210 protein-coding genes, 2 pseudogenes and 1 riboswitch (2 of these 213 running past the window's edge) are annotated in these 227926 nt (G+C 61.9%); of the genes and pseudogenes, 120 read left to right on the top strand and 92 right to left on the bottom strand.

Annotated features, from left to right (window positions below; translation table 11 throughout):
- The 4 genes from urtD to AB8A27_RS03470 form a co-directional block, all read right to left on the bottom strand.
- Positions 1-233: the 5' end (the start) of an urea ABC transporter ATP-binding protein UrtD gene (urtD, locus tag AB8A27_RS03485; RefSeq protein ID WP_441240697.1), read on the bottom strand. 616 nt of this gene lie to the left of the window's left edge; 233 of the gene's 849 nt are visible here — the first part of the coding sequence; its start codon is at positions 231-233; its stop codon lies off the left edge, out of view.
- The gene (gene urtC / locus AB8A27_RS03480) at positions 233-1405 is read right to left on the bottom strand and encodes an urea ABC transporter permease subunit UrtC (protein WP_441240696.1); all 1173 of its coding nucleotides are present in this window, start codon (positions 1403-1405) and stop codon (positions 233-235) included. The genes urtD and urtC overlap by 1 nt, the downstream gene beginning before the upstream one ends.
- Complete coding sequence (locus AB8A27_RS03475) at positions 1402-2796, bottom strand: NfeD family protein (RefSeq protein ID WP_441240695.1); 1395 nt, start codon at positions 2794-2796, stop codon at positions 1402-1404. Before AB8A27_RS03475 ends, urtC begins: the two co-directional genes overlap by 4 nt.
- Before the next feature lie 327 nt (positions 2797-3123).
- Positions 3124-3543 (bottom strand): CBS domain-containing protein, encoded by a 420-nt coding sequence (locus AB8A27_RS03470; protein ID WP_441240694.1) that lies wholly within the window; start codon positions 3541-3543, stop codon positions 3124-3126.
- A 297-nt stretch (positions 3544-3840) separates the two neighbouring features.
- Here AB8A27_RS03470 and AB8A27_RS03465 point away from each other — a divergent pair, with 297 nt between their 5' ends.
- Positions 3841-4641 carry an AMP nucleosidase gene (locus tag AB8A27_RS03465; protein ID WP_441240693.1) on the top strand — a complete coding sequence of 267 codons (801 nt, stop codon included), beginning with the start codon at positions 3841-3843 and terminating at the stop codon, positions 4639-4641.
- A gap of 92 nt (positions 4642-4733) precedes the next feature.
- Here AB8A27_RS03465 and AB8A27_RS03460 read toward each other — a convergent pair whose 3' ends face one another.
- Positions 4734-5204, bottom strand: coding sequence for an aminoacyl-tRNA deacylase (locus tag AB8A27_RS03460; protein WP_441240692.1), 471 nt, complete (start codon positions 5202-5204; stop codon positions 4734-4736).
- 278 nt (positions 5205-5482) lie between these two features.
- Between AB8A27_RS03460 and AB8A27_RS03455 the strand changes: the two genes are divergently transcribed.
- Positions 5483-6661 carry a M20 aminoacylase family protein gene (locus AB8A27_RS03455; protein WP_441240691.1) on the top strand — a complete coding sequence of 393 codons (1179 nt, stop codon included), beginning with the start codon at positions 5483-5485 and terminating at the stop codon, positions 6659-6661.
- 30 nt (positions 6662-6691) lie between these two features.
- Here the strand turns inward: AB8A27_RS03455 and AB8A27_RS03450 are convergent, their stop codons facing one another.
- Positions 6692-7369: a GntR family transcriptional regulator gene (locus tag AB8A27_RS03450; protein WP_441240690.1), complete on the bottom strand. Its 678-nt coding sequence runs from the start codon at positions 7367-7369 to the stop codon at positions 6692-6694.
- Positions 7370-7548: 179 nt separating this feature from the next.
- On the opposite strand from AB8A27_RS03450, the gene AB8A27_RS03445 reads away from it, so the two are divergent.
- From AB8A27_RS03445 to AB8A27_RS03425, 5 genes are all read left to right on the top strand, one after another.
- Positions 7549-8172 carry a TRAP transporter small permease gene (locus tag AB8A27_RS03445; RefSeq protein ID WP_441240689.1) on the top strand — a complete coding sequence of 208 codons (624 nt, stop codon included), beginning with the start codon at positions 7549-7551 and terminating at the stop codon, positions 8170-8172.
- Position 8173: 1 nt separating this feature from the next.
- A complete protein-coding gene (locus tag AB8A27_RS03440) occupies positions 8174-9439 on the top strand; it encodes a TRAP transporter large permease (protein ID WP_441240688.1) in 1266 nt (421 codons plus the stop codon).
- A 29-nt stretch (positions 9440-9468) separates the two neighbouring features.
- Positions 9469-10452, top strand: a complete 984-nt coding sequence (locus tag AB8A27_RS03435) for a TRAP transporter substrate-binding protein (protein ID WP_441240687.1) — start codon at positions 9469-9471, stop codon at positions 10450-10452.
- A gap of 71 nt (positions 10453-10523) precedes the next feature.
- Positions 10524-11450, top strand: a complete 927-nt coding sequence (locus AB8A27_RS03430) for a dihydrodipicolinate synthase family protein (protein ID WP_441240686.1) — start codon at positions 10524-10526, stop codon at positions 11448-11450.
- Positions 11451-11621: 171 nt separating this feature from the next.
- Entirely contained in the window at positions 11622-12062 is a 441-nt protein-coding gene (locus AB8A27_RS03425) for a hypothetical protein (protein ID WP_441240685.1), read from the top strand.
- Between the two features lie 40 nt (positions 12063-12102).
- Here the strand turns inward: AB8A27_RS03425 and AB8A27_RS03420 are convergent, their stop codons facing one another.
- Together AB8A27_RS03420 and AB8A27_RS03415 are read right to left on the bottom strand one after the other, a co-directional pair.
- On the bottom strand, positions 12103-12348 hold the full coding sequence (locus tag AB8A27_RS03420) for a hypothetical protein (RefSeq protein ID WP_441240684.1): 246 nt from the start codon (positions 12346-12348) through the stop codon (positions 12103-12105).
- On the bottom strand, positions 12348-12584 hold the full coding sequence (locus AB8A27_RS03415; protein WP_441240683.1) for a transcriptional regulator: 237 nt from the start codon (positions 12582-12584) through the stop codon (positions 12348-12350). The genes AB8A27_RS03420 and AB8A27_RS03415 overlap by 1 nt, the downstream gene beginning before the upstream one ends.
- Before the next feature lie 218 nt (positions 12585-12802).
- Between AB8A27_RS03415 and AB8A27_RS03410 the strand changes: the two genes are divergently transcribed.
- Positions 12803-13858: a HoxN/HupN/NixA family nickel/cobalt transporter gene (locus AB8A27_RS03410; protein ID WP_441240682.1), complete on the top strand. Its 1056-nt coding sequence runs from the start codon at positions 12803-12805 to the stop codon at positions 13856-13858.
- 10 nt (positions 13859-13868) lie between these two features.
- Here AB8A27_RS03410 and AB8A27_RS03405 read toward each other — a convergent pair whose 3' ends face one another.
- Together AB8A27_RS03405 and AB8A27_RS03400 are read right to left on the bottom strand one after the other, a co-directional pair.
- Positions 13869-14699 carry a class II aldolase/adducin family protein gene (locus AB8A27_RS03405; protein WP_441240681.1) on the bottom strand — a complete coding sequence of 277 codons (831 nt, stop codon included), beginning with the start codon at positions 14697-14699 and terminating at the stop codon, positions 13869-13871.
- Between the two features lie 50 nt (positions 14700-14749).
- A complete protein-coding gene (locus AB8A27_RS03400; RefSeq protein ID WP_441240680.1) occupies positions 14750-15790 on the bottom strand; it encodes an MBL fold metallo-hydrolase in 1041 nt (346 codons plus the stop codon).
- Positions 15791-15935: 145 nt separating this feature from the next.
- On the opposite strand from AB8A27_RS03400, the gene AB8A27_RS03395 reads away from it, so the two are divergent.
- The 3 genes from AB8A27_RS03395 to AB8A27_RS03385 all read left to right on the top strand — a co-directional run bounded on the left by AB8A27_RS03395 (position 15936) and on the right by AB8A27_RS03385 (position 20095).
- Entirely contained in the window at positions 15936-16616 is a 681-nt protein-coding gene (locus AB8A27_RS03395; protein WP_441240679.1) for a DUF938 domain-containing protein, read from the top strand.
- Between the two features lie 114 nt (positions 16617-16730).
- Positions 16731-17969 carry an MFS transporter gene (locus tag AB8A27_RS03390; protein ID WP_441240678.1) on the top strand — a complete coding sequence of 413 codons (1239 nt, stop codon included), beginning with the start codon at positions 16731-16733 and terminating at the stop codon, positions 17967-17969.
- Between the two features lie 146 nt (positions 17970-18115).
- Positions 18116-20095, top strand: a complete 1980-nt coding sequence (locus tag AB8A27_RS03385) for an oleate hydratase (protein WP_441240677.1) — start codon at positions 18116-18118, stop codon at positions 20093-20095.
- Between the two features lie 140 nt (positions 20096-20235).
- On the opposite strand, the gene AB8A27_RS03380 is transcribed toward AB8A27_RS03385, so the two are convergent.
- Positions 20236-21459 (bottom strand): LON peptidase substrate-binding domain-containing protein, encoded by a 1224-nt coding sequence (locus tag AB8A27_RS03380; RefSeq protein WP_441240676.1) that lies wholly within the window; start codon positions 21457-21459, stop codon positions 20236-20238.
- 221 nt (positions 21460-21680) lie between these two features.
- Positions 21681-22997, bottom strand: coding sequence for an ActS/PrrB/RegB family redox-sensitive histidine kinase (locus AB8A27_RS03375; protein ID WP_089262725.1), 1317 nt, complete (start codon positions 22995-22997; stop codon positions 21681-21683).
- A 109-nt stretch (positions 22998-23106) separates the two neighbouring features.
- On the opposite strand from AB8A27_RS03375, the gene AB8A27_RS03370 reads away from it, so the two are divergent.
- The 4 genes from AB8A27_RS03370 to AB8A27_RS03355 all read left to right on the top strand — a co-directional run bounded on the left by AB8A27_RS03370 (position 23107) and on the right by AB8A27_RS03355 (position 27306).
- The gene (locus AB8A27_RS03370; protein ID WP_441240675.1) at positions 23107-23901 is read left to right on the top strand and encodes an ABC transporter ATP-binding protein; all 795 of its coding nucleotides are present in this window, start codon (positions 23107-23109) and stop codon (positions 23899-23901) included.
- The gene (locus AB8A27_RS03365) at positions 23898-24716 is read left to right on the top strand and encodes an ABC transporter permease (protein WP_441240674.1); all 819 of its coding nucleotides are present in this window, start codon (positions 23898-23900) and stop codon (positions 24714-24716) included. Before AB8A27_RS03370 ends, AB8A27_RS03365 begins: the two co-directional genes overlap by 4 nt.
- 136 nt (positions 24717-24852) lie before the next feature.
- A complete protein-coding gene (locus AB8A27_RS03360) occupies positions 24853-26178 on the top strand; it encodes a polyhydroxyalkanoate depolymerase (protein ID WP_441240673.1) in 1326 nt (441 codons plus the stop codon).
- 291 nt (positions 26179-26469) lie between these two features.
- Positions 26470-27306: a M48 family metallopeptidase gene (locus tag AB8A27_RS03355; RefSeq protein ID WP_441240672.1), complete on the top strand. Its 837-nt coding sequence runs from the start codon at positions 26470-26472 to the stop codon at positions 27304-27306.
- 54 nt (positions 27307-27360) lie between these two features.
- On the opposite strand, the gene AB8A27_RS03350 is transcribed toward AB8A27_RS03355, so the two are convergent.
- On the bottom strand, positions 27361-29637 hold the full coding sequence (locus tag AB8A27_RS03350; protein WP_441240671.1) for a transglycosylase domain-containing protein: 2277 nt from the start codon (positions 29635-29637) through the stop codon (positions 27361-27363).
- A gap of 898 nt (positions 29638-30535) precedes the next feature.
- Between AB8A27_RS03350 and AB8A27_RS03345 the strand changes: the two genes are divergently transcribed.
- The gene (locus AB8A27_RS03345) at positions 30536-31672 is read left to right on the top strand and encodes a DUF4062 domain-containing protein (RefSeq protein WP_441240670.1); all 1137 of its coding nucleotides are present in this window, start codon (positions 30536-30538) and stop codon (positions 31670-31672) included.
- Between the two features lie 259 nt (positions 31673-31931).
- On the top strand, positions 31932-32294 hold the full coding sequence (locus tag AB8A27_RS03340; RefSeq protein WP_441240669.1) for a hypothetical protein: 363 nt from the start codon (positions 31932-31934) through the stop codon (positions 32292-32294).
- A 167-nt stretch (positions 32295-32461) separates the two neighbouring features.
- Here the strand turns inward: AB8A27_RS03340 and AB8A27_RS03335 are convergent, their stop codons facing one another.
- From AB8A27_RS03335 to AB8A27_RS03325, 3 genes are all read right to left on the bottom strand, one after another.
- The gene (locus AB8A27_RS03335) at positions 32462-33685 is read right to left on the bottom strand and encodes an ABC transporter substrate-binding protein (RefSeq protein WP_441240668.1); all 1224 of its coding nucleotides are present in this window, start codon (positions 33683-33685) and stop codon (positions 32462-32464) included.
- Between the two features lie 358 nt (positions 33686-34043).
- Positions 34044-34409 carry a DUF1304 domain-containing protein gene (locus tag AB8A27_RS03330; RefSeq protein WP_439094971.1) on the bottom strand — a complete coding sequence of 122 codons (366 nt, stop codon included), beginning with the start codon at positions 34407-34409 and terminating at the stop codon, positions 34044-34046.
- A gap of 181 nt (positions 34410-34590) precedes the next feature.
- The gene (locus AB8A27_RS03325; RefSeq protein ID WP_441240667.1) at positions 34591-36321 is read right to left on the bottom strand and encodes an EAL domain-containing protein; all 1731 of its coding nucleotides are present in this window, start codon (positions 36319-36321) and stop codon (positions 34591-34593) included.
- Positions 36322-36552: 231 nt separating this feature from the next.
- Between AB8A27_RS03325 and AB8A27_RS03320 the strand changes: the two genes are divergently transcribed.
- A complete protein-coding gene (locus tag AB8A27_RS03320) occupies positions 36553-36879 on the top strand; it encodes a hypothetical protein (RefSeq protein ID WP_441240666.1) in 327 nt (108 codons plus the stop codon).
- Between the two features lie 61 nt (positions 36880-36940).
- Here AB8A27_RS03320 and AB8A27_RS03315 read toward each other — a convergent pair whose 3' ends face one another.
- The 3 genes from AB8A27_RS03315 to mtgA form a co-directional block, all read right to left on the bottom strand.
- On the bottom strand, positions 36941-37624 hold the full coding sequence (locus tag AB8A27_RS03315) for a hypothetical protein (protein ID WP_441240665.1): 684 nt from the start codon (positions 37622-37624) through the stop codon (positions 36941-36943).
- Positions 37625-37900: 276 nt separating this feature from the next.
- Complete coding sequence (rpmF, locus tag AB8A27_RS03310) at positions 37901-38086, bottom strand: 50S ribosomal protein L32 (protein WP_068732923.1); 186 nt, start codon at positions 38084-38086, stop codon at positions 37901-37903.
- Positions 38087-38298: 212 nt separating this feature from the next.
- Positions 38299-38958, bottom strand: a complete 660-nt coding sequence (gene mtgA / locus AB8A27_RS03305) for a monofunctional biosynthetic peptidoglycan transglycosylase (protein WP_441240664.1) — start codon at positions 38956-38958, stop codon at positions 38299-38301.
- Between the two features lie 168 nt (positions 38959-39126).
- On the opposite strand from mtgA, the gene AB8A27_RS03300 reads away from it, so the two are divergent.
- The 3 genes from AB8A27_RS03300 to AB8A27_RS03290 all read left to right on the top strand — a co-directional run bounded on the left by AB8A27_RS03300 (position 39127) and on the right by AB8A27_RS03290 (position 42433).
- Positions 39127-40053, top strand: coding sequence for a polyprenyl synthetase family protein (locus tag AB8A27_RS03300; protein ID WP_092139854.1), 927 nt, complete (start codon positions 39127-39129; stop codon positions 40051-40053).
- Between the two features lie 13 nt (positions 40054-40066).
- Complete coding sequence (locus AB8A27_RS03295) at positions 40067-40756, top strand: DUF1345 domain-containing protein (protein ID WP_441240663.1); 690 nt, start codon at positions 40067-40069, stop codon at positions 40754-40756.
- Positions 40757-40828: 72 nt separating this feature from the next.
- A complete protein-coding gene (locus AB8A27_RS03290; protein WP_441240662.1) occupies positions 40829-42433 on the top strand; it encodes a Na+/H+ antiporter in 1605 nt (534 codons plus the stop codon).
- Positions 42434-42508: 75 nt separating this feature from the next.
- Here the strand turns inward: AB8A27_RS03290 and ispG are convergent, their stop codons facing one another.
- A complete protein-coding gene (gene ispG / locus AB8A27_RS03285; protein WP_092139848.1) occupies positions 42509-43792 on the bottom strand; it encodes a flavodoxin-dependent (E)-4-hydroxy-3-methylbut-2-enyl-diphosphate synthase in 1284 nt (427 codons plus the stop codon).
- A gap of 587 nt (positions 43793-44379) precedes the next feature.
- On the opposite strand from ispG, the gene AB8A27_RS03280 reads away from it, so the two are divergent.
- Positions 44380-44691: a PilZ domain-containing protein gene (locus tag AB8A27_RS03280; protein ID WP_441240661.1), complete on the top strand. Its 312-nt coding sequence runs from the start codon at positions 44380-44382 to the stop codon at positions 44689-44691.
- Positions 44692-44734: 43 nt separating this feature from the next.
- Positions 44735-45781: an HD-GYP domain-containing protein gene (locus AB8A27_RS03275; protein ID WP_441240660.1), complete on the top strand. Its 1047-nt coding sequence runs from the start codon at positions 44735-44737 to the stop codon at positions 45779-45781.
- 11 nt (positions 45782-45792) lie between these two features.
- Here the strand turns inward: AB8A27_RS03275 and AB8A27_RS03270 are convergent, their stop codons facing one another.
- The 3 genes from AB8A27_RS03270 to AB8A27_RS03260 form a co-directional block, all read right to left on the bottom strand.
- A complete protein-coding gene (locus AB8A27_RS03270; protein ID WP_441240659.1) occupies positions 45793-46707 on the bottom strand; it encodes a DMT family transporter in 915 nt (304 codons plus the stop codon).
- A 42-nt stretch (positions 46708-46749) separates the two neighbouring features.
- Positions 46750-47235, bottom strand: coding sequence for a Fur family transcriptional regulator (locus AB8A27_RS03265; RefSeq protein WP_441240658.1), 486 nt, complete (start codon positions 47233-47235; stop codon positions 46750-46752).
- Positions 47236-47393: 158 nt separating this feature from the next.
- The gene (locus AB8A27_RS03260) at positions 47394-48389 is read right to left on the bottom strand and encodes an AraC family transcriptional regulator (protein ID WP_441240657.1); all 996 of its coding nucleotides are present in this window, start codon (positions 48387-48389) and stop codon (positions 47394-47396) included.
- 257 nt (positions 48390-48646) lie between these two features.
- Between AB8A27_RS03260 and AB8A27_RS03255 the strand changes: the two genes are divergently transcribed.
- From AB8A27_RS03255 to AB8A27_RS03240, 4 genes are all read left to right on the top strand, one after another.
- Positions 48647-49492 carry an outer membrane protein gene (locus AB8A27_RS03255; RefSeq protein WP_441240656.1) on the top strand — a complete coding sequence of 282 codons (846 nt, stop codon included), beginning with the start codon at positions 48647-48649 and terminating at the stop codon, positions 49490-49492.
- A gap of 162 nt (positions 49493-49654) precedes the next feature.
- A complete protein-coding gene (locus AB8A27_RS03250; RefSeq protein WP_441240655.1) occupies positions 49655-50134 on the top strand; it encodes a MarR family winged helix-turn-helix transcriptional regulator in 480 nt (159 codons plus the stop codon).
- A complete protein-coding gene (locus AB8A27_RS03245) occupies positions 50127-51296 on the top strand; it encodes an HlyD family secretion protein (RefSeq protein WP_441240654.1) in 1170 nt (389 codons plus the stop codon). Before AB8A27_RS03250 ends, AB8A27_RS03245 begins: the two co-directional genes overlap by 8 nt.
- Before the next feature lie 4 nt (positions 51297-51300).
- A complete protein-coding gene (locus AB8A27_RS03240) occupies positions 51301-52872 on the top strand; it encodes a DHA2 family efflux MFS transporter permease subunit (protein WP_441240653.1) in 1572 nt (523 codons plus the stop codon).
- Between the two features lie 256 nt (positions 52873-53128).
- Here the strand turns inward: AB8A27_RS03240 and pcaG are convergent, their stop codons facing one another.
- The 3 genes from pcaG to pcaF are packed head-to-tail and all read right to left on the bottom strand — an operon-like array spanning position 53129 to position 55680.
- Positions 53129-53710, bottom strand: a complete 582-nt coding sequence (gene pcaG / locus AB8A27_RS03235) for a protocatechuate 3,4-dioxygenase subunit alpha (RefSeq protein WP_441240652.1) — start codon at positions 53708-53710, stop codon at positions 53129-53131.
- Positions 53710-54411, bottom strand: a complete 702-nt coding sequence (pcaH, locus tag AB8A27_RS03230; RefSeq protein ID WP_441240651.1) for a protocatechuate 3,4-dioxygenase subunit beta — start codon at positions 54409-54411, stop codon at positions 53710-53712. Before pcaH ends, pcaG begins: the two co-directional genes overlap by 1 nt.
- Positions 54412-54471: 60 nt before the next feature.
- Entirely contained in the window at positions 54472-55680 is a 1209-nt protein-coding gene (pcaF, locus tag AB8A27_RS03225; protein WP_441240650.1) for a 3-oxoadipyl-CoA thiolase, read from the bottom strand.
- 254 nt (positions 55681-55934) lie between these two features.
- Here pcaF and mutS point away from each other — a divergent pair, with 254 nt between their 5' ends.
- Positions 55935-58661, top strand: coding sequence for a DNA mismatch repair protein MutS (gene mutS / locus AB8A27_RS03220; RefSeq protein ID WP_441240649.1), 2727 nt, complete (start codon positions 55935-55937; stop codon positions 58659-58661).
- On the opposite strand, the gene AB8A27_RS03215 is transcribed toward mutS, so the two are convergent.
- The 5 genes from AB8A27_RS03215 to AB8A27_RS03195 all read right to left on the bottom strand — a co-directional run bounded on the left by AB8A27_RS03215 (position 58658) and on the right by AB8A27_RS03195 (position 62780).
- Positions 58658-59455, bottom strand: coding sequence for a hypothetical protein (locus tag AB8A27_RS03215; RefSeq protein WP_441240648.1), 798 nt, complete (start codon positions 59453-59455; stop codon positions 58658-58660). The two genes, mutS and AB8A27_RS03215, sit on opposite strands and share 4 nt — an antisense overlap.
- Positions 59456-59514: 59 nt before the next feature.
- On the bottom strand, positions 59515-60024 hold the full coding sequence (locus tag AB8A27_RS03210; RefSeq protein WP_089262662.1) for an OsmC family protein: 510 nt from the start codon (positions 60022-60024) through the stop codon (positions 59515-59517).
- Between the two features lie 57 nt (positions 60025-60081).
- Complete coding sequence (locus tag AB8A27_RS03205) at positions 60082-60861, bottom strand: ABC transporter ATP-binding protein (protein ID WP_441240647.1); 780 nt, start codon at positions 60859-60861, stop codon at positions 60082-60084.
- Positions 60861-61709 (bottom strand): ABC transporter permease, encoded by an 849-nt coding sequence (locus tag AB8A27_RS03200; protein WP_441240646.1) that lies wholly within the window; start codon positions 61707-61709, stop codon positions 60861-60863. Before AB8A27_RS03200 ends, AB8A27_RS03205 begins: the two co-directional genes overlap by 1 nt.
- Before the next feature lie 96 nt (positions 61710-61805).
- Entirely contained in the window at positions 61806-62780 is a 975-nt protein-coding gene (locus AB8A27_RS03195) for an aliphatic sulfonate ABC transporter substrate-binding protein (protein ID WP_441240645.1), read from the bottom strand.
- A 271-nt stretch (positions 62781-63051) separates the two neighbouring features.
- Here AB8A27_RS03195 and AB8A27_RS03190 point away from each other — a divergent pair, with 271 nt between their 5' ends.
- Positions 63052-65847, top strand: a complete 2796-nt coding sequence (locus AB8A27_RS03190; protein WP_441240644.1) for a [protein-PII] uridylyltransferase — start codon at positions 63052-63054, stop codon at positions 65845-65847.
- Here AB8A27_RS03190 and AB8A27_RS03185 read toward each other — a convergent pair.
- Together AB8A27_RS03185 and phaR are read right to left on the bottom strand one after the other, a co-directional pair.
- Positions 65844-66368 (bottom strand): methylated-DNA--[protein]-cysteine S-methyltransferase, encoded by a 525-nt coding sequence (locus AB8A27_RS03185; protein WP_441240643.1) that lies wholly within the window; start codon positions 66366-66368, stop codon positions 65844-65846. The genes AB8A27_RS03190 and AB8A27_RS03185 overlap by 4 nt on opposite strands.
- Before the next feature lie 87 nt (positions 66369-66455).
- Positions 66456-67055 (bottom strand): polyhydroxyalkanoate synthesis repressor PhaR, encoded by a 600-nt coding sequence (gene phaR / locus AB8A27_RS03180; protein ID WP_092139811.1) that lies wholly within the window; start codon positions 67053-67055, stop codon positions 66456-66458.
- A gap of 327 nt (positions 67056-67382) precedes the next feature.
- Here phaR and AB8A27_RS03175 point away from each other — a divergent pair, with 327 nt between their 5' ends.
- The 3 genes from AB8A27_RS03175 to yddG all read left to right on the top strand — a co-directional run bounded on the left by AB8A27_RS03175 (position 67383) and on the right by yddG (position 70377).
- Positions 67383-68561: an acetyl-CoA C-acetyltransferase gene (locus AB8A27_RS03175; protein WP_092139809.1), complete on the top strand. Its 1179-nt coding sequence runs from the start codon at positions 67383-67385 to the stop codon at positions 68559-68561.
- Between the two features lie 182 nt (positions 68562-68743).
- Positions 68744-69469, top strand: a complete 726-nt coding sequence (phbB, locus tag AB8A27_RS03170) for an acetoacetyl-CoA reductase (RefSeq protein WP_441240642.1) — start codon at positions 68744-68746, stop codon at positions 69467-69469.
- 35 nt (positions 69470-69504) lie between these two features.
- Positions 69505-70377 carry an aromatic amino acid exporter YddG gene (yddG, locus tag AB8A27_RS03165; RefSeq protein WP_441240641.1) on the top strand — a complete coding sequence of 291 codons (873 nt, stop codon included), beginning with the start codon at positions 69505-69507 and terminating at the stop codon, positions 70375-70377.
- On the opposite strand, the gene AB8A27_RS03160 is transcribed toward yddG, so the two are convergent.
- The 3 genes from AB8A27_RS03160 to AB8A27_RS03150 form a co-directional block, all read right to left on the bottom strand.
- Positions 70374-70808: a cupin domain-containing protein gene (locus tag AB8A27_RS03160; protein ID WP_441240640.1), complete on the bottom strand. Its 435-nt coding sequence runs from the start codon at positions 70806-70808 to the stop codon at positions 70374-70376. The genes yddG and AB8A27_RS03160 overlap by 4 nt on opposite strands.
- On the bottom strand, positions 70808-71575 hold the full coding sequence (gene gloB, locus AB8A27_RS03155; RefSeq protein WP_092139803.1) for a hydroxyacylglutathione hydrolase: 768 nt from the start codon (positions 71573-71575) through the stop codon (positions 70808-70810). Before gloB ends, AB8A27_RS03160 begins: the two co-directional genes overlap by 1 nt.
- Positions 71576-71662: 87 nt before the next feature.
- A complete protein-coding gene (locus AB8A27_RS03150) occupies positions 71663-71971 on the bottom strand; it encodes an MliC family protein (RefSeq protein ID WP_441240639.1) in 309 nt (102 codons plus the stop codon).
- A 221-nt stretch (positions 71972-72192) separates the two neighbouring features.
- Between AB8A27_RS03150 and AB8A27_RS03145 the strand changes: the two genes are divergently transcribed.
- A complete protein-coding gene (locus tag AB8A27_RS03145) occupies positions 72193-72975 on the top strand; it encodes a class I SAM-dependent methyltransferase (protein WP_441240638.1) in 783 nt (260 codons plus the stop codon).
- A 3-nt stretch (positions 72976-72978) separates the two neighbouring features.
- Here the strand turns inward: AB8A27_RS03145 and xerD are convergent, their stop codons facing one another.
- Together xerD and AB8A27_RS03135 are read right to left on the bottom strand one after the other, a co-directional pair.
- The gene (gene xerD / locus AB8A27_RS03140) at positions 72979-73938 is read right to left on the bottom strand and encodes a site-specific tyrosine recombinase XerD (RefSeq protein WP_441240637.1); all 960 of its coding nucleotides are present in this window, start codon (positions 73936-73938) and stop codon (positions 72979-72981) included.
- Between the two features lie 17 nt (positions 73939-73955).
- Entirely contained in the window at positions 73956-74102 is a 147-nt protein-coding gene (locus tag AB8A27_RS03135) for a histidine kinase (protein WP_441240636.1), read from the bottom strand.
- 173 nt (positions 74103-74275) lie between these two features.
- On the opposite strand from AB8A27_RS03135, the gene AB8A27_RS03130 reads away from it, so the two are divergent.
- The 5 genes from AB8A27_RS03130 to AB8A27_RS03110 all read left to right on the top strand — a co-directional run bounded on the left by AB8A27_RS03130 (position 74276) and on the right by AB8A27_RS03110 (position 79600).
- Positions 74276-74917: a shikimate kinase gene (locus AB8A27_RS03130; RefSeq protein WP_441240635.1), complete on the top strand. Its 642-nt coding sequence runs from the start codon at positions 74276-74278 to the stop codon at positions 74915-74917.
- Positions 74914-76056 carry a 3-dehydroquinate synthase gene (gene aroB, locus AB8A27_RS03125; protein ID WP_441240634.1) on the top strand — a complete coding sequence of 381 codons (1143 nt, stop codon included), beginning with the start codon at positions 74914-74916 and terminating at the stop codon, positions 76054-76056. Before AB8A27_RS03130 ends, aroB begins: the two co-directional genes overlap by 4 nt.
- Positions 76057-76111: 55 nt before the next feature.
- Entirely contained in the window at positions 76112-77461 is a 1350-nt protein-coding gene (locus AB8A27_RS03120; protein ID WP_441240633.1) for a hemolysin family protein, read from the top strand.
- 80 nt (positions 77462-77541) lie between these two features.
- On the top strand, positions 77542-78504 hold the full coding sequence (locus AB8A27_RS03115) for a Bug family tripartite tricarboxylate transporter substrate binding protein (protein ID WP_441240632.1): 963 nt from the start codon (positions 77542-77544) through the stop codon (positions 78502-78504).
- A gap of 139 nt (positions 78505-78643) precedes the next feature.
- Entirely contained in the window at positions 78644-79600 is a 957-nt protein-coding gene (locus AB8A27_RS03110; RefSeq protein WP_441240631.1) for a Bug family tripartite tricarboxylate transporter substrate binding protein, read from the top strand.
- Positions 79601-79642: 42 nt separating this feature from the next.
- Here the strand turns inward: AB8A27_RS03110 and AB8A27_RS03105 are convergent, their stop codons facing one another.
- The 6 genes from AB8A27_RS03105 to AB8A27_RS03080 all read right to left on the bottom strand — a co-directional run bounded on the left by AB8A27_RS03105 (position 79643) and on the right by AB8A27_RS03080 (position 84631).
- Positions 79643-80353, bottom strand: coding sequence for an ABC transporter ATP-binding protein (locus AB8A27_RS03105; RefSeq protein ID WP_441240630.1), 711 nt, complete (start codon positions 80351-80353; stop codon positions 79643-79645).
- Entirely contained in the window at positions 80346-81125 is a 780-nt protein-coding gene (locus tag AB8A27_RS03100) for an ABC transporter ATP-binding protein (protein ID WP_441240629.1), read from the bottom strand. Before AB8A27_RS03100 ends, AB8A27_RS03105 begins: the two co-directional genes overlap by 8 nt.
- Positions 81122-82054, bottom strand: coding sequence for a branched-chain amino acid ABC transporter permease (locus AB8A27_RS03095; RefSeq protein ID WP_441240628.1), 933 nt, complete (start codon positions 82052-82054; stop codon positions 81122-81124). The genes AB8A27_RS03100 and AB8A27_RS03095 overlap by 4 nt, the downstream gene beginning before the upstream one ends.
- Positions 82055-82056: 2 nt before the next feature.
- Positions 82057-82923 (bottom strand): branched-chain amino acid ABC transporter permease, encoded by an 867-nt coding sequence (locus AB8A27_RS03090; protein WP_441240627.1) that lies wholly within the window; start codon positions 82921-82923, stop codon positions 82057-82059.
- 6 nt (positions 82924-82929) lie between these two features.
- Positions 82930-84090, bottom strand: coding sequence for an ABC transporter substrate-binding protein (locus AB8A27_RS03085; protein ID WP_441240626.1), 1161 nt, complete (start codon positions 84088-84090; stop codon positions 82930-82932).
- A gap of 109 nt (positions 84091-84199) precedes the next feature.
- Positions 84200-84631 (bottom strand): nuclear transport factor 2 family protein, encoded by a 432-nt coding sequence (locus AB8A27_RS03080; RefSeq protein WP_441240625.1) that lies wholly within the window; start codon positions 84629-84631, stop codon positions 84200-84202.
- A 262-nt stretch (positions 84632-84893) separates the two neighbouring features.
- On the opposite strand from AB8A27_RS03080, the gene AB8A27_RS03075 reads away from it, so the two are divergent.
- Together AB8A27_RS03075 and AB8A27_RS03070 are read left to right on the top strand one after the other, a co-directional pair.
- Entirely contained in the window at positions 84894-86129 is a 1236-nt protein-coding gene (locus tag AB8A27_RS03075) for an amidohydrolase family protein (RefSeq protein ID WP_441240624.1), read from the top strand.
- A 33-nt stretch (positions 86130-86162) separates the two neighbouring features.
- Entirely contained in the window at positions 86163-87341 is a 1179-nt protein-coding gene (locus AB8A27_RS03070) for an amidase (protein ID WP_441240623.1), read from the top strand.
- A 65-nt stretch (positions 87342-87406) separates the two neighbouring features.
- Here the strand turns inward: AB8A27_RS03070 and AB8A27_RS03065 are convergent, their stop codons facing one another.
- The gene (locus tag AB8A27_RS03065) at positions 87407-89749 is read right to left on the bottom strand and encodes a Tex family protein (protein WP_441240622.1); all 2343 of its coding nucleotides are present in this window, start codon (positions 89747-89749) and stop codon (positions 87407-87409) included.
- 239 nt (positions 89750-89988) lie between these two features.
- On the opposite strand from AB8A27_RS03065, the gene AB8A27_RS03060 reads away from it, so the two are divergent.
- The 20 genes from AB8A27_RS03060 to AB8A27_RS02965 all read left to right on the top strand — a co-directional run bounded on the left by AB8A27_RS03060 (position 89989) and on the right by AB8A27_RS02965 (position 114436).
- Positions 89989-91242, top strand: coding sequence for an Hsp70 family protein (locus tag AB8A27_RS03060; protein ID WP_441240621.1), 1254 nt, complete (start codon positions 89989-89991; stop codon positions 91240-91242).
- A gap of 94 nt (positions 91243-91336) precedes the next feature.
- Positions 91337-91918: a TetR/AcrR family transcriptional regulator gene (locus tag AB8A27_RS03055; protein WP_092139756.1), complete on the top strand. Its 582-nt coding sequence runs from the start codon at positions 91337-91339 to the stop codon at positions 91916-91918.
- A 115-nt stretch (positions 91919-92033) separates the two neighbouring features.
- Positions 92034-93380 (top strand): MFS transporter, encoded by a 1347-nt coding sequence (locus AB8A27_RS03050; protein ID WP_441240620.1) that lies wholly within the window; start codon positions 92034-92036, stop codon positions 93378-93380.
- Between the two features lie 113 nt (positions 93381-93493).
- Complete coding sequence (locus AB8A27_RS03045; RefSeq protein ID WP_441240619.1) at positions 93494-94600, top strand: efflux RND transporter periplasmic adaptor subunit; 1107 nt, start codon at positions 93494-93496, stop codon at positions 94598-94600.
- A 27-nt stretch (positions 94601-94627) separates the two neighbouring features.
- Positions 94628-97768 carry an efflux RND transporter permease subunit gene (locus tag AB8A27_RS03040; RefSeq protein ID WP_441240618.1) on the top strand — a complete coding sequence of 1047 codons (3141 nt, stop codon included), beginning with the start codon at positions 94628-94630 and terminating at the stop codon, positions 97766-97768.
- A gap of 19 nt (positions 97769-97787) precedes the next feature.
- Positions 97788-98387: a TetR/AcrR family transcriptional regulator gene (locus AB8A27_RS03035; RefSeq protein ID WP_441240617.1), complete on the top strand. Its 600-nt coding sequence runs from the start codon at positions 97788-97790 to the stop codon at positions 98385-98387.
- A gap of 36 nt (positions 98388-98423) precedes the next feature.
- The gene (locus AB8A27_RS03030) at positions 98424-99047 is read left to right on the top strand and encodes a flavin reductase family protein (protein WP_441240616.1); all 624 of its coding nucleotides are present in this window, start codon (positions 98424-98426) and stop codon (positions 99045-99047) included.
- A gap of 236 nt (positions 99048-99283) precedes the next feature.
- Entirely contained in the window at positions 99284-101560 is a 2277-nt protein-coding gene (locus AB8A27_RS03025; protein WP_441240615.1) for an acyl-CoA dehydrogenase, read from the top strand.
- Positions 101560-102843 carry an acetyl-CoA C-acetyltransferase gene (locus AB8A27_RS03020; protein WP_441240614.1) on the top strand — a complete coding sequence of 428 codons (1284 nt, stop codon included), beginning with the start codon at positions 101560-101562 and terminating at the stop codon, positions 102841-102843. Before AB8A27_RS03025 ends, AB8A27_RS03020 begins: the two co-directional genes overlap by 1 nt.
- 7 nt (positions 102844-102850) lie before the next feature.
- Positions 102851-104950, top strand: a complete 2100-nt coding sequence (locus AB8A27_RS03015) for a 3-hydroxyacyl-CoA dehydrogenase NAD-binding domain-containing protein (protein WP_441240613.1) — start codon at positions 102851-102853, stop codon at positions 104948-104950.
- Between the two features lie 42 nt (positions 104951-104992).
- Positions 104993-105424 carry an acyl-CoA thioesterase gene (locus AB8A27_RS03010; RefSeq protein ID WP_441240612.1) on the top strand — a complete coding sequence of 144 codons (432 nt, stop codon included), beginning with the start codon at positions 104993-104995 and terminating at the stop codon, positions 105422-105424.
- 86 nt (positions 105425-105510) lie between these two features.
- Positions 105511-105711 carry a hypothetical protein gene (locus tag AB8A27_RS03005; protein WP_441240611.1) on the top strand — a complete coding sequence of 67 codons (201 nt, stop codon included), beginning with the start codon at positions 105511-105513 and terminating at the stop codon, positions 105709-105711.
- Positions 105712-105837: 126 nt separating this feature from the next.
- A complete protein-coding gene (locus AB8A27_RS03000; RefSeq protein ID WP_244558198.1) occupies positions 105838-106656 on the top strand; it encodes a DeoR/GlpR family DNA-binding transcription regulator in 819 nt (272 codons plus the stop codon).
- Between the two features lie 161 nt (positions 106657-106817).
- Positions 106818-108362, top strand: coding sequence for a glycerol-3-phosphate dehydrogenase (gene glpD, locus AB8A27_RS02995; protein ID WP_441240610.1), 1545 nt, complete (start codon positions 106818-106820; stop codon positions 108360-108362).
- Positions 108359-109447 carry an ABC transporter ATP-binding protein gene (locus tag AB8A27_RS02990; RefSeq protein WP_441240609.1) on the top strand — a complete coding sequence of 363 codons (1089 nt, stop codon included), beginning with the start codon at positions 108359-108361 and terminating at the stop codon, positions 109445-109447. Before glpD ends, AB8A27_RS02990 begins: the two co-directional genes overlap by 4 nt.
- Before the next feature lies 1 nt (position 109448).
- On the top strand, positions 109449-110534 hold the full coding sequence (locus AB8A27_RS02985) for an ABC transporter ATP-binding protein (protein ID WP_441240608.1): 1086 nt from the start codon (positions 109449-109451) through the stop codon (positions 110532-110534).
- Entirely contained in the window at positions 110534-111436 is a 903-nt protein-coding gene (locus tag AB8A27_RS02980) for a carbohydrate ABC transporter permease (RefSeq protein ID WP_092139728.1), read from the top strand. The genes AB8A27_RS02985 and AB8A27_RS02980 overlap by 1 nt, the downstream gene beginning before the upstream one ends.
- Positions 111436-112242: a carbohydrate ABC transporter permease gene (locus AB8A27_RS02975; RefSeq protein ID WP_092139726.1), complete on the top strand. Its 807-nt coding sequence runs from the start codon at positions 111436-111438 to the stop codon at positions 112240-112242. The genes AB8A27_RS02980 and AB8A27_RS02975 overlap by 1 nt, the downstream gene beginning before the upstream one ends.
- 9 nt (positions 112243-112251) lie before the next feature.
- Entirely contained in the window at positions 112252-112581 is a 330-nt protein-coding gene (locus AB8A27_RS02970) for a DUF2160 domain-containing protein (protein WP_441240607.1), read from the top strand.
- Positions 112582-112690: 109 nt separating this feature from the next.
- The gene (locus AB8A27_RS02965) at positions 112691-114436 is read left to right on the top strand and encodes an ABC transporter substrate-binding protein (protein ID WP_441244815.1); all 1746 of its coding nucleotides are present in this window, start codon (positions 112691-112693) and stop codon (positions 114434-114436) included.
- Between the two features lie 68 nt (positions 114437-114504).
- Here the strand turns inward: AB8A27_RS02965 and AB8A27_RS02960 are convergent, their stop codons facing one another.
- The 5 genes from AB8A27_RS02960 to AB8A27_RS02940 all read right to left on the bottom strand — a co-directional run bounded on the left by AB8A27_RS02960 (position 114505) and on the right by AB8A27_RS02940 (position 120092).
- Complete coding sequence (locus AB8A27_RS02960; RefSeq protein ID WP_441240606.1) at positions 114505-115596, bottom strand: alkene reductase; 1092 nt, start codon at positions 115594-115596, stop codon at positions 114505-114507.
- Positions 115597-115778: 182 nt separating this feature from the next.
- Complete coding sequence (locus tag AB8A27_RS02955; protein WP_441240605.1) at positions 115779-116279, bottom strand: DUF1993 domain-containing protein; 501 nt, start codon at positions 116277-116279, stop codon at positions 115779-115781.
- A 122-nt stretch (positions 116280-116401) separates the two neighbouring features.
- Entirely contained in the window at positions 116402-117631 is a 1230-nt protein-coding gene (locus AB8A27_RS02950) for a lytic murein transglycosylase (protein ID WP_441244814.1), read from the bottom strand.
- Positions 117632-117703: 72 nt separating this feature from the next.
- Entirely contained in the window at positions 117704-118603 is a 900-nt protein-coding gene (locus AB8A27_RS02945) for an HNH endonuclease (RefSeq protein WP_441240604.1), read from the bottom strand.
- A gap of 43 nt (positions 118604-118646) precedes the next feature.
- On the bottom strand, positions 118647-120092 hold the full coding sequence (locus AB8A27_RS02940) for a helix-turn-helix domain-containing protein (protein WP_441240603.1): 1446 nt from the start codon (positions 120090-120092) through the stop codon (positions 118647-118649).
- A gap of 210 nt (positions 120093-120302) precedes the next feature.
- Between AB8A27_RS02940 and AB8A27_RS02935 the strand changes: the two genes are divergently transcribed.
- Positions 120303-120512, top strand: coding sequence for a DUF4170 domain-containing protein (locus AB8A27_RS02935; protein WP_115031262.1), 210 nt, complete (start codon positions 120303-120305; stop codon positions 120510-120512).
- A gap of 292 nt (positions 120513-120804) precedes the next feature.
- A complete protein-coding gene (locus tag AB8A27_RS02930; RefSeq protein ID WP_092141727.1) occupies positions 120805-121311 on the top strand; it encodes a hypothetical protein in 507 nt (168 codons plus the stop codon).
- 65 nt (positions 121312-121376) lie between these two features.
- On the opposite strand, the gene AB8A27_RS02925 is transcribed toward AB8A27_RS02930, so the two are convergent.
- A complete protein-coding gene (locus AB8A27_RS02925; protein WP_441240602.1) occupies positions 121377-122261 on the bottom strand; it encodes a metallophosphoesterase family protein in 885 nt (294 codons plus the stop codon).
- 138 nt (positions 122262-122399) lie between these two features.
- On the opposite strand from AB8A27_RS02925, the gene AB8A27_RS02920 reads away from it, so the two are divergent.
- Entirely contained in the window at positions 122400-122888 is a 489-nt protein-coding gene (locus AB8A27_RS02920) for an NUDIX domain-containing protein (RefSeq protein ID WP_441240601.1), read from the top strand.
- Positions 122889-122944: 56 nt separating this feature from the next.
- Entirely contained in the window at positions 122945-123460 is a 516-nt protein-coding gene (locus AB8A27_RS02915) for a GNAT family N-acetyltransferase (RefSeq protein ID WP_441240600.1), read from the top strand.
- Between the two features lie 150 nt (positions 123461-123610).
- Here AB8A27_RS02915 and AB8A27_RS02910 read toward each other — a convergent pair whose 3' ends face one another.
- The 3 genes from AB8A27_RS02910 to AB8A27_RS02900 form a co-directional block, all read right to left on the bottom strand.
- Complete coding sequence (locus tag AB8A27_RS02910; protein ID WP_441240599.1) at positions 123611-125965, bottom strand: TonB-dependent receptor; 2355 nt, start codon at positions 125963-125965, stop codon at positions 123611-123613.
- 124 nt (positions 125966-126089) lie between these two features.
- Entirely contained in the window at positions 126090-126467 is a 378-nt protein-coding gene (locus AB8A27_RS02905) for a DUF2946 family protein (protein WP_441240598.1), read from the bottom strand.
- A 206-nt stretch (positions 126468-126673) separates the two neighbouring features.
- Positions 126674-127600, bottom strand: coding sequence for a LysR family transcriptional regulator (locus tag AB8A27_RS02900; RefSeq protein WP_441240597.1), 927 nt, complete (start codon positions 127598-127600; stop codon positions 126674-126676).
- Positions 127601-127701: 101 nt separating this feature from the next.
- Between AB8A27_RS02900 and AB8A27_RS02895 the strand changes: the two genes are divergently transcribed.
- Positions 127702-129396, top strand: coding sequence for an FAD-dependent oxidoreductase (locus AB8A27_RS02895; RefSeq protein WP_441240596.1), 1695 nt, complete (start codon positions 127702-127704; stop codon positions 129394-129396).
- Positions 129393-130379, top strand: a complete 987-nt coding sequence (locus AB8A27_RS02890; RefSeq protein WP_441240595.1) for a Bug family tripartite tricarboxylate transporter substrate binding protein — start codon at positions 129393-129395, stop codon at positions 130377-130379. Before AB8A27_RS02895 ends, AB8A27_RS02890 begins: the two co-directional genes overlap by 4 nt.
- Positions 130380-130401: 22 nt before the next feature.
- Here the strand turns inward: AB8A27_RS02890 and AB8A27_RS02885 are convergent, their stop codons facing one another.
- The 4 genes from AB8A27_RS02885 to AB8A27_RS02870 are packed head-to-tail and all read right to left on the bottom strand — an operon-like array spanning position 130402 to position 137236.
- A complete protein-coding gene (locus AB8A27_RS02885) occupies positions 130402-132465 on the bottom strand; it encodes a hypothetical protein (RefSeq protein WP_441240594.1) in 2064 nt (687 codons plus the stop codon).
- A 9-nt stretch (positions 132466-132474) separates the two neighbouring features.
- The gene (locus AB8A27_RS02880) at positions 132475-135288 is read right to left on the bottom strand and encodes a DUF4159 domain-containing protein (RefSeq protein WP_441244813.1); all 2814 of its coding nucleotides are present in this window, start codon (positions 135286-135288) and stop codon (positions 132475-132477) included.
- On the bottom strand, positions 135288-136232 hold the full coding sequence (locus AB8A27_RS02875) for a DUF58 domain-containing protein (RefSeq protein ID WP_441240593.1): 945 nt from the start codon (positions 136230-136232) through the stop codon (positions 135288-135290). The genes AB8A27_RS02880 and AB8A27_RS02875 overlap by 1 nt, the downstream gene beginning before the upstream one ends.
- Positions 136232-137236, bottom strand: a complete 1005-nt coding sequence (locus AB8A27_RS02870; RefSeq protein WP_115031250.1) for an AAA family ATPase — start codon at positions 137234-137236, stop codon at positions 136232-136234. Before AB8A27_RS02870 ends, AB8A27_RS02875 begins: the two co-directional genes overlap by 1 nt.
- Positions 137237-137518: 282 nt before the next feature.
- Between AB8A27_RS02870 and AB8A27_RS02865 the strand changes: the two genes are divergently transcribed.
- Genes AB8A27_RS02865 through AB8A27_RS02845 form a run of 5 tightly spaced genes read left to right on the top strand, consistent with a single transcriptional unit; the run spans position 137519 to position 141243 of the window.
- Positions 137519-138130, top strand: coding sequence for a DUF1285 domain-containing protein (locus tag AB8A27_RS02865; RefSeq protein ID WP_441240592.1), 612 nt, complete (start codon positions 137519-137521; stop codon positions 138128-138130).
- 35 nt (positions 138131-138165) lie between these two features.
- Entirely contained in the window at positions 138166-138849 is a 684-nt protein-coding gene (locus AB8A27_RS02860; RefSeq protein WP_092139689.1) for a CoA pyrophosphatase, read from the top strand.
- Positions 138846-139109, top strand: a complete 264-nt coding sequence (locus tag AB8A27_RS02855) for a DUF6111 family protein (protein ID WP_441240591.1) — start codon at positions 138846-138848, stop codon at positions 139107-139109. The genes AB8A27_RS02860 and AB8A27_RS02855 overlap by 4 nt, the downstream gene beginning before the upstream one ends.
- A complete protein-coding gene (locus tag AB8A27_RS02850) occupies positions 139106-140359 on the top strand; it encodes a CCA tRNA nucleotidyltransferase (RefSeq protein ID WP_441240590.1) in 1254 nt (417 codons plus the stop codon). The genes AB8A27_RS02855 and AB8A27_RS02850 overlap by 4 nt, the downstream gene beginning before the upstream one ends.
- Before the next feature lie 14 nt (positions 140360-140373).
- Positions 140374-141243, top strand: a complete 870-nt coding sequence (locus AB8A27_RS02845) for a serine hydrolase domain-containing protein (RefSeq protein WP_441240589.1) — start codon at positions 140374-140376, stop codon at positions 141241-141243.
- Positions 141244-141290: 47 nt separating this feature from the next.
- Here the strand turns inward: AB8A27_RS02845 and AB8A27_RS02840 are convergent, their stop codons facing one another.
- The 3 genes from AB8A27_RS02840 to AB8A27_RS02830 all read right to left on the bottom strand — a co-directional run bounded on the left by AB8A27_RS02840 (position 141291) and on the right by AB8A27_RS02830 (position 142809).
- A complete protein-coding gene (locus AB8A27_RS02840; protein ID WP_315840549.1) occupies positions 141291-141542 on the bottom strand; it encodes a YodC family protein in 252 nt (83 codons plus the stop codon).
- Positions 141543-141624: 82 nt separating this feature from the next.
- Entirely contained in the window at positions 141625-142350 is a 726-nt protein-coding gene (locus AB8A27_RS02835; RefSeq protein ID WP_441244812.1) for an aspartate/glutamate racemase family protein, read from the bottom strand.
- A gap of 210 nt (positions 142351-142560) precedes the next feature.
- Positions 142561-142809, bottom strand: coding sequence for a nuclear transport factor 2 family protein (locus AB8A27_RS02830; protein ID WP_441240588.1), 249 nt, complete (start codon positions 142807-142809; stop codon positions 142561-142563).
- 50 nt (positions 142810-142859) lie between these two features.
- On the opposite strand from AB8A27_RS02830, the gene AB8A27_RS02825 reads away from it, so the two are divergent.
- The gene (locus tag AB8A27_RS02825; RefSeq protein ID WP_441240587.1) at positions 142860-143339 is read left to right on the top strand and encodes a MarR family winged helix-turn-helix transcriptional regulator; all 480 of its coding nucleotides are present in this window, start codon (positions 142860-142862) and stop codon (positions 143337-143339) included.
- Between the two features lie 101 nt (positions 143340-143440).
- The gene (locus AB8A27_RS02820; RefSeq protein WP_441240586.1) at positions 143441-143890 is read left to right on the top strand and encodes a PaaI family thioesterase; all 450 of its coding nucleotides are present in this window, start codon (positions 143441-143443) and stop codon (positions 143888-143890) included.
- Positions 143891-143967: 77 nt separating this feature from the next.
- Here the strand turns inward: AB8A27_RS02820 and AB8A27_RS02815 are convergent, their stop codons facing one another.
- Positions 143968-144333: a 6-pyruvoyl trahydropterin synthase family protein gene (locus tag AB8A27_RS02815; protein ID WP_441240585.1), complete on the bottom strand. Its 366-nt coding sequence runs from the start codon at positions 144331-144333 to the stop codon at positions 143968-143970.
- A 32-nt stretch (positions 144334-144365) separates the two neighbouring features.
- Entirely contained in the window at positions 144366-144998 is a 633-nt protein-coding gene (gene queE, locus AB8A27_RS02810; protein ID WP_441240584.1) for a 7-carboxy-7-deazaguanine synthase, read from the bottom strand.
- A 192-nt stretch (positions 144999-145190) separates the two neighbouring features.
- Here queE and AB8A27_RS02805 point away from each other — a divergent pair, with 192 nt between their 5' ends.
- A complete protein-coding gene (locus tag AB8A27_RS02805; protein WP_441240583.1) occupies positions 145191-145733 on the top strand; it encodes a YkgJ family cysteine cluster protein in 543 nt (180 codons plus the stop codon).
- Here AB8A27_RS02805 and AB8A27_RS02800 read toward each other — a convergent pair whose 3' ends face one another.
- The 3 genes from AB8A27_RS02800 to AB8A27_RS02790 all read right to left on the bottom strand — a co-directional run bounded on the left by AB8A27_RS02800 (position 145734) and on the right by AB8A27_RS02790 (position 147882).
- Entirely contained in the window at positions 145734-146183 is a 450-nt protein-coding gene (locus AB8A27_RS02800; protein WP_441240582.1) for a tRNA (cytidine(34)-2'-O)-methyltransferase, read from the bottom strand. It lies immediately after the preceding gene.
- A gap of 87 nt (positions 146184-146270) precedes the next feature.
- The gene (gene fsrB, locus AB8A27_RS02795; protein ID WP_441240581.1) at positions 146271-147560 is read right to left on the bottom strand and encodes a siderophore utilization protein FsrB; all 1290 of its coding nucleotides are present in this window, start codon (positions 147558-147560) and stop codon (positions 146271-146273) included.
- A gap of 115 nt (positions 147561-147675) precedes the next feature.
- Entirely contained in the window at positions 147676-147882 is a 207-nt protein-coding gene (locus tag AB8A27_RS02790; protein ID WP_441240580.1) for a hypothetical protein, read from the bottom strand.
- Positions 147883-148546: 664 nt separating this feature from the next.
- Between AB8A27_RS02790 and petA the strand changes: the two genes are divergently transcribed.
- The 10 genes from petA (at position 148547) to AB8A27_RS02740 (ending at position 159263) form a co-directional block, all read left to right on the top strand.
- Positions 148547-149074, top strand: coding sequence for a ubiquinol-cytochrome c reductase iron-sulfur subunit (gene petA / locus AB8A27_RS02785; RefSeq protein ID WP_441240579.1), 528 nt, complete (start codon positions 148547-148549; stop codon positions 149072-149074).
- A gap of 69 nt (positions 149075-149143) precedes the next feature.
- Positions 149144-151210: a cytochrome c1 gene (locus AB8A27_RS02780; protein WP_441240578.1), complete on the top strand. Its 2067-nt coding sequence runs from the start codon at positions 149144-149146 to the stop codon at positions 151208-151210.
- Positions 151211-151409: 199 nt separating this feature from the next.
- On the top strand, positions 151410-152309 hold the full coding sequence (locus tag AB8A27_RS02775; RefSeq protein WP_441240577.1) for a bile acid:sodium symporter family protein: 900 nt from the start codon (positions 151410-151412) through the stop codon (positions 152307-152309).
- Positions 152306-153274 carry an SDR family oxidoreductase gene (locus AB8A27_RS02770; RefSeq protein WP_441240576.1) on the top strand — a complete coding sequence of 323 codons (969 nt, stop codon included), beginning with the start codon at positions 152306-152308 and terminating at the stop codon, positions 153272-153274. The genes AB8A27_RS02775 and AB8A27_RS02770 overlap by 4 nt, the downstream gene beginning before the upstream one ends.
- Positions 153271-154548: a flavin-containing monooxygenase gene (locus tag AB8A27_RS02765; RefSeq protein ID WP_441240575.1), complete on the top strand. Its 1278-nt coding sequence runs from the start codon at positions 153271-153273 to the stop codon at positions 154546-154548. Before AB8A27_RS02770 ends, AB8A27_RS02765 begins: the two co-directional genes overlap by 4 nt.
- Before the next feature lie 49 nt (positions 154549-154597).
- Positions 154598-155272, top strand: a complete 675-nt coding sequence (locus AB8A27_RS02760; protein WP_092139652.1) for a dienelactone hydrolase family protein — start codon at positions 154598-154600, stop codon at positions 155270-155272.
- Between the two features lie 65 nt (positions 155273-155337).
- Positions 155338-155772 carry a GNAT family N-acetyltransferase gene (locus tag AB8A27_RS02755; protein ID WP_441240574.1) on the top strand — a complete coding sequence of 145 codons (435 nt, stop codon included), beginning with the start codon at positions 155338-155340 and terminating at the stop codon, positions 155770-155772.
- A gap of 55 nt (positions 155773-155827) precedes the next feature.
- Positions 155828-156307, top strand: a complete 480-nt coding sequence (locus tag AB8A27_RS02750) for a GNAT family N-acetyltransferase (protein WP_441240573.1) — start codon at positions 155828-155830, stop codon at positions 156305-156307.
- A gap of 219 nt (positions 156308-156526) precedes the next feature.
- Positions 156527-158689 (top strand): anthranilate synthase component I, encoded by a 2163-nt coding sequence (locus tag AB8A27_RS02745; protein ID WP_441240572.1) that lies wholly within the window; start codon positions 156527-156529, stop codon positions 158687-158689.
- 28 nt (positions 158690-158717) lie between these two features.
- Complete coding sequence (locus AB8A27_RS02740; protein WP_093759594.1) at positions 158718-159263, top strand: adenine phosphoribosyltransferase; 546 nt, start codon at positions 158718-158720, stop codon at positions 159261-159263.
- A gap of 170 nt (positions 159264-159433) precedes the next feature.
- On the opposite strand, the gene AB8A27_RS02735 is transcribed toward AB8A27_RS02740, so the two are convergent.
- Together AB8A27_RS02735 and AB8A27_RS02730 are read right to left on the bottom strand one after the other, a co-directional pair.
- Positions 159434-160102, bottom strand: coding sequence for a hypothetical protein (locus AB8A27_RS02735; RefSeq protein WP_441240571.1), 669 nt, complete (start codon positions 160100-160102; stop codon positions 159434-159436).
- A gap of 48 nt (positions 160103-160150) precedes the next feature.
- On the bottom strand, positions 160151-160906 hold the full coding sequence (locus AB8A27_RS02730) for a hypothetical protein (RefSeq protein WP_441240570.1): 756 nt from the start codon (positions 160904-160906) through the stop codon (positions 160151-160153).
- Between the two features lie 308 nt (positions 160907-161214).
- Between AB8A27_RS02730 and AB8A27_RS02725 the strand changes: the two genes are divergently transcribed.
- The 4 genes from AB8A27_RS02725 to AB8A27_RS02710 are packed head-to-tail and all read left to right on the top strand — an operon-like array spanning position 161215 to position 164856.
- Positions 161215-161694 carry a MarR family winged helix-turn-helix transcriptional regulator gene (locus AB8A27_RS02725; protein WP_441240569.1) on the top strand — a complete coding sequence of 160 codons (480 nt, stop codon included), beginning with the start codon at positions 161215-161217 and terminating at the stop codon, positions 161692-161694.
- Complete coding sequence (locus tag AB8A27_RS02720; RefSeq protein ID WP_441240568.1) at positions 161691-163757, top strand: FUSC family protein; 2067 nt, start codon at positions 161691-161693, stop codon at positions 163755-163757. The genes AB8A27_RS02725 and AB8A27_RS02720 overlap by 4 nt, the downstream gene beginning before the upstream one ends.
- Positions 163754-163963, top strand: a complete 210-nt coding sequence (locus tag AB8A27_RS02715) for a DUF1656 domain-containing protein (protein WP_441240567.1) — start codon at positions 163754-163756, stop codon at positions 163961-163963. The genes AB8A27_RS02720 and AB8A27_RS02715 overlap by 4 nt, the downstream gene beginning before the upstream one ends.
- Entirely contained in the window at positions 163960-164856 is an 897-nt protein-coding gene (locus AB8A27_RS02710) for an efflux RND transporter periplasmic adaptor subunit (protein WP_441240566.1), read from the top strand. Before AB8A27_RS02715 ends, AB8A27_RS02710 begins: the two co-directional genes overlap by 4 nt.
- A 3-nt stretch (positions 164857-164859) precedes the next feature.
- Here AB8A27_RS02710 and AB8A27_RS02705 read toward each other — a convergent pair whose 3' ends face one another.
- Positions 164860-165900: a helix-turn-helix transcriptional regulator gene (locus AB8A27_RS02705; RefSeq protein ID WP_441240565.1), complete on the bottom strand. Its 1041-nt coding sequence runs from the start codon at positions 165898-165900 to the stop codon at positions 164860-164862.
- A 237-nt stretch (positions 165901-166137) separates the two neighbouring features.
- On the opposite strand from AB8A27_RS02705, the gene AB8A27_RS02700 reads away from it, so the two are divergent.
- The 3 genes from AB8A27_RS02700 (at position 166138) to AB8A27_RS02690 (ending at position 170061) form a co-directional block, all read left to right on the top strand.
- Positions 166138-168342 (top strand): TonB-dependent receptor, encoded by a 2205-nt coding sequence (locus AB8A27_RS02700; RefSeq protein ID WP_441240564.1) that lies wholly within the window; start codon positions 166138-166140, stop codon positions 168340-168342.
- Positions 168343-168439: 97 nt separating this feature from the next.
- Positions 168440-168808 (top strand): hypothetical protein, encoded by a 369-nt coding sequence (locus tag AB8A27_RS02695; protein WP_441240563.1) that lies wholly within the window; start codon positions 168440-168442, stop codon positions 168806-168808.
- Complete coding sequence (locus AB8A27_RS02690; RefSeq protein ID WP_441240562.1) at positions 168805-170061, top strand: MFS transporter; 1257 nt, start codon at positions 168805-168807, stop codon at positions 170059-170061. The genes AB8A27_RS02695 and AB8A27_RS02690 overlap by 4 nt, the downstream gene beginning before the upstream one ends.
- On the opposite strand, the gene AB8A27_RS02685 is transcribed toward AB8A27_RS02690, so the two are convergent.
- Complete coding sequence (locus AB8A27_RS02685; RefSeq protein WP_441240561.1) at positions 170033-171001, bottom strand: ABC transporter substrate-binding protein; 969 nt, start codon at positions 170999-171001, stop codon at positions 170033-170035. The two genes, AB8A27_RS02690 and AB8A27_RS02685, sit on opposite strands and share 29 nt — an antisense overlap.
- A gap of 388 nt (positions 171002-171389) precedes the next feature.
- On the opposite strand from AB8A27_RS02685, the gene AB8A27_RS02680 reads away from it, so the two are divergent.
- On the top strand, positions 171390-172490 hold the full coding sequence (locus AB8A27_RS02680; protein WP_441240560.1) for a glycosyltransferase family 4 protein: 1101 nt from the start codon (positions 171390-171392) through the stop codon (positions 172488-172490).
- Between the two features lie 2 nt (positions 172491-172492).
- On the opposite strand, the gene AB8A27_RS02675 is transcribed toward AB8A27_RS02680, so the two are convergent.
- Positions 172493-173413, bottom strand: coding sequence for a LysR substrate-binding domain-containing protein (locus AB8A27_RS02675; RefSeq protein WP_441240559.1), 921 nt, complete (start codon positions 173411-173413; stop codon positions 172493-172495).
- A gap of 107 nt (positions 173414-173520) precedes the next feature.
- On the opposite strand from AB8A27_RS02675, the gene AB8A27_RS02670 reads away from it, so the two are divergent.
- From AB8A27_RS02670 to AB8A27_RS02655, 4 genes are all read left to right on the top strand, one after another.
- Positions 173521-174219: a pirin family protein gene (locus AB8A27_RS02670; RefSeq protein WP_441240558.1), complete on the top strand. Its 699-nt coding sequence runs from the start codon at positions 173521-173523 to the stop codon at positions 174217-174219.
- A gap of 66 nt (positions 174220-174285) precedes the next feature.
- Positions 174286-174885: an NAD(P)H:quinone oxidoreductase gene (wrbA, locus tag AB8A27_RS02665; RefSeq protein ID WP_441240557.1), complete on the top strand. Its 600-nt coding sequence runs from the start codon at positions 174286-174288 to the stop codon at positions 174883-174885.
- A 292-nt stretch (positions 174886-175177) separates the two neighbouring features.
- Positions 175178-175552, top strand: a complete 375-nt coding sequence (locus AB8A27_RS02660; protein WP_441240556.1) for a winged helix-turn-helix domain-containing protein — start codon at positions 175178-175180, stop codon at positions 175550-175552.
- Between the two features lie 148 nt (positions 175553-175700).
- On the top strand, positions 175701-176267 hold the full coding sequence (locus AB8A27_RS02655; RefSeq protein ID WP_441240555.1) for a DUF2478 domain-containing protein: 567 nt from the start codon (positions 175701-175703) through the stop codon (positions 176265-176267).
- A gap of 63 nt (positions 176268-176330) precedes the next feature.
- Here the strand turns inward: AB8A27_RS02655 and AB8A27_RS02650 are convergent, their stop codons facing one another.
- From AB8A27_RS02650 to AB8A27_RS02640, 3 genes are all read right to left on the bottom strand, one after another.
- Positions 176331-176993: a sulfite oxidase-like oxidoreductase gene (locus AB8A27_RS02650; protein WP_441240554.1), complete on the bottom strand. Its 663-nt coding sequence runs from the start codon at positions 176991-176993 to the stop codon at positions 176331-176333.
- A 30-nt stretch (positions 176994-177023) separates the two neighbouring features.
- Positions 177024-178259, bottom strand: coding sequence for an MFS transporter (locus AB8A27_RS02645; RefSeq protein WP_092141709.1), 1236 nt, complete (start codon positions 178257-178259; stop codon positions 177024-177026).
- Positions 178260-178672: 413 nt separating this feature from the next.
- Positions 178673-180097 (bottom strand): amidase, encoded by a 1425-nt coding sequence (locus AB8A27_RS02640; RefSeq protein WP_441240553.1) that lies wholly within the window; start codon positions 180095-180097, stop codon positions 178673-178675.
- A 159-nt stretch (positions 180098-180256) separates the two neighbouring features.
- Between AB8A27_RS02640 and AB8A27_RS02635 the strand changes: the two genes are divergently transcribed.
- Complete coding sequence (locus tag AB8A27_RS02635) at positions 180257-181102, top strand: alpha/beta hydrolase (RefSeq protein WP_441240552.1); 846 nt, start codon at positions 180257-180259, stop codon at positions 181100-181102.
- A 69-nt stretch (positions 181103-181171) separates the two neighbouring features.
- Here AB8A27_RS02635 and AB8A27_RS02630 read toward each other — a convergent pair whose 3' ends face one another.
- Complete coding sequence (locus AB8A27_RS02630; RefSeq protein ID WP_441240551.1) at positions 181172-181927, bottom strand: SDR family oxidoreductase; 756 nt, start codon at positions 181925-181927, stop codon at positions 181172-181174.
- A 133-nt stretch (positions 181928-182060) separates the two neighbouring features.
- Between AB8A27_RS02630 and AB8A27_RS02625 the strand changes: the two genes are divergently transcribed.
- Entirely contained in the window at positions 182061-182951 is an 891-nt protein-coding gene (locus AB8A27_RS02625) for an AraC family transcriptional regulator N-terminal domain-containing protein (RefSeq protein WP_441240550.1), read from the top strand.
- A 22-nt stretch (positions 182952-182973) separates the two neighbouring features.
- On the opposite strand, the pseudogene AB8A27_RS02620 reads toward AB8A27_RS02625, so the two are convergent.
- Together AB8A27_RS02620 and AB8A27_RS02615 are read right to left on the bottom strand one after the other, a co-directional pair.
- Positions 182974-183081, bottom strand: a pseudogene (locus AB8A27_RS02620) (polyprenyl synthetase family protein); the annotation flags it as partial.
- A 3-nt stretch (positions 183082-183084) separates the two neighbouring features.
- The gene (locus AB8A27_RS02615) at positions 183085-183516 is read right to left on the bottom strand and encodes a winged helix-turn-helix transcriptional regulator (protein WP_441240549.1); all 432 of its coding nucleotides are present in this window, start codon (positions 183514-183516) and stop codon (positions 183085-183087) included.
- A gap of 87 nt (positions 183517-183603) precedes the next feature.
- On the opposite strand from AB8A27_RS02615, the pseudogene AB8A27_RS02610 reads away from it, so the two are divergent.
- From AB8A27_RS02610 to AB8A27_RS02600, 3 genes and pseudogenes are all read left to right on the top strand, one after another.
- Positions 183604-183693, top strand: a pseudogene (locus tag AB8A27_RS02610) (oxidoreductase); the annotation flags it as partial.
- A 7-nt stretch (positions 183694-183700) separates the two neighbouring features.
- On the top strand, positions 183701-184576 hold the full coding sequence (locus AB8A27_RS02605; RefSeq protein ID WP_441244811.1) for an alpha/beta fold hydrolase: 876 nt from the start codon (positions 183701-183703) through the stop codon (positions 184574-184576).
- Positions 184577-184597: 21 nt separating this feature from the next.
- Positions 184598-185599 (top strand): NADP-dependent oxidoreductase, encoded by a 1002-nt coding sequence (locus tag AB8A27_RS02600; RefSeq protein ID WP_441240548.1) that lies wholly within the window; start codon positions 184598-184600, stop codon positions 185597-185599.
- A gap of 10 nt (positions 185600-185609) precedes the next feature.
- On the opposite strand, the gene AB8A27_RS02595 is transcribed toward AB8A27_RS02600, so the two are convergent.
- Complete coding sequence (locus tag AB8A27_RS02595) at positions 185610-186620, bottom strand: polyprenyl synthetase family protein (protein WP_439094841.1); 1011 nt, start codon at positions 186618-186620, stop codon at positions 185610-185612.
- A gap of 236 nt (positions 186621-186856) precedes the next feature.
- Between AB8A27_RS02595 and AB8A27_RS02590 the strand changes: the two genes are divergently transcribed.
- From AB8A27_RS02590 to AB8A27_RS02560, 7 genes are all read left to right on the top strand, one after another.
- A complete protein-coding gene (locus AB8A27_RS02590) occupies positions 186857-187084 on the top strand; it encodes a putative signal transducing protein (protein ID WP_092139604.1) in 228 nt (75 codons plus the stop codon).
- 4 nt (positions 187085-187088) lie between these two features.
- Positions 187089-187853, top strand: a complete 765-nt coding sequence (locus tag AB8A27_RS02585; RefSeq protein WP_441240547.1) for a tRNA1(Val) (adenine(37)-N6)-methyltransferase — start codon at positions 187089-187091, stop codon at positions 187851-187853.
- Between the two features lie 236 nt (positions 187854-188089).
- The gene (locus tag AB8A27_RS02580) at positions 188090-188974 is read left to right on the top strand and encodes a S49 family peptidase (RefSeq protein WP_441240546.1); all 885 of its coding nucleotides are present in this window, start codon (positions 188090-188092) and stop codon (positions 188972-188974) included.
- A gap of 166 nt (positions 188975-189140) precedes the next feature.
- Entirely contained in the window at positions 189141-189332 is a 192-nt protein-coding gene (locus tag AB8A27_RS02575) for a hypothetical protein (protein ID WP_441244810.1), read from the top strand.
- A 405-nt stretch (positions 189333-189737) separates the two neighbouring features.
- Positions 189738-190679, top strand: coding sequence for a glycine--tRNA ligase subunit alpha (locus AB8A27_RS02570; protein WP_441240545.1), 942 nt, complete (start codon positions 189738-189740; stop codon positions 190677-190679).
- Positions 190679-192928 (top strand): glycine--tRNA ligase subunit beta, encoded by a 2250-nt coding sequence (glyS, locus tag AB8A27_RS02565; protein WP_441240544.1) that lies wholly within the window; start codon positions 190679-190681, stop codon positions 192926-192928. Before AB8A27_RS02570 ends, glyS begins: the two co-directional genes overlap by 1 nt.
- Before the next feature lie 277 nt (positions 192929-193205).
- Complete coding sequence (locus AB8A27_RS02560; RefSeq protein ID WP_441240543.1) at positions 193206-194306, top strand: hypothetical protein; 1101 nt, start codon at positions 193206-193208, stop codon at positions 194304-194306.
- 288 nt (positions 194307-194594) lie between these two features.
- On the opposite strand, the gene AB8A27_RS02555 is transcribed toward AB8A27_RS02560, so the two are convergent.
- On the bottom strand, positions 194595-194960 hold the full coding sequence (locus AB8A27_RS02555; protein WP_441240542.1) for a DUF1236 domain-containing protein: 366 nt from the start codon (positions 194958-194960) through the stop codon (positions 194595-194597).
- Positions 194961-195208: 248 nt separating this feature from the next.
- Between AB8A27_RS02555 and AB8A27_RS02550 the strand changes: the two genes are divergently transcribed.
- From AB8A27_RS02550 to AB8A27_RS02520, 7 genes are all read left to right on the top strand, one after another.
- Positions 195209-195367 carry a DUF3096 domain-containing protein gene (locus tag AB8A27_RS02550; protein ID WP_115031144.1) on the top strand — a complete coding sequence of 53 codons (159 nt, stop codon included), beginning with the start codon at positions 195209-195211 and terminating at the stop codon, positions 195365-195367.
- A gap of 118 nt (positions 195368-195485) precedes the next feature.
- Positions 195486-198458, top strand: a complete 2973-nt coding sequence (gene ppdK, locus AB8A27_RS02545) for a pyruvate, phosphate dikinase (protein ID WP_441240541.1) — start codon at positions 195486-195488, stop codon at positions 198456-198458.
- 501 nt (positions 198459-198959) lie between these two features.
- On the top strand, positions 198960-200366 hold the full coding sequence (locus AB8A27_RS02540; RefSeq protein ID WP_441240540.1) for a cell wall hydrolase: 1407 nt from the start codon (positions 198960-198962) through the stop codon (positions 200364-200366).
- A 250-nt stretch (positions 200367-200616) separates the two neighbouring features.
- Positions 200617-201867: an MFS transporter gene (locus AB8A27_RS02535; protein ID WP_441240539.1), complete on the top strand. Its 1251-nt coding sequence runs from the start codon at positions 200617-200619 to the stop codon at positions 201865-201867.
- A 73-nt stretch (positions 201868-201940) separates the two neighbouring features.
- Positions 201941-202093: riboswitch (FMN riboswitch) on the top strand.
- Between the two features lie 81 nt (positions 202094-202174).
- On the top strand, positions 202175-202684 hold the full coding sequence (locus tag AB8A27_RS02530) for a 6,7-dimethyl-8-ribityllumazine synthase (RefSeq protein WP_441240538.1): 510 nt from the start codon (positions 202175-202177) through the stop codon (positions 202682-202684).
- 138 nt (positions 202685-202822) lie between these two features.
- Entirely contained in the window at positions 202823-203809 is a 987-nt protein-coding gene (gene acuI / locus AB8A27_RS02525; RefSeq protein ID WP_441240537.1) for an acrylyl-CoA reductase (NADPH), read from the top strand.
- A gap of 125 nt (positions 203810-203934) precedes the next feature.
- Positions 203935-204567: a hypothetical protein gene (locus tag AB8A27_RS02520; protein WP_441240536.1), complete on the top strand. Its 633-nt coding sequence runs from the start codon at positions 203935-203937 to the stop codon at positions 204565-204567.
- 8 nt (positions 204568-204575) lie between these two features.
- Here the strand turns inward: AB8A27_RS02520 and AB8A27_RS02515 are convergent, their stop codons facing one another.
- Together AB8A27_RS02515 and AB8A27_RS02510 are read right to left on the bottom strand one after the other, a co-directional pair.
- A complete protein-coding gene (locus AB8A27_RS02515; RefSeq protein WP_441240535.1) occupies positions 204576-205739 on the bottom strand; it encodes a M48 family metallopeptidase in 1164 nt (387 codons plus the stop codon).
- A 26-nt stretch (positions 205740-205765) separates the two neighbouring features.
- Positions 205766-206326: a LemA family protein gene (locus AB8A27_RS02510; RefSeq protein ID WP_441240534.1), complete on the bottom strand. Its 561-nt coding sequence runs from the start codon at positions 206324-206326 to the stop codon at positions 205766-205768.
- A 331-nt stretch (positions 206327-206657) separates the two neighbouring features.
- On the opposite strand from AB8A27_RS02510, the gene AB8A27_RS02505 reads away from it, so the two are divergent.
- Positions 206658-209630 (top strand): autotransporter outer membrane beta-barrel domain-containing protein, encoded by a 2973-nt coding sequence (locus tag AB8A27_RS02505; protein ID WP_441244809.1) that lies wholly within the window; start codon positions 206658-206660, stop codon positions 209628-209630.
- Positions 209631-209907: 277 nt separating this feature from the next.
- On the opposite strand, the gene AB8A27_RS02500 is transcribed toward AB8A27_RS02505, so the two are convergent.
- The 6 genes from AB8A27_RS02500 to AB8A27_RS02475 form a co-directional block, all read right to left on the bottom strand.
- Entirely contained in the window at positions 209908-210288 is a 381-nt protein-coding gene (locus AB8A27_RS02500; protein WP_441240533.1) for a COG4315 family predicted lipoprotein, read from the bottom strand.
- A gap of 183 nt (positions 210289-210471) precedes the next feature.
- A complete protein-coding gene (locus tag AB8A27_RS02495; RefSeq protein WP_441240532.1) occupies positions 210472-211440 on the bottom strand; it encodes a small ribosomal subunit Rsm22 family protein in 969 nt (322 codons plus the stop codon).
- 214 nt (positions 211441-211654) lie between these two features.
- Positions 211655-215119, bottom strand: coding sequence for a chromosome segregation protein SMC (smc, locus tag AB8A27_RS02490; RefSeq protein WP_441240531.1), 3465 nt, complete (start codon positions 215117-215119; stop codon positions 211655-211657).
- Between the two features lie 458 nt (positions 215120-215577).
- Positions 215578-216954: a hypothetical protein gene (locus AB8A27_RS02485; RefSeq protein WP_441240530.1), complete on the bottom strand. Its 1377-nt coding sequence runs from the start codon at positions 216952-216954 to the stop codon at positions 215578-215580.
- A gap of 1674 nt (positions 216955-218628) precedes the next feature.
- The gene (locus AB8A27_RS02480; protein WP_441240529.1) at positions 218629-219285 is read right to left on the bottom strand and encodes a DsbA family protein; all 657 of its coding nucleotides are present in this window, start codon (positions 219283-219285) and stop codon (positions 218629-218631) included.
- 106 nt (positions 219286-219391) lie between these two features.
- A complete protein-coding gene (locus AB8A27_RS02475) occupies positions 219392-219871 on the bottom strand; it encodes a DUF721 domain-containing protein (protein ID WP_441244808.1) in 480 nt (159 codons plus the stop codon).
- Positions 219872-219899: 28 nt separating this feature from the next.
- On the opposite strand from AB8A27_RS02475, the gene mutY reads away from it, so the two are divergent.
- A complete protein-coding gene (gene mutY, locus AB8A27_RS02470) occupies positions 219900-221012 on the top strand; it encodes an A/G-specific adenine glycosylase (protein ID WP_441240528.1) in 1113 nt (370 codons plus the stop codon).
- A 67-nt stretch (positions 221013-221079) separates the two neighbouring features.
- Here mutY and AB8A27_RS02465 read toward each other — a convergent pair whose 3' ends face one another.
- Positions 221080-222342, bottom strand: a complete 1263-nt coding sequence (locus tag AB8A27_RS02465) for a flavin-dependent oxidoreductase (RefSeq protein ID WP_441240527.1) — start codon at positions 222340-222342, stop codon at positions 221080-221082.
- A 204-nt stretch (positions 222343-222546) separates the two neighbouring features.
- On the opposite strand from AB8A27_RS02465, the gene AB8A27_RS02460 reads away from it, so the two are divergent.
- Complete coding sequence (locus tag AB8A27_RS02460; RefSeq protein WP_441244807.1) at positions 222547-223083, top strand: PAS domain-containing protein; 537 nt, start codon at positions 222547-222549, stop codon at positions 223081-223083.
- A gap of 34 nt (positions 223084-223117) precedes the next feature.
- On the top strand, positions 223118-224365 hold the full coding sequence (locus tag AB8A27_RS02455; protein WP_441240526.1) for a methyl-accepting chemotaxis protein: 1248 nt from the start codon (positions 223118-223120) through the stop codon (positions 224363-224365).
- A 78-nt stretch (positions 224366-224443) separates the two neighbouring features.
- On the opposite strand, the gene AB8A27_RS02450 is transcribed toward AB8A27_RS02455, so the two are convergent.
- A complete protein-coding gene (locus AB8A27_RS02450) occupies positions 224444-224779 on the bottom strand; it encodes a hypothetical protein (protein WP_441240525.1) in 336 nt (111 codons plus the stop codon).
- Positions 224780-224934: 155 nt separating this feature from the next.
- A complete protein-coding gene (locus AB8A27_RS02445) occupies positions 224935-225858 on the bottom strand; it encodes a LysR family transcriptional regulator (protein WP_441240524.1) in 924 nt (307 codons plus the stop codon).
- A gap of 91 nt (positions 225859-225949) precedes the next feature.
- On the opposite strand from AB8A27_RS02445, the gene AB8A27_RS02440 reads away from it, so the two are divergent.
- Positions 225950-226378 carry a nuclear transport factor 2 family protein gene (locus AB8A27_RS02440; protein ID WP_441240523.1) on the top strand — a complete coding sequence of 143 codons (429 nt, stop codon included), beginning with the start codon at positions 225950-225952 and terminating at the stop codon, positions 226376-226378.
- Positions 226379-226431: 53 nt separating this feature from the next.
- On the opposite strand, the gene AB8A27_RS02435 is transcribed toward AB8A27_RS02440, so the two are convergent.
- The gene (locus AB8A27_RS02435; RefSeq protein ID WP_441240522.1) at positions 226432-227118 is read right to left on the bottom strand and encodes a glutathione S-transferase family protein; all 687 of its coding nucleotides are present in this window, start codon (positions 227116-227118) and stop codon (positions 226432-226434) included.
- 148 nt (positions 227119-227266) lie between these two features.
- Positions 227267-227926: the 3' portion of a site-specific DNA-methyltransferase gene (locus AB8A27_RS02430; RefSeq protein WP_441240521.1), read on the bottom strand. It continues 474 nt past the right edge of the window; only the last 660 of its 1134 coding nucleotides appear in the window; its start codon lies beyond the right edge, outside the window — the gene reads right to left on this strand; the stop codon is at positions 227267-227269.

Raw genomic sequence — 227926 nt, 5'->3', positions numbered from 1 at the left:
CCGGCGCCGTTCGGGCCGATGATGGCGCGCATCTCGCCGGGCGCCAGCACCATCGACAGATTGTTGATGGCATGGAAGCCGTCGAACGAGACATGGACGCCGTCGAGATAGAGCTGTGCTGAGGTGATGCGCTTCTGGCGCGCTTCGGCTTCTCGCGCCGCGACCACGGGATCGACCACGGCGGGCGCGTGGGCCGCGGGTGTTGCCGGGGCTGGCGTTTCAGTCACGGTCATCACGCCTTCTCCGCCAGATGAGGTTTGGTGACGCCATCTTCCGCTGCCGCGCTATCGGCATTCGCGCTATTGCGGGCTTTGCGGCTTTCCGACCATGCATTGAAGGTTCCGATGATGCCCTTCGGCAGCAACAGCGTCACGAGAATGAACAGCGCGCCCAGCATGAACAGCCAGTACGGAGCAAGGGCGCCCGATGTGAACACCGTCTTGGCGTAGTTGACCACGACCGCGCCGAGTGCCGCACCGACCAGCGTGCCACGGCCGCCGACTGCGACCCAGATCACGGCCTCGATGGAGTTGGCCGGGGCGAATTCACCGGGATTGATGATGCCGACCTGTGGCACATAGAGCGCCCCCGCGACGCCGGCCATGCAGGCCGACAGGGTGAACACGAACAGTTTGTAGGATTCGACGCGGTAGCCCAAAAATCTCGTGCGGGATTCCGCATCGCGTATGGCGATCAACACCTTGCCGAGCTTCGAGGTGACGATGGCGCGGCAGACGAGGAAGCCGACGATCAGCGCCAGACAGCTCAGCGCGAACAGCGCCGCACGGGTGCCGTCGGCCTGCACGTTGAAGCCGAGGATGTCCTTGAAATCGGTCAGGCCGTTATTGCCACCGAAGCCGAAATCGTTGCGGAAGAACGCCAGCAGCAGCGCATAGGTCATGGCCTGGGTGATGATCGACAGATACACGCCCGACACGCGCGAGCGGAAGGTGAGCCAGCCGAACACGAAAGCGAGGATGCCCGGCGCGATCAGCACCATGGCCGCGGCGAACCAGAACATGTCGAAGCCATACCAGTACCAGGGCAGCGCCTTGTAGTTCAGGAACACCATAAAGTCCGGCAGCAGCGGATTGCCATAGACGCCGCGCGAACCGATCTGGCGCATCAGATACATGCCCATGGCGTAACCGCCGAGCGCGAAGAAGGCGCCGTGGCCGAGCGAGAGAATGCCGCAATAGCCCCAGATCAGATCGATGGAGAGCGCGAGAATGGCGTAGCAGACATATTTGCCGAACAGCGCCATCAGATAGGTCGGCACCTGCAACGGCGAATCCGCGGGCAGCAGCAGGTTGGACAGCGGAATGAGGACGCCGACGGCAGCGACGATCAGCAGGAAGACCGTGGCGCTACGATCCAGCGTGCGGGTGAGGAAATGCGGGGTCATGCGAAGACTCCGCGATACGCGAGACCATGGCCGGCACCGGCGCCAATGGTCCCCTCCCCCCTTGCGGGGGAGGGTGGCGCGTAGCGCCGGGAGGGGGGTGAGCCGCAAACGCCGGAGCCTGGGGTGGGGGGGGGCCGCCCCCCCCCCCCCCCCCCCCCCCCCCCGCCGCCCCCCCCCCCCCCCCCCCCCCCCCCCCCGACTCGTGCTGGAGCTTTGCGGGCACGCTGAAGCGAGCCAAGCACAATGAGAACCAATCCGATGAGCATCGCCGTCACGATGCCGACGAGCGTCCATGACAGCCGGTATCCGGGCGCTTCGATCCTGAACAACATCAACGCACCAAGGAGCAAGGCGATGGCTCCGCCAAGGCCAACAACCACGGTCGGATTGAAGGTCTCGATAATCAGAAGCGCGATCCCCAACATCATCAGCCCCAGACCGGCATAGTTGGTCGGCAGCAGGTTGAGGGCATAGAGGCCGAGCAGCAGGCAGATCGTGCCGACCACGCCGGGCGCGACGGCGCCAGGAGACATGAATTCAAAAATCAGGCCGTAGATGCCAACCAGCAGAAGAATGAAGGCGACGTTGGGGTTGGTGATCACAGACAGAAATTGCGCGATCCATCCGGAATCGATCGTCTCGATCGTCGCATCCTTCGTCACTAGATGCCGTTTGTCGCCGCCGGGAAGTTCCACGACGCGGCCATCGATCTGCCTGAGCAGTTCGACCGGGTCGCGCGCAATGAGATCGATGACGCTCGCTTGCAATGCGGCGCTGGCGGAAAGGCTGGCTGCCTCGCGGACGGCTTTCTCGGCCCAATCGGCGTTACGTCCTCGCAGCTCGGCCAGGCTGCGGATAAAGGCGACGGCGTCGTTCGTCGCCTTCGCCATCATTGTATCCTTCGGCTCCGTTTGCTGGGTGCTGTCTTTCTTGTCCTTGCCGTCTTTGTCAGGAGTGATGCCCGGCAGGCCTGGAACGGGACTTCCGATTTGCACTGGCGTTGCCGCGCCGAGATTAGTGCCCGGCGCCATTGCGGCGATATGCGTTGCATAGAGGAGATAAGTGCCGGCGCTGGCGGCATGGGCTCCGGACGGGGCGACATAACCTATGACAGGAACGGGCGAGGCCAGCACGTCGGCGATGGTCTCGCGCATGCTGGTGACGAGACCGCCCGGCGTATTCAGACGCAGAATAACAGCTTCGGCGCGCCGTTCGCTTGCCTTGGCGAGAGCGTCTTTCACATAGCTGGCGGTTGCCGGTCCGATCGCTCCGTCGATTGCGATCGTCAGCACAAGTTTTCCGCTCCCCTCTGCCGAAACAGACGTGGTGGGGGAGACAGCCAGAGCGACAATCGCAATTGTCGCGGCAAGAGTAGCCCGTACGGTCTGCACAGCCTGGACTCCCTTATCAAGATGATGTGGGGAGCCTGGGCAGAACCTCAATACGGCTGGGATTGGCGAGCCACCGCTCGTTGTGGAAACGAATGTGAGGGCTGCGCAAGAGAAGGATCCCGGAGATTATTAAGCAGTTTCAGTGATATAAAAATCGCGATTTCGCTTCACGCCTCGCTCCTTCTGCGGACAATGGCGCAGCTGCGCAGGCACGACCTTCTCCATCGCTGAACTCGACGAGCAAAGTTCTGTCGTCAAGCTGCTTCGCGATCGTGCCGACTGGCCCGCGCCCCTCCGCCGGATCGCAAGAGGAGCGCTGGCCGCGCTTCAGTGATGGGCCGAAACGCTCTTGACGCACTCGGACAACAAATCACCTGATGCAGAATGGCTAACGTCGCCCAGACTGACGATACCGACCATCCGTTTACTCTTGTTGATCACCGGCAGCCTGCGGACACGCAGTTTCTCCATGTGATGCATTGCCTTTGCGAGGTCATCGTCCTCCCTGCAACAATGGATACCTTCGGTCATCACATCGCGGGCCGTCGCGCGACTGGCATCGAAGCTGTTCCTCGCGAGCCCTTTGCAGACGATGTCGCGGTCGGTCACCATCCCGATCAGGCGGTCGTCCTCGCCAACCGGAATGCAGCCAATATCATGCCCTCGCATCAATTTAGCGAGTTCGGTGACAGGGGTGTCGGGGCTGACCCAGTCGACACCTTTGTGCATCACCTCTTTGACTTTCATGGCGAACCTCCGTTCCTAGAGTTCGGGCAATTTGATGCAACGCAGTACGTCTCGCCTCCTCCATGCCTTTAACTATACAATCAATTGCGTGCGAGGTCGCAGAAGAAAACATCATTCCTGCGCGATCAGACCGGACAAACGCCATCGCTGTTGCAACCCACCTCCTGAACAGCGCGCATTCGACGCCAAGCCCAAACTATCCACGGTTGTAAGTGGATTAACGGAACCCAGATAATCTAGGCGTGTCTCATTGGACAGGGAACGGTCCTATCCACTAGTTTGACAGGATCATCGGGAATGAAAGAGAAAAAGGATATCGTAGAAAATTGGTTGCCGCGTTACACCGGCACGCCGCTTGCTGAGTTCGGAGAGTATGTTCTCCTGACCAACTTCGATAATTACGTCGAATGGTTCGCCACAGCGTATGGCAGCCTGGTAAAGGGCGCGGATCGACCGATGCCCAACGTGACTGCCGATGGTATCACTCTGATTAACTTCGGCATGGGAAGCCCGAATGCCGCGACCGTGATGGATCTGTTAAGTGCGATCGCGCCGAAAGCCGTATTGTTTCTCGGCAAATGCGGCGGGTTGAAACGTAAAAATCAGATCGGCGATTTGATCCTGCCGATTGCGGCTATTCGGGGCGAGGGCACCTCTAATGATTACCTGCCCCCGGAGGTTCCCGCGCTGCCCGCGTTCCAGTTGCAGCGCGCGGTGTCAACCATGATCCGCGATCTCGGTCACGACTACTGGACCGGCACGGTTTACACGACCAATCGTCGGGTCTGGGAACATGATGATCGCTTCAGGGATATCTTGCGGCGTACACGGAGCATGGCGATCGATATGGAGACTGCAACAATCTTCGCTGCAGGATTTGCCAATCACATTTCGACGGGCGCGCTGCTTCTCGTGTCCGATCAGCCAATGATCCCCGAAGGTGTGAAGACCGAAGCGTCGGATCAGGAGGTGACCGCGAACTATGTCGAAAGGCATATCAAGATCGGTGTGGAGGCCCTGAAACTTGTGCGGCGTCGCGGTCGCAGCGTCAAGCATTTGCGTTTCGAAGACGATTTCGATGTAGGACATGAGACGTAGAAAGGCCTCGCACCGCTGCAGCAACAGTCAAGCAGCAGCACGATCTTCCCATTTGACACCGCGACGGTCGCCGTGAGCCGTCCGACTAATCCTCAGTCATGCGCGCTAAAGCGCCCGTGCTGCGCGTTGGCCATCAAGCGCGCAAACTGCGCGTGACCCATATGAAGCAGCGTCTCGTGATCGCCAGCTTCCAGATAGATCTCCGGCTGCGCCTGGATGCTGTCGTCGACGATGATATCCAGCCCGTAACATTTTCCGACGGCAGGAACTGCACCGTGTGCACAGTCGCGGAACAGCTGCTGGATCTCGGTTTCATCGGCCATTTGGACACTGTCGCCGAGTGATGTCCTTAGGTCCGACAGGCGGAGGTGATGCGATGCGGGCAAGACGGCCAGTATATATTCGCCGTCGCGCCGCAACACGATGCCTTTGGCGAGGCGATCGCCCGAGATATGACATGCCTCAGCCGTGCCAGAGGACGTCATGCGGAGTTCGTGCGGGATCACCTCGTACTGGATGTTTTCAGCGGCCAGGTATTTCTGGAGGGTGGGAGCAATGGTCATGGCGTGACCTCCGGGGCCAAATGCAAGCCATCCACCGTGCGGTCTCTTCTGCAGACTCTCGCCGTGCGATGGGCGGCTGCGTGGTTATGAACCCAACATAGGTCTCCCAGCCGCCGGCTGCAATTCGTTTCTCGCAGCCGCTCATGCCAGGTGCCGGTGTCAACACGGCCTCAGCGGTGAAGTAAGTGGCGCGAGCAGCATGTACGGCTGGTTGGTTGCGAGGGTATTTTTACGCAGCTAGGCTGACGGGCGTAACAATCACCATCACGAGAGTGCCCATGAGCCCGCGCGAACGTCTCGACCAATTGCACCCTGAAATGACCGCATGGCGCCGGGATTTCCATGCACATCCGGAGATTGGCTTCGAGGAGGAGCGCACCAGCGCGCTGGTGGCAGAGCGGCTGTCGGAGTGGGGCATCGAAGTACATCGCGGTTTCGGCCGCACCGGTGTTGTGGGCGTCATCCGCGGCCGTCATCAGGCGGCGGGCAGCAACCGGGCCATTGGCTTGCGTGCCGATATGGACGCGCTGCCCATGGAGGAGGGCAACGGTTTTGCCCATCGCTCGCAGAATGCCGGCCGCATGCATGCCTGCGGCCATGACGGCCACACCACGATGTTGCTCGGGGCGGCCAAGTATCTTGCCGAGACGCGCAATTTCGCCGGCACGGTGCATCTGATCTTTCAGCCGGCCGAGGAGGGGCTCGCCGGCGCCAAGGCGATGCTCGACGACGGGTTGTTCGAGCGTTTCCCCTGCGATTCCATCTATGCAATTCACAATAGCCCGGACATGCCGCTCGGTACCGTCAAGGCGTTGACCGGCACGGCACTGGCCGCGATCGATTACTTCAAGGTGACGCTGCGTGGCCGTTCGTCTCATGGCGCGCATCCGCATCAGGGCGTCGATACGGTGGCGATGGCTGCGCAGGTCGTGAATGCGCTGAACGCGATTCCGTCCCGTCAGGTCGATGCGCTGGAATCCGCCATCATCAGCATCGGCCAGATCCATGGCGGCACCTCGGACATCGTGCTTCCCGAGACGGTGGAACTGCGCGGCTCGGTGCGTACGCTGAAGCCCGAGGTGCGCGAGCGCGTCGAGGAATTGTTCATGCGCACAGTGACGTTGACCGCACAGGCCTGCGGTGGCACGGCAGAGATCGAGTATCGCCACGCCTATCCGGCCACGATCAACACGGCCGACGAGACGGCGCGCGCGGCAGAGGCCGCGGCGGCGGTACCGGGCGTCACCGAGGTGCTGCGCGAAGGCAATCCAATTCTTGCCGGTGAAGATTTCGCGTTCATGCTCGAACGCAATCGTGGTGCCTATCTGATGTTCGGGCAGCGCACCGCCGACAGGGGCGGCGTGCCCGTGCACAATCCCGGCTACGATTTCAACGATGATCTGCTGCCGATCGGCGCAAGCTATCTCGCCGGGCTGGTGGAGCAGGAGCTCGCATAGACCGCAATCATCGCGATTTGAGCGGCGTGCCTAGGCCACGCCACTCTTCGGAATCGTGCGGCCGATCACGCGCAGAAGGTCTGCGCGCACCGACTCGATGTGACGTTCGAGAAAGCGGCAGGCGTCGTCGATCTGTCGGTTGCGGCAGAGCGCGATGAGTTCGGCGTGTTCTTTCTCGGCGATGCCCATCGCGGTGGTGGTCGAGAGTTGCATGCGCGTGTAGCGGTCGCTGGTTTGCAGCAGCGCCATCACGATCGTCTGGGTGCGCGGCTGCCGCGCACGGACATACATCGCCATGTGGAAATCCGCGTTGAGCTGTCCCCATTCGCTGATATTGCCGGCGGCAATCGCCTTCTCGAAGCGGCGCTGGATGTCGTCGAGTACAGCGAAGTCGTCGTCGACAAAATGCGGCGCGGACTGCGCCAGCATCCGTGGCTCGAGGATGACCCGGAGATCGAATACGTCGTTGATTTCGTCGAGCGACAGTTCCGAAACGATGGCGCCCTTTTGCGGGACGATCTTCACCAGCCCTTCGGCTTCGAGCTGAAATAGCGCTTCCCGCACCGGGATCCGGCTCACACCATAGGCTTCGCCGAGTGCATCCTGGCGCAGCTGGGAGCCGGCCGGATGGGTGCCGTCAAGGATCGCCTGGCGCAGCTGATCGGTGATCATGGCCGAGAGTGTGCGGTGCTTTAGCGGCGCGCTCATTGATTTATCGAGCCTTTTCTCCGGCTTTCAGCCGGATTGATCTCAGATCTCGTCCAGTCTTCGCTGCCGCACAAAAACTCCTCAAGGCGCGAATTTGTGCAAATCAGCGTTTGACACAGAAATTGTATAAATTATACGATCCGAAAATCATATCACAATCGTGACAGCGGGGGCCGTTTATGAGTGACCAGACGATGTCGACGGCCCCGGCCATCGGAGTCCGCCGGGTCATCTTGGCGGCGTCCGCCAGGCTGCTCGCCTTCGAGCGCGTGGCGCTGATGGGTCTGATGTATCTGCTGACGGCGCTGATCCTGGTGAATGTCGTCACCCGCTATTCGCACTTCCCGATCTACTGGATCGACGAATCGGCGGTGTATTCGGTGGTCTGGCTGACCTTCATCGGTGCCTCGACCATGACACGCCTGCGGCTGGACTTTGCGGTCACCATGATGACCGAGCGGCTGTCGGCGAAAAGCCAGCAGATATTCAAGGTGATCGCGACCTCCATGGTCGTCGTGTTCGGCCTCGGCCTGATCGTCACCTGCCTGCTGTGGATGGATCCGATCGGCCTTGCGCAGGCCGGCTTCGACGCCAAGAAGTTCGCCGGCCAGACTTTCAACTTTCTCTACACCGAACGCACCCAGACGCTGAACTGGCCGACCTGGGTCCTGTATCTGACGCTGCCGATCTTCGCGGTGTCGATCACCATTCATGGCATTGCCAATCTGCTCGAGGACCTCGGTCTCGTCGCCAAGGTGCCGCCGAAAGGCTTCCAGCTCTCCGAACTCGACGGGGTGAACTGACATGATCACCTTCGCTGCATTCACGGTGATCATGCTCGTCGGCGTGCCGATCGGCCTTTGCCTCTGCCTCGCCGGCTTCGTCTACATCATGGCGTCCGGCAATCCGGTGCTTTTCCAGTCCTATCCGTTGCAACTGTTCGGCGGTGTCGACAGCTACGGCTTGATCGCGATCCCGTTGTTCATCCTGATCGGCGAGATCATGAACGGCGGCGGGATCACCAAGCGCATCGTCGATATGGCGATGGCCTTCATTGGCTCGTTGAAAGGCGGACTGGCTTACGTCAACGTCCTCGCCAATATGTTCATTTCCTCCATTCTGGGCTCGGCGACCGCGCAGGTTGCGATCATGGCGCAGATCATGGTCCCGGAAATGGAGAAGAAGGGCTACGACAAGACTTTCGCTGCCGGCCTCACTGCTTATGGCGGCATGCTTGGCCCGATCATCCCTCCATCGGTGATGTTCGTGGTGTACAGCGTGCTGGCCCAGGTGTCGGTCAGCGATATGCTGATCGCCGGCATCATTCCCGGCGTCATCCTCACGGCGATGTTCTGTATCATCATTGCCATTATGGGCTACATCTACAATTATCCGCGCGCCGACTATCAGACGCCGAAGCAGCGCGTGATGACTATCCTGCGCACCTGCCCGACGCTACTCATCCCCATCGTCATCGTCGGCTCGATTCTCTCCGGCCTTGCCAACGCAACGGAATCCGCGGCCGTCGGCGCCGTTGCCTCTGCGCTGATCGGAAAATACTGGACCAAGGAATTCGAATGGTCGCAGCTGCCGCAGATGATGCTGCGCTCGGGTATCTATTCGGCGATCGTGCTGTTTCTTGTGGCCGCTGCCGCCGTGTTTTCCTGGGTCCTGATCTTCGGCAAGGTGCCGCAGGAGACCGCCGCTTGGATCCAGACAGTGGCAAAGGATCCGATCAGCTTCATGCTGCTCTGTAACGTCATTCTGCTGGTCATAGGCACGGTCATCGACGGTGTGCCGGGTCTGATCATGACAGTGCCGATCCTGCTGCCGGTCGCCACCGAGATCTATCACATCGATCCCAGGCAGTTCGGCGTGGTCGTCGTCATCAATCTCGTGCTCGGCCTGCTGTCGCCACCCGTCGGTCTCTGTTTCTTCGTCGCCGCCGCTGTCACCGGCGCCAAGCCCGGCAAGATGTTCATGGTGACGCTGCCGTTCTTCTTCATCTCCTGCATCCTCCTGATCCTGCTCTCGCTCTATCCGTATCTGTCGCTCGCCCTCATCAAGTAAGCCCCCATACACATCAAGGAGCCACCGTCATGACCATCTCACGTCGTCGCTTCCTCGCCGCATCGGCAGCTGCATCGGTCTTCGCGCCGTCGCTCGCTCTGGCCCAAGCCAGGGAGCTGCGTCTCGGCCTGATCACGCCGAACGGTCATTCCTGGAACAAGGCTGCGCTCAAGCTCGCGGATCAGCTCAAGGAAGAGACCAAGGGTCGTCTGACCATGACGGCGTTTCACTCCGGCCAGCTCGGCAACGAGGCGGCGATGATGCAGCAGTTGCAGACCGGCGCGCTCGACATGGGCTTCATCCAGGCTGCCGAGCTCGGCTCGCGCGTGCCGCACATCGCGGCGATCAATGCGCCCTATATCGTGCGTTCGACGCCGGCCGTCGCGAAATTCGTGCGTCATCCGGCGGCCGTCAAACTGTTCGACGTGTTGCCTGCGGAAACCGGCACCATCGGCCTTGGCTGGGGTATCACCGGCATGCGCGCGGTCTTCGCGGTCAGGGACCTCAATACGCTCGCCGATATCAAGGGCATGAAGCTGCGTATCAATCCGACGCCGGTCTATCGCGACTTCTACTCGTCGCTCGGCGCCGCACCGACGCCGATTCCAACGCCGCAGGTGTTCGATGCCATGTCGAACGGACAGGTCGATGGTCTGGAAGCCGATCTGGAATTCTCCTGGAACCAGCGCTTCGACAAGGTGTCGAAGTCGATCCTGCAGATGAATGCCGTCTTCATGCCGATGGCCGCCGTCGTGTCCGGCCGCGTCTGGCAGTCGCTGCCTGCCGCCGACAAGGAGCTGATCACCAAGGCGGTGAAGTCGACCCTCGATGCGCAGATCGACGAATTGGCCGCTGGTGAGCCGGCGCTGATCGAGAACTTCAAGGGCACGTCGGTGCCCGTGCGGCAGGTGGCCGTCAAGGACACCGAAGCCGTCATCGCTGAATTCGACAAGCTCTGGCTGCCGAAAGCGCCAGTACTCGCCGAGCTGCGCAAGGTCGGCGCGACTATCTGATCCTCTAATTCTCGCCCATCATCCCCATCAGCCGGCGCGCTATGCGCGCCGGCATCACACGGAGTTTTGCCATGAGCCCCCGCATTTCCTGGGAAGGCGTCTTCCCGGCTGTCACCACCCAATTTCATGACGATCTGTCGCTCGATATCGATGCCACCGCCAAGGTCATGGATGGCCTGATCCGCGACGGAGTGTCCGGCCTGATCATCTGCGGCTCGGTCGGCGAGAACACCTCGCTGGGGCGCAAGGAAAAGATTGCGATCATGGAAGCGGCCAAGTCGGTCGCGAAAGGCCGCGTCCCGGTGCTCTGCGGCATCGCCGAATTCACTACCGCATTCGCAGTGGAGACCGCCAAGGAGGCCGCGCGCGTCGGTATCGACGGCATCATGGTGATGCCGGCTTTGGTCTATTCGTCCAAGCCGTTTGAGACCGCTGCGCACTTTCGTTCGGTGGCGACGGCGACCGATCTGCCGGTCATGCTCTACAACAACCCGCCGATCTACAAGAATGATGTTACCCCCGACATTCTGGCCACGCTGGCCGATGTCGACACAGTCGTCTGCTTCAAGGATTCGTCGGGCGATACGCGCCGCTTCATCGACACGCGCAATATGGTCGGTGACCGCTTCGTGTTGTTCGCGGGCCTCGACGACGTGATCGTCGAGAGCGTGGCGATGGGCGCGGTCGGCTGGGTATCAGGCATGTCCAATGCGTTTCCGCGCGAAGGCGAGACACTGTTCCGTCTGGCTAGGGCCGGCCGCCTCAAAGAGGCGATGGCGATTTATGAGTGGTTCATGCCGCTGCTGCATCTCGATGCGCGCCCGGATCTCGTCCAGTGCATTAAGCTGTGCGAAAACATCATGGGCCGTGGCACCGCGCTGGCCCGGCCGCCGCGCCTCGCGCTGCTGCCGCATGAAAAGGCGGAAGTGGAGGGGATCATGGCCAAGGCGCTGCGTCACCGTCCGTCCCTGCCGGATGTCGGTCTCAAGGCGGCCTGACGAGTCTTCGCTCTTCAGAACCCATCGGCGCGCCAGTGATGGCGGGCCGATGTCTTATGGGACGGTCACTTCGCGTCGCTAAATGTCTTCGTCGTCGCGATCGCGCTTCGGCGTGGCGATATCTCCGTCTTCCTCGTCGTCGTCCGGCCGCGGTGGCGTGGGGACGGGCTTTTGCTTGTCATCCTGGGTCCGTTTGTCGTCGCCGGGCCCGCCCGCTCGTCCGCTCATCATTTTCCCCGTTGGATCGTTCACGTTGACCTCATTCTGACCGTGATTGAAGCAGATATTGTTGCGATCCCGCAATTGCCCTGTGCTTTTCCGCATGACCGTGTAAACGGGGGCGAATCCTGTTCTGGAGTGACGATGAAGAAGCCCAAGTTAGAGATCGACGAACCTCAGGCGCGCAAATTCGCTCGCGCCGACAGGGCGCCGACCGAAGGTTATTCGCTGGTGGTGGATGGCCATTTTAAATCGCATCACGATACGGTCGAAGCCGCGGAAGAAGCCGGCATGAAGCTGAAGAACCAGTTTCAGATGCTTCAGATCCAAGTCTACGATTCTGCGACCAAGACCCGTACCATGATCGAATGGCCGGCGCCGAGCGCGGCCTGAGATAGATCAGACCCTGCGAAGAACGCAGGTCCTGCGACAGTCAGGTCCTGCGGCCGCCGCTGCGCTGATCGGCAAGCCACGCTGCCAGAGCCTGCGCTTTTTCCGTCGATTTGCTGGATGACGACGTCTTGCTCGATTTCGCTGCGGCCTTCTTCTTGGTCGGAGCGGGCGGCGATGCCGCTTCGCGGGCAAGGCGCATGGCCTTCAGCCGCGCCATATTATCGAGAACGGCTTTAGCCGCGGCGTCGCGCTCGGCTTTGGTTGCTTTGGTGTCGTCAGTTGGCATCAGTTCGTTTTCTTTTTTCTGGTCGCTTTTGGTTTGGGTTCGGGTGGATTGGCCAGTTCGGCGGCTTCCTTGGCGAGGCGAAGCGCGCGCAGCTCTTCGGTCCGCTTGCGGATGGCGATATCGGCCGCTGCAATTTCGGCCATGGCCTTCACGCCTTCGGCTTCCTGCGCCGCCTTGCGGGCGAGCCGGATTTCCTTCAGCTCTGCGGGTGTCTTCTGTTCCTGCTCAGTATCCATCAATGCCTCAGGTTGCGCCGCGCGACCGGTGTGCAGCAAATGCTGTGTCATTCTTATCACAGACATATAGGAAGCGGCACCCCTGCCTGCCACTGGAACAGGCGCGCGGTTAACCGCTATGCGTCGCAAATGCGGTGAATTCGATAAGAATGAGGCGAGGTTGCGTCCGCCGAACCTTCCTGAGACAATCCGGCGGTAATCCGGACTGCAAGAATCCCATGATCCCCACGCTCTTCAACGATGGCGCCGACAATCTGCGCGGCCGCATCATCGCGATCTACGCCATTCTGATTCCGGCCAATGTGCTGGCCTGGATGTGGGCCCTGATTGCCTTCCGCGACCAGCCTGTGCTGCTCGGCACGGCGCTGCTCGCCTACACCTTCGGTTTGCGCCATGCCGTGGATGCCGACCATATCGCAGCCATCGACAATGTAACACGCAAGCTCATGCAGTCCGGCAAGCGTCCGCTGTCCGTGGGCCTATTTTTCTCGCTCGGTCATTCCACCGTAGTGGTTGTCGCATCGATATTCGTGGCGTTGGCAGTGTCGGCACTGCAGGAGAAATTCGCGAACTTCAAGGAAATCGGTGGCCTGATCGGCACCAGCGTCTCGGCCTTCTTCCTGCTGATCGTGGCAGTGGCCAACATCTTCATTCTCGCATCGGTGTATCGCCTGTTCAAGGCGGTGAAGCGCGGTGAGCGGTTCATCGACGAGGACCTCAATATTCTGCTCGCGCAACGCGGCATCATCGGTCGCATGCTGCGCTCGGTCTTCGACGTGATCTCGAAGAGCTGGCACATGTATCCGCTCGGCATCCTGTTCGGGCTCGGTTTCGATACGGCGACCGAGATCGCGCTGCTGGGCATCTCGGCCTCGCAAAGCGCTGACGGGATGTCGATGTGGTCGATCCTGGTATTCCCCGCACTGTTCACGGCGGGAATGTCTCTGGTCGATGCGACTGACTCGGTGCTGATGGTGCGCGCCTATGGCTGGGCTTTCGTCAAGCCGATCCGCAAGCTGTATTACAACATGATCATCACGCTGGTATCGGTGATCGTGGCGCTGGTGATCGGCGGCGTGGAGGCACTCGGTCTGATCGGTCGCAAGCTCGACCTGTCAGGCAGCTTCTGGGACGGCATCGAGGCGCTGAACGAGAATTTCGGCGCGCTCGGCTACCTCATCATCGCGATCTTCATCCTGAGCTGGATGATCTCGGTGATCGTCTATCGCGTCAAAGGCTATGACGACATCGAGGTTCGGGTTCACGAGGCCTGATGCGGCGTCGCTATTTGGGGGGCATTTTTTCCAGCGCCGCGCGCTTCCACAGATCCCAGGCCCGACCATGGATCTGGTCGATGACACCGAGCGTTTTCTGGCTTTCCTCGCCCAGCAAATAGCTTACCGATCCGCCGAGGGCGAGCGCCTGCGACTGCAGCTGCGCATTGACGTTGCTGTAATGGGCGCGGAACACCGCCATCGGGATGGTGGCCGCGACCACGACGCTGCCATGGCCCCGCATCAGCGCGACACTGCGGTCGCCGAGCGTATTGGCCAGCGCCTTGCCCAGTTGCGTGTTGCTGACCAGCATGTTGCTCATGCCGGCGCTGTCGCGAATCTCGAACACCGGCACGTCCGGAAACAGGAAGGCGCCAAGGTGAAATACCGGTCGTAGCGGCGTGCTGCTGACGCTGAAGGGGATGATTCCCGGCGAATGCGTGTGGACGACAGCTTTGACGTCCGGCCTGGCCTTGTAGATTTCGCCATGAATGAAACGTTCGAGGAAGCTGGCGCGTCCCTTTGCATCGACGGGGTTGGAATCGAGGTCGTATTCCATGATGTCGTCGGCCGTCACCAGCGCCGGGGCCACGGAGCGCCCCATCAGGTAGCGATTGGGATCGGTCGGGTGGCGCATGCTGACATGGCCGAAACCGTCGATCACATTGAGATCGGTGAGGACGCGGTTCGCCACCACGAGGTCCTGCATCAACGCCGGGTCGACGGGGCCGGCAGATGTTGGCGCGGGGGTCTGTGCTGCGGTTTGTGCGAAGGCCGGTTGCAGGGAGAGTGCGAACACCATTGCCAGCAGCATTGGCACAGCCGATCGTGTCGACGCCATTGTAGTCCTCCCCCTGTCGAGTGGCGAGTTGGTCCGCCTTGCTCGCTATATCATGCGGCCAACACCGGGCCGCCAGCTTTCTTCCACGCATCGATGCCGCCGTCCAGATGTGCGGCATTGTCGATCCCCGCTTCCTTCGCGGCATTGACGGCCATGGCCGAGCGTTCGCCAAAGGCGCAAAAGAATACAATGCGGCGCTTGGTGGCAGTGGCCACCTCGCGCAACATGCCGCCGGGCTTGAGGTTGTCCGATATCGACGGGTAGGGCGCATGCAGCGCGCCGGCAAGCACGCCGTGCTTGGCGCGCTCGCCGCTCTCGCGCAGGTCAACCAGCAGGATGGCGGGATCGCCGAGATGGGCAATGGCCTCCCGCGGAGAAAGCGCCAGGCCTTGTTTCTTCAGCGCGTCCGGCTTCAGCCCGACCTTCATATTGGCCGGAATCACCACGTCCATCAGTTTCGGATTGGGCAGATTGAGCTTGCCCATCAGCTCGATGTAGTCCTCGACGGACTTCACCTGCAGGCGCGGATTGTAGCGTTTCTCTTCGCCGATGGTGCTGACGGTGTCGCCTTTGTAGTCGTGCGCAGGGAACACCATCGTCTCGTCCGGCAGCTTGAGCAGGCGGTTGAACAGTGAATCATACTGCGCCCGTGCGCTGCCGTTCTGGAAATCGGTGCGGCCGGTGCCGCGGATCAGCAGCGTGTCGCCGGTGAAGACGCGGTCGCCCATCAGATAGCTGTAGGAGTCATCGGTGTGGCCGGGCGTATACATCACATCGAGCTCGACGCCTTCGATCGTCACCTTGTCGCCGTCGCTGACACGCATGGCGACGACATCGGCCTTGCTCTGGTCGCCCATGATGGTGACGCAATGGGTACGGTCGCGCAGTTCGGCGAGGCCGGTGACATGATCAGCATGGAGATGCGTATCGACCGCCTTCACGAGCTTCAGGTCGAGTTCGCGCAGCAGCTGACAGTAGCGATCGACCTTTTCGAGGACCGGATCGAGGATCAGTGCCTCGCCGCCGTGGCGGCTGGCCAGCAGGTAGCTATATGTGCCGGACACACTGTCGAACAGCTGACGGAAGATCATGGGCGCACCAATTCTTTGTGGTCGATCCTTCTTCGGATCGGGTATCCGTCAGAATAATACCCCAATTATCGGTAGCTGGACGATCCCTTTCTTCTCTTGTTCGTGAAGGCAAGTTCGGGATATTGCCGGCAGCAGTGAGGGCCTGATGGCAGAATATGTGGTCGAATTCGGTAGGGATGGCCGACGCGTGGAAGATGATGGCCGGCTCGATGCCGCAGCTTTCCATCGCAACCACGAGGCGATCTGGCGGGTTCTTGCGACTTTCCTGGGTCAGTCTTGCGGCGACGTTGTGGAAGTCGGCAGTGGCACCGGCCAGCATGTCATTCACTTCGCTGGACAAACGCCTGACATCACCTGGTGGCCGAGCGACCTCAACGATGCCCATCTCAAAAGCATCGCCGCCTGGCGCACCCATGCGCAATTGACGAATGTCAGGCCGCCGCTGCGAATCGATCTCCTGGATCCCGCATGGTGCCCGGAGTTGGAGAACGGCAACGGCCCGGGCGCTCTGCTCGCAGTGTTCTGCGCCAATGTCGTCCACATTGCGCCATGGCCCGTCGCCGAAGGTTTGCTCGCGGGCGCTGCAAAATATCTGCGGCCGGACGGGCGCCTTTTTATCTACGGCCCGTTCAAGCGCGGCGGCAAACATACCGCCGTGAGTAATGCGGTGTTCGACACCAGCCTGCGCGATGGCAATCCTGAATGGGGTGTGCGCGATGTCGAGGAGCTGGAGCGTGTGGCCGAGAGCTTGGGTCTCAATCTCGCAGACGTCATCGAGATGCCAGCCAACAATCTGATCCTGGTCTTCGCCCGGTCGCCCGACTGAATAACGCATGGTGTGTGCGCGCTGGCATGTGTTGATCTGCCACAGGGTGGTCGCCATAGTCGCACCGAACAAAGGCCCCGGGATGAACCGGGCCACATCCGGGCGGATTTCCCCATGATCGACACAGCTACCCCAGAGTTTCACGACGATGCGCGCGCACACTCCAATGTGATCAGGCTGGCGGCAGCGCAGGCGCTTGGCGGTGCCAATTCCGCAGTCATCTTCGCAACAGGCGCCATCGTCGGCGCAACGCTGTCGCCGAGCGCGTCGCTCGCCACGGTGCCGATCTCGGTCTATGTCGTCGGCCTTGCCTGTGGGACGCTGCCGGTCGGCATGATCTCCCGCGCCTATGGTCGCCGCGTCGCCTTCATCGTCGGCAGCGGCGCAGGAGCACTTTGCGGTGCGCTCGGTGCCATCGCGATTCTGAAAGCGTCGTTCGCCCTGTTCTGCTGCGCGACATTCTTCGGCGGCTTCTATGGTGCTGTCGCGCAGTCCTATCGGTTCGCGGCGGCAGATGGCGCCAGCCCGGCCTATCGCCCGAAAGCTGTCTCCTGGGTGATGGCTGGTGGCGTGTTCGCCGGCGTGCTTGGCCCGCAGCTCGTGCAATGGACGATGGATATCTGGTCGCCCTATCTGTTTGCTGCGAGCTTCGCAGCACAGGCGGTGGTCGCCCTGATTGCGATGGCCTTGCTCTCCACAGTGGATGCGCCGAGGCCCGCGCCTGCGGACATGCATGGTGGCAGACCGTTGCTTGAGATCGTAAGGCAGCCACGCTTCATCGCAGCCGCAATTTGTGGCGTGGTGTCCTATTCCATGATGAATCTGGTGATGACCTCGGCTCCGCTGGCGATGAAGCTTTGCGGGCTCACGCTGAGCGATTCCAATTTCGGCCTGCAGTGGCACATAGTGGCGATGTATGGTCCGAGCTTCTTCACCGGATCGCTGATCGCACGCTTCGGCGCGTCGAAGGTCGTGGCTGCAGGTCTGGCGCTGGAAGCAATCGCCGCGGTGATTGGCATTGCCGGCATCAGCGCGATGCATTTCTGGGTCTGTCTCGTCGTGCTCGGTCTCGGCTGGAACTTCGGCTTCATTGGCGCCTCTGCGCTGGTGCTGGAGACCCATCGGCCGCAGGAGCGCAACAAGGTGCAGGCCTTCAACGACTTCCTGGTGTTTGGTCTGATGGCCGTGGGGTCATTCTCGTCCGGCCAGTTGCTGGCGAATTACGGCTGGTCCACGGTCAATGCTGTGGTTTTCCCGCCGGTCATTCTCGGTCTGGTGGCGCTGGTGACGGCGGGTTTCGTCAAGCGCCGCGCGGTGCAGCAGGCTGCGGCGGTTCCCGATCCTGCGGTCTAGTCAGTTTACTGCGACGCGACTGTCCTGGTCGGCTACACAATGACGTGTGATGGCTCGTTCTTTGACGCATATCAAACGACATCGGCAACACGACACTGTCTAAATGAGATTCCCTGATTACCGATCAATCAGAAGCAAGGAAGATCATGTCCGACAAGAGTTCCACCCCACCGCAACGCCAGTCAGTCAAACCGGAAATCGAGGCTGATGCCGGAAAGGCGTTCTGGCGTAAGGGCCCCAAGGACACACTGCCGCCGCCTGATACGATGGGGCCGTATATGCGTAACCGGCCCCTGCCGGTGAGGTCGGTCAAAGGACGCAAGGCGTGGATCATCGGGAGCGGTATCGCCGGAATGGCCGCAGCCTTCTACATGATCCGCGACGGACAGATGAAGGGCGAGGATATCACGATCCTCGATGCCATGGACATCACCGGCGGTTCGCTCGACGGCGCCGGCAACGGGGAAGAGGGCTACATCATCCGCGGCGGCCGCGAGATGAACTGGAATTATGACAATTTCTGGGATCTCTTCCAAGATGTGCCTGCGCTGGAATTGCCCGCAGGCTACAGCGTGCTCGACGAATATCGGCTGGTGAACGACAACGATCCAAATTGGTCGAAGTCCCGCCTGATGCACAAGCAGGGCGAGATTCGCGATTTCGCTACGCTTGGCCTCAGCAGGGCGCATCAGTGGGAAATCATCAAGCTGCTACTCAAGCGCAAGGAAGATCTCGACGACATCACCATTGCTGATTATTTCAGCGCGAGTTTTCTGGAGACGAACTTCTGGTATCTCTGGCGCTCAATGTTCGCGTTCGAGAACTGGCAGAGCCTGCTGGAAGTGAAGCTCTACATGCACCGCTTCCTCGATGCGATCGACGGCCTGACCGACATGTCGGCGCTCGTTTTCCCGAAGTACAATCAGTATGACAGTTTCGTCGTGCCGCTTACTCAGCTCCTCGAGGAGAAGGGCGTGCAGGTGCGTTTCAACACCCGCGCCTATGATCTCGATATGACCGAGACCGACGGCACGCGCACTGTCACGGCCATTCGCTGCAAGGTGGACGGACAGGACGAGACAATCGCGCTCGGCCCCGACGATGTGGTATTCGCGCTGACCGGTTCGATGACCGAAGGAACAGCCTATGGCGACATGGACACGGCGCCAGATTTGAAGCGCGGTCCCGGATTGCCCGGCCCGGACAGTGACTGGGCGCTGTGGATCAACCTTGCGAAGAAGTCACCGGTGTTCGGCAAGCCCGAGAAATTCTGCGGCAATGCTGCGGGTTCGATGTGGGAATCGGCGACGCTCACCTGCAAACCATCGCCGCTGGTCGACAAGCTCAAGGAGCTGTCGGTCAACGATCCCTATTCGGGCAAGACGGTGACCGGCGGCATCATCACTTTCACCGATTCCAACTGGGTGATGAGCTTTACCTGCAACCGCCAGCCGCATTTTCCGACCCAGCCCGACGATGTCCTCGTGCTGTGGGTCTATGCGCTCCTGATGGACAAGGAGGGCAACTATATCAGGAAGCCGATGCCCGAATGCACCGGCCGCGAGATCCTGGCGGAGCTTTGCCATCACCTCGGGATAATCGACCGGATCGGCGAGATCGCCGCGGCCACCAAGGTCCGCACGGCGCTGATGCCCTTTATTACCGCGCAGTTCATGCCTCGTGCGGCGGGCGACCGCCCGCGCGTGGTGCCCGAGGGATGCAGTAATCTCGCGTTGCTCGGACAATTCGTCGAGACCAGCAACGATATCATCTTCACGATGGAAGCTTCGGTGCGCACGGCTCGGATCGGAGTGTACACGCTGCTCGGTCTGCCCAAGCAGGTGGCCGACATTAGTCCGACGCAATACGACATCCGCAACCTTCTCAAGGGGGCGAGGGCGCTCAACAACAACGAAGCGTTCCCTGGAGAGAGGTTGCTGCATCGTCTGCTCGACAGGACCTATTTCGCCCATGTCCTGCCGCCCCTGCCGGAAAGGGAGGAGACGCTGCGCGAACGCGCGGAAGGCGAATTGTCCGGCCTTCTCGGCAAAGGCAGCGACGCGTTCGGTGCCCTTGCCCGATGGCTCGACCGCTTCCGTGACGGAATTAAAGACAAGGCAAGCTAGTCGCGATGCAGGAGGCTGCGGCGTTTGCCGATCCTGCGGTCTAACCAGAGCGCATCACACACACTCTCTCCCGCCGGCCGGGCGATCACCATCGCCCAAGCCGGCATTTGTGAACGACACTCTGGGAAGTCCAGACATCGTCAGACCGACCCTGTGTTTCCAGTGATCGAGGCAGTCACCAGCTTCTGGGTGACGCCTTGCCCGCTCAGCAGGCGGACAGCCGGACTTCTTGTTTCGGGAAAGATGGCCAGCAGGATGTTTGACCCTTTCACTTCAGACCAGCCAAGCTCCTGCGCGTGAATCGCAGCACGCTGAGACACACGCACGAATGCCGCCGTCGGCTGACCATTCTTGCCGGTTTCGGTCGTCAGATTTTTCAGTTCCTTGTCGAGGTAGCGGATCAGGTCGGCTTTCAAGGTGTTGAAGTCGGCATTGCAATGCCGCAGCACTGCTGCGGCATCGGCATCATCGACCAGTGCAAGTAACAGGTGCTCCAACGTTGCATATTGATGGCCTCTCTGGTCGGCATATTCGATAGCGCGTCGCCGCGTCGCGTGAAGCGCGGATGAAAGCGGCAGCGTCGACAGGTCGATAAGAGCATCGGCGCTCTTGAGCCTCTTTACAGGGTCGAGAGTCGCTAGCAGCTTCTGCTTTTCGCTGATCGGCAGGACGATATGCGAGGCGATGACGTCGGCGACCCGTCCGGGATCGAGGGTTCTCTCCAGCGGCGGCCAAATCGGTGGCATGCGCATGTCGTGAGCCGAAACGTAGCTCTCGAACCGCTTGACTGCCCGCTGGATCAGTTCGGGCTCATCAGGAATAGGACCCTCCCTCACGCCTGCAACATCGGCTTTATAAGAGCCGGTCTCGCCTACGAAGCGCTGGATCATGACGCGTTGACGTCCCTGTGCCAAAACCCTGAGTGTGCCGTCATCAAGCCTTTGAACTTCAAGCAACTGGGCGAGAACGCCAATGTCGTAGATGTCCTCGAAGCCAGGTTCGTCGACAGTTTCGTTCTTTTGAATAGCGAGCACGACCTCCCGCTGTCGCTCGAAGGCATCTTTCAGAGCGAGTATGGTTTTCTCCCGTCCGACAAAAAGCGGGTAGGTCGTTGTCGGGAATGGAACGAGATCTCTCAGCGGAATGGCCGGGTAGCTTGATATTCCGGTTTGAAGCTTGATAGTCGGCGTTTCTGGCGAAGTTCGACCGACCTGCAGCATCGCCGACAAAGTATTCCAGTCAGCGACACCTAATATTCTCGATATCAGCTCCAGGCTTTCGCTGTGACTGATCGTGACGGCTTTGGTGATGAGGTTTTCGCGCAGGGTCTGCGCCATAGCCTTTGCATCGCGAAAATCGCGCATCTGTTGCGTCCTTTGCATGAGCGAACCAGGAGGCATCAGGTGGTTGCGTTGCTGACCCGGTCGCTCGGACAAAGGGTGTCGGCAAAGGAAGTGATACGTTCACCGTCCCATTCAGGGCGCAACCGGCAGGTCGTATCAACCAAGGTAAAATTGGCTCAAAGGCGTCGAGCTGTCAATGAGGTGCAATTGTCGGCTGCGTTCACGCGGTAGTGAGACTTGTATCAGTCGACATCAGCCAACTGGTCCGCAGTCTCGAACGCGTCGCGCGGCCACGAGATCTGCACCACCGCGCCGTGATCCGGAAAGACACGATTGCTGAAAGTGACTCTGGCGCCTGTGCGCTCCAGCAGCGTGCGTGCGATGAACACGCCGAGGCCGAGGCCGCGATGTTCGCCCTCCTCGGCGGGCCGCCGGCGCGACAGATAGGGCTCGCCGATCCGCTTCAGCAGGTCCGGCGGAATGCCCGGACCATCGTCCGAGATCGAGATCACGATACTTTCCGCATTCCACCAGGCGTTCACCTCGACCTGCTCCCGTGCGAAATCGACCGCATTCTCTAGAATATTGCCGACGCCGTAAAGGATCGCCGGATTGCGCATGCCCGCCGGTTCGGGCGCGTTGGCGACAGCGATACGTATCTTGATGGCAATGCCAAAGTCGCGGTGCGGCGCCACGGCCTCCTCGATCAGCTGCGAGAGCGGCATGCGGTCGAATGGTGCCCCGCTCGAATTCAACTGCGTGATCTTGGACAGAATCTCGCGGCAGCGTTGCGCTTGCTCGCGGACAGTCTTGAGGTCGTCGGCGAGCTCCGGGTTGTTGTGAATGTTCTTCTCAAGCTCCCGGGAGATCAGGAAAATGGTCGAGAGCGGCGTCCCCAATTCATGCGCGGCAGCGGCGGCGAGGCCGTCGATCTGGGTCAAATGCTGCTCGCGCGTCAGCACCAGCTCGGTGGCGGCGAGCGCGTCCGAAAGCTTGCGGGCTTCCTCGGTGACCTGAAACGCATAGAGGCTGGTGACGCCGATGGCGGTCAGGATCGAGAACCAGACGCCGAGCAGATAGATCTGCGGGAGCACCAGCGGCTCCGCCGAGTCCCACGGCAGCGGCAGGTGAAAGAAGGCCAGCACGGTGGCAGAGGCCGCGGCGAGAACGCCAAGCGCGATGGTGAATCGCGTCGGCAGTGCGGTCGCCGAGATCAGCACCGGCGCCAGAAACAGGAACGAGAACGGATTCTGCAATCCGCCGGTGCAATAGAGGAGGCCCGCGAGCTCGATGATATTGAGCGCGAGGAGGGCGGCAGCGAAGAGCGGTTCCAGCCGGTGGACCGGGTTGAACAGCGTCTGCAGAACGAGATTGAGGGTCGCCGACAGGCCGATGATCGTGACGCAGGGGATGATGGCGACGTCGTATTCAAGGCCCTGGACCACGACAAAGATCGCCGCCAACTGGCCGAGCGCCGCGAGCCAGCGTAGCCGCAGGATCGTGTCGAGGCGAACATAGCGGCGCGGCTGGCGGAAGTCGGAGGCGGAAATATCGGTCATATCAGGACATTAGACGTACCGGGCGATGACCACAAACCCAGGTGGGCTGCGGCCACTTGAAGCGCCCAAGCTTGCCTTCCCGGCCACAATGCCGCATGGAACGGCCGCAATGACGATTGAAGACATCAAGTCAGGTCATGCGGCGACGGTCGATCGCAACGCGTCGGCGGCGATCGACGTCGCGCATCTCGTCAAACTCTACAAGACCAACCTCGCGGTGGACGACATCTCGTTCAGGATCGCGCGCGGCAGCATTACCGGCCTGCTCGGTGGCAATGGCGCTGGCAAGACCACCACCATCGCCATGATCATGGGGCTGACGCTGCCGACCTCGGGGAAGGTTTCGGTGCTCGGTTGTGCGATGCCGGCGCAATCAGCCGAAGTGCTCGGCCGGATGAATTTTGAAAGCCCCTATGTCGACATGCCGATGCGGCTCACGGTCCGGCAAAACCTCACCGTGTTCGGAAAGCTCTATGCCGTGCGGGATCTCAAGGACCGCATCGCGCAACTGGCTGAAGATCTCGACCTCACCGAATTTCTCGACCGCGCCAGCGGCAAGCTCTCCGCAGGCCAGAAAACCCGTGTTGCGCTGGCCAAGGCGCTGATCAACGAGCCGGAGCTGCTGCTGCTTGATGAGCCAACAGCCTCGCTCGACCCGGATACGGCCGACTGGATCAGGCGACATATCGAGACCTATCGCAAGGGCCACAACGCCACGATTCTCCTGGCCTCGCACAACATGCTGGAAGTCGAGCGGCTATGCGACCGCGTCATCATCATGAAGAAAGGCCGCATCGAGGACGACGACAGCCCGGAGCAGATTCTGCTGCGCTATAATCGCACGACGCTGGAAGAGGTGTTCCTCGATGTCGCGCGTGGCCGCGACCGGGAGCAGGCACCATGAGCCTCGTGGAGCGGTCACACGGCATTGCCATGCATCGCATCAATGCGATGGTGCTGCGCTACTGGTATCTGCTGGTGTCGTCTTGGCCGCGGATGCTGGAACTGATCTATTGGCCGGCGCTGCAGATCATCACCTGGGGCTTCCTGCAGAACTACATCTCGCAGAATGCCGGGTTCTTCGCCCAGGCGGGCGGCACGCTGATCGGCGCGGTGATCCTGTGGGACATCCTGTTTCGCGGCCAGCTTGGCTTCTCCATCTCCTTCCTCGAGGAAATGTGGGCGCGCAATCTCGGTAATCTGATGATGAGCCCGCTGAAGCCGATCGAGTTTCTGATCTCGCTGATGATCATGAGCCTGATCCGCCTCGCCATCGGCATCGTCCCGATGGTGGCCCTCGCCATCATGTTCTTCGAATTCAACCTGTTCGCCTTCGGCCTGCCGCTGATCGCCTTCTTCTGCAATCTGATCTTCACCAGCTGGTCGCTCGGTATCTTCGTGTCCGGTCTGGTGCTGCGCTACGGCCTTGGCGCCGAGAGCATCGTCTGGACTCTGATGTTCGGGCTGATGCCGCTGGCCTGCGTCTATTATCCTGTCTCGGTGCTGCCGGCGTGGCTGCAATATATCGCCTGGGCCTTGCCACCGACCTATGTGTTCGAGGGCATGCGGGCGCTGCTGTTCGATCACACCTTCCGCGCCGACCTGATGCTCACCGCGCTGGCGATCAACGTGGTGCTGTTTATTGTGTCATTCGCGATATTTCTTGGGCTTTTGAACAGCGCCAGGCGCGCCGGATCACTGATTTCCGGCGGCGAATAAGACCATTTATCAAGGGATAACCGCCGTTTTTACCGCCAATGGCCTGAAAGCCGTGCGTGCGGCGCATTGACGCTTTCTTACGCAGACACCAGTATATACTGCAGTGCGAAAGCAGACGCCAATCAAGTGAGGACAGATGCCGATAGGTGAATTTGGCAGGCCGCCAGCCCTGCCGTCGGAGACGAGCCCGGCTCTGACCACCCCGATGTACTGGATGTATGAGATGGCCTACGCGGCGCTCAATCCGGCGCGCGCGATGACAGACGCTACCAGGATGCTGTTTCAGAATCCGCTGAATCCGTTCTCGCGAACCGAATTCGGCAAGTCGGTGACGGCGGGTTGCGAATTGTTCGAGCGCACCACACGCCGCTACGGCAAGCCGGAATGGGGTCTCCACGATACCGAAGTGAACGGCGTTCGCACGCCGGTCGAGATCCGCTCGGTGTGGGAAAAACCGTTCTGCCGCCTGCTGTATTTCGATCGCAAGCATCCGCGTCCGCTGCGCGCACCGCAGCCGCGCGTGTTGATCGTGGCGCCGATGTCCGGTCACTACGCGACATTGCTGCGTGGTACCGTCGAAGCCTTCCTGCCGACCCATGATGTCTACATCACCGACTGGTCGGATGCGCGTCAGGTGCCGCTGGCCGCGGGCCGTTTCGATCTCGAAGACTACATCGACTATGTGATCGAGATGTTCCACGTGCTCGGTGGCAACGTCCATGTGCTCGCTGTCTGTCAGCCCGCAGTGCCGGTGCTCGCCGCCGTCTCCGTGATGGAAGCCGACAACGATCCCTACGTGCCTGTTTCGATGACGCTGATGGGCGGGCCGATCGATACACGCCGCAATCCAACCGCCGTGAACAATCTGGCCGCGGAAAAAGGCATCGACTGGTTCCGCAATAACGTCATCACCAAGGTGCCATTCCCGCATCCGGGCGTGATGCGCGACGTTTATCCGGGATTCCTGCAGCTGAACGGCTTCATCAGCATGAATCTCGACCGCCACATGGATGCGCACAAGAAGCTGTTTGAGAACCTCGTGAAGGGCGATGGCGACCTCGTCGACAAACATCGCGACTTCTACGACGAATATCTGGCGGTGATGGATCTGACCGCAGAGTATTACCTGCAAACGGTCGACACCGTGTTCGTCAAACACGCACTGCCGAAGGGCGAGATGACCCATCGCGGCAAGCCTGTTGATCCCTCAAAGGTCGTCAATGTTGCGCTGATGACCGTCGAAGGCGAGAACGACGACATCTCGGGTCTCGGTCAGACCGAAGCGACGCATATGTTGTGCAGTTCGATCCCTGACGATCGTCGTGTGCATTACGTTCAGAAGGGCGTTGGGCACTACGGCGTGTTCAATGGATCGCGATTCAAATCTGAAATCGTGCCGCGTGTATCTGACTTCATGCTGAGTGCAGCGAACGGACGGCATCGCGCCGCCGCTGCAGAGTGATTCACTACAAGCGCATGCGATGATGATACATCGTCATCGCATGCGCGCGATCAACATCGCTGAATCAAAAACAGTGTCGTTGAAATGCGCGATGATCGCGTATGAGTTGCGATGGCGCGCTTTCTAAGCCCTTGAAAACAGGCATGGAAACCGGATTTTCCGCCTATTTCTAGCAGCGGTGCGCGATTCACTCTTAGATTCCGAAGTTCAACGTTCTTTTGAATCAGGATTCCTGTTCCGGACCCCATCCGGTAGGGGACAAATCGCCTTTTGACCCCGTATATTGGGCAAATGATTTGTTTTTGCGCCGAGCAATTCCCGTGGCGGCGGTTATGGCAGAATCCGGTCGATCTACTGACGACCGGGACTACTGACATGGCCTTCCGCGCACTTCTCTATCGCCGCCCCACCGAACCAGACACGCTTGCCGTCAAACACGGCTCCCAGATCTTCGCCATACGCCTGCGCAGGCACCGCCGTGCGACGCGTTATACGCTGCGCATTCATCCGAGCGAGCGCGAAGCCATCCTGACCATGCCGCCGCGTGGGTCATTGACCGATGCGAAGGACTTCGCACAGCGTCACGGCGCCTGGATCGCCGCGCGTCTCGGTCGTTTGCCGAAGGCTGCACCATTCGAACACGGCACGACAGTTCCGCTGCGGGGAACTCCGCATCGAATCGTGCACCGTGCAGGGCGGGGGACGGTGTGGACCGAGACCCGCGACAACGGCGAGAAGATCATCTGCGTCGCCGGTGATGTCGAGCATATGGACCGACGTATCCACGATTTCCTCAAGCGCGAAGCCAAGGCCGATCTCGTCAAGGCATCGAACCGCTATGCGGCGCAGCTGAACGTCAAGGTGAAGCGGATCTCGATCCGCGATCAGTCGAGCCGCTGGGGGTCCTGCACCACCGAGGGATCGCTGTCGTTCTCATGGCGTCTGATCCTCGCGCCGCCCTTCGTGCTGGACTATCTCGCGGCCCATGAAGTCGGGCATCTCGTCGAGATGAACCACTCGGTGAAGTTCTGGCGCGTGGTCGGGCGCATCTGCCCGGCGACCGAACGCGCCAAGGCCTGGCTCGATACCCATGGCAACGACCTGCATCGCTTCGGCGTGCAGGACTGAGCTCTTGGTCCCGGCCGCGGTGCTGTGCATCGCGTGTCCGGGACGGCCCGCTCACTATCTCCCGAACAACCGCTCCGTCAGCCAACCATCCAGTCCGCTCGCGGCTTCCGGCCGCACGTTTTGCTGTGGCTGCTGGCGCGCGGCGGGGTAGTTGGTTTGCGTCGGTGCCGGCGGCTGCGGGCGATAGCCGTTATAGACGGGCGCGCTCGGCACATAGCCGCGTTCTGGCGGCGCTGATGGCGGCGGCGCGCTCGATCCCGGCAGCAGGCTCGACAGTGCCTGGCCGATCGGATTGTTGCTGAACGAATTCGACGGCGCGAGACCTGGCACGGGCTGCGGCTGCAGGCCCTGATGCGCCGTCTTCATGAAGCGCGACCAGATCTCCACGGGCAGTCCGCCGCCGGTCGCCTTCTTGGTCGGCGAATTGTCGTCATTGCCGAGCCAGACGCCGGTGACGAGCTGCGAGGTGTAGCCGATGAACCAGGCGTCGCGGAAATCCTGGCTGGTGCCGGTCTTGCCCGCGGCGAACCAGCCCGGCAGTTCAGCCTTCTTGGCGCTGCCGGACAAGATCGTCTGCTGCATCATCGTGTTCATGGCAGCCACGGCGCGGGCATCGATCACCTGGCTCGCCGTCTCCGCCGGCCGCGTATACAGCGTCTTCTTTTTGCCTTCCACCGTGCGGATGCGGTTCACCACATGGGGTGACACGCCGAGGCCGCCATTGGCGAAGGGCGCATAGGCGCCGACCAGTTCGGTCATCGACACTTCGGAGGTGCCGAGCGCGATCGAGGCATTGGCTTCCAGTTTCGAGGCGATGCCCAGCCGATGCGCCGTGCGCACGACATTCTGCGGGCCGACCTCGAGGCCGAGCCGCACGGCCACCGTGTTCAGCGACATCGCCAGCGCCTGGGTCAGCGTCACCGAGCCGAAATATTCGTGGGTGTAGTTCTCCGGCTTCCAGCCCTTGATGTCGATCGGCGCGTCCTGGCGGATCGTTTCCGGCGTCAGCCCCGCCTCGATGGCGGTGAGATAGACGAAGGGCTTGAAGCTCGATCCCGGCTGGCGCTTCGCGGTCACCGCGCGGTTGAACTGGCTGTCGGAGTAATTTCTGCCGCCGACCATGGCGCGGACCGAGCCGTCCGGCGTCATCGCCACCAGCGCGCCCTGCGTCACGTTGAACTTCACACTCTTGGCCGCCAGTTCGTCGATGATGGCGGCTTCGGCGACGCTTTGCAGCTTGGGATCGATGGTGGTCTCGACAATGATGCTCTCGTCGACCTGGCCGACGAGATCGTCCAGCACTTCGCCGATCCAGTCGGCGACATAATTCACCGTGCCGGCGCCGACCGGCTTGACGTTGTATTGCGGCGCGCCTGTTGCGCCCTTGGCCTGCGCAGCCGTGATGAATTCGGCATCCTGCATCGCCGCCAGCACGACCTTGGCGCGGGCCTCCGCGCCTTCCGGATTGCGGTTCGGCGCGAGGCGCGACGGCGACTTCACGAGCCCCGCCAGCATCGCCGCTTCCGCCACCGTGACGTTCTTGGCGGGCTTGCCGAAGTACTTTTGGGCCGCTGCTTCCACGCCGTAGGCGCCGGAGCCGAAATAGACGCGGTTGAGATAGAGTTCGAGGATCTCGGCCTTGGAATGCTTGCGCTCCAGCCAGAACGCCAGCTCCACTTCCTGTAGCTTGCGCGCCATGGTGCGGTCCTGCGTCAGGAACAGGTTCTTGGCGAGCTGCTGCGTCAGCGTCGAGCCGCCCTGCGACACGCCGCGATGCATCAGGTTGGTCGCCGCCGCGCGCGCGATGCCGATCGGGTCGACGCCGTAATGCGAATAGAACCGCCGGTCTTCAATCGCGATGAACGCCTTCGGCAGATAGGGCGGCAGATCCTTCAGCGACACATTGGCGCCGGCCTGTTCGCCGCGCGTCGCCAGCACCGTGCCGTCCATGCCGACGATCTGGATCGTCGGCGGGCGCTTGGGAATTTCCAAAGATTGAATCGGCGGCAGATGTGCGCCGACATAGATCACGACGCCGACAATGGCGATCGCCGCCCACAGGCCGAGCACCGCGCCCCAGTAGAACAGCCGCTTGATGCCTTTGCCGAAGCCGCCGGAGCTGCGCGCCTTGCTCGATGTTCTCGATTTGCGCGGCTTTTCGCCGCCGCCGTCTGAGCTTTCGCGTTTCGGCGCCTGTTTCGGCGCTTTCTTCGGCCGGTCATCGCCGCCGCCGGGCACGCGATCATCCGCCGTGAGGCGCAGATCGGACAGCGCCGCGCCGAGCCCGAATGTCGGCTCCTTGCGCCCGCTTTTCTTCTTGCCCCACGCCATACGCAAACACCACGCCACCCGATACCGCGAGCCTAGCGGCCGCGGTTTAAGGGGCGGTTACGCAGAAGTTAACGTAAGGCAAACGCGGTTCCATGGTTGGGGGCATTGATGCCGTGATGCGTACTGTTGCTGTGCGGAATGTTGCACACGATGGCTCCACAAACTCCGCTGTCGTCCCCGCGAAGGCGGGGACCCATAACCTCCGAGTTCGTGTTGTGCGCAGACAGGCATGACGATCTCGCCCTAACTATCTCTGCCCGTGTGTATGGATCCCCGCCTTCGCGGGGATGACAGCAGAGCGCCGGGCATCGGCATTGCGCAACACACGCACCTTGCCTCTCGGCCTCACGCACCGCTTCACCTGTCAAACAGCCACGTCCTGAAAAGGGAAAATCTCGTCACCGCCCACGCGCCGTCCGTATCGCGCCTTTGGCGCAAAGCGGGTGGGCCGGTTTGCCCCCTCGAAAGGTGAGGGGGATGACGCGCCGAAAGGCGCAACTTCAACATTCTCGCGTGCCGCTCGGACTTTGCGAAAGCCCTTGCGATCCGCGCATCGCCTTTCGGCGCGCCATCGCGGCTTTTCTGTTCGAGGGACCGCGCTTCCGGGTACTGGGCAGGACTAATAAGTCCTCTGTTCCGGACAGGCTTTCGCCTGCCTTCACCCGCACCCGTCCAGCCGTTTCCGGCGGAGCCCCGTAGTGGGCCCGGACGGTGACCCCCGACCTCCCGAGTCCGTGCTTGCGAGGCACGTCCGCAGGCGCCGCATCCAAACTCCACTTCGAAAGCGCCCTCGAGAAGCGCCCCTCGTGAGTAGGACGAAGAGGAATATAGTCTAGGCTTCGATTCTTGTCAACGAGTAGTTGTGCTTAGCTTCGCAGGCCAAAGAATCATGTAGTTATTGGCTTCAATTTTGAAAATCAGTTTCGGCGAGGAAGCGGTGAAGAAAAAATTGCAAGTTTTTGTCTCAAGCACTTTTTCGGATCTAATTGACGAGCGGCAAGCAGCAGTTACTGCGATTCTGAAGGCCGGCCACATCCCAGCTGGGATGGAGCTGTTTACTGCTGGCGATAAATCTCAGATGAACACTATCGAGCGTTGGATCGACGAAAGTGACGTTTACATGCTGATTTTGGGAGGTCGGTATGGCTCAATCGAGCCTGCGACTGGATTGAGCTATACTGAGCTCGAATACGACTACGCGCGAACAAACGGCAAGCCGTCGTTCGCAGTAGTGATAAAGGATGAAGCTCTTGATCTGAAGGTAAAAGAATTCGGGAGAGACGTTATTGAGAACCAGAATCCCAAAGAGCTTAAGCAGTTTCGAGACAAGGTTCTTGGAAATATATCTTCGTTTTTCTCAGACGCGAAGGATATCAAGCTTTGTGTCTATGAGAGCCTATCTGATTTCGCAGTTGATCCCGCTCTCAAGGGGTGGATCGCGGCAGACGAAGTTGAGGATAGCAAGGCGCTGAGCGAGGAGTTGAGGAAGGCGCGAGAAGAAAATACTGCCCTTCTTGAGACTATTCGCATCTTGCGACTTGCCGCCGCAAAGAAGCCGGAGCCCGATGGAGAATCGCACGCTGAGCTAACTAAAATTCTTACAGCAATCGAAATAAAAATCCCGGCCAAACTAAACGATGGCAAGAATGAGGTTACTACTGATCTGTTCAATGTTAGCTATGGAAACAGAGACACTCTGATAAATGGCGTGACAAATCAAATTAACTCGTCCGACGTGTCAAACTTCTACTATTTTAATGTGTTTCCAAAGCTTCAGGCATACGGGCTTGCTGACAACGAGAAGGTGCCGGGAGTTCGCTACAGGAGAAGCTTCCTTAATAAGACTGGGCAAAAATTTTTCGCGGAGGCCGAGCGGTTGATTTTGCTTGCCAAAATGAGCAAAAAAGATGTCGCTCCTGTTTCTCCTGAAGCTAATACGAAAGCCTCGGCACCAGTGGAAAAGACTGTGACAGATACAGCCCTACATGGGGATACGGAGAAAAAGCCGATTACCAATGCCAAGAAGAAATCATAGAGTTGATGGTCTGTTTTATTTCAGCGCATAGGCCGGGTTAATCTGGCCGTTACAGGCGAACACGCGTAATCGGTCATCACAGAATGATGGCAATTGGGGACCTGTGAGCTCTACGAAATTCATGTCGCAGGCATGACTCGTAGCCTATTAGCCTCACTCTATCGCCCCATTCCTTTCACCTCGCCGCCACCTCGTCTCCAGACCTTCCGCACACTTCCCCGCTACTGCTTTGCTCCTTCCCAACCGGAAAGGACCAACCATGCGCATCATGACAGCGACGGCCCTTGCGGCCATTCTCTCGCTCGGCACGCCGGGTTTCGTGCTCGCACAGGGAGCTGCGACCCAGGCTGAAAAAGCGCCGGCCAAATCCGGCGAGCGGACCAGCGCCAAGATTTCCAGCATCCAGGTAGTGGATGTGAAGCAATTGCCGGATGCGGTGAAGGCGCAGGTCGAGGAGGTCGTGTCGAAGTCCAGCGAGGAGGACCTGAAGGCGCTGCGCGCCTCGATCGATGCCTCGCCGGCGGCGGCCAATGCGCTCAAGGAAAAGGGCATTAGTTCGGCGCAGGTGGTGGCGATCAATATCGCCGACGGCGTGCTGACGATGTTTGCGAAGATGGCGTAGGATCGCGATGCGGTGCTTGCGTCAGACGCCTCTAGCACACGCACCAAACTCTCGTCATGGCCGGGCTTGTCCCGGCCATCCACGTCTTATGTGCTCTGTGCCCAAGACGTGGATGCCCGGCACAAGGCCGGGCATGACGGCGTTTCTGATACTGATGACGGCGTGTGCTAACCCGCCGAGTCATCCTCGATGATCGGGCCGAACAGTTCCCAGCGCTCGCCGTTGAAGCGCTGCATCTGCAGCTGCTTGTTGACGCGGTAATCGGTGGGCGAGGTGGAGAGCCGCATGCCGGGCAAGTGAAGGTCGGTTTCGAGCCCGGACAGGCTGGTGGCCTGCTTCATCACATTGGCGCGGGTGAGGTCGTCGCCGCAGCGCTTCAGCACCTCCACCATGAGTTGGGCATTGCCGTAGCCATAGGTGTTGAAGTTCGAGTTCTTGTCGCCGTCGGGATAGTATTTGTCCATGAAGGCCATGTAGCGCTTCATGCCGGCGTCGTCCTTCCATTGCGGGTCCAGCGGGTCCTTGCCGTAATTGGTCGAGATGAGGCCCTTGGAATTGTCGAGTCCCGCGGGCACCAGCACCGCGCCCACCGAAGTCGCATTGATGTCGACGATGTGGACCGGTTTCCAGCCGAGATCAGCCACCTTCTTGATGGCCTGGGCGGCGAATTTCGGCGTCGAGGCGTTGAACAAGAGGTCGGCGCCGGAGGACTTCAGCTTGACGATCTGCGAGTCGATGGTCGGGTCGGCGAGCTCATAGGACGCCTCCGAGACGATCATCGACGCGGCCTTGTCGCCGAGCCCGGCCTTCATGCCGGTGAGATAGTCGCGGCCGAGATCGTCGTTCTGCCACAGGATGGCGATCTTGGCTGTCGGATAGTTCTTCAGGATGTATTTGGCGTAGATCCGGCCTTCGGTCTGGTAGTTGGGATTGTAGCCCATGGTCCAGGGGAAGTTCTTCGGATCGGTGAAGCGCGTGGCACCGGTGGCGGCGAACAGTTGCGGCACACCCTTGGTGTTGAGATATTTCTGCACGCCGGCATTGGACGGCGTGCCGATGATCTGGAAGGTCAGCAGCACCTCGTCGCTCTCGACGAGCTTGCGCACCTGCTCCACGGCCTTGGGCGGCGAATAGGCGTCGTCATACTGGATCAGGTTGATCTTGCGGCCATTGATGCCGCCCTGCTCGTTGACCATCTTGAAATAAGCGAGCTGCGTCTTGGCGATCGACGAATAGGCCGATGCGGGGCCGGAGAATGGCACGGTCTGGCCGATCTTGATCTCGGTGTCGGTGGCGCCGGGATCGTATTTCTTCTGCGCCATGGCCGATGTGGCGGATAGCGCGGTCGCCAGCACAGACGTGGCGACCCAATGAAGAAGCGTAGTTCTCATGTCGTTGCCTTCCCTGATGATATGTCACTCGACAGTCGTTCCCCTCCGGGCGCCGTCGTTAGCAGGGAGTGTGAGGCAAGGATTTCGCGTTGGCAAGGCGAGGAGATAGGCACTTCCCTTAACCTCTCCCCACTCTTTGTGGGGAGAGGTCGTCGCGCCTTCGCGGCGGGTAAGGGGCAGCGCGCTGTCGTCGCCGCGAATACTGACGATGAGGGGCGTTTCGCGGTGTGATCCGGGAATGTCGGATGGTGGCAGGCCGAGTGCTGTGCCCCTCATCTCACCCTTCTCCCCGCCTAGCGAAGCTTCGCTTCGCCCGAGAACGGAGAGAAGGAGCGCACCGGCGCGTGTCGCAGCTAAGTCACTTCGCCAGCCACAACACGATCAGCGCCAGCGCTGCCGGCGCGGCCTGCACATAAAGAATGCGCTTGCTCACCGTTGCTGCGCCATAGGCGCCGGCCACGATCACGCAGAGCAGGAAGAATGCCTTGATCTGGAATGCAAAGGCTGGCGCGGAATGCAGCAGGCCCCAGATCAGACCGGCGGCGAGGAAGCCGTTATAGAGGCCCTGATTGGCGGCGAGCACCGCGGTGATCTCGGCTTTCTCTGGCGTGTTCCTGAAGGTCTTCAGGCCCTGCGGCTTCTGCCAGAGAAACATTTCCAGCACGAGAAAATAGATGTGCAGCGCAGCGACCAGCGCGGTCAGAAGATTACCGATGAATGTCATGTGTCCCCCGTGTTCATTCCCTCTCCCCGCTTGCGGGGAGAGGGTGGCGTGACGAGCGTAGCTCGTCGCGACGGGTGAGGGGGAGTCAGAGTTTTGCTCTCAGGCTCCCCCTCACCCGCCTTCCACATGCTGCGCATGTGAAAGTCGACCTCTCCCCGCAAGCGGGGCGAGGTAAGAACGGTCACCCCACCGCCGGCTTCGGCAATGGCGCCGGGTCCAGCCACGGGCGCGCGGATGACGCGAGGCCGGTGAGGCGGCCCTGAATGTAGTCGCAGCCCCAGTCGCGCAGCATCACGGCGGAGGTTTCGTCCTGCACCCATTCGGCGACGGTCTTGATGTTCAGCCGGTGGCAGAGATCGATCAGGGTCTGCACGAAAGCACGGTCGTCGGCGGAATGCGCGATGTTCTGCACGAAGGCGCCGTCGATCTTGACGATGTCCACGCCGAGCTTGCGGAGGTTGCGGAACGAGGTGTAGCCGGCGCCGAAATCGTCGATGGCGATGCGGCTGCCGAAATTCTTCAGCCGCGTGACGAAGCCGCGAACGTCGTCGAGGTCATGGATGGCCACGGTCTCGGTGATCTCGACGATCAGCCGCTGCGCGACGCCGGGATGCGCACGCATCATCGACTCGATGGAGGTCCACCAGTCCGGGTCCATCGTCGTGTCGGGCGAAATGTTCAGCGACAGCTGTACATCCGGTGCGGCGGCGAGTTCGGCGACGACGAGTTCGAGCACCCGGTGATCGACCAGCCGGATCAGGCCGAGCTTCTCGGCCACCGGCACGATGTCCGGCGCCAGCAGCAACTGTCCGTCATCCTGTTTCATGCGCACCAGCGCTTCATAGAAAGCGGGCGTGCGACTGTCGGCATGCATCACGGGCTCGAAGGCGGTGACGATGCGGCGCTCGTTCAGCGCAGTGACGATCTCGTCGGTGACGCGGATATTGACGCGGCGCTGCGTATCGCGCTCCACATTCGGCCGCCACATGGCAAATGAGCCATGGCGCCGGCGCTTGGCGCCATCGAGCGTTTCCTGCGCGCGGTTGACGGCTTCGTTGACGTTCTGCGCATAGCGGGGAACGCTGACGGCGCCGATGGTGGCGGTCGCGGAGACCGGGCCGGACTGTGTCGGGATGATCTCGTCGCGAATGCCGGACAGGAAGCGTTCTGCGGCGACCGTGGCATCGTCAACGGTGCAGTTCTTCAGGATCAGGCCGAACTTGTTGCCGGAGAAACGTCCCATCACGTCGCCGCCGCGCAGCCGCAGGCGAATCCGCTTGGCGATCTCGACGATCACTTCATCGGCGATATCGAAGCCGAAAGCGTCGTTGATCCGCGCCAGATGATCGATGCCGATCAGCATGAAGGCAAAGGACGAGCGAAAGCGTGTCGCTTCCTCGATGGCTTCCGCGAGGGATGCCAGAAGATGCGTGCGATTGAGCTCGCCGGTGACGGGATCGTGCTGCGCGAGTTTCAGCAGTTGTTCGTCGCGGGCATGGCGTTCGTTGTTGATGCGGACGACGCCTTCGACACGTACCGCCTTGCCATCGGTATCGGCGCGGCAGTTGCCGCTTTCCTCGAGCCACAGCACGGCGGCGGCGGTGGAGGCGCGTAGTCCGTATTCGATCCGGTAGGTGCCGCCGCCGGAAGCGAGTGCCTTGGCCAGCGCCTCGGTGCGAATGCTGCGCTGCGGCTCAATGAGAGTCGCCAGTTCGGCGCCGCTGGCGATGGTCGCGGCGGGAATGTCGGTGAAGATCGCGCTCGCCTGATCAGTCCAGGTGATCCGGTCGCTGGCGATGTCCCAGATGAAGGCGGCCTGGCCGAGTGCGGCCAGAATCTCTGCTGCCTGCGGCTCGGAAGCGCGACCTGCCTTTGAGGAAGAATCGGCGCTCTGGGAAACAGCGGATGTCAAAGTCGCCTCGTTTTGGGACGCCGTCGGGTGATTCGCCCCCCGACAATACGGCTCAGATCGCCACAATCGTTAGTCAAAGTTCCTAAAGTCTTAAGAAAGCGTAGCCGGGCAGGCCTTCGCAGGCCTGATCAGGCCCGGATTTACCTTGTGGAGAGCAGCGGCACGACCCTTGCGACGCAGAGGGCGGAGGGGCAACCCTCGTCCCGAATTGAGACGCGAGCGCCGTTAACGATGTCGATTTCCGCGACCCGAGCTTACCCCACGACACCGCATCCGATGCGGCGCGCGGGCGATTTCGTGGTCGAAAAGGAGTCGGCAGGCATCGAGAGCGTTGCGCTGACGCGGCTTGAGCCGGTGCAGCATACTGCGCCGGTGTCGTCGCGCGTGGCACGGCCCGACGCATCCTTCATTGCGCATCTGATCGCGACGGCCGAACAGGCGCCGCAAACGCGGGTGCTGCGCCGCGCGGATGTTGCCGATGTCGAAGCGGCCTATCGGGCGGTGGCGAAGGTGAATGTTGCGGGACCGGCGATCAACCGCACGCAGCGCGTAATCTGACGCGAGACTTTTCGCTGTCGTCCCCGCTTTCGCGCGGACGGCGGACTGAGGGATTTGTCGCTTACGCCTTCGGCTTGTTGTCCGGCGCGACACCACCCGGCTGCAAATCCGGTGATGTGATCTGCGGCGACGTATGCGCCACGACTTCCGGCGGGACCGGGGTCGCTTCAAGCTTCGGCTCGATCCGTTCGACCTTCTCGATCCTGGGCTCGGTACGATCGGTCAGCACCGCTTCGGCGACAGAGGTTGCGGCCGGAACGGGAGCGGGCGGAGGCGTCGGAGCGACCGGCGCCGGTGCGGGCTCATGGCGCGGAGCCGGTTCGGCGCGAACGGGTTCGGGTGCATAGACCGGCGCGGCGACGCGGCGCGGACGGCGGGCGCGCAGCGAGATGCCGGCGAGGAAATCCACCATCGCTGTCAGGGTGATCAGGAAGAAGGTCGCGTTGCCGAATTTCGGCAGCATCACGAATTCGGCGGCGGCTGCGCCGAACACCAGCAGCGACAGGAAATGGTCGGTGAAATATTTCGGCGCCGGACGGGCGGCGCGCATCACTTCGAGCCACAGCAACAGAATGCTGAGCGCAACGAGCAGGTCGTTGAGCGTCACCATCCAGATGTCCTTGGACACCAGCGTGATCGGGAAGAGGGGAATCGGGCCCGACAGCGCGAGGTCGGGCATCAGGAAGACGATGATGTTGCAGATCGCCACCGGAATCAGCAGCAGCGGGAAACCGATCGACGCCATCGAAGGCCTTCTTTGCGAGCGAGAGAACCAGAACGCATGTGGGTGATGCAGGACATCACCAAAGTGATGACATCACCGGGGTGACGCGGGAGGGCATCACCGGGACAACGCATTAGCTCCAGAGTTGGAGCGAATTCGGGCGGAAGACCAGTTCAGAATTATTGTCTGAACAGCTTTCTCGACTTGCCCGCTGGCGCTTCGACCCGCCTGATCCGGACCTTACGTGGATGAGCGAAGGCGGCGCCACCTGATATGGCGCTGCCCTCCATCCAGTGGTCAGGATTCCTTCTTCACCTTCAGAACCTGACGACCCTTGTACATGCCGGTCTTCAGGTCGAGGTGGTGCGGACGGCGCAGTTCGCCGGAGTCCTTGTCCTCGACATAGGTCGGGGTCTTGAGCGCGTCAGCCGAGCGACGCATGCCACGCCGCGACGGCGATGTTTTTCTTCTCGGAACGGCCATAGGAAAAGTCCTTGGGTTTTGGCAGATGGTTTCGATCGGCGCCCGGTATCGGGCGGCCAGCACGGAACGCGCGGGCAAAATCGCTGATAAGGCCGGGCTTATAACGGAATGACGACGCGATGGCTAGGGCGGGGCGGGGGGAATTTTCGAGGAAATTCGGCCCTAAACTCGTCGTTCCGGGGCGCGGGAACCCGGAACGACGAGTTTGGGTCTCACCAGCACCGCTGCAACTCCGCCGCCTGCGCCCGGGCCATATAGGTTGCCGCCAGACGCCGCACCCCTGGCCCCGGTGTCCGGGCGCTACGGGTGACCGGATTGGGCAGGATCGCCGCCAGAAGCGCCGCTTCCCGGGCGGACAGGCTGGAGGCCGGCCGATTGAAGGCATATTCGGCCCCGGCCTGGGCGCCAAATTGCCCGGACGGGCCCATTTCGGCGATATTCAGGTAGATTTCCAGAATCCGCTGTTTCGATAGAACCAGATCGACCCACAGGGCCAGCGGGATCTCGAGGCCCTTGCGGATCACGCTGCGGCCCGGCCACAGGAACAGGTTTTTCGCCACCTGCTGGGTGATGGTGGAACCGCCGCCCGAGACTTCGCCGTCCTGGGCGTCCTCGATGGCGTTTTGCAGGGAAGCCCAGTCGATTCCGCGATGGCTGCAGAATTTGGCGTCTTCGGATGCGACCACGCTGCGCGGCAGGGCCGGCGACATGGCCTTGAGATCAACCCAGGTCCGCTGCACGGGGGAACCGGAGATCCAGCGCCATGCCATCAGCGCCGAAATCGGCCGGCCGACGGCATAAAGCGGCGTCAGCAGATAGGGCAATAAGACGAGCAGGATTCCGATCAGGATGAGGCGGCGGATGAGGCGCAAGAGGGGCGTTTCCGGTCGGAGCTATACCGCTGATCAAGCGGGCTTTCTGAGCCTTTTTCAAGCCGGTTAAGCTTGCCGCGACCAATCGCGGCGGGACGCCGCAGGCGCAATTGACGTGGCCTTTGCCATAGAGGATTGTCCGGCCAAATTGTTCTGGAGCTATTCTTAATGTCGACCGGTGCTTCCACCAAAGATTTTGCCTCGCGCCTGGACCAGACCGCGGACGATACCGAAGCCGTACTGACCAAGGTGCTCGCCGATGGCGTGCTGCCCGATGAAATCGCCCGGCCGAAGCGGCTGATGGATGCGATGCGTTATTCTTCGCTCGGTGGCGGCAAGCGGCTGCGCCCGTTCCTGGTGGTCGAGAGCGCTGCGGTATTCGGCGTGCACCGCGAGCAGGCGCTGCTGGTTGGCGCTGCCCTCGAATGCATCCACTGCTATTCGCTGATTCATGACGACCTGCCGGCGATGGACAATAGCGACCTGCGCCGCGGCCGTCCGACCCTGCACAAGGCCACCGACGATGCTACCGCGATCCTCGCCGGTGACGCGCTTTTGACGCTCGCTTTCGACATCGTCACCCGCGATGAAATTCATTCGGATGCGACGGTGCGCCTGCTGCTGACCCGAGCCCTCGCCCGCTGCGCCGGTCTCGGCGGCATGGTTGGCGGCCAGATGCTCGATCTCGCCGGCGAAGGCCGCTTCGGCGACAAGGAGCCGGTGGACGTCGCGCGTGTTCAGCAGATGAAGACCGGTGCGCTGCTGCGTTACGGCGTCATCGCCGGCGCGCTGCTCGGCCAGGCCACGCCGAAGGAATACAAGGCGCTCGACGATTACGGCCGTGCGCTCGGCGAAGCCTTCCAGATCGCCGACGATCTGCTGGACGTCGAAGCCGATGCCGCGACCCTCGGCAAGCCGGCTGGCGCCGATGCCGTGCTCAACAAAACGACCTTCGTGACGCAGCTCGGTGTCGCCGGCGCGAAGAAGCGCGTCGCCGATCTGATCGCCACCGCTGACGCATCGCTGTCGATCTTCGGCAACAAGGGCGACGTGCTGCGCGCCGCTGCCCGCTTCGTGGCCGAGCGCAAGAACTAAGGAAGAACCGATCATGTCGGAGACGGGCAAGGATCTCGATGAGCTCCTTGTCCGTTTTCGCAAGATGCCGGCGGCCTATCGCGTGGTCTATGCGCGGCCGCGCACTTTCTTTGCGCTTCTGATTGGCATCATTGTCTTCTTGGTACTGCCGTCCTCCCTGCGGCTGGTGACGCGGCTCCTGATCGGCTGGGACGCCTTCATCGCCCTCTATCTGCTGCTGGTCTATGGCATGATGCTGACCGGCGGCAGCAAGCGCATCCGCCGCAATGCCGCGCTTCAGGACGACGGCAGTTTCGTCATCCTGATGGTTGCTGCGCTCGGTGCCTTTGCTAGCATTGCTGCCATCGTGTTCGAACTCGGCGCCGGCAACCGGACCGCGCCCGAACTGACATTGGCGGTCGTCACCATCGCGTCGTCCTGGGCGGCCGTGCACACGACATTCTCGCTGCACTATGCGCATCAATATTATCGCGGGCCGAAGCCGGGTGGGCTGGCCTTTCCCGAGGGTGACAAGAAGGAAGCCCCCGACTACTGGGATTTCGTCTATTTCGCCTTCGTCATCGGCATGACCGCGCAGACCTCGGATGTCGGGATCACCGAAAAATCGATCCGTCGCACGACAACGGCGCATGGCATCGTGTCCTTCATCTTCAACACGGCGCTGGTCGCGCTGATGGTCAATATCGCGGCAAGTGCGATCTGATACTTCAGCACGCGCCTGCATTGACCTTGTCGCCGCGCCGGGCAAATTAGGCCTGTAGAGGATATCGCCCGCGTGGAAACCAAATTTCCGATCTTTCTGGTTCTGATTGCTGCGCTTGCGGGTACGGCGTGGCTGGCCAAGCGCATCAGCATTGCCCCGGCGATCCTGCTGCTGCTGGCCGGTATCGCGCTGGCTTTCGTGCCGGGCATGCCGGCGCTCGAACTGCCGCCCGAAGTGGTGCTGCTCGGCGTGCTGCCGCCGCTGATCTATTCGGCCTCTGTCGCCATGAGCTGGCGCGAATTTCGAGCCAGTCTGCGCATCATCACGCTGCTGGCCGTTGGTTGCGTGATCTTCACCGCATGCCTCGTCGCTACGGCGACGCATTACCTGATCGGGCTGCCGTGGTCGGTCGGTTTTCTGCTCGGCGCCATTGTGGCGCCGCCGGACGTGGTCGCACCGCTGGCGATTGCGCGAAAACTCGGCCTGCCGCGCCGGATGCTGGTCGTGCTGGAAGGCGAGGGCCTTGCCAACGATGCGACGACGCTGATTCTGTATCGCTTCGCGGTGGCGGCGATCACCACCGGGGCATTCTCGCTGACGAAGGCGGCCGGCACCTTCGTCGCCATTCTCGCCTGCGAACTCGTCTTTGGCCTCGCCATCGGCTGGCTCAGCCTGCGCATGCGTCATCGTGCGCGCGATCCGCAGGTCGAAATCACGCTGTCGCTACTGACACCCTATGTCGCTTATCTCATCCCCGAACATTTCGGCGGCTCGGGTGTGATCGCTACCGTCGCCTGCGGTCTTTACATCTCCTGGAATGGTCCGCTGCTGATCTCGGCGGCAACGCGCCTGCAAGGCATCTTCTTCTGGGATTTGGTGATCTATCTGGTCGAGGGCCTGCTGTTCCTGCTGACAGGTTTCCAGATGCGGGCGCTGATCGAGAGGTCGAAGGCCTTTCCAATCGCCGACATCATGCTGGCCACGGCGCTGGTCATCGTAGTGATCATCCTGGCGCGGTTCGTCTGGGTTTATGCCGCGATCTATGTGCCGCGCTGGCTCAGCGCGGATCTGCGCAAGCGCGATCCCGCGCCGAATTGGCAATGGACCTTCGTCGTCGCCTTTACCGGCGTGCGCGGCGCGGTGTCGCTCGCCGCAGCACTGGCGCTGCCGTTCACGCTGATGTCCGGCGATGCCTTTCCGGCGCGCGACCTGATCCTGTTCGTCTCGTTCAATATCATTCTGATCACGCTGGTCGGCTTCGGCCTGTGCCTGCCCATGGTGGTGAAGTGGCTCGGCGTGACCAGGATCGGCCGCGCGGAATATATCGCCGAACATGAGGCTGAACTCGCAACACGCCGCGAAGCACTGGCCACAGCACTGGCGCGGCTCGACGCGATGACCGACGATCGCGAGCTCTCCGACGAGGTCGTGAAGCTGCTGCGGGCGCGCCACGAAAGCCGGTCGAACCAGCTGCCCGGTGAACTCGATCCCGAGGTCGATGTCTCGGCGGTCGGCATCGATCTGGTGCGCGAACTCATCAAGGCCGAGCGCAAATTCATCCATGCGCAATTGCGCGACGGTAAGATCACCGATGAAAGCCGTCGCCGGATTGAGCGCGATCTCGATCTGGAAGAAGCGGGCTTGAGCAATCGCGAGTTTCGGCGGATTCCGCTGTAGGTAGCTAGCAGCCGCACAAACGAAAACGGCCGGGACAATGCCCGGCCGTTTCAGTTTGCATTTGAGTGGTGCGGCTTACTCGGCCGCGGTGACGACTTCCGGCGTCTTGCTGCCCTTGCCGTAGCGCTGGTCGATATAGTCGATCACCAGTGCCTTGAAGTCGGCCGCGATGGTCGGGCCGCGCAGGGTACGGAATTTCTCGCCATCGACGAACACCGGCGCGGCCGGGCTTTCGCCGGTGCCGGGCAGCGAGATGCCGATATTGGCGTGTTTGGATTCGCCGGGACCATTCACGATGCAGCCCATGACCGCAACGTTGAGATTCTCGACGCCCGGATACTGGGTCTTCCAGGTCGGCATTTCGATGCGGATGAAATCCTGGATCGAACGCGCCAGTTCCTGGAACGTGGTCGAGGTGGTGCGGCCGCAACCGGGGCAGGCAGCGACCAGCGGCACGAAGGTACGGAAGCCCATGGTCTGCAGCAATTCCTGCGCAACCTGAACTTCCAGCGTGCGATCGCCGCCGGGCTCGGGGGTGAGCGAAATGCGGATGGTGTCGCCGATGCCCTGCTGCAGCAGAATGCCGAGCGCGGCCGAGGAGGCGACAATGCCCTTCGAGCCCATGCCGGCTTCGGTGAGGCCCAGATGGATTGCATAGTCAGAGCGCGAGGCCAGCGTCTGATAGACCGCGATGAGGTCCTGCACCGCCGAAACCTTGGCGGAGAGGATCATCTTGTTCTTCGGCATGCCGAGTTCTTGCGCGCGGGCTGCCGACAGCAATGCCGACTGCACCATCGCTTCACGGGTCACGGCGCGAACGTCCTTCGGATTCGGGGACAGCGCGTTCTCGTCCATCAGCTTGGTGAGCAGTTCCTGATCGAGCGAACCCCAGTTCGCACCGATGCGGACGGCCTTGTTGTTCTTGTTCGCGATCTCGATGATGTCGGCGAACTGCGAGTCACGCTTGCTTTTGAAGCCGACATTGCCGGGATTGATGCGGTATTTGTCGAGCGCGGCGGCGCAGGCCGGATATTCGGCGAGCAGCTTGTGGCCGATATAGTGGAAGTCGCCGACCAGCGGCGTGGTGATGCCCTGCTTGTCGAGCGCTTCGCGGATATGCGGAACGGCAGCGGCAGCCTCGTCACGGTCGACGGTGATGCGGACCATTTCCGAGCCCGCGCGCGACAGCGCTGCGACCTGGTCGATGGTGCCCTGAATGTCAGCCGTGTCCGTGTTGGTCATCGACTGCACGACGATCGGGGCGCCGCCGCCGACGGCGACGTTGCCAACCATGACCTGTGTGGTGAGGTGCCGGGGCGCCGGTCCGGCGATGTCCGACGGAATTTCAATCTTGTTCATGGGGTCTCGAATATCAGATTTCTGCGACATTCATCAATGGAGCTGTCATCAATGGATCAGTCGCTGACGGGCCCCGGCCGTTCAACGGCAGGGTTGCGGTTGGCAAAATAGCTAAGCTGCAGGCGCTCCGGTTCAACACCTGTGCCCAAGATGACAATACACGATTTCTCAAAGCGTTAGACGAGAATTGTGGTCGATGCTTAACCGGTAATCGGTTCCGCCTGGAGTCGTCTGATCGCCGCCAAGCCGGCCTCGGGCGCCCCGATGTTCCGAAAACGACCATTTGGCTCGATGCTCGTCGGCTGCGGCGCTGCCCGGGCTGATGTCGGACGCTGGTTCCAATCCCGTGCGGGCCGCTACCGCTACTTATGTAGGCAATTTTTTAACGATCCTGCGGTACTTAAGTAAAATACAATCTGAAATTACATTGTAATAATTTTCTACCGTAAGCTTCTTGTTGTCGCGCGTTTCGTGCGGCCGCCGGTGTCATTCTCACAGCCAAACCGGCCCCAAAACGCGCTCTCGCCTGGATTTATTTGCAACCAGCGCAGCGGCTTTTCGTCGAGCGCTGTTTCCGGAGCGGTTTGATGGCGTTCGGTAAACGAAAAAGCGAGCGGGTGGTGTTTGCTCGCGGAATTCCGGTGCGAATGGTCAGCATCGACGGCGCATGGACGCGACATTGCCTGATGATGGATGCGTCGAACACCGGTGCGCGGTTGACCGTCGGCGATTCGCTCGCGGGCCTTGATATCAAGGAATTCTTTCTTCTGCTGTCGGCGACCGGCCTCGCTTATCGCCGCTGCCGGATGGTGCGCCTGGCAGGGGATCAGATTGGGATCGAATTTGTCACGCCGAACAGGACATGGGCGAAGGGTGTCGTCCCGAACGTGACGGTCTGACTCCGGAAGGAGCAGTCAGACCACGCGCCGACAGGATCGTGAAATGCGGACCACAATCCATATCCTTGCCGATGACAGCGACAAGCTATCGCGCTTGCGGGTGCTGCTCGAAAAACGATTCACGGTCACCGGCATGACGCTCAGGCGCGCTGCGGGTGGCGGACCATATGACGCGATCGTGGTCGCTGCGGATCTCCGTGCGGCAGGCAATATCGCGATATTGAAACAGCATCAGAGCTGCATCGCATCATCGCGCAAACGCATCTTCGTGATGGAGCGCAATGAGCGGCTGCTCGTTCTACAGGCCTATGCGCTGGGTGCCACCGGTATTCTGTTTGCCCCTGTTGCGCAGCAGGACTTCGTGCGGATTCTCACCAATGGTGTTGCGGGCAGCGGCGAGCGCAGTTGTACGAGCGCCGTGCAGGCGACGCTCGATGGCGCAGAAGCGATGGCGTCCATGTTCACCGCCGTGCTTGCTGGCAGGCCGATCGATGTCGCTGCCGTTACATCGGCTGCTGGCAGGATTGCGGAAGGCGTCGTCGCGAGCGGATTGTCTGCCTGGCTCGAAGCCGTTCGCCAGCATCACGAAGGGACCTATCAGCATTGCCTGCTGGTGATGGGTGTCGTGGTCGATTTCGGGCGAAAACTCGGGCTAGCGGAAGCGGATATGCGGCGGCTTTATTCGGCTGCGATGTTCCATGACATCGGCAAGGCCGCGATCCCCGCCGCTATTCTCAACAAGCCCGGCAAGCTTGATCTCGACGAGCGCAGAATAATGGAGACGCATCCAGCGGCGGGATGCGACTATCTCGCGGCCGTCGGCGGCGCCTCGCATGAAGTGCTCGATGCGGTCCGGCATCATCATGAATATCTCGATGGAAGCGGATATCCGGACGGCCTCGCGGGCAGCGCCATTTCAGATGTCGTCCGGATCGTGACGATATCCGACATCTTCGCGGCACTCATCGAGCGGCGGTCCTACAAGCCGCCGCTATCCCGGCAGCAAGCTCTCGATATACTGCAAGGCATGAGCGGCAAGGTCGAAATGCCGCTCGTTCGTGCGTTCAGGGATGTTGCGCTGCCTTGCTAAGGACGCCGCCATCAGGCGCGCGGGGGGCGATTGACCAACACCAATCCAGCAACGACGAGCAGAGCCGCAAATCCGAAGGCTGGCGTCAGGTGGTCATCGAGAATGAGATAGCCAGCCGCAACGCCAAACAGGGGTGTGATGAAGGTGAAAGCGGCCAGTTTGCTGGCGGAATAGGTCTTGATCAGCCCGAACCAGAGCAAAAACGTGAAGCCGACCACCCAGAAGGCCTGAAACGAGAGCAGGGACAGCGCCAGCGGACCGGGAACCCGGGTCACGGTCTCGCCGGCCAGCAGCGCCGCCAGGCCCAAAATCGGGACAGACAGTCCGACCTGGTATCCCAGTGCCTTCTCGGGCGGGGCGTAGAGAAGCGGTGTCATTTTGACCACCAGCGTGGTCGCGGCCCACAGCCCCGCACCGGCGACGATCATCAGATCCCCGATCACCACGTCGGTGGTGACACCGGGCTGCGGGACGCCGATGGCCACGGCGACGCCGGCGAAACTCACTGCGAGGCCGGCCCATTGCACGGGGCGCAGGCGTTCGCCCAGGAACTGATAGGCGCCGAAGGCGACGAAGAACGGCATCGTGTAGAGGAAAACCGCGGCGCGCGAGGCCGTCGTGAATTGCAGGCCGTGAAAGATCAGCACGAATTCGAGGCCGAACAGCAGGCCGGCAAACAAGCCAGCTTTCAGCGTACCGTCGCGTTCGAACAGTTTGACGCCGCGCACGCGCGCAATGGCCAGGATGACCAGCAGCGCGCCGGCCGAGCGCAGCATCGCCTGCGTGTAAGGCGGGATATCGTGCAGCACCAGCTTGATGGCGATCTGGTTGAAGCCCCAGGTCAGGCACAGCATCAGCACGAGGGCGATGGCGCCGGCGGTGAGTGCGCGTCCGCCGGCTGGGCTGATAATGGTTTCTGCAGACATGAAGCCTCGGGCCCGGCTTGTCGCCGTGTTGTTATGGGATCGTCACGCCTGACAGTGCGCGCAGGTTCCGGTGATTTCGACAACAGACAGTTTCGGGACGAAGCCAGTCGTCCGTGCGGCATCGTTGAGGCTCTGCGCGACTTTCGTGGCCGGCACTTCGCCGACCGAGCCGCATTTGTCACAGATCAGAAACGCGACCATCGAGGCCGTGCCGTGATCATGGGCGCAGGCCAGGAAGGCGTTGCGGCTCTCGATGCGGTGAACGAGGCCGTTCTCCATCAGGAAATCAAGTGCGCGATACACAGTGATAGGGGCCGGACGCGAAGTGGTCTTGGCGAGCTCATCGATGATCTCGTAGGCCCCGAGCGGCCGATGGCTTGCGAGCAGCGCTTCAAGCACCTGCCGGCGGATCGGGGTCAGCTTCTGCGACCGGGCCGCACAGACATGCTCGGCATGATGCATAGCGTCCGCCGTACAGCGGTCGTGATCGTGGCCAGGAGCCGGGAAAGTTGGTTTCGGAACTGCCATATGGAGGTAGCTTAACCCGTTGGGTGTGATTGTGCCTGTCTTTTCGGCGTCGAGCCCCAGTCTTACACCAAATCCTGCGCCGCCAAACGACGAGCGTTCCCTTCAGATGGGGGACAGCCGGGCGATTGCAAAGGTTGAATGGGCGATACAGGGCCGGATCAGATGGAGCTTTTGCGCTCCCGGCGCAGATCCGATGGCGAGGTGGCATATCGACGCCGGAATGTCCGGTTGAAATACGACAAATCGTTGAAGCCGGCCTCGTCGGCGATCTTCCCGATCCGCTCATCGGCCCGCAAAGGGTCGAGTAGCAGTGCATAAGCGAAGGCCAAGCGCCGTTCGAGCAAATATTCCGACAGGCTGAGGCCATGTTCGCGAAACAGCTTGCGAACGTAATCCGGCGAGATTTTCTGAGCCGCCGCCAGCGTATCGGCCGAGAGGCCGTGATTTCCGAGGTCTGCTTCGATAGCTGCCTTGATCGCGTGCCAGCGCAACAGGCGGGTGCTGGAAGGCCGGGACGTCTCGGAGCGGTTCTCCAAACCGATGATCAGAAGTGCGATCAGGCTACATAGATCGGCTACGACATGGTGCTGAAGATGAGTTGGGGCGGACTCGTCGAGGTCGATCGCTTCCTGACAATGCGCCATCAATAGCCGCAACGTCCGAGCCTCGAGGAGGACAGGTCGCATGAGCCAGGCACTGAGATTCGGCACCTTGATCGCCAGCGCGGCACGGTCGATCTGAACGATCAGATGCTGCGTCTCATGAGATGACGTATGCCAACCGGCGTCCCTGGTTGTCATGAGGACCGCGTGGTCCTGTTCGATGATTTCTTCGCGGCTATGCTGCGATGCGCGAGCACGACCTTTCAGAACAACCGCAAAGACGACAGCGTCGGGCGATGGCGCAATCGCAACATCCGGCAGGCGATTATTCGCCGGAAATCCCGTGCCGATAAAAACAATCGCGCCTGGTAACCCGTGTAATGCAGTATCGGTCGAAACTCGGGAGTCCGTCGGAAGTGGGGATTCGACGTTGAATGTCAGGCGCCCGAATTGGAGCTGCGGTGTCGCCAGATTTTTGGAAGCAACCGCGATGAGTGAATCGGGTGTTTCGGGACCGGGTCCAGAAGTCACGAGGATCAGTCCTGCAAGCATTGAACTACATCTTGGTCGTGCCAGTGCCGGCTCACGTTCATACTGATCGCTGTTAGCGTGCCTTCTGGTATTTCTGTCTTTGATAGTTCGCGATGCGCCATGTGGCTTGAACGCAACAAGCAGAACGAATTGCAGTGCGAGTCTCGTCCAGTCCTGTCGCGTCGCGTCCGGTCCAAGTCGCTGAGGTCTCATTCAACTACACATCATCGAAGCAGGGCTTTCGGCCTGCCTTCGTTGATCTGTTGTTGAGGAGACTGATGGTGAAACGCACCGTATTGGCCGCTGCAGGCCTCGCCATCATGGCGTTTTCGTCGACCGCCGGCGCTGCGGATCTGTCGCCCCGCATGTACACCAAGGCGCCGGTTCTGGTGGACCCCGGCATCAACTGGACCGGATTTTATGCCGGCCTCAACGGTGGCTATAGCTGGGGCAGAGGCGACGCCACTTTCCTGCCGGGCACCGCCTTTGCGTCGCCGGTCAAGCAGGACGTCAATGGCGGCCTCGGCGGTGGCCAGATCGGCTACAACTGGCAGCTTGACCGCACATGGGTCGTCGGTCTCGAAGCCGATATCCAGGGCACCGGTGAACGTGGCAGCGCGAACTCTCCAGTGAGTTCGCTGCGGACCACCTTGCCGGGCGGCGACTTCAATCTGTTGACGCAGACATCGGCCGCCAGCTCGTGGAGCTTCCCGTGGTTTGCGACCTTCCGCGGCCGCGTCGGCCTGCTGGCAACGCCGGATCTGCTCCTCTACGGCACCGGCGGTCTCGCTGTCGGCGAGGTCAAGTATTCGACGCAGACGACCGTGACCGGGCAGCTGTTTGGGCCGGGATCGCAGGGCACGACACCGGCCAGCGCCGCCGTGACGGTTCCCGGCACGTTACTGTCGGAATCGCAGACCCGTGTCGGCTGGACCCTGGGCGCCGGTCTGGAAAAGAAGTTCGGCACCAACTGGTCGGCCAAGCTCGAATATCTTTACCTCGACCTGGGTTCGGCGACCTATTTCGGCGGGACGGCCAACCAGACCTCGGTCGGCTTCCACGACCACGTCTTCCGCGCCGGCATCAATTATACCTTCAGCCCGGCCGTCGTGGCGAAATACTGATCCTTCGATCGCTCCCGAAAACTTCAAGCCCGGCCTTCGAGCCGGGCTTTTTGCTGTTCGGGAGGGCTTAGCCATGCGCTTGTCGCGGGGCTGCGTCGTATTGTCCGCCGATGTGCTATTAATAAGCTTGCTTATAATAAGCTAGCTTTATGGAGCGCCTCTATGTCCTGCGAGCCTGACACCGGCACCGATTTCCTGTCCGCTTTGTTCGAGACCCAGCGCATGTTGCGACAGCTGGCCGACAAGGAAGCGCGCCAGTTCGGCATGACGCGCGCCCAATGGGCGGTGCTCGCCAAGGTCGAGCGCAACGAGGGGCAAAAACAGACCGATCTCGCCGACGCCATGGAAATGGCGCCGATCAGCCTGACGCGGCTGATCGACAAGCTCTGCGACAGCGGCCTGATCGAACGCCGCAATGACGACACCGACCGCCGCATCAAGCGCCTCTATCTCACCGAGGCTGCGCGCCCGCTGACGGCCAAGCTGGCGGTGCTGCGCGGCAACCTGATGCAGGTCGCATTCGACGGCGTGAGCGAGGCGGACATGAACCAGCTCGTCGCGCATCTCGAAACCATCAAAGACAATATCCGCGCTGCGCTGAATCCCGCAGCCACAAAGACCAAGGAACAAGCTTATGGCTGAGCCCGTGCTGAAATTTCCCGACAAGGATGCGCCCGAAGGCGGATCCGATGGCGCCGCGACCACGCAGCGTCAGGGAGCGAAAGGTTTCCTGAAGCGCTATCGCCGATCGCTACTGCTGGTCGTGTTGCCGGCTGTGGTTCTGATCGGCGGCGTTGCGTTCTATCTCTCGGGTGGCCGTTACGTCGGTACTGACGACGCCTATGTCGGCGCGCAGAAGGTGCTGATCACGCCGGATATTTCCGGCAAGGTCGACAAGGTGGTGGTGCGCGAAGGCCAGCACGTCAATCAAGGCGACGTGCTGTTCGAGATCGATCCGGTGCCGTTCCGGCTCGCGCTCGACGATGCCAGGGCCAAGCTGGCGCAGGCGAAAACCACCTATGACAACCTTGTTAGCAACGTGAAGATCTATGGCCAGATGCAGGATCTGGCGCAGCAGGGCGTCGACTTCAAGCAACGCGACGTCGAACGCAAGTCGACGCTGGTCAAGAGCAACTTCGGCTCGCAGCTCGATCTCGACAATGCGGCGACCGCTGCGGTGACCGCGAAGGCGCAGCTCGAACTCCTGAAGCAGCAGCTCGCGACTTCGATGAACCAGTTGCTTGGCAATCCCGACCTGCCGCTGGCCCAATTCCCGCCTTACGCGCAGGCGCAGTCGGCACTCGATCAGGCCCAGCGCAATCTCGACCACACCGTGCTGAAAGCGCCGATTTCCGGCGTCGCGACACAGGTCGATAACATTCAGCTCGGCCGCTACGCGATGGCCGGCACGCCGATCCTCACAGTGATCGACGACAACAGGCCGTGGGTCGATGCCAATCTGAAGGAATCCGACTTCACTTACATCGCCGTCGGCCAGACGGTGGAGATCGACGTCGATGCGTTCCCGAACCACGCCTTCAAGGGCACCGTTGGTTCGCTGAGCCCCGGCACCGGCGCGCAATTCGCGATCCTGCCGCCGCAGAACGCCACCGGCAATTTCGTGAAGGTCGTGCAGCGCGTGCCGGTGCGGATCTATCTCGATTATGCAGATCCCTTCGTGAAGCGACTGAAGGCCGGCATGAGCACCTATACGACCATCGATACCAAGCATCATCGCTCGCTGGCAGGCTTGCTCGGACTTTCGTCAGCCAAGGCTGAATCGGCCAAGGCAAGTCAGGACTGATCCGATGACCACGTCGGCGCCATCTCCAAGTGCGGTCCCCGGCTTTCGCCGGAACATGGTGACGATCTGCGCCATGACCGCCACCATCATGCAGGCGCTCGACACCACCATCGCCAATGTGGCGCTGCCCTATATGCAGGGCACGCTGTCGGCGTCGCAGGATCAGGTCAACTGGGTGCTGACCTCCTATATCGTGGCTGCGGCTATCATGACCGCGCCGGTCGGCTGGATCGCCAACCGGTTCGGCCGCAAGAAGATCTTCATCGTCTGTTCGGCGGGTTTCACTGTCGCTTCGGTGCTGTGTGGCCTCGCGCAGGACATCAACCAGATGGTCGGCTTTCGCTTGTTGCAGGGCGTGTTCGGCGCGGCGCTGGTGCCGCTGTCGCAAGCGGTGATGCTAGACAGCTATGCGCTGCATGAGCGCGCCAAGGCGATGTCGATCTGGGGCATGGGCGTGATGCTGGGCCCGATCATGGGGCCTTCATTGGGCGCCTGGCTGACTGAAACCTATTCCTGGCACTGGGTGTTCTTCGTCAATCTGCCGTTCGGCATCGTCACGGTATTTGGCCTGCTGGCCTTCATGGACGAGACCAGGACCAATGCAGAACTGAAATTCGACTGGTTCGGCTTCGGCGCGCTGGCCATCGGCATCGGGGCAATGCAGCTCGCGCTCGACCGCGGCGAGCAACTCGGCTGGCTCGAATCCAACGAAATCGTTATCGAGGCGATCGTCTCGGTGATCGGCTTCTATTATTTCTTCGCGCATTCCTTCACGACCTCGAAGCCATTCATTCAGTTCGCCATCTTCAAGGACAAGAATTTTGTCGGCGGCTGCGTGTTCATGGCCGTCATGGGGCTGGTGCTGTATTCGACCATGGCGCTGTCGTCCCCCTATCTGCAGAACGTGATCGGCTATCCGATCCTTACGGCAGGTCTGCTACTGGCGACGCGTGGCTCCGGCACCTTCGTGGCGATGATGCTGGTCGGCCGTTTCATGAAATATATCGAGGCGCGCACCCTGATCATGATGGGAATGGCGCTGATGTCGGTGTCGCTGTTCTTTACGTCGATGTGGACCGACCAGACCGGCGTGCCGGAGATCGTGATCGTCTCGATCGCGCAGGGATTTGGCCTCGGTCTCGTCTTCGTGCCGCTGTCCACGGTGGCATTCCTGACGCTGCCAAATCATCTGCGCACCGACGGCACCTCGATGCTCACGCTGCTGCGTAATGTCGCGAGTTCGATCGGTATTTCCATCGTGATCGCGCAGCTCACCTCAAACACCCGTATGGCCCATGCGGTGCTGGTCGAGCACGTCACACCGTTCAATAACGCGCTGCAGATGCCCAACGTGACCGGCGCGATCAATCTCGCCACCGACAGCGGCCGCGCCGTGATGGACGCCATCGTCACGCTGCAGGCAACCATCATCGCCTTCGGGCTTGATTATCAGATGGTGATGCTGGTGACGCTCTGCGCGATTCCGATGGCGCTGATCATCGGCTCGTCCAAGGCGGTGTTGCGCGCGCAGGCGGCGAAGCCGGACGCGGACGAGCATCCGGCGGTGATGGAATAGACGGTGCTTAACCTCTCCCCGTCCTTTACGGGGAGAGGTCGCCGCGTCTTCGCGGCGGGTGAGGGGCATGGCACGCGGCCAGCCATACACACGGGCTCTCGAATCGGACTCTAATTTTGATGGGGAGTGCTATGGCGGGAGAGATCCGATGGTCTTCCCGAGGTGAGAGCGTGTGCCATGCCCCTCACCCGACCGGCTTCGCTACGCTGCGCCGGTCGACCTCTCCCCGCAAAGAGCGGGGAGAGGTTAAGCAAGATCACACGTCGAAGAACACCGTCTCGTTGTCACCCTGCAGGTGAATGTCGAACCGGTACACACCCGGCGCCGTCTTCTTCGCAATCAGCGTGGCACGACGATCGGCGGGGACGAGGTTCATCACCGCGTCGCTCGTTGTCGCGGCTTCATCCTCGAAATAGATTCGCGTCATCGACTGCATGGTCATGCCGCGGCCGAATACGGCCATCACGATATGCGGGGCCTGTGGCTTGCCATCGATGCCGGGCACAGCGCCGGGCTTGACGGTGTCGAACGAATATTCGCCGGCGTCGGTGGTGCCGGAACGACCAAAACCCTTGAAGCCCGAATTCGGCAGCCCGCGGGTGTCCTGCGGATCGGCGAAACGGCCCTGTGCGTCGGCCTGCCAGATTTCCAGCACCGCATCAGGCACCACCTTGCCGTCGCCGTCATAGATCACGCCTTCGATGCGGATCTTGCCGCCGGTGACGTCTGGCGTCAGCAGGTTGTTGGTGAAGGCGTCGTTCCAGGCATATTTGCCGTTCGGCGTCAGGCCGTAGGCGTAGAACGGACCGACGGTCTGCGACGGGGTAATTCCGGGCATCAGTGATTCTCCGTCGGGGTCGCGTTGCGGCCGCGCAGTACGATGTTGAAGCGATAGGCCAGCGCCCAGCCGGGTTCGGTGACGTCGAGGTCGAAGTCCGACACCATGCGCAGGCGCGCCTTCTCGTCGGTGACTGAGTTGAAGATCGGATCGAACGGGAACAGCGGATCGTTCGGGAAATACATCTGCGTCACGAGGCGCGAGACGAAGGAATGGCCGAACACCGAGAAATGGATGTGCGCAGGACGCCACGCATTGTGGTGATTACCCCACGGATAGGCGCCGGGCTTGATGGTGATGAACTTGTAATTGCCCTTGGCGTCGGTGACGGCGCGGCCGGCGCCGGTGAAGTTCGGATCGAGCGGTGCGGGATGCTGGTCCCAGACATGCACGTAGCGGCCGCAGGCATTGGCCTGCCACAGTTCGACCAGCGTGTTCGGCACGCCGCGGCCGTCCTCGTCCATCACCGTGCCGTGGACGATGATGCGTTCGCCGAGCGGCTCGCCGGCATGCATGGTGGTGAGGTCATGATCGCCGGGGCGCACGGTCTCGTGGCCATAGACCGGGCCGGTCAGTTCCGACATCGTGTGCGGCATCAGAATGCGCTGCTTCTGCGGTGCGCGCTTGATGGTGCTCTTGTAGCCGGGTGAGAGGCGCGGCGCGTGCGCCGCATTGCTCTCGATGGGATAGATTAGCGTCATGCTGGTTTTCCCTTTTTGGCCGCCGCGGATCCCGCGGCGGCAGTCTTGAAAACGTCGTTGTTAGTTCAGCTTCTCGATCGCCATGGCGACGCCCTGGCCGACGCCGACGCACATGGTGGCGAGCGCGAGCTTGCCGCCGCGCTTCTCCATGCCGTGCACGGCGGTCATCGCGAGACGGGCGCCGCTCATGCCGAGCGGATGGCCGAGTGCGATCGCGCCGCCATGCGGATTGACGAAATCAGCATCTTCCTTGACGCCGAGCTGGCGCAGCACGGCGATGCCCTGTGAGGCGAAGGCTTCGTTGAGTTCGATCAGGTCGAAGTCGCTGATCTTGAGGCCAAGACGCTCCATCAGCTTCTTGGTAGCCGGCACCGGGCCGATGCCCATGATGCGCGGCGCGACGCCGCCGGAGGCAAGGCCGAGAATGCGGGCGCGGGCCTTAAGGCCGTGCTTCTCAACGGCGGCGCCCGAAGCGAGGATCATGGCGCAGGCGCCGTCATTGACGCCCGAGGCGTTACCGGCGGTGACCGTGCCGTCCTTGCGGACGATCGGGCGCAGCTTGGCGAGACCTTCCAGCGTGGTTTCGGGGCGCGGATGCTCGTCCTTGTCGACCGCAATCGGACCGGCCTTGCCGCCGGGCGCCATCACCGGGATGATTTCTTCGGCGAAGTAACCCGCTGCAATTGCTTTACCCGCGTTCTGCTGCGAGCGGATCGCGAAGGCGTCCTGGTCGGCGCGGGAGATCTGGAAATCCTGCGCGACGTTCTCGCCGGTTTCCGGCATGGCATCGACGCCGTATTTTTCCTTCATCAGCGGGTTGATGAAGCGCCAGCCGATGGTGGTGTCGAAGATTTCCGCCGAACGGGAGAAGGCTTCGGTGGCCTTGCCCTGCACGAACGGCGCGCGGGTCATGGATTCAACGCCGCCGGCAATGGCGAAATCGATTTCACCGGCGCGGATGGCGCGGGCGCCGGCACCGACGGCATCGAGGCCGGACGCGCAAAGGCGGTTCAGGGTCGCGCCGGGAACTGAATCCGGCAGGCCGGCCAGCAGCGAGGCCATGCGGGCGACGTTGCGGTTGTCTTCGCCGGCCTGGTTGGCGCAGCCGAAATAGACTTCCTCGACGGCGGTCCAATCCACGCCGGGATTGCGCTCGATCAGGGCTTTAATGGGAGCTGCGGCGAGGTCGTCGGCGCGAACCTTGGCAAGGGAGCCGCCGAAACGGCCGATGGGGGTGCGGACGGCGTCGCAGATAAAGACATCGCTCATCAATTCTCTCCCTTAGGGACTGCATCCGCGCTCGATTGCCGGATTTTCGCGGTGTTTTTAGGAAGCCCCGCTGACCCGGTCAAATGCCGCTGCTGGATGGCAGCGATGTCCCTGGGAATTTGAAAAATTCCCTTGGGATTGCGGATATGAAATCGCAGTTGACTTGTCAACTGCCTCGCCGTGGTGGGGAAAACTACGGTTTGCGACAGCCGCGGGTGGGATCGGCCGGACAAAATTTGCTAGCGTCCGCCGCCATGACGATCCAGCAGCCCATTACCGCCCCAGAACCCGCTCCCCGCGTGGAAGACACCGCAAAAGTGTCTCCGATGATGGAACAGTACCTTGAGATCAAGGCTGCCAATCCCGGCCTGTTGCTGTTCTACCGGATGGGCGATTTCTACGAGATCTTCTTCGAGGACGCCGAGCTTGCCTCGCGTTCCCTCGGCATCGTGCTGACCAAGCGCGGCAAGCATCAGGGCATGGATATTCCCATGTGCGGCGTGCCGGTGGTTCGCGCCGATGATTATCTGCACCGCCTGATCTCGCTCGGCATCCGTGTCGCCGTCTGCGAACAGATGGAGGATCCGGCCGAGGCGAAGAAGCGTGGCGGCAAGAGCGTGGTCCGCCGCGACGTCGTCCGCGTGGTGACGCCGGGTACGCTGACGGAAGAAAACCTGCTCGATGCCCGTGCCAACAATTATCTGATGGCGATCGCGCGCAGCAAGGGGTCGGCTGGTGCGGATCGCATTGGTCTGGCCTGGATCGACATTTCGACGGCGGAATTCATCGTCACCGAATGCGCGACCGGCGAACTTGGAGCGACTTTGGCGCGCATCAATCCGAATGAAGTGATCGTGACGGATGCGCTCTACAGCGATCCCGATCTCAGCCAGTTGCTGCGTGAATTGCCAGCCGTGACGCCGCTGACCCGCGACGTGTTCGACGGCGCCACGGCCGAGCGGCGCCTGTGCGATTATTTCGCCGTCGCCACCATGGATGGCCTCAGCGCGATGTCGCGGCTGGAAGCGGCAGCCGCAGCGGCTTGCGTCACCTATGTGGAGCGCACCCAGATCGGCAAGCGTATCCCGCTGTCGCCGCCGACGCGTGAAGCGGTCGGCACGACGATGGCGATCGATCCGGCGACCCGCGCCAATCTCGAACTAACGCGGACGCTCGGCGGCGAACGCAAGGGCTCGCTGCTCGATGCCATCGATTGCACGGTGACGGCTGCCGGCTCGCGCCTCCTCGCGCAACGGCTGGCGGCGCCGCTCACGGATGCTGCGGGCATTTCGCGACGCCATGATGCGGTCGCGGCGTTCGTCGTCGACAGCGGTCTGCGTGACGATCTGCGCTCCGCGCTCAAGTCCGCGCCGGATATGTCGCGTGCATTGGCACGTTTGTCTGTGGGGCGCGGCGGCCCGCGTGATCTCGCTTGTATCCGCGATGGCGTGCTCGCTGCCGATCAGGTACTGGCGCGCCTCGGCGTCGCCGAGAATCTGCCGGCTGATATCACCACGGCCATGGTCGGCCTGCGCCGACCGTCGCGTGAGCTGGCTGCGACCTTTACGCGTGCGCTTGATGACGACCTGCCGCTGATGAAGCGTGATGGCGGCTTTGTGCGCGCGGGCTTCGAACCCGTGCTCGACGAGACCCGCAATCTGCGCGACGCCTCGCGGCTCGTGGTCGCCTCGATGCAGGCACGCTATGCCGACGATACCGGCGTCAAGGCGTTGAAGATCCGGCACAACAATGTGCTCGGCTACTTCGTCGAGGTCACCGCGCAGCATGGCGACAAGCTGATGCAGGCGCCGCTGAATGCGACCTTCATTCATCGCCAGACGCTGGCCGGGCAGGTGCGCTTCACGACGTCCGAGCTTGGCGAGATCGAGGCCAAGATCGCTAATGCCGGCGACCGTGCGCTCGGGCTGGAACTCGAAATATTTGAACGGCTGTCGGGGATGGTTGCCGAGGCCTCGGAAGACCTGCGCGCCGCCGCGCACGCCTTTGCGCTGCTCGACGTGGCGACCGCGCTGGCGAAGCTGGCGGTCGACGACAACTACGTTCGCCCCGAAGTCGATAACTCGCTGTTGTTCGCCATTGAGGGCGGTCGTCATCCGGTGGTCGAGCAGGCGCTGCGCCGCGACGGTCAGCCGTTCATCGCCAATGCTAGCGACCTGTCGCCGGGGCCGGGGCAGAAGTCTGGCCAGATCTGGCTGATCACTGGCCCGAACATGGCCGGTAAATCGACCTTCCTGCGGCAGAATGCGCTGATCGCTCTGCTGGCGCAGATCGGCAGCTTCGTGCCGGCCTCGCGCGCCCGCATCGGCATCGTCGACCGGCTGTTCTCACGCGTCGGCGCTGCGGACGATCTGGCGCGCGGGCGTTCGACCTTCATGGTCGAGATGGTCGAGACCGCCGTCATCCTCAATCAGGCGACCGAGCGTGCGCTGGTGATCCTGGATGAAATCGGCCGCGGCACGGCGACCTTCGATGGTCTGTCGATCGCCTGGGCTGCGATCGAGCACCTGCACGAGAGCAATCGCTGCCGCGCGCTGTTCGCGACGCATTATCATGAGCTCACCGCTCTGTCGGCAAAACTGCCGCGGCTGTTCAATGCCACGGTGCGGGTGAAGGAATGGCATGGCGACGTCGTGTTCCTGCACGAGGTGCTGCCGGGCTCGGCGGATCGCTCCTATGGCATTCAGGTCGCGAAACTCGCCGGCCTGCCGCCCGCGGTGATCGTGCGCGCGAAATCGGTGCTGGCCAAGCTCGAAGCGCAGGATCGCGGGCAGGGCGCCAAGGTGCTGGTCGACGACTTGCCGCTGTTCGCGATCACCTCACGCGCACCGGAAGAGGCGGCGCCGCCGAGCGAGGCGGACCTGCTGATGGAAGCCGTGAAATCGCTGCATCCCGACGAGATGTCGCCGCGCGAGGCATTGGATGCGCTCTATGCGCTGAAGGCCAAATTGCCCAAAGGCTAAACGGTGCGAATCTTCCTGCGGCCCAGCGACCACAGGCCGAGATTCCACACCACGCAAGTTGCCAACGCGACGCTTAGCGCGATCGCCGAGCCGAAGCGTGGCGCGGTCAGGGGCAGGGTAGCGACGGCGATGCCGAAGCCCATCAGGCCCCAGCCGCCATTGGCCATTACCGCGGCGGTCGGCACGCCGCCGATGCGCGGATGCAGGATCAGCAACAAACTGGTGAACACCACGGGATAGAGCGCAAGGATGCCGCTACCGGCCGGTCCGATGGTCGCGGATAGCGTGACGACAGTGCCGACCAACGTGGACACCAGTACCGCGCGCAGCAGTATGTCGTACCAGCGACGTGTGATGAGCGGCATCATGGCGTGGCGAAACCGCGCCATGAGCGGCAGGCAGATGCCGAAGGCCACCGCATTGGCGAGGAGACCTCCGAGTAACGACCATTCGAATTGCCGGACCAGTATGGCAAGGCCGAACCACACCATCATCGCCGTGCCGAGACTGACAACGACGTTATGGCTCCGGGCCAGGTAGATGTAAGTCAATCCGAAAAACATTGTCACGGCGTTGATCGGCAGGCTCGTCAGCGCGCCCTGCGCGATGAAGGCAGCATCGTGATCGATAGCGAGAAAAACGTAGGACGGACCCGCGGAGATCGGCAGCGTCGCCACCAAGGCGCCGATCACCGGGCCGGAGCGTTCGGTAATGATGGCGGCGGTGATCACGAAAGCAGCGGTGATCGCCATGCGCAGCGTGAGTGTCAGGAGAAAGGTAAGTTCGGGGGACATGGAAGCCTGATGAGAGGAGGTGCTTGGCCTCCTCTTTCTTGGTGGACAGTCCCGCCTGCTTACACCCTGTTGAGTGACACCGAAACCTTCGGGCCATGTTTGATGGTCTGGTAGACCACGCAATAACGCTCGGTCAGCTTGAGCAACAGATCGAGCTTGTCCTGCGGCGCATCGGTGTCGACGTCGAAACGCAGGCGGATTTCGGCGAAGCCGACCGGGGCTTCCTTGTCGACGCCGAGCGTGCCGCGGAAATCGAGATCGCCTTCGGCCGTCACGTTGCCGGACTTCAGTGGAATTTCGACGGCGGTGGCCACCGACTTCAGCGTCACGCCGGCGCAGGCCACCAGCGCTTCCAGCAGCATGTCACCGGAACACAGTTCAAGCCCGGAGCCGCCCGTTGCTGGATGCAGGCCGGCGGCTGCGATCTGCCGGCCGGTCTCGACCTTGCAGGCGATGCCGTCATTGTCGATCGAGCCTTTGGCTTTCAGCGTGATGAAGGCGGCCTTGGGATCGGTCTTGTAAAGTTCCTTGATGGGGGCCTGGGTGGCGCGAAGCGCGGCGGCGTCCATGATATCTCTCCCTGAGATTTTGTTAGTTGCAGCTTTTATTGGTTAGCGGCGTTGTTGTCACCACCATGCGCCGACCGCCTCGGCAGGTGCGCTATCGGGCACGTCGCGATCGAGTGAGCGATCCAATGCGGTGAGCACGCGGCGCTTCACGGCGTCGAACAGCGGAGAAGCGCGGTCGCGCGGGCGCGCAAGGCTGACATCGATCTCGGCGAACAGCCGGCCCGGACGCGGCCGCATCACCAGCACCCGATCGGCCAGGACGACGGCTTCGTCGACATCATGAGTGACGAGGATCAGCGTCGGCCGTGTATCGGCCCAGAGATCGAGCAGATGATCTTGCAGATCGCGGCGTGTGAAGGCGTCGAGCGCGGAGAACGGCTCGTCGAGCAACAGCACCTCCGGCTGCGGCACCAGTGCACGGGCAATGGCGACGCGCTGCGCCTGTCCGCCAGATAGTTCGCGGGGCCATGCCCTGGCCTTGTCCGACAGACCAACGCGCGCCAGGGCCTGCGCGACCTTTTCGCGACGTGCGGCGACAGGAAGCTCGGACAGGCCAAAGCCGATATTGTCGGCAACGCTCAGCCATGGCAGCAGTCGCGGTTCCTGGAAGATGATGCCGATCTTTTCGTGCGGTGCGTTGATATCGATATTGTCGATGCGGATGCTGCCGGTCGAGGCGCGATCGAGCCCAGCAACGGCGCGCAGCAGCGTTGATTTTCCGCAGCCAGAGCCGCCAATGATGGCAACGATCTCGCCCTGCGGGATTTGCGCGGTGAAGCGCTCCAGCGCGTGGACGCCGTTGGGATAGGTCTTGCCGACCTTGTCGAGGGCGAGCATCAGCTCTCTCCGCCCGGTCGGAACGCGTCCTGCCAACGCAGCAAGGGTGTGGTGACGAGTTCGATCAGCCAATCTGTAGTCTTGCCGAGTAGGGCGAAGATGGTGATCGCGGCGAGAATCTGCGCCGGCTTGCCGAGTTGCTGGCCATCAATCAGGAGATAGCCGAGCCCTTCGGATGCGCCCATGAATTCGGCGGCGACCACGAACATCCAGCCGAGCCCGAGGCCGACGCGGAGTGCAACGACATAGGCCGGCAGCACCGCTGGCAGCAGGATACGGCGGATCATGGCGGGGCCGGAGAGGCGGAAGGTGCGGCCGACCTCGACGATCTTGCGATCGACCGAGAGGATCGCGCCCATAACGCCGAGATAGACCGGGAAGAACACGCCGACGGCGATCAGCGCGACTTTCGAAGTCTCGAAAATGCCGAGCCACAGGATGAACAGCGGCACCCAGGCGATCGACGGAATGGCGCGCAATGCTTGCACGGTGGGATCGAGCAGTCGCCGTGCAATGCCCCAATAGCCGGAGATAGCGCCGAGCAGCGTGCCGGCGACAACGCCGAGGCCGAAGCCGGCGGCAACGCGTGACAGCGTCGTGGTGATATGGCGCCAGAGTTCGCCGCTTCGGGCGAGATCCATGATGGTGGCAAAGACGCGCGATGGCGGCGGCACCAGCCGGCCGTTCGACCAGCCGGACCACACTGCTAGCTCCCATGCCAGCGCGAGTGTCAGCGGGAATACGACGCCCAGCGCAGGCCGCGCGAAACGCTGCCAGCGCCTGTTGGATGCGGTTTTTTCACGGATCTCCGCGACGTCGGGTGCGGTGATGTCGAGCGTCATGGCCATAGCTGAAGCGCGTCTCGATCTGGTTTGCAAGGTGGTCAAAAGCTTCACCCTCCCTTTGCAGGGAGGGTGAAGGATGGCTTCGCAGATACGAGAGCATTAGCTCTTCGGCAACTGCACCTGATCGTCGATCAGGGCATCCACCGTCGCTTTCACATCGACCTTGGCGTCGATCACGCCGGCCTGCTGCAGAGCGAGGCCTGCGGCGAGGATCGACTCGCGCTGCGGTGCGCCGATGCGGCTGTGGGTCAGTTCGGTGCGTTCCTTGAGCTGCTTGTCGACGACCGCGTCGGGCAGCTTGGTGACGCCGATGAAGGCCTTCTTCAGCTCCGGATAGTTCTCCAGCGAGTATTTGCGGGCGTCTTCATAGACGGCGAGGACGCGGCGCGCGGCGTCCGGATAGTCCTTCAGGAACTGCTCGCGCACATTGAGGATGCCCCAGGTGTTGGCGTCGGGCTTACGGAAGAACAGCTTGGCGCCGTCCTCGACTTCGGCCTGTGCCATCATCGGGTCGAGGCCAGCCCATGCATCGACGTCACCGCGGATCAGCGCAGCCTTGCCATCGGCATGCTGCAGCAGAACTGGCGTGATGTCCTTGTCGGTAAGGCCGGCGCCGAGCAGCGCGCGGACCAGGAAGATGTGCGGATCGGTGCCGCGGGTCACCGCGACGCGCTTGCCTTTGAGATCGGCGACGGAGGCGATCTTGGAATCCTTGCCGGTGACCAATGCGGTCCACTCCGGCCGCGAATAGACATAGACCGACTTGATCGGATTGCCGTTGATCTTCGCGACCAGCGCGGCGGAGCCGGCGGTCGAGCCGAAATCGATGGAGCCGGCATTGAGGAATTCCAGCGCCTTGTTGGACCCGGCCGACTGTACCCACGTGATCTTCACACCGTCCTTGGCGAATTCCTTCTCCAGGAGGCCGTTCTGCTTGAGGATGATCGAGACCGGATTGTAGGTCGCCCAGTCGAGACGGATTTCCTTGAGCGGCTCGGCAGCGAAGGTGGCGCCGGGAAGCAGTGCAGCCGCAGCAATCAGACCGGCGACAGCGCGCCGTGACATCGTGAACATTCTGGTCTCTCCCTGATGGACGATCGAAGCATGAGATTTGAAGGCGACTTGCGTCCTGCGGGCGTCATGGCACCACGCCAGGGTCGCTCTGTGAGCAAAAACGTGCTTTAATTTCAATTAGTTATGGCGTTCCGTCAACGAGAAGATATGATGCGCCAGAGATACCGCTGCGAGAACGTTGTTGCCCGGATTGCGCAAAAGGCAGCATGGACTAGTTGTGGGGCTACAATCACCGTGACAGCGCTTGCGCCGTCCGATATCCGGGTTGTTCATGGACAGCGTTACTACACAAGCCAAGCCGACGACCGAAACCGAGTTCGACACGCCGCGGATCACTGCCGAGATCGACGCGCTTGCAGCGCAGCATCGCGGCAAGAACGATTTGTTTCGGGCGGCCGTCGCCAAGCTGCTGAAGGCCGAACTGCTCAAGGCCAGTGAAGCCGCCGAGGCCGTGCTGCTGAAGGATCGCCACGGCCGCCGCTGCGCCGAACGTCTCTGCCACGTGCAGGATGAAATCATCCGAATGCTGTTCGCTGCGGCGACCAGGCATCTGTATCATTCGCCGACTCCATCCACCGGCGAGCGCATGGCCGTGGTCTCCACCGGCGGCTATGGCCGCGGGCTGATGGCGCCGGAATCCGACATCGATCTGTTGTTCATCCTGCCCTACAAGCAGACCGCCTGGGGCGAACAGGTCGCCGAAGTCATCCTCTATTGCCTGTGGGACATGGGCCTGAAGGTCGGCCACGCCACGCGTTCGGTGGATGAATCGATCCGCCAGGCGCGCGGTGACATGACGATCCGCACCGCGATTCTGGAGACGCGCTTCCTCACCGGCGATCAGGCCCTCTACGATGAGCTGGTCACGCGCTTCGATGCCGAAGTCGTGCAGGGCACCGCTGCGGAATTTGTTACTGCCAAGCTTGCCGAACGCGAGGAGCGTCATCGCCGTGGCGGCCAGTCGCGCTATCTGGTCGAGCCCAACGTCAAGGACGGCAAAGGTGGTCTGCGCGATCTGCACACCGTGTTCTGGATCGCGAAATACGTCTATCGGGTGCGTGACAGCAAGGAGCTGGTGGCGCGCGGCGTGTTCGATCCGCAGGAATACCGCACCTTCAAGCGTTGCGAAGACTTCCTGTGGTCGGTCCGCTGCAATATCCACTTCCTGACCAAACGACCGGAAGAGCGGCTGTCCTTCGACCTGCAGCGCGAGATTGCGGTCCGCCTCGGCTATACCTCGCATCCCGGCATGCAGGACGTCGAGCGCTTCATGAAGCACTACTTCCTGATTGCCAAGGAAGTCGGTGATCTCACGGCGATCCTGTGCGCCAAGCTCGAAGACCAGCAGGCCAAGCCGGCGCCGGCGCTGACGCGCATGATGGCGAAGCTGCGACCCGAGATGCATCGCCGCCGGCTGCCGGACAGCGATGCGTTCATCATCGACAACAACCGCATCAACCTTTCCGCGCCCGACGTGTTCAAGGAAGACCCGATCAATCTGATGCGGTTCTTCCGACTGGCGCAGAAGCACAATCTGGCTTTCCATCCGGATGCGATGCGGGCAGCAACACGGTCGCTCCGGCTGATCACGCCGGAGATGCGCGAGAATCCCGAAGCCAACGCGCTGTTCATGGAGATCCTGACTTCGGATAATGCCGAGATCGTGCTGCGGCGCATGAACGAGACCGGCGTGCTCGGCCATTTCATCCGCGCCTTCGGCCGCATCGTCTCGATGATGCAGTTCAACATGTATCATCACTACACGGTGGATGAGCATCTGATCCGCTGTATCGGCATCCTTCAGGAGATCGAGCGCGGCGGCAATGACGAGTTCATTGTCGCCACCGATCTGATGCGCAAGATCCGCCCCGAACACCGCGCGGTGATCTACATCACAGTGCTGTTGCATGACATTGCCAAGGGGCGTCCGGAGGATCACTCCATCGCCGGCGCCAAGGTCGCACGGCGGCTATGCCCGCGACTCGGCTTCAACGCCGCCGACACGGACCTCGTCGCATGGCTGATCGAGGAACATCTCACCATGTCCACGGTGGCGCAGTCGCGTGATCTGTCGGATAGCAAGACCATCGAGAATTTCGCCGCCGTGGTGCAGTCGGTGGAGCAGATGAAGCTGCTGACGATTCTCACCACCGCCGATATCCGCGGCGTCGGCCCCGGTGTCTGGAACGGCTGGAAAGCGCAGTTGCTGCGTACGCTGTATTATGAGACCGAGCCTGTGCTCACCGGCGGCTTCTCCGAGGTCAATCGCGCCCAGCGCATCGCGTCGGCGCAGGCCGAATTCCGCCGTGCCTTTACAGAATGGCCCGAGCAGGATCTCAACGCCTATATTTTGCGGCACTATCCGGCCTACTGGCTCAAGGTCGAGCTCGCCCGCAAGATTCGCCATGCGCGCTTCCTGCGCGCTTCGGAAGAAGCCGGGCACAAGCTGGCGATCAATGTCGGCTTTGACGAAGCCCGCGGCGTCACCGAGCTTACGATTCTGGCAGTCGATCACCCTTGGTTGCTGTCGATCATCGCCGGCGCATGCGCCGCCGCCGGCGCCAACATCGTTGATGCGCAGATCTACACCACGACGGATGGCCGCGCGCTCGACACCATCGCGATCTCCCGGGAATACGAGCGCGACGACGACGAAGGTCGCCGTGCGACACGGATCGGCGACATGATCGAGGACGTGCTCGAAGGCAAGGTACGGCTGCCGGAAACCGTGGCCAAGCGCGCCTCGACCAAGGGCAAGATCAAGGCCTTCACGGTTGAGCCGGAAGTCATCGTCAACAACCAGTGGTCGGATCGCTACACGGTGATCGAGGTCTCGGGCCTCGACCGGCCTGGCCTCTTGTATCAGCTCACCACGGCGATCTCGAAGCTCAATCTCAACATCGCTTCGGCGCATGTCGCGACCTTCGGCGAGCGCGCGCGAGACGTGTTCTACGTCACCGATTTGCTCGGAGCGCAGATCAACGCCCCGACGCGTCAGGCTGCGATCAAGCGCGCATTGATCCATCTACTGGCGAACGGCGATATCGCGGAGAAACCGGCGGCTTAGGACTTCACCGCAACGCCCTCATGCTCCAGCAGCCAGCGTTTGCGCGCGATGCCGCCGCCATAGCCGGTGAGTGAACCGTTCGCGCCGATCAGGCGGTGACAGGGCACGACGACACTCAGTGGGTTTGCGCCATTGGCATGGCCGACCGCGCGCATCGCATTGGGCACGCCGAGTTGCGCCGCCAGCGTGCCGTAGCTGAGTGTGTTGCCCGCAGGGATTTTTCGCAGTGCCGTCCAGATACGGTTCTGAAACGGCGTGCCGGGGATATGGCAGGTGATGCCATCGAGTTGGTCGAGGTCGCCGTCGAAATAGCGTGAGAGTGCACTGCGGATTGCTGATGGTGCCGAGTTCTCGGTCAGTTCAACTGGGCCATAGTAACGGCGCAACAAAGTCAGCAAGCGCTCTTCGTAATCGATCCAGTCGAGCGCGCAGAGTGCACCGCCGTTGTTCGTCACCAGCAGCGCGATGCCGATCGGGGTGTCGAGTCGGTCGAGAGTGAGAGGGGTGGGTTGCTTCGCCATGGCGATGTTGCGCTCATCAAATGGAAACGCCGACCGTAGGTGCAGCCACGGCCGGCGTCATTCCGATTTCCGACAAGTGAGCGCGGATTATTCCGACTTCGGCTCGTGCGACATGCGCTCGAGGCGTTCCTGCATTTCCTTCATCTGGCGACGCAGATCATCCATGGTGTCGGCAGGCTCAGGCGTCGGCTCCGGCGCCTTTTCCGGCTCCGGCGACGCAGCACCACCGCGCGGCGGCACGAACGGCTTGAACATCGAGAAAGTTTGCTGAAAAAGCTCCATGTTGCGGCGGACGGTTTCTTCCAGCGGCGCGAACGGCGTCATGCTGAACGTGTTCGTCATCTGCTTGCGAAACTTCTCCTGCTCGCGCGTCAGGCTGTCGATGGATTGCTCGAGATATTTCGGCACCACCATCTGCATGCTGTCGCCATAAAAGCGGATCAGCTGACGCAGGAAAGTGGTCGGCAGGAGATTCTGGCCGGCCTTGTTCTCTTGTTCGAAAATGATCTGGGCCAGCACCGAGCGGGTGATGTCGTCGCCAGTCTTGGCGTCGTAAACGAGGAAGTCCTCGCCGTCCTTCACCATCGCGGCGAGATCTTCCAGCGTCACATAGGTACTGGTTCCGGTATTATAGAGCCGACGGTTCGCGTATTTCTTGATGGTCGTGGGTTGATCTGATTTCGCCATGACAGCTCACTTACCTACCGGGAACAGGAAACCTTTCGGCATTGCGCCAAAAGGCGATCGGATTGGGTGGTCGAACAACGCAATGCAATAAAGTAAGCACTTTCAAATGGCCTCGGCTACCGTTTTGTGCGTCACGGTTAAAATCGCAGCATGATTGTGCTATGCAAAGTGCCAACCATACCATTTATGGTGCGCTGCATTATCGAAATGGCTATGGTGATTTGACGCGAACCCCATAGGTTAACGACACCGAAGGAAAAGCGGCCTGTCACGTCAGTGGTGGTTTCCGCCGAAGAAACTCAACAAAGCCCAACAAAGGAGATGTCCATGTCAGACGATGTCGTCATCGTCAGCGCTGCCCGCACACCCGTCGGCAGCTTCAACGGCGCTTTCGCAACCATGCCAGCGCATGATCTCGGCGCCATCGCCATCAAGGCGGCGCTTGAGCGCGGCAAGATCGATCCGGCCCGCGTCTCCGAAGTCATCATGGGACAGATTCTCACTGCTGCGCAGGGCCAGAACCCCGCGCGTCAGGCCTCGATCGCTGCCGGCCTCCCGGTGGAAACCTCGGCCTGGGGCGTCAACATGCTGTGCGGTTCCGGCCTGCGCACCGTGGCGCTTGGCTATCAGGCGCTGCTCAATGGTGATTCGGACATCGTTGTTGCCGGCGGTCAGGAATCCATGAGCATGGCCCCGCACGCGCAGTATCTGCGTGGTGGCGTGAAGATGGGTCCGGTGGAATTCGTCGACACCATGATCAAGGACGGTCTGTGGGATGCCTTCAACGGCTATCACATGGGCAACACCGCCGAGAACGTGGCGAAGCAGTACCAGATCACCCGTCAGCAGCAGGACGAGTTCGCCGTTGCGTCGCAGCAGAAGGCTGAAGCCGCGCAGAAGGCCGGCAAGTTCAAGGACGAGATTGTCCCGGTGACCATCAAATCCCGCAAGGGTGATATCGTCGTCGACACCGACGAATATCCGCGTCACGGCGCCTCCATCGAAGCCATGGCCAAGCTGAAGCCGGCTTTCGAAAAAGACGGCACCGTCACTGCCGGCAGCGCATCGGGCATCAATGACGGCGCTGCCGCCGTTGTGCTGATGACCGCCAAGCAGGCCGCCAAGGAAGGTCTCAAGCCGCTCGCCCGCATCGTGTCGTGGGGCCAGGCCGGCGTCGATCCGAAGATCATGGGCACCGGCCCGATCCCGGCATCGCGCGCTGCGCTGAAGAAGGCAGGCTGGACCATCAACGATCTCGACCTGATCGAAGCCAACGAAGCCTTTGCAGCGCAGGCCTGCGCTGTGAACAAGGATCTCGGCTGGGATACGTCGAAGGTTAACGTCAACGGTGGCGCGATCGCGATCGGTCATCCGGTGGGTGCATCCGGTGCGCGTGTTCTCGTCACGTTGTTGCACGAGATGGAAAAGCGCGACGCGAAGAAAGGCCTCGCCACGCTGTGCATCGGCGGCGGCATGGGCATCGCGATGTGCATTGCACGCGACTAATTCTTGCGCGCCGCGTGCTGAAAACATCGGCTCGCGTGTGCACTGCACACACTGCTACACAAAATGCCCGGCGCTTTGCGCCGGGCATTTTCGTTTGATGGTCCAATTCTGCTTGATGTTCGTCGTATCGCCGGATTAATTCGAAGCTATAACTACAAAAGAGATTTGTGGAGGGATCGATCATGGCGCGCGTAGCATTGGTGACCGGTGGAACACGAGGGATTGGCGCTGCGATCAGCAAGGCTTTGAAGATTGCGGGATACAGCGTCGCGGCAAGCTATGCCGGCAACGATGCCGCCGCCGAGAAATTCAGAAGCGAGACGGGTATCGGCACCTACAAGTGGGATGTCGGTTCGTTCGATGAATGCGCTGCCGGCGTGAAAAAGGTCGAGGACGATCTGGGACCGGTGGAAGTGCTGGTCAACAATGCCGGCATCACCATGGATGGCGCCTTCCACAAGATGACGCCGGAACAGTGGAACAGGGTGGTCAACACCAATCTCGGGTCGCTGTTCAACATGACCCGTCAGGTGATCGAGGGTATGCGTGAGCGCAAATTCGGCCGTATCATCAATATTTCATCGATCAACGGCCAGAAGGGGCAGTTCGGTCAGGTCAACTATTCTGCCGCCAAGGCCGGCGACATCGGCTTTACCAAGGCACTCGCGCTGGAGAATGCCAAGCTCGGCATCACGGTGAACGTGATCTGCCCTGGCTACATCAATACCGAGATGGTGCAGGCCGTGCCGCTCGCCGTTCTTGAGAAGAGCATCCTGCCGCAGATCCCGGTCAACCGCCTCGGCGAGCCCGAAGAAATCGCGCGCGCCGTGGTGTTCCTGGCCGCGGACGATTCCGGCTTCGTGACCGGCTCGACCATGACCATCAATGGCGGGCAATATCACGCCTGATGTGCTAGGCGTCATCGAAACACAGACTGGATTCGATGACGCCCCGTACTGCTACCCTGATCGGTCTCACGGCCACATTGATGTGGTCGCTATTGTCGGTGATGGCGATAGCGACAGGCCGGATCCCGCCATTTCAACTTGCGGCCATGACCTTCGCCATCGGTGCGTTGGCGGCGGCGCTCAGCTGGATCGGCCGTCCCGAGGCCATTCGCGCGCTCAGGCAATCGCCGCTGATATGGGTCGTCGGCGTCGGCGGGCTGTTCGGCTATCACGCGCTGTATTTCGTCGCGCTGCGCCTCGCGCCGCCGGCTGAAGCCGGGCTTTTGAATTATCTCTGGCCGCTGATGATCGTTCTGTTCTCGTCATTGCTGCCCGGTGAGAGGCTCCATCTGCATCACATCATCGGCGCGTTGCTGGGTCTCGTTGGCACGGTATTACTGCTGTGGGGCAATACATCCGCCAATCTCGCTTCGGGCCATGCCGGTGGGTTGTTTGCCGCCTTCTGCGCAGCCCTCGTATGGACGGCCTATTCGGTGATGTCGCGGCGACTCAAGGCCGTCCCGACCGACGCCGTCGCCGGCTTCTGCCTTGTCACCGCGCTGCTTGCGACGATTGTCCATCTCGTTGTTGAGACAACAGTCTGGCCCGAGACCGCGTTGCAATGGTTGTCGGTGATTGCGCTCGGCGTCGGTCCGGTGGGAGCTGCCTTTTACACCTGGGACATCGGCATGAAGCGCGGTGACATCCGGGTGCTCGGCGCTGCGTCCTATGCCACGCCGCTGCTGTCGACGGCCTTTCTGATCCTGGCCGGCTTCGCGCAGGCGAGCGCGAATATTGCCGTCGCAGCAGCGTTGATCGCAGCTGGTGGTTTGATCGCAGCGAAGGATATGATCTGGAAGCCGAACTAGTCGGGCTTCCAGCCCTTCGGGGCCAACTCAAACGTCGCGAAATCGAAACCCGGTGCCACGGTGCAGCCGACCAGTGTCCAGTCGCCAGTGGTGGAGGCGGCCTGCCAGGCATGCGGTGGGACAATGCCTTGTGGCTCTTGTCCTGCGGCGACGTCCGGCCCGAGCGTGATCATGCGCCGTCCGGCATCATCAGCGATTTCCAGCGTCAGCGGCGCGCCCGCATGATAATGCCAGATCTCGACCGCATCGATGCGATGCCAGTGCGAGCGTTCGCCTGATGCCAGCAGGAAGTAGATCGCCGTCGAGGCTGCGCGCCCGTTCGCGTCCACGCGGCTATCGCGAAACGTTTCGCGATAGTGCCCGCCTTCGGGATGCGGCTGCAGGCCGAGCGTCGCGATAATCTCGGCTGCAGTTGGCGTCTTGCCTGCCATCAGGACTTGTTCTTGCGTTCGCGGAGTTCGCCGAACACGTCGTCCTCGCTGAATCCCTTGAGGCGGACGGCGGCGGCGATGGCCGGATCGTCGGCGCGCAGGAAGACGTTGGTCTTCTTCTCGAGGCCGAGCAGCACCGGGATGGTCGGCTTGCCGACGGCGCGCAGCTGCGCCACTTCGTCGGAGCGCTTCTTCAGCGCCTCGTTATTGGGATCGATGCCGAGGCAGAACTTGACGTTTGCCGCGGTGTATTCGTGACCGCAATAGACACGGTAGTCGTCGGGCAATGTGCGCAGCTTCTTCAGCGATTGCCACATCATCGGATAGGTGCCCTCGAACACCCGGCCGCAGCCGCCGGAAAACAGGGTGTCGGCGGAGAATAGTGCCAGCTCGCTGTCGAACACGTAGCAGATATGGTCGAGCGTATGGCCGGGGGTCTCGAACACCCGTGCTGTGAGTGCGCCGACCTGCACGGTATCGCCTTCGGCGACGCGGACGTCGACTTCAGGAATCGCCGAGCCCTGATCATGCGGCGCCGTAACCTTGCAGCCATAGGTCTTCTTCAGCTCGGCGATACCGCCGACATGGTCGGCATGGTGATGCGTCACCAGGATATCCGTGAGCTTCCAGCCTTCGCGCTGCAGCACCTTCATGATCGGGCCGGCCTCCGGCGCGTCGATCGCGGCGGTCTTCAGGCTCTGCGGATCATGAATCAGGTAGCCGAAATTGTCGGACAGACAGGGGAACACACGAATTTCAGCAGCCATGGTAACTCCGTTGGATCGCGTCGTGATGCGCTCGCACTGTGATGCGGCAAATTGATGGGTATGAGGCAGATGCGTGGTGCATGGCGTTCAGCGCGGTGTCACACATTGGCGCGAGGGCTGGCCGGCAACTTGCAGCGTGATGGTGGTCTGGCCCTTGCCGGCAATCTCGACATTGCCCTCACCGTAGCGGAAACCCGAGCCCGATCGCTGGATCGGCATGCGCAGCGTTTCTCCGTTGGGATAGAACAGGGTGATCGATTTGCCGCCTGAATTGTAATCGACGGAGATCTTGCTGCCGCCCGGCAATGCGGGGGTGCATATGTAATCGACCGTGGCGGGATTGGCGTGAGCGCCGACCGGCACCAGAGAAGTCATCACGGCCAGACTCGCGGCCATCGCCGCCGCCCTTGTGATTGTTTGATCTCGGCGTGACAGCATTTTGTCTCTCCGGCAACGACGTCGCGGCACCTGTTTCTCCGACTAGGCCGCAGCCGGGCAGGCCTTGTCAATTGGTGTAGCTCGCCCCGTGCGATGGTCTGGATATGTGGCGTTAACGCTGCCCGGGCAATGCGCGATTCGGGGGATCATGGGCCGCCGTAACGTGTTAGAAAGTCATCATGACCATCGATGTGATCGATCTCCGGGATTTCTATTCGCGCCGCCTCGGTATCGTGGCGCGGCGGTTGATCAATCGTGGTATTCAGGCGCATTGGCCCGACGCGGAGGGCCAGCGCGTGCTCGGCCTCGGTTATCCCACGCCGTATCTGGGCCTGTTCCGCGAAAATGCCGAGCGCTGCATTGCGTTCATGCCGGCGGCGCAGGGCGTGCTGAAATGGCCGACGGCTAAGCCCGCGCTGGCCACGCTGGTCGACGAATTCTCGCTGCCGCTGCCGGATGCTGCCGTCGATCGAATCATCTTGGTGCACGCCCTGGAAATGTCCGACGATCCCGAAGGCTTGCTCCGCGAAGTCTGGCGCGTACTTGCGCCATCCGGTCGGTTGATGGCGGTGATTCCGAATCGCCGGGGCGTCTGGACCCGCACCGACTCGACGCCGTTTGGTCACGGCCGGCCCTATTCGCGCTCGCAGATCACGCAGTTGCTGCGACAGACCTGGTTTACGCCGACGGCGTGGAGCGAGGCGCTGTTCATGCCGCCGGTCGGGATGGGCTGGTTTCTGCGCTCGGCGATGGCATGGGAGCGGATTGGCGCGGCGCTGTCGATGCCGTTCGCCGGCGTGCATATCGTCGAAGCCACCAAACAGGTCTATCGGGCGATCCCCGCAAAGCGCGAACGTACCCGGCTGATTCCGGCGCTGCAGCCGGTGCTGGTGCCGACCTCCGGGATGCGGCGCGACGATGAGACGGATCACCTCGGCGAGGCCGAGCCGCAGTCGCGCTGAGCACTATTTCTCCGCGAGCGGATGCAGGTCGCGGACCATGCTCTTGAGCCGCTCTTCCATCACATGGGTGTAGATCTGCGTGGTCGAGATATCGGTATGGCCGAGCAGGGTCTGCACGATGCGAAGATCCGCGCCGTTATGCAGCAGATGGCTGGCGAAGGCGTGGCGCAGCACGTGCGGCGAGACCAGCCGCGGCGCGATGCCGGATGCAGCCGCGAGTTCTTTCAGGTCGCGGGCGAAATGCTGCCTGGTGAGGTGGCCGCTCTCGCCAAAAGACGGAAACAACCATTTCGAGGCGGCACTCTTTTTTGGTTGAGCCTTTTGCAACTCGGTCATGGCGGCGAGATAGTCCGCCATCGCCTGTTTGGCGGTTTCGTTGAGCGGCACCAGCCGCTCCTTGTTGCCTTTGCCACGCACCACGATCATGCGTGCATCGCGGCGCGCGGCAGTGAGCGGCAGCGAGACCAGTTCGGAGACGCGAAGCCCGGTGGCGTAGAGCACTTCGAGCAGACAATAGAGCCGGGCATTGCGCAGCCGCTGTAGCGCCGAGGCTTCGGTATGTTGCGCTTGCGTGCGCGCCTGCACCAGCATCCGGTCGACATCGGCGATCGACAGTACCTTGGGCAGGCTGCGGCCGCGCTTGGGCCCGGACAGAATGGCGGCCGGGTCGTCCGTGCGGATTTTTTCGCTGAGCAGAAAGCGGAACAAATGCCGTATGGCGGATAGCCGCCGCGCCACGGTGGTCGATTTGAAGCCGCGTTCGTCCAGGTCTTCGAGATAGTCGCGCAGCAACTGGGTGTCGGCACCGGCAAAGCTGGATTTCGCCCGGGTGGCGAATTCGGAGAAATCTTCGAGATCGCGCCGATAGGCGTCCAGCGTATTGACGCCGGCGCCCTGTTCGGCGGCGAGCATGTCGAGGAACAGGCCGGAAAGCTTGGCGTCGGAAGCAGAAGGGGTGCTCATGGGGGCGACCCTAGCGGCTATTTCTTGAGAAATTTGTCCGGCTGGATGGTGATCGTCATGTCCCGGGGCTTCGGATTGACGAAATTCGCCAGTGCGAAGATCACGCCATAGACCATGCCGCCGATTACCGCGACGACCGTCAAAAAGCGGAACAGGCTGGGCATGGCGGAGGAACTCGGCAGCGAAAAGGGCGATTCGTACCGCCGGGGCGGTCACCTTGTTCGGATACAGATTGCAAGAGGTGCTGGCAACGCTGGCGCTGGGGGTAGTATAGGTGACCGGAATGCGGCAAACCTCTGCGATCCATTGCCGCTCACTGATTTTGCAGGTGTTTTTGATGTCCGAGACCATCTTGCCGGCGATTGCCAGCGCATCCCAGGAGGCCGCCATCGTCGCGGCGCTGGGAAAGCGCTCGGTCGTGCTGGTGGGCATGATGGGGGCGGGCAAATCGACCATCGGCCGGCGCATGGCGACCCGGCTGCGGCTGCCTTTCGTCGACGCTGACAACGAGATCGAGGCGGCAGCCGGGATGTCGATCCCCGACATTTTTGAGGTCCATGGCGAGCCGCATTTCCGCGACGGTGAGGCACGGGTGATTGCCCGGCTGCTGGACAGTGGACCAATTCTGCTGGCGACCGGCGGCGGTGCTTTCCTGCGCGAGGAGACCCGGCAGCGGATCCGCGACAAGGCGATCTCCCTGTGGCTGAAGGCCGATGCGGATGTGATCCTGCGCCGGGTCCGGCGCCGGGAAAATCGCCCGCTGCTGAAGACTGCCGATCCCGCGGCGACCATCGCGCGGCTGATCGAGGCGCGTCATCCGTTCTACGAGCAGACCGACATCATGATCGACTCGCGCGACGTGCCGCATGAGAAGATCGTGGAGGAGGGCATCGTCGCGTTGCATGAACATCTGTTCCGCCCGCATGCAGCCTCCGCCATCACCGAGCCGACAGGCGATCCCTTGAGCCCGCATCTATGACCGCGCCCCTGAAGCATTCCGATCCGATTACCGTGGATGTCGCACTAGCCGACCGCGCCTATGACATCGTCATCGGCCGCAACGTGCTGCCCTCGCTGGGGGCGCGCATCGCGAAGTTGCGGCCCGGCGTGCGCACGGCGATCGTGACGGACAAGACCGTCGCTAAACATTGGCTGGCTGCGACGGAAGCTTCACTGGCGGCGGCTGATATTCCGACCTCGCACATCGTCGTCGAGGAAGGCGAGGGCTCGAAGAGCTATGCCGGGCTTGAAAAAGTCTCCGAAGCGCTGATCGCGGCGAAGATCGAGCGCAATGATCTCGTGATCGCTCTCGGCGGCGGCGTGGTCGGCGATCTCGCGGGTTTTGCAGCAGCGATCGTGCGCCGCGGTGTCGATTTCGTGCAGGTGCCGACATCGCTGCTCGCACAGGTCGATTCCTCCGTCGGCGGCAAGACCGGCATCAACTCGCCGCAGGGCAAGAACCTGCTCGGCGCCTTCCACCAGCCGGTGCTGGTCGTTGCCGATACGGCTGTGCTCGATACGCTGTCACCGCGGCAATTCCGCGCCGGCTATGCGGAAGTCGCCAAATATGGCGTGCTCGGCGATGCTGCCTTCTTCACATGGCTCGAAGCCAATCATGCCGACATCATGCGCGGCGGCAGTGGTCGTGAACATGCGATCGCCACTTCCTGCCGTGCCAAGGCGGGTGTCGTGTCGCGCGACGAGCGTGAGAATGGCGAACGCGCATTGCTCAATCTCGGCCACACCTTTGGCCATGCGTTGGAAGCGGTGACCGGTTTCTCCGATCGGTTGTTCCATGGCGAGGGCGTGTCGGTCGGCATGGTGCTGGCTGCGCAATTGTCGGCGCAACTCGGCATGATTGCCGAGAGCGACGCAGTCCGCATTCAACACCATCTTGCTGACGTCGGACTGCCGACCAAGCTGCAGGACATTGCGGGTTTTGCACAGGAAGGTCTCGCTGACGCAGACACGCTGATGGCGCTGATGGCGCAGGACAAGAAAGTGAAGCGCGGCAAGCTCACCTTCATTCTCCTCGAGGCAATCGGTCGGGCTGTCATCGCTGGCGATGTCGATCCCGCGACGGTTCGCGCCTTTCTGCATCAGAAGCTGACGGGATAGAACCGATGGTGGCCGGCCTGGGAATCATCGCCGCCGGCGCCGTGGCAGGACTTTCATGAATTCGATTACCGTCAATCTGCTGATTGCGATCTTCCTGCTCGCGGCCAACGCGTTCTACGTGGCGGCAGAATTCGCGCTGGTGAAGAGTCGCGGCTTTCGCGTCAAGACGATGGTCGAGCGCAACCGCTTTGGCGCACGCTTGCTGCAGCAGATGATGGGCGACGTCGAAGCCTATCTGGCCTGCTGCCAGCTCGGCATCACCATGGCGTCGCTGGGGCTCGGCTGGGTCGGTGAGCCGACCGTCGCGGCCTTGCTGCAGCCGATCCTACTTCCTCTCGGGATGTCGGAGTCCGCGCTGCACTTCACCTCGTTTCTGACCGGCTTCCTCGTCTTCTCGTCGCTGCATATCGTGATCGGCGAGCAGGTGCCGAAGACGCTGGCGATCCGGCAGCCGGAGCCGGTGTCGCAGTGGATCGCCTATCCGCTCTACGCGTCCTACATCCTGTTCTATCCATTGAACTGGCTGCTCAACGCTGCCTCACGCGGCACGCTGGCGCTGCTCGGCGTGCAGGAAGCGTCGCCGCATGAGATTCTCACCGGTGTGGAGATCGAAGGTCTGGTCGGCGAGTCCGCCGAACATGGCGGCATCGCGTCAGGCGAGGCCGAATACATCCAGAACGTCTTTCGCTTCGGCGATCTTGCGGTGTCCGATGTCATGGTCCATCGCACGGCGATGGTGACGCTGAATGCGGATCTTCCGTCCGAAGAACTGGTGCGTGAGGTGCTGGCCACCGAATACACCCGCATTCCGCTGTGGCGCGAGAAACCTGAAAACATCATCGGCGTGCTGCACGCCAAGGATCTGTTGCGCGCCATCCGCGCGGTGGACGGCGACACGTCGAAAATCGACGTCGCCAGCATCGCGCTGCCGCCGTGGTTCGTGCCGGAGATGCGTCCGCTGTCGGATCAGCTCAAGGCGTTCCGCCGCCGCAAGACCCACTTCGCGCTCGTCGTCGACGAGTATGGCGAGGTCGAGGGCATGGTGACGCTGGAAGATATCCTCGAAGAAATCGTCGGCGACATCGCGGATGAACACGACGTGGTCGTTGCCGGCGTACGCGCGCAAGCCGATGGCTCGGTGGTGGTCGATGGTTCGGTGCCGATCCGCGACCTCAATCGCGCCATGGACTGGCATCTGCCGGATGATGAAGCGACCACGGTAGCCGGTCTCGTCATTCACGAGGCGCGCTCCATCCCCGAGCGCGGGCAGAGCTTCACCTTCTACAACTTCCGCTTCCGCGTGCTGCGCCGTGAGCGCAACCGCATCACCGCTCTGCGCATCGGGCCGGTGCCGACAGAGCCTGAAGTGCCGGAGAAAAAGCCGCGGGCCGGGACGTCGCTCTAGGTCCTCAGCCGGTCCGGTTCTTGCTTTTGCTTGCCTTCATGAGCTGCCATTCGCATCGAATGGCGCAACTGGAGCGAGCGATGAACAAGTCTTGGCGAATGTCGTGGGTGCTGGCCGTGGTGTTGATGTCCGGCGCGGCGCAGGCCGATACCAACTGGCCGTCCAAGCCGATCAAGGCCGTCAATCCTTTCGGCGCGGGCAGTGCGGGGGACGTGGTCCCGCGTCTTTTTTTCGAAAGACTGAGCACGGAGCTGGGACAGCCGATTGTGATTGAAAATCGCGTGGGCGCCGGTGGCTCGCTCGGCACGGGCGCAGTCGCAAAAAGCGATCCGGATGGCTACACGCTGCTGTCGCAGACCAATGCGATCTCCATTGCGCCTGCGATCTTCCCCAATCTCACTTACGACACCACCAAGGAGCTGTCTTCGGTGGTGATGATCGGTTATGCGGCCAATGTGATGATCGTGCCGAATGAACGACCATGGAAGACACTGCAGGATTTCCTGGCTGCAGCAAAGACCAAGGGCACCGTGATCAATTACGGCTCGGTGGGCGTCGGCAGTGCCGTGCATATCAGCTCTGAAAAATTCCGCGCCGCCGCCGGCTTCGAGGCCACTCATATCCCGTATCGCGGCGGCTCTGAAGTCATCACCGACATCATTGGCGGCCGCATCGATTTCTATTTCTGCCCGCTGGCCACGGCATTGCCGCTGATCCGCGAAGGCCAGGTCCGTGCGCTGGTGGTGTCGACGCCGACCCGCGTGCGCGATCTGCCGGACGTGCCGACGCCGATCGATGCCGGTCTCAAGGATGCTGACAGCTCGATCTGGTTTGGTGTGTTCGTGCCGTCGAAGACGCCGCCGGACATCGTTGCGAAGCTCTACATGGCTGGCACCAAAGTGCTGGGCGCACCTGAGACGCAGGCCAGTCTCAAGAAGCTCGGCGTCGAGCCTATGCCGATGACGTCGACAGAGATGGACGCGCTGCTGGTCAAGGAAATCGCAGCCAACAAGGCGCTACTCAAGAGCGAAGCGGCCAAGTAACAATTGTGCCGGGCCGCCTTTCCAGGGTGGACCCGGCGCGGCTTTTGAGACGTCAAGCGGTCCAGATCTTGCTTCGTTCGCCTCTATGGACCCGGTTGTCGGGCGCCGCTGATAGCGGTTGGTATATTTGGAGCAAGGTATGAACAAGTTTGTGCGGTGGTCTGGCGTTGTTGCGGGTCTGTTGCTGTGCACGGCGGCGCATGCGGACACCACCTGGCCGACCCGGCTGATCAAGGCCACCATCCCGTTCGGCCCAGGCAGCGCGACGGACGTCGTACCGCGCATCTTCTTTGAGCGCCTCGGGCCGGAACTCGGCCAGACCATCGTGGTCGAGAACCGCGTCGGCGGTGGCGGCGCCGTGGGCACTGCGGCAGTCGCGAAGGCGGACCCGGACGGCTATAGCGTGCTGGCCCATTCCTCGGCGCTGACGATTACCCCCGCGATCAATGCGAGCCTGCCTTACGACACGTCGAAGGACCTGTCGTCGGTGATCATGATTGGCGTCAGCGCGCAGATCATGATCGTGCCGAAGGAGCGCCCATGGAAAACCGTGGATGATTTCCTGAAGGATGCGAAGGCCAAGGGATCCTCGATCAATTTCGGTTCGGTCGGCATCGGCAGCGCCGTGCATATCAGCGCCGAGAAATTCCGGATCGCTGGCGGCTTTGAAGCGACGCACATCCCTTATCGCGGCGGGCCGGAAGTGATCGCCGACATCCTTGGTGGCCGTATCGATTTCTACTTCTGCCCGGCGGCGACGGCTTTGCCGCTGATCCGGGAAGGGCAGGTGCGTCCACTCGTCGTCTCCACCGAAAAGCGGACGCCGGAACTACCCGACGTGCCGTCGCTGGCCGAGGTCGGACTGAAGGACGGCGTCAGCAACAGCTGGATCGGCGTATTCGTGCCGTCGAAGACGCCGCGCGAGATCGTCGGCAAGATGCGCGATGCCGGCCTCAAGGTGCTGGCCAGGCCGGAAATGCAGGCTGCGCTGACGAAGATCGGCGTCGAACCGATGCCGATGGAGCCGCAGGCGATGGACGACCTCGTGGCGAAGGAAGTCGCTGCGAATATCGCGCTGCTGAAGAATGTGAAGTGACAGAAGGTTGGCCTTGCCTCTAAGTCGAGGAGAGGCCAACTGCTAACCGCCCAGATAGGCTTCGCGAATGCGCGGGTCATCGGCTAGCACCGAGGCCGAGCCGGATAGTGTGATCGATCCGGTCTCCAGCACGAATGCCCGCGCCGCCACTTCGAGTGCCATCGCCGAATTCTGCTCCACGAGCAATACGCCAAGCCCGGTGCGTTTGTTTAGCTCGACAATCTTGTCGAACACCTGCTCGATCACGATGGGCGCGAGCCCCAGCGAGGGCTCATCCAGCATCAGAAGGCTCGGCCGAGACATCAGCGCGCGGCCGATCGCCAGCATCTGCTGTTCGCCGCCGGAGAGCGACCACCCGCCTTGCTTGATGCGCTCTTTCAGCCGCGGAAACAGCTCGAGCACCAGCGTCAGGTCGTCGTCTACCTCGGCCTTCTTGTAGGCGCGCGATGCTGTCCCTGTGATCAGGTTTTCGCGGACTGTAAGGCCCGGAAAAATCCGGCGGCCTTCGGGGCAGTGTGCGAGGCCGGCCCCGACAATGGTTTCCACGGCCGTGCCATGAATGTTTTCGCCTTTCCACGAGATCGTGCCGGATGTCGGTCGCAGCAGGCCGGAGATGGTGCTGAGCGTCGTGGTCTTGCCGGCGCCGTTGCCGCCGATCAAGGCGACGATCTCGCCCATCTCCACGCTCAGGGAAATGCCCTTCAGCACTTCGATGTGGCCGTAGGAGACACGAAGATTATCGATCTTAAGCATGGCGATGCCGCCTGCCGAGATAGGCCTCGATAACCAACGGGTTGCGCTGCACCTCGGACGGCGCGCCCTCGGCGATCTTCTTGCCGAAATCGAGGACGGCAACGCGGTCGCTGATCCCCATCACCAGCCGCACATTGTGTTCGACCAGCAGCACGGTGATGCCCTTGCTTTTCAGTTTCGCGATGGTATCGAGCAGGGTCATGCTCTCGGTCATATTCATGCCGGCGGCAGGCTCGTCCAGCAGCAGCACGCCGGGCTTTGACGCCAGCGCGCGTGCGATTTCCAGCAGGCGCTGCTGCGCATAAGGCAGTTGGGTCGGACGGTCGTCCGCGCGCCCGGCGAGGCCGACGATGTCCAGCGCCTCACGCGCCGTGCTCTCGATCTCCGCCTCGCGCTGCCGCTGTGTCGCGTTTGACAACATGATGTTGATCATCGACATGGACGCGTTGCAGGCCGCGGCGACTTTCACATTTTCCAGCACGGTGAGATTGGAAAACACCCGGATGTTCTGGAACGTGCGTGCCAGCCCGAGCCGCGCGATGCGGCTGGGCCTGAGGCGGAAGATCTCCTTGCCGTCGATGCGGATCGAACCGGCATCAGCATGTGAGGCACCGGATAGCGCATTCAGCAGCGTGGTCTTGCCTGAGCCGTTGGGGCCGATGATCGCCTGCACGATCCCCTTAGGGACGTCGAGATCGACGCCGTCGAGCGCGACAAGGCCGCCGAAACGGCGCGTCACGCCGCGCGCGGTGATGATCGCTTGATCCGTCATCGTGCACCTGCCGAGCGTGGCAGCTTCGATACGAGCGAGGCGAGGCCACCGGGCGCCAGCACGATCACGGCGATGACGCCGAGGCCATAAAGCACGAGGTACCATTGCCCGAGGAAACGTAGCGCCTCCGGCAAAATGGTCAGGCCGACGGCGCCGATGACGCAGCCGGGGATCGAGCCCATGCCGCCGACGATCAGCATGGTCATCAGCAGGATGGCCTGGGTGCCCGAGAAGCTGTCCGGGCTGATGAAGCGGATCGAGGAGGCGTAGAGACAACCGGCGAGGCCGGCATAGACGGCACCGATCATGAAGGCGATCAGCTTGGTACGCGTAGTGTCGACGCCGCTCTGTTCGGCGGCGATCTCGGAATCCTTGGTGGCGATCATGGCGCGGCCGAGCGACGATTGCCGAATTCGCGCGGCGATGAGGGCCGCAATCGCCAGCACTGCGATCAGCAAATAGTAATGTTGAACCTGCCCTTGCGGGCCGATGCTGAACACGCTGATACCCGGGATAGCGCGCAGGCCGGAGGTGCCTCCAGTGACCGGCTCCCAATGTACGATGATCAACCGGACGATCTCGCCGAAGCCGATCGTGGTCATTGCGAGATAATAGGTGCGCAGCCGCAACGTCGGCAGGCCAAGCACGAGGCTCGCCGCCATCACGATGATCACCGACAGGAACGGCGTCGTAATCCAGGGCAATCCGGCCTTGGCGGCGATGCCTGTAGTGTAGGCGCCGAGGCCGTAAAATGCGGCCTGACCGAAATTGATCTGGCCAACCCAGCCGGTGGCGAAGTTCAAGCCGAGCACGACGATGGCGTTGAGAATGGCGATGTTGAGGAGCTGAATGACATAGTTGTCATGGGTCACTGCCGGGATCAGCAGCGCCACGACAGCGCCAAGCGTGAGCGGAAGCCAGTGTTTCACTGTCACACCTTCTCGCTGCTCTTCTCGCCGAACAGTCCGCGCGGCCAGGCCACGAGCACGGCAATCATCACGATGAAGGCATAGGCGTCGCGGAAGTTCGACGAGATGTAGCGCGCGCCAAAGGTTTCGATCAGGCCGAGGAACAAGCCGCCGATCACTGCGCCGGGCAGATTGCCGAAGCCGCCGATCACGCTGACGACGAAGCCTTTGAGACCCAGACTGCCACCCATGGTCGGCTCCGCCAGAAAAATCGGCGCCACCAGCAGGCCTGCGACACCCGATAGGATCGCACCAAAGGCAAAGGCAACCGCGATGGTGCGGTTGACAGGAATGCCGACCAGTCGAGCCGTGTGCAGATCCTGCGCGGTGGCCTGCATCAGGATGCCGAAGCGTGTCTTGGTCAGCATCAGATATTGCAGCAGCAGGATCACGGCGAGTGTGCCGAAGATGAAGAGCTGATGCATCGAGATGACGACACCGGCGAAACGCAGCGGCGGCCCTCGTACCGGGGAGGGGAGCGATACCGGCAGCGGTCCCCATATGATCAGGGCGATATTCTCCAGCACGATGCCCATCGCGATCGTGGTGAGGATCACCAGAAACGGCGGCCGCCCGCGCAAGGGGAAGTAGACCAGCACCATGAAGATGATGCCGATCAACGCCATCGCCAGCATGGTGGAGGCCCAGGCCAGCGCCATCGGCAGCTCATGCGTCACCGCACCCGAAATGCCGATGAAGGCACCGAGCATCAACAACTGTCCCTGCGCGAAATTGACGATCTGGACGGTGTTGAAGATCAGCAGCAGACCGAGCGCCACGAGAGCATAGATGCTCCCGAGCGCCAGGCCGTTGACGACGAGCTGGCCCATGAAGTCTTAGAACCCGCTCTCTTTGATCGGTCCGGTGAATTCCGGGGTCTTGCCCTTGTTACGGTAGGTGCCGAGCGTATGGGCGAGGTCGCCATTGGCATCCGCCTGATAGGAAATCAGCATGCCCTTGAAGTCCTTGGTGGCAGCCAGGGCATCACGGATCGCTGGCTTGTCGCAGCCGACTTTCTCGATGATCGACTTCAGCATGTAGACCGAGTCGTAATAGGAGACGGTGAAGTTGTCGGCCGGCACCTTGTATTTTTCCTGCACGCGCTTCGCCCAATCCAGAATCTTCGGATCGGTCGAGGTTTGCGGGATCATGCCGCCGATCGCATAATTGCCATCGGCTTCGGCCGCGGAGAGATTGTTCAGCGTGGTCTGGGCGACGATGCTGGTATTGCCGATGGTGGTCAGCTTGATGCCGAGATCACCCATTTGCTTCAGCACCAGCGTGATGTCCGACGGACGACCGAACAAGATCAGGCTGTCCGCGCCCTTATCCTTGATCTCCAGAAGCTGCGCGCTCATGTCCTTGTCAGATGGCGCATAGGAGGCCATCGCGACCGGCGTAACGTTAAGCTTACTAAGGGCAGTCTGAATGCCCTTCGATGCGCCGAGGCCGTAATCGTCGGCAACGACGAGAATGCCGGGTTTGGTCTTCTTCAGCGACTTCACGAGATATTCGGGGATCAGGTCGGCGAGCTGGCCGTCATGGGCATGGGTGCGGAACAGCCATTTCGAGCCTTGGGCGGTGACTTTCGCGTTGGTGGCGCCGACGATGAACGGGGTCTCGGATTTGTTGACGCTCTCGGTCTGCGCAAACACATGCGGCGAGATCATCGACGACATGATGATCAGCGGCTTGCCCTCGATGGTGCGATTCATCGCGTTCAGAGCGTCGGTCGACGAGGCGCCGGTGTCTTCGGTGGTGAGCGCGATTTTCTTGCCGGCGATGCCCCCGGCGGCATTGATCTCCTCGACGGCGAATTCGGCGCCGTTGCGCGCCTGGGTGCCGAGCAGCGCAAGATTACCCGTCAGTGGTGTGGTCAGGCCGAACGGAATCGTCGCCGGACAGGCAGCTGCATCGGCCTTGGCCGTATTGGTGAAACCGATCAGGCACAGCAGCGCCGCGCCCGTCATCATCGTCCCGGATAATCCCTGCAACATCAACGTTCCCTGGTTACACTCAGCTTGCACTCTGTATGCAAGCCGGGTGCCAGATCGTCGACATGTCGAGATGCTGGACGCGCGCGGCGATCAAGCCGCCGTGTTCGCGCTACGCTTCGATATCCATGCGCACGAGAATGCGTTCGGCGCTGTCGTTCCAGACATCCATTTTCACGATCTTGCCGTCGCGTACGACGAAGCGATCGACATAGCGATTGCCTTCGAACGGCGTGCCGTCATGCCATTCGCCATAGAGCGTCCCGGTATTGTAGACGATGGTCTCGCCATTCCCCGGCGACACATCTGTACGCTCCATCTTCTTCTTCACCCATTTGTAGCGCATGGCGTTGAAGGCGGTGGCATCGCGCGGATGCTTGAACTTGCGGCCGCCTGTGAAGGTGATCGCGACATCTGCCGACATGAAGGTGCCGGCGGTTTCCGGATCCGGCACCATGGACGCGACGAGAAACCGCTCGACGAGGTCTGCGGCCTGGGCGGTTTCGTCGGTGACAGGCGCAAGCGCGGCGGGGGATTGCGACATCGGGGTTCTCCTGGAGACAAATGCTGACGTGATCATAGCAAATCCGGTGCCAGAATTGTATTCGAGTGAAGCTTCAGATCGTATACATTTCTTGCGGGCGGCGCCTGAATATTGGGCATTCTCAGAGGCAAGATTTGACGATATTTACGTATTTTCAAATACTTGATCTGATAGAGGATCGCATGCGCCTTGGCATATGCCTTGCTTGCCCGTGAATGGACTTTCGCTGCGCCGCGCCGCGGGCATCTCCAGGAGCCTTTCCATGAGTTTTGACCTCATCCTGCGCAACGCGCGTATTGCCGACCGGCCGGGTGGTCCGGTGGATATCGGCATTCGCGGCGGGCGGTTCGAGGCCATCGAGATCGGGCTGCCAAAAGACGGTGCGCCGGAGCAGAACCTGCATGGACGCCTGCTGGTGCCGGGTTTTGTCGAGACGCATATCCATCTCGACAAGTCCTGTCTGCTTGGCCGCTGCAATTGCGCGAACGGTACGCTGGAGGAAGTGATCGGCGAAGTTGCCAGGGCCAAGCGCGACTTCACCGAAGAGGATGTCTATGCGCGGGCATCGCAGACGCTCGAAAAGGCGATCACCCACGGGACCAACCGGATGCGTACTCATGTGGAAGTCGATCCGCGTGTCGGTCTGACCAGTTTCCGCGCGCTGAAGAAACTCAAGCAGGACTACGCCTGGGCGATCGATCTTCAGCTCTGTGTGTTTCCGCAGGAGGGCCTGCTGGATGATCCCGGCTGCGAGGACGTGCTGCTGCAGGCGATGCGGGAGGGCGCCGATCTGATCGGCGGCGTGCCTTATGTCGACAAGGATTCCAACGGCCAGATCGCCAGGATCTTCGGCATTGCGCAGGAGTTCGGTGTCGATATCGATTTCCATCTCGACTTCGATCTCGATCCCTCGCGCTCCGACTACCAAGAAGTCTGCCGCATGACGGAGGCCATCGGCTGGGGCGGTCGTGTGGCCATCGGCCATGCGACGAAACTCTCTGCGATGCCGCCCGCCGATTTCACGGCGGCTGCAAAGCGACTGGCCGATGCAGGCGTCGCGGTCACGGTCTTGCCAGCGACCGACCTGTTCCTCACGGGACGTGACAGCGATCACAACGTGCCGCGCGGCGTGACGTCGGCACATAAGCTGCGCGCGCTAGGTGTGAACGCGAATATCTCCACCAACAACGTGCTGAACCCATTCACGCCATTCGGCGATGTCTCGCTGATCCGCATGATCAATCTCTATGCCAATGTGCTGCAGGTCGGCGCAGTCGACGACCTCGCTGGATGTCTCGATCTTGTGACGTCCGCATCGGCCAGACTGCTCAACCTGACCCATTACTACATCGCGGTCGGCAATCCCGCCGATTTCGTGGCGCTCGATTGCGAGACCAAGGCGGAGGCGGTATGCGAGATCGCGCAGCCACTGTTCGGTTTCAAGAACGGGATCAGAACTTTCATCAGACCGGCTGCAAGTCTGCTCAAGCCCGTCTGAAGCGGGCTTCCCTATTTACGTACGGAGACTTCGATGCCGATCAATGACACGCTCAATGCCTTTGTGGATCACGGCCACATCGAAGTGCAGACCACGACAGAGGGGCCTCTTGCGGGTTTCATCTTCGCGCTGAAGGATTTCTTTGACCTCGCCAATGTGCCCACTGGCGCCGGCAGCCCGGAATGGTTGGCGACGCATCCGGTGCCGACCAAGTCGACACCGATTGTCGATCGCTTGTTGAACGCCGGCGCGAAACTCGTCGGCAAGACGCACACGGATGAGCTGGCCTGGAGCCTGAACGGCGAGAACGCGCATTACGGCACGCCGATCAATCCGGCTGCGCCCGGCCGTATTCCCGGTGGTTCGTCCAGCGGTTCGGCCGCGGCGACCGCCGGTGGTCTCGTCGATTTCGCCATCGGTTCCGACACCGGCGGCTCGGTGCGTCTGCCCGCCAGCTATTGCGGCGTCTATGGCATTCGCACCACGCACGGCCGTATCCCGCTCGATGGCGCGGTGCCGTTGGCGCCGAGTTATGACACCGTTGGCTGGTTTGCACGCTCGCCCGAATTGATGGTCGAGGTCGGCAAGGTGCTGCTCGATAAATCACGCGTGCCGCGCCGGCCGAAGAAAGTTCTGATCGCAAGTGATCTGTTCGGCGCGGTCGATGAGAAGGTTCGCAACCTGCTGCAGCCATCGGTCGATCGCATCAAGGCGCTCGTTGGCGCGAGCGAAGAGGTGAATGTCGCGGGCGGCGAACTCAACGCCTGGCGCAATACGTTCCGCGTGGTGCAGTCGGAAGAAGCCTGGGCGGCGCAAGGCGAATGGATCAAGGCGACACAGCCGAAGCTCGGTCCCGGCGTGAAGGAACGCTTCGCGGCTGCTGCCGTCCTCGATCCGGCCGAGATCACCGCTGCGCGCGCGATGCGCAAGGCGATTGTCGAAAGGGTTCTGTCGCTGCTGCCTGCCGATACAGTCATGTTGCTGCCGACGGCGCCCGGCATCGCGCCGCTGCGCGGCACGCCGGATGCGACGCTCGATGTGTTCCGTGCCCGCGCCATTGAACTGCTCTGTGTGTCCGGCCATGCCGGTACGCCGCAGGTGTCATTGCCTGTCGCCAGGCTTGACGATTGCCCGATCGGCCTGTCGATCATGGGCGGACGGGACTGCGATGAGGATATTCTGCAGCTGGCTGCGGAATTGGGGAAGTTCTAGCAGCCCTAGCTCCGATGTCGTCCCCGCGATGGCGGGGACGACATCGGGTGAGGTCTGCGTTTCTGTTACTTCGCTTTTCCCGCGCCCTTTTCGGCGGCGCGGCGCAGCGCCTCGGCAAACGCACCGCCGCCGCTGCTTTCTTGCTTGGCCGGTCCGCGTGACGTCATCTGGCGTTCGTTGAAGCGTGGGCCGCGATCGGCCTGTGGACGGTCGGCCTTGGCGCCGACAGGATCATCCATGCGTAGCGTCAGCGCGATGCGCTTGCGGGCGACCTCGACCTCCAGCACCTTCACCTTGACGATGTCGCCCGACTTCACGACTTCGCGCGGATCCTTGATGAAGGTCTTCGACATCGCCGAGATGTGCACCAGGCCATCCTGGTGCACGCCGATATCGACGAAGGCGCCGAAGGCAGCGACGTTGGTCACCGTGCCTTCGAGCACCATGCCGGGCTTGAGGTCGCTGAGCTTCTCGACGCCTTCCATGAACACCGCAGCCTTGAAGGCGGGACGGGGGTCGCGGCCGGGCTTTTCGAGTTCTTTCAGGATGTCGGTGACGGTCGGCAGGCCGAACGTGTCGTCGACAAAGGTCTTCGGCTGCACCTTGCGCAGGATCTCGGCATTGCCAATCAGCGCCTTGATGTCGCTCTTGGTGGCTTCGAGAATCTTGCGCACCAGCGGATAGGCTTCCGGGTGCACGCCGGATTTGTCGAGCGGGTCCTCGCCATCATTGATGCGCAGGAAGCCGGCGCATTGTTCGAACGCCTTCGGACCCAATCGTGGCACGTCTTTCAGCGCCTTGCGTGACTTGAACGGGCCGTTGGCGTCGCGGTGCTGCACGATGCTCTGCGCCAGACCCGTGCCGATGCCCGACACGCGTGCCAGCAGCGGGGCGGATGCGGTGTTGAGATCGACGCCGACGCCGTTCACGCAGTCTTCCACCACGGCATCAAGCGACTTCGCCAGCTTGCTCTCGCCGAGATCGTGCTGGTACTGGCCGACGCCGATCGCCTTCGGATCGATCTTCACCAGTTCAGCGAGCGGATCCTGCAGGCGGCGCGCAATCGACACCGCGCCGCGTAGCGTCACGTCGAGTTCGGGCAGTTCTTCAGAGGCAAAGGCCGATGCCGAATAGACCGACGCGCCGGCTTCCGACACCACGATCTTTGACATCTTGAGGTCCGGCAGCAGTTTCACCAGCTCTGTCGCCAGCTTGTCGGTCTCGCGCGAGGCGGTGCCGTTGCCGATCGCGATCAGGTCGACCTTGTGCTGTACGGCGAGCTTGCCGAGGATCGCCAGCGATGCATCCCATGCGCGCTGAGGCTCGTGCGGATAGATCGTGGTGGTTGCGACGACCTTGCCGGTGGCATCGACGATCGCGGTCTTCACACCCGAGCGATAGCCTGGATCGAGCCCCATGGTGACGCGCGCGCCGGCAGGCGCGGCAAGCAGAAGATCGCGGAGGTTCGACGCGAAGACACGGACGCCCTCTTCTTCGGCGGCGGTCCACAGTCGCATGCGAAGATCGATATTGAGATGCACCTGAATCTTCGTCCGCCAGGCCCAGCGTGTGGTTTCCACCAGCCACTTGTCGCCGGGGCGCCCCTGATCGGAAACGCCGAAGCGCTGCATGATCTTCAGCTCATAGGAGCTGGGCGTGGTTGTGGGAGCAGGCGTGGCCGGCACCGGCTCGGGCTGCATAGCCAGATCGAGGATCTCTTCCTTCTCGCCGCGGAACAGGGCGAGGATGCGATGCGACGGCAGCTTGTGCAGCGGCTCGCTGAATTCGAAATAGTCCTTGAACTTCTCGCCTTCGGTCTTCTTGCCGTCGCGGACCTTTGACGCCATCAGTCCGTTCGACCACATCTGCTCGCGCAGTGCGCCGATCAGATCGGCATCCTCGGCGAAACGCTCGACGAGAATGGCCCGTGCGCCGTCGAGTGCAGCAGCAACATCGGCGACGTTCTTCTCCGCATTGACGAAAGCTTCGGCGACTTTCTTCGGATCGTTTTGCGGCTCGGTGAGCAGCAATTCCGACAGCGGTTCAAGGCCGGCTTCCTTGGCGATCTCGGCCTTGGTGCGGCGCTTCGGCTTGAACGGCAGGTAGATGTCTTCGAGACGACCCTTGGTATCGGCCGTCATGATCGCCGCTTCCAGCGTGGCATCGAGCTTGCCCTGTTCGCGCACCGATTCCAGAATAACGAGACGGCGTTCTTCGAGTTCGCGCAGATAGGTCAGACGTTCTTCCAGCGTGCGCAGTTGTGCGTCATCGAGACCGCCGGTGATTTCCTTGCGGTAACGCGCAACGAAGGGCACCGTCGCGCCGCCGTTGAGCAGTTCGACCGTTGCCGCGACCTGCTGTTCGCGTACGCCAAGTTCGTCTGCGATCTTCTGATTGATGTTTGCCACGCGTAGAGATTCCTTCGAAATTCCATGGCGGGTCATACCGCCGTCGCAAAACGCTTATGGACCGATGCCGCACGATTCATCAACCCTTCTGCATGTAGTCGATTGTTCCGTGGATCGCGTTGTTTTGCTTCGAAAATTCCAGTGTTTTAAGCGCTTCCGGACAGTGCGGCTGTGCAAAAATATAACGCTGGATCGCGGCTTGCGAACTGTGTAGACGGACGTTCCTTTCGGGAGCGGAAATGTCGGTTTGTGGTCTGGATTTTGGCACGTCGAACACGACGCTCGGCACGGTCATCAATGATGTCCCGGTGCTGGCGGCGCTCGAAGACCATCATGTCACAATTCCGAGTGCGATCTTTTACAAGGCCGATACTGGCGCCTTCATCGGCCGCAAGGCGATCGAAGCCTACGTCGAGGGCGCGCCTGGCCGCCTGATGCGCAGCCTCAAATCCGTGCTCGGCACCTCGCTGATCGACGAGACGACACGCGTCGGCCGCGAACGCGTCAGCTTCCGCAATGTCATCGCCTATTATCTCGGTGCGGTGAAGCGACGGGCAGAAGCGACCACCGGGCTGGAACTCCGCAAGGTTGTGCACGGCCGGCCGGTGCATTTCGTCGATGACAATCCCGCCGGCGATGCCAAGGCCGAAGACACGTTACGCACCATCGCGAAAGACGTCGGCTTCGAGGACGTCACGTTCCAGTTCGAACCGATCGCGGCGGCGCTGGATTACGAGCGCGAGATCAATTCGGAGGAGATCGCGCTGATCGCCGATATCGGCGGCGGCACGTCGGATTTCTCCATCGTGCGGCTGTCGCCCGAGCGGCATCGTCATGCCGACCGCAAGGACGACATCCTCGCCAATGACGGCGTGCGGATCGGCGGTACCGATTTCGACCGGCATCTCAGTCTCGGCGTGATCATGCCGCTCCTCGGCTATCGTTCGGCGATGAAGCGCGCCGGGCTTGATGTGCCGTCGGGCTATTTCCACGATCTGGCCACCTGGTCGAGCATCAACCGGATGTACGATTCCAAGGTCATGAATGAGGTGAAACAGGTGCGCTACGAGGCGCAGCAGCCGGAGCTGCTGGACCGTCTCGTACGCGTATTGGACGAACAGCGCGGCCATACGCTGGCGATGGAAGTCGAGGGTGCCAAGATCGGCCTGTCCGACAAGCCGAAGTCGAGCATCGCGCTGGACTGGATCGAGCCGGGCCTTGCCGCGGGCGTCGTCCGCAAGGAACTCGTCAGCCATACCCAGTTGCTCGCCGATCGGATCACCGCGCGGATCAAGATCTGCCTGACCCAGGCCGGGCTGAAGCCCGAAGCGATCGATGCGGTCTTCCTGACCGGCGGTTCGGTGCAGCTCGCTCATGTCCGCAAGGCGATCACGGCGGCGCTACCGGTCGCCCGGGCCATCGATGGCGATACGTTCGGGGCCGTCGGCAAGGGCCTGACTGTCGAGGCGGCCCGGCGCTACGGGCAGGGCTAGATCCAAAGGCCAGAGTAGCAAAAAGGGGCCGAACGCCTTGTGGCTATGCGCGGCGGTCGCTTGATCCGGCGTCCGGCGCAGCCATATTAAGCCTATGGCGAAGCTCTCGAATCGCGACAGGATTCTCACCGCAGGACTGAAGGTCGTGCATGCGCGCGGCTATGCGGGGGCCAGCGTTCGCGACATCGTGCATGCCGCCGGCGTGCCGCAGGGCACCTTCACCAATCACTTCACCTCCAAGGAAGAATTCGGCCTCGAGATCATCGATCTCTATTTCGCGAAAGGCCGCGAGTTGATGGCGCAGACGCTGCGCAATGAGGGCCTGTCACCGCTGGCGCGGCTGCGCGCCTATATCGACGCCAACATCGCCCGGCTGACCGAAGACCAGATGTGCAATGGTTGCCTGTTCGGCAATTTCACAGCCGAAGCGAGCGACCACAGCGATCTCATTCGCGACCGGCTGGTGACGATCTTTGCCGATGTTCAGCAGAGTATTGCCGAATGCCTGACCTCTGCGGTGAAAGCCGGCGAGCTGCCGGCCGACTTCGAGTGCGCGGAGGTTGCGGGTTTCATCGTCTCGTCGCTGCAGGGGGCCAACCTGCTGTCGAAAGCCGAGCGCAGCCCGGCGCCGATCGAGCGCTTTGCGCAGGTGCTGTTCACGCAAGTGCTGCGCTGAGCTGATTGCTGCTCTGCACAGACATTGCCGCTCCCCGGCTCTTTCGCTAAACCGTGCGACATGACAGCGCGGCCCGCAGAGGCCGTCGCCGACAATACATCGCCGGGAGTGAACCATGAGCCAGACCGCCGTCGGCGCGCGCGCCACGCGCAGCGCAAAATCCGACATCGAAACCTCGACCATCCGTGCCATTTCGTGGCGGCTGATCCCGTTTCTGGTGCTGGCTTATTTCCTGGCCTATCTCGACCGGGTCAATCTCGGCTTCGCAGCACTCACCATGAATGCCGAACTGAATTTCTCGCCGACGGTCTTCGCGTGGGGCGCGGGCATCTTCTTCATCGGCTATTTCATTTTTGAGGTTCCCAGCAATATCGCGCTGGAGAAATTCGGTGCCAGTCGCTGGATCGCTCGCATCATGGTGAGCTGGGGCATCCTCTCCGCGCTGATGGCGATCGTCAGTGGCCCGTGGAGCTTCTACACGCTGCGCTTCCTGCTCGGTGTCGCCGAGGCTGGTTTCTTCCCCGGTATCATTCTCTATCTGACTTACTGGTACCCAGCCGAATATCGCGCGCGCTTCCTCGCCGCTTTCGCCATCGCGGTTCCCGTCTCCACCGTCATCGGCGCGCCGATCTCTGGCATGTTGCTGGGGCTCGACGGTGTCATGGGCCTGAGGGGCTGGCAGTGGCTGTTCATCATCGAAGGCATTCCGTCGGTCATTCTCGGGGTTGTCACCTGGTTCTATCTCACCGACAAGCCTGAAAAGGCCGAATGGCTGACGCCCGACCAGAAGATGTGGCTGTCCGACAAGCTTGAAGCCGAGCGCCTCGCCAAGGAGAGCGCCCACGGCATGACGCTGGGGCAGGCGCTGTCGTCGCCGAAGGTGTTGATGCTGAGCGTGATCTATTTCGGCTTCGTTGGCGCGCTCTATGGCATGCAGTTCTGGTTGCCGCAGATCGTGAAGGCGTTCGGCTTCACCAATCTGCAGACCGGCTTTGTCACCGCGATCCCCTATCTGTTCGGCTCCATTACCATGGTGTTGTGGGCGCAGCATTCCGATCGGACCCGCGAGCGCGTCTGGCATGTCGGTCTGCCGCTGCTGCTGACCGCCGTGGCGCTCGCGCTGTCCGGCATCTCGATCAATCCGACGCTGACCATGGTCGCACTGACGGTCGCGGCGATCGGCGTGTTCTGCACCTTCGCCTTGTTCTGGACGTTGCCGACTGCGTGGCTGAGCGGCACCGCCGCTGCTGGCGCCATCGCGCTGATCAATTCGATCGGCAACCTCGCCGGCTTCGGCGGTCCCTATCTGATCGGCTGGGTTAAGGAGCTGACGGGCAGTACCTCGACCGGGCTTCTGGTCCTGGCGGTCATGCCGCTGGTGGCTGGTATCCTAGTGCTGGTCGGCAATCACGGGACGGCAACGGAGTTTACAGCTGCCGGCAAACCGGCGCGGGCGAAATAAGGCAGGGATGCGGTGCGGCAATCTGGCGAAATCGTGATCACTGACGAATATTGACATTCGTCAGTGATCACGCCTAGGTTTCTTTCGAACAGTCATTCGAAGGACGCCTCGTGATGCCCGGCCATACCCATGTCAGCGCTTTCCGCAAGCCATTCGCCGCCGCGCTTTTGCTGATCCCGGTCCTTGCTCTGGCCGGATGCGGCAAGAAAACCGAGGCGGAAGCAAAGCCGACCCGGCCCGTGCTGGTCGCGACCGTGCATTACGAGCCGGAATCGCCGCAGCGCAGTTTTGTCGGCACCATCCGCCCGCGGATCGAGACCGATATGGGCTTCCGGGTCCCCGGCAAGGTCGCCAAGCGTCTCGTGGAGGTCGGCCAGACCGTCGAGATCGGCCAGCCGCTGGCCACCCTCGATGAAGTAGATCTGAAGCTGCAGGCCGAGCAGGCCGTCGCCGAACTCAATGCCTCCACGGGCGTACTGGCCAATGCCAGCGCCGCCGAAGGTCGCGCCACCGAACTGCGCAGCAAGGGTTGGTCCACCCAGGCGCAGCTCGATCAGGCCAAAGCCGCCGGCGATGAAGCCCGTGCCCGCCTCAACCGCGCCGAGCGCTCGGTCGAACTCACCAAGAATAGCCTCTCTTATGCAACGCTGATTGCTGATACCCGCGGTGTTGTCACGGCAACGCTGGTCGATGCGGGCCAAGTCGTGGCCGCCGGCCAGGCCGCCATACGCGTCGCCCGTTTCGGCGAGAAGGAGGCGGTCGTCTCCGTTCCGGAAACGCTGGTTGGCCGTGCCAAGGAAGGCAAGGCCAGCGTGACGCTGTGGTCCGAGCCCGGCAAGCAATATGCTGCCAAGCTGCGTGAACTCGCGCCCAACGCCGACACCGCGACGCGCACCTATCTCGCCAAGTTCTCGCTGCCCGAGGCCGACGACAAGGTGTCGCTCGGCATGACGGCGACGCTGACGCTCTCAGATCCCGCCACCGAACGCGTTGCGCGCGTGCCGCTCTCGGCACTGTTCAGCCAGGGCAACACCCCGTCGCTCTACGTCGTGAGCGCATCGGGCGACGTCGCGCTGCAGCCGGTCAAGGTGAAGTCCTATGAGAGCAACGACGTCATCATCTCAGGTGGCGTTGATGAAGGTGCCAAGGTTGTGACGCTTGGGGTGCAGAAGCTCGACCCCGCGCTGAAGGTCCACGTCGTCTCCGCATTGTCGTTTTAAGACACCCGCATTCAAAGGACGAAGCCAATGCATCGCTTCAACCTCTCCGCCTGGGCCGTCGCTCATCCCGCGCTGATCCTGTTTCTGATTATCGCGCTCGGTGTTGGCGGCTTCATCTCTTACGAGAAGCTTGGCCGCGCCGAAGATCCGTCCTTCACGGTGAAGGTGGTCAACGTCACGGCGATCTGGCCGGGTGCGACGGCCAAGGAAATGCAGGAGCAGGTTGCAGATCCCATCGAGAAAAAGATGCAGGAGCTGCCTTACTTCGACAAGGTGCAGACCTATTCGAAGCCGAACTTCACGGCGCTGCAGGTCACGTTCAAGGACAACGCGCCGGCCAAGGACGTGCCGTTCCTGTTCTATCTGTTGCGCAAGAAGCTCGCCGACGTGCAGGGCAGTCTGCCCGCCAATCTGGTCGGGCCATCGGTCAATGACGAATTCAGCGACGTCGATTCCATTCTCTACATGATGACCGGCGAGGGCGCGGACTTCGCACAGTTGAAGAAGGTTGCCGAAGGCCTGCGTCAGCGCCTGTTGAAGGTGAAGGGCGTTACCAAGGTCAATCTCTACGGCACCCAGGACGAACGCATCTTCGTCGAGTTTTCCCATGCCAAGCTGGCGACGCTCGGCATTACGCCACAGACGCTGTTCGACTCGCTCGCCAAACAGAATGCGATCCAGCCGGCTGGTACGGTGGAAACCTCGTCGCAGCGCGTGCCGCTGCGCGTTACCGGTGCGCTCGACGGCGTGAAGACCGTGGCGGAAACACCGGTCGAGAGCAACGGACGGACGTTCCGACTCGGCGATATCGCGACCGTGAGCCACGGCTTCGTCGATCCGCCGGATTTCAAGGTCCGGCAGAAGGGCCAATACGCACTTGGCATCGGCGTGGTGACGGCCAACGGCGCCAACATTCTCGAACTCGGCAAGGATGTCGACAAGGCCAAGAACGAGTTCATGGCCGCCGTCCCGCAGGGCATCAATGTCGAACAGATCGCCGATCAGCCGCTGGTGGTCGAACATGCCGTCGGCGAGTTCACGCACTCGTTCATTGAGGCGCTCGCGATCGTGCTGTTCGTCAGCTTCTTGGCGCTCGGCTGGCGTACCGGAATCGTGGTGGCGCTGTCGGTGCCGCTGGTACTCGGTATCGTCTTCATGGTCATGAATGCGATGGGGATGGACCTGCATCGCATCACGCTCGGGGCGCTGATCATCGCGCTCGGCCTCTTGGTCGACGACGCGATCATCGCGGTCGAGATGATGGTGGTGAAAATGGAACAGGGCTGGGACCGCGTGCGCGCGGCATCTTTCGCCTGGGAGTCCACGGCGTTTCCGATGCTCACGGGCACGCTGATCACGGCCGTCGGCTTCCTGCCGATCGGCTTCGCTAATTCCGCAGTCGGCGAATATGCCGGTGGCATCTTCTGGGTGGTCGCGATTGCACTGATCGCCTCATGGTTCGTTGCGGTGATCTTCACGCCGTATATCGGCGTCAAGCTGCTGCCGAACCTGGCCGCCCACGGTAGCGCCCATCACGATCCGCATGCGGTTTACGAGACGCGCATCTATCGTGGTCTCCGCAGCGTCGTGCAGTGGTGTGTCACGCATCGCATCAAGGTCGTGGCTGCCACTGTCGGTATCTTCGTCGCCGCCATCGTCGGCTTTGGCCACGTCCAGCAGCAGTTCTTCCCGCTTTCGGAACGTCCCGAACTGTTCTTCCAGCTTCGCCTGCCGGAAGGCACGGCGTTCGACGTCACCGAAAAGGCTGTCAAGGACGCCGAGAAGCTGCTCAAGGACGACAAGGACATCTCCACTTACACGGCCTATGTGGGCCGCGGTTCGCCGCGCTTCTGGCTCGGCCTCAACCCACAGCTCCCGAATGAAGCCTTCGCCGAAATCGTGATCGTGTCGAAGGACGTCGAGGCACGTGAGCGCATCAAGGCCAAGATCGAGAAGGCCGTGGCCGAGGGCCAGTTGCCGGAAGCCCGCGTGCGCGTCGATCGGTTCAATTTCGGTCCGCCGGTTGGCTTCCCCGTCCAGTTCCGCGTCATCGGGCCGGACACGGCGACCGTGCGCGATATCGCCTACAGAGTGCGCGAGGTGATGCGCGCCAACAAGAACATGGTCGATCCGCAGCTCGACTGGAACGAGCAGACGCCGTCCCTCAAGCTGGTGGTCGACCAGGACCGAGCCCGTGCTCTCGGCCTGACGCCGCAGGAATTGTCACAATCCCTGGCGATGCTGATCTCCGGCGCGTCGGTCACCACCGTCCGTGACGGCATCGAGAAGGTTGGCGTCGTCGCCCGTGCTGTTCCGTCGGAACGCCTCGATCTCGGCCGCGTAGGCGATCTTACCATCATCTCGCGCAATGGCGTTCCGGTGCCGCTGTCGCAGGTGGCGAAGATCGAATATGCCCATGAGGAGCCGATCCTCTGGCGCCGCAACCGCGACATGGCGATCACCGTGCGTGGTGACGTTATTGATGGCGTGCAGCCGCCGGATGTCACCAACCAGATCTGGCCGCAACTGCAGCAGATCCGCGACAGCCTGGAGCCCGCCTATCGCATCGAGATTGGCGGTGCGGTGGAGGAATCCAGCAAGGGCAATGCCTCGATCGCCGTGCTGTTTCCGCTAATGATGATCATCATGCTGACGCTGCTGATGGTGCAGTTGCAGAGCTTCTCGCGCCTGATCCTGGTGTTCCTGACGGCGCCGCTCGGCATCGTCGGCGCCTCGCTGGCCCTGAACGTTGCCAACAAGCCGTTCGGCTTCGTGGCGCTGCTCGGCCTGATCGCGCTGGCGGGTATGATCATGCGTAACGCCGTCATTCTGGTGGATCAGATCGAAACCGACGTGCAGCACGGCCTTACCCGCCGCGAAGCCATCGTCGAGGCGACCGTGCGCCGTGCGCGTCCGGTTATCCTGACGGCGCTGGCGGCCATTCTGGCGATGATCCCGCTGTCGCGCTCGGCCTTCTGGGGCCCGATGGCGGTCACCATCATGGGTGGATTGTTTGTGGCGACGTTCTTGACGTTGTTGTATCTCCCGGGTCTCTATGCCCTATGGTTTCGCAAGAGCCTGGATGAACGCGGATCGGGTGAGGAGGTGGATCATCACGCACCGCACCATCACGACAAGAAGCAGGCCTTTCCGCTTGCTGCCGAATAGCTGAAGACTGTTATCCGAGATGACTCTGATTTCTGAACACGTCGAAGCCGATATGCGAGGCCGCATCGTTGTGGTCGCGGAAAAGCTGTTTCGTGAAATCGGCTACCAGAAGACCACCGTGGCTGATATCGCCAAGGTGCTGCGGATGTCGCCGGCCAATGTCTATCGCTTCTTCGATTCGAAGAAGTCTATCATTTCGGCCGTGGCGCAGCGGCTGATGGGGGAAGTTGAAGAGGCCGCAGGAGCGATTGCTGAAAATCCGCAGCCGGCCGCCGCACGGCTCCGCGAACTGCTGACGTCGATCCATGAGATGAATGCCGAGCGCTATGTTGGCGATGCCAAGCTGCATGAGATGGTCGCCATCGCCATGGAAGAGAGTTGGGATGTCTGCACCGCCCATATGGAGCGGATCACCGTGACCATCGGCGGCGTCATCGCGGATGGCGCTGCCAAAGGTGAGTTTTACGCCCCCGACGTCGAATTGGCAGCCATGTGCGCCTGCACCGCCATGATGCGGTTCTTTCACCCGCAGATGATCGCGCAATGCGCGACCAAGCCCGGCCCGACTCTGGACCAGATGATCGACTTCGTTCTTGCCGGGTTGGCGCCGCGGGGCTAGACGATCTTCCTGACGTCAATTTAGGGGATCTTCCGCGTGACCGCATTCGATCTGCATTCCTACGAGCCCGTCAACGGCCACGGCCTCAAGCACGATCCCTTCAATGCCATCATCGGTCCGCGCCCGATCGGGTGGGTCTCCTCCCGGGACGCCAATGGCCGCGTCAATCTGGCGCCCTACAGCTTCTTCAACGCCTTTAATTACACCCCGCCGCTGATCGGCTTCTCCAGCATCGGGATCAAGGACTCCGCCCGCAACATGCAGGCGACGAAGGAATTTGTCTGGAACTTGGCCACCATGGATCTGGCCAAGCAGATGAACGCTACGGCCGCGAGTGTTGGCCCGGAAGTCGATGAATTCGAGCTTGCCGGTCTGACGCCGGTGCCGAGCAAGCTTGTCAATGTGCCACGGGTCGGCGAAGCCCGCGTCGCTTTCGAATGCAAGGTGAGCCAGATCATCGAGCTCAAGGGCGCGAACGGTGCCCCGGCCAATGCCTTCCTCACCATGGGTGAAGTCGTTGCCGTGCATATCGACAAGACCCTGATCGTGGATGGCGTGTACCAGACCGCGCTCGCCGGCCCGATCCTGCGCGCCGGCCGCCGCGGCGATTACTTCCACATCAAGCAGGACGCCATGTTCGAGATGGCCCGCCCGGACTGAGGCTGGCTCTTCTTCCGGCGTTTTGGCCGCGCGACCACTGGTCACGCGGCGAGAAATCGCCTTTCGGGAACCGTTGCGGTATCCTGTCGTTAATGATGGCTCGATGCTGTCAAATTTCGCTTGAATATCAATGCGAAAGCTAAGGTGACACCGACAACATCCTGCCAAGAGCGTCTGCCTTTTGGCGCCCGCAGTCCGCCCGGACCGCTGGTCGCCTCGATCGAGAGGAAGCCTCCATGAGCTCGTCCAGCTTGCGCCGCGATTATCTCACCAAGCCGATCTTCGGCTGGGCCAAGGGCGTGCTGCCGAAGATGTCGGACACCGAGCGCGAGGCGCTGGAAGCCGGCGACGTCTGGTGGGATGCGGACCTGTTTACCGGCAATCCGGACTGGGCCAAGCTGCTGGCGGTGAAGCCGGCGACGCTGACGGATGAAGAACAAGCCTTCATGACGGGTCCGGTGGATCGTCTCTGCGAGATGATCGACGACTGGAAGATCAATTGGGAATTGCGCGACCTGCCGCCCGAGATCTGGGACTTCATCAAGCGCGAGAAATTCTTCGGCATGATCATTCCGAAGGACTATGGCGGTCTCGGATTCTCGCCCTACGCGCATTCCGAAGTGGTCCGGAAGATTTCGTCGCGTTCGGTGGTTGCCGCCGTTACCGTGATGGTGCCGAACTCGCTCGGCCCCGGCGAACTCTTGATGAAATTCGGCACCGACGAACAGCGCCAGCGCTGGCTGCCGCGTCTCGCCGATGGTCGCGATATTCCCTGTTTCGGCCTCACCAGCCCCGAAGCCGGCTCCGACGCCGCGTCGATGATCGACAGCGGCGTGATCTGCAAGGGCACCTTCGAGGGTCGCGAAGTGCTCGGCCTGCGTCTCAACTGGCACAAGCGCTACATCACGCTGGGTCCCGTCGCGACGTTGATCGGTCTGGCTTTCAAGGCCTATGACCCCGATCATCTGGTCGGCAATCAGGACGAGCTTGGCATCACCGTCGCGTTGATTCCCCACGACCTGCCGGGTGTCGAGATCGGCCAGCGCCATCTGCCGTCGATGCAGGTGTTTCAGAACGGCCCGAACTGGGGCCGCGACGTCTTCATCCCGCTCGACTACATCATCGGCGGTCAGGAGCGTCTGGGGCAGGGCTGGAAGATGCTGATGTCGGCGCTCGCCGCCGGCCGTGGCATTTCGCTGCCGTCGCTGTCCGCTGCAGGCGCTGCCTATGTGGCGCGCACCACCGGAGCCTATGCGCGCATCCGCGAACAGTTCAACATTTCGATCAGCAAGTTCGAGGGCATCGAAGAGCCGTTGGCGCGCATCGCCGGCACGGCCTATCTGCTCGATGCCGCGCGGCGACTGACCTCGGCGGCACTCAATCAGGGGCATCACCCTGCGGTTATCTCCGGCATCATGAAGCTGCATGCCACCGAGCGCATGCGTCTTGTCATCGATGACGCCATGGACATTCATGGCGGCAAGGCCGTCATCGACGGCCCGCAGAACTATATGGGCAATCTCTATCGTGCGGTGCCGGTGGGCATCACGGTTGAGGGCGCCAATATCCTGACGCGCAATCTCATCGTGTTCGGGCAGGGCGCCATCCGCGCGCATCCTTATTTGTTGCAGGAAATGAACGCGCTCGGCGATCCCGACAAGGCGAAGGGTCTCGACGCATTTGATACCGCGTTCTGGAAACATATCGGCCATAGCGTCACCACGCTGTTCCGCGCCTGGGGCCGCTGCTGGACCGGTGGCGTATTCGCGCCGGCGCCGGATGCCGGCGATGCCACGCAATTCTATCGCCAGCTCTCGCGCTATTCGTCGGCTTTCGCGCTCTGCGCCGACATGGCGTTGCTGACGCTGGGCGGTGCGTTGAAGCGCAAGGAAATGCTGTCAGCGCGGTTCGGCGACATTCTCTCCGAGCTGTATCTGCTCTCGGCGGTGCTGAAACGCTGGGAAGACGAAGGCCGCCAGCAGGAGGATCTGCCGGCGCTTGAATGGTGCATGGCATCCGGATTCAAGACGATTGAGAACCGCTTTGCGGAGATTCTGGCCAATCTGCCGAATCGCTTTGTCGCCGGCATCCTCAAATTCATCGTGCAGCCATATGGTGCATCGGTGCTCGGGCCTTCGGATCGCGTCGTGCATCGCTGCGCGCAGATGATCCTGGAGCCGTCGGCGACGCGCGATCGTCTGACGCCTGATCTGTCGCATATCGATGACGATCGCGGACTGGCGCGGTTGGAAAAGGCGTTCAAACTGGTGACATCGAGTGACGATATTGCCAAGCGCATCCGCACGGCGAAGCTGAAGAACTGGAAAGATGCAGTGACACAGGGCGTGATTACCCAGGCCGAGGGCGAGAAGCTCGCCGCCGCACAGGAAGCCGTCAAGCTGGTGATCGAGGTCGATCACTTCGCGCCGCAGGAGCTGTCGCCGGGCTATAAGAAGTCCGATAACGTGCACCAGTTCTTTCAGGACCTTGGTGAGCAGCGGGCAGCAAGCTGATGGCAAGACCAGTCTATATCGTCGACGGCAGCCGGACGCCGTTCCTCAAGGCGCGCAGCGGTCCCGGCCCGTTCACTCCTGTCGATCTTGCCGTTCAATGTGGCCGCCCGCTGCTGGCACGGCAGCCATTTGCACCAAACGCCTTCGATCAGGTGATCCTCGGCTGCGTCAATGTCATCGCCGACGAGATGAATCCCGCGCGCGTCGCTGCGCTTCGGCTCGGCATGGGCGAGGCGATGGTGGCCTTCACCGTGCAGATCAATTGCGGCTCCGGCATGCAGTCGATCGACACCGGGTATCACTACATCCGTGAGGGGAATGCCGATTTGATCCTCGCCGGCGGTGCCGAAGCGCTCAGCCACGCGCCGCTGGTCTGGCCGCAGAACGGCGTGCGCTGGTTCGCCGGTCTGGCCATGGCCAAGGGCCCGCTCGCCAAGCTCGCCGCATTCGCCAAGGCACGGCCGGCATACTTCAAGCCGGTCATCGGCCTCGAGCGCGGTCTCACCGATCCGATCACCGACCTCAATATGGGCCAGACCGCCGAAAAGGTCGGGCATCTGTTCGGCATCACGCGCGCACAGGCCGATGCCTATGCCGTCGAAAGTCACAAGCGCCTCGCCTATGCGCAGGAGCAGGGCTGGCTGAAGGGCGAGGTCGAGACAGCCTTCGATCGCAAGGGCAATTTCTACGATCACGATGATGGTGTGCGTCCGGACTCGTCAGCCGACAAGCTGGCGATGTTGAAGCCGGTCTTCGAGCGTCCATGGGGCCAAGTCACCGCCGGCAACTCCTCGCAGATCACCGATGGCGCATCCTGGGTGATCCTCGCCTCCGAAGATGCCGTGGCGAAGCACAGGCTGACGCCGAAGGCCGTCATCCTCGACAGCCAGTGGTCGGCGCTCGATCCGTCGATCATGGGGCTCGGCCCGGTGTTATCGTCGAACGATTTGTTGAAGCGCAATAACATGACGATTCACGACATCGAGACCTGGGAATTGAACGAAGCCTTCGCCACGCAGGTCCTCGGCTGTCTCGCTGCCTGGAAAGACGAAAAATTCTGCCGCGAGGTGCTCGGTCTCGACGGTGCGGCCGGTGAGATCGATCGTGCGAAGCTGAATGTCGATGGGGGCGCCATCAGCCTCGGCCATCCCGTCGGCACCTCCGGCAACCGCATCGTGCTGCATCTTGTGAACGCGATGAAGCGGCTCGGCACCAGGCGCGGCATCGCCACCGAATGTATCGGCGGCGGCCTCGGCGGTGCGATGTTGATCGAGACGGTGTGAGGGCGTCATGGACAGCAAGATCATGGACGTTCTCAAGGATCGCGTGCTCGAACTCGGGCCGGCTCCCGACACGTCAGGCGCCTATCGCCACTTCAAGCTGACGCGCGATGCCGATGGCATTGCGTGGCTGTTGTTTGACCGGGCTGATGCGAGCGCCAATACGCTGTCGGCTGTGGTGCTGGAAGAATTCGACCAGGTGCTGAATGCGCTGGAAGCCCAGCGCCCGACCGGCATCGTGGTTCGTTCGGCCAAGACGTCCGGCTTCATTGCCGGCGCCGACGTCAATGAATTTCGCGGCGCCAGCGATCCGTTGGAAGTGGAAACGCAAATCGGCCGCGCTCACGCGGTGATCGATCGCTTCGAGGCGCTGAAGATCCCGACGGTGGCCGTCATTCACGGTTTCTGTCTCGGCGGAGGTCTCGAAGTGGCGCTGGCCTGCCAGATGCGCATCGCCATTGACGGCGCGCGCTTCGGTTTTCCGGAAGTTATGCTCGGCCTGCATCCAGGTTTGGGTGGCACTGCGCGCTTCACGCATCTCGTCAATCCGATGCAGGCGATGCCGCTGATGCTGACCGGCAAGACCATCGACGCACGCCAGGCGAAGGCGATCGGTCTTGTCGATGCGGTGACCGAGGAACGTCATGTCCGTAACGCTGCGCGAGACGCGGTGTTCGGCAAGCTCAAGCGCGCCAAGCCGAGTGCGCTGATCCCGATCATGAACTTCTCGCCGGTGCGCGGCATTCTCGCCTCGCGCATGGTCGCCGAGGCCAGCAAGGCTGCGCCGCGCGAGCACTATCCCGCGCCTTATGCACTGATCGAGCTGTGGGAGAAACATGGCGGCGACCGTGCGGCGATGCTCAATGCCGAGAAGGCGTCCTTCGCCCGGCTGATGGTGACACCGACGGCGCAGAACCTGATCCGCGTCTTCTTCCTGCGCGAGCAGATGAAGAAGCTCGCCGGCGACGGCAACGTGGGCATCAAGCATGTCCATGTCATCGGCGCCGGCGCCATGGGCGGTGACATCGCGGCGTGGTGCGCCCATCAGAACATGCGCGTTACGCTGGCCGACATGAAGCCCGAACCGATTGCGGGCGCCATGAAGCGCGCAGCTGATCTCTATAACAAGATCATCCGCAAGCGCACCGAGCAGCGTGATACGCTGGATCGCCTGATTCCTGACATGGATGGCGAGGGTGTGCGCAATGCCGACCTTATCATCGAGGCGGTGTCGGAAAAGCTCGAGCTGAAACAGAAGGTCTATGCCGGCATTGAGTCGCGCATGAAGCCGGATGCGATCCTCGCCACCAACACATCGAGCATTCCGCTGCAGGATCTGCGCAGCACGCTGGCGCGGCCGGAGCGGTTGCTCGGCCTGCACTTCTTCAACCCGGTCTCGCGCCTGCAGCTTGTCGAGGTCGTCAGTCATGACGGTGTTAATCAGGAGATGCTGAAGAAGGCTACGGCCTTTGTCGGTGCCATTGACCGGCTGCCGCTGCCGGTGAAGAGCTCGCCGGGCTTTCTCGTCAATCGTGCGCTGACGCCTTACATGCTCGAGGCGATGATGCTGATGGAGGAGAAGGTCGACAAGGAAACCATCGATGCCGCCGCTGAACAGTTCGGCATGCCGATGGGTCCCATCGAGCTGGCCGATCAGGTCGGTCTCGATATCTGCCTCGCTGTCGGCGACATGCTCCGCTCGAAGTTCGGTGACCTGCTGCCGCCGACGCCGGCCTGGCTGCGTGAGAAGGTCAACAAGGGCGAGCTCGGCAAGAAGACCGGCCGTGGCTTCTATGCATGGCGTGACGGCAAGGCCGAGAAGAGCTCCAGTGCGGTCGCTACGGCCCGTCCGACGCAGGAGATGATTGATCGCCTGGTGCTGCCGATGTCGAATGTCTGCGTCGCCTGTCTGCGCGAAGGTATCGTCGACAATCCCGATGTGGTCGATGGCGCAATGATTTTCGGAACCGGTTACGCGCCCTTCCGCGGCGGTCCGCTGAACTATGCGCGGACGCGTGGAACCGAGAATATCACCGCGACGCTGCGTACGCTGGCGGCGAAGTTCGGCGATCGTTTCGCCCCTGATGCCGGCTGGGAAACATTCAAATAAATTGGTTGCACAAGATGACTCAACTTCGGGCAGCATCTGCTCATGACTGAAACAACGAATCGGGTCGCAACGGGTCTGGCTGCCGAGCCCACCGGCGATCTCACCATCCGAACGGTCGCAATGCCGGCCGATACCAATGCCAATGGCGATATCTTCGGCGGCTGGCTGCTGAGCCAGATGGATCTCGGTGGCGGCATCTTTGCCGCCAAGGTGGCGAAGACGCGCACGGTCACCGTCGCCATCGAGGCGATGACCTTCCGCAAGGCCGTTCATGTCGGCGATGTCGTGTCCGTGCATGCGGAGCTGGTGCGGATGGGCCGCACATCACTCACTGTGCATATCGAGGCCTGGGTGCTTCGCCGCAATGAAAACGCCCCGATCCTGGTGACCGACGGCAATTTCACCTTTGTGTCCATTGACGAGGATGGTCGTCCGCAGGTGATCAAGCGCCCGGATGCGACGATCGCGACCTGAGCAATTCTAAACACCGGCTGGAACGAAATACCCCCTGCGCTGTTGGTGGCCCGGAATATGCATTGCCTATCGCGAAGGGGGCCGCCATGTCAGACACTTACATTATCGAAGTCTCGTCGCAGGCAGCCGGCATCGTGGTTCGCGATCCCGGTGGGTACAGGTTCTTCGCCGCGTCTCACCGTTTTAACCCCATGGAAGGCCAGTTGTTTCGCAATGCGCGCGAAGCTGAACGCGCGGCCTTTCAATTCGCGCAGGGTATCCAGGAGGCTGCTGCGGTCGCGCCCTAATCTCAGGGCGGAGTTGTAAGAACTCCGTCATGGCCGGGACGAGCCCGGGCACGACGAGTTTCGGGCACAAGTTGACCCGAACCGCCAACACCCGCACCATGGAGCCGTTCGCTCCGAGGTGCTGTTGTGACTGCTGGCCTGACTCATCGCCAATCTGAAATCCTGAATCACGCGCGCGCCTTTGGCCGCGTGATGGTTGACGATCTGGTGCGGCGCTTCGAGGTGTCCGCGCAGACCATCCGCAAGGACCTCAACGATCTCTGCGATCAGCGCCTGCTGACGCGTATCCACGGCGGCGCCATCGTCGCCTCCGGCGTCGAAAACCTCGCTTATGAAGCGCGCCGATTCGTGGCGGCCGAGGAGAAGAAGGCGATTGGCGTTGCTGCCGCGGCGCAGATTCCCAATGGCTCGTCGCTGTTCATCAATATCGGTACCACCACCGAGGAAGTCGCGAGCGCGCTGACCAATCACGAGAACCTGCTGGTCATCACCAACAATCTCAATGTGGCGATGATGCTGTACCGGCATCCACATATCGAAGTGATCGTGGCCGGTGGCACTGTGCGCCGCTCCGATGGTGCGGTGATCGGCTCTACAGCGATCAAGCTGATCGGTCAGTTCAAGGTCGATTACGCCATCATCGGCGCCTCGGCGATCGACGAGGAGGGCGCGTTGCTCGACTTCGATTATCGCGAGGTGCAGGCCGCGCAGGCCATCATCGCCAACGCCCGCAGCGTCATGCTGGTCTGCGATTCGACCAAGCTCCGGCGCAGCGCGGCCGTCCGCATCGCCCACATCAGCCAGATCCAGACCTTCGTGACCGATGTCCCCCTGCCGCCCTCTTTGCAGGAGATCTGCCGGAGCCGGGGTGTGCAGGTGATCGCGGCCTTGCCGGGGTCTGCGGACGATTCTGACGATCTGGAACCCGAACCGACCCCACTTTAGAGCCTGTTTGGGGCCCCAAAACGGGACTTCAAACCGTTACAGACCCCATTGCTTTCGTTTTTTGTTGTGCTTTAATCGAAAACGAAAGCCAAATCGCTGAAAGCGAAGATGGCGCGTCCGAAGGAAGGCGCCAGACTATTGGCGCAGGGAGGGGAGACGGGGTGGGTCAGATCTACGACCTCGCAATCATTGGTGGTGGTGTGAACGGCTGCGGTATTGCCCGCGATGCCGTCGGCCGCGGCAATTCCGTGTTCCTTTGCGAGATGAACGATCTGGCTAGCGGCACCTCGTCCTGGTCAACCAAGCTGATCCATGGTGGGTTGCGTTACCTCGAATATTACGACTTCAAGCTGGTGCGCCATGCGCTGCTCGAGCGCGAAGTTCTCTGGCAGATCGCGCCGCATATCATCCGCCCCCTGCGTTTCGTGCTGCCGCATCACGCCGGTCTGCGGCCTGCCTGGCTGCTGCGCTTGGGCCTGTTCCTCTACGACTATATAGGCGGCCGTAAACTTCTGCCCCCGACGCGTACGCTCGATCTCACCCGCGACGAGACCGGCAAACCGCTGGCGCCCGGCCGGTTCAAGCGTGGCTTTGAATATTCCGACTGCTCGGTCGATGATGCACGCCTTGTCGTGCTCACCGCGCGTGATGCCGCCGACCGGGGCGCCGAGATCCGTACGCGCTCGCGTGCAACCGAGATTAGGCAGTCCGACGGGATGTGGCAGGTCACGGTGCAGGATACGGCGACGGGCGACAGCTCAACTATCAGCGCGCGCACGCTGGTTAATGCCGGTGGTCCGTGGGTCGAGAATGTTCTGGCGGTCGGTGCCGGTGTCAATGCGAAGGCGAAAGTCCGCCTCGTGCAGGGCTCGCATATCGTGGTGCCGAAACTTTACAACCACGACCGTGCCTACATCTTCCAGAATGCCGATGGTCGTATCGTGTTTGCGATTCCCTATCAGGGCGATTTCACCCTGATCGGCACCACGGATATCGATTATCAAGGCGATCCCGCCGATGTGAAAATCTCCGCCGATGAAATCAACTATCTCTGCAAGTCGGTCAGCGAATATCTTGCGCGACCCGTGCTGGCCGAAGACGTGGTGTGGACCTATTCCGGCGTGCGCCCGCTCTACGACGACGGCGCCAATGAGGCCAAGGCGGCGACGCGCGATTATGTGTTCGAACTCGATCTGCCCGGCGGCCTGCCGCTGCTGTCGATCTATGGCGGCAAGATCACGACCTATCGCCGTCTCGCGGAAGAAGCCTTGCAGAAGCTTGCGCCCTATCTGAAGGGTAACAAGGCGAAGGAAGGCTGGACGGCCCATGCCACGCTGCCCGGTGGCGATTTCGACGTCTCTGCCGTCGATGCGCTCATCGCAGAGCTGTTGCGCGACTATCCGTTCCTGACGCCGGCCCATGCCAACCGCCTGGCGCATGCCTATGGCACGCGTGCAGCGAAAATGTTGGGCATCGCGAAAGCGCCGGTCGATCTCGGTCAGGCCTTCGGGGCAACGCTCACCGAGCGCGAAGTGCGTTATCTCGTTGCCAATGAATGGGCCGTGAGCGCCGAAGATATCGTCTGGCGCCGCTCGAAGCTCGGTCTGCGTCTGTCGAAAGATGAGGTCGCAGCGCTTGATGCCTGGCTCGACGCCAATCGCGCGCAGCCAGCGAACGCACGGCAGGAAGCAGGAGCGCGACCATGAGCGTTGCGCTCGATCATGTCTCGCAGATGGTGGACGGCGTCACGACGATCCGTGACGTCTCGCTGACCCTGGAGCGCGGCACCCTGAACGTCCTGCTCGGGCCAACGCTGGCCGGCAAGACCTCGATCATGCGGCTGCTGGCCGGCCTCGACAAGCCGACCCAAGGCCGCGTGCTGGTCGATGGCAAGGACGTTACCGGTCTCGATATCCGCAAGCGGTCAGTGGCGATGGTCTATCAGCAGTTCATCAATTACCCCTCGCTGACGGTCTATGAGAACATCGCCTCGCCGCTGCGCGTGCAAGGGAAGCCGAAGGCCGAGATCGAAACCCGCGTGCGCGAGGCCGCTGCCTTGCTCAAGCTAGAGCCCTATCTGAAGCGCACGCCATTGCAGCTCTCCGGTGGCCAGCAGCAGCGCACGGCAATCGCGCGTGCATTGGTGAAGGGCGCCGATCTCGTACTGCTCGACGAACCGCTCGCCAATCTCGATTACAAGCTGCGCGAGGAATTGCGCACCGAACTGCCGAAGATATTCGAGGCCTCCGGCGCGATCTTCGTCTATGCAACGACAGAGCCCTCCGAAGCGCTGTTGCTCGGCGGCAGCACGGTGTGTCTGTGGGAAGGTCAGATTCTGCAGGTCGGTCAGACCTCCAAGGTCTATCGCCATCCCGAGACTCTCAAGGCTGCCGAAGTGTTCTCCGACCCACCGCTTAATCTGGTGGTGATCGAGAAGAAGAATGGCACCGTGCATTACGCGGGCGGTGCGACCGCGCCCGCCAGTGGCCTCTACGCAAACCTCGCCGACGGCAGCTATCGTGTTGGCTTCCGCGCGCATCAGCTCGAAGTCGCCAGTGGTCTCGCCGGACGGCATGCATTTCCAGCGGAAGTGACCGTGACCGAAATCACCGGGTCGGAAAGCTTCGTCCATCTGAAACGCGACGCGTCGAACTGGGTTGCGGTGCTGCAGGGCGTGCATGAATTCCTGCCCGGCCACATGCTCGACGCCGTGCTCGATCCCGCCAATCTGTTCGTCTTCGATAGCAGCGACCGTCTGGTTGCCGCTCCCAACACTGTGCAGGGAGCGTAACATGGCCCGCATTGATCTCGTCGATCTCGCGCAGTCCTATAGCGGCAACGATGCCGATCCGGAATCGTTCGCGCTGAAGCCGATTTCCATGACCTGGCGCCAGGGCGGTGCCTATGCGCTGCTTGGGCCGTCCGGCTGCGGCAAGACCACGCTCCTGAACCTGATCTCCGGCATCGTCACGCCGACGCGTGGCAAGATACTGTTCGACGGCAAGGATATCACGCCGCTGTCGACGCAGAAGCGCAACATCGCGCAGGTGTTCCAGTTTCCGGTCATCTACGACACCATGACCGTGGGCGAGAATCTGGCTTTCCCGCTGAAGAATCGCGGCGTGCCGAAGGCGCAGATCGATGCACGCGTCGCCGAGATCGGCGAGCTGCTCGATCTCACGCCTTATCTCAACCGTAAGGCGACACGGCTGACGCCTGATGCCAAACAGAAGATCTCGCTCGGCCGTGGTCTGGTTCGTTCCGATGTCGCTGCGGTGCTGTTCGACGAACCGCTGACGGTGATCGATCCGGCGCTGAAGTGGGAACTGCGCTCGAAGCTCAAGGCACTGCACCGCGCGCTGGACCTAACCATGATCTACGTGACCCACGACCAGACCGAGGCGCTGACCTTTGCCGATACGGTGGTCGTGATGCATGACGGGCGTGTCGTGCAGTCCGGTACGCCGCAGGAGCTGTTCGACAAGCCCGCGCATACATTCGTCGGCTATTTCATTGGCTCGCCCGGCATGAATATTGTGCCCGCCGAAGTCAGCGGCCGCGAGGCCCGCGTCGGCGGTCATGTCATTGCGCTGCAGCGCAGCTACGACAAGATGCCAGCAGGCGCCACAATCGAAATCGGTATCCGCCCCGAATTCGTTCATGTTGCGACGCCCGCGCCGGGCTTGCTGCTGGCGCAAGTCGAGCGCGTCGATGATCTTGGTCGCATCAGTTTTGCGCGCGTCCGCATCGGCGGCGTCAAATTCGCTGCGCGCGTACCCCAGGGATTTTCGGTCCCGAGTAGTGATGTCGGGCTGGTGTTCGATCCCGCGCGGGTGCACGTTTATGCCGACAGCCGCCTTGTCGAAGGGGTTGCGTGATGGACAAGACCGTCAATCAAAAAGCCTGGTTCCTCGTCCTGCCGGTCTTTCTCATTGTGGCGTTCTCCGCGGTGCTGCCGCTGATGACGGTGGTGAACTATTCGGTGCAGGACACCTTCGGCAACAATCAGTTTTTCTGGAATGGCGTCGGCTGGTTCAAGGAGCTGCTCGATCCCTCCAGCGATCTCGGCAGTCGCTTCTTCGCCTCGCTGCTGCGCAATCTGGCTTTCTCTGCGATCATTCTCACCATTCAAGTGCCGCTCGGCATTCTCGTTGCGCTGTCGATGCCGCGCGAGGGCTGGCGCGTCGCCGCGTGCCTTGTGATCCTCGCGCTGCCACTGCTGATTCCATGGAACGTGGTCGGCACCATCTGGCAGATCTTCGGGCGTCCCGACATTGGTCTGCTCGGCTATACGCTCAATCACATGGGTATCGACTACAATTATGTGTCGAACGAGTTTGATGCCTGGGCCACGGTCATCGTGATGGATGTCTGGCACTGGACCAGCCTCGTCGCTCTTTTGTGTTACGCCGGGCTAAAGTCGATTCCCGATGCCTATTATCAGGCAGCGCAGATCGATGGAGCCTCACGCTGGGCAGTGTTTCGTGCCATCCAGTTGCCGAAGCTCAACCGCGTGTTGCTGATTGGTGTGCTGCTGCGCTTCATGGACAGTTTCATGATCTATACCGAGCCTTTCGTCGTCACCGGCGGAGGCCCCGGCAATTCGACCACTTTCGTGTCGATCGAACTGGTCAAGATCGCGCTCGGACAGTTCGATCTCGGCAAGGCTGCCGCATTGTCGCTGGTCTATAACCTGATTGTGCTGATCGTGTGCTGGGTGTTCTACACCGTGATGACCAATGCCGGCGTCGATCACACGAAACCCGAGGGAGCGGTCTGATGCATACGATCCCCGGACGCCGTATTATCCTGACGCTGTTCCTGATCTTCCTGCTGCTGCCGATCTATTGGCTCGTGAATATGAGCTTCAAGACCAATAACGAGATCGTCTCGACGATGACGCTATGGCCGCATCAGCCGACGCTGGCCAACTACATCCGCATCTTCACCGACGAGAGCTGGTATTCCGGCTACATCAACTCGCTGAAATACGTCATCATCAACACCATCCTGTCGATCTCCTTCGCGCTGCCCGCGGCCTATGCGTTCTCGCGCTATCGTTTCCTCGGTGACAAGCATCTGTTTTTCTGGCTTCTGTCGAACCGGATGGCGCCGCCTGCCGTGTTCGCGCTGCCGTTCTTCAATCTCTATTCGGCCATCGGCCTGTTCGATACGCCTTGGGCCGTCGCGCTGGCGCATTGCCTGTTCAATGTGCCGCTCGCGGTGTGGATCCTCGAAGGCTTCGTGTCAGGCGTGCCGCGCGAGATCGACGAGACGGCGTTTCTCGATGGCTACTCATTCCCGAAGTTCTTCGTGAAGATTCTCGTGCCGCTGATCGCATCGGGCATCGGCGTCGCTGCCTTCTTCTGCTTCATGTTCTCCTGGGTCGAATTGCTGCTGGCGCGCACGCTGACCTCGGTGAATGCCAAGCCGATCTCGGCGGTCATGACACGTACCGTGTCGGCTTCCGGCATGGATTGGGGCCTGCTCGCCGCCGCCGGTGTGCTGACCATCATTCCCGGCGCGCTCGTCATCTGGTTCGTCCGCAATTATATCGCGCGCGGTTTCGCGCTTGGCCGGGTCTAGGAGGTCGCCATGGAAAACATCGCATGGATGGCCTGGACGCCGCCGACGGCGATCTTCTTCGGCCTGCTGGCGCTTACGCTCTGCACCATGACATGGCTCGCAGTTGCCTATCCCGAAACCGAACGTATCGGCATCCTGCGCATTCCCACCACACGAGGCGACCGGCTGTTCCTGTCGCTGATCGCTGCGGCCGTGATCCATCTGCTCTGGATCGGCTTCATCGGTAGCGACCCGATCGCGACATTGCCGATCGGTGAGGAGGGCGTTGAAATTTCGGACTTGTGGTTCGCGACTCTGATTTCGCTGGTCTCGGCGGTGGCGATCTTTCGCACCGTCTGACCGGCATTGACTGCAGTCCCGGGATGAACCCGGGCCTGAAACAGAAGTGAGGGAGGAAGTTATGAGGCACCTGACGACACAGGCCCGTCGCCCGACGCGCCATATCATGATGACCAGCGCCGCTGCGTTGATCACGGCGACTGCGTTGCTCGCCGCGCCGGCCAAGGCCGACGACGCGACCATTCAGAAGTGGATCGACAGCGAATTCCAGCCATCGACGCTGTCGAAGGCAGAGCAGCTGAAAGAACTGCAGTGGTACGAGAAGGCTGCTCAGCCGTTCAAGGGCATGGAGATCAACATCGTCTCCGAAACCATCACCACGCACGAATATGAATCGCGTACGCTGGCCAAGGCGTTTTCCGAGATCACCGGCATCAAGCTGAAGCACGACCTGATCCAGGAAGGCGATGTGGTCGAGAAGCTGCAGACCCAGATGCAGTCCGGCAAGAACGTCTATGACGGCTGGATCAATGACTCCGATCTGATCGGCACGCATTTCCGCTATGGCCAGACCATCGCGCTGTCGGACTATATGACTGCCGAGGGTAAGGACGTCACCAGCCCGACGCTGGATATCAAGGACTTCATCGGTACGCCTTTCACTACGGCGCCTGACAAGAAGCTGTACCAACTGCCCGATCAGCAGTTCGCCAACCTTTACTGGTTCCGGTACGACTGGTTCACCAATCCGGACTACAAGGCGAAGTTCAAGGCCAAATATGGCTACGATCTCGGCGTGCCCGTGAACTGGTCGGCCTATGAAGACATTGCCGAGTTCTTCACCAACGACATCAAGGAGATCAACGGCGTCAAGGTCTATGGCCACATGGACTATGGCAAGAAGGATCCGTCGCTTGGCTGGCGCTTCACCGACGCCTGGCTGTCGATGGCCGGTAACGGCGACAAGGGTCTTCCGAACGGTCTGCCCGTCGATGAATGGGGCATTCGCATGGAAGGCTGTCGTCCAGTCGGCTCGTCTATCGAGCGCGGCGGCGACACCAACGGCCCAGCCGCCGTCTACTCCATTGTGAAATATCTCGACTGGCTGAAGAAGTATGCTCCGCCGCAGGCTCAGGGCATGACCTTCTCCGAGTCGGGTCCCGTGCCGGCACAAGGCAATATCGCTCAGCAGATGTTCTGGTACACCGCCTTCACCGCCGACATGGTGAAGCCGGGTCTTGCGGTCATGAATGCCGATGGTACGCCGAAATGGCGCATGGCTCCCTCGCCGAAAGGCTCCTACTGGAAGGAAGGCATGAAGCTCGGCTATCAGGATGTGGGCTCGGGCACGCTGCTCAAGTCGACGCCAGCCGATCGCCGCAAGGCGGCGTGGCTCTATCTGCAGTTCATCACCTCGAAGTCGGTGTCGCTGAAGAAGAGCCATGTCGGTCTCACCTTTATCCGTGAGAGCGATATCTGGGACAAGTCGTTCACCGAACGTGCGCCGAAGCTCGGCGGTCTGGTCGAGTTCTATCGCTCCCCAGCCCGCGTGCAGTGGTCGCCGACCGGCAACAACATTCCGGACTATCCGAAGCTGGCACAGTTGTGGTGGCAGAACATCGGCGACGCATCGTCCGGTGCGAAGACCCCGCAGCAGGCGATGGACTCGCTGGCCGCAGCGCAGGATTCTGTGCTCGAACGTCTTGAACGATCCAAGGTTCAGGGCGAATGCGGACCGAAGCTGAACAAGAAGGAAACCGCTGAGTTCTGGTATGCGAAGTCGGCCAAGGACGGCAACATCGCGCCCCAGCGCAAGCTGGCGAACGAGAAGCCGAAGGGCGAGACCGTGGACTACGACACGCTGATCAAGTCGTGGCCTGCAACCCCGCCGCAGAAGCGCGCGTCGGCGAATTGAGGCGAGTTTCCTGAACAAACAAAAGGCCGGGAGCGATCCCGGCCTTTATTTCTTCGATGATCGCTATCTTACTTCGCAGCCGCCAGCGTCGGATAATCTGTGTATCCCTTCGCGCCGCCGCCATAGAACGTCGCCTTGTCGGGCTCGTTCAGCGGTGCGCCGGACTTCAGGCGCTCGACCAGATCCGGATTCGAGATGAACGGCTTGCCGAAGGCGATCAGGTCGGCGGCATTGGCGGCGAGCACCTTCTCGGCAAGCGCCAGGTCAAAACCGTTATTGGCGATATACGTGCCCTTGAAACGTTTGCGCAGGCTGGCGTAGTCAAACGGCGCATTGTCGCGCGGACCGCCGGTCGCACCCTCGACCACATGCAGATAGACCAGCTTCTCGGCGCTCAGCCCGTCGGTGATGTAGTCGAACAGTTTCTGGGCCTCGCTATCGATGGCGGCATCGTTGGCCGGCGTCACCGGTGAGATGCGGATGCCGGTCTTGTCGCCGCCGATCTCCCTGGCAACGGCCGCGGCCACTTCCAGCATCAGTTTGGCGCGGTTTTCCATCGATCCGCCATAGGCATCGGTGCGCTTGTTGGTGGATTCACGTACGAACTGTTCGAGCAGATAGCCGTTGGCGCCGTGAATCTCGACACCATCGAAACCAGCCTCGATCGCGTTGGCTGCGCCGCGGGCGAATGAGTCGATCACACCCGGAATTTCACCGAGTTCAAGCGCACGTGGCTCGGAAACGTCGGTAAAGCTGTTGTTGACATAGGTTTTGGTGTTCGCGCGGATCGCCGAGGGGGCCACCGGTGCGCCGCCGTTCTGCTGGAGGCTCACATGCGAGACGCGGCCGACGTGCCAGATCTGCATGAAGATGTGACCGCCCTTGGCATGGACGGCTTCGGTGATTTTCTTCCAGCCGGCGATCTGCTCCTTGGTGTAGATGCCGGGCACATCCTGATAGCCCTGGCCTTGTTGCGACACCGGCGTGCCCTCGGTGATGAGGAGACCGGCGCTGGCGCGCTGGCCGTAATACTCGATCGCCAGCGGGTTCGGCACGTTGCCGGCGATTGCGCGGTTGCGCGTCAGCGGCGCCATCGCCGTGCGGTTCGAAAGGGTGATATTGCCGAGTTTATAGGGCTCAAACAGTTTGGACGCGCTCATAGGAATGTTCCATTCGATGAAGGATGAGATCGAGTTGGGCATCACGCAGCGCCTTGGCAATGCCCTTGCGCTGCCTGTCTTTTGTTCAGGATAAAGCAGTCGTAGCGATGGGGAACTGAATGATCATGATCTTTCCATCGGCCTGCGTGTAGTGAAATATCCTGTGGTGACGGCAGGTATTACTACGCGCCGAGGAAATCGCGTTTGCCGATCTCGACGCCGCTGTGCCTCAGAATGCCGTGGGCAATGGCGACGTGGAAGTAGAAGTTCGGCAGCGAGAAGCTGCTCAGATACTGCTGGCCCGTCATGGTCGTGGTCTTGCCACCGCCGATCGGAAACGTCACCTCGCGGGTGTCGGCGCCTTCGAATTGGGCGGGCGTAAAACCCTTCACATAGTCGATCGCCTTGGCCAGCCGCTGCTTCAATTCTCCGAAGGTCTTCTCAGTGTCCGGAACGGACTGCGGCTCGTTCTGGGTCAGCCGGGCGCAACCACGCATGGCCTGATCGCAGGCGGTCTGGACCTGGCGCGAGAGCGGCAGCATGTCGGGATAGAGCCGCGCGCCGAGCAGGGTTTCGGCCTCGATCTTCTTGGCCGTGACGTGGGCTTCGGCCTTGTCGAGGATCGCGGACAGGCTGCCCAGCATCTGCAGATAGGCGGGTACGACGGAATCATAGAACGGCATGAGGATGCTCTTTTGTGATGCGTTTCGAGGCACAGCAGGGACGCGGAGAAAGATGCTGTTGCATGGACTTGGGGCGCGGCCGGCCGAATTCAACCGCCCCAACGGTACAAAAGAGAAGAAATTTACCGCCCGGATTTCAATGCCACGAGCAATTCAGCCGTTGGCCAGGAATCCGCGGGCAGGCCGAATTTGACCTGCATCGCCTTCACCGCCGTGCGGCTCTGCTGGCCGAGGATACCGTCGATCTTGCCGACAGTGAAGCCGCGCTTGACCAGCAGTTGCTGCAGCTCGCGCAACTCAGGATGTGACAGCTGCGCGACAGGAGCGGAGGGCTGTCGCATCTTGGAGGCGCCATTGATGCGGGTGGCGAGATAGGCTGCGGTGGTCGAATAGATCAGCGAATTATTCCATTCGGTATAGGCGGCAAAATTCGCGTAAGCGAGGAATGCCGGGCCATGACGCCCCATGGGCAGCAGCAAGGAGGCCGGCATGGTGTCGTTCGGCAGCGGCCGTCCGTCGGGATAGCTGACACCGAATGACGCCCATTTTGCACGCGGCAACTGGATGGTGAGATCGGCCTGGTCCCACGGAATGTTCTCGCTGACGCGCACCTCCTGCAGCCACGGTTCGCCGCGCCGCCATTTCAGCCCGGTGGAAATGTAGTGCGCGGTAGAGCCGATCACGTCGGCGGGGCTGCGCAGCAGGTTGCGATGGCCGTCGCCGTCATAGTCGACGGCATAGTTGAAATAGTGCGTCGGCAGAAATTGCGTCTGGCCGAGTTCGCCGGCCCATGAGCCGATCATCTCGGCTGGCGACAGATCGCCGCGATCGATGATCTTGAGTGCGGCGATGGTCTCGTCCTGAAACATCTTCGAGCGCCGGCAATCATAGGCCAGCGACACCAGCGAGCGCAGCGTCTGCAGATTACCCATCTGTACGCCGAAGTCGCTTTCCAGCGCCCAGAACGCGGCGATGACCGCCGGCGGCACGCCATATTCTTTCTCGGCGCGTGCGAAAGCCGCGGCATTCGCCTTGATCTTGAGCTGCCCGTTCTGCATCCGGTAATCCGCCGCCATGCGGCCGGCGAATTGCGAGAACAATTGTCCGAATACCCGCTGGCCACGGTCGCGATTGACGATGCCCTGGTCGTAGACGAGATAGGGCGATGCTTCCGCCATCGCGCGCTGCGACACCCCGGCAGCAACCGCTTGCTGTTTCAGCCCGGCGAGGAATTGATCGAAGCTCTGGCCGTTGTGACAGGACGCAGCGCGCTGCGCGGAGGCGGGGGAGGTGAGGGCAAGGAGGGAGATAAAGCCCGTTGCTGCGACCGTCGCCGCCACACGCCTTAGCATCGTCATTCGCTGCATGAATTGCCCTCCCCGTCGCCATGCCCGGCTAATGCCAGCATCCACGTCTTATAGCGATTATTGTTTGAAGCGATTTTCACGATGCCAGCTCAAGAACCGCGGATGTGGACGCTGAAAAGTTCGTAAAGGTGGAAGCGCGTGACCATTCTTGTTGATAAGAGCGCGGACGCTCTCAAGGTCGTTTACCTGACGAGAGATCAGAATTTGCAGTTCGTCAGACAGGCTGATCAATCCACGATCGAACATCCAGTGAGCTGTGCCTGAAAGGGCGATCCCATTGTTAATGATGTCAGGGCCGTTCGCTTCGACCGGACGGATATGTGCCGCATCAACTTCGGCCCGGCCGCCGCCATTGATCAATCGCAGGCCAGTGACCGCGCAGCGTCGATCGTAAGCATCCAGGATAATACGGCGAAAGGTTCGGTCGCGTACGATCCTCGAAGTCAAAAAATTCAGGCGCTCGCGAGTCTCTTCGAATTGGAAAGGAGTTTGCTGCTCCTGAAGCTGGGCATCGACCGGAATGTCGTCCATTCTCGGCAGGATCTGAGGCGCTTCTTCGAGACCCCGTCTAATAATGCGCTCGAAGTCGCTTGGGCTTACAGGACGCACCGCTGCTTGCGCCCTGCCTGAAATCCGCCCCTGCTCGTTGAGAACTCCATGTTCAATCACGCCATCGGCGTCTGAAAACGGAACGGGTGTCGCAAATTCAAGGTAGCTCGACGGCTCGATCAACGCCAAATACATTCCTGCGGTCGAGGGATCAGGGACAATTTGCTGCACTTTGGATATTGCATAGTATCCGCGTGTGGCTTTGACCTTTCGGGGCTCAAGGTAGACGATCCAATCACCCTCGAAATTCTGCGCGCGACTGAGATATTGGCTGGGAAATTGATATCGCTCGGACGGGCTGTCGTCGTAGATTGAATCCGTACGATGAATGAAAACGCCAAATCCCATGTGGTTTGTATAGCATGGCTTTTGTTGATGCCCAGGCCTCGCCTCATAACTCCCGCGCATTACTAAACGCAAAGCTCGATACCCGTCGCGTATTCTCGTCCAGGATCAGGCTGCGCGTGATCGGCGGCTCCGCCCGCTGGCTGCAGTTTTCGCGCTCGCAGAGGCGACAGTTGACGCCGATGGGGGTGCCTTCGGTCTTCTCCAGATCGAGCCCCGCCGAATAGACCAGCTTGCCGGCGTGGCGGATCTCGCAGCCGAGGCCGATGGCGAAACGCGGTTGCGGCTGCGGGTGTGGTGCAGCGGGCCTGCGCAGCGTCTGCGCGATGGAGAAGTAGCGGCCTCCATCTGGCAGTTCGATCACCTGGCTCAGCAGACGGTCCGGCGTGTCGAAGGTGGAGTGCACATTCCACAGCGGGCAGGTGCCACCGAATTTCGAGAACGGGAATGTGCCTGACGAGAAGCGTTTCGAGACGTTGCCCGCATTGTCGACGCGCAGCATGAAGAACGGAACGCCGCGTGCATTCGGCCGTTGCAGCGTGGTAAGACGATGACAGATCTGCTCGAAGCCGACATTGAAGCGCTGGCCGAGCACCTGCACATCGTAATTCAGCGCTTCCGCCGCAGCATGGAACGCCGCATAGGGCATCAGCGCCGCTGCGGCGAAATAGTTGGCCAGCGTGATGCGATAGAGTCGCCGCGTTGTGTCGTCGAGCGGCCCGGCGCGGCCGATGATGGTCTCGAAATTTGACGAGCACTCCACGAGGCCGATCTGGAACGCGACCTGAAAGGTGCGGCCCGGTGCGTCGACCATTTCCGAGATCAGCAATTGTCGACGATGCCGATCGAAACGTCTGAGCGTCTCGCGCATCACGTCCACCGGCATGATGCGGGTGACGATCGAATACTTTTCGCGCAGCCGCGTACTGAGCGCTGCAAACAAATCCTGCGACGGCACGTTGATCTCGTCGCGCAGGCCCTCGGCTGCCGCCTCGAGTTCGGGAAAGTAGTTGCGGTTGGCCTCGATCAGATCGCGCACGCGCTCGATCGGATTGGCCTCGAACTGTGCGCCTTCATGGCGATCTGCCATCTGCGCCGCGACCATGGTCTCGCCGCGCCGCGCTTCGGTATAGGCCGCATAGAGCCGCTGCAGCGCATGCGTGACGCCGGGACAGAGTTCCGCGAGATCGCGCAATTCCTGTTTCGGCAAATCAATCTGGCGAAACAGCGGATCGGAAAAGATCTCGTTCAGCTCGGCAAAGAAGCGGTCTTCATCGGCAGTCGCGAGATCGCGGAGATCGAGGTCATAGGTCTCGGCGAGGCGCAGCAGCAATTGCGCGGTGACCGGCCGCTGGTTGCGCTCGATCAGGTTGATATAGCTCGGCGAAATGCCGAGCCCCTCGGCCATCTGGGTCTGCGACAGGCCCTGTTGCTGCCGGATCCGCCGGAACCGCGGCCCCACAAACAGTTTCTTGCCAGACTCGCCCGCCATTTGTGCCAATCCCGATTTCGAGCCGCCACCCTGTAGTCGTCAGTTATGACAAAATTTACAAAGTGACATTTATTACAAGTCGTGATGTTACATTGCATCACCATTCAAATACAAGGTATCTGGTGGTTTTGGCTGATATCGCGTTATCTCTTCACACGGTGAATGCATCGCATGTCACGAATGTCGATTTGAAATATACAGGAGCACGACATGTCACACGGTAGCAATTTCTGGGTCATCGGCGGCGAGTTCGGTTCGATGAACTTCCACAAGCTGGTTGAAGGTTCGGCCCAGGTGCAGGGCCCGTTCAAGACGCGCAAAGAGGCCGAAGAAGCCTGGAAGACCGTGTCGGAAGAGAATCGCCATCGTGCCGGCGTCCGCTTCTCCATCGTCGAAGAGCCGAGCCGCCAGGTCGCTTAAGACCGACGGGTCGCCTGAGGCTGAGATTCCGAGCGGCGCCAGTGCCGCCGGATCGCCTCAAGCCTGTCGCTGGTTTGCCCATAAGAAGACGTCCAAGGATATCAGCGGCCTCATCCGGGCAACCGGGTGGGGCCGCTGGTGTGTTCAGCGGCCAAGTCTCTGGAAACAAACGGCCTTTCCGGCACTCGTGGTTACTGATAGGTTACTGCCGGTGAATGGCAGCGCTCAGGCAGTCAGAAAGAGGTCCAGCGTGGCGAGTAACGGGACGAAGCCTGTCGAGGAAGCCAGGCCGATGCGGCTGCGCGACGCCCTGCGTCAAGCCCGCATCGAGGCGGCCGATCGCACCGGTGTCGTCGTCGAGCTGCGTGATGCCGAAGTGGCGCGGCTGGAGATTCTCAACGAGGCGCTCGATTCGCTGTTCGCTGAAATCCCTCCCGGCGTGGAGATGTTCGACCGCGGCATCAGCCAGGGCGACACGCCGCGGCTGTGGATCGACATGGTCGCCCATGTCGCCATGGGCCGCGACAAGCGCATGTATCGCTTCGTGCAGGACACCCGCCATGGCCGCGTGGTGCTGGCGGAGGCGCATGACGTTCCGACCATCGTGAAGGCCGTCACCGACTATATCGCACGCCGCATGATCGAGCGAGAACATGCGCTGGTGACCATGCCGGCGCCGCAGGTCACGACGGCGGCGAAGAGGCCGCACAGCCGGTTCTGGCCGTTTCTGCTCGGAATGATTGTCGGTGTGATCGGTCTGTTCGCGCTGGCGCTATTCGTGTCGGTACGCGGACATTAGGTTTCTCTGTCATTCCGGGGGGGCGTAAAGGCGCTCCGGAATGACCAACACGAAAAGTCATGCAGCTACACCAGCATCGTTCGCGTCAGCTCATGCACCATGTTGCTGCCTCCGAAGCCCCGCACCGTCTGTTCGCAGCGCCAGCGCTCGCCGTCACGTTCGATGGCGAACAGATTGTAGGCGGCTGCAGGCTTGTGGCCGTGTGCAACCGCTGACGCCGACGGCACTCCGACAGCAGGAATGCGCCGCTGCGGGCCGTCGAACCACATGGTTGAATGAATATGGTCGTGGCCGTGCAGGATCAGTTCGACGCCGTGGCGCTTCAGCAGAACTTGCAGCGCATCGGAATCCGTCAGGCTCTTGTGCCTTTGCTTCGAGCGCAGCGGATGATGGATCAGCAGCACGCGAAATAGATGCGCGTCGGCGAGACCGCCAAGCATAACGTTGAGCGCCCTAAGCTGTCCTTCGCCGAGCGAGCCTGTCGCCATGAACGGGGCGGTGGGCACACTCGACGACACGCCGATCAGTGCCAGCGGTCCGCGGATGCGCAGAAACGGGAAGCGCGTGTCCGCGGTGCCGTCGCTGCGCACGTAGTCGCCGAAGGTTTCGGCGAAACGTTCCGGCGCGCCGCGCACATAGGCGTCGTGATTGCCGGGGACCAGCGAGACATGATCCGGTGTCCCGACACTTTCGATCCAGCGCCGTGCGCGCGGAAATTCGGTAGCGAGCGCGAGATTGACGAGGTCGCCGGTCACCGCGATATGGTCCGGCTGTTGCGCCTGCATGTCGCTGACTATGACATCGAGCATGTCGCGGCGGTGGATCAAATGCCGGTTGCGCCGCCAGTTCAGATAGCCGAGCACGCGCTGTCCCATAAGCTCGCGCCAGTGCGGCTCCGGCATCGGCGGAACATGCGGATCGGACAGATGCGCCAGGGTGAATGCGGTCATGAGAAGCGATCCGCCCCTGTGCGTATGTGAACAAGCCCGCTCAATGCGCCCTCATGCCTGTGAAACCCCTGCATGTTTTGGCAAGGTGGGGCATATGACGCAAGGACCCACCGTGTCGCCAGCCAGGAATTTGCCGCGATGACCTCACCGACGTTGCGGCAGCGGCTGGAGCCAACCCTGCGCAAATTCGTGCATCTCTATTTCCGCGTCGCGCGCGGGATGACCTTGGGCGTCCGTGCCGTGGTGCTCGATGCGGATAACCGTGTGTTTCTGGTCCGGCACACTTATGTGACCGGCTGGTATCTGCCTGGCGGGGGCGTCGAGGTCGGCCAGACCTTTCGCGAGGCGCTGGAGATGGAGCTGCGGGAAGAAGGCCGTATTGAACTCACCGGTGAGCCGGTTCTGCACGGCGTCTTCCTCAATAGCCACGTCTCGATCCGCGATCACGTCGCGGTCTATGTGGTCAGGCAGTTCCGGCAGGACCGGCTGCCTGAGCCCAATCGCGAGATCGCCGAGACCGGTTTCTTTGCCCTGGACGCCTTGCCCCACGACACCACGGAGGGCACGAGGCAGCGGCTGGCCGAGGTTTTCGCGGGCAAGCCGATCAGCGCCACCTGGCGGGGATAACCCTGCGTGCCGGGCAATAGACCGCGCGCCCGCCAGATGCTATCTCGCCTCCCGACATGAATGACCTTTCTCTGACCATCCTGGCGGAAACCGCCAACGACGCCCAGATCATCGAACGGCTGCATGCCCGTACCTTCGGTCCGGGTCGTTACGTGCTGTCAGCCTATCGGCTGCGCGAACATGTCAGCCATCTGCTCGATCTGTCGTTTACGGCACGGATCGGCACGCTGCTGGTCGGCTCCGTCCGGCAATTGCCGATCTGTGTGGGCGATACGCCGGCGCTGCTGCTCGGGCCGCTGACCGTCGAGCCGCCATTCCGCAGTCGCGGTGTCGGCCGCAAGCTCATGGATCGCGCGATCGAGGATGCCCGCAAGAAGGGCCACAAGCTCATCGTGCTGGTGGGTGATGAGCCCTATTATAGCCGGGTCGGTTTCAAGGCGATCCCGAAGGGCAAGGTCACCATGCCGGGCCCGGTCGATCAGAACCGGCTGCTGGTGCTGGAGCTGGTGGAAGGCGCGGCGGATGGGCTCGCGGGCGCTGTCAGGCCGGACTGGGACGCAGCGAAGCCGTAGCCACAAACTGTCATTCCGGGGCAGGTCGAGCCGCTAAGCGGATCGGCCTGAACCCGGAAGCTCGACATGGTGGTGCGCTGGAGCCGCACGAGGTTCCGGGTTCGCGCATTCAGCTGCGCTGAACGCACGCCCCGGAACGACGAGTATCAATCAGAACTTCACGCTCGCAAACGCCCGCACATTGAGCCCGGGCTGCAGCACATTATCCTTGTTATAGGACACCGCATTACGGATGTTCTCGTTCAAGAGGTTGTTGCCGACCACGCCGAGGGTCATTTCCTTGGCGCCGTAGATGCGCGGATCGAGCAGCGTCTTGTAGCTCACTTCCGCTTTCAGCAGATTGTAGCCCGATGTCGGTGTCTCGGCGATCGGAGCGATGTCGTTCTGCGCGAAGGCGTGCAGCATGTTCACGCGCGCGAACCAGTTGGCATCGCGCCAGAACAGACCGCCGCCGGCACGCACCGGCGGAATCCGCGGCACGTTGGTGCCGTCGCTGAAGGTTGCGCGCACGATATCGGCCTGGGTCTCGATGCCCCATGTGCCGCCATAGATCTGCGCGACGTCGAGTTGGCTCTGGAATTCGCCGCCGCGGAACGTGGCGTCACGCTGCGAATAGATCGCCTGGTTCAGTTCGAGGCCGAGCCCCGCCTGGCAGACTCCATCTCCGCACGTGTTACCGGTCAGGCGACGATAGATGAAGCCGTTATACTGCGTGTAGTAGCCGGTGAGCTCGAAGCGGAACGGGCCAGCGGCACGGCGCAGGCCGAGTTCGACCGACTTCGCCGTCTCGATGCCGAGATTTGGATTGCCGATGTCGAAGGTTTCCGTCGCATCGTGTCCGCCGCGCGAGAACAGTTCGGCGGGCTTTGGCGCGCGCTCGGTATATTGCGCGGTGATGCTGGCGGAGAGTCCATACCAGGGCAGATCCTGGATCAGGCCGATGCTGCCGCTCTTCGGCGTGAAGGTGAGGTTGCGTCCAACGGACGGACCGATGGCACCGGGATCGGCATTGAGATCGAATTCGTTCGGGATCGACGATGGTGTCGTGCCCGAGAGTTCGACATGCTCGATACGGCCGGCGATCTGCGCCTTCGTGGTTTCGGTGAACTTGAACTCGTTGAAGCTGTAGCCCGCGACTCTCGTGTTCTTGTTCGGATCCCACAAGCCGTTGAGGGGGCTGCCGATATCGTCTGGGCTCGGCGCGGTCAGCTCCTGGTGATTGACCTGCAGGCCGAAGGCCGAGGTGATCGTGGCGAAGCGTGCATTGAAGGGCATCATCTGCACTTCGAGCCGCCCTTCCTGTTCCTTGTTGGTGAAGGTCTGGCGCACGCCGTCACTGGTCGGATCACTCGCGTCCGCAAGGCCGATTTCGTTGTGCTTGTAGTTCGTTGCGCCAACCCAGAAGCGGATCGCCTCGATGGCCGCCGCATCTGGGCGATACTCGCCCTTAGCGGTGAACTTGGTCTGCTGGCCGGCGATACGGGTACCGACCTGCGCGCCTTCGACGCCCGGAATGCGATAGGTCGTGTTGTTCTGCGTGATCGCCGCGCCGATATAGCCGCCGTCGAAGAAATACGATCCGCCGACCGAGGCACCAGCCGATTGGTTCGACGAATTCGGCTGTTTGCCGTTGAAGGCGAGGCCGGGCTCGGCGTAGGGATAGCTCGGGACATTATAGTCGCCGGCCTTGCGGCCGTAGACGTCGGCATGGACGGCGACATTGCCGCCGCCGGCATCGAGCAGGATGCCGCCATCGACACCGCGATCCACCGAACTGAATGAGGTGCGGACCTCCGCATTCATGCAGCCGGGTGCGGCGAGACCGGCAGCCGGCGCTTTCGCCGGCAGGCCGTAGCTTTGGAACGGCGTTGCAACGGCGCAGTTCGGCAGCGCATCGGGAATGCGATTGTTGCTGGCGCTGACCACGCCGCCGATCGATTGTGAGCCATAACGCAGCGTCGCCGGGCCGCGGATTACCTCGATCTGGTTGGCAGCAAACGGATCCACCGGCACGAAGTGATCTTCGCCGAGGTCTGATGCGCCATTGCTGCCGATGCCGTTCTCGACGATGCCGACGCGATTGACGTCGAGACCCCTGATGATTGGCCGGCTCGAGGCGCCCGGCGCGAAGCCGGAACCGGTGATGCCGGGTTTGTTGGCAAGAAGATCGCCGAGTGTCGATGCGCCGGAACGGCGGATCTCGTCATTCGGCACCACCGTGACAGTGGCGAACTGATCGGTGACGATCGGGAGTTCGCCCTGCTGGGCTTGTATAACAGGCTCCGCTTCAACGGGCACCGGGGCAGCGTTGCGGTTTGGCGCGGGGCGCGTGACATGCGTATGCGTCGCGCGTGCCGGCACCGGTTTGCGGCGCACGATCGGGCTCGGCGCGGTGACTTCCACGGCGGGAAGTTGCGTCTGCGCCAGCACGGATTGTGGGAGGCAGCTCAGTCCCACCACGGCGGACGTGCCGAGCAGGAGGGTGCACTTGAATTGAATCGACATGGATTTGTCCTGACTTCACCGGCTGCGCGGTCATTGCGCTCGGGCCGGGACTCGCGGTGATGCGAATCTCACTTCGGTTTCACTGCGCGCGAGGAATTCGCGGCAGCGATCGTCAAAGGTGATGTCAGGATGCAGGAGGGCCGCGCGGCTGCGATGCACCGCTGATGGCGTCGAGATGCTCGAACTCGGCCTCGGTGATCCGCTGCAGCAAGATGGCGGCCTGCGGCAACAGCAGGACCGGTGGTGCGGTAAACAGCGCCGTGCTGGCCATCGCCATGACGGCGCAGATGGCGCAGGGATCGGCGGCGCGATGGTGGTGGTCAGTCTCGGGAGCGGCCGGCGTCTGCGCAGCTTCGTCGACTGAAACCGCGATGGCGGAGTCGAGAGGTGCCGCGTGGACGGTTCCGCCATGGACGTGGCCGAACGACAGAACGAGTTGCACCGCCAGCGCGAACAGCGCCAGCTTTGCCCCATGTCTGATATTCGCGCGAAACCACTTCATGCCGACAGGCTGCCCCGCATCGGCCGGCAGAGAGGTCTGCCAGTACCGATGTTATAATGTAACATCGCGCGGCGGGCGCCCGGGTGTCAACGGCCAGTCATGTCCCGACACAGAAACCGGGCGGGCTGTGGGATTACGGCAACGCTTCGCGTCGACGCGCTGATGGAGCAATCAGGGGGAACGACGAGAGACACCCAAATTGCGCGTTACGCCGTCGCGCGCCTTGCAATGGCCGTTGCGTGTGCGCTGGCCAGGACGCGCGCGGTGGTCTTCTGAAATTGCAGCGCTGCGGGCGACAGGCTGCGGCCGGTTTGCTGAATCCAGGACAATTGCCGCGTAATCGCGGGTCGTACGAGCTGGAAAGCGATCAGCCCCGGATATTGGTCGGTTGGCATCATATAGGAGGGCAAGATCGCATAACCGATGCCCTTCGCCGTCATCGAAAGCGCCGTGTTGATGAGCGACACTTCATGGGTCGGGATGAGCACCTTGCCATCGCGACCCAGCCGTCGGTCGATCTGTGCACGGATCAGCGTGTCGCGGCGCATCGCGATGGTCGGTAGATCAGCAAGTTCATCCCACGATAGCGTTTGCATCGCTGCGATCGGGCAACCTGGCCAGCCGATGGCGCTGAGACGTCCTCTCACCAGAGGCGTCAGCGTGACCTCGGGCACCGGGCCATCCACGCTGCCGATGGCGAATTCAGCATCCGACGCCAGCAGCGCGCTGACAAGCTGATCGGACGCGACGTCGCGCATGATGACATCAACGTCGGGATATGCGGTGCGGAATGTCGCGAGTACTGACGGCATGAGCGCGGAGGCGGCACCGGCCGATGCGACGAAGACGACTGTGCCGCTTCGGGCTTCCGACAGGCTGCGCATCTGACGCGTGAGGCTGAGCGCGTCGCCCAACATGCGCTCTGCAGCTCGTACCGCATCGCGTCCGGCTGCGGTCGGTATACACGACCGTGTCGTGCGATCGAACATTGGCAGGCCCAGCTGCAATTCAAGTTGGCGGAGCAGCAGGCTGACCGCGGCCTGGGTGATGTGAAGCTCCTGGGCTGCGCGCGTCATCGAGCCTGTGCGGCTGACCGCGACCAATGCTTCCAGTTGGCGAAGGGTGATATTCATCAGGTAATCTTATCAACCAATACTGGAAAAGCGACTTCTCTTATCAAGAGTTGCAGCTAGCTTCAACGTAACGCGCGCAGACGCGGTCGAGGGAGCCAGCCATGCAAGACTATGAGACATCCGTCGTTGTTATCGGCGCAGGGCCCGTGGGCCTCACCGCTGCTCTGGACCTCGCATCCAGAGGGATAGATGTGATCGTGCTCGAGACGCGGCACGCTGGCGAGCCGCCCAATGTCAAATGCAATCATGTTTCGGCGCGATCGATGGAGGTGTTTCGCCGGCTTGGCATCGTGGCCCAGATCCGCGACGCCGGTCTGCCGCCTGACTTCCCCAACGATTGTTCGTATCGCACCACCGCAACGGGCATGGAACTCAGTCGGATCGTCATTCCGTCGCGTGCAACGCGCTACACCGCAACGGATGGACCTGACACGTGGTGGCCGACACCCGAACCGCCGCACCGGATCAACCAGATCTATCTGGAGCCGGTGCTGTTTGCGAATGCCGCAGCCAATCCCAAAATTACCATTCTGTCCCGCACCGAGATGGTGCATTTCGATCAGGATATGTCAGGTGTCTCGGTCGAGGCCCGCGGGCTTGATGAGGACCGATCTTTCACCATACGTGCCAAATTCCTCATCGGATGCGATGGCGGCCGCTCATTGACGCGGAAGTTGATCGGCGCCTCTTTCGTCGGGACGCCTGTGATCCAGCGCGTCCAGTCGACCCTCATCGATGCGCCGGATCTGAAAATCCTGATGCAGCCGCACACACCGGCCTGGATGGTGCTGGCGCTCAATCCGCGACGTACCGGGACTGTCGTTGCCATCGACGGGCATGATCGGTGGCTGATCCACAATCACCTCAAACCGGACGAGCCGGAATTCGACTCCGTCGATCGCGACTGGTCTATCCGCACAATTCTGGGTGTCGGGCCTGATTTCAATTACGAGGTCGTCAGCAAGGAAGACTGGGTTGGGCGCCGTCTCGTCGCCGATCGCTTCCGCGACCGTCGCGCCTTTATCTGCGGCGATGCCGCCCATCTCTGGATGCCTTACGCAGGCTATGGAATGAACGCCGGTATCGCCGATGCGGTTTCGTTGTGCTGGATGCTCGCGGCACATCTTAACGGCTGGGCGGATGCCGGTCTGCTTGATGCCTATGCGGCCGAACGTCAGCCGATCACCGATCAGGTGTCACGGTTCGCGATGGAGCATGCGCTTGCCAGCATCAGCCAGCGCGGCGCTGTGCCAGCGGTGATCGAGGAAGACAGCGAAGCGGGTGCAGCGGCGCGTGCCGCGGTCGGCCGTGCCGCCTACGATCTCAACGTGAAGCAATACTGCTGCGCCGGGCTCAATTTCGGTTACTTCTACGATCAGTCACCGGTCATCGCCTATGATGGCGAGGCGCCGCCGGCCTATACGATGGGCGATTTTGAACCCTCGACGGTGCCGGGCGCCAGGATGCCGCACGTCTGGCTGAGCGACGGCCGTTCGATCTTCGACGCGATGGGGCCCGGCTATACGCTTTTGCGCTACGATCCGACTTGCGACGTGACTGCGCTGAGAGAGTCCGCGCGCCGCAACGGAGTTCCTCTGACGGTGCTCGATCTGTCGATATCTGAGGTCGATGCAGGACAACCCGCTGAAGCACTGCTGCTGGTGCGGCCGGATCAGCATATTGCCTGGCGTGGCCGTCTCGCTCCATCGGATCCCGAAGCGTTGATTCAACTCATCACCGGCAGAGCCGCACACAAGAGCCGGGCTTCGCACACTGTTTCGGGAGCAATAGCATGACCGTATTCGCTCCTACCCGCAGGATGTTGCTTGCGGGCGCGGCCAGTTCGATCGTGGTCGGAACGACCACGCCTCTATGGGCCGCCTATCCTGAGCAACTCATCAAGATTGTTGTCACCTTTCCGCCAGGTGGCAGTGCCGACATCTTTATCCGTGCGCTTGAGCCGGTGATCGCTGCAGACCTGAAGCAGGGGTTCATCATCGAAAATCGTGGCGGCGCGGGCGGCAATATCGGTATGCAAGCCGTGGCGCAGGCGAAGCCCGACGGCTACACCCTCGGTGTTGCACCGGCAGGCGCATTGACCATCAACCCTCACATCAGCCCGGCGACGTCTTTCGATCCGATCAAGGATCTGACGCCAATTACGCTGCTGGCCGATATTCCGTTTGTGCTGGTCGCAGCGCCTGACGCCCCATTTACCAAGCTGAAAGAGGCGCTAGCGGCTGCGGCCGCAAAGCCTGGCCAGCTTTCGGTGGGATATGGCGGCAATGGCACCGTGATGCACATGACGGCTGCGCTGTTTCTCCAAACAGCGAATGTCAAACTGACTCTTGTTCCCTATCGGGGCACAGGGCCTGCGGTGACCGATGTCCTTGCCGGGCATATCCCGCTTGCGGTGTTGGACATCCCCAGTTCGCTGGAATTGATCCGTGCCGGCCGACTGAAACCACTCGGCGTCACCAGTGCCAAGCGCGTGCCGTTCCTTCCCGAAGTGCCCACACTTGATGAGCAAGGTATTGCCGGGTTTGAATCGACGGGCTGGTTCGGCCTTGTTGCTCCCGCGGGGACACCTGGTGACATCGTGACGCGCTTGAATGCCGCCTTCGTCAAGGCTCTGGGAGACCCGGACGTGATCGAGAAACTGCGGACGATCGGAGCGCAGCCGGCACCCATGACGCCGGAAGCCTTCGCCGCCTATATCCGCTCGGAAAGCGCCAAATGGGGGCGTCTGATGCGGGAGATGAATCTCGCGGCGCAATGACTGGCGCCGCGGTTGGTCCGTACTAGCGACTTTCCCGCAGCCACGTCGCAGCGAAGGCGCCGAGCAGCAGCAACAGCCCGATCAGGCCGGCGAACACCGGCAGCACGCCGACGCCACGGACCACGCTGGCGTCGCGCATATGCACGCCCATCCAGCCATCGCCACGGAACACGGCCGAGGAACGCACTGGCACGATGCGCGGCAGGTCGATGCCCGAACCCTCATTGATGCGGCGGGCATCGCCGCCCGAGGCCTGCGCCAGCGGCTTCAACATCTCGGTGGTCGACGTGACCTCGGAGAATTCCTTCGGATTGATCGGGCCGACATTGATCAGCGCCTTCAGCGTGCCGTCGGTGGCTTGCCACAGGCCGAGTTCATCGGCGGGCGTGGTTGCGCGCCACAGGCCGGGTTCACCGGCACTGAGTGTCAATTCGCGGGTCTTGCCAGACGGCGAGGTCACGGTCACGGGCTGCACGGCATCGCCCATCGTTTGGCGCAATACGACGAGGTCCTTCCCCTGGCTCTGCAGCTTCAGCGCTTCCTCGTCGAGATCCGGCTGCTTCATCAGCCAGTGCGATGTGCGGCGAAGCAGATCGAGATGCGGGCCGCCGCCTTCATAGCCGCGTGCCCACAGCCAGATGTGATCCGACAGCAGCAGTGCGACGCGACCTTCGCCAGCGCGCGCCAACAGCAGCAGCGGCTGGCCATCGGCGCCGGTCATCACCGGCGGTGTAGTGATGTTGCGGGTCTCGACGGTGCGGAAGAACCGGCTCCATTTCGGTGGCTCGGAATTGGAGCCTTCGAGGCTGCGCGTCACCGGGTGACGTTTGCCGATATCGCTGAGATGCGCATAGAACGGTTTCTCGCTGACGCCGACGGGCTCTGCGGGGAGCACCGAATCCAGCGGCGTGCGCCAGATCGACGTGTTCGATGCGTAATCGGGACCAGCCGACACCAGCACGGCGCCACCGGCGCGGACATAGCGCGCGATGTTGTCGAAATAGGCGATCGGCAGCACGCCCTGGCGGGCATAGCGATCGAAGATGATCAGCTGGAATTCGTGAATCTTCTGCTGGAACAGCTCGCGGGTCGGAAAGGCGATCAGCGACAGTTCGTTGATCGGCGTGCCGTCCTGCTTCTCCGGCGGGCGCAGAATGGTGAAATGCACGAGATCGATCGACGCATCGGACTTCAGCAGATTGCGCCAGGTGCGTTCGCCGGAATGCGGCTCGCCGGAGACCAGCAGCACGCGGAGCTTGTCGCGCACGCCGTCGATGGCGACCACGGCGCGGTTGTTGACCAGCGTGAGTTCGTTGTCGAGCGGAGAAGCCTCGATCTCGACGATGTTCGGGCCGGCATGTTTGATGTCGACATCGATGCTGACAGTCTGACCCGACAGCACGGTACGCTCGCTCAGCGTATCGCCGTCGCGGCGAATGGCGACGCGGGCGCGTTCGCCGGTGACGCCCTGATCGTCGAGGCGGAATGTGACGCGCTGCGACTGGCCGACGATGCCAAATCTGGGAGCAGCCGTGATGGCGATACGGCGGTCACGCTCGTCCTTGCGGCCGGTGATCAGCGCATGGACCGGCGCATTGAAGCCGAGACCCGCGACATTGGCGGGGATGTCGTGGACACGGCCATCGGTGATCAGGAACGCGCCGGCCACACGGTCGGTCGGGACGTCGGAGAGAGCGGAGGACAGTGCGCCGAACAGTTTGGTGCCATCGGTTTCGCCATCAGCCTGTCCAGCCTCGACGACACGGACTTCGAGGCCTTTGACCTGCTTCAGCCGGTCTACGAGCTGCTTCTGCGTTTCTTCGGTTTCCTTGGTGCGTTCGCCGAAATTCTGGCTCGGGCTCTTGTCGATGACGACGGCGGCGACCGATGTCAGCGGCTCGCGCTCCTCGCGCGTGAAGGACGGATTAGCCAGCGCCAGCAGGATCAGCGTCAATGCGGCAACACGCACGGCGGCGCCGCGCGCGCGGCCGAGCAAGAGCAGCGCTGATATCACCACGATGGCAGCGAGGCCGATCCACAGCACGATGGTCGGAACGAGAGGCGTAAACGCGATGCCGTATTGCATGTCGCGCTCCTATTGTCCGAGACGTTCGATGAGCGCGGGCGCGTGCACCTGATCGGCCTTGTAGTTACCGGTCAGCGTATACATCACAATGTTGACGCCGGCCCGGAATGCGAATTCACGCTGCCGCGGTTCGCCGGGCGTCAGCGGCAGCATCGGCTGGCCGTCCGGCCGCATCGCCCATGCACCGGCGAGGTCGTTCGATGTGATGATGATCGGCGACACGCCGTCACCGCCGCGGGCCGGACGCGAAGCGGCGTCGTCGCCATCGTCGCGCGGCAGCGTTTCGACCCAGGTCGGTCCGGAATTGAAACGGCCGGGGAAGTCGCGCAGCAGATAGAAGGTCTTGGTGAGCACATGCTCGCGCGGCACCGGCTCGAGTTCGGGTACGTCGAGCGATGAGAGGATGTTGCGCAGCGTCAGCATGCCCGGCGTTTGCGACTCGCCATTCGGTCCGGGTGGCGCTTCGACAGCATCGCGGGTATCGAACAGCACCGTGCCGCCCTGCTTCATATAGGCGTCGATGCGGTTGATGGCTTCCTGCGGCGGCTTGGCCGCGCCAGGAATGATCGGCCAGTAGATCAGCGGGAAGAACGACAGCTCATCACGCGCCGGATCGACGCCGACGGGCTCGCCAGCTTCCAGTGCGGTGCGCTGCGCGAGAAACAGCGTGAGGCCGGCCATACCGGATTTGACGATGGAATCGACGTCTGCATTCCCCGTGACGACATAGGCCAGGCGCGTCTGGGACACCGACTTGACGGCGAAATCGTCGCTGGCCGGATCGGCACGCGATGGCATGGGCGTGCCCATCACAGTCGTCAGCGCCAGAGCAACGGCGAGTGCAGTAGATACAGCGCGGCGACGGAACATCGCGGCGATGGCGCCGCCCAGCAGCGCGACGATGATCGCGTCGACCAGAAACAGCGCCAGTGCCGTCGAGAGCAGGATGCCGCGGAGGTCGCGCGGTTCGGCATTGGTGTAGCTGGCGCGGTTGGCCTTCAGGCCTGAGAAATCGATCGGCCCAATGCGATCGGCCGATGCCAGTGCATTCACCGCAAGCGGACCGTCGGCAGGGCCATAGAAGCCCGGTGGGTGATCGAGCGTGGCGCGGTCGCGATAGTCGGCAGCGAGCGGCTTGGCAGTCGATGGCGGCGGGGTGAAAGCGCCGAAACCATCAAGCGTGCGCAGTGGCGCAACGGTTTCCGCACCGGCTTCGCCGGCGACACCTGCACCGGGCGTGGATGTGTAACCGCTGATATCGACAACCCTGCGCAACATTTCCACGAAGGTGCCAGACAATGGCAGGTCCGACCAGCGCATATCGGCGCTGACATGGAACAGGGTGACGAGGCCCTTGCCACGGCGCTCGCCGGTGACCAGTGGCGTGCCGTCGACCAGAGAAGCCCAGCTCTTCGAGGCCAAAGCTGCATTCGGTTCAGCGAGCACCTGACGGTTCACAGTGATGTCTTTTGGGACCGGCAGTCCGGCAAAGGGGCCATCCGCGGCGAAGGACGCCAGATGCTGCGGCTTCTCCCAGGTCAGGCTGCCGCCGAGGCTGCGGTCGCCGCGGCGCAGTTTCACCGGCACCAGATCGTCGTCGCCTTGCGCCAGACGAGGCCCGGCAAAACGCACCAGCACGCCGCCCGCATTGATCCAGGCATTGAGACGCTCGCGAATCTCCGGTGACAGCGTGCCGACATCGGCCAGCACGATCATCGGCAGTTTCTGATCAAGGAACTGCGTGATCGCCTGCTGCGGTGCGCCGCGATCGCCGAGGCGGACATCGGCGAAGGGCGCCAGCGCGCGGGTCAGATAGAAGGTCGAGGCCAGCAACGGCTGCGCGGTATCGTTGGTCGCGCCCGACACGATGCCGATGGCGCGGCGGCGCCAGCGCTTGTCCAGCAATTGCACGGCGCCCGCAGAACGCTCGCCGGCTATTTCCAGCCGCGCGATGTCGTTGCGCAGTTCGACCGGAAGGTCGAATGAGGCTTCGGTCTCGCGATCGTTCGGCGTGAACAGGAACCTGGCTTCGCCGACCGGCGATCCCTTCTGGTCGAGGCCGCGCACCACGCCACCGTCGGGGCCGCCGCTATTGGCGCGCAGCACCTTCACGGTCATCTTGGCCGCAGCATTTTCTGCTGCCACCAGCGCATGGGCCGGCGTGGCGCCACCATCATAGATGGTCAGCGTGCGGTCGCCGATGGTCTTCGCAAGGCCCTGCGTGAAGTCCGCACCGCGGCCAGTGTCGACGCCATCCGAGAGCCAGACGATCTCGCTGTCGCCGGTGGCTTTCAGGAAGCGCTCCAGCGCCGGCAGCGTATCGACACGGTCGATCGCGTAAGGTTTCGGTGAGAGCTGGCGCAGCGCGACGCGGGCGGTACCGCCGGGCAGCAGCGTGATGTCGCGGTTCGGCTCGGACAAAGGAACGAGGGCAACGCCGCGGCGGTTGCTGTCGGCATTGGCAATCAGCTCATCCGCCGCTCTGACGCGCGCATCCCAGCTTGCTGCAGCGCTCCAGCCATCATCGAGCAGGATCGTCAGTGGTGCATTGCTGCCAGCGATGCCTGTTTGCGGATTCCAGATCGGACCGGCCGTGGCAAAGATGACGAGCGCCGCAGCCAGCAGGCGCAGCAGTGTCAGCCACCAGGGCGAGCGCGACGGGGTTTCTTCCTTCGGCGTGATGTCGAACAGCAGCCGCGTCGGCGGGAACGCGATGCGCTGCGGGCGTGGCGGCATCACGCGCAGCAGCCACCACAACACGGGAAGACTGATCAGGCCGAGCAGCAGAAGCGGGTTGGCGAAGGCGAGCGGGAAGCCACCGATCATGCTGAACGTCCCGCCTTGACCATACTGCCGCCCCCGGCAGATTTGTTGACCATCATGCCGCCATGCAGGAACAGCAGCAGCTCGGCCGCCGAGCGGCTGGTGGTGTGCGTGGAGAACAGCCAGCCGAGCTTCGCGGTCTCGGCACGGATCTCCTCGCGATGCGCGGTGACGCGCGCCACGTAATCTTCGGCCCAGGTCTGCGCGCGACCGGCGGTGATGACATCGCCGCTTTCCGGCTCGACGAATTCGACGCGGCCTGAATAAGGGAAGCTCTCTTCGGCGGGATCGACGACCTGCACCAGCGCGCCATGCGCGCCAGATGAAGAAAGTCCCGCCAGCATTTCCTTGATCTCCGGCATTGGCGACCAGAAATCGCCCAGCACCACGATCTCGGCCAGCGCAGACGGCACAAACGAGGGAGGCAGGCTGGCGCGGTTGGTCGTGTCGTGCAGCATCGCCTGCGCCATCTTGTCGATGACGCTGCGGCTGGAGGTCGGATTCATCAGGCCGGGCACGCCGACACGTTCACCGCCAGCTACCAGCAATTCAGCCAGCGCGAAGGTGACGATCAGCGCGCGTTCGAGCTTGCTGTCGCGTGCGCCTTTCGATGCAAAAGCCATCGACAGGGAACGGTCCGGCCACAGCCAGACGGTGTGCGCTGCTTCCCATTCCTGCTCGCGGACATACAAATGATCGTCGCGCGCCGAGCGACGCCAGTCGACATTCTGCGACGGCTCGCCCGAGACAAAGCGACGATATTGCCAGAAGCTCTCGCCATGACCGGCGCGGCGCCGGCCATGCAGGCCATGGATCACCGTTGCGGCGATGCGCCGTGCTTCCAGCACGAGGCGTGGCAGTGACGCTGCCAGCGAACGGCTTTCGCCATCGGCGCGGCGGACTGCGATGATCTCCTGCGTGGCGTGATCCGGCACTGCGGCCATTAACCGATCCGTGTCTTGATCTGACGGATGACGTCGGGGACCGTGCGACCTTCGGCACGCGCAGAGAAGGTCAGCGCCATACGATGCTTCAGGATCGGCTCGGCGAGATCGAGCACGTCATCGATCGACGGCGCGAGACGGCCATCGAGCAATGCGCGCGCGCGCACCGCCAGCATGAGCGACTGCGAGGCGCGCGGGCCGGGGCCCCAAGCGATCAGCTTGCTGGCATCGCCGGCGTCCGGTCCGGGACGTGCCGAACGCACCAGCGTGAGGATCGCCTCGACCACGCTGTCGCCGACCGGCAGGCGGCGCACCAGGCGCTGTGCCGTGATCAGAGTGTCGGCAGTTACGGCAGCCTTGGCGATGGTTTCTTCGGCGCCGGTGGTTTCGAACAGGATGCGGCGCTCGGCATCGCGATCGGGATAATCGACGTCGATCTCCATCAGGAAGCGATCGAGCTGCGCTTCCGGCAGCGGATAGGTGCCTTCCTGTTCCAGCGGGTTCTGCGTCGCCAGCACGTGGAATGGCTTCGGGAGATCATGCCGCGCACCGGCCACCGTGATGTGCTGTTCCTGCATCGCCTGCAGCAATGCCGACTGCGTGCGCGGCGAGGCGCGGTTGATTTCGTCAGCCATCAGGAGCTGGGCGAACACAGGTCCTGAGATGAAGCGGAACGAGCGCTTGCCGGCGACGCTCTCGTCCAGCACTTCGGCGCCCAAAATGTCGGAAGGCATCAGGTCGGGCGTGAACTGGATGCGCTTGGCGTCGAGGCCGAGCGTGGTGCCTAGCGTTTCCACCAGCTTGGTCTTGGCGAGACCGGGAACGCCGATCAGCAGCGCATGACCGCCAGAGAGAATGGTGACCAGCGTGTTTTCGACGACGCGTTCCTGGCCGAAGATGACAGTGGAGATTGCATCCTTGGCGGCGCGCATCTGGCCGGCCACCTGTTCCGCGGAGCGGACAATCACGTCTTCGAGTTTTTCGACACTGTCAGCGCCAGCCATCCATTGCTCCTTCGGGTGAACGGCGCCTGAAATACGCCGCCGCATTTGTCGTCACGCCATCTTAGTATTCCATGGACCTGATGCTAAACTTAAGCGAAGGCCATGTATTTGTTGAATTAAACTATCCCCACAATATCGGGATGCGGGTATGAACGGCATCACGTTGTGGCGAGTTTGAATGCGACACCGCACGTTTCAAGACTTGAGGTTCAAGACTTAAGGCTTGAGGTTCAAGACTTGCACCAAACGTGCCAAATGGCAGTGGTAAAGTCAGGGCAAACAATGGCGAAGCAAGGGCAGATCGCAAATCAGGGGCTGGATGGCCTGACCACTGCGGCGAAGGATGCGGCGGCCAACGGTAAAGCTGGCAAGGGCCTGCCGCCGGTGCATTTGTGGAATCCGCCGTTCTGCGGCGATCTCGACATGCGAATCGCTGGCGATGGTACGTGGTTCTATTTGGGTACGCCGATCGGCCGGCCGGCATTGGTGCGGCTGTTCTCGACCATTCTGAAGCGCGAGGACGGCAAGCACTTTCTCGTGACCCCCGTGGAGAAGGTCGGCATTACCGTCGACGATGCCCCATTTCTGGCCGTCGAGATGCTCAAGGAGCAGGATGCGCGCGGGACAGTGCTGAAGTTTCGCACCAATGTGGACGATTGGGTGGCGTGTGACAGCATACACGGGTTGCGATTCGAGATGGCAGAGGACGGCGGACTGACGCCCTATCTGCATGTCCGCAGCGACCTGTGGGCCAAGGTGACGCGGGCGATCTATTACGATCTGGTTGACATGGGCGAGGAGCGGATGGTCGATGGTACTGCGATGTTCGGCATTGCCTCCGCGGGCGCGTTTTTCGCCATGGCCGATGCGGAGCAGATCAGGGAAGCCACCTAAGTGAGCCGATTGAAGTGAGCCGGACGAGTGAGCCGATGCTGAAGACCGACGCGGACGCCGCGGATATCGGCGAATCTGGTCTGTACAATTCAGCTGAATTTTTCAAACGAGCGAGGGCACGCCTGAATTTCGATGTGCCCGGGGGGCTCACCGACGCCAGCATCATTCCCGTCACCGGCGATGCTGGCAACGACCGCATGATCCAGATCGTGGCGCAGGAGCGGCCGATCCGTCCGGCCGCGGTCCTGATCGGCATCGTCGAGCATGAACAGCCAACTGTGCTGCTCACCCAGCGCTCTGCGCATCTCAACGATCATGCCGGACAGATATCGTTTCCCGGTGGCAAGATCGATTCGACCGATGCCTCGCCGCTGGACGCCGCGCTGCGCGAGGCCGAGGAGGAAATCGGTCTCGATCGCTCCTTTGTCGAACCAATCGGCTATCTTGATCTTTATGCAACCGGCTTCGGTTTTCGAATCCTGCCGACGCTGGCGCGTGTGAAGCCAGGCTTCAATCTGACGATCAACGAGAACGAAGTCGAAAGCGCCTTCGAGGTGCCGCTGGCATTCCTGATGGACCCCGCCAATCATCAGCTGCACAGCAAGGAATTCCGCGGCATGGAGCGGTCCTATTACGCGATGCCCTTTGCAGAGCGCTACATCTGGGGCGCTACCGCAGGGATTCTGCGCGTGCTGTATGAGCGGATCGTGCTGACATGATCCGTCCGGTCCTGACCGAAATCGGCATCTTTCTCGTACCATTTGCGCTTTTTGCGCTGTTTCTGTTCGCAACGAAAAACAATGTGACGCTGAAATCGTCATGGCCGATGTCGGTGGTGATCAAGCTCACCGTCGCCGCTTCCGCGCTGGTGATTGCAAGCCTCGTGTTGCTGGCGCAATTTTCCGGCGCGCCGCCGGGATCGACCTATGTCCCCGCGCATATCGAGAACGGCCGGCTCGTCCCGGGAGTCGAAAAATGAGTGTGCGCAAACTGCACGACGCGCCGTGGCTCACGTCAGGACCGTCCGGGCAGGTGTTGGCGCTGCTCAATGGCAATGGCGAGGAAGCCCGCGCCGTCGGCGGTGCTGTACGCAACGCATTGATGAATCTGCCGGTGGGCGAAATCGATATCGCTACGACGGCCGTACCCGACGAAGTGATCCGCCGCGCCAAGGCGGCGCATATCAAAAGCGTGCCGACGGGCATCGAGCACGGCACGGTGACGCTGGTTATCGACGGCGTGCCGTTCGAGGTCACGACATTGCGCGAAGACGTCGAGACCTTCGGCCGCAAGGCCAAGGTGGCGTTCGGGCGCGACTGGAAGCGCGATGCCGAACGACGTGATTTCACGATGAACGGTCTTTCGGTGTCTATCGACGGCGTGGTGCATGACCATGTCGGCGGTCTCGAAGATCTCGATACCCGGCGGGTGCGCTTCATCGGCGATCCCGACAGACGTATCGCCGAAGATTATCTGCGTATTCTCAGGTTTTTCCGTATTCATGCCGCCTACGGCGCCGGGGCGCCGGATCGCGAGGGCTATCTCGCCAGCATTCGCGGCCGCGATGGCATCGCCGGGCTGTCGGCCGAACGTGTGCGGATGGAAATGCTAAAGCTGCTCGTGGCGGAGGGCGCTTTTGCTGCGGTGGATGCGATGGTCGATGCCGGGCTGATGCTGCGGCTCGTGGGTGGTGTCACCTATAAGGGACCATTCGCAGCGATGATCGCTATCGAGCAAGTGCTTGGGCAAAAGCCCGATGCGGTTCTGAGACTGGCTGCGCTCGGCGTGGCTGTCACCGAGGATGCGCGGCGGCTCGCGCAAAAGCTGCGGCTGTCCAATGATGAAGCCAAGGCACTGGATTCCATGGGGCATCGCTGGTGGCGACTGAAGGGCATGGACGAATCCCATGCCCGGCGTCGGCTCTATCGCCTGGGTGAAACCCGTTATCGCAATCGCATGATGCTCGCCTGGGCGCGCGCCGGCCGCGATGCCGATGTGGAGGCGTGGAAAGCGCTCGTGAGCTTGCCCGAGCGCTGGACCCCGCCGGTGTTTCCGCTCAAGGCTGCGGACTTCATGGCGCGCGGCATCGCCAAGGGGCCGGCGCTCGGCCATGTGCTGGCGCTGGCGGAAGATGCCTGGCTGGCGCTGGATTTCCCGATGGAGGTCGACGTGATGACAGTTATCGCTGATCAGACGATCGCGCGGTTCAAGCACGACCATCAACTCTGAGGCCCGACAGCGTCATGGAGCATGTCATTCGTCCCGGTTTTGCCGATGTCGGCGACGATGCGGATGCGGATGTCGTCGTGCCGTGGTGGAGTTTCACCAAGACGCTGATCGCTGCCACGGCGATGACCATGGTGCGTGATGATCAATTGGCGCTGGATGAGAGGCTGTCAGGCCAGAGCTTCACGCTACGCCAGTTGCTGCAGCATCGCGCAGGCTTGGCGGATTACGGTTCACTTCCCGCCTATCATGCGGCCGTCGCTGCCGGTGAAGACGCGTGGCCGGTGGACCGGCTGTTGCACTCGGTTTCTGCCCTGCATGCCAGGATCGAGCCGGGCCATTTCACCTATTCGAATGTCGGCTATTTGCTCGTCAGGCAGCATCTCGAACGCGTGAGCGGGCTGGCGCTCGACGCCTTGATGCGACGTCGGTTGTTCGAACCCTTCGATCTGACTGGACCGCGCATCGCTGGCCAGCGCGGCGATCTCGCGGATGTCCAGATGGGCGAAGCGCAATCCTACGATCCGCGCTGGGTCTATCACGGGCTGGCGGTCGGAACACTGCGAGATGCTGCAATGCTGTTGCATCGCTTGATGACGACGGACTTGTTGCCTGCGGGGCTACGCGACGAGATGTGCCACGGGATCGCGGTGGGCGATCCTGGTGCAGGACGTCCATGGCAACACGCGGCTTACGGCCTTGGCGTCATGGCTGGAACGACAACCGGTCATTTGCGCGTCGTCGGGCATACCGGCGGAGGTCCGGGCAGCGGCATTGCCGTCTATCATTGTCCCGAACACAGGCAAAGGACCGTCGCGGTCTTTGCGACCGGCGCCGCTTCTGGTGATATCGAGGCCGATGCGTTCGAACTTGCTCTGCAAGGCTAGGCGACAAGCTGCCGCCGGACATTCGCGCCCGGCGGCGGATGACCTGATCAGGCTACCTTGCTCTTGTGCTCTTCTTCGTCTTCGTCGTGTTCTTCAGTTTCGTCTTCTTCGCTCTCGTCTTCGTCGTCATGCGGGATGACGAGCGCGAGTTCGAGCACAGCACGCGGAAGGGTCTCGCGGAACAAATCACCTTCCTCGCCCAACCAGATGCATTCAATATCGTTGCCGTCAACGTCGGCCACGGTCAGAGGGCAACCGCCCGACTTCAGCATGACGACATCGCCTGATTTCAATTCCATGGTCGGCTCCCGAAATGTGTTTGACGCGCGCTGAGTCTAGCCGCGCGTCATGACAGGCCGAACACGGGGATGTTTCTGTCAGCTATTTTTGTTGAAGCAGTTTTGCGAGTTCCGCGCCAAGGCCGACATTCTCCAGTGCGGGCGGTGGGCTGGCATTGTCGAGGCCATTCGCCGCCGCGGCGATCACCGCGCGCGTGCCGGTTTCAACGGAACACAGGACAGGCACCGGGACGTCGGATTGGATGCGCGACGCGAGGCCAGCGAGCGCGGCGCCGCCGAGGATTACGACATCGGCACCATCTTCACTGGCGCAGGCGGTGCAAGCGTTTGCGAGCGCGGCCAGCGCGGCGTCGGGATTCCGCGCGATATCGCCGCCGGTCGGTGCGATGGTGCGTACCTTGGCGAGCTTGTCGGCCAAGCCAATACTCCCGACAAACTCCCGGAGCATCGGACCCCACAGCGCGCCGCCTGTCACAATGGCGAAACGGCCTCGTTTGGAAGCCTCGATGCATGACGCCTCCGCCATACCGACAACCGGGACATCAGCGATCTCGCGCAAAGCCATCAGACCGGGGTCGCCGAAACAGGCGAGATAGACGGCATCGCAGCGATCGCGATGGGCTGCGTAGGCATCGAGCGCTGCATGGCCTGCGATGGCTGCAGATGCGCGCGTCGAGATGTAACGCGCCCCGAACCGGCCGGTCGCTGGCACAAAGGTCGCGGTATCGCCGGCGACGGCTTCGACATGCCGTTTCACCAGCGTGGTGACGCTCTCGGTCGTGTTGGGATTGATCAGCAGGATGCGCACGGGATGGGCTCTCGATGAGGCCATCCACTATAGGCTTCAGTGGGCGAAATGCACGACGATCGTCCGCACCCAGGCGGGGCGCATGACGTGCCGTCTGCGGCCGTCCTAGCTGCCAGCGCCGTAATAGGCTTCGCTGCGGACGATCTGGTGATCGGCATCGAAATCCATCATTTCGCATGCCCGGGTTGGGCCACCGGGCAGCGGCGCGCTCTACCAGACCGTCAGGCGCTGTAGCTCACCATCCCAGGCGGTGCTTTCCAGCGTGAGGTGCGGCTCGGTCAGCCCGCCATAGGCCGCGTGCCAATAGGTGCGAATGGCCTCGCGTCCCTTTATGATGGATGATCCCGTGAATTTTGTCGCCAGCGGGCTGCGCATCTCGCCTTCAGGAGCAAAATGATCAACGATTGTATCGATTGCGGGCCGATTCCAGTCGGCAGCCCATTGCTGCGCGAATGCCATCGCGTTCTGCCGCGTCAACATGCGTCCCGTCTCCCTGTCGTGAGCCTTCGATGAGCCCATCTCCCAGAAAACCTAGCACTGCCACTCATCAAGTCAATCTTGTTGACCTTAAGAAGCTCGATCCGCTCGATGACGCGCTGGCGCTGATGTATTTCGGATGGCGCGGGATGACGCGCGCGGCTGATGAGTATCTGGCAACGGTCGGCCTGTCACGGGTTCACCATCGCATTCTCTATACCGTGCTGCGCGGAGACGACATCACCATGTCGGATCTGCTGGCGATCCTGCAGATTTCGAAACAGGCGCTGCATCGGCCAATGAAACAGTTGCTCGATGAGGGCTATGTGGCCGTCAAGCGCGATCCGGCGCGACATCGTTTCAAGATTCTCGAACTAACGCCCGCCGGCCGCACGGTCGAGCGCATCGCATCCGGTCATGAGCGCAAGATCATGGCGCGCGCCTTCAAGAAGGCGGGAGCAGGCAGTCAGGCCGCATGGTCGACGGTCATGACGGAGGCGGCGCGCAACTAGCGCCAGGTCCCATCTCTAAGGTCAACAGTATTGACTTGAATGGCGAGCTCTGCCATCCCGGTCCCATAACAGGGACGTTCATGGGATGGTGGAGGGCAAACATGGCAAATGAAACCGGCGACGCGAGCAGCGGCCTGGAGCTGGTGCAACGGGCCTTCGCCGCAGGCGGCTTTGCGCGTGGCATCGGCCGGACGCTCGGCATCAAGGGCGAGTCCGCAGAGCAGGGCAAGGTTGTGCTCCTCGGCTCGCCGAACGAGGATCACTACAATCCGCTCGGAACGGTACATGGCGGTTACGCAGCCACGATGCTGGATGGCGCCATCGCGCTGGCAGTTCAGACCTCGCTGCCTGCCGGCACCGGTTACGCGACGCTCGATCTCAAGGTGACCTATATCCGCGCCATGACGGCTGCCTCAGGGCCGATCCGCGCCGAGGGTCGTATCATTCATATGGGGCGCAGGATGGCTGCGACGGAAGGTACACTGACGGACAAGGATGGCAGGCTTTGTGCCCATGCCACTGCGACCTGCATGATCACAGGGAAAGACTAGAGCCCGATCCCGAAACTGGATACCGGTTTCCGCCGACAAACGAATTCGTTTGTCGAGAGATCATGCTCCGACAGACGCTAGCCCTTGGGCCCGAAATACACGCAGCTCTCGTTACAGCTGTCGCGGAAGACGCCGACCCGGACCACCGGCCCCTTGTCGGCGACGCGGTCCCAGATGAAGCGCGAGAGATTCTCCAGCGTCGGAATGCCGATCGCCTCGATCTTGTTGAGAAATTTGTGGTCGAGCGTCTTGCGCAGCTCGTCGAGCTGGCGATCGAGCAGGCCGAGATCCATGACCATCCCGGTTACGGGATCAGGGACGCCGCGAATGGTGATCTCGGCGCGGAAGGAGTGGCCGTGAATCTCCTGGCTCACTTCGCCCAGCGTGGTGTGAGACAGCGCATGCGCCGCCTCGAAGCGAAATGATTTCGTCAATTCCCACATCTGAAGTTCAAGTCCTTACCTGATGCCGGTTCTTATCGGATACCGAGTGTCTTGTGTGTCTGTACGCTCAGCCGCCATTGCGGGTGGCGCAGGCAGTAGTCTACCGCATCAGCGGTATTGCTGATGGCGTCCGGCCCGTCCATCGGCTGCAATGAGAAACGCTCGAAGGTGAGGCCTTCGAATTTCTCCGGCATCGCCTGTGGCTGCGGATAGACCAGTTTCAATTCGTGTCCGCTGTGCACCACGAGCTCCGCGCCGGCCTTCGGACTGACGCAGATCCAGTCGATGCCTTCGGGTGGCGCGACCGTGCCGTTGGTCTCGACGCCGATCTCGAAGCCGCGCGCATGCAGCGCGTCGATCAGTTCGGCATCCACCTGCAGCAGCGGCTCGCCGCCGGTCAGCACCACATAGCGGTTGCCGGACGGTCCCACCCATTGTGAGGCGATGGTGTCGGCGAGCTTGTCGGCGTCCGGGTAACGGCCGCCCAGTGTGCCGTCCATGCCGACGAAGTCGGTGTCGCAGAACCGGCAGGTGGCCTCGGCGCGGTCCTGTTCCCGGCCGGTCCAGAGATTGCAGCCCGAAAACCGGCAGAAGACGGACGCGCGGCCGGCATGGGCGCCTTCACCCTGCAGCGTCAGGAAAATCTCTTTGACCGCGTAACTCACTGCTCTAGCTCTCTAAAACCGGCATGCCCGATCCGGCTCGGGCGATATCTCGGTTCCATATGGGGTAAGCCGCGGCTCTTAGCACGGCTGGCCGGTGGATGTCCCGGTCGATCACCGACATGTCAATTGCGATGTCCGGCGGGGTCCGCCAAAGGTCGATGACATCACGTCAAATTGTCGCACCTGGATACCATGCAGCCGTCGCTCGTCACATCCGGCAGTTCTGCCGCCGCCACGCGGACGTGCGGCACCTGCACCATGTGCTGCAAGGTCTATCGCATCGATGACCTTGCCAAACCGGCGGGCAAATGGTGCCAGCACTGTGCCATCGGCACCGGCTGCAAGATTTATGATTCTCGCCCGCAACAATGCCGGGCCTTCGATTGCGTCTGGGTGCAGGACCATGAGATGGCCGAGGCTTGGAAGCCCGAGCATTCCAAGGTTGTGTTCTCGGTCTATCCGACCACGGGCTTTATCTATGGCCAGGTCGATCCGGGTGCGCCGTCTGCCTGGCAAAAGCAGCCGCTGCTGAACGGCCTGATCGCCTGGTCTGCAAAGCTTCTGGAAGAACGGAGGCATCTGCTGATCTTCGTCGGTAGCAATGCGACGCTGATCATGCCCACGGGGCCGGTGCCGATCGGTCCGATGTCGCCGGCGGACGGCTTCATCATTCGCGAGACGTTTACGGCAAAGGGTAAGGACTACATCGCGACGCGTGTGCCGAGCGGGCGGTAGTCAGCCGCGCACCTGCCGCAGGGCTTCGCCCAGCGCCATGGCCACCGTCATTGCCAGATTGATCGACCGCAAGCTCTCACGCATGGGAATGACAACGCGGCTCTCTGCGGCCGCCGCGACATCGCCCGGCACACCGGCGCTCTCGCGGCCGAACAGCAGGATCTCGTTATCGGTGTAGCGGTGTTCGAGATAGGGCTCCGCGCCCTTGGTGGTGAACAGCGCGAGGCGATGGCCGGCCTCGCGCCGCCAGTCCTCGAAATGACTCCAGGAATCGTGCCGGACGATGGAGACCTGATCGAGATAATCCATGCCGGCGCGGCGAAAGTGGCGGTCGGAAGTCGGAAAGCCCGCCGGTTCGATAATATGCGCCTCGACATCGAGGCAGGCGCAGAGCCGCAGGATCGTGCCGGTGTTCTGCGGAATGTCTGGCTGGTAGAGGGCGATGCGCACGATGGTTTGGTCTCCGGCCGCGTCGCAATCGACGTGGCCCATGTCAGGCGATAGCGCCTGACATGCAACCGGACAAGGCCGGCGGCTCTACTCCGCCGGCGCGAGCCGCGTATTCGCGCGTGCTTCCGTTGTCTCGCGTACCTTCACGCGCGCGCGGCGCTTGCGCCACCAGATCACCACGCCGGTGACGGAGAGTGCCGCCACGACCAGGCCCATCGCAGAAATCAGGATGCGGCCGGGCAGTCCGAGAATGCGACCCGAATGCATAGGGAACTGCATCTGCACGAAGATGTCGGCGGCGGTGCCGACCCAGGGCAGCTTGGCGCCGAGCGGTCGGCCGTCCTCGCTGTCGTAAAAAAGCGACGGCGGGCCGACGCCTGCGGCGCCGTGATCGTCGCCGGGCTCGAAGAAGAACACCTGATACACGCCGTGTGCCGGGCCGTAGAACAGCGAGCCGATCGGTGTGGTCCAGCCGCGCGCCTTGCCGTCGGCGGTAGCGCGCTCGAGAATCTGAGCCCAGGTCATCTTCGGCTCGATCGGATTATCGAGGTGACGATACTCGCGCTGCTCGTAGGGCGTCGGCGTGTAGTCCGAGATCTTCTTCATCAGCGGCGAGAAAACCTCGAAATAGAGGTTCAGCGAGAACGCGGTGAAGGCGATGATGAACAGCAAACCCCAGGTCCATAGGCTGAAGGCGCGGTGGATGTCGAAATTGATTCGGTAGGCGCTGCCCGAGGTCTTGATCATCCAGGCCGGCTTCCAGCGCGCCCAGAAACCCTTGCCGAGTTCGCGCGTGACGGCGGGAGCGGCTCCCGCCTTGACGCGCTTGCGCGATGGCAGTGTCAGATAGAAGCCGATGAAGCAATCGATGGTCCAGATGATGGCGATGACGCCAAGGATGCGCATGCCCCAGCGGTCGCTGCCCCAGAATTCCGGGATGTGCATCGTGTAGTGCAGCTTGTAGAGAAACGAGACAAAGTTCTCGCGCGTGACCGGCCACACCGCGCCCCAATAGCGCCGCCCGAGTTCTTCGCCGGTGTTGGGATCGAGGAAAATCTGATTGTAATCGAGCGTGTAACGCTTGCTTGTCGTGGGATCGATCCGCGGCAGAACAAAGAACGAGAGCGACTCATTCTTTTCCGGCGTCGTGTACATGTGGATCACGCGCGCACGCGGATCGCGCTGCTCGATCAGGCTCGCGAGTTCGATCGACGGTTTGGCAGGTCCCGCAGTGGTGACGTCCTTCAGCTTGCTGTTGAGGAGATCGTCAAGCTCGTGATCCCACGAGATAACCGCGCCGGTGACGCCCGAGAAGAACAGGAAGGCGGCGGTGAGGAGTCCAGCCCAGCGGTGCAGGCGCCCGAAGATCGATCTCATGGCGTTCCGCCCGTGTTGTTGTCGTCGCGTTTAACTAGCAAGTGTCGCCACCGCCGGTCGAGAGACCGGCGGTGGCGTATTGTCGCGATTTAGGGTGATTCTAATTCACCAGCGATTAGGTCAGCTTGGCGATGGCCTTGCGGCCTTCCGCATAGAAGCAGCTCGAATAGTTGTAGCAGGCTGCAACATAGCGTGCGTCGGCAAGGATCATAACGTTCAGGGCCATGCGCCAGTTGTTCTTGTCATAGGCGATCAGCGCATCGATCGCTGTCGACGCATTGACCTTGAAGGTTGGCATCGTCGCCGAAGGTCGAGCCGACATCGCGCACGCCGCCGCGGAGCGGATACGCCCTGCAGCGTGTAGTCGGTCCACAGCGCGAAGCGATTGAGCAGAACCGTCGTCGGCGCCCTGCCGACATTCACCGGGCCCTTGGTGACGACCGCATCGGACAGATCACCTCGGATTATTTGCCCCAACCCTGCATGCTCAGGCAGCTTCGGAAGCATTTTCGGCTTTCGTGGCCAATTTTAAGATTATAATCATGATTCTCCGCGCTCGGCCTCGGAGGGCAACATCGGGCGCATTGCCCGGCTCGCCGAATCGGCGTGCGCGCTGTGCGGCGATCGCTGACCGGAAACGGCCTTCAGGCTGGTTCCAAGCACGGCCCCCCAGAGCCCGATCTCATGTGCGATCAACGGCCTGCCGGCCGTTTCGGTGCGGCCTCGGCGCGCCGAATTATCCGCGGCGCGGAAAGGCGTTGATTCTGTGGTGCATCGCATCTTGCTTCGCCGATCGTAGGCTTGCACTGCCGCACCAAGGGTGCCAATAGAACGATTCTGGACTGCGTGTTCTGCCTGTTAGGCAAGGACTAGTAGACCTCTGCCGCCGTGGGGAGAATCGCGGGCGTCGGTTTTTTGCTTCAGGTCAACGCAAAGGCGTGACCGGGAGTGTCTAAGCCGGCTGCAGATAAGAAAGGGTTGGGATCGTGACGACAACGTCTTCGGCGGAACACACGCGCCGTGATTTCTTGTTCGTGGCCACAGGGGCAGTGGCTGCAGTGGGCGCCGCAGCCGCCGTTTGGCCGCTGATTTCTCAAATGAATCCAGATGCTTCGACCATCGCGGCAGGTGCGCCGATCGAGGTCGATCTGACCCCCATCGCCGAGGGGCAGGACATCAAGGTGTTCTGGCGCGGCAAGCCGATCTACATCATGAACCGGACCAAGAAGCAGATCGCAGAGGCGCGCGCCGTTCCGGTGTCGAGCCTGCCCGATCCGCAGACCGATCAGGCCCGCGTCAAGGAAGGCCACGACCAGTGGTTGGTCGTCATCGGCATCTGCACCCATCTGGGCTGCATCCCGATTGCTCACGAAGGCGCTTACGACGGCTTTTTCTGCCCCTGCCACGGCTCGGTCTACGACACTTCGGGCCGCATCCGTCAGGGTCCGGCGCCGCTCAACCTGCCGATCCCGCCTTACGCCTTCGTCTCTGACACCAAGATCAAGATCGGCTGAGCTGCGAGAATCCTTAAGGGCTTCTTCGATCTCGCGCCGATAGTGTTTTTCTCTTCTCAGGATCGCATCATGAGCGGACCATCGACCTACCAGCCGACCAATCCCGCTTTGCAGTGGATTGAAAAGCGTCTGCCAATTATCGGCCTCGTCCATTCTTCCTTCATTGCCTATCCGACACCGCGTAACCTGAATTACTGGTGGACGTTCGGCGGCATCCTCTCCTTCATGCTCGGCGTACAAATCGTCACCGGCGTGATCCTGGCGATGCACTACACGCCGCATGTGGACATGGCCTTCAATTCGGTCGAGAGCATCGTTCGCGACGTGAACTACGGCTGGCTGCTGCGCTACCTGCACTCCAACGGCGCATCGATGTTCTTCATCGCCGTCTATATCCACATGCTGCGCGGCCTGTATTACGGGTCGTACAAGGCGCCGCGCGAAGTCCTCTGGATCCTCGGCGTGATCATCTACCTGCTGATGATGGCGACCGGTTTCATGGGCTACGTGCTGCCGTGGGGCCAGATGAGCTTCTGGGGCGCCACCGTCATCACCAACCTGTTCTCGGCGATACCCTATGTGGGCGAGAGCATCGTGACCCTGCTGTGGGGCGGCTATTCGGTCGGCAATCCGACGCTGAACCGATTCTTCTCGCTGCATTACCTGCTGCCCTTCGTGATCGCCGGCGTTGTCGTGCTGCACGTCTGGGCGCTGCACGTCGCCGGTCAGAACAACCCGGCCGGCGTCGAGCCGAAGACCGAGAAGGACATGGTGCCGTTCACGCCGTACGCGACCATCAAGGATGGTTTCGGCATCGTCTGCTTCATGATCTTCTATGCCTGGTTCGTGTTCTACATTCCGAACTATCTCGGCGATCCCGATAACTACATCATGGCCAATCCGGGCGTGACGCCCGCGCATATCGTGCCGGAATGGTACTACCTGCCGTTCTACGCGATCCTGCGTTCGATCCCGAGCAAGCTCGGCGGCGTCATCGCGATGTTCTCGGCGATCATCGTGCTGGCCTTCCTGCCCTGGCTCGATACCGCCAAGACCCGGTCGTCGAAGTATCGTCCGTTGGCCAAGCAGTTCTTCTGGATGTTCGTCGTGGTGGCGGTCCTGCTCGGCTGGCTCGGCGGCAAGCCCGCGGAAGGCATCTATATCATTGCCGGCCGTGTGCTGACGTTCTGCTACTTCGCATACTTCCTGATCGTGCTGCCGATCCTCAGCCGTATCGAAACGCCGCGCGCAGTGCCGAACTCGATCGCCGATGACGTGCTAGCGAAATACGGCAAGAAGGCAGCCTCCGCCATCGTTGCACTGGTTCTCGCCGGTGGTTTGATGGCCGGCGGCACGCAGAACGCCAAGGCTGCCGACGAGCATGGTGGCCCGACGCCTCCGTCTCTGAACTGGTCGTTTGCTGGCCCTTTCGGCAAGTTTGACCGCGGTGCCCTGCAGCGCGGTTACAAGGTCTACAAGGAAGTCTGCTCGACCTGTCACTCGATGAGCCTGATCCACTTCCGCAACCTCGCGGATGAGGGCGGCCCAGGCTTCTCTGCGGCTCAGGCGCTGGCAGTGGCATCCGAGATCAAGGTGCAGGACGGTCCAAACGACGCCGGCGACATGTTCGAGCGTCCCGGTCGTCTCGCGGATCCATTCCCGAAGCCGTTCCCGAACGAGAACGCGGCGCGCGCAGCCAATGGCGGCGCCTATCCGCCGGATCTGTCGCTGATGGCCAAGGCCCGCAACTATGACCGCGGCTTCCCGCAGTTCGTGTTCGACTTCTTTACTCAGTTCCAGGAGAAGGGCCCGAACTATATCGACGCCCTGCTGCAGGGCTATGTCGATGCGCCGAAGGATTTCGCGCTGCCGCCGGGCGCCTACTACAACAAGTTCTTCCCCGGCCACGCCATCAAGATGCCGAAGCCCATCTCGGACGATCAGGTGACCTATGACGACGGCACCCCGCAGAAGGTCGAGAACTACGCCAAGGACGTCGCGACCTTCCTGATGTGGACCGCGGAACCGCATCTCGAGGCCCGCAAGCGTATTGGCTTGCAGGTGATGGTGTTCCTGATCATCTTCGCGTTCCTGATGTATTTCACGAAGAAGAAGGTCTGGGCGAACGCTCACTGAGAGTCGCAAACATTCTTTCAAAAGGGCCCCTGATGGGGCCCTTTTTCGTTTTCTGCCTGTGCGCGCCCGGACCATGGATTCCGGTGGAACCGTTGACTAAGCTTCGCGCAAAGGCGGGAGACGCGGGCTCGGTGAGCGTCACGGATATCCACGCTCATCGGGGGGATGGATGGCGGGCGCGGCGATTGACGATATTCTGTTGAACATCAGTCCGGGTGGCCAGATGGCGCTCGGGATCGTGCTGGCGCTGATCATGTATGGCGTCGCGCTCGATCTTCGCGTCGCCGATTTCGTCGACGTGTTCCGACGTCCGGCGGCGCCGCTCGCGGGGCTCGCCGCGCAACTCATCCTCCTGCCGGCGGTCACATGGGCGATCACCATGGTGTTGAAGCCGCAGCCCTCCATCGCGCTCGGCATGATGGTGGTGGCGGCTTGTCCCGGCGGCAACATCTCCAACCTCATCACACACATGGCGCGCGGCAACACCGCGCTGTCGGTGTCGATGACCGGCATCTCCAGCCTGCTTGCCTCCGTTACGACGCCGCTGAACATCCTGTTCTGGGCCGGGCTCAATCCGCAAACCGCCGCACTGCTGCGCCAGGTGAGCGTCGATCCCGTCTCGTTCATCGGATCGACAGTGCTGCTGCTCGGCGTGCCGATGGTCACGGGGCTGCTCACGGTGCGTCATCTGCCGGGGTTGGCCGACCGTCTGCGCCGGCCGCTGCAGATCCTGTCTTTCGTGTTCCTGATCGGATTTATTCTGGCCGCGACGGTCACCAACTGGCGCTACATCGCGGTATTCTCGACAGCGGTGCTGCCCTTCGTCGTGCTGCATAATGCGATCGCCGTCGCACTTGGCTGGGGCGTCGCGAAGATCCTTGGGCTCAGCGACTACGACACCCGCGCGCTCACCATTGAAGTCAGCATGCATAATTCCGGCCTGGGGCTGGCGCTGATTCTCACGCAGTTCGACGGGCTGGGCGGGGCTGCGCTGGTCGCTGCTGGCTGGGGAGTCTGGCATCTCGTCTCCGGCTGGGCGTTGGCGGCCTGGTGGAAACGGCGTGACCCGCATCCGGCACGCATTGAAGGTGCGGCATGAGCAACGCGATGGCGAATAGAGGCGTGCTGGTCACTGGCGCGGCAGGCTTCATCGGCAGCGCTTTGTTGCGCGCACTCGCGGCCGGCGGCGATGGGCCGGTGACAGCGCTCGATCTGCGCGAGGTGCCTCCACAACAGCGTCTCGACGGCATTGCTTATGAGCACGGCGACATTCGCGATCCCGCCTTGAAGGAGATCGTTGCCCGCGTGAGGCCGCACACCGTAGTTCATCTTGCCTCGGTCGTTGCCGTCGGCGGGGATGACAGACGCGATTACGAGATCGACGTGCTGGGGACGCGCAATGTGCTGGAAGCCTGCCTTGCAGCCGGCGTCGGCCACCTCATCGTGACCTCGAGTGGTGCGGCCTATGGCTATCACGCCGACAATCCCGTCCCGTTGCGCGAGGCCGATCCGCTGCGCGGCAACGAGGATTTCCCTTATGCGCGCAACAAGCGCGAGGTCGAGGAGATGCTGGCGCGCTGGCGCACCGATCATCCGCAGTTGCGGCAGACCGTGTTTCGCCCCTGCACAGTGTTGGGGCCAACCACCAACAACCAGATCACCGCTCTGTTCGAGCGTCCCGTCGTGACTGGCCTGAGCGGCACCGCGACGCCGTTCTCGCTGATCGCTGATTCCGACGTGGTCGCGGCGTTGGCGCAGGCCGTGCGCACCGGCAAGAGCGGCATCTATAATCTCGCCGGCGATGGCACACTCAGCCTACGCGAGATCGCCCGGCTAAACGGCAAGCCGTTCGTTCCGATTCCGCCCGCGGTGATGAAGGGCGCGCTGTGGCTGCTGCATGCGCTCGGCCTGACGAAGTTGACGCCGCAGAACGTGAAATTCATCCAGTATCGCCCGGTACTCGATAATACGCGCCTCAAATCCGAGTTCGGATATTCGCCTGCGCTTGATGCGCGCGCTGTGTTCGAACGCTATCGCGACGAGCGCCCGGAGCCGGTTTCATGACCTTCCTCGTCATTGGCGCAGGCCCCGCAGGTCTTGCGGCGATCCAGAGCCTCAAGGCTGTCGGCCATGCTGTCGAAGCCGTGGAGCAGAGCGCCGATGTCGGCGGTCAGTGGCTCTACGGCGCGGCACCCAGCGCGGTCTATGCCTCGACGCACCTCATCTCGTCAAAGCGCACCACGGCCTTTTCCGATTTCCCGATGCCCGAGGACTGGCCGGCCTATCCGGGCCATCGCCAGGTGCTGGATTATCTGCAGAGCTATGCCCGGCATTTCGATCTCTATCCGTTGATCCGCTTCAACACCGGCGTGCGCAGTCTGGCGCCGCAGGGAAGTGGATGGCGCGCCGTCTTCAGCGACGGTGCGGCAGCCGACTATGCCGGCGTCGTCATCGCCAATGGCCATCTCAGCGATCCCCTGATCCCGAAGACGTCAGGCAGCTTCGATGGTCCGGTGATGCATGCCAAGGATTACAAGACAGCCGACATCTTCGCGGGCAAGCGCGTGCTCGTGGTCGGGATGGGCAATACCGGGTGCGACATCGTCGTCGATGCGGTGCATCGGGCCGACAAGGTGTTGTGGAGCGTGCGCGGCGGCAATCATTTCGTGCCGAAATTTCTCGCCGGCAAGCCGGCGGATGAAGGCAATCACAAGCCGAAGCGCTTCATCATTCCGAAGAACCTGCGCTCAAGGCTGCACGAGCCGATCCTGCGCTTCATCGTCGGCGCGCCGGAGCGCTTCGGTCTGCCCAAGCCGCAGCACCGGCTCTATGACCGCACGCCGATTGTCAATTCGCTGGTGCTGCAGCATCTCGGCCAGGGCGATGTCGCCCTGCGCAAGCCGGTCCGCGAATTCAACGGCAAGTTGGTCGTGTTTGCCGATGGCCGTTGCGACGAGGTCGATCTGGTGCTGCTCGCGACCGGCTACCGGATCACGTTTCCGTTCTTGGGCGATCTCCGTGCACTCGATTGGCAGGACACAATCGGTGCGCCCAGGCTGTTCATGAACATGTTTCCGTCCGAGGATAACGGCCTGTATGTGGCCGGGCTGCTGGAAGGCGCGGGTGTGGGCTGGGAAGGACGTGCATTGCAGGCCCGCGTGATCGCGGCCTATCTCGCGGCCAGGGCTGAGCGACCGGACGCGGCGGTAGCATGGCGGCAGGAGATCGCCCGATGGTTCGCGCGACCGCCGCACAGCGACGGCGGCGAACACGGACTGTTTGTCGATTTTCTGACCTACAAGCGGGACCTGCAGCGCGCGCTGGCCCGGTTGAGTTGACACGTGAGGGGTCTATAAGTTGGCCCGAACCATTCCAGCGGAGGACATCATGGGAACATCGATCAGCTTCAAGCGGCCGGACGGCAAGGAAGCCAAGGGCTATCTCGCCAACGCCTCGACCGGCAACGCGCCGGGTGTGGTCGTGATCCAGGAATGGTGGGGCCTGCAGGAGCAGATCAAGGGCTTGGCCGACCGCCTCGCGCTGGCCGGCTTCGATGCGCTGGCGCCGGATCTCTATAACGGCGTGGTCGTGCCCTATCACGACACGGACGCGGCCGGTAAAGAAATGAATTCGCTCGATTTCATGGATGCTACGACGCAGACCGTGCGCGGCGCTGCACAGTACCTGTCGCGCAACGGCGCCAAGGTTGGTCTCACCGGTTTCTGCCTTGGCGGCGCTGTGACCATCATCGGTTCGTGCAAGATTCCCGAACTCAAGGCCGCCGTGGCGTTCTACGGCATTCCGCCGGAGCAGGCCGCGAAGCCCGCCGACGTGCAGGTGCCGCTGCAGGGCCATTTCGCCAATCGCGACGACTGGTGCACGCCTGCAGTGGTCGATGCCTTCGAGAACGGCCTGAAGGCTGCCGGCAAGTCCGCCGAATTCTTCCGCTATGATGCCGACCACGCTTTCGTCAACGAACAGCGCGTCAGCGTACATGACCGTGAAGCCGCCGAACTCGCCTGGGGCCGCGCCACGGCGTTCTTCAAGAAACATCTGGGCTGAGGCCTTTTGATCGGATGCTGATCCGCAGAGCGCGACCCGATGAGGCGGCCGAGATATGCGATGTCTTGCGCCGCTCCATCGCCGAGCTCTGCGGCGCCGATCATCATGACGATCCGGCGATCCTGCAGAGGTGGCTCGACAACAAGACGCCGGCGGAGGTCGGGAGCTGGATTGCCCATCCGGACAATTTCGTTCTCGTCGCGGTCGAGGAAGAAACAGTGCTCGTCGTCGGCATCGTCAGACGCGATGGCGAGATTACGTGCAACTACGTCTCGCCGGATGCCCGGTTCCGGGGCGTCAGCAAGGCGATGCTGGCACAGCTTGAGGCGACCGCACGGGACCATGGCAATGATGTCTGCCATCTGATCAGCACCGAGACAGCCCATCGTCTTTATCTGTCTGCCGGTTATGAAGACTGCGGAGTGCCGCAAGGAAAATTTGGCACGACGTCCTCCTATCCGATGCTGAAGCGGCTCACCGGTGAATCTCACACATCGTGACGCCTAGCCGTGCGGCGGCTTGATGCGACAGGCCTGACCCTGTAGGTCGAGGCCAATGACATCCGACTTCGCCATTTCCGATCTGCGCCAGCAGCCGGACTTCTTCGACACCGTCGCCGATCGTATCTGGCAGGCATGGTGGAAGCGTCATGGCGTGCCCGAGGCCTATATCGTCGAGCGGCTGCGCGAAAACATGCAGGGGACCGACCTGCCGATCGCGCTGGTGGCCCATCGTGGCTCAGACTTTCTCGGGACGGCGTCGCTGCTGGTGTCCGATCTCGACGAGCGCCCGCAATATACGCCCTGGGTGGCGGCGGTCTGGACCGAGCCCGATGCCCGCAAACAGGGCATCGCTCCGGCGCTCATCGAGCAGGCCTGTGCGGAGGCATTTTCCCGAGGACATGGCCGGGTCTATCTCTGTGCTGCCCCACCCCGTCGGGCCTGGTACGAGAGCATCGGCTGGACCCCGATCGAGGACGGTGTCGGGGCGCTCAAACTGACGGTATTCGTCCGACAGCGGCCGGAGGCCGTTTAGTCCCTTGACCTTCCGGCCCGGCCATGGTGATTTGCCGGCCATGAGCACCCCTGTCCGCAACAGCCGTCGTTGGTGGCGCACCTCCTGAAGAGGTGGTCGGTGCGATTTGCTTATTTTCAATCGTCGAAGGCCGCCATCGCAGTGCGACGGCCTTTGTTCGCTTTTTGGCTTGTTTGTTCTGTGTGGCGCCCCCTCCGGCATGTTTCCTAAGAGGACACCATGAACAGGACTGTGTTTTCGCTTCCCGCTGACAGCGCCTACAAGACCCGCGCGGGTCTCTCCGTGGCGCGCCATGTCGATTATTTCACCGGCGGCACCGCGCTGGACGATCTGATCGTCCGGCTCGATCAGCGCCGTGGCGTGGTGCTGTCGTCGGGCACCACGGTGCCCGGCCGCTATGAGAGCTTCGATCTCGGTTTCGCCGATCCGCCGCTGCTGCTGGAAACCACCGGGACGGATTTTACGCTGACGGCGCTGAACAAGCGTGGCCAGGTGTTGATCGCCTTCCTCGCCGACACGCTGCAGGATCCCTGTATCGCGCTCGACGGGCGGACGATGTCGAAGCTCAAGGGCCACATCATTCGCGGCGAGGCGCCGGTCGAGGAAGACCAGCGCACCCGCCGCGCCAGCGTGATGTCGCTGGTGCGCGACATGGTCGCGCAATTGTTCTCCTCAGACGATTCCATGCTCGGGCTCTATGGCGCCTTCGCCTATGACCTCGTATTCCAGATGGAAGACCTGAAGCAGAAGCGCGCGCGCGAGGCCGACCAGCGCGACATCGTACTGTATCTGCCCGACACGCTGCTGGCTTATGACCGCGCTACCGGCCGCGGCGTGCTGATGTCCTATGACTTCACCTGGAAGGATCGCTCCACCGAGGGCCTGCCGCGCGATACGCCCGACAGCGGCTACAACAAGGCGCTGCGCCAGGGCTTCGCCGATCATGCGCCCGGCGAATATCAGAAGACGGTGGAGAATGCCCGCGCCGCCTTCGCGCGCGGCGATCTGTTCGAGGCGGTGCCCGGGCAGCTTTTCGCCGAGCCCTGCGACCGTTCGCCCGCGGAAGTGTTCCAGCGGCTGTGTGTTATCAATCCGTCGCCCTATGGCGCGCTGATGAATCTCGGCGACGGCGAGTTTCTCGTCGCCGCCTCGCCGGAAATGTTCGTGCGCTCAGACGGTCGCCGCGTCGAGACCTGTCCGATCTCTGGTACCATCGCGCGTGGCGTGGATGCGATCGGCGATGCCGAGCAGATTCGGCAGCTCCTGAATTCGGAGAAGGACGAATTCGAACTCAACATGTGCACCGACGTCGATCGTAACGACAAGGCGCGTGTTTGCGTGCCCGGCACGATCAAGGTGCTGGCGCGGCGGCAGATCGAGACCTATTCGAAATTGTTCCACACGGTCGATCATGTCGAAGGCATGCTGCGTCCCGGATTTGACGCGCTCGATGCGTTCCTGACCCACGCCTGGGCGGTGACCGTGACCGGTGCGCCGAAACTCTGGGCGATGCAGTTCGTCGAGGATAATGAGCGCTCGTCGCGGCGTTGGTATGCCGGCGCCATCGGCGCGGTGTCATTCGATGGCGGCATCAATACCGGCATCACCATCCGTACGATCCGCATGAAGGATGGCCTCGCCGAAGTGCGCGTCGGTGCGACGTTGCTATTCGATTCGGATCCCGTCGCCGAAGAGAAGGAATGCCAGACCAAGGCCGCAGCCTTGTTCCAGGCGCTGCGCGGCGATCCGCCGAAGCGGCTGTCGGCCTTCGCGCCGGATGCAACCGGTTCGGGCAAGAAGGTGCTGCTGATCGATCATGACGACAGTTTCGTCCATATGCTGGCGGATTATTTCCGTCAGGTCGGTGCGACCGTCAGCGTGGTTCGTCATGTTCATGCGCAGACCGTCCTGAACCGCGAGAGTTTCGATCTCCTCGTGCTGTCGCCGGGGCCGGGACGTCCCGCCGATTTCGGCATCGGCAAGACACTCGATACCGCGCTGGACAAGAAACTGCCGGTGTTCGGCGTGTGCCTGGGCGTGCAGGCAATCGGCGAATATTTCGGCGGTGTGCTCGGCCAGCTCGCGCAGCCAGCCCATGGCCGGCCCTCGCGCGTCCAGGTGCGCGGCGGACGGTTGATGAATGGTCTGCCCAATGAGATTGTCATTGGCCGCTATCACTCGCTGTTCGTCGAACAGGACAGCATGCCCGATGTGCTTACCGTGACGGCCTCGACCGAGGATGGTGTCGCCATGGCCATCGAACACAAGACGCTGCCGGTTGGCGGTGTGCAGTTTCACCCGGAATCGCTGATGTCGCTTGGTGGCGAGGTCGGCTTACGTATCGTCGAAAACGCATTTCGGTTGGGGCAGCGCCCCAACTGATCTCCATCCGAAGAACCGAAAGACTCTGATGACACCCGAACTCGCGCACGATCTCAAAGCCTCCGTCCGCACTATTGTGGATTATCCGAAGCCGGGCATCCTGTTTCGCGACATCACCACACTGCTGGGTGATGCGCGCTCGTTCCGCCGCGCGGTGGATGAGCTGGTGCAGCCCTGGGCGGGGCTGAAGATCGACAAGGTCGCGGGCATGGAAGCGCGCGGCTTCATCATCGGCGGTGCTGTCGCACATCAGCTCTCGGCCGGCTTCGTGCCGATCCGCAAGAAGGGCAAGCTGCCGCATACGACTGTGCGGATCGCTTACTCTCTTGAATACGGCATCGACGAGATGGAAGTGCATGCCGACGCCATCAAGCCCGGCGAGCGCGTGATCCTGGTGGACGATCTGATCGCCACCGGTGGCACCGCGGAGGGGGCGGTGAAACTGATGCGCCAGATCGGCGCTGAGGTGATGGCCGCCTGTTTCATCATCGACCTACCCGATCTTGGTGGCGCCGCTAAGCTGCGGGCGATGGATGTGCCGGTGCGCACGCTGATGACGTTCGACGGGCATTGAGGCGTTTGCGTAAACTCAGGTGTCGTCCCCGCGAAGGCGGGGACCCATACGCGCCGAGGAGATGATTGAGACGTTGTAGTTTCGTCTTTACCGCTTCAATTATGGTGACCGTGGTTATGGATCCCCGCCTTCGCGGGGATGACGATTGAGAGAGGGCAGCTTTCCGGCCCTCACGAACCCTGCAGCAGCAAACCCAGCTCGATCTCGCGGAACGCAAAATAGTTCTTCCGGATCCATTGATGCAGCTCGGTGGATGAATCCTGCTCCGAGCGCAGATAGCCGGTGAAGGAAAAACTCAGCCGGTCGATATAGGTCTTGAGAAAAGGCGGTAGCGCCGCGATGCGCAGTAGACGACCCTGCGCCAGTGCCACCGGGATTTCGCCGCGCAGCACGTGTTCGTTGTCGATCACGTAAAGCGAATTGCGTGAGAATTGCTGTTGCAGCATCTCATGGCCGCGTAACGAGGCGCGGTCGCTATCGCCCATGAAGAATACGATCGGCGCTACGCCGCGGCGTGCGGCTTCCTTCGCGAAGCCGATCTCGCCGGTCATTTTGAAGAATTCGTCGAAGGCGAAATAGCCGAGGTCGATCACCTTGGCCATGTCGTCATTGATGACGAGGCGGTCCATCAGCGACATCTTGCCGAATGTGTCGCCCACGTCGGCGGTTTCGGTCAGCTTCGGCAGGAAATCCAGCAGCGAAGGTTCCTTGAGGCTGATATCGAAAGCGGTGACATCGCCGCGCTGCAACTTCAGGAATTCGCACAACAGCCGCGCGACGAGGGTCTTGCCGACCATCGGTCGCGTCGAGCAGATGATATAGACAGGCGTGCGTCGCATCGGCGCAATATCAGGCGAATCCGACGCCGCTCCAATCGTTAAATGAACTTACTTCTCACCGGGGCTGCGGGCGCCCGGCTTGTCGTTGACCAGATCGGTCAGCTTGATGCGGTCGAACTCGCTCCAGACATTGGCGAGCCAGTGCCGGACATAGCCGCGCAGCACGAACGAATAGTTAGCCGTCTCGTCATGTGTCCCCTTGTTGGCAACGAATTTCAGGAACGGCACGCTGGAGACTTCGACCTGCTCATAGGCCATTTCGTTCAGTTTGGGGATGGTGATCTCGGTGGCGCCCTTGATCTTGTGGAAATACGAGTTGTAGGTCGCCTGGTCCCATTCGAAGAAGCTGGTGTTGTTGATGAAGTTCTTCACCAGGAAATACTTGGCGCCGTCCATGAAGCCCGCGGTCTCGGCGATTTCGTCCAGAGAGGCGATCGACGGGCCGAGTATATGGAAAACGGCAAAGGTGATCTGACCGGACTTGGCGGCATCCAGGAAGCCGATGTCACGCAAATCGGCCAGCGCTCGCGACAGCAGGCCTGCGCGGACGTCGATCACGGTTACCGAGGGCGACACGCTGTTGAGCGTATCGAAGATCCTCATCTGGTCGGCCGTGGTCGTCATGTCGACGATTTCGGTGATGTCCGAATGGAACCGCTTCAGCGTGCCGCGCGGCGCTTCTGTGTCGAAAGCGCGGGTGGGCACGTTGTTGGCACTGAAATAATCCAGAACCGTCCGCGATACCGTGGTCTTGCCGACCCCACCCTTGTCCGCGCCGACGACAATCACTGCTGGCTTCGCCATGGAATTCCTTTGCCGCTTTCAAATGGAGCATCCGCGCGATGGAGATTCGCGCGCTGGAGAACACTACCCGATGCCTGCTTTGGGCGCGAACATGGCAGAAACAAGGGGGATTTCAATCGCAGAAAGAAGTGTCCCACGGAAATCATTGAGAAATTCGCCGCCTATGCCGTGGACCGCGCCCGGCAAATTTATGCAGGCCCATCAAACCTGCTGATCTGTCGCCCGGCAACCCGGTCCTCACCACAGCGTGATTGATGCGCTGCACAAAGTAGATTGCAGCCTAATCGATAGTATCCTATCTAATTTCCATGCCCCACTCCCCAGCACATATCCAGGCCGAACTGGGCCTGTTGGTTGCGCGACTGGCACGGGTCTGGCGCCGCAAGGCTGACCAGACCCTGTCGGCGCATGGCCTGTCCGAAGCCACGGCCCATCCGCTGTTGATCCTGTCGCGGCCCGGACGAGAGAATGTGCGTCAGGGCGTGCTGGCCGACGAAATGGGGCTCGAGGGACCGTCGGTGGTCCGGCTGATCGATCTGTTGGCTGCCGAAGGGCTGGTCGAGCGCCGTGAGGACCCGACCGACCGCCGCGCCAAGGTGTTGCATCTGACCCCGCTCGGCGAAGCCAAAGCCGAAGAGATCAGGCGCGTGATGCGCCGGCTGCGTGCCGATCTGATGAAGGGCATCGGGCCGGACGAGCTCGCCATCGCTTTCGATGTGCTCGGCCGGATCGAGCAATCGGCCAATCGCCTGTATGAGGCTGCCGAGGAGGCGGACGCGTTGCCATGACGTCCGCTGTTAGCAAGCCGCCGTTTCTCGTCCGTCACGCCGATATCATCTTCTCCGTGAAAACCTTTATCGCCGGTATGATGGCTTTGCTCATCGGCTTCGCGATGGATCTGCCACGACCTTATTGGGCGCTCGCCACGGTCTATATCGCGTCGCAGCCGCTGGCCGGCGCGACACGTTCGAAGGCACTGTTTCGCGTCATCGGCACGCTGGTCGGCGCCTCCGCAAGCGTCGTGCTGGTGCCGAACCTCGTCAATTCTCCGGAATTGCTAAGTCTCGCCATCGCGGCGTGGGTCGGTCTCTGTCTCTATGTCTCGCTGCTGGACCGGACGCCGCGCAGCTACATGTTTATGCTGGCCGGTTATACCTGTGCGCTGATCAGCTTTCCTTCGGTCAACGAGCCCGCCGCGATCTTCGATACCGCCGTGGCGCGCAGCGAGGAGATCATTGTCGGCATTCTCTGTGCCACACTTGTTTCCACGATCCTGTTGCCGCGCAGCGTCGGCCCGGCGGTTGCGGCGCGGGTCGATACCTGGCTGGCCGGTGCGCGCAAGCTGACGCAAGAGGTGCTGGCTGGCCGCAGCGCCGATCCGGCCACCCGCGACCTGCGCCTCAAGCTTGCTGCCGACGCCGTGGATATCGACACGCTGGCCGATCAGCTGGCCTATGACCGGCTTGGCGGACGCGAGACCTCGCGCTGGATGCGTGCCCTGCGCACGCGAATGCTGACATTCCTGCCATTGCTCTCGTCCATGGGCGACCGCATCGATGCGCTCGGCGAGGACGCGCGGACGACCTCACCGCAATTGATGACGCTGGTCGACGATGTCTCCGCGTGGATTGCCGACAATGGCACCGATCGCGAACCCGCCGAGCGGCTGCGCAGCATGATCGCTGCCCAGCAGCCGAAGCTGAACGCATCGTCGTCATGGACCGAGATCATGATTGCGAGCTTGTTGATGCGCATGCGCGAGCTCGTTGATATTTCCGCGGATTGCCGGGTGCTCAATCAGGCCATTGCCGAAGGCGGCCGTCCGCCGGGCGCGAAACTCGCCTTCCAGGCTGAAGCCGGCGTCGCGCCGGTGCGGCATGTCGATCACGGCATGGCGCTGTGGTCTGCAGTGGGTGTGTTCGCGACCATCCTGGTCTGTTGCGCGTTCTGGATCGCCACCGGCTGGACCGATGGCGCGACGGCGCCGACCATGGCGGCCGTGGGCTGCTCGTTCTTCGCGAGCATGGACGATCCTGCGGTTGGTTTGCGCGGCTTTGCCAAATGGACGCTGGCCGCGATGGTCATCATCGCGCTCTATCTGTTCGCGATCCTGCCGGCCATTACCGACGTAGAATTGCTGGTCGCCGTGCTGGCGCCGCCGTTCCTGCTGTTCGGTTATCTGATCGCACGCCCCGCGACCTTCTTCGTCGGCATGCTGCTGGCGGCGAATACCGCGACGCTGATGGCGCTGCAGACGACCTATAACGCGGACTTCGCAACGTTCGCCAATTCAAGCGTGGCCTTCTTCGTCGGCACCGAACTGTCGGTTATCTCGATTCAGTTGATCCGCTCTGTCGGCTCCGAATGGAGCGTGAAACGGCTGATGCGGCGTGGCTGGATCGCCATTGCGCAGGCTGCCGAGCAGCGCGGCAACCACGATCGCGCTGCCTTTGCCGGCTTGATGTTGAACCGTATCGGTCTCCTGGCGCCGCGGCTGGCGGCCCTGAAGGATTCCCCGTTGCGCGCTGTCGACAATCTGCGCGAGCTGCGCGTCGGCCTGAATATCGTCGATCTGCGCCGCGCCCGTCATCGTCTGTCGCTGTCGACGCTCAACGCGATGGACGCAATGCTGGATGAACTCGCCGTGAGCTTCCGCAACTACAAAGGCGGTCCGATGCCGGAACCACTGCTGGCGAAAGTCGACCACGCGCTGTCCGAAGCCATAGGCGAACGCGCGGTAGGGCGCGGGGACGCGCTGATCGGCCTTGTCGGCATTCGCCGCGGACTGTTTCCGGCCGCGCCCGCTTATCTGCCCGAACCGGGGCTCGTCACCGGGAGTGTGGCCGCATGAGATATGAAATCGATCTGTTCGGTGTGTTGTTGCCATCGCTGATGCTGTGGCTGGTCATCACTTACGCCATCGGCGCGTTGCTGCGCCCGCTGATAGAACGCTCGGGCCTCTATCGCTATGTCTGGCACCGCGCACTGTTCAATCTTGCTCTCTACGTCTGCCTGCTGGGCGGCGTTGTCTATCTATCCTCTGGATTGCTATCATGAAAAACACTGTGAGTTTCGTTCGCCGTTTCGCCGTTACCGCGCTAGCCGTCGTCGCCGCGCTCGCCGTCGGGCGTTATCTCTGGGTCTATTACATGGATGCGCCATGGACCCGTGACGGCCGCGTCCGCGCCGATGTCGTCACCGTGGCGCCGGATGTTTCGGGCTTCGTTACGGAAATCCTGGTGAAGGACAATCAGAAGGTCACGCGCGGCGATGTCATCATGCGTATCGACCGCGCGCGCTTCGCACTGGCGCTGCAGCAGGCCGAAGCCGTCGTCGCCGGCCGTACGGCTAGCCTGGAGCAGGCCGATCTCGATCTGAGGCGCTATAAGGACCTCACGACAGCGGCGGTCTCGCAGCAGAAGCAGGAGCAGGTGCTGGCCACGCAATTGCTCGCCAAGGCATCGCTGGATCAGGCCATTGCCGATCGGGCGGTGGCGCAGCTCAATCTCGATCGCAGCGAGGTCCATGCGCCGGTGTCAGGCGTGATCTCCAACATGGATCTGCGGCCCGGCACATATGTCACTGCCGGCAAGGGCGTGATGGCGCTGGTCGATACGTCGAGCCTGCATGTGGACGGTTATTTCGAGGAGACCAAGCTGTCGCGCATTCACGTCGGCGATCCTGTCCACATTCATTTGATGGGTGATGCCGCCCGGCTGACCGGCCATGTGGAGAGCGTCGCCGCCGGCATCGAGGATCGCGACCGCGCGGAGGGCAGTAATCTGCTGGCCAATGTGACGCCGACCTTCAGTTGGGTCCGTCTCGCCCAGCGCGTGCCGGTCCGCATCGCGCTCGATCCGGTCCCGGCCGGCGCAACACTGGTCGCGGGGCGCACGGCCACGGTGGAGATCCTGCCGGGCAATGGGACGACGGTGGCGAAGGCGAATTGAGGCTCAGGCGTCCGCGTCCGGCGCGGCATCCAGCAGCATCGCCTCGAACCGCGCCCGTATCTCGCGGGGTGTTGCGCCAAAGCGTTTCTTGAAGGTGCGGTTGAAATAAGAGAGGTCGCCGAAGCCGACCTCGAAGGCGATGGTGCTGACGGCGCGATCCCCACGATTGCCGTCGCGCAGCATGTGGAAGGCGCGCTCGAGCCGGCGCTCCAGCAGATAGTCCGAAAACGTCCGTCCCTCGGCCTCGAAAAGCTTCTGGAAGTAACGTGCGGTGACGCCATGGGTCGTTGCCAGCCGCTCCAGCGACAGCGTCGGCTGACCGAGGCTGGCCTCGATATCCGCCTTGAGGGACAGCAGGCTGATCGTCGGACGATCCTGTCGCCATGCCGCGCGTCGCTCGGGCGCGGCCGCCTCGTCGATCATCGTGGCGACGAGGCCGTTCATGTAGTCGACGGCGAGCCCGGTCAGTGCGGCGGAATTCATCGGCAGCAGGCCGCGCATCACGGCGGCGGCGTAATGTCCGAGTGCAATCAACCCGCCATTGTCCTGGGCGATGTGGCGCATTCCGGTGCGACCATTGCCCGCGACGAGCAGGCAATCGACACGGCTTACATCGCTCATGATGAAGGTCGTGGCGCGGCCGGGATCGAGAATGATGGCCTCGCGCGGCATGCATGTCAGGCGCTGGCCGTCCTGCTGAACGGTCACGACGCCATCGGAAGGTCGCAACACAAGGATATCCTGCGGCGAGTTGTCGCCCGTATCGCTTGTCTCATCGTCAGGCATGGTCCAGAGCGGCGCCGGATCGAAACACGACATCAGTCCGAGATGCGGCTGCATCCGCAGGATCGCCTTTGACTGGAATGGCGCGGCGCGGAACGATCCGAGCGAATTGCGCTGCACGCTCTTCCACGGCAGGCGGCTCTCGAGCGGCTTGCGCAGCGTGTCGTCGATATCGTCGGCCACCAGCCACAGCGGAATAAGCGGACAATCGGGAGCACTGTCGGCGCAGGACGATGGCTGTGACTGATGCGCGTTTGCCACAGCATCGAATCCAAACCGCCTCGTTCGCTCCAGTCCAACTATCAATTCACCGAGTCCAAGTCATGCCATGGGCTGTGCCGTATCGCTGTGACGATAGACGGAATGTGCAGGCGTAAGAAGACTAAAGCCACGGCTGGAATTTAAATTGATTCCAAACTGCAGCGGCCCTCGGTCGAATTGACCGGCTCGACTTCTCCCGTACTTCGTCGCAACGAACAAACGGAAGACGTCGAGCTCATGCGCTACAGCCAGTTCCTTCTCATCCCCGCCGTCGGGCTCATGTCGTCGCAGGCCATCGCGCAGCAGGGCGCGGGCGTCACGCTTGACGAGATCACGGTGACCGCTGCACGCGCTCAGCGTTCGATCTCGGATATCCCGCAGACCGTGCAGGTGATCGACCAGAAGGAAATCGCGGAACAGCTCAAGCAGAGCGGCAGCGCATCAGCGCTGCTGGCCAAGCTGCTGCCGGGCTTCTCGGTCTCGAACCAGACCATCTCCGGCGCGTCGGAAAACTATCGCGGCCGCGATCTGCTGGTGCTGATGGACGGCGTCCCGCTGACCACGCCGCTGCGCGACGTCTCGCGCGTCCTGGCCCTGATCGATCTGAATTCCGTCGAACGCGTCGAACTCGTCGCCGGTGCATCGAGCCTCTACGGTGCCGGCGCGACCGGCGGTACCGTGAACTTCATCACCAAGAAGGCGCAGCCCGGTGGTCCGCGCGTCAGCGTCAACACGGCGCTGCGCACCTTCACCGCCGATCCCGGCGGCTCGCTGGCGCCGGAGCTCTCGGCCACCGTCAGCGGCAAGGGGACCAACGGCATCGACTATCTGTTCGTCGGCAGCGGCCGCGGCGCGCAGAAGACCTATGACGGCGCGGGCCGCGAACAGCCATCGGATGCGATGCTCGGGCAGGGCGGCGGCGATCGTTTCGTCAGCGGCAACTTCCTCGGCAAGATCGGCTACGATTTCGATGGCGGCAAGCGCATCGAGGCGTCGATCAGCCAGTTCTATTTCGACCAGACGCCGAAATATCTCACCGATTATTCAGGTGCCTATGCGAAGCCCGATTTCACCAAGCGCTATACCGGGCAGAGCGTGCTGGAAGATACGCGCTCATTCCAGCTCCGCTACAGCGACACCGACTTCGTGCTCGGTAATCTCAGCGTGGTCGGCTTCTATAACGACATCAAGAAACGCTTCAACTATTCGGAATTCTCCTACCCCTATAACTCGCTGGTCTATTATTCCGGCAATCCGCTGAGCCCGACCAGCCCGGCCAACCAGACCACGCTCTATTCCGAGCGCGGCGGCGTCAACCTCACCATCGACACGCCGCTCGACCGCATCTGGAACGGCGCAAAGGTGACCTGGGGCACCGACGTCATCCATGACAAGACCTGGCAGACGCTGACCGACGGCCGCGACGTGTTCACGCCGCTGACCCAGGTCACGACCGCCGGATTTGCGCTGGTGCAGGTTCCGATCACCGATCGATTGACCGCGCGCGGCGGCGTTCGCTACGAGCATTTCGATCTCAGCGTCGATGATTTCCTGCGTCCGGCCGCCTATGCGGCGATCTCGCCGACGACACGTTTCGTTCTCCCGGCGCTCAATGTCATCGGCGGCCAGTACGAATATGCCTCGCCGACCTACAATCTCGGTGCGACCTTCAAGCTGAACAACAAGATTGATCTGTTCGGTGGCTTCTCGCAGGGCTATGCGCTGCCCGATGTCGGCGCCTATACCCGCCGCGCCGGCCTGTCGTCCACAGCCTTCGCGTGCCCGGTAGCGACGCCGAACTGCCTGCCGCTGTCGCGCCAGACCATTTCCTTCACCTCGATCGCGCCGGAAGCCCAGATCGTCAACAACTACGAAATCGGCATCCGCGGTGGCGACGGTCCCTACAAGGGCAGCGTCACCGGCTGGGTCTCGACATCGGAGAAGGGCGTGACCTTCGATCCCGTCACCAACCTGATCTCGCAGCAGAAGGAATTGATCTACGGCGTCGAATATATCGGCGAGATGGCGATCAACCGGAACTTCACTGTCGGGACCACGATCGGTTACAAGGAAGGTCGCTACGACAGCAACAAGGACGGCGTGCTCGACAGCTGGTTGCCCAACAATCGCATCGGCAGCCCTGTGCGCGGACTGATCTTCGGCGACTATCGCTTCGATAACGGCATCAAGCTGCGTGTCGAGGGTGAGGGCTATTCGAGCCGCAACCGGAGCATCAGCCTGACCAACACGGTCTATCCGCTCGAAGGTGGCTTCACCATGAATGCCGCGCTGAGCGGGCCGGTCTATGGCGGTGAGGCCTATGCCGCCGTCAACAACCTGTTCGATGCGGAGATCCAGAACCCGACCGCTACCTCAGTGCGCAACCTGCCGGTCTATTCCTGGGGCCGCACCGTGACAGTCGGCTATCGCAAGACGTTCTAGGGCGCGATCCGAAAGGCACTCGCCGGTTTTCGGATCGGATCACGCTCAAGCGAAACAAACCTTCCAAGGCCGCTTCCCAGGGAGTTTGAATTTTATCATGGTCGATCTGGAGATTGCAGGCAGCCTGCTGACGCTACGGTTCCTGCCGCCCTATGATGACACGGACGAGCGCGACTATCTGGCCGCGCTGGTCCGGATCGGCGAACATGCCGAACCTTTCGAATTGCTCACGATCTTCGGCGGTGGCGGCAAGCTGTCGGTTGCGGGGGAACGCGAGCAGGCGCTTTGGTTCAAGGCGACCCGCGGTCATATTTCGGCGCATTGCCGCGCGGCGGCGATCGTGCGGCCCGGAGCCAACACGAAGATGGAAGAGACATTTCGGAAATTGTGGCCGATGCCGCTGATTGCACGTGAAGACGAGACGATCGCTCGGGCCTTTCTCGCCGAACATCGTGGCGACGCATGAGCACTGTCGAGCTTGATGCGCCGGCGCCCGTCGCGATCATGGGGCGCAAGCGGCTGTTCGTGGTGCTCGGCGGCCTGTATCTCGCGCAGGCGATCCCGTCCTATCTATTCGCGGCGGCCTTGCCGCCGATCATGCGCGAGGCCGGAGTGTCCCGCACGGCGATCGGCTATCTCAGTCTCTGGTTCCTGCCGCTGCTGCTCAAGTTCTTCTGGGCACCCGTGGTGGATCGCATCCGTCCCTTTGCGCGCGCGCATCGCGCCGGATGGGTGATCGTGACCCAGACCGGCGTCATCCTCAGCCTGCTCTGCCTGATCCCGCTCGGGCCGACAAATATCTGGGGCATCATCGCGGTCGGCCTGTTCGGCTCTTTGCTGATCTCGACCCAGGACATCGCCACCGACGGCTATGCCGCGAAATATCTCGCGCCTGAGGATCGCGCCATCGGCAACGCGATCCAGGGCAGCTCGGTCGCGTTCGGCGTGGTGATCGGCGGCACGCTCGGCCTCGTGCTCTATGCGCAGATCGGCTGGACCGGCATGCTACTCACTATCGCCGGCTTCTCGCTGATCCCGCTCTTTGCCGCCTTCGCCATGCGCGAGGACGAAGCCGAACAAGTCGATCCGGCGAAGCCACGTCCGTCGGTGATGGCTTTCCTACGCCGCCGCGAAGTGCGCAACATTCTCTGGATCGCGCTCATCTACCGGATGAGCGAAGGCCTCGTGAAGGCGATGGAGGGCAGCTATCTCGTCGATGCCGGCGTGCCGCTGGCGCAGATCGGCTATCTCTCGGGCGGGGCGGCGACCACAGCAGGTCTTGCAGGTGCGGCGATCGCTGCGTGGCTGCTGCAACGCTGCGGCACCGGCTGGACGTTGGGGTTACTCGGCATTCTCCGCACCGTCTGCTTTGCGCTGTTTACAGCGCATGCGCTGGGTGTGATCTCGGGCTTCTGGCCGATTTTCGGTGCGGCCGGATTCCAGACCCTGATCCGCTATATGGAGATCGTTGCGCTCTACAGCCTGTTCATGGCCGCAGCGTCGAAGGAGCAGCCGGGTACCGACTTCACGATTCTCGCCTGCGCCCAGCTGATCATCTACTTCATCGGCTCGATGCTGTCGGGCCGCATTGCCGATCTGCTCGGTTATGGGACGCTGTTCAGCGTCGCCACAGTGTTGTCGCTGATAGCGGCGATTGCGACCATGCGCATTCTCGCCGCGCAGCCGACCGCTAGTTCGACGCCGGCGCAGTCTGCGTGAAGCTCCGGTCGACGGCCTTGCTGACATCGACCTGCTTCGACAGGATTCCGTAGCGCGTGGCGCTGTCGGACGCTTCCTGGAACTCCTTCACCACGCCATCGTCGATGGCGATCGGCCGCGTGTCCTGTGCTTTGTAGGCGCGCACCAGCACGTCTTCCGGTAGCTTGGTCAGTTCGGCGGTGTTCTTTGCATAGTCCTCGATGTGCTCGCGCGACCAGTTACGCGCCTTGTCGAGACGTCGCAGGAAGTCGGCGATAGCCTCGCGCTTGGTGGCGATGGCCTGATCGGACGCGATGATGAAGGTCAGCGTCGGCGTGAGCCCGGCGCCGTCGGCGACGACGCGGGCATTGTCCTTCAGCACGGCGTAGGAGACATAGGGCTCCCACACCGCCCAGCCATCGATGGAGCCGGCGACCAGCGCGATCTTGGCATCGACGGGGCCGAGCGGTGCGAAGGTCGCATCGGTGATCTTGTAGCCGGCCTTCTCCAGCGTCGCGTCGATCAGGAACTGGCCCCAGCCGCCGCGTGTACCCGCGAGGCGCTTGCCCTTGAGATCAGCCGCGGTCTTGATCGGTGAATCGTTGCGCACCAGGATCGCCTGTGTGTCCGCATTGGCGCGCACGCCGCCGATCGCCTTGATCGGCGAGCCGTTGGCATAGACCGAGAGGAAAGCGAGGTCGCCGGTGTGGCCGACATCGAGCGCACCGGCATTGATGGCTTCGAGGATCGGCGCGGCCGCAGGAAATTCCGACCACTGAATCTTGTAGGGCAGGTCCTTGGTCAGCCCGGCTGCTTCCAGCAGCGAACGGTTGCCGCCCTTCTGGTCGCCGACGCGCAGCGTGATCTGGTCTGCTGCGAAAGCGGAGGTGGCGAGCGCTGCGCTGAAAACTGTGGCGATGAGCGTTGATAGCAAAGGACGCGTAGGGGAGGCGGTGGTCATGGTCATTTTCTCTAATGCAATGGCGTGCATCAAAGCTACGTTCAGTGCGATTCCAGTCAATGAAATGGCTGACTGAATATTATCGAGCGGAGGCAACGAATGTATCGCTGCTGCAAATGGCGTGGAAGTTTTGCATTTTTCAGGAAATCTGATGTGTTTTGGTCCCCTGTCATCCCAAATGCGCACTCCTGCCCAACTCTGCCGCCTTTCCGCCAGAATTCGCTTCCGCAGCGCATTTGATGCGCCGCAGAATAGCCACGAGCGTCAGCCGAAATAGGGAATGGATTACTCCGAACAGACAAAAAACCTGGCGCTATTTCGCAATCGGGCCGTTTGGAGTGCGACGAATTTGGAAGTCGCCCGGCATTCGGGCCGGGAGCATTTCAAAGTGGGGTCTGTGCTTCAATTGATTTCATCGCTGACCGTGGGAGGGTCCGAGCGATTGCTGATCAATTTCGCTGCCAGTTGCACCCCGGGAGAGGACATTCCGCAGGTTTTCGTCGTCATCAACGACTTTTTCCATCCCGATCTCGCTGCCGAACTCTCTGCGACAGGTCATCCGGTCTACTTCCTCAAGCGTCCACCCGGGAACCGCAATCCACGTGTCATTCTGAGTTTACTCAACATCATCCGCCGTCACGATATTCGTATCATCCATGCTCATGACAGCGGCGCCAAGCACTTCGCCATGTTGAGTAAATTGTATCGTCCAATGAGCGTCGGCTACACGATTCACAATACCGGCCTTGTCAACGCATGGGACCGCGTGAAGCTTCGGTTGCATCAGCGGTTCGTCGATTGGAACATCGCGATCTCTGCTGCGGTCGAGCGTGAATGTGAATCTGTCAAACTGAAGCGCCTGTTCAAGGTGCATAACGGTATCCCGCTGGCGACCTTCGATAAGGTGGCGCGGCAACGTCGCCTTGGACCGGCTCTGCGTCTGATCAATGTCGCCCGCATCTATCCGAAGCAGAAAGGGCAGGACATCCTGATCAAGGCGGTCAGTCTCTGCGCGGCGCGCGGGCTCGACATTCGTTGCGATTTCGTAGGCAGCCCGCCGGTAGGAGACGAGTCGACCCTCCTTAGCCTGAAGGCGCAGGCGATTGCGGAGAATGTTGCCGATCGCGTGCGGTTCCTGTGCGGGCGCACCGATGTGCGCCGTCCGCTGGACGAGGCTGATATCTTCGTCCTGCCATCGCGTTTCGAAGGTTTCGGGCTGGTGCTGCTTGAAGCCATGGCCGTTGGCCTGCCGGTCATCGCCGCGGATGTCGATGGCCCGGCCGAGCTGCTGGTGGACGGTTCGAACGGTATCAAATTCAAGGTTGGATCCCCCGAGGATCTCGCCGACAAGATCGCGGTACTTGCAGCGCAGCCCGAGCTCGCCGCGAAGATCGCAAGGACGGCGAAGGATTTCGTCACCGAATTCGATATCGCAAATATGCGCGACCAGTATTTCGGCATCTACGGGCAGATGATGAAGGCGAGTTAGCCTCAAGTCCGGCGTGTGCGCTTGCCGGTAGCGGCGAGTTTCTCCGCAAGAAATTCCAGCAGCACCTCGACGCGGGCAGGGCGCGGACCTCCCGGCGGCGTGACCAGATAGACACCGCTCGACGATTGCGACCAGTCTTGCAACACGGCTTCAAGCTGGCCGCTGGCAAGGGCCTCGCCAACGATGAAATCCGGCAGGTCGCCGATCCCCAAACCCGCAATCAGGGCCGGCAACAGCGCTTCGCCATTGTTGACGCGCAGCGGCCCGGCTGGCCGCACGCTGGCCTGTTCGCCGGCCGCATTGGTGAAGTGCCAGACACCGGGAGTCGAGAGATAGGTGTAGCCAAAGCATTTGTGGTCGGCGAGGTGCATCGGATGCGTCGGCCGGCCGTATTTTTTGAAGTAGGAGGGAGCCGCCACGATGGAACGCTTTACCGGACACAGCCGCCGCGCGATCAGCGATGAATCCGGCAGGGTGGCGATGCGAATTGCAGCGTCAAAACCCTCGCCGATCAGATCGACGGTAGCGTCGCTGAGGCTGAGATCGATGGAGACCTCCGGATACTGCGCCAGAAACTCCGGCAGCAGATGCGCCACGGTATTGGTGCCATAGGTCATTGGTACCGCCAGCCGCACCAGTCCGCGCGGCGTGGCCGATTGCGCGAGAGCTTCGTTCTCCAGCGCTTCGCCATCGGCCAAAAGCTGCGTGGCCTTCACCGCCAGCGTCTTGCCGGCGTCAGTGAGTGCCAGCCGCCGCGAGGTCCGGTTGAACAGCCGCGCGCCCAGGCGATCCTCGAGCCGGCTGACTGCTTTGGAGACAGTGGCCTTGGACAGGGTCAACTCGGTCGCCGCCGCCGCAAAGGACCGCAGCTCGACCACCTTGGCGAAAATCGCCAGCGCCTCGAAGTCAGGAAGTTTTGACATCTCAAAATCCGAAACAATGAGTTTCAATCATTTCTATTTATGCCCCATCAGGAAGCGCTTATCCAGATGTCCAAGATGCAAATGCATCAGCAGACGGAGATTTCGTCATGATTGACATCAGACCTTTCGACAAACTTGGCGGCGCCGACCACGGCTGGCTCAAGGCCAAGCATCACTTCTCGTTTGGCAGCCACTTTGACCCCGACAATATGGGCCACGGCAGCCTGCGCGTCTGGAACGACGACGAGATCGCGCCGAACACCGGCTTCCCGGCGCATCCGCATTCCAACATGGAAATCATCACCTATGTCCGCGAAGGCGCGATCACGCATCAGGACAGTCTGGGCAACACCGGCCGCACCGAGGCTGGCGACGTCCAGGTGATGAGCGCAGGCGCGGGGATCAGGCACTCCGAATACAATCTGGAGACGGCAACCACGCGGATCTTCCAAATCTGGATCGAGCCCACCCAAACGGGCGGCCAGCCCTGCTGGGGTGCCAAGCCGTTCCCGAAGGCGGATCGCTCCGGTCAGTTCGTGACCATCGCCAGCGGCTTCAAGGACGATACCGAGGCGCTGCCGATAAGGGCCGATGCCCGGGTGTTGGCGACGACGCTGAAGGCCGGCGAGACCGCGCAATATCCGCTTGGTACCGCGCGCAATGGTTACCTCGTGCCGGCCGCCGGCGCGATCGAGATCAATGGCATTCGCGTCAACGCCCGCGACGGTGTCGCAATTAGTGACGAAGCGAATGTGACCATCACGGCGCTGGAAGATTCCGAACTCGTCCTGGTGGATGCGGCCTGACGCAGATCAGGCCCGCCCATCGATCATCAACTCAATTCACTCATCCACATCCAACGGAGACTGACCATGACCAAAGTACTCGTTCTGTATTATTCCGCTTACGGCCATATCGAAGCGATGGCCAATGCGGTCGCTGAAGGCGCCCGCGAAGCCGGCGCCACAGTCGATATCAAGCGCGTGCCCGAACTGGTGCCCGCCGAGGTCGCCAAGGCATCTTACTACAAGATGGATCAGGCAGCGCCGGTCGCCACCGTCGATGACCTCGCCAATTACGACGCGATCATCGTCGGCACCGGCACCCGCTTCGGCCGCATGGCCTCGCAGATGGCGAACTTCCTCGATCAGGCCGGCGGGTTGTGGGCCAAGGGCGCGCTGCATGGCAAGGTCGGCGGTGCCTTCACCGCGACCGCGACCCAGCATGGCGGCCAGGAGACCACGCTGTTCTCGATCATCACCAACCTGCTGCATTTCGGCATGACGGTTGTCGGCCTGAACTATGGGTTCCAGGGTCAGATGAAGCTCGATGAAGTCACCGGCGGTTCGCCCTACGGCGCAACCACCATCACCGGTGGCGACGGCAGCCGCCAGCCTTCGGCAAACGAACTGGCCGGTGCCCGCTATCAGGGCAAGGTGATTGCCGAGACCGCGAAGAAACTTCACGGCTAAGCTGTGTAGCTAACTAAAAAGAGATGGCTGATAGGAGAAAGGCGGCGTTCTGATTGCAGGACGCCGCCTTATCTATGCAACGACGAAACGGATTCCATTTCACAATGCTCGATGTATATTTCATTTATCAGCTGGCACGGCGGCCGCTGCATGCGATGGCCCGGAAATGGGTTTGTCGCGGCATCGCCCATGTGACCAGGGGCGAAGTCATTTGCTCCGAATGCCGCCAACGCTCAAACGTTCCTTGATTGTTAGACTGGCAAGGTTGCGTCTGCGGAAGTAGATTTCGGTTATGTCCAAATCAACCAGCCCGCCGGTGCCAGCCCTCAGTATCCGCATAGACCTCGATTCCGAGGGACGGATCGGACCGGGCAAGATCCTGCTTCTCGAACATATCCACGCTACCGGTTCGATTTCAGCCGCCGGCCGTGCCATGGCGATGTCCTACAAGCGCGCCTGGGATCTGGTGGATGAACTCAACCGGATCTGCGGACAACCTGCCGTCGAGCGCCAGACCGGCGGCAAGAATGGCGGCGGCGCCATCCTCACGCCATTCGGCCTGATGCTGATCAAGCGCTATCGCGGCATTGAAAGCGCCGCGACCACCGCCGCGCGCAAGGAGCTGTTGGCTCTGAAGGGCGATATCGGCAAGAAGCGCAGATTCTAGCCCGCCACCCGCCGATTTCTTCGTTGTATCCGGGTAAATATATCGCGACCGCCACCCTGATCGCGCTTTCGAATGACTCTATTCTGGACTAGCATTGCGATGTCCTCGGCCGTTCCCGGGCGCGCTGGGTCTCAACTGGAATCCCGTAATGTTCGATGCCCAATGCGATCTCGCTGCGCTGGTCTATGAAAAGGACCAGGACCCCGATGCCGTGTTGCAGGTTTTTGCGGCTGATCTGGGCAAGCGGGGCGTTCGCCCGGTCGGGCTAGTGCAGCTCGGACATCGCGAAGTCGACGTGCCGAAGCTCACAGCGGTGATGCTGCATACGGGTGCGCAGGTGCGCTTGTTTCAGGATCTCGGTCCCGGCGCAAAAGGCTGCAAGCTGGATGTGGGGCAGTTGCTCGATGCCGGCACGCAGGTCGCCGATGCCATCGACGAGGGCGCCGATCTGGTCATCATCAACCGGTTCGGCAAGCAGGAGCGCGAGGGCAAGGGGCTCGCTTATCTGATTGAGCGCGCGCTCAGCAGCGATATCCCCGTGGTGATCGCTGTGCCGTCGCATCGTTTTGCCGAATGGATCGAATTTGCCGATGGCATGAGCGTCAAGCTGCAATGCGATCGCGAGTCGCTCGACGGATGGTGGGCGAAAGTCTCCTGCCGTACCGAGGGGCAGATCCGTCAGGACCATCGCAGCGTTTGCGAAGTGCTGAAATAGAATTCCATCCACGGCTGAAACGAGTGAGCAGTTGCGCCAGCCTTTACGGGCAACGCGCGGCCGTCAATCGTCCGAATACCGTTGCTCCTGCCACGGATCGCCGCGGTTGTGATAACCACGAACTTCCCAATAGCCGGGCTTGTCGTCGCTGACGAACTGGATGCGCTGCAGCCATTTGGCGCTCTTCCAGAAATACAGATGCGGCACGATCACACGCACGGGGCCACCATGGTCGCGCTCGATCGGGGAGCCCTGCCACGAATGCGCCAGCAGCGCGTCTTCGGCAGCGAAGTCTTCCAATGACAGGTTGGTGGTATAGCCATCATGGGATTCCAGCACCACAAAGCGCGCCTCAGACTTCGGCTGGCAGGCGTCCAGCAAAGCACGGGTCGAAAGCCCCTCCCACTGGTTGTCGTAACGCGACCAGGTGGTGACGCAGTGGATGTCAGAAATGAAGGTCGATTGCGGCTGTGCGCTGAACTGGCCGAAATCCCAGAACAGCGGCGTCTCGACGGCGCCATAGACATCGAGGCGCCAGCGCTCGCGGGGGATGTTTGGCGTGATGCCCAGATCCAGCACCGGCCAGTCCTGTGTCAGGTGCTGGCCGGGCGGGAGCCGCTGGTCGTCCGGGCGCGCAATCTTGCCGGTGAGAAACCGGCCCTCGCGCGCCCAGCGCTGTTTGGTCTGCGTCAGCTTGGATTCCGGCGGGGTGTGGTCCTCGGTCATGGCTGACGCTCCTTGGCTAGATGTTGACCGTCACTCGTGACGGTGCATCGCCGACTTGTGCTTGGTGTCGCGCATGGTGGCGTAAATCAGCAGCGACAGGAAGATCATGCCCGACAGATAATAGTAGAACCACTGTTCATGACCGATCTGCTTGAAGTAAAGCGCGATCGCGGGCGCCGTACCGCCGAAGATGGACACCGTCAGCGCATAGGGTACGCCGACGCCGAGGGCGCGGATATTGGTCGGGAACAGTTCGGCCTTCACCACCGCGTTGATCGAGGTATAGCCAGCCACGAATACCCAGGCGCCGCAGATCAGCAGGAACGCCGTGAATGGCGACTTGGTGGTCTGCAACGCGGTCAGGATCGGAACAGTCGCCAGCGTGCCGGCAACGCCGAAGAAGATCAGCAGCGGCTTTCGGCCGATGCGGTCGGAGATCGCGCCATAGATCGGCTGCAGCAGGCAGGCGAACACCAGCGTGCCGAAGATCACCGTTGTGGTCTGGTCCGCCGTGAGGCCGACCGAGAGCTTCACGAAGGTCTGCATGTAGGTGGTGAAGGTATAGAATGCGGCGGTGCCACCGGCGGTGAGGCCGACAACCAGCAGCAATTCGCGCGGATAGGCCAGCAGCGCGCGCAGTGAGCCGCGCGGCTTGGCCAGCTTCTTGGCTTCCTGGAACTGTTCGGTCTCGTGCATGTCGCGACGCATCACGGCGGTGAAGACCGCAAGACCCGCGCCAATCACGAACGGAATGCGCCAGCCCCAGTCCTTCAGCTCCTGCTCGGTGAGGAACACCTTCTGCAGCAGTAGGAGCACGATGATCGCGGTCAACTGGCCGCCGATCAGGGTGACGTACTGGAAGCTCGAATAGAAGCCGCGATGCTTGGGATCGGCGACTTCCGAGAGATAGGTGGCGCTGGCGCCATATTCGCCGCCGAGGCTGAGGCCTTCGATGATGCGGGCGAGCGCGAGCAGGATCGGTGCCGCGATGCCGATAGTGGCATAGGTCGGCGTGCAGGCGATGATCAGCGAGCCGAAGCACATGCACAGAACTGAGATCGTCAGCGATATACGACGGCCATAGGTATCGGCGAGATAGCCGAACAGCCAGCCGCCGAGCGGCCGCATCAGGAAGGTGGCAGCGAACAGTACGGCCGCATTGAGCTGCTGCACGACCGGGTCGGAGTTCGGAAAGAAGGCCGGCGCGAAATACAGGGCGAAGGCGGTGTAGGCGTAGAAGTCATACCATTCGACGAGATTGCCCATCGAGCCGATGAAGATCGCCTTGATGCGTTTTCTGGCGTCGTCGAAATGGAGTTTGCCGTCCGCCGGCGGTGCGAATGAATCTGCCACGTAGAACCTCGTATTCCGTGAAATGAAATGTCCCGTTGCCACGCTCGGCGCGAAAAGCCAATGCCGCGGAATGCATTGCTGCTGGCAGGATCGTTCTGTCAGGCGATGCGCGCATCCCGGCCTCGGCCGCGCATGAATAGCTGTGACGTGCGGCAATGTGGCTTAGACGAAAGTCTATGGGTGCGCGAAGGAACTCGTCGGGAACGATGTTCCCTCTCGTCGTGCCCGGCCTCGGGCCGGGCATCCATCTTCGGACGGTAAAGTAGAGGGCCGGGTCATCCAGCGAAGCTCGCTTCGCGCTGCCCGGCCATGACGGTGGAGTTCCGCTACTTCGCCGGGCGCGGATCGATCGGCGTGGAGTCGCGCAGACCCAGAATGTCCTCCAGCACGCGTGCGCCAGCGAGCAGTGAGGCTTCGCCGCGCGGCGGGCCGACCACCTGCAATCCGACCGGCAGACCCGTTGATGTGAAGCCGCAGGGCATCGACAGCGCCGGGCAGCAGGTCAGCGTGATCGCATAGACAATGCCCAGCCACTGCACGTAGTTGTCGAATTTGGTGCCGTTGCATTCGGCGAGATAGCGCTGCTCGATCGGGAACGGTGGCGTGATGGTCGCCGGGCACAGCAGCAGGTCGTATGTCTGGAAGAACTCGTAAGCGCGTGCCGCGAGAGCTACGCGCTGCGCTTCCGCCTTGGCCAGGTCATCGACCGTGAGCTTCAAGCCCTGCTCGATGTTCCAAATCACTTCCGGCTTCAGCTGATCGCGCTTGTCGCGCAACAGATGGAGTTTCGAGATCGCGAAGTCATAGGCGCGCAGCACATGGAAGCATTCGTGGGCTTCGCGCAGGTCGGGATGCGCTTCCTCGACAATGACACCGGCGTCAGCGAATGCCATCGCCGCCTTGCGCGTGATGGCGACTACTTCCGGATCAACCGGGGTGATGCCGAGATCCGGCGAATAGGCGATGCGCTTCGGCTTGGTGCCGGCGCGCACGGCCGAGCGGAACGAGGTCGGCAGTTTCGGCAGCGAGATCAGATCGGCGGGATGTTCGCCGCTCATGGCGTCAAGCATCAGCGCGAGGTCTTCCACGGTGCGGGCCATCGGGCCCTGCACGCTCACCATACGGGCGAGGGCGACGGAGGGCGTCGAGGCCACACGGCCGGGGCTCGGGCGTAGGCCGACGATGCCGCAGAAACTTGCGGGATTGCGCAGCGAGCCGCCCATGTCTGAGCCATGTGCGATCCAGGCTGTGCCGCTGGCGAGTGCCGCGGCAGCGCCACCGGAAGAGCCGGCCGCCGACTTCGACAGGTCCCACGGATTCAGCGTCGCGCCGAATACTTCGTTGAATGTGTTGGCGCCGGCGCCGAACTCAGGCGTGTTGGACTTCGCATAGATCACGCCGCCATTCTCTTCGAGGCGCTCGACGAGAACATTCGACTTGGTCGGCACCACGTCCTTGAAGATTGGCGATCCCTGCGTGGTGCGCACGCCGGCCACTGCTGTGAGATCCTTGATCGGCACAGGCAGGCCGGCAAGGACGCCGCGTTCGCCGAGCGGCTTCTTCATCAGCTCTTTCGCATGTTCGCGCGCGCGGTCGAAACACAGGATCGGCAGCGCATTGACCTTGCCATCCACTTCCTTGATGCGCGCTTCCAGCGCGTCGAGCAGGTCGAGCGGCGTTACCGTCCCGTTGTTGAGTTGATCGACGACGGCGCAGGCCGTTGCTTTGATGAGGTCAGAATGGGAAGCCACGCACGTCTCCAGTGGGGGATGCAGAAAAGGCAGATGCAGCATGATAGTCCGGCGAGTAGCCGTTTAAACTATTTTCTGCTGGAATGGGACTCGCGGGCCCTACCTGTTTTGGCATGGGCCGCCATGCACAATGCAGGGATGCAAACGAGGATGAGTTCAATGACCAAGCCGTTCGGCGATTCCAACTGGCGCGCGATGACCCGTGAGCAGGTCGATGCCGGCCTCAACAACAGCGTGGCCGTCACCGGAAGCGCCGAGATCGCCAACGGATGGGGACAACGCTCGGATGCAATGAAGGCGAAGCACCCTGCGCATCTCGACGTCGCCTATGGTCCGCGCGAGCGCAACCGGTTCGACCTCATCAAGGTTGCCGATGGCGGGCCAACACTGCTGCTGATCCATGGTGGCTACTGGCAGATGCGCTCGAAGGACTTCTTCACCTGCTTTGCCGCAGGCCCGATTGCCCACGGTATCAATGTTGCCGCGATCGGTTACACGCTGGCGCCGGAGGCGACGCTGGACGAGATCGTCGCCGAGATCCATGCCGGCGTCGATGCATTGGTGGCTCAGGCCGATACACTCGGAATCGATGCTGATCGTATCGTCGTGTCGGGCTGGTCGGCCGGTGGGCATCTCACATCGACGACGCTGTCGCATCCGAAGGTCAAAGGCGGCGTCGCGATTTCAGGCATCTACGATCTCGAGCCAATCCGTGCGTCCTATCTGAACGAGAAGCTCAAGCTCGATGAAGCAATGTCGAAGCGGCAGTCACCGCTGCTGCAGGATGGCGGTCCGAACAAGCCGCTGGCGCTGGTGGTCGGCGGCGGCGAATTGCCGATCCTGCGCCAGCAGACCGCAGACCTCGCCGCGCATCGCGTGCAGCGTGGTCTGCCGGTGAGCTATGAGGAGATCCCGGGCGCGGATCACTTCTCGATCATGAAGGAGCTGGAATCGCCAACGGGGCGGATCTCGACGCTGATCAAGGAATTGGTCGCGCGAGTTTAAAATCAGACCAACAACGTGAATATGCGAAACGCATCCCGGCGCCGTTCGTCAGCGCCGGGATTGTTTTGTCTACAGCCCCTGTCCGCCCGATACCTCGATCCGCTGTGCGTTCACCCAGCGATGATCCTCCGACAGCAGGCTCGCGATCATAGGCCCGATATCGTCGGGCAGGCCGACGCGGCCAAGAGCGGTCATGCCGGCGATCGTCTTGTTGATGTCCGGATTGTCACGCACGGCGCCTCCGCCGAAATCGGTTTCGATTGCGCCGGGCGCGACCGTGTTCACGGTGATCCGGCGGCGGCCCAGTTCCTTGGCCATATACATCGTCATGACCTCAATGGCGCCCTTCATCGCGGCATATGCGGCATAGCCAGGCAGGCACATCCGCGTAAGACCGGACGACAGGTTCACGATGCGGCCGCCGTCCGCGATCAGTGGCAGCAGTGTCTGCGTGAGAAAGAACACGCCCTTGAAATGGACGTTCACCAGCCCGTCGAATTGCGACTCCGTGGTATCGGAGATCAGCGCATAATCGCCGTGTCCGGCGTTGTTCACGAGATGGTCGAATGTCTCGCGGGACCAGGTGTCGCGTAGCGCTGTCCGCAGACGCTCGGCAAAATCCGCGAAGCCTGCCACCTTGCCGGTGTCGAGTTGAAGCGCGACCGCCTTTCGGCCCATACGCTGGATGTCCGCGACGACCGCCTGCGCATCCTCGCTGCGGCTTTGATAGGTGAGGATGACATCGCCGCCACGACGGGCGATGTTGAGGGCGGTGTTGCGGCCGAGGCCGCGGCTGGCTCCGGTGACGAGGGTGATTTTGGTCATGGTCAGTTCCTGTGGTGTGACCATCCCGATATCGCGCCGGAGAACCGGGTCCGGTTGCCCGAAGCTCGACGTTCCTTGCCTATTCCTCCAAAATCGTGCGCAGCTGCGTTGCCGATGATGTAGGCTGGACGTCATGACCACGCTTCTCAATGCTGTTCGCCGTTACACGGAAACACATGCCGATAGCGCCGGTATCGCGGTCACGCCGATCCTCGGCCTTGCAGCCGTGCGCGCAACTGCGCCCAGCGATATTGTCCATGCGATCTTCCAGCCGCTCGTCTGCCTCGTCGTGCAGGGCACGAAGCATGTCACCATGGGGACGGAGAGCTTTGCCTTCGCCGCCGGGGATTCGCTGATCATCACGGCCGATGTCCCGATTGTTAGCCAGATCACGCGGGCGAGCGTTACTGCGCCCTATCTCTCGCTGGTGTTTGATCTTGATCTGGCAGTCATTGCGGAACTGATGCTGGAGATGAAGGACGAGCCTGCGGCCGACTACGTGCCTGTGCGGGTCGAGCCCACTGAAGCCGAGGTGGCCGATGCCGCGTTACGGCTGATGCGTCTGCTCGATAGGCCATCCTCGCTGCCGGTGCTGCGCGCGCAGCTTGTGCGTGAGATGCACTACTGGCTTCTGGCTGGTCGCCACGGACCGGCAATCCGACGGCTCGGCTGGCCGGACAGCCACGCGCAGCGTATCGGGCGCGCGGTCGCGGTGTTGCGTGCTGAATTCGCACGGCCCGTGCTGGTCGAACGCCTGGCAGATGTCGCGGGGATGAGCCCGTCGTCATTTCACCAGCATTTTCGCACGGTGACGTCACTCACGCCGCTGCAGTTTCAGAAACAGTTGCGCCTGATTGAGGCGCGGCGGCTGATGCTGTGGGAGGGCGCGACCGCTAGCAGTGCGGCCTTCGCCGTCGGTTATGAGAGCGTGCCGCAATTCACGCGGGAATATGGCCGCATGTTCGGTGCACCGCCGGTACGCGATATCGAGGCGGCGCGGGAGAAGGCACGCGCTGTCGCTTGACCGGTGATGTGACGAGGCCTTGGTGCGTCCACGCAAGGCGGAGCGTCACGACCTGCTCCAGTGCGGTCTTCATCGGTGACGACGGAAGCAGCGCCAGTGTATCGACGGCCATGGCGCCGTAATGCCGCGCGGCTCATTCAGGTGTAGCAACACGAATGGGGCGCGTTCCAACCGGAGCGCCGGTCGCACGGTCGATGGTGACGGCATCGATCTCCGTTCCGGTTTCGACGTCGTAAAAGCGGGTCACCTCGCCCCCAGCGCGATGCTTGCGTCCCCACGCGCCGATCGCAAACAGCACCGGCAGAAAGTCGCGGCCGGCTTCCGTCAGCACATATTCGTCTCGTGGCGGACGCTCGGAATAGCGGCGTTTCTCCAGCAGTCCCTCCTCGGTCAGCGCTGACAGCCGCCCCGTCAGCATTGTCGGGGCGATACCGAGGCTTTTGCGGAAATCATCGAAGCGGGTCAGCCCGGCATGGGCGTCGCGCATGATCAGCATGCTCCATGCGTCCCCCACAATCGCGAGGCTCCGGGCGATCAGGCATGGCTGCTCCGAAAGATTCTTCATATCGGTATCTTTTTAGTAGTGACTTACTATTGATTCGATAGTAACTGACGGTTCATCGATGTTCCATGACAAAATGACCGAAAGCCGATGAGCAAGACAGAATGCGGCATTGCCCTGGTAACGGGAGCTTCCTCCGGTATTAGGCTAATGATTGCCCGAGCGCCGCGGCGCGATGGGGCAAACAATGACTAATGCTCCCAGCAACGCCGGATCGGGCGCGCGCTACATTGAGGCGCCCAATCTTTCCATCAACGTCGGGGGGACTGCTTTTGCCTATCGAGATTTGGGCGCCCGGGGCGGCGTGCCGCTCATTCTCCTCAACCATTGGGGCGCGGTGCTGGACAATTTCGATCCGCGGATCGTTGACGGTCTCGCCAGCAAACATCGCGTGATCGCGACCGACTACCGGGGCATCGGTGCGTCGGGCGGAACGGCGCCTGTGACCATCGACGAGATGGCGCGCGACGCGATTGCCCTGATCCGCGCGTTGGGTTTCGAGAAAGTCGATCTACTTGGCTTTTCCCTCGGCGGATTTGTGGCGCAGGACATTGCGCTGAAAGCACCTGACCTCGTGCGAAAACTCATTCTCACCGGCACGGGCCCGGCGGGCGGCACAGGTATCGACAAAGTGGGAACGGTGTCATGGCCGCTCATGATCAAAGGTCTGCTGACGCTGCGCGACCCGAAATTTTATCTGTTCTTCACGTCGACGGCCAATGGCCGCAAGGCCGCGAAAGCCTTTCTGAACCGGCTGAAGGAACGCAAGGCGGACAAGGACAAGGGGCTGACGCCCAGCGCTTTCTTGCGGCAGCTCAAGGCGATCAAAGCCTGGGGCCGACAGGCGCCTCAGGATCTCGGCCGTATCAAGATCCCGGTCCTGATTGCGAATGGCGACAACGACATCATGGTCCCGACCGTGAACAGCACTGACATGGCCCAACGCATCCCCGGAGCACAACTGGTGATCTACGACGACGCCGGGCATGGCGGGATATTCCAGCACTACACCGACTTCGTGCCGAAGGCTCTTTCCTTCCTGAGCGACTGGCGCCGCTGCTAACTTGAGATTGGAGAAAAGCCCGTGAAGGCATTCGTCGTTGATAAGTATAAGAAGAAGGGCGCCCTGCGCCTGGCCAACGTGCCCGAACCGGACGTGCAGGACACCGATGTTCTGGTCCGGATTCACGCCACGGCCGTGAACCTGCTGGACTCCAAGCTACGGGACGGAGAGTTCAAGCTTATTCTTCCCTATCGTCCACCCTTCGTCCTGGGGCACGACGTCGCCGGAACGGTTGTCAGGACTGGATCCAGGTCCAGCCGGTTCAAGGTGGGCGACGAAGTCTATGCGCGGCCGCGCGATCATCGGATCGGTACATTCGCCGAATTCATTGCCATCAATGAAGCCGATGTAGCGCTGAAGCCCAAGAACCTCAGCATGGCGGAAGCGGCGTCCATCCCGCTGGTGGGGCTGACGGCATGGCAGGCGCTGGTCGAAGTGGGCAAGGTGAAGCCCGGCCAGAAGGTCTTCATTCAGGCCGGCTCCGGCGGTGTCGGAACTTTTGCCATCCAGCTCGCCAAGCATCTTGGCGCGACAGTTGCCACGACGACCAGTGCACGGAATGCCGAACTGGTTAAAAGTCTTGGGGCGGATGTGGTCATCGACTACAACACGCAGGATATCGGGAAGGTCCTGTCCGGCTACGATCTTGTGCTGAACAGTCAGGATCCCAAGACGCTCGATACATCTCTGGGTGTGCTCAAGCCGGGGGGCCAGCTCATCTCTATTTCTGGTCCGCCAGATCCGGCCTTCGCCAGGGAAGCCGGTATGAACCTGTTCCTGAAACTGGTCATGCGCCTGCTGAGCCGCGGCGTGAGGAAAAAGGCCAAGCGCCTCGGCGTAGGCTATTCATTCCTGTTCATGCGCGCGCAGGGGCAGCAGTTGAGCGAGATTACGTCCCTGATCGAAGCCGGCGTGATCCGGCCGGTCGTCGACAAAGTGTTCCCGTTCGAGAACACCGGGGATGCGCTGGCTTATGTCGAGACCGGCCGCGCGAAGGGCAAGGTCGTCATCGCGGTGCAGTGACGTCTGGCTCTTAGTGCGTCCGTGCCAGACAGAACGCGACGACCTGCTCCAGCGCGGTCTTCATCGGCGATGACGGGAACAGCGCCAGCGCATCTACGGCCATGGCGCCGTAATGCTGGGCGCGGCTGATCGTGTCTTCCAGCGCGCGGTGCTTGGTCATCAGGCCGATGGCGTGATCGAGATCGCCTTCGCCGATCTCGCCGCGCTCCAGCGCCTTGATCCAGAATTCACGCTCGGCATCGTTGCCGCGGCGGAAGGCGAGCACCACGGGCAGTGTGATCTTGCCCTCGCGGAAATCGTCGCCGACGTTCTTGCCGAGCTTGGCGGCCTTGCCGCCGTAATCGAGCACGTCGTCGATGAGCTGGAAGGCGATGCCGAGATTCATGCCGACCGAACGGCAGGCAGTCTGTTCGGCCTTCGGACGGTTGGCGATCACCGGGCCGACTTCGCAGGCGGCGGCAAACAGCTCGGCCGTCTTGCCACGGATGACGGCGAGATATTCGTCTTCGGTGGTAGCGGTGTTCTTGGCGGCGGCGAGCTGCATCACTTCGCCTTCGGCGATCGTCGCAGCAGCCGAAGAGAGAATATCGAGCGCGCGCAGCGAGCCGACTTCGACCATCATGCGGAAGGCCTGGCCGAGGAGGAAGTCGCCCACGAGAACGCTGGCCTCGTTACCCCACAGCATGCGCGCGGACAGCTTGCCACGGCGCAGTTCGCTCTGGTCGACCACGTCATCATGCAGGAGCGTTGCGGTGTGCATGAATTCGACGGAGGCGGCGAGCTTGATATGGCCGTCGCCGGTGTAGCCGGTGAGGTTGGCCATCGCGAGCGTTAGCATCGGGCGCAGCCGCTTGCCGCCCGAGGAGATCAGGTGGTTGGCGACCTCGGGGATCATGGTGACTTCCGAGCCGGTCCGCGACAGGATCGTCGCATTGACGCGCTCCATGTCAGGGGCGACAAGGCTGACCAACTGGTCGATCGACGCTGTCGCGTGACTCTCGAAGGGAACAATCACCGCCACGCTGGGCTCTCCGAATTACAAGGGCGCTTTGTCGGGCCATAAAAAAGGCAGGCACTGGCAGCGCTTATATCCAAATAGGGCGAATTCACGTTGAAAACAGGTGTCCCCATCTGCTGAATTGCCGTCGACCGATATCGGGCCGCACAATAGAAACTGCGCAGCGGCGCGGCAAGGGCATCGGAACCTTGACTTCCCCATAGATACACACCCGGTTACTGACAGGGAGCGACCTCCAATTGCGCGAAATCATGCGGACGAACGATATGGTGCTGGTCTCGGCGGTGGGCGCGCTGCTCGACGGCGCGAATATCCACCATCTGGTGCTGGACCAGAATATGAGCGTGATCGAGGGATCGCTGGGCATCATTCCGCGCCGGATTCTGGTGCATGAGGACGACGACCTGCAGGCGCGCCGGGTGTTGACGGAGGCCGGGCTGGCGCACGAATTGCGGGTTCAGGACTAGGTTTATGGCTGACGCGATCGTGACCACGGAGGACGGCTTCCTGGGTGGCCAGTTGCGGCTGCGCCAGCCGAAATCCGGTCATCGCGCCGGCCATGATGCGATTTTGCTGGCTGCTGCAACCTCGGCGCAAGACGGTCACAGGGTCGTCGATTTCGGATCAGGTGTGGGCACGGCGGGTCTGGCGCTGGCCAGACGTGTCTCTGGGGTGTCCCTGACACTGGTCGAGATCGACCCGCAACTCGCTGAACTGGCGAGAGAAAATGCTACAGCGAACGGTATCGCGGCGGATATCGTCACGCTCGATATCGCTGCGAGTGCCGATGTTTTCGCTGCCGCAGGCCTGCCGCAAGACAGCGCCGATGCGGTGCTGATGAATCCGCCCTTCAACGATCCCGCGCGCCATCGCGCCTCGCCGAACAAATCGCGCGAGATTGCCCATGTCGCGACGGAAGACACGCTGCAGACATGGATTCATGCCGCGCGCCGGGTGCTGAAATCCGGCGGCGTGCTGACGCTGATCTGGCGTGCAGATGGTCTGGCCGATGTGCTGGCTGCGCTGGGTCGCGGGTTCGGCAGCATCGCAATCATGCCGGTCCATGGCGATGCGGCGGCGCCGGCAATCAGGGTGTTGGTGCGTGCCGTAAAGGGTGGGCGTGCGCCTGCGGCAATTGAGCCGGGCATCTTTCTGCGGGATGCGAATGGCGCGCCTGATCTCCATATCCGGCAAGTGCTGGCCGGGCAGGCGGTTCTGCCTTGGTCATCGCTTTAGGCGATGCCGTAATTCATCGCGTCGGTTTATCGAGGAGCTGTTTCGGAGCGTTTCTGCGGCGCCGACGTGAAATGAATCGCTGTCAGAAGCGTGCCGATGATCAGCATGAGCAGATAGATTTTCATGTCTTCTCCCGCTGCGGCGTAAAGGCCTGTTAAGGTTTTCAAACGCTGAAAGCGTCTCTCGGTTCAATGACAGCAGCGTGATAAAAGTTGGTTAATGTCGAGGAAATTCGAATGAGCGAATCCAATATAAAAGCGGCGATCACAAGGCTGCTGCCTGCGCGCTTCCGTCGCGCCTCTGCAGTCGTTCCGGTCGTGCGTCTGTCCGGCACGATCGGCGCTGTCACGCCGCTGCGTCCGGGATTGTCGCTCGCAGGCGTCGCAAGGCTGCTGGACAAGGCATTCGCGACCAGGAATGCAAAGGCCGTTGCGCTGGTGATCAATTCGCCGGGCGGCTCGCCGGTGCAGTCGCGACAGATCTATCAGCGCATTCGCCAGCTCGCTGCTGAGAAGAAACTACCGGTCTTCGTGTTCGTCGAGGACGTCGCCGCATCCGGCGGTTACATGATCGCCTGCGCGGGCGACGAAATCTTCGTCGATCCGTCGTCGATCGTCGGCTCGATCGGCGTCGTTGGCGGCACCTTCGGGTTTCAGGAGCTGATCAGGAAGATCGGTGTTGAGCGGCGTCTCTATACGGCGGGTGAGCACAAGGCGATGCTCGATCCGTTCCTGCCGGAAGATCCCGATGATGTGGCGCGGCTGAAATCGCTTCAGCGCGAGATCCACACGATCTTCATCAATCTCGTGAAAGAGAGCCGCGGTGCGAGGCTGAAGGGTGCCGAGCATGTGTTGTTCTCCGGCGAATACTGGGCCGGCGAAAAATCCATCGCGCTCGGCCTCAGCGATGCCGTCGGCGATCTGCGCTCGGTGCTGCGCGCGCGCTATGGCGACAAGGTGCAGATGCCGGTGATCGCGCAGCCGACAGGGATGTTGTCGGGTCTGCTCGGTCGCAAATCGGGAGCAGGCTCGCAGATCTCGGTGGATGGCCTGTCGGGGTTGCCGGAGCAGCTGATCTCGGCGCTGGAGACTCGCGCGATGTGGTCCAAATACGGCTTTTAGAGCATGATCCCGAAAAGTGGCCGCCGGTTTTCGGATCAGATCATGCTCGAAATAACAAGCCGTCGGTATTGCGCGGCATTTGGTGTCGCAAAAGCCAATTGCGGGAAACCGGCACTTGCGTAAGATTATCGGCAGGGGGCTTGAGATGAACGACAGGAATCGACAGATGCCGCCGCTGGTCGCACTCGCAGGCGCGCTTGGGAGCGCAGCCGTTGTCCGCTGGGCCTACAGAACTGCCAAGCGTATCAATCATGAACTGGAAGAAGCCCGCCAGGCGCGGGTGGCCGAACGCAGCGGGACTGCGGAAGTCCCGACCCTGCGCCGCGATCCCGTCACAGGCGCCTATCGGCCGGGGTAGGAACCGCAAGCCAGGCCTACAAACATTTGCGCCGGCCTGAGGACGGGCACGTCCTTGAGGCCGGCGACAAAGTTGGGCTTTCAGGCTTGGAGATCCCTTGGCCCTGCAGATTTGGACAACCTAAGACTTGGAGGTCTCCGGCCCGTGCAACCGTCGTTGCCGGACCGTTCAATGGGGCAAGTCCCGACGACCGGTTCGTTCCCATCGATGTCGTCAGGATAGCGTGCGGAGCTTAACGACGACCCCTGCCGATCAAGCCATTTCCCGGCGCAGTTACCCGCCGGTTACCGCCAAATCGGGCCGCATTGCCTTGATTCCCGAAGGCGGCGTGGATACGGTCCGCGCGCTTTGATCCGCCTTGATCCCCTTGGCGAATCCCCGGAAAAACGGCCCAGAAAACATCCCATGGTCTCCTCGGACTCTCTGCCTCCGCATATGCGCCCGGAACGCTCGTTCCAGGGCTTCATTCTCGCTCTGCAGCGGTTTTGGGCCGAGCAGGGTTGCGTGATCCTGCAGCCCTACGACATGGAAATGGGAGCCGGTACCTTCCATCCCGCAACCACGCTGCGCGCGCTGGGGCCGAGGCCCTGGAAGGCCGCCTATGTGCAGCCGTCGCGCCGGCCGAAGGATGGCCGCTACGGCGAGAACCCGAACCGGCTGCAGCATTATTACCAGTTCCAGGTGATCATGAAGCCATCGCCGGCCAACCTGCAGGATCTCTATCTGCAGTCGCTGAAAGCCATCGGCATCGATACCGCCTTGCATGACGTGCGCTTCGTCGAGGACGACTGGGAGAGCCCGACGCTGGGCGCCTGGGGCCTCGGCTGGGAATGCTGGTGCGACGGCATGGAAGTCAGCCAGTTCACCTACTTTCAGCAGGTCGCGGGCGTCGAATGCGCGCCGGTGGCGGGCGAACTCACTTACGGTCTCGAACGCCTCGCCATGTATGTGCAGGGCGTCGATCGCGTTTACGATCTCAACTTCAATGGCCGCGAAGGCGCCGACAAGGTGACCTATGGCGATGTCTTCCTGCAGGCTGAGCAGGAATATTCCCGGCACAATTTCGAACATGCTGATACCGCGATGCTGTTCGAGCAGTTCAGGATGGCCGAGGCCGCGTGCCGGAAATATCTCGATGCCGGCTGGAAGAGTGACAAGCGCGAAGAACATCTGATGGCGTTGCCGGCCTATGACCAGTGCATCAAGGCCAGCCATGTTTTCAATCTGCTCGATGCGCGCGGCGTGATCTCGGTCACCGAGCGCCAGAGCTACATCATGCGCGTCCGCGAACTCGCCAAGGCCTGCGGCGAAGCGTGGGTGCATACCGAAGCCGGAAGTGCTGCCTGATGCCCGATCTTCTCCTCGAACTGTTCTCCGAAGAAATCCCCGCCCGCATGCAGGCCAAGGCGGCGGAAGACCTGCGCCGCATGGTGACCGACCGACTGGTTGCCGAAGGCCTCGTCTATGAAGGTGCCAAGGCTTTCGCGACGCCGCGACGCCTCGCACTCACCGTACACGGCATTCCCGCGCGGCAGCCGGACCTCAAGCAGGAACGCAAGGGACCTCGCGTGGGTGGCGCCGAAGCGGCGATCCAGGGCTTCCTGAAAGCGACCGGTCTCAACTCGCTCGACGAAGCCAAGATCCAGCGCGATCCCAAGGGCGATTTCTACATCGCGCTCACCGAGAAGCCCGGCAAGCCCGCGGTCGACGTGCTGGCCGAAATCCTGCCGCTCATCATCCGCACCTTCCCGTGGCCGAAGCAGATGCGCTGGGGCGAGCTCTCGGCGAAGTCGAGCGCGCTGACCTGGGTGCGTCCGCTGCATTCCATCGTCGCCACCTTCGGCATCGAGACCGAAGAGCCGGAAGTCGTGAAATTTGATCTCAGCGGCATCAGCGTCGGCCAGACCACGAGGGGGCATCGCTTCCTCGCGCCGGATGCATTCGAGGTGCGCCGCTTCGACGATTATGTCGCGAAGCTGCAGCATGCCAAGGTCATACTCGATCCCGAGCGCCGCAAGGAGATCATCCTGGCCGATGCGCGGCAGCTCACTTTCGCGCAGGGCTTTGAACTGGTCGAAGATCCCGCCCTGCTCGATGAAGTGGCGGGTCTGGTCGAATGGCCTGTGGTGCTGATGGGTTCGTTCGACAAGGACTTCCTGTCGATCCCTGATGAAGTGATCCGCGCCACCATTCGCGCCAACCAGAAATGTTTCGTGGTCCGCGATCCGAAGACGCAGAAGCTGACCAACAAGTTCATCATAACAGCCAATATCGAGGCGAGCGACGGCGGTACCGCGATCATCGCCGGCAACGAGCGCGTCATCCGCGCGCGCCTGTCGGATGCGAAGTTCTTCTATGAGACGGACCTGAAGACCAAGCTGGAAGACCGGCTGCCAAAGCTTTCCGATATCGTTTTCCATCAGAAAATGGGAAGTCAATATTCGCGTGTGAAACGTATCGAGTACATTTCAGAGGCTCTAGCGCACGGCGGCAATCAAGATGTCGGCAAGGCTACTCGTGCAGCTTTGCTCGCAAAAACCGATCTTGTTTCCGAAATGGTTGGTGAGTTCCCCGAACTCCAAGGTTTGATGGGGCGCTATTACGCCGACCTGCAAGGAGAAGATAGGCAAGTTTCCAATGCGATCGAGGCGCATTACAAGCCCGTCGGTCCACAGGATGATGTGCCGCGCGATCCTATATCTTTCATAGTCGCGATCGCTGATAAGTTGGATTTGCTGGTCGGTTTTTGGCGGAACGATGAAAAGCCGACGGGATCAAAAGATCCCTTTGCTTTGCGTCGAGCTGCGCTCGGTTTCATTCGAATTCTGCTTGAAAATAATATCCGCTTCGCCTTGAGGACTTGGATTGCTTTCGCTGGTGAGGTGCACAAGCAGCAACAGAAGCAGACTGACGCACTGCATGTTCTTGCAGCAGCCATGACGGGCTTGAGTGGAGCCGGTCTTCACGGGGATACTTTGGCTCGCGCCATGCTTAAAGTCGCACCGGATTTAGCTGAGGCTTCAGCAATGAAGGAACTCGGGAAATCTCTCGCGATAGGACCGTCCTGGCAGGACGAGCTATTTGCGTTCATTGTTGATCGCTTCAAGGTCCAGCTCCGCGACCAGGGCGCGCGTCACGATCTCGTCGATGCGGTGTTCGCGCTCGGCGGTCAGGACGATCTTTTGATGGTGGTCCGCCGCGTCGAGGCGCTTGGCAAGTTCCTCGACAGCGACGACGGCAAGAACCTGCTGGCTGGCACCAAGCGTGCCAACAATATTCTCGCCATCGAGGAGAAGAAGGACAAGCGCAAGTTCGACGGCGCGCCAGATGCCGCGCTGTTCAAGCTGGATGAAGAGAAGGCGCTGGCCAGGGCGATTGCCGAGGTCGGGCCGGAAGCGAGCGCCGCGGTGGCGAAGGAAGACTTTGCCGACGCGATGACCGCGATGGCCAAGCTGCGTCCGGCGGTGGATGCGTTCTTCGACAAGGTGAAGGTCAATGACGACGACGCGGCTGTCCGCGAAAATCGTCTGAAGCTGTTGAACGAGATCCGCGCGGCGACGCGTGCGGTGGCGGATTTCTCGAAGATTCAAGACTAAGGCTCTCGTCATTCCGGGACGGGAGCGACGCCGGCAGGCGGCTAACCCAAACCCGGAATCGAAATGGCTAAACACTGCGAGATTCCGGGTTCGCGCGCGCGAAGATGCGCACGCGCCCCGGAATGACGAGCTTGGGTCCGGTGCGAGGCAGCGCAGTCCTCACGATATTTCCAGCAATCTCCCGAAACATTTACCTTCCATTAACCACAACTTGAAATGGTCCGGTTCCGTAACGGTTTCTTAACCGTCGCATTCCAAGCGCGGACAGGACTGCCCCATGACTTCGGTCAATACCGGCCTCAATCCCTATGCCAATTACGGCTCCGCCTATGCGCGGGCCGCCGCTACGGCCCAGCCGTCGCTCGCCAATGCGCTCAACAGCAATGAGAGCGCCTCGTCGTCCTCGTCCGATGCGGCGACCAATCTGACGCTGTCGGAGGCGGCGCGGGCGAAGCTCGCGAGCTCCGGCTCCGACAAGGATATCGCAACCGTCATCACAGACCTCAGGGGCAAGCTCGCCGGCCTCTATGTCGCTGCCAAGGCGACGGGGCCGCTGGACAAGAACGGCAAGCTGACCATCGATCTCTCGACGCTGGATCGCCGCTCGCTCTATGCCATGGCCACCAATAATGGCGGCACCTTCACTGCCGATGAGCAGACGGTCGCCAAGGCCGAATTGGGCAATCGCTTCAATGCGGCGCTCGCGCCTGCCGCGGGGACAGCCAAGCTCACCGGCGATTTCAGTGGCATCTACAAGGCCGCGCTGGATTATCTCGATAGCGCAGGCAGCGAAGAGAAAGTCTCGGCGACCTGGTCCGCGCAGCGCGAGGCCGTGCTGAAGGGCATTCAGGCGACCGACCAGACACCGACCAAGGCGCCATCAGGCATCGCCAACGATCCCGTCGCTGCCTATCTCGCGCAGCCTGACACGAGCGTGCCCGTCAAGGACATCGCCACCGTTGCGAAGAGCGTGCGCGCGGCGCTGGATGCGCAAGCCAAGGCGGCGAAAGAGGCGGGCAAGGGCGAACTGGTTTACGACAGCGGGCGCAAGACCGGCCAGCTTGCGGATTTCTCCGCCGTCGACAATCGTTCGCTCTCGGCGATCTCGCTCAATCAGGATGGTCTGTTCTCGAAGGAGGAGAGCTTTGCCGCCAAGCAGGTGCTCGATGCCCGCAATCGCACCAGCATTCTCGAGGCGTTGCAGGCAAGCCAAAAAAGCGGCGATCCCAGTCAGTTCAGTCTCGGCATTCTCAACACCTATTCGGCGATGAGCGACGAAGAACGCAGTGCGTCGAACTGGACGCCGAGCTTCCGCGACAATGCGGTGGCGAGCTACAAGTCGACCAACCACATCCTGTCGCTGCTGAAGAGCAGCTAACGTCTCGCACAGTGCTCTCCCCCTCACCCGCCACGCTTCACGTGGCGACCTCTCCCCGGTGGGGAGAGGTAAGAGGAGGGCTCTGCGCATGCCGACCGAACTTAATCGTTACCGCGACGCTCATTCACCTCTCCCCACCGGGGAGAGGTCGCGCGCCGTTGCGCGCGGGTGAGGGGGCTCTTCATATAAAGGAAAAAGCCCCGCCCGGTGGGGGATGACCGGGGCGGGGCTTCTTCGCCCGGTCGCCATTCGCGGCGCCCGAACGAATCCTGTGTCAGCCGTGATGCGCTAGTCGATGACCTGCACGATGCGGCGCGAGCGCGGCTCCACCAGTACCGTCTGACCATTCACCACCGTGTAGCGATACGGCGTCGTCGCGACTGTTTGCGGCACGTCGTAATAGGTCACGCCGGCCTCAGGCAGTGTGGTGCCGACCACGATGCGGTCGGGCACGGTGAAGGCCGGTACGCGTTCGCGCACCACATATTCACGAAAGGCCGGACGCTCCTGCACGGTGATGCCATCCGGATCGTTGTTGTCGACGATCACACGATCGCCGCTCGATACACCGACGGTGACGCCCTGTGCCTGCACGGCCAGTGGTGCGCCGAGCGCGCCGACAAGAGCCGCCGCTGCAATAAGTTTGTTACGCATGGTGTTCTCCTTCGTGAACGATGTCCGGCTTGCGCGCCGGTCTGTGCCATCCAGCCTGGTCTGATTTATTCACCGTCGGCCAATGCATGCCGCCAGCGATCGTTCCGGAATTTTCCACGCGCAATTGCTGGTTTTTGATGCACTGCATGCAGGTATGCGGGAACCCATTGATGGGCAGGGCGTCTTTATGCTGCTAAATCCCCGCGGCGCGCATTGCGCCGAATCGATTCCCTTCACGGAGATAGTCCATGGTCATCACGGCAGCTCATATCCAGCCGATCGTTGCGCTCATCGCTGGAGTCATGATCCTGTTGATGCCGCGATTGCTGAACTTCATCGTCGCGATCTATTTGATCTTTATCGGGCTGGTGGGGCTCGGCGTCTTCAGGCTGCTCAAAATCGGCTAAATTCTGACACGGCTATTACCTACACAGGTACCTCCGGGCTGCTTGCGCCACGTCCCTGAAACGTGGTGTAACGCGGCACATTTCCCTGTCGTTTCCTCTCGCGGATTGATTGAGAACCATGGCCAAAACCGCCTCGAAGTCCAAGAAAGCCCTTGCAAAGTCAAAGCCCTCCAAGGCTGCACCCAAAGCAGCTTCGGTGGCCCGCAAGGCGCTCAAGAAGCCAGCTGCCAAGCCTGCAGCTAAATCCGCGGCGAAGGCCAAAACGGTAGTGAAAGCAAAGGTTGCTCCGAAGCCGGTTGCAAAGGCTCCCGCATCCAAGAAAGCGGTTGTAGCCAAATCTTCTGCAGGCAAGACGTCAGTGACCAAGGCCGTCAAGAAGGCCGCCAGCAAGCCGGTGACGGATGTCATCAAGGCCGGCAAGTGGGTCTACAATTTCGGTGGCGGCAAGGCCGAAGGTAAGGCCGGCATGCGCGACCTGCTCGGCGGCAAGGGCGCGAACCTCGCCGAAATGGCCAATCTGGGCCTGCCGGTGCCTCCCGGCTTCACCATTCCGACCTCGGTCTGCACCTATTTCTACGCGCACGGCAAATCCTATCCGAAGGAGTTGCAGTCGCAGGTGGAGAAGGCGCTCGACGCCGTCGGCAAGATCACCGGCAAGGGCTTCGGCGACGAGAAAAATCCGCTGCTGGTCTCGGTGCGCTCCGGCGCCCGCGCCTCGATGCCGGGCATGATGGACACGGTCCTCAACCTCGGCCTCAACGACACCACGGTGGAAGCGCTGGCCGAACTCTCCGGCGACAAGCGTTTCGCCTATGACAGCTATCGCCGCTTCATCACGATGTATTCCGACGTGGTGCTCGGCTTCGAGCATCATCACTTCGAAGACATTCTCGACACCTACAAGGACAACAAGGGCTACACGCTCGACACCGATCTCGATGGTGACGACTGGGTCAAGCTCGTCGGCCAGTACAAGGAAGCTGTCGCGCGCGAAACGGGGAAGGACTTCCCGCAGGATCCGCATGAGCAGCTCTGGGGCGCCGTCGGCGCCGTGTTCTCTTCCTGGATGAATGCCCGCGCGGTGACCTATCGCCGCCTGCACGATATCCCGGAGTCGTGGGGCACCGCCGTCAGTGTGCAGGCCATGGTGTTCGGCAATATGGGCGAGACCTCGGCCACCGGCGTTGCGTTCACGCGCAATCCGTCGACCGGCGAGAGCAAGTTGTATGGCGAATTCCTGATCAACGCGCAGGGTGAAGACGTGGTGGCAGGCATCCGCACGCCGCAGGACATCACCGAAGACGCGCGGATCGAAAGCGGTTCGGACAAGGCGTCGATGGAAGCGGCGATGCCGGAGGCGTTTAAGGAATTGACGCGCATCTACACCCAGCTCGAGAAGCACTACCGCGACATGCAGGACATGGAGTTCACGGTCGAGCAGGGCCGGCTCTGGATGCTGCAGACCCGCAACGGCAAGCGCACCGCCAAGGCGTCGATCCGCATCGCGGTCGAACTCGCCAATGAAGGCGTGATCTCGCAGAAGGACGCGGTGTCGCGCATCGATCCGGCCTCGCTGGATCAACTGCTGCATCCGACCATCGATCCGTCAGCCAATCGCGACGTCATCGCCACGGGCCTGCCGGCGTCGCCGGGCGCCGCTTCGGGCGAGATCGTGTTCTCGTCGGATGAAGCCGCCAAGCTGCAGGCTGATGGCAAGAAGGTCATTCTGGTTCGCGTCGAAACCTCGCCGGAAGACATTCACGGCATGCACGCTGCCGAAGGCATTCTCACCACCCGCGGCGGCATGACCTCGCATGCGGCGGTCGTCGCACGCGGCATGGGCAAGCCCTGCGTCTCCGGCTGCGGCACCGTCCGCGTCGATTACGGCCGCGGCACCATGTCGATCGGTGGCCGTGTGTTCAAGGCAGGCGACGTGATCACCATCGACGGTTCGGTCGGCCATGTGCTGGCCGGCCGCATGCCGATGATCGAGCCGGAATTGTCGGGCGAATTCGCAACGCTGATGGGCTGGGCCGACAAGGTCCGCAAGCTCAAGGTCCGCGTCAACGGCGATACGCCAGAAGATGCGCGCACGGCGATCAAGTATGGCGCCGAAGGCATCGGCCTTTGCCGCACCGAGCACATGTTCTTCGAAGAGACCCGCATCCGCACCGTGCGCGAGATGATCCTCGCCGAAGACGAGCAGGCGCGTCGCGCCGCGCTCGCCAAGCTGTTGCCGATGCAGCGTGCTGACTTCGTCGAGCTGTTCGAGATCATGAAGGGCCTGCCCGTCACGATTCGTCTGCTCGATCCGCCGCTGCACGAGTTCCTGCCGCACACCCAGGGCGAAGTCGAGGAAGTGGCCCGTGTTATGGGTACCGATCCGCGCAAGCTTGCGGACCGTGCGCGTGATCTCGCCGAATTCAATCCGATGCTCGGTTTCCGCGGCGTTCGCATTGCGATCACCTATCCGGAGATCGCCGAGATGCAGGCCCGCGCGCTGTTCGAAGCCGCGATCGAAGCGGGCAAGCGCACCGGCGAACAGGTCGGCCTCGAAGTCATGGTGCCGCTGATCGTCACCAAGATGGAGTTCGATCTCATCAAGGCGCGCATCGACTCCACCGCGCAGGCCGTGATGAAGGAGACCGGCGGCAAGCTGAACTACTCCGTCGGTACTATGATCGAATTGCCGCGGGCCTGTCTGCTGGCCGGTGAAATTGCCGAGACCGCAGAGTTCTTCTCGTTCGGTACCAACGATCTGACGCAGACCACCTTCGGCATCAGCCGCGACGACGCTGCGAGCTTCCTCGGTACTTATATCGCCAAGGGCATTCTGCCCGTCGATCCGTTCATCACGGTCGACCGCAGCGGCGTCGGCGAACTGGTGAAAATCGGCGTCACCCGTGGCCGCAAGACGCGTCCTGATATCAAGGTCGGTATCTGCGGTGAGCACGGCGGCGATCCGGCATCGGTAGCCTTCTGCCATCAGATCGGCCTCGACTACGTGTCGTGCTCGCCCTATCGCGTGCCGATCGCGCGTCTCGCCGCGGCGCAGGCAGCGCTCGGCAAGGAAGTTTCCAGCCAGGCGTAAGTGCCTCGGTTTCACGATCAACGATTTTGCAAAATGGCCGGGGAGTTCCCCGGCCATTTTTTGTTGGCTACGTCACCCTCCGTAGTCATCCCCGCGAAGGCGGGGATCCATACACGCCGTCGATATCGAACATGCGCTGTCGTCGTAACTCTGCCGTTTCGACTACGCTGACGGTAGTTATGGGTCCCCGCCTTCGCGGGGACGACAAGGAGTGTATGTCCACTCTGCAAAATGGAACTCGCAAACTTTTTCACGCTTGCGCGAATTTCTCTTCATCATCTTTGTCAACGCGATGTTTACTACTTTTGTGGAGCTGCGGTTTACCAAGGTTTTCGAATGATTTCGCACTGCGCTCGTGCAGCTTGCGTGTGGCGTCGTTGCATCGCCGATTAACTCCGCGGCAACTTTGATTCCGTACTAACGAAATAGATCGAAATGTACGGATGTGCTGATGAGTGCCGTGCAGGGCGATGCTGGTGTAAGCGTTGCGTGAGCGTATCGATGTTAGTACTGCGTAACCGGCCGAAGGGCGCGCGTGGCGCGTTCTTCGGCCTCGGTCTCTGCATCTTCGCATTGGCCCCGACAGAATCTGGCTATCAGGACATCGCCTCGCTGCTGGCTCGCCAGCCGGGCGTGACGGAACGCTGGCAGAAGCGCGTCTTTGCGCCCTCCGTCTCCTCCATTCAGGTCGCGACTTTTTCGTTCGGTCGCCCGATCGGCACCGCCTCGCGCAATCCCAATCTGCAACTCGCCAGTCTCGACAATTCCGGCATCGATATCACCGGTGCGCTGACGCGGAATCCGCTGGTGCAGCCGCCGCGCCGCTATGAGGCTGCCGATTTTCCGAAAGTCGATCGCTCGCTGAAGGGCGATCGCCTGGCCATCCGTGCGCCGGAGACCGTGGTGCCCGATGAGCCGGCAAAGCAGGATTCATTCGACGACAACAGATCGGTGATGGGCGCCAAGACCGTCGATGCACTGCCGCCTGCGGAGCATGCTCCGCTCGATCCAGAACTCGATGAAGCGCTGCGTGCCCCGCCGCTCGCTCAATACGATGCATCGCAGCCCGTGCAGCCTGCCGAGGACGCCAAGGCCGATGCAGCGGTGATCCCCGTCGAGCCGGCGCCGGCCAAGGACGGTTTCTCTGTGAAGACCGCGAGCCTGTTTTTCGGAAGTTCGTCGCTTGGCGCATCGGTCGAGACCATGGAGCGCTGGCAGCCCGGCGAAGAGCCCACCATCGTGATGCCAGACATTACCATGCCGGGTTCGACCCTCGACCCGGATATGAAAGCTACGGCGGCGTTGCCGAAAGCGGCGATCAGCCCGACCGACGGCGGCGAAAGCGTTGCCGGCAAGGGCGAGGTTAACAGCGCCAATCAGCGTGCGAAGACGCCGGCCGAACGCATGGGCCTCACCGATCAGACCCGTGGCAAGCAGGAGAAATGCCTGGCGGAAGCCGTCTACTTCGAAGCCCGCGGCGAAGCGGTGCGCGGCCAGATGGCGGTGGCGCAGGTGGTGATGAACCGCGTGTTCTCCGGCTTCTATCCGACAACCGTCTGCGGTGTCGTCTATCAGAACAAACATCGTCGCCTGGCCTGCCAGTTCACCTTCGCCTGCGACGGCATTCCGGATGTCGTGAAAGAGCCGGACATGTGGGAGCGCGCCCGCAAGATCGCGAAGGCGACGCTCGACGGCCGGATCTGGCTGCCGGAAGTCGCGAAGTCCACGCATTACCACGCATACTGGGTGCACCCGTCCTGGGTCCGCGAGATGAAGAAGATGTACAAGACCGGCGTGCACTCCTTCTATCGCCCACGCAAATGGGGCGACGGCAGCGAGGCGCCGACCTGGGGCACGGCGGCGCAGACGGCGGAGATCTCCGCCAAACTCTCCGAGGTCAAGCCGTAAGGCCTTCCTGATTTACCTCCGAGCCTATCCAAGAGCGGTGCCATGCCCGGCGCCGCTCTTGGCTTATTGGGGGAGGAAGCCGCACACCAAATTGCATCCCAGCAATGCATCTCCTGAAATCCCGATCATCCCCATTGGGATTTCCATGCGAATGCATTAATCCTCCCTGGGGCCGGTCCGGGCGGCACGTGTCGCGCTTGTGGCCTGAGCACCGGTCCAATTCTGCATCTGTTCGATCCGGGGAAACGACATGGCGGCAATCGACGGCGCAACGCGCCCGGTATCTGGTTTGGGCTGGCGTACCCCGCTGGTGATCGTGATCTGCGGATCGCTGATTGGCATGCTGACCTTCGGCCCGCGTTCCAGCGTCGGCTTCTTCATGCAGCCTTTCAGCCAGGAATTCGGCTGGGGTCGTGATGTCTTCGCGCTCGCCTTCGCCGTGCAAAACCTGCTCTGGGGCATCGGCCAGCCTTTCGCTGGTGCTGTCGCCGACAAGTTCGGCAGCGTGCGCGTGATCTGCGTGGGCGCCTTCCTCTATGCGGCTGGTTTGCTGATGATGCGCTATTCCTCGACCCCGCTCGAGCTGAATATCAGCGCTGGACTGCTGATCGGTTTTGGCCTGTCGGGTTGCTCCTTCAATCTGGTGCTGTCCGCCTTCGGCAAACTGATGCCGCCGGAATGGCGCGGCATCGCGCTCGGCGCCGGCACGGCCGCGGGGTCGTTCGGCCAGTTCATTTTCGCGCCTTTCACTGTGGCGATGATCGATAACACCGGCTGGCAGGCGACGCTCACCACCTTTGCGGTGCTGATGTTGCTCGTCATCCCGCTGGCTATGGTGCTGGCGACGCCGCCGGCGGCGGCGTCGAACGCTGCATCACCGGTGCAGGAACAGTCGTTCAAGAGCGCGTTGACGGAGGCCTTTGGCCATCGCTCCTATGTGCTGCTGGTGCTCGGCTTCTTCACCTGTGGCTTCCAGCTTGCTTTCATCACCATGCATCTGCCGGCCTATCTTGTGGATCGCGGCCTGCCGGCGGCGACGGGCGGCTGGGTGATCGCGATCATCGGCCTGTTCAACATCATCGGCTCGCTCACAGTTGGCTATGTGCAGGGCAAGCTGCCGAAGCGCTATATTCTCTCATTCATCTATTTTACCCGCGCGCTGGCGACAGTGGCCTTCATCATGCTGCCGCTGACGACGACGTCGGCGCTCGTCTTCGGTGCCATCAGCGGTCTTGCCTGGCTCTCCACCGTGCCGCCGACATCGAGTCTCGTCTCGCTGATGTTCGGCACCCGCTGGCTGGCAACACTGTATGGCTTTGCTTTCTTCAGCCATCAGGTCGGCGGCTTCTTGGGCGCCTGGCTGGGCGGCATCGTGTTCGACAAGTTCGGCTCCTACACGCCGGTGTGGTGGCTGTCGGTGCTGTTCGGCGTGCTGTCGGCGCTGATCAATCTGCCGATCGTAGAGAAACCGGTCGAGCGGGCGGTCGCGCAGCCGGCGTGATCTGCATTCCCCGGCGTTGACTCGCTGACCTCCAGCGATGAAAATTGATATTAGCCGCTCCATCCGGAGCGGCCTTCGTTCTCAGGGCGGGGTGAAAATCCCCACCGGCGGTAACTGTACGAGAGTGCAGAAGCCCGCGAGCGCCTGACGGGTCCAACCGTCAGGGTCAGCAGATCCGGTGCGATGCCGGAGCCGACGGTCATAGTCCGGATGAAAGAGAACGGGTATGCGCAGGGTCACCGCCTCAAGCGGATGCCCGGCGTGTGACCGTACGTCCTGATTCTGGTCTCAAACCGCGAGAGCATCCATGAATCAGCCTGTGACTAACTTCAAAGCCTCCTCTTCCCTCAACTCCGCACCAGCGACCGGGCGAATCGCCTTCATCCAGTCGTGCTGGCACAAGGACATCGTCGATCAATGTCGTGTCGGCTTCGTCGCCGAACTCGCGCGGCGCGGCGTGCCGGACAGCCAGATCGATTTCTTCGATGTGCCCGGCGCGTTCGAAATCCCGCTGCAGGCCAAATTGCTGGCACGCACCGGTCGCTATGTGGCGATCGTCGCCACCGGCCTCATCGTTGATGGTGGCATCTATCGCCATGAATTCGTCTCTGAGGCCGTCATCAACGGGTTGATGCGCGTGCAGCTCGACAGCGATGTGCCAGTGATCTCGGCCGTGCTGACGCCGCAGCATTTCCACGAACATGCTGAACATCTGCGTTTCTTCCGCGAGCATTTCGTCGTGAAGGGCACCGAGGCGGCGACGGCCTGCGCCGCGACCATCGCCAATATTGCCGCGACCCGGAAACTGGCTGCCTGATCCCACAATTGGCGCGTTATGCCGCTACGGCTGGGCAGGGCTGCAAAGCTCTGGAGTGGCCGTAGCGGGTGGCGTTTCCCGCCACGGCACGGCATAATTCGACAGCAGAAATCACAAGCAAAATTCGGGAGACTCGTGTTGGGAACGTTCAAGGCTGTCCGCATCGACAAGGCGGACAAAGGCACCACGGTTGCGCTGACGCAGTTCGATGAAACCGAACTCATGGACGGCGACGTCACCGTGCGGGTCGAGTGGTCCACGGTGAATTACAAGGACGGCCTCGCCGTCACCGGCAAGGCACCAGTGGTGCGCCGCTTCCCGATGATTGCCGGCATCGATTTCGCCGGCACGGTGGAAGCCTCCTCCAATCCGAACTGGAAGCCCGGCGACAAGGTGATCGGCAATGGCTGGGGTATGGGCGAGACCCATCTCGGCGCCTATGCCGAAAAGACCCGCGTGAAAGGCGACTGGCTGGTGCGGCTGCCGGACGGCATGACCACGCGTGACGCCATGGCGGTCGGCACCGCCGGCTACACGGCAATGCTCAGCGTGCTGGCGCTCGAGAATCACGGGCTGAAGCCCGCGGACGGCCCGATCGTTGTCACCGGTGCGGCCGGCGGCGTCGGTTCGGTGGCGATCGCCGTGCTGTCGAAGCTCGGTTACCAGGTCATCGCCTCGACCGGCCGGACCTCGGAGGAGGGCTATCTCAAGAGCCTTGGCGCCAGCGAGATCATCGACCGCAACGAGCTGTCCGGCCCGGCCAAGCCGCTGGCCAAGGAACGCTGGGCGGGCGGCATCGACAGCGTCGGTTCGACCACCCTCGCGAATCTCCTGTCGATGACGAAGTATCGCGGCGCCATCGCCGCCTGCGGTCTCGCAGCCGGCATGGACCTGCCATCCTCGGTTGCACCCTTCATTTTACGCGGCGTGTGTCTTCTCGGCATCGATTCTGTCATGTGCCCGATCGAGCTGCGCAAGCAGGCCTGGGCGCGGCTGGCGACGGATCTGGATCATGCCAAACTCGCTGAAATCACTCAGGAAATCACGCTGGACCAGGTGATCGACGCCGGTGCCAAGGTTCTGGCCGGGCAGGTCCGCGGGCGAATCGTGGTAAAAATCGGCTAAACCACGTTCAGACTTTACCAACCAACCTGCTCCATTGTTGCCACGGTTGGTATGGTAAGCAGCGGGTAAAGACATCTGGCGGTCACTTCTGGTGATCATCCGCGCTCGGTTGTTCGGAGTATCCTATGGTTGCGCGTTATGTGTTGGGAGCGGTGATCGCCGCCACGGTGGCGACCCCCGCGCTGGCCGGGTCGATGACGGCCGAAGAGGCCCGCAAGTTCGTCGCCGGCAAGGTCTTTGCCTTCACCTGTTTCGACGGCACACGCGGCGCAGGCCGCGTGTTTGATGATGGCGGGGCTGCAGGCGCGGTGCAGTTCTCGGGCTCGGGTCCGGCGCGCAACATGCGTTTGCCCGGCAACACGCTTCAGGTGCGCGGTGAATCCATCTGCGCCTCGATCAAGGGCATCCCGTTCGAGCCGTGCTTCAATCTCAACAAGAATGACGAACGCAGCTTCCGCGGCTCGGTCTCCGGCATGGGCTTCGCTTATTGCGATTTCCGCCACCAGGGCGGCCGCGGCCAGATGTTGATGGCCCGCTCGCTGTCCGCGCCGCGTTCGCTGCGCGCGCCCTCGACGACCCGTTCGGCCGACGCCTCCGCTGGCGCGGACACCACGGTGACCCGCGTCTCGACGCCGCGCGTCGAGAGCAGCAAGATCGAAGCCGTCGGATCGATCAAGTCCGAGCCGGCCAAGGAAATTGCGAAGACGCCGGAGCCGGAAAAGACTGAAGCGCTCGAACTGCGCAAATCCACCAACTAAGACAAGCGTCAGGCGTGACGGCCCCAAGGTCCCTGTAACGGCGGGCCTGGTAGTGGCTCCTGCGCGCCCGTAGGCGCAGCATTGTCGCTCCATGGACCGGAGCGCGGCGGCAGTGGCGGCGTCTCTGTGCCGTTTGAAGTCTCTGCGGCGTCCGTATCGGACGGCAGCGCCAGCCGTCCGGGATCGTGTCCGCCGGCGAATTTCACCAATGCAGCGACCCGCGAATCCACCGAAGGATGTGTCGCGAACAGGTCGGCGAAACCCTCGCGGGGATTGTCGATGCACATCTCCATGACGGCCGATGTCGCGCCGGGCAGTTCGCCGTGGTTCTCGATCTTGCGCAGCGCCGAAATCATCGCGTCGGGGTTCTTGGTCAGCTCCACCGAACCTGCATCCGCCAGCAATTCGCGCGAGCGCGACAGCGCAAAGCGCACCACCAGCGACAATGCCCAGGCCAGCGCGATCAGCGCCACGGCGATGATGATGACGACGACAGCACCGCCGCCGGAGCCTTTGTTGTCGCTCGAGGACGACGACGAGCGCGAGGAGCGGCCGCCGAAGCGGAAACCGGAATTGATGAATATCCGGAAGAACAGCTCAGCCGCGAAGCCGACCACACCGGCGATGATGACGGCGACCACCATCAGCTGCACGTCGCCGTTGCGGATATGCGTCAGCTCGTGGCCGAGCACTGCTTCCATTTCGTCGTCGTTCAACCCGCGCATCAGGCCGGTGGTGACCGTGATCGCATATTGCCGCGGGTTGAGGCCGGTGGCGAAGGCGTTCAGCGCATCAGAGTCCATCACCTTCAGCTTCGGCATCGGGATGCCACGCGAGATGCAGAGATTCTCGAGGAGATTGTAGAGCCGCGGCTGCTCCTGCCGCGTCACGCTTTCGCTGCCGGTGATGCTGTCGATCATCTTTTGATGACCGAAATAGGCGATGATGATCCACAGCACTGCGCCGATGGTGGCGAACGGAAGCGCCTTGATCAGGTCGCGCGTCGCAGCATTGATGTAATACGCAACCGAGCCGTTGCCGTTGACCACCACCTCGCCGATCAGGGCGCCGGCGAACACCATGACGTAGATCAGCAGGAACAGCCCTGCGAGCAGCAGCATCGAACGCGTCTTGTTCGAGGCGATATGCGTATAGAGACCATAGGCGGCCATGATGTGCTGCTCGGTTCAGGCCGCGATCAGAACTTGACCTGCGGCACGGCTTCGACCTCCTTGCGGGTCTCGCCGAGATCGAAGAACTCCTTCGAATGGAAGCCGAAGGTGCTGGCGAACAAGGCCGCAGGCATCTGCTGGATGCCGGTGTTGTATTCGGACACGGCATTGTTGAAGAAGCGGCGCGAGGCGGCGATCTTGTTTTCGATGTCCGAGAGCTCGGTCTGCAGCTGCTGGAAATTCGTATTGGCCTTGAGGTCCGGATAGGCCTCGGACAGCGCGATCAGCCGGCCGAGAGCGCCGGAGAGCTGGTTTTCCGCGGCGGCAACCTGACCGGGCCCCTGTGCGTTCATCGCCGAATTGCGCGCCTTGATGACATCGTCGAGGGTGTCGCGCTCATGCGCCGCATAGCCCTTCACGGTCTCGATCAGGTTCGGGATCAGGTCGTGGCGCTGCTTGAGCTGCACGTCGATATCGGCAAAGGCCTGGTTGACCCGCTGGCTCAGCGCCACCAGCCGGTTATAGGCAGCAAATGCCAGGAAGATCAGGACAACGATGACGCCAAGAACGATCCAGCCGGTCGACATGTGAGAACCCCAAAAAAAACCATCAAACCCATAGCTTGGCCGATCATGCGGCCACGGAGCAGGGGCCGCAGGCATGTCGCGGCACGGATTGGTCGCAGCTGGCGTGGAATACGTTCAAAGACGCTCCTCCATTGGCCCTGTCATTTGTGCCCCTCTGCTACAACTCTGAAAGGAGATATCGTCGGTCTGCACCGTTGCGATGTTGCATCAGTCGACAGGAGACGTGAGCAGATCGCCTGCGGGTTAGCGCCTGTGCGCTATTCGTCATCCAGCCGTCATCCGCCAAACCTAATGAAACCCTAACTTTTGAAGGCTGGGGACTTAAACTGTGATGTGGGAATGGCGTAACGGCGCGAGCCGGCTTGCGATGGGTGTGGCTGTGGCGGCGCTGTTCGCGCCGATGGCGGCGGAGGCCCAGACTTTCACTGTGCCTGCAGGCACGACGGACACAGTGACAAAGACGCTTAGCGGCACGCAGACCGGAACGGTCGACGCCACCGGCACACTGCGCTCCACCAGCGGCACGGCGACCATCGGCTGGAACGGCGCATCGACCGGCGTCGTCGTCACCAATTCCGGCGTGATAGAAAACACCAGCACGGGGCGCGTCATCGATGCCACCGGTGCTACGGCGGGCCGGACCTTCACCTTCCTCAACAATGTCGGCGCCATCGTGCGCTCGACCCAGAACGATGTGTTTCGCTTCAATCTGGCGATGACGTCGGGCACGATCGTGATCGACAACGCCGGTCTGATCCAGGCCGGCGGCACCGGCTATGCGGGTCTGGGCCAAGCCCTCGATTTCCGCGGCATGACCGGCGCCGCGTCGATGACGATCATCAACCGCGCGACCGGTGTGATCGAATCCCTGACGGACGACGCGATCCGTCCGGGTATCAACGCCGTCATCAATAACTTCGGCATCGTTCGCAGCTTCGGTGCCAACACATCCGGCGGTGCAAACGGCACTTCGGACGGTATCGACGCCGGCGGCAATCTTGGTGTTATCGTCAACAACCAGGCCGGCGGCCTGATTTCCGGCGCACGTCACGGCATCACCGCCGACAATGACATCACGGTCAATAACGCTGCGGGCGGCACGATTCTCGGCCGCAACGGCTCCGGCGTCGGCTCTGACGGCGCCGGCACCGTCACCAATTACGGCCGCATCACCGGCACTTATGCAGGCGTCGGCAACATCTTCAATTCCGACGGCGTCGCGCAGATCAACGGCGACGGCGACGGCGTCGATATCGACAATGTCGGCACCATTATCAACTACGGCATCATCGAAGGCACCGGTGCCGGTGGTTTCGATAGCGGTGGGCGCGGCAATGCCAGCGAAGGCATTTCCATCGGTGGCGGCACGATCACCAATTACGGCACCATTAGTGGCGCGAACACCGCGATCGTCGTCAACAAGGACACCAATGCGGATCGTAGCGGCGTCGCCGCGACCACGATCATCAACTATGCGAGCGGCACCATTATCGGCCAGAGCGGCTACGCGATCCGCCTGGAAAACAAGAGCACGGCGACCCCGTCGATCAATAACGACACGATCGTCAACTACGGCACCATCATCGGCAATGGCGCGATCCCGGATCCGAATGCGATCGTGTTGATGAATACGGGCGTGGCAGATCCCAATTCCGTCGGCACGCTCAACGGCGTGACCTATACCGGCACCGGTTCCGCCCGCTTCATCCGCGGCGACGGCTCCGCCATCCAGATGGGCGAGGGCGCCGACGTGCTGACCAATTACGGCACCATCATCGGCAATAACGGCCGCGCCGTGAACATGGAAGGCGGCAACGACACCGTCAACATCATGAAGGGCTCGCGCATCGTCGGTCTGGTCGATGGTGGCGTCGGCACGGATACGCTGAACTACAACAAAGCGGGCCTCACCGATGCCAAGCGCGCCGCGCTGCAGGCTGGTCAGACCGTGAATATCGGCGGCACGCTCTATACGTCGTTCGAGGTGATCACCGGAACGTCGTCTTCGTTCTCGTCCTTTGCCAGTGCAGGCTCGCTAGGCGTCGCCTCGCTGTTCGATAATCTGCCAGCCACCGCCACCAGCAGCTCGGTCGTCAACCTGCTCGACAGCGTTGCGAGCGCGGCCGATGTCGGTGCGGCGCTGTCGCAGCTTACGCCCACGGCCTATCAGGGCCTTGCCCGCATGACGATGAACGACGCGTTCCAGACGACCTCGCTGGTCGGCCAGCACCTGACGCAGAACCGCCTCGGCGGTCTCGGCACCGATATGTCCGGTGTCGGCAATGCGCTGGCGATGTTCGACAGCGGCATGTTCGACAGGAACTTCAGTGCCAATCGTGCGCTGGCCGCAGTGACGGGATTCCCCGGCAGCGCAAGTTCAGCGCTGGTCGATGCCGGCTGGGGCGCCAATGCAGCCGATGCGATGGCCTATGCGCCGGTGACCAAGGCTCTGCCCGGTCTGCGTCCGGTAGCTGTCGCTGCCGAACAGGGCCTGTTCATCACGTCGGGTGCGAGCTTCGCCCGCGAAGGCGCACGGACTGACGCGCCGGGTTTCAAGTCGAACACCGTCAACGTGCTTGCGGGCTACGACCGTCATATCACCGACAGCCTCGTCGCCGGCGTGTTCGGCGGCTACGCGCTGACCCGCGGCGATATCGACAACGTCGGCAGCCACACCAAGATTTCGACCGGCACCATCGGCGGCTATGGCACCTATCAGGCGACGGGTTGGTTCGCGACTGTCATGGGCCTGTACGGTTTCAGCGACTACGACACCACGCGTGTTGCGCTTGGCACGACGAACACCGCGACCTTCAGCGGCGATCACTATTCGATCCGCGGCACGGTCGGCACGGACCTGCGCGTCGGCGTCTGGGTTGTCACACCGGAGATCGGTCTGCAATACACGCGGGTGATGACCGACGGCTTCGCCGAACGCGGCGGTGCGGCGGCCCTCGTGGTCGGTTCGGACAGTTCGGAATCGCTGCGCTCCAGCGTCGGCGCGCGGTTTGCTTACGATTACGCGCTGAATGGCAACGTGCTGACGCCGGAATTGCGCCTCGCCTGGCTGCATGAATTCAGCGACGGCGTGCGTGGTATCAATGCGAGCTTCGCCGATACGACACTGCCGGGCTCATTCATCACCTCGACCGGTAGCGCGCTGCGCGATCGCGGTGTGATCGGTGCGGGCGTCTCGGGAAAACTGGCACCGCTCACGGTACTGTCGGTCAACTATGATGCGATCGTCGGCAGCAACGATGCCGTCGCGCATCAGGTGATGGGCCGCATCCGGCATTCGTTCTGAGAGCGGTCTATCCGCAGGAAAACGAGATTCGCTAATACCGAATATAGGTGAGGGCGGTTGCCATGCCCCTCACCCGACATCCGCGCTACGCGCGCATGTCGACCTCTCCCCGCGCAGAGCGGGGAGAGGTAAGCACGGCGCCACCTTCCTTAACCTCGCCCCGCTCTTTGCGGGGAGAGGTCGACTGGCGAAGCGCAGCGAAGCCGGTCGGGTGAGGGGCCTTGCAGTGAGCTAGCCGCAATCTCGCAACTAGCGGGTCGTTCCAGCGCAGAGGCGCTTACGGCTTTGCCATATGCCAGGCACCGTTCAGGAAGCCGTCGCCATTGGTGTCGCCGGCGGCGGTGTCCTTCTTGAACGTGTAGAGCGGCTTGCCTTTATAGGCCCACATCTTCTTGCCGTCGTCGCGCACGACGATGGTCATGTCGGCAGTCGGCTTGGCATCGTCCACCGCGAACAGCGGCGGCCAGTTTTCGGCGCAGGGACCATTGCACATCGACTTGCCGCCGGTGTCCTTGTCGAAAGTATAGAGCGTCATGCCCTTGGCATCGACGAAGGTCTTGCCCTTCGCTGTGTCGGCGGTCTTCAGCATCTGCGCCGATGCAGCGCTTGAGGCGAGAACGAGAGTCAGTGCCGCGAGAGCGGCGAATGATTTGATCATTGCAGCGTTACTCCTGATGATTGGCGACGCAGTCGCATCATGAGAACAAACGCCGGGTGAGTTTGATTATTCCCGTAGTCTCTCCACGTCATTGCGAGGAGCACTTGCGACGAAGCAATCCAGTCTTCGCTCGCGGCTTCTGGATTGCCGCGTCGCTTCGCTCCTCGCAATGACGGCTGAGGGCTACGAGACCGCGTCACCCCAATCAAGCTTGCGGAACTTCGCGTACAGCGCCTTATCGCGGCGCGGCGCGCTCGCCGCGATAACGCCTTCATGCGTGCAGAGTTTGGCTGTGATCGCGATCTTCGTCGTTAGCGGTTGTGCGAGCACGCGCGACGGCCGCTGCGCGACAGATTCACGTGATAGCGCGACATAGATAAATTTTTCGTCCTCATAGGGAAGTTCTGCGGATTTGAGTTGTTTATGCACGCGGGAGCGCTGCAGCCGCTGGCTGAAGTGGCACCAGTCCGGCTTCACCAGCGGGCACGCATCGTCATGCGGGCAGGGCGCGATCACATGCGCGCCGGTATTGATGAGCTGCGCACGCGCATCGAGAATGCGTTGGTATCCGGCGGGCGTGCCGGGTTCGACGATGACTAGCGTATCGTTCGTCTTCGCCCACATCGCCGCGACGAGTTTGGTGCGCGCGGCGTCATTGAGTTCGTTGATGACGTAGCTCGCGATCACGAGATCGGCGGATGGCGCGTCAGCAATCTTCGCCGCAGCATCGCCGAGCATGTAGTCCATTGCAGGGATGCGGTAGCTGTCCTGAGCCAGACCGAGCGCGAGCGCACGCAACGCCGGATTGGCATCGAGCAGTGTGAATGCATGCAGCGACGCGAATGCTTCCGCGCAGGCCCATGTCGCCGTGCCCGGCCCGGCGCCGCAATCGAGCAGCGTCGCCGGTGCGAAATCCGGCCGGATCTCCTGCAGGGCATTGAGGCTGGCAATGACGGCTGCATAGGTCGCCGGCATACGGGCCAGCGCATAGGCCAGTGCGTCGTTCTCGTTGCGGATGGTCGTGGAGCCGCCACCGGAACGATAGGTCTTGGAGATATTGTCAGAGCGCTCCGCGGCGTCGCTGCGCGAGAAGCCGTGCAGGCGGGTGTTGAGGGCGGCGCTGAGCTCGGCGGGGAGGTCGGGGGCGGTCATTCAGCAGCGACGCTCCTCTTGTCCCTCCCCGGAGCGAAGCGACTGGGGAGGGTGGATCGATGCAAGCGTTCAGCGAGCATCGAGACGGGTGGGGTGTTGCCGCACGCGTTGTGTTCGCTGAGGCACCCCACCCCGGCCTATCGGCCGACCCTCCCCACTGCGCTTTGCTTGGGGGAGGGAGCCATTGTCGTCAGCGTTCTAATTACGAACCAGCTTACGCCACTTCCTGATCGAGGATCTTGACTGCGTTCTCCAGATCCACCGACACCAGCTGCGATACGCCGCGTTCCGCCATGGTGACGCCGAACAGGCGGTGCATGCGGGCCATGGTGATCGGGTTATGCGTGATGGTGATGAAGCGCGTTTCGGTCGAGCCGCACATTTCGTGCAGCAGGTTGCAGAACCGCTCCACGTTGTGGTCGTCGAGCGGCGCGTCGACTTCGTCCAGCACGCAGATCGGCGACGGGTTGGTGAGGAACACCGCGAAGATCAGCGCCAGCGCGGTCAGCGCCTGCTCACCGCCCGAGAGCAGCGACAGGGTCTGCGGCTTCTTGCCGGGCGGCTTGGCGACGATTTCGAGACCGGCTTCGAGCGGATCGTCGCTTTCGATCAGCTTCAGCTCGGCTTCGCCGCCGCCGAACAGTTCGACGAACATGCGCTTGAAGTGGCCGTTGACGATGTCGAACGAAGTCATCAGCCGTTCACGGGCTTCCTTGTTCAGGCTCTGGATGCCGGTGCGCAGCTTCTTGATGGCTTCCACGAGGTCGTCGCGCTCGGTGGCGAGGCCGTTATGGGTGCCCTCGACCTCGTTGAGCTCTTCCTCGGCGCGCAGGTTGACGGCGCCAAGGCGTTCGCGGTCGCGGCGCAGTTTCTCCAGATCGGCCTCGATCTCGTGCAGCGGCGGCAGCGTATCGTCCTGCCGGACTTCCGCGAGCGCCGCGACGCCTTCCGGCTCCACTTCGAGCATGTCGCGGATTTCGCGTTCGATATCCTCGAGGCGGCGCTTGCCGCTTTCCATGCGCTCTTCCGATCGCGCGCAGGCTTCGCGCGCCTGCGACAGGAACTCAATGGACGTCCGTGCCTCGCGGTCGGTCTCGCGCATCATGTTCTCTGCCGACTGCAGCGCATTGGCCGCGAGCTGGCGGGCCTGCTCGGCATTCTCGACTTCGGAGATCAGCGCGCGCCGTTTCTGCATGTAGATCGCGGGGGCGTCTTCCAGCTCGGCGCGCTCGCGCACCAGCTCGGCCTGACGCGCCGCCACCGTCTCGATCTGCGAGCTGGCTGAGGTCTTGCGGTTCTGCCAGTCGGTGCGCTCGGCGATGATCGCCTGCACGCGCCGGTCGGCGAGTTCGGCCTCGCGGGCCAGCGCCTGCGCTTCGGCGCGGACCTGCGCCGCGGCGCGGCGATGGCCTTCGATCTCGTTGCGGACGTCCGTGAGCCTGGCTTCCGCATCCGCCGTCTCCGGCAGCTCCTCCAGCGCCATATGTGCGCTTTCGAGCCCGGCTTCGGCTTCCATCTTGTCGTTGCCGAGGCGCGACTGCGCTTCGGTCAGCGTCGCGCGGCGGGCCGCGTGGCGGTTGATCTCACGCTCGGCAGTGGCATGGCGCTCGCGGGCCTGGTCCACTTCGCGGCGGGCATTGCGCAGTGCTTCGCGCGATGCGCCTTCGGCCGAGGCCGCGGACTTCAATGCCTGCTCGGCCGCTTCCAGTGCTTCGCGCTTGGCGATGGCATCGAGCTTGGCGTTTTCGAGATCGGCCTCGATATCGGTGAGGCGGGCGCGCTCGGCGAGACGGCGTGCCGCGCCGGTCGGCGCATGCGCACCGGCGACGAAACCGTCCCAACGCCAGACGTCGCCTTCCAGCGAGACGAGGCGCTGGCCGGTCTTGAGCTGCGAGACGAGGGCCGCACCCTGATCCTTGCTGACAATGCCGATCTGCTTCAGGCGGCGCTGCAGCTCCACCGGCGCATTCACATGCGCTGCGAGCGTCTCGACGCCCGAAGGCAGGGCCGGATCGTCGGCATGTTCGCCAGCATCGGTCCAGCGCATCGGCGCGGAGGGATCGACCGGCGCGTCGAGATCGTCGCCGAGCACGGCGCCGAAGGCCTTCTCATAGCCCTTGGTGACGGTGACACCGTCGATGATCGGCGGCCAGAGGTTCTTGGTCTCGCCGTTGAGGATCTTCGAGATCGTGCGCGCTTCGGTCTCCAGGCGCTGCACCTTCTTGTCGGCTTCCACCAGTGGCGCGCGCGAGGCTTCCAGCGTCTGGCGGGCTGCGATATGCGCGGCCTCGTTCTCGGCGACAGAGTATTCCGCTTGCAGCAGGATTTCCTGCGCGGTCTCCATGAGCATCGCGAGTTCGTCGAGGTCGCCGAAGCCCGAGGTCTGCGCCGTCAGCGCATCGATCTCGCTCTCGACGCGGGCGATTTCCTCGGAGAGGCGCGTCAGGCGATCGGCCTGGCTGCGCACATTCGACTGCAGCTGGTTGCGCTTCGCCGTCATGTCGGCGTGGGCGGTGGTGAGTTCGGTGAAGGTGCGCTCGGCCGCGGCCAGCACCTGCTCGGCTTCGGAGACGCGCTCATCGACGCCGCCGCGCAGTTCGACACGCTGCATGATCTCTTCCTTGATCATGGCGTCTTCTTCGTCGAGCCGCAGCAGCGCGAAGTCGGCGTCTTCCGCCTGCTTCATTTCGCGGGCGACGTCGGCCTCGAACTGGGTGAGGCGACGGTCGAGCTCGGCGGCGCGCTCCTTGGAGCGCTCTTCCTCGCGGTCGAGCATGTCGCGGGCATTGGTCAGGCGCTGCAGACCGGCGGCTGCGGCGGCTTCGGCCTCGCGCATGGCCGGCAGTTCGGAGGCGCGGATCGCCTGGATGCGTGCTGCTTCGCCCTGGATGCGGGTCGCTTCGGCGAGTTCGAGCGTGTTGCGGTCATGGGTCGTGGCGGCGTCGGCATTGTCCGCATGCGCCTGGATCCAGCGCAGGTGGAACAGCATGGCCTCGGCCTTGCGCACCTTACCGGCGACTTCGCGGTAGCGGATCGCCTGGCGGGCCTGCTTCTTCAGGCCTTCCATCTGGCCCGACAACTGGCCGATCACGTCCTCGACGCGGGTCAAATTGGTTTCGGCGGCTTTCAGGCGCAGCTCGGCCTCATGGCGCCGCGCATGCAGGCCGGCGACGCCGGCGGCGTCTTCCAGCACGCGGCGGCGCTGTTCGGGCTTGGCCTGGATGATTTCGCCGATCTTGCCCTGGTGGACGAGGGCGGGCGAGCGCGCGCCGGTGGCGGCGTCGGCAAACAGAATCTGCACGTCGCGGGCGCGCACGTCGCGGCCGTTGATGCGGTATTGCGACCCGGCCTCGCGCTCGATGCGTCGGGAGATTTCGAGGATTTCGGCGTCATTGACCATGGCCGGCGCGGTGCGATCGGAATTGTCGATCGTCATCACCACTTCGGCGTGGTTGCGCGAGGCGCGGTTGCCGGAGCCGGCGAAGATCACCGCGTCCATGTCGGCGGCGCGCAGCGACTTGTGCGAGGTTTCGCCCATCGCCCAGCGCAGTGCTTCCACCAGATTGGACTTGCCGCAGCCATTGGGGCCGACGACGCCGGTCAGACCGGGCTCGATCATGAAGTCGGTCGGTTCGACGAACGACTTGAATCCGTGCAGGCGCAGGCGCGTGAGTTTCATGGATACGGTACTCTGGTTAGCCGACAGGCCACTTTCTCAAAAAAGCCCCGAGAATCGCGAATCCCCCAGCACGAACAATAGCATAAATGCATGTGCCGCGCGGGTGGAGACTCGCAGGTCGCGGCTCTCAATTGGGCCCGACAATGGCGAGACGAGGGCAGCCGCGCAACCGCGGAACCCCGCTTTTCCCAAGGGTTTTGCGGGGGATAGGTGGGGGAGGCAAGTAAAAAAGTGCTTGTTTTAAGGGGAGGAGGCTTGCCTGCTAGCTGCAGTTCGGTTGGCTCTATTGGTATTGGCCATTTGCGGCATTAGACGTAACTAATACGTCCGGCGAGCGCTCCTCTAACGGGCAGGTTGTATCGAACCTAGTAACAGTTTGCACGCTAGCCTGTAATACGTACGACAGACTTGTCGTGCCCCCGAGGGGCACGACGTTGTTCGCATTCCCAGCAAGCGCCTTATGCGCTTTTCGACTTCAATAGCTCGGTTTCGAAGGCATCGAGAACCAAGTTGTAGGACCCCTCGTTTTTACCAATTTTCTGGGGGTCGAAGTTGAATGCATCCAGAATGACGCGGTACTTCTTGACGATTGCGATGCCGTGTTTGTCGAGGAAGGTGTTTGGATCTTCCTTCCAGCTGATATGGCCGTTGCGTCCCTTTCTCATCAGTGCCTTAAGCCCGTACACGAGCGGCATGATCAGGCCGTCAGGATAGCTGTACTCCACTTCCACATTGGTAAAATGTGTCACAGGAGTGGTTCGCATGTCTTTCGCCATCTTCACAATCTTCAGGCGCCCAAACTTTCCCTCCCCGTCGTTATAAGCGTACGGGAAGTCCCGATAAATTCGATCGTAAAGCATCGGCAATTCGCCAGCGAGACGGAGAGCGCTCCTGACTGCCTCACTGTGAAGTTCGTGAGTGTACTCACCGTTCGTGGGTTTCGACACTTGCGGGCTGCTCATCAAACGGTCGAACAGCTTCACGCATTCACCCTTATTCCGATAAATATTCTGAGGGATCGGAGCTTCGACTGGCCGGCCCTCATCGTCGTCTGGCAGGTCAAGAACAGAAAGCGGAATCCATGCAAGGGCGACCAAGTCTCGCACCTTAATGTCACCGCCGTCGTTTGTTTTCCACTCCACTCTTGTAACAATCTCGGGCGGAAGTGCTTCGCTTAGCGCTTCGTAGTAGCCCTTCTGATTGGCCTTCGATTCCAGTCGCAGTTCGACGTTGTTATTGCGCGCAGCGCAAATATCCAGCAGCGATCGGTTGAATTGTTGTACCACGTCTGCATTTTCGACGTCCGACGGTACCAAGATCTCAATGGGGATGAGAAATTCAAGTGGGCCAGCAACGTCGTGATCGTCAGAGGAGCTTTTGCGCAAGGCGTTAACGGCTGAACGATGCTCTTCCCAAGCCTCTTTGAAGTCCGGCCAGCGCTTGAGCTTCTTCGCGAGCTTTTCGTCACCGGTGGCGACCGAAAGAATGTGAGTTCCGATTGCAAGCATGTTGTGCCCGCCATCGAGAATGCCCTCAATATGAGTGTTCTCGAAGCGCAGCCCATAACGACGTCGGTCAAGGGCATCATAGTCCGATGCGCCAACGAGAACGCCCTTGGTCTTAAAGGGAAAAGTGTCGGGAGTTTCGGTGATGCTCTCGATGATCGCTTCAGTAACGGCGCCCGCTTTCGCAGAGCGAGGGTTTGCTTCGAGGTCAGCAGCGTCGAATAGCGTGAGCATATTCTTCGCTTTGACGAAGCCTACGATCCGCCGAACAGGTCCTTCAACCTGCTCATGTACTTGCTCGTAACGAATGATGAGATTATCGGGATTCATATCGGTCTCTCCTTAAGAGAGAACCGTTCAGGTCCGATCCCTGCAAAGCACAACTCCGGCGGAGGTTATCCGCTAGCGCAGTTGTCTTGGCTGCCATCCGGCAAAATCGATCCAGAACCGTTCTCGGGTTCATTTCCAGTTCCCATCCGGGAACGATCCCAATTTGGTCACGAATTTGGCGGAAGTCAATCAGAAGTAGCACTACTTCGATGAAAATTTAGCTGGAATATTATCTTTGCGTGCGCCGATAGCCGACGAGGCGTGTGTAGTTTGGAAAAGCTCAATTATCTGCTCTGCTAGAGAGTAGGTAAGAGCTTCGACCGATTGATGGCTGGGCACCGACAATACCCGGCAGCGCAGTGCGATGGACGATCAATGCAATATTGGCGGTGAATTCCTGGCGGCCGGCGACGAACTCCTTGGTATCGTCGACCGGATCGATCTTAGCAGGCGCAGTGTTGATCCGCGTTTTGCTTACACGTCCCGCGCATATCCATCCGGCCGACGCTGCTGCGGCGCGCCGAGTACGGCGATGCAGAGGCCGAGAAATGCCAGGCCGATGATCTCGCAGATGAAATTTTCAAACATGATACGCCCTCACGCTAATGGGATGAGAATGCGGAGATGGCGCTTAAGCGTTCCTTAATGCGCGTTTACAGGTGGAAACACAGTTAATCCGTGGGCGCTGCAGAGGTTAACGGCCGCGTCCTCTGCCACGACAATTGGCGTGGCAGGGAATCCCGATCCAGGCGCGTCATTCCCCGGCACACCAATTAGTTTGCCTGAGGTTCGTGTCCGGCAAGTGCCGGCCGCGCCCCGGAATGACGAGTGTGTGGCGGCACGACGCGCCATACATTTTTTCCTATCTGTCATTGACAATATCCCTTCGTTGAATATATTCCCCTCCGTCCTGCCCCACCGAGAGGGGCGATCGCGATCGTCACGTTCGCGGGGCGGGATGCGGTGGACGCCGGAGATGCGGCGTTACGCGGTTTACGGGTGACGTCTGTCTTCGGGCAGGACGGATCTGCGCCAGCACTGCCACTGGCAAGGAGACGGCTAGCCTTGGGATGGAAAGACCCTCTGGACAGTGTGACGGACGACCAAATCGAAATGCGTCCGGCTTTCTCGCTTGAGGCTCCCTGTCCCTCCGCCGTGGGACCATAGTTTTGGTGATCGGATCGTTCGCTGAGGCAAAGCGCAAGCAGGCTGAAAAAACACCGCAGGCGGAACGCCGGGCAATCGCTCGGCGCCTCCGAAAGTCCTGATGCACTCACAATTGCGGAAGACCGCATTTGGCATCAGGCCCAAGGGTGCAACGGGCACCCGGCGTTCCGCACGCCCTCTCACAGGAGGGTGGGAATGCGACAGACGACGGCGCCCCCGCGCCGCAAACAACAGGGGTGATGACGCATGTCTGAAGGGGAGTGGCTGTTTGACAGTTGAATCCGGGATGGACGTAGGATGGGTAGAGCGCAGGCGCATCGCGCCGGAGCGAAACCCATCATCCACAAGCCAGAACCGTGATGGGTTTCGCTGCGCTCTACCCATCCTACGACCGACGCTTACAGCCTCGTAAATCCCGCCTTCAAGCAGCGAAGCTGCGCGGTGGGGTCCGACGGTCGAGTTCGTCCGCCAGACCCCGCGCAAGAGCGGGGGAGGGATAAGAAGACCTCAGCTCTTCAGCAGCGGGGTGATCTTCTTGGAGAATTCCTCGAACGACTGCTCGCCCTTCAGCATTTCGCCATTGATGAAGAAGGTCGGCGTCGAGTTCACCTTCAGCACTTCATTGGCGTATTTCTGGTCGGCGGCGATCTTGTCGAGCAGCGCCTGGTCCTTCAGGCAGTCTTCCACGGCCTGCTGGCTGAGGCCGGCCTGCTTGCCGATGCGGGTCAGGGTCTCGGCGGTGTTCTTCAACACCCAGTCGTTCTGTTGCTTGAACAGCATGTCGATGACGGCGAAATACTTGCCCGAGTCGTCCTTGGCGATGCAGCGCGCCAGCATCGAGCCGGCGGCGGCCTTGATGTCGAGCGGGAATTCGCGGAACACGAAGCGGATCTTGCCCGTGTCGATGAAGGCTTCCTTGATCTTCGGGAACACCTGCTCGGTGAAGGCTGCGCAATGCGGGCAGGTCATCGAGGCATATTCGGTGACGGTGACGGCGGCGTCCTTCGGGCCGAGCGCCATGTCGGGCAGCGACACCGGCTTGGCGACGTCGACGGCGTTCTGCGCGAAAGCCTCGGAGATCAGCTGCAGCGGCGACAGGCCGATGGCTGCTGCGGCGCCGGTCAGGGCAAGGGCGGCGGTGAAGTCACGGCGCGTGATGATCAAAGGAGTGCTCCAGAGCGGCGGCGGACGCCGGGACAAGGGTTCGCTTCGCTAACTTGAAACCACAAATGTGGCAAGCACACGCCGGTTCCGGCCGGGCTGGAAAGCCTCAACTTCGCTTGATCGAGGCGCCCAGCCGCGCCAGAGCCTCGCGCAAGGCCTCGTCCTCGACCTCGGGCAGCGTCTCGGCAACCTTGGCGACGGCCTTTGCATCCGGCGGCTTCACGGTGCGGCGAGGCTGTGGCCGTGATAGCGGCGCCTGGCGCAGCGCGATCTTGCCGACCGCATTCCAGCCGAAAAACCGGTTCACCCGCTGCAGGATCGCATCCGACGAATGCTGGATCTCCAGCGCCATCGGGCCCTCGACACGCAAGATCAATGTCGCCGGCTCCTGCGGCTGGCCTTCCACGGGACGCGGCCACTGGATCTTCAGGGGCTCGGAGAAATTCGCCACCTGCTGGCCAGCGATCTCGGCCCAGCGTGTCACCAGCTCGCGCGAGGCAAAGCCCTGTTTGGCATAGGCATCGGCGAACACCCCGCCGAGCAGGACGGAGAGCGGTTTCGCCGAGATATAGCCGGGCTTGTTCATGGTCGGGCGTTTTGGATACATGGTCGGCATGAGTCTATCAGCCGCCGCCACCCGACGAAAGAAACCTTCCGCACGGGATAGCGGGGAAAGCGCCGCCGCAAAGCGTCCGGCCCAACTGCTCGCCTGGTATGACAAGCATCGCCGCCGCTTGCCGTGGCGGCCATTACCGGGCGAGGGCATCGATCCCTATCGGGTCTGGCTGTCGGAAATCATGCTGCAGCAGACCACGGTGCAGGCGGTTGGGCCGTATTTCGCCAAGTTCCTGGCGCGCTGGCCCACCGTCAGCGATCTCGGCAGCGCGTCGCAGGACGACGTGCTGCGGATGTGGGCCGGGCTTGGCTACTACTCCCGCGCGCGTAATCTCCACGCCTGCGCCGTCACCGTCCTGCGCGACCATGGCGGCGTTTTCCCGGACACAGAAGATGGCCTGCGCGCGCTGCCGGGCATCGGGCCCTATACGGCATCGGCCATCGCCGCGATTGCCTTCGCCCGCCAATGCATGCCGGTGGACGGCAATATCGAGCGCGTGACCTCGCGGCTCTATGCGGTGGAAGAGCCGCTGCCGAAATCCAAGCCGGTGATCGTGGGCCTCGCAGCCACACTGCTCGGTCCGTCGCGCGCCGGCGACAGCGCCCAGGCGCTGATGGATCTGGGGTCCACCATCTGCACGCCCAAGAAACCGGCCTGCGCGCTGTGTCCGATCAATGACGATTGCGCCGCAAAGACCCGTGGTGATCAGGAGACGTTTCCGCGCAAACTGCCGAAGAAGGCCGGCACGCTGCGGCGCGGCGCGGCTTTTGTCGTCACCCGCGGCAATGAGCTTCTGGTGCGCACCCGCCCGGAAAAGGGCTTGCTGGGGAATATGACCGAGGTGCCATCATCGGAGTGGCTGGCCGGTCACGACGACAAGGAGGCCCTGAAGCAGGCGCCGAGTTTGAAGAATCTCACGGCGTGGCATCGCAAAACGGGCGCGGTCACCCATATCTTCACTCACTTCCCGCTGGAGCTTGCCGTCTATACGGCGCATGTGCCGCCCCGCACCCGCCCCCCGGAGGGGATGCGCTGGGTCCTGATCGCAACACTGGATGATGAAGCTCTGCCGAACGTCATGCGCAAGGTCATCGCGCATGGGCTGGATTGAAGTTTGAATCCAGCCTGAGTGCGCGACAGCGCGAGCTGCATCAGCCCGCGCTGGAAAGTCATGATGATCACGGCATCGATACGATCGGCGGTTTCGCATTCAGGCCTTCAACCTGAAATCCGGCGACGCGCTTGTAGTTGGCGGCGATGTCTTCGAGCTCCTGCTGCGACAGTACATCGGTGACGACATTGAAGCCCTCAGGTGCGCGCTCCTCGACGATCTGCATGACCTGTTCTGGCCCGTTGCGGCGGTTCAGCATCACGAGGTCGGTGGTCGCGGGGCGTCGTTCGGCCTCATAGGCTTCGAGCGCAGCCGGGACTTCGCCAAGCGCAAGAATCTCGCGGGTCAGCACGCGGGCGTCGAGAATGGCCTGCGACGCGCCGTTGGAGCCGATCGGATACATCGGATGTGCGGCATCGCCCATCAGCGTCACGCGGCCGAAGGTCCAGCGGTCGACCGGATCGCGATCGACCAGTGGATATTCATAGGCGTGCGGGCAGTTGCTGATCAGGCCGGGCACGTCGAGCCAGTCGAACGTCCAGTCCTTGAACCAAGGCAGGAATTCCTCGAGGCGCGCTGCGCGGTTGTAATCCTCGCGGCGCCATTCATAAGTCGGCGGCATGTGCCGTTCGGCCACCCAGTTGATGTCGTATTTGCCGTCGGCATCCGGTTCTTGCGAGATCGGGTAGCAGACGAATTTCAGGATCTCATGGCCGGCCATGATCATAGTGCGGCCGGTCAGGAATGCATCGCTCTTGGTGATGCCGCGCCAGAGAATGCGGCCATTCCACAGCGGCGCGCCTTCCTGCGGATAGAGCTTCTGCCGGATCGCCGAATGGATGCCGTCGGCGGCGATCAATAACGTCCCCTCATGGCTGCCGGCGGGTTTGCCGGTGGCCTTGTCGACGAAGTCGCCGCGGACGCCGTCGGGCGTTTCCGTCCAGCCGGTCAAATGATGGCTGGTGAGGATGTTCTCGGCGCCGAGCCGCTCGGTGGCTGCATCAAGCAAGATCTGCTGCAGCGTGCCGCGATGGATCGAGAACTGCGGCCATTTGTAGCCGGCCTCGATGCCGCGCGGCTCGCTCCAGATCGGCTTGCCGTGTTTCGAGAAGAAGGCGAGTTCGCGCGTGCGCACGCCGGACGCGTCGAGCTGGTCGTGCAGGCCGAGTTCGATCAGCTCGCGCACCGCATGCGGCAGCACATTGATACCGACACCGAGCGGCCTGAGCGCCGGCACGCTTTCAAACACGCGGCATGGCACGCCGATCTGGTGCAGGCTGAGCGCAAGCGTCAGACCGCCAATTCCGCCGCCTGCAATGAGAACGGTCATTTTGTTGTCTCCCCCTAGGTTTGACCGAGGTCATGGCACGGGAGAGGCGATGCCGGCAACCGGGACGATCACCACGAAAAACTCGCCGAGATCGGCAGCCGGCGCGAATTCATGGTGGACAGAGCCTTAACGCAAAATTCAGCTGCGCTCTTTTAATACCGTTGCATTCGCAATGGGGCGAATCCGGTCACCGACAGGTCAATGATGTCCCACCAGATCAAGCCGAGCGGCCGCGAGACTTTCTTTCCGGCATCGGAGCTCATCGTATCCAAGACGGATCTCAAAGGTCGCATGACCTATGTGAATCGCCTGTTTTGCAAGATGGCCGGTTATAGCGAAGCCCAGTTGCTCGGTCAGCCGCATAGTCTCATCCGTCATCCCGATATGCCGCGCAGCGTCTTCAAGCTGCTCTGGGATACGATCGAGGAGCGCCGCGAGATTTTTGCCTTTGTGAAGAACATGGCGAGCAATGGCGATCACTATTGGGTCTTCGCCCATGTGACGCCGTCCTACGGCCCCGACGGCAAGATCGCCGGCTATCATTCCAATCGCCGTGTCCCGCCGCCGGATCTCATCAGGAAGACCATCGCGCCTGTATATGCCGACGTTCTGGCAATCGAGAAGCGACATGTGAACGGCAAGGACTCGCTTGCCGCCGGCTACAAGGCCCTTACCGATTTCGTTGCATCCCAGAAAGTCAGCTATGACGAACTTATGTTTTCTCTCAAGAGCGCAGCTTAGCACGCTCGTTGTCATCGCCGGCTCTGCGCTTGCCTTGGTCCTTCAGTTCTTCGGCCTCCCGCTCGCTGCCATGGTCTGTCAGGCTGTTGCGATCGCAGCGGCCGTTGTCGCGCTTGTCCTGATGGGCAAGACGGCGCGCCTGATCGAGAAGGCGCGTATCGCCTGTCAGAGGATCGCGCAGGGAGATTTCGAGGCCCGTATCCTCGGAATTCCGGTGCGTGGCGTGACCGGTGAGTTGCTGCACAGCGTCAATGACATGATCGATGGCTGTGACGCCTTCGTGCGCGAATCTACCGCGGCGATGGCAGCACTCAACGACAACAAGTATTACCGGCGCATCCTGCCAGGCGGATTGCATGGTGGCCTGCTGCACGGCGCGAAAGCGATGAATGCGGCGACCGACAATATTGCTGACCGCATCAGGAATTTCGAGCGCCAGACCGGCCAGCTTGAATCCACCGTCGGCGGCATCGTGTCGGCGCTCGACAGCGGTGCGGTCGAGATGAGCAGCACCGCGGGCAATCTGCGCACCGGCGCATCCTCGACATTGACCCGCGTCACGTCGGTGGCGGCGGCGTCCGAACAGGCCTCCGCCAATATGCAGTCGGTGGCTTCGGCCACAGCGCGTTTATCGTCCAGTGCCAGCGAAGTCGGCGCCGACGTCAATCGCTCGGCGGCGATTGCCGGCCGCGCCGTCGAACGCGTCGCCGATGCAGCCAGCAATGTCGACGTACTTCGCTCGGTCGCGGTGCGCATCAGTGAAGTCGTGACCTCGATCAATGTGATTGCCAGCCAGACCAATCTGCTGGCGCTGAACGCAACGATCGAGGCGGCCCGCGCAGGCGATGCCGGCCGAGGCTTTGCCGTCGTTGCGCATGAAGTGAAGGCGCTGGCGACCCAGACCGCCAATTTCACCGCCGAAATTGAAAAGGAAATCGGCCAGGTTCAGTCGGCAACCGACAAGGTCAGCTCGTCCATCACCGAGATCGGGACCGTGATCGCGGAAGTGAACGAGATCACCGGCAAGGTCGCGAATGCCTCGGAAGCGCAGTCTGCGGCGACGGCGGATATCGCGCGCAACATCGACGAAGCCTTCGCCGTTGTGCGTGAGATCTCGACCAATATCCAGTCGCTGGCAACCACCGCCAAGGATACCGAGCAACTTGCCACCTCGACCATGGTGGCATCCGGCGATCTGTCGTCGCAGTCAGGATTGCTCACCAAGGAAATCCGCAGCTATCTCGGTGACGCCCGGAAAAATCTGGTGCGCGCCGCGAGCTGAATGCGTCCGCGCTGTTCAATTAAACTGGAATTGGCGCCGTTGTGGCGCCAATTTCTTTTGCGGCGAAGCGCGGGCCTGCTAGACGCTGATATCCGTAAAGAAACCGCTGGCGTTGCCACCATTCTCGGTTTTCTTGTTCACGGCTTCCTTGATCTTGTCGGCAATCTTCTGCTCGACCTCCCGGCGTTGCTCCGGCGACATGTTCTTCAGTTCTTCTTCCGTCACGCCGATGCTCGACAGCAGCGCGTCGCGCATTTTTTCCGCCGGCGTTTTTTTCGCGTAGTCGAGAAATTTCTCTTCGGGCGTTTTTGCTGCCGTCGTGGCATTGCCAAGGCCGCTCTCGGCCTTGTCGGATGGCTGCAACCTGTTCGGGAGCTTGAAGGACTGCATGGTGGAGATGATCGAGCTCGACATCGAAATTTCTCTTGCTGCGTGATGTTTGCAATCAGCTTCGCAAAAATCAGGCCATCAGAAATATTCAGACATCATAAGCACTTGGGAATTTACTGGTGCTGCGGAACGTAGCCTGCCGGCAAGCTTTGCCGGCAGATTTGACCGGGTGCGATGTGTCAGGCTGTGCGGCGTTTCGGCGGATCGAGCTCGCGGCCGGTTTCCAGCATGATCTTGCGGAGCCAGATTGAACCGGCATCGAATTGCGCGCGTGTTGGCGTGAACATGAACTGTTCGTCGATGCCGGGATCGAGTGGCGGTGCAATTGTCGCAAGCGATAGCGGCCGAGCCAGTGCCGCGATCAGGCGCCGCGGCACGAAGGCAACGAGATCGGTCCGTGCTGCGACATGCAGCGCCTCGATATAGCTCGGGACGACGAGGGCAATCTGCCGCTCGAGCTTCTTGCTGCGCAACCAGTCGTCGATGAGGTCTTCGCTCTGGCCTCGGAGTACCACGGCAATATGGCGGGCTTTGAGAAATCCCTCGGTGGTCTTCAGGCGCGATGCCGCCGGATGATCCTGGCGGACGGCGAGGGCGTCGGAATCGACATAGAGCAGCTGACGATGGAAACCGTTGAAGGCATTGCCGATGCTGATCACCATGTCGAGGCTGCGGGCGAATTCCGCCGTCATGATCGCTGGGCCGCGCCATGGCACGACGTTGATCCGGACGCCCGGCGCGATACTGTCGAGCTTCTTCATCAATGGCGGCATCAGCAGTTCGACGGCCAGATCCGGCATCATCAGCCGGAAGTGCCGGTCGCTCTGGCTGGCATCGAAAATATCTGGAACGAACAGTCCGCGGACCTGCTCCAGTGTCTGCGCGAGCGGTGCTCGCATGGTCTGCGCCCGTGGCGACAACTCCATGCGCGCGCCGACGCGGACGAGCAGGGGATCGCCGAGCAGATCACGCAGTCGCCGTAGCGCATGACTGGCGGCGGGCTGCGATAGTCCGATCCGCATCGCGGCGCGGCTGACGCTGGCCTCGCGCAGCAATGCGTCGAGCGCGACCAGCAGATTGAGATCGAGTGCAGCCAAATTCATGAACCGAATATATATCATACGGACTATCGATTGGAAGAATGGGATTTCTCCAACCCATACTGCGTCATCGTTCAAGCGATGGAGCAGAACAATGAGCACCGCAGACAACAAGAAGCTAATTCAGCAGGTCTATAGCGATTCAGCCAACCGCAGCGGCACGACTTTCGCCGACCATCTTGCCGATGACGCGTGCTGGATCGTCGTCGGTCAGTATTCCTGGGGGCGCACGTTCAAGGGGAAGGATGCGATCCTCAACGGCTTGATGGGACATTTCAGGTCTCTGTTCGATATTCGACCGCGCACGGTCGCGTCCAACTTTATCGCGGAAGGCGATCTGGTCGTGGTCGAAGCCAAGGGCGACAACGTCACCAAGGCCGGCGATCGCTACGACAATGACTATTGCATGGTGTGGCGCGTCGAGAACGGCAGGATCACCATGATCAAGGAATATTGCGACACGGGGCTCGTGGAGCGGGTGCTGGGTCCGTTCCCGGAGGAGATGGCGCGCGTTCCTGCCTGACGCAAAGATGCCGGGCGCATTGCTGCGCCCGGCATTCGTTGGATGGCTCGTGATCAGGCTGCGCTGGTGGCGAGATGCTTGAACATGGCGGCGCGGGCTTCGTCGTCCATCTCGGCCTTGAACTTGAATGTGTCCTTCAGGGCGACAGCCTTCGCGGCGGCCGGGCGCGCCGAGATCTCATCATGGAGGCGCTTCACATTGGGGAATTGGGCAAAGCCCTCGTCGCCGAGAATGAAGTTGGTCATCCGCACCCAGCCCCAGACATCCATGTCGACGATCGTGTAGCTGTCGCCGACCATATATTGCCGGCCGGCGAGGCGGTCGTTGAGCACGCCGAGATGGCGTTTCGCCTCGAATTGATAGCGGTTATGCGCGTAGTCGACTTTCTCGGGCGCGAAATGCTTGAAGTGCACGGCCTGGCCAAAGAACGGACCGACGCCGGTGGCGACGAACATCAGCCAGGACAGCATCTCGCCGCGATTGGCCGTGGTGTTGGCGGGCAGGAATTTTCCCGTCTTCTCGGCGAGGTAGAGCAGGATGGCGTTGCTGTCGAACACCTTAACGCCGTCGTCGTCGATTGCAGGCACCTTGCCGTTCGGATTGACCTTCAGGAAGTCCTGGTTGAATTGCGCACCGGTGCGAGTGTCGATGGCGATCGGCTCGTAGGCCAGGCCGGCTTCTTCCAGAAACAGCGCGACCTTGGTCGGGTTCGGCGACCCGTTGAAGTAAAACTTCAGCATCTCAAATCTCCCTGGATTTTGTACGTCAAAGCACGAGGCGGGGCCGCTGCTGCGGACCGTCGTCTCGTGCTTGGAATTCAGGGAGAGTGCAAGCGATGTTTTGATGAAGCCGGGCGCTTGCGTCCGGCCGGTGGTATGGGCGGGGACTTTAGACCGCGCCCATCTCGCTGCGGATTTCGGCGCGGAGTTCGTCGATCAGGCGCAGGCCCTTCTTGGTCTCGACGTGCCAGAACGTCCAACCATTGCAGGAGGCAGAACCCTGGGCCATCGCGCCCATGCGATGGATCGAGCCGACCTTGTCGCCGAACATGATGGCGCCGTCGGCGCGCACCAGTGCGCCATGACGCTTCTTGAGATCGACCAGCTTGGTGCCGGGCGAGATCATGCCACGCTCGACGAGTTCGGAGAACGCTACGCGCGGCGCGCTGCGGGCAGTCATGAACGGCGCCAGTGTTGCCTCGGGCAACGGCTCGATTGCAGCGATACGTGCTTCGGCAGCGGCGGCATATTCGCGGTCGCGCTCGAAGCCGATGTAATTGCGGCCAAGGCGCTTGGCGACGGCGCCTGTGGTGCCGGTACCGTTGAACGGATCGATCACGAGGTCGCCGGGCTTCGACGACGACAGCAGCACGCGGGCCAGCAGGCCTTCGGGCTTCTGGGTCGGGTGGACCTTCTTGCCGTCGCTGCCTTTGAGACGTTCGTCGCCGGTGCAGAGCGGGATCAGCCAGTCGGAACGGGCCTGAACGTCTTCGTTCGCCGCCTTGAGGGCTTCGTAATTGAACGTATAGCCCTTGGCGTTTTCATCGCG

It is taken from the genome of Tardiphaga sp. 768_D3_N2_1 (assembly GCF_052076105.1).
Taxonomy (GTDB): Bacteria; Pseudomonadota; Alphaproteobacteria; order Rhizobiales; family Xanthobacteraceae; genus Tardiphaga.
Note: the sequence above shows the minus strand (reverse complement) of the source record. Positions and strands in the feature narration are given on the sequence as shown.

Bases quoted from the DNA above. Each gene is read 5' to 3' on its own strand.
- AB8A27_RS02740 (WP_093759594.1), top strand. From the start codon at position 158,718: ATGACACCCGAACTCGCGCACGATCTCAAAGCCTCCGTCCGCACTATT.
- AB8A27_RS02625 (WP_441240550.1), top strand. From the start codon at position 182,061: ATGACCACGCTTCTCAATGCTGTTCGCCGTTACACGGAAACACATGCC.
- AB8A27_RS03280 (WP_441240661.1), top strand. From the start codon at position 44,380: ATGGCGTTCGGTAAACGAAAAAGCGAGCGGGTGGTGTTTGCTCGCGGA.
- AB8A27_RS02940 (WP_441240603.1), bottom strand. From the start codon at position 120,092: ATGGCGGGCGAGTCTGGCAAGAAACTGTTTGTGGGGCCGCGGTTCCGG.
- mutY (WP_441240528.1), top strand. From the start codon at position 219,900: ATGAGTCTATCAGCCGCCGCCACCCGACGAAAGAAACCTTCCGCACGG.
- AB8A27_RS03295 (WP_441240663.1), top strand. From the start codon at position 40,067: ATGTCGGAGACGGGCAAGGATCTCGATGAGCTCCTTGTCCGTTTTCGC.
- AB8A27_RS02840 (WP_315840549.1), bottom strand. From the start codon at position 141,542: ATGGAATTGAAATCAGGCGATGTCGTCATGCTGAAGTCGGGCGGTTGC.
- AB8A27_RS02510 (WP_441240534.1), bottom strand. From the start codon at position 206,326: ATGTCGACCGGCTGGATCGTTCTTGGCGTCATCGTTGTCCTGATCTTC.
- AB8A27_RS02660 (WP_441240556.1), top strand. From the start codon at position 175,178: ATGTCCAAATCAACCAGCCCGCCGGTGCCAGCCCTCAGTATCCGCATA.
- AB8A27_RS03040 (WP_441240618.1), top strand. From the start codon at position 94,628: ATGCATCGCTTCAACCTCTCCGCCTGGGCCGTCGCTCATCCCGCGCTG.
- AB8A27_RS03415 (WP_441240683.1), bottom strand. From the start codon at position 12,584: ATGGATACTGAGCAGGAACAGAAGACACCCGCAGAGCTGAAGGAAATC.
- AB8A27_RS02915 (WP_441240600.1), top strand. From the start codon at position 122,945: ATGAATGACCTTTCTCTGACCATCCTGGCGGAAACCGCCAACGACGCC.
- AB8A27_RS02650 (WP_441240554.1), bottom strand. From the start codon at position 176,993: ATGACCGAGGACCACACCCCGCCGGAATCCAAGCTGACGCAGACCAAA.
- AB8A27_RS02770 (WP_441240576.1), top strand. From the start codon at position 152,306: ATGAGCAACGCGATGGCGAATAGAGGCGTGCTGGTCACTGGCGCGGCA.
- AB8A27_RS03135 (WP_441240636.1), bottom strand. From the start codon at position 74,102: ATGCCCAGCCTGTTCCGCTTTTTGACGGTCGTCGCGGTAATCGGCGGC.
- AB8A27_RS02675 (WP_441240559.1), bottom strand. From the start codon at position 173,413: ATGTCAAAACTTCCTGACTTCGAGGCGCTGGCGATTTTCGCCAAGGTG.
- AB8A27_RS02820 (WP_441240586.1), top strand. From the start codon at position 143,441: ATGGCAAATGAAACCGGCGACGCGAGCAGCGGCCTGGAGCTGGTGCAA.
- AB8A27_RS02615 (WP_441240549.1), bottom strand. From the start codon at position 183,516: ATGAAGAATCTTTCGGAGCAGCCATGCCTGATCGCCCGGAGCCTCGCG.
- AB8A27_RS02580 (WP_441240546.1), top strand. From the start codon at position 188,090: ATGAGCGAATCCAATATAAAAGCGGCGATCACAAGGCTGCTGCCTGCG.
- AB8A27_RS03075 (WP_441240624.1), top strand. From the start codon at position 84,894: ATGAGTTTTGACCTCATCCTGCGCAACGCGCGTATTGCCGACCGGCCG.
- AB8A27_RS03080 (WP_441240625.1), bottom strand. From the start codon at position 84,631: ATGTCGCAATCCCCCGCCGCGCTTGCGCCTGTCACCGACGAAACCGCC.
- AB8A27_RS03440 (WP_441240688.1), top strand. From the start codon at position 8,174: ATGATCACCTTCGCTGCATTCACGGTGATCATGCTCGTCGGCGTGCCG.
- AB8A27_RS02985 (WP_441240608.1), top strand. From the start codon at position 109,449: ATGGCCCGCATTGATCTCGTCGATCTCGCGCAGTCCTATAGCGGCAAC.
- AB8A27_RS03410 (WP_441240682.1), top strand. From the start codon at position 12,803: ATGATCCCCACGCTCTTCAACGATGGCGCCGACAATCTGCGCGGCCGC.
- AB8A27_RS02560 (WP_441240543.1), top strand. From the start codon at position 193,206: ATGACTTCGGTCAATACCGGCCTCAATCCCTATGCCAATTACGGCTCC.
- AB8A27_RS03400 (WP_441240680.1), bottom strand. From the start codon at position 15,790: ATGATCTTCCGTCAGCTGTTCGACAGTGTGTCCGGCACATATAGCTAC.
- AB8A27_RS02495 (WP_441240532.1), bottom strand. From the start codon at position 211,440: ATGACCGCCCCCGACCTCCCCGCCGAGCTCAGCGCCGCCCTCAACACC.
- AB8A27_RS02445 (WP_441240524.1), bottom strand. From the start codon at position 225,858: ATGAATTTGGCTGCACTCGATCTCAATCTGCTGGTCGCGCTCGACGCA.
- AB8A27_RS02515 (WP_441240535.1), bottom strand. From the start codon at position 205,739: ATGGCCGCCTATGGTCTCTATACGCATATCGCCTCGAACAAGACGCGT.
- AB8A27_RS03460 (WP_441240692.1), bottom strand. From the start codon at position 5,204: ATGACCATTGCTCCCACCCTCCAGAAATACCTGGCCGCTGAAAACATC.
- AB8A27_RS02790 (WP_441240580.1), bottom strand. From the start codon at position 147,882: ATGTCGGCTCGACCTTCGGCGACGATGCCAACCTTCAAGGTCAATGCG.
- glyS (WP_441240544.1), top strand. From the start codon at position 190,679: ATGCCCGATCTTCTCCTCGAACTGTTCTCCGAAGAAATCCCCGCCCGC.
- AB8A27_RS02735 (WP_441240571.1), bottom strand. From the start codon at position 160,102: ATGCGACGCACGCCTGTCTATATCATCTGCTCGACGCGACCGATGGTC.
- AB8A27_RS02605 (WP_441244811.1), top strand. From the start codon at position 183,701: ATGACTAATGCTCCCAGCAACGCCGGATCGGGCGCGCGCTACATTGAG.
- AB8A27_RS02805 (WP_441240583.1), top strand. From the start codon at position 145,191: ATGCAGCCGTCGCTCGTCACATCCGGCAGTTCTGCCGCCGCCACGCGG.
- AB8A27_RS03185 (WP_441240643.1), bottom strand. From the start codon at position 66,368: ATGGCGAAGCAACCCACCCCTCTCACTCTCGACCGACTCGACACCCCG.
- AB8A27_RS02635 (WP_441240552.1), top strand. From the start codon at position 180,257: ATGACCAAGCCGTTCGGCGATTCCAACTGGCGCGCGATGACCCGTGAG.
- AB8A27_RS02485 (WP_441240530.1), bottom strand. From the start codon at position 216,954: ATGAATCCCGATAATCTCATCATTCGTTACGAGCAAGTACATGAGCAG.
- AB8A27_RS03255 (WP_441240656.1), top strand. From the start codon at position 48,647: ATGGTGAAACGCACCGTATTGGCCGCTGCAGGCCTCGCCATCATGGCG.
- gloB (WP_092139803.1), bottom strand. From the start codon at position 71,575: ATGGCTGCTGAAATTCGTGTGTTCCCCTGTCTGTCCGACAATTTCGGC.
- AB8A27_RS02815 (WP_441240585.1), bottom strand. From the start codon at position 144,333: ATGTGGGAATTGACGAAATCATTTCGCTTCGAGGCGGCGCATGCGCTG.
- AB8A27_RS02910 (WP_441240599.1), bottom strand. From the start codon at position 125,965: ATGTCGATTCAATTCAAGTGCACCCTCCTGCTCGGCACGTCCGCCGTG.
- AB8A27_RS03055 (WP_092139756.1), top strand. From the start codon at position 91,337: ATGGCGAAGCTCTCGAATCGCGACAGGATTCTCACCGCAGGACTGAAG.
- AB8A27_RS02960 (WP_441240606.1), bottom strand. From the start codon at position 115,596: ATGAGCGCGTCCAAACTGTTTGAGCCCTATAAACTCGGCAATATCACC.
- AB8A27_RS03275 (WP_441240660.1), top strand. From the start codon at position 44,735: ATGCGGACCACAATCCATATCCTTGCCGATGACAGCGACAAGCTATCG.
- mutS (WP_441240649.1), top strand. From the start codon at position 55,935: ATGACGATCCAGCAGCCCATTACCGCCCCAGAACCCGCTCCCCGCGTG.
- AB8A27_RS03340 (WP_441240669.1), top strand. From the start codon at position 31,932: ATGCGCATCATGACAGCGACGGCCCTTGCGGCCATTCTCTCGCTCGGC.
- AB8A27_RS03435 (WP_441240687.1), top strand. From the start codon at position 9,469: ATGACCATCTCACGTCGTCGCTTCCTCGCCGCATCGGCAGCTGCATCG.
- AB8A27_RS03375 (WP_089262725.1), bottom strand. From the start codon at position 22,997: ATGACCGATATTTCCGCCTCCGACTTCCGCCAGCCGCGCCGCTATGTT.
- AB8A27_RS02745 (WP_441240572.1), top strand. From the start codon at position 156,527: ATGAACAGGACTGTGTTTTCGCTTCCCGCTGACAGCGCCTACAAGACC.
- AB8A27_RS02970 (WP_441240607.1), top strand. From the start codon at position 112,252: ATGGAAAACATCGCATGGATGGCCTGGACGCCGCCGACGGCGATCTTC.
- AB8A27_RS03370 (WP_441240675.1), top strand. From the start codon at position 23,107: ATGACGATTGAAGACATCAAGTCAGGTCATGCGGCGACGGTCGATCGC.
- AB8A27_RS03100 (WP_441240629.1), bottom strand. From the start codon at position 81,125: ATGACGGATCAAGCGATCATCACCGCGCGCGGCGTGACGCGCCGTTTC.
- AB8A27_RS02715 (WP_441240567.1), top strand. From the start codon at position 163,754: ATGAGATATGAAATCGATCTGTTCGGTGTGTTGTTGCCATCGCTGATG.
- AB8A27_RS02905 (WP_441240598.1), bottom strand. From the start codon at position 126,467: ATGAAGTGGTTTCGCGCGAATATCAGACATGGGGCAAAGCTGGCGCTG.
- rpmF (WP_068732923.1), bottom strand. From the start codon at position 38,086: ATGGCCGTTCCGAGAAGAAAAACATCGCCGTCGCGGCGTGGCATGCGT.
- AB8A27_RS03405 (WP_441240681.1), bottom strand. From the start codon at position 14,699: ATGGCGTCGACACGATCGGCTGTGCCAATGCTGCTGGCAATGGTGTTC.
- AB8A27_RS02645 (WP_092141709.1), bottom strand. From the start codon at position 178,259: ATGGGCAATCTCGTCGAATGGTATGACTTCTACGCCTACACCGCCTTC.
- AB8A27_RS02920 (WP_441240601.1), top strand. From the start codon at position 122,400: ATGACCTCACCGACGTTGCGGCAGCGGCTGGAGCCAACCCTGCGCAAA.
- AB8A27_RS03335 (WP_441240668.1), bottom strand. From the start codon at position 33,685: ATGAGAACTACGCTTCTTCATTGGGTCGCCACGTCTGTGCTGGCGACC.
- phbB (WP_441240642.1), top strand. From the start codon at position 68,744: ATGGCGCGCGTAGCATTGGTGACCGGTGGAACACGAGGGATTGGCGCT.
- AB8A27_RS02690 (WP_441240562.1), top strand. From the start codon at position 168,805: ATGAGCACTGTCGAGCTTGATGCGCCGGCGCCCGTCGCGATCATGGGG.
- AB8A27_RS02865 (WP_441240592.1), top strand. From the start codon at position 137,519: ATGGCGAAGCAAGGGCAGATCGCAAATCAGGGGCTGGATGGCCTGACC.
- AB8A27_RS03110 (WP_441240631.1), top strand. From the start codon at position 78,644: ATGAACAAGTTTGTGCGGTGGTCTGGCGTTGTTGCGGGTCTGTTGCTG.
- pcaG (WP_441240652.1), bottom strand. From the start codon at position 53,710: ATGCCCGGAATTACCCCGTCGCAGACCGTCGGTCCGTTCTACGCCTAC.
- AB8A27_RS03190 (WP_441240644.1), top strand. From the start codon at position 63,052: ATGGACAGCGTTACTACACAAGCCAAGCCGACGACCGAAACCGAGTTC.
- AB8A27_RS02855 (WP_441240591.1), top strand. From the start codon at position 138,846: ATGATCCGTCCGGTCCTGACCGAAATCGGCATCTTTCTCGTACCATTT.
- AB8A27_RS02460 (WP_441244807.1), top strand. From the start codon at position 222,547: ATGTCCCACCAGATCAAGCCGAGCGGCCGCGAGACTTTCTTTCCGGCA.
- AB8A27_RS03045 (WP_441240619.1), top strand. From the start codon at position 93,494: ATGCCCGGCCATACCCATGTCAGCGCTTTCCGCAAGCCATTCGCCGCC.
- AB8A27_RS03450 (WP_441240690.1), bottom strand. From the start codon at position 7,369: ATGAGCGCGCCGCTAAAGCACCGCACACTCTCGGCCATGATCACCGAT.
- wrbA (WP_441240557.1), top strand. From the start codon at position 174,286: ATGACCAAAGTACTCGTTCTGTATTATTCCGCTTACGGCCATATCGAA.
- AB8A27_RS02930 (WP_092141727.1), top strand. From the start codon at position 120,805: ATGCGGCTGCGCGACGCCCTGCGTCAAGCCCGCATCGAGGCGGCCGAT.
- AB8A27_RS03270 (WP_441240659.1), bottom strand. From the start codon at position 46,707: ATGTCTGCAGAAACCATTATCAGCCCAGCCGGCGGACGCGCACTCACC.
- AB8A27_RS02765 (WP_441240575.1), top strand. From the start codon at position 153,271: ATGACCTTCCTCGTCATTGGCGCAGGCCCCGCAGGTCTTGCGGCGATC.
- AB8A27_RS03350 (WP_441240671.1), bottom strand. From the start codon at position 29,637: ATGGCGTGGGGCAAGAAGAAAAGCGGGCGCAAGGAGCCGACATTCGGG.
- AB8A27_RS03060 (WP_441240621.1), top strand. From the start codon at position 89,989: ATGTCGGTTTGTGGTCTGGATTTTGGCACGTCGAACACGACGCTCGGC.
- AB8A27_RS02520 (WP_441240536.1), top strand. From the start codon at position 203,935: ATGGTTGCGCGTTATGTGTTGGGAGCGGTGATCGCCGCCACGGTGGCG.
- fsrB (WP_441240581.1), bottom strand. From the start codon at position 147,560: ATGAGATCGATCTTCGGGCGCCTGCACCGCTGGGCTGGACTCCTCACC.
- AB8A27_RS02550 (WP_115031144.1), top strand. From the start codon at position 195,209: ATGGTCATCACGGCAGCTCATATCCAGCCGATCGTTGCGCTCATCGCT.
- AB8A27_RS02975 (WP_092139726.1), top strand. From the start codon at position 111,436: ATGCATACGATCCCCGGACGCCGTATTATCCTGACGCTGTTCCTGATC.
- AB8A27_RS03115 (WP_441240632.1), top strand. From the start codon at position 77,542: ATGAACAAGTCTTGGCGAATGTCGTGGGTGCTGGCCGTGGTGTTGATG.
- AB8A27_RS03120 (WP_441240633.1), top strand. From the start codon at position 76,112: ATGAATTCGATTACCGTCAATCTGCTGATTGCGATCTTCCTGCTCGCG.
- AB8A27_RS03315 (WP_441240665.1), bottom strand. From the start codon at position 37,624: ATGGCGTCGATCGGTTTCCCGCTGCTGCTGATTCCGGTGGCGATCTGC.
- AB8A27_RS03090 (WP_441240627.1), bottom strand. From the start codon at position 82,923: ATGGGCCAGCTCGTCGTCAACGGCCTGGCGCTCGGGAGCATCTATGCT.
- AB8A27_RS02890 (WP_441240595.1), top strand. From the start codon at position 129,393: ATGACCGTATTCGCTCCTACCCGCAGGATGTTGCTTGCGGGCGCGGCC.
- phaR (WP_092139811.1), bottom strand. From the start codon at position 67,055: ATGGCGAAATCAGATCAACCCACGACCATCAAGAAATACGCGAACCGT.
- AB8A27_RS03470 (WP_441240694.1), bottom strand. From the start codon at position 3,543: ATGAAAGTCAAAGAGGTGATGCACAAAGGTGTCGACTGGGTCAGCCCC.
- AB8A27_RS02990 (WP_441240609.1), top strand. From the start codon at position 108,359: ATGAGCGTTGCGCTCGATCATGTCTCGCAGATGGTGGACGGCGTCACG.
- AB8A27_RS03455 (WP_441240691.1), top strand. From the start codon at position 5,483: ATGAGCCCGCGCGAACGTCTCGACCAATTGCACCCTGAAATGACCGCA.
- AB8A27_RS02850 (WP_441240590.1), top strand. From the start codon at position 139,106: ATGAGTGTGCGCAAACTGCACGACGCGCCGTGGCTCACGTCAGGACCG.
- AB8A27_RS02720 (WP_441240568.1), top strand. From the start codon at position 161,691: ATGACGTCCGCTGTTAGCAAGCCGCCGTTTCTCGTCCGTCACGCCGAT.
- AB8A27_RS03205 (WP_441240647.1), bottom strand. From the start codon at position 60,861: ATGCTCGCCCTCGACAAGGTCGGCAAGACCTATCCCAACGGCGTCCAC.
- AB8A27_RS02540 (WP_441240540.1), top strand. From the start codon at position 198,960: ATGTTAGTACTGCGTAACCGGCCGAAGGGCGCGCGTGGCGCGTTCTTC.
- AB8A27_RS02555 (WP_441240542.1), bottom strand. From the start codon at position 194,960: ATGCGTAACAAACTTATTGCAGCGGCGGCTCTTGTCGGCGCGCTCGGC.
- AB8A27_RS02825 (WP_441240587.1), top strand. From the start codon at position 142,860: ATGAGCCCATCTCCCAGAAAACCTAGCACTGCCACTCATCAAGTCAAT.
- AB8A27_RS02830 (WP_441240588.1), bottom strand. From the start codon at position 142,809: ATGGCATTCGCGCAGCAATGGGCTGCCGACTGGAATCGGCCCGCAATC.
- AB8A27_RS02530 (WP_441240538.1), top strand. From the start codon at position 202,175: ATGAATCAGCCTGTGACTAACTTCAAAGCCTCCTCTTCCCTCAACTCC.
- AB8A27_RS02630 (WP_441240551.1), bottom strand. From the start codon at position 181,927: ATGACCAAAATCACCCTCGTCACCGGAGCCAGCCGCGGCCTCGGCCGC.
- ispG (WP_092139848.1), bottom strand. From the start codon at position 43,792: ATGAACAAGATTGAAATTCCGTCGGACATCGCCGGACCGGCGCCCCGG.
- urtC (WP_441240696.1), bottom strand. From the start codon at position 1,405: ATGACCCCGCATTTCCTCACCCGCACGCTGGATCGTAGCGCCACGGTC.
- AB8A27_RS02955 (WP_441240605.1), bottom strand. From the start codon at position 116,279: ATGCCGTTCTATGATTCCGTCGTACCCGCCTATCTGCAGATGCTGGGC.
- AB8A27_RS03330 (WP_439094971.1), bottom strand. From the start codon at position 34,409: ATGACATTCATCGGTAATCTTCTGACCGCGCTGGTCGCTGCGCTGCAC.
- AB8A27_RS03420 (WP_441240684.1), bottom strand. From the start codon at position 12,348: ATGCCAACTGACGACACCAAAGCAACCAAAGCCGAGCGCGACGCCGCG.
- AB8A27_RS03430 (WP_441240686.1), top strand. From the start codon at position 10,524: ATGAGCCCCCGCATTTCCTGGGAAGGCGTCTTCCCGGCTGTCACCACC.
- AB8A27_RS03005 (WP_441240611.1), top strand. From the start codon at position 105,511: ATGTCAGACACTTACATTATCGAAGTCTCGTCGCAGGCAGCCGGCATC.
- pcaH (WP_441240651.1), bottom strand. From the start codon at position 54,411: ATGACGCTAATCTATCCCATCGAGAGCAATGCGGCGCACGCGCCGCGC.
- AB8A27_RS02435 (WP_441240522.1), bottom strand. From the start codon at position 227,118: ATGCTGAAGTTTTACTTCAACGGGTCGCCGAACCCGACCAAGGTCGCG.
- xerD (WP_441240637.1), bottom strand. From the start codon at position 73,938: ATGAGCACCCCTTCTGCTTCCGACGCCAAGCTTTCCGGCCTGTTCCTC.
- AB8A27_RS03195 (WP_441240645.1), bottom strand. From the start codon at position 62,780: ATGTTCACGATGTCACGGCGCGCTGTCGCCGGTCTGATTGCTGCGGCT.
- AB8A27_RS02945 (WP_441240604.1), bottom strand. From the start codon at position 118,603: ATGGGATTTGGCGTTTTCATTCATCGTACGGATTCAATCTACGACGAC.
- AB8A27_RS02505 (WP_441244809.1), top strand. From the start codon at position 206,658: ATGTGGGAATGGCGTAACGGCGCGAGCCGGCTTGCGATGGGTGTGGCT.
- AB8A27_RS03240 (WP_441240653.1), top strand. From the start codon at position 51,301: ATGACCACGTCGGCGCCATCTCCAAGTGCGGTCCCCGGCTTTCGCCGG.
- AB8A27_RS02965 (WP_441244815.1), top strand. From the start codon at position 112,691: ATGACCAGCGCCGCTGCGTTGATCACGGCGACTGCGTTGCTCGCCGCG.
- AB8A27_RS03365 (WP_441240674.1), top strand. From the start codon at position 23,898: ATGAGCCTCGTGGAGCGGTCACACGGCATTGCCATGCATCGCATCAAT.
- AB8A27_RS03445 (WP_441240689.1), top strand. From the start codon at position 7,549: ATGAGTGACCAGACGATGTCGACGGCCCCGGCCATCGGAGTCCGCCGG.
- AB8A27_RS03395 (WP_441240679.1), top strand. From the start codon at position 15,936: ATGGCAGAATATGTGGTCGAATTCGGTAGGGATGGCCGACGCGTGGAA.
- AB8A27_RS03245 (WP_441240654.1), top strand. From the start codon at position 50,127: ATGGCTGAGCCCGTGCTGAAATTTCCCGACAAGGATGCGCCCGAAGGC.
- AB8A27_RS03050 (WP_441240620.1), top strand. From the start codon at position 92,034: ATGAGCCAGACCGCCGTCGGCGCGCGCGCCACGCGCAGCGCAAAATCC.
- AB8A27_RS03150 (WP_441240639.1), bottom strand. From the start codon at position 71,971: ATGGCCGCGAGTCTGGCCGTGATGACTTCTCTGGTGCCGGTCGGCGCT.
- AB8A27_RS02440 (WP_441240523.1), top strand. From the start codon at position 225,950: ATGAGCACCGCAGACAACAAGAAGCTAATTCAGCAGGTCTATAGCGAT.
- AB8A27_RS03385 (WP_441240677.1), top strand. From the start codon at position 18,116: ATGTCCGACAAGAGTTCCACCCCACCGCAACGCCAGTCAGTCAAACCG.
- smc (WP_441240531.1), bottom strand. From the start codon at position 215,119: ATGAAACTCACGCGCCTGCGCCTGCACGGATTCAAGTCGTTCGTCGAA.
- AB8A27_RS02465 (WP_441240527.1), bottom strand. From the start codon at position 222,342: ATGACCGTTCTCATTGCAGGCGGCGGAATTGGCGGTCTGACGCTTGCG.
- AB8A27_RS03200 (WP_441240646.1), bottom strand. From the start codon at position 61,709: ATGGCCATGACGCTCGACATCACCGCACCCGACGTCGCGGAGATCCGT.
- AB8A27_RS03360 (WP_441240673.1), top strand. From the start codon at position 24,853: ATGCCGATAGGTGAATTTGGCAGGCCGCCAGCCCTGCCGTCGGAGACG.
- AB8A27_RS02655 (WP_441240555.1), top strand. From the start codon at position 175,701: ATGTTCGATGCCCAATGCGATCTCGCTGCGCTGGTCTATGAAAAGGAC.
- AB8A27_RS02870 (WP_115031250.1), bottom strand. From the start codon at position 137,236: ATGGCTGGCGCTGACAGTGTCGAAAAACTCGAAGACGTGATTGTCCGC.
- AB8A27_RS02925 (WP_441240602.1), bottom strand. From the start codon at position 122,261: ATGACCGCATTCACCCTGGCGCATCTGTCCGATCCGCATGTTCCGCCG.
- AB8A27_RS03355 (WP_441240672.1), top strand. From the start codon at position 26,470: ATGATTTGTTTTTGCGCCGAGCAATTCCCGTGGCGGCGGTTATGGCAG.
- AB8A27_RS02475 (WP_441244808.1), bottom strand. From the start codon at position 219,871: ATGAACAAGCCCGGCTATATCTCGGCGAAACCGCTCTCCGTCCTGCTC.
- AB8A27_RS02730 (WP_441240570.1), bottom strand. From the start codon at position 160,906: ATGGCGAAGCCAGCAGTGATTGTCGTCGGCGCGGACAAGGGTGGGGTC.
- AB8A27_RS02500 (WP_441240533.1), bottom strand. From the start codon at position 210,288: ATGATCAAATCATTCGCCGCTCTCGCGGCACTGACTCTCGTTCTCGCC.
- ppdK (WP_441240541.1), top strand. From the start codon at position 195,486: ATGGCCAAAACCGCCTCGAAGTCCAAGAAAGCCCTTGCAAAGTCAAAG.
- AB8A27_RS02750 (WP_441240573.1), top strand. From the start codon at position 155,828: ATGACATCCGACTTCGCCATTTCCGATCTGCGCCAGCAGCCGGACTTC.
- AB8A27_RS03035 (WP_441240617.1), top strand. From the start codon at position 97,788: ATGACTCTGATTTCTGAACACGTCGAAGCCGATATGCGAGGCCGCATC.
- AB8A27_RS02575 (WP_441244810.1), top strand. From the start codon at position 189,141: ATGCCGCCGCTGGTCGCACTCGCAGGCGCGCTTGGGAGCGCAGCCGTT.
- AB8A27_RS02845 (WP_441240589.1), top strand. From the start codon at position 140,374: ATGGAGCATGTCATTCGTCCCGGTTTTGCCGATGTCGGCGACGATGCG.
- AB8A27_RS03260 (WP_441240657.1), bottom strand. From the start codon at position 48,389: ATGCTTGCAGGACTGATCCTCGTGACTTCTGGACCCGGTCCCGAAACA.
- AB8A27_RS03390 (WP_441240678.1), top strand. From the start codon at position 16,731: ATGATCGACACAGCTACCCCAGAGTTTCACGACGATGCGCGCGCACAC.
- AB8A27_RS03320 (WP_441240666.1), top strand. From the start codon at position 36,553: ATGTCGATTTCCGCGACCCGAGCTTACCCCACGACACCGCATCCGATG.
- AB8A27_RS03145 (WP_441240638.1), top strand. From the start codon at position 72,193: ATGACCATCGATGTGATCGATCTCCGGGATTTCTATTCGCGCCGCCTC.
- AB8A27_RS03085 (WP_441240626.1), bottom strand. From the start codon at position 84,090: ATGTTGCAGGGATTATCCGGGACGATGATGACGGGCGCGGCGCTGCTG.
- AB8A27_RS02670 (WP_441240558.1), top strand. From the start codon at position 173,521: ATGATTGACATCAGACCTTTCGACAAACTTGGCGGCGCCGACCACGGC.
- AB8A27_RS02725 (WP_441240569.1), top strand. From the start codon at position 161,215: ATGCCCCACTCCCCAGCACATATCCAGGCCGAACTGGGCCTGTTGGTT.
- AB8A27_RS02700 (WP_441240564.1), top strand. From the start codon at position 166,138: ATGCGCTACAGCCAGTTCCTTCTCATCCCCGCCGTCGGGCTCATGTCG.
- AB8A27_RS03265 (WP_441240658.1), bottom strand. From the start codon at position 47,235: ATGGCAGTTCCGAAACCAACTTTCCCGGCTCCTGGCCACGATCACGAC.
- AB8A27_RS02935 (WP_115031262.1), top strand. From the start codon at position 120,303: ATGTCACACGGTAGCAATTTCTGGGTCATCGGCGGCGAGTTCGGTTCG.
- AB8A27_RS03025 (WP_441240615.1), top strand. From the start codon at position 99,284: ATGAGCTCGTCCAGCTTGCGCCGCGATTATCTCACCAAGCCGATCTTC.
- AB8A27_RS02780 (WP_441240578.1), top strand. From the start codon at position 149,144: ATGAGCGGACCATCGACCTACCAGCCGACCAATCCCGCTTTGCAGTGG.
- AB8A27_RS03380 (WP_441240676.1), bottom strand. From the start codon at position 21,459: ATGCGCGATTTTCGCGATGCAAAGGCTATGGCGCAGACCCTGCGCGAA.
- AB8A27_RS02760 (WP_092139652.1), top strand. From the start codon at position 154,598: ATGGGAACATCGATCAGCTTCAAGCGGCCGGACGGCAAGGAAGCCAAG.
- AB8A27_RS03130 (WP_441240635.1), top strand. From the start codon at position 74,276: ATGTCCGAGACCATCTTGCCGGCGATTGCCAGCGCATCCCAGGAGGCC.
- AB8A27_RS02450 (WP_441240525.1), bottom strand. From the start codon at position 224,779: ATGTCGAGCTCGATCATCTCCACCATGCAGTCCTTCAAGCTCCCGAAC.
- AB8A27_RS02895 (WP_441240596.1), top strand. From the start codon at position 127,702: ATGCAAGACTATGAGACATCCGTCGTTGTTATCGGCGCAGGGCCCGTG.
- AB8A27_RS03210 (WP_089262662.1), bottom strand. From the start codon at position 60,024: ATGGACGCCGCCGCGCTTCGCGCCACCCAGGCCCCCATCAAGGAACTT.
- AB8A27_RS03250 (WP_441240655.1), top strand. From the start codon at position 49,655: ATGTCCTGCGAGCCTGACACCGGCACCGATTTCCTGTCCGCTTTGTTC.
- AB8A27_RS02950 (WP_441244814.1), bottom strand. From the start codon at position 117,631: ATGCTAAGGCGTGTGGCGGCGACGGTCGCAGCAACGGGCTTTATCTCC.
- AB8A27_RS02860 (WP_092139689.1), top strand. From the start codon at position 138,166: ATGCTGAAGACCGACGCGGACGCCGCGGATATCGGCGAATCTGGTCTG.
- AB8A27_RS03175 (WP_092139809.1), top strand. From the start codon at position 67,383: ATGTCAGACGATGTCGTCATCGTCAGCGCTGCCCGCACACCCGTCGGC.
- yddG (WP_441240641.1), top strand. From the start codon at position 69,505: ATGACGCCCCGTACTGCTACCCTGATCGGTCTCACGGCCACATTGATG.
- aroB (WP_441240634.1), top strand. From the start codon at position 74,914: ATGACCGCGCCCCTGAAGCATTCCGATCCGATTACCGTGGATGTCGCA.
- AB8A27_RS02900 (WP_441240597.1), bottom strand. From the start codon at position 127,600: ATGAATATCACCCTTCGCCAACTGGAAGCATTGGTCGCGGTCAGCCGC.
- AB8A27_RS03215 (WP_441240648.1), bottom strand. From the start codon at position 59,455: ATGTCCCCCGAACTTACCTTTCTCCTGACACTCACGCTGCGCATGGCG.
- AB8A27_RS03160 (WP_441240640.1), bottom strand. From the start codon at position 70,808: ATGGCAGGCAAGACGCCAACTGCAGCCGAGATTATCGCGACGCTCGGC.
- AB8A27_RS03465 (WP_441240693.1), top strand. From the start codon at position 3,841: ATGAAAGAGAAAAAGGATATCGTAGAAAATTGGTTGCCGCGTTACACC.
- AB8A27_RS02685 (WP_441240561.1), bottom strand. From the start codon at position 171,001: ATGACCACCGCCTCCCCTACGCGTCCTTTGCTATCAACGCTCATCGCC.
- AB8A27_RS02695 (WP_441240563.1), top strand. From the start codon at position 168,440: ATGGTCGATCTGGAGATTGCAGGCAGCCTGCTGACGCTACGGTTCCTG.
- AB8A27_RS03105 (WP_441240630.1), bottom strand. From the start codon at position 80,353: ATGCTTAAGATCGATAATCTTCGTGTCTCCTACGGCCACATCGAAGTG.
- AB8A27_RS03010 (WP_441240612.1), top strand. From the start codon at position 104,993: ATGACTGAAACAACGAATCGGGTCGCAACGGGTCTGGCTGCCGAGCCC.
- AB8A27_RS02885 (WP_441240594.1), bottom strand. From the start codon at position 132,465: ATGCAATACGGCATCGCGTTTACGCCTCTCGTTCCGACCATCGTGCTG.
- pcaF (WP_441240650.1), bottom strand. From the start codon at position 55,680: ATGAGCGATGTCTTTATCTGCGACGCCGTCCGCACCCCCATCGGCCGT.
- AB8A27_RS02570 (WP_441240545.1), top strand. From the start codon at position 189,738: ATGGTCTCCTCGGACTCTCTGCCTCCGCATATGCGCCCGGAACGCTCG.
- AB8A27_RS03020 (WP_441240614.1), top strand. From the start codon at position 101,560: ATGGCAAGACCAGTCTATATCGTCGACGGCAGCCGGACGCCGTTCCTC.
- AB8A27_RS02980 (WP_092139728.1), top strand. From the start codon at position 110,534: ATGGACAAGACCGTCAATCAAAAAGCCTGGTTCCTCGTCCTGCCGGTC.
- AB8A27_RS03300 (WP_092139854.1), top strand. From the start codon at position 39,127: ATGTCGACCGGTGCTTCCACCAAAGATTTTGCCTCGCGCCTGGACCAG.
- AB8A27_RS02535 (WP_441240539.1), top strand. From the start codon at position 200,617: ATGGCGGCAATCGACGGCGCAACGCGCCCGGTATCTGGTTTGGGCTGG.
- AB8A27_RS02710 (WP_441240566.1), top strand. From the start codon at position 163,960: ATGAAAAACACTGTGAGTTTCGTTCGCCGTTTCGCCGTTACCGCGCTA.
- AB8A27_RS02875 (WP_441240593.1), bottom strand. From the start codon at position 136,232: ATGGCCGCAGTGCCGGATCACGCCACGCAGGAGATCATCGCAGTCCGC.
- AB8A27_RS03015 (WP_441240613.1), top strand. From the start codon at position 102,851: ATGGACAGCAAGATCATGGACGTTCTCAAGGATCGCGTGCTCGAACTC.
- AB8A27_RS02585 (WP_441240547.1), top strand. From the start codon at position 187,089: ATGGCTGACGCGATCGTGACCACGGAGGACGGCTTCCTGGGTGGCCAG.
- AB8A27_RS03070 (WP_441240623.1), top strand. From the start codon at position 86,163: ATGCCGATCAATGACACGCTCAATGCCTTTGTGGATCACGGCCACATC.